Here is a 230,686-nt window from a genome sequence, read left to right as displayed (position 1 = left end):
GCCGGTGGCTTTCGGACTGCGCGTCGCGACCCGGCTGACAGCCACTGGGTTCTGTTGCAGCGCAGCATCTTCCAGCTAGTCGTCGGCTCCGAAGGCCCATACTGCGGCGGGGCGGCCAGTTGCCTTCACGCGGCGGCGCTCGGTGGTGCGGGCCAGGCCGGGGAGGGCGGCGAGGGTTCGGTTGAGGTTGCCGGGGTCGGGGCGGGTGCCGGATAGGGCGGTGGTGGCTGCTACTGCTCTAGTGGCGGGGAATTCGTTGCCGAGGAGGGCCTGGGTGAAGGGCAGGTCCTTCCAGAGGAGGCCGGTCAGCAGGCTGCGGGATGCGTCGATGATGCGGTTGTGGTCGAAGGCGAGTTCGGGGACCTCGTCGAAGTCGATCCATTGTGCGGGGCCCTCGTGTGGGCCGACCACTGCCCACATGGCGATGGACAGGGTCGGGCCGCGTGGGTCGCGGTTGGGTTCGTCGAAGGTCACGAGCTGTCCGACCGCACCGATTGCGGCTTCGGGGACTCCGAGTTTCGTGTGCACCGCGCGTCGCGCGGCTCCGGCCAGTCGCTCGCCGCGACCGAGCAACACACCGGGTAGCGCCAACTGCCCGGTGAACGGCGCCATCGCGCGCGGCGCGATCCCCACGCTCACCCCGGCGTCGTCGGCCCAGAACCGCAACGCCACCACATCCACCGAAACAACGGACTGCTCCACGGCTGCCAATCCTGCCGCACCCGACCACCACTCCCGCCTACCGGCACCCGCTGGGCGGTTTCGGTCGGTCCCGCCAGAGATCTGCACTGTCTCTCGGGATCGGCACTCGGAATAGGGCCCTAGAGGCGGTGCCGATCCCGAGAGAGAGTGCAGATTCTGCGTGGCGGGTGGGGCGGGGGTCATGCCGCGATGACGGTTGCGGGGGTGGGGGTGCGGTGGGTTCGGGTGGGGCCGTTCGAGGTCAGGGCGACGGGGACGTCGAGGGTCTGTGCCAGCCAGGGCACCACGTCGTCCGGTATTTCGGTGAGGACCGGGTGGGCGGTGGTCAGGAGGGCGGTGAGGTGTTGCTGGTGGGTGAGGTCTTGCCAGGTGCCTGGCGGGAGGTGGGTGATCGGGCCGTCGGCGGTGGCGTATTCCGTTGCCGCGTAATGGGTTCCCTGGGTGTCCAGGTGGGTCAGGGCGAGGCCGTCGATGCCGCCGGATACCGCGATGGCGTAGCGGAGCAGGATCGGGTCGAGGTGGCCGAGGCGGAATTCGCCTTGGTAGCGGCCGGTGGCGTTGTGTGGCTCGGGGAAGTCGAGCGTGCGGTCTTCGGTGGGGAGTGGGCCTGCGCCGTGGCGGGTCATGTAGGTGCGGGTGACGCCGAGAACGTAACCGGCGGTGCCGATTTCGGCGAGCATGGCGCGAGCGTTGCGTGGTTCCACGGTGGACCAGGTGGTGTGTGGATGGAAGCCGCGCCATTCATCGAGCAGCACACCTTGCGCACCTTCGAACACCAGTCGGCCGCGTCGGGCGAAGCGGGCGAGTTGCTCGCCGCCGACGATGCGGACGGCGGCGGCGAACTCCTGATACATGTCGGCCAGGGTGTCGATCGGTTCGTAGCGATGTTCGCTCGGGGCGATCAGCGCGCCGTAGTGCGCGGCGAGCGCCTGGAGTTTGTCGCGAAGAACCCTGGGGCGCAAGCAATCCGAGACGGTCGGCGCATCGCGGTCCAGTGCGTAGGCCGCGGTCTCACCGATCCCCCGTCCGCACGAACCGTGCCGCGAGGAACCCCTCGCGTCCTCGCGGGCACGGTTGGCGGCGATGTGGATCGGCGTGGTGAGCAGTGCCCGGCCGTCGATGTGTAACAGCGCCAACGGATCCGGGACGCCGAGCGCGGCCAATTGGCGGGCCTCCCCGGCCAGTGCGATCGGCTCGACCAGCACATGTTGCGACAGCAACGTCGGCACACCCGAGAAGGTCCCGGAACCGAACTGTGCGAACGTGTGATGCCGCCCCTCGGCGATCACATTGTGCGCAGCCTGCGCTCCCCCGTTGAACCGCACCACGGCCGAAACCCCGAGCCCCGCCTCAGCGGAACACAGCCAATCGACCGTCGCTCCTTTCCCGGCATCACCGAAGCCGAGGTCGACCACCACTAGGTGAGACCGAAACATGGTGCACTCCTTGCTGTCAGCTACGACCACTGGGCAACGCCCGCATCCGCGGCCCCTTGGCCCCCAACGCCTTACCGACAGCGGCAGCCTCGGCCGCCGATCCCACATCGCGCAGATCCGCGAGTCCGGCATCCACGTCGACCCGCCCCTCCTCCAATCCGATTGTCAGCGCGATGAGTTCACACACCGCAGCCGGATCGTCGAGCTTCAGGAAGCTCTGACCGAGCAGTCCGCGCCAGTGGTCGGCGATCTCCGGATCGTCGTAGTAGCTCGACTGATTCGGCAGGATGTAGTAGATGTGCCAGCGCTCGGCGAGCTCGCGGTAGATGGATTCCACCGAAACATCGCGCCGCACACTGTCACCGATGACGCTGCGGATGTGCCGTGAGGCCAGCTTCGACTTGTTCAGCTCGTCGCCGATCAGGAACAGGTAGCCTTTCTTGCCCCGCTTCTCCCACGCGTCGGTAACGATGTGGGTGGCCATGAAATATCCGGCCAGTTCATAACTTTCGGACTTCTGCCCGCCGCCCCCGCCCTCCAGCAGGATCGCGCGCAACTGCTCGTCCATCCGGTTGTCGGACTCGAACTGCCCCACCTGCAACGGAACTCGGTCGGTGTCGGCATCGCCGATGGCACCGAACAGGATCTGCGGATCGTCCGCGTAGCCCTTGCGCTGCAACAGTCCGTGCAGCTTGCCGAGCTTGCTCTGCATGATCCGCGGCACCCGCCCCATCGACCCGGTGACGTCGAACAACACCGCGATGGGCAGCGAGTTTCCGTGATCGGCCGAATCGCGGCATTCCCGCACGGTGACGCCGAGCGGGTCGAGGGTCGGGTGCGCCTGCCAGTCCAGGTATGGCACAGACCGCATTTCGGCGGTGTATCCGAAGTCGTCGAGGCCACGGCTGGCGCGAAAGGTCTTGGCCGCCCGGTAGGCGGTGTCGTCCCAGTTTCCGTATCCCATGTGATCACTTCCTCTCGTGAAGCTGGTTTTAGTGTAAGCGACTAAAACTACGGACGTCAAGGAATCCCCTCGGTAAACCCGGTTCCCTGGCAAGATCGGGAGGGTGGATCTCCTACAGCACAATCCGACCGAAGATATCTACGCCGCCGCCGACGACTACGTGCACGCCATGGAGGTCCGAGGCGCCCAACGACTGCTATTCGTCTCTGGCACAATGGGTCTCGATCCAGACGGCAAGCCAGCCGAGACGCTCACCGAGCAACTCGAACTGATCTGGTCGAACCTGCGCGCCATCCTCGCCTCGGCCGACATGACCGTCGACAACATCGTCCGCCTCACCAGCTACCTGCGCGATGCCTCCGACGCCGAGGCGAACGCCGCCGCCCGGGTCGCGGCACTGGGCGGACGGGCCGTGCCGACGACGGCGATCGTGGTGCAGACCCTCGACAACGACTGGCTGGTCGAAGTCGAGGTCGTCGCCGCGGGGTGAGCTCCCCCAGAAAATCGCAGGCTCCCGGAAGTCACGGCGGTTTAGGATCGCCGCCATGGACGACATCGCCAGGAAGCCGACCGTGCGCGCCGTCGAGGCCGCCCTGCGCGCGGCCTGCGCGACGCCGCGGGTACGGGTACTCCCGGAGACCGCCCCGACCGCGGCCGCCGCGGCCGAACAGCTCGGCTGCTCCGTCGCCGCGATCGCCAACAGCCTCATCTTCGACGCCGCGGGCGCGCCGCTGCTGGTACTCACCAGCGGCGCGCACCGGGTGGACACTGGCAAGGTCGCCGCACACCTCGGCATCGCCGAACTGTCCCGTGCCAGTGCAGAATTCGTCCGTGCACACACCGGCCAGGCGATCGGCGGCGTCGCTCCGCTGGGTCATCCCGTGCCGATCAGGACACTGATCGACGAAACGCTGGCCGATCAGGCGGAGATTTGGGCCGCGGCCGGGCACCCACACACGGTCTTCCCGACCACATTCCAAGAACTGGTCGCAGCCACTGGCGCCGAGGCCGTCTCGGTCAACTGACCGCGCGACCAACAATCAACCAGCGGAGAACTCTCAGGTCGGCGCCACCATGTGGTCGCCGACGAGCATGGTCCCCGGACCACGGTGCCCGCCAGGACCTTGATGGAACCTCACATTGTCCGCAGTCATCTCTGATCCGCACTCCCGGCAAACCACCACTCCCGCAGTGACTTTCCCGCAGTCGTCGTGCACGACCAACGCAGGCGGCCCATCAGGCCCGGCGAGCCAGGTGTCCCCCCAGGCCACCAGCATGGTCAGCACCGGATACAGATCGCGCCCCTTGGCGGTGAGCAGATACTCGTGCCGAACCGGATTCGTCTGGTACACACGGGTTTCCACAATGCCGTGCGCCTGCAGCGCGTCCAGCCGCGCGGCGAGCACATTGGACGCGATGCCGAGATCGCGCCGGATGTCCTCGAACCGCGTCAACCCGACGAACAGATCGCGCAGGATCAGCGGCGTCCACCGCTCCCCGATCGCGTCCAGCGTGCGCGCGATCGAGCAGACGATGTCGGACAGAGCGGCCTTGGGCATCCGGCCATCCTAGTCCATTGCTTTTTGCAAGTGACTCCGGTTAGGTTCGGTGCCATGCACACGGCAACCGACGAAGGGGCGACCGCGACCGACGCAGTGGCCAGGTTCTGCGCGGCTACCAAGGCCGCCGATTTCGACGCGATGATGGAAACGCTGACCCCCGACGCCACGCTCGCCTCGCCCCTGTCCGGACGGCTGGTGTTCCGCGGCAAAGACGACCTGCGAGTGCTACTGACCGCCGCCTACGGCGGACTCTCCGACCTGCGATGGACCGAACGAATCGGCGACGGAACCCGACAGGTGCTGCTGGCCGAGGCGGCCGTCGGACCATTCCCGCTCACCGAGGCGCTCGTGCTCGAACTCGCCGACGACGGCCGTATCCGCAAGCTGAACCCGCACCTGCGACCGTGGCTGACCCTCACGGCGCTCGCGGTGTGGCTTGCTCCCGGCCTGATCAGGCACCCCGGCGTACTGCGAAGGGCGATGCGCCGCACGCCCGCACCGTAGACTGCGCGCATGGACCCGTTGACGCGGATCCGCGCGATCTGCCTGGACCTACCGGAGTGCAGCGAACGGCTCAGCCACGGCTGCCCGACCTTCTTCGTGCGCTCGAAGACCTCGTTCGTCAAATACATCGACGGCGGTTACGACGAGCCGGGCCCGACCATCTGGTGCCCCGCCCCCGAGGGCGTGCAGGCCGAACTGGTCGACTCCGAACCCGAACGATTCTTCATACCGCCGTACGTCGGCCACAGCGGTTGGATCGGCGTTCGACTGGACGTCGACCCCGACTGGACCGAGTTCGCCGAGATCATCCACGACGCCTACCGCAAGGTTGCCCCGAAAAAGCTGGTGGCCGAACTCGACTGACGGTCAGTTGCTCCCGCTGAACGCCACGCTCGCACCGACGCCCATGATCATCAGCCCGCCGGTGCCGCCGATCGCCTCCAGCCGACGCGGTGAGCGCGCGAACCAGCTCCGCGCGGTGCCCGCGGCCATCGCCCACGCGGTGTCCGAAACCAGTTGGATGGTAATGGCAATCGCACCGAGGGTAAGGAACTGCGCGGGTAGCGCACCGGCTTCCGGCACCGCGAACTGCGGCAGCACGGCGGCGAAGAACACGATGGTCTTGGGGTTGGTCGCGCCGACGACGAAACCCTGCCGGACCATGCGTCCCGTCGAAGGCTCGGCGTCGGCCGATCGAAGCGCGAGCGTCAGCTTCTTCCGATCCCGAATCGCCATGGCCCCCAAGTAGATCAGATAACCCGCGCCGACGATCTTGACGATCGTCATCAGGATCGCGGAGGCGGCGAGAATCGCGCCGAGGCCGACCGCCACACCGATCACCGGAACGGCGGTACCCGCCATCGAGCCGAGCACCGACACCACCGCCGCACGGCGGCCGTGCGCCAGGGCGCGACCGATCGCGAACAGGACATTCGGGCCGGGAATCACGATGATGACAAGGGCCGCAACGGCGAACGCTGCGGCATGCGACAGGGGCACCATTTGCGCAGCGTATCGAACCTCACCGTGCGTCCGCCAGGAATAAATTGCTATCGCACACCCTCTGATCAGACGCACCACAATCGCTGATGCGGAAGATCAAAGGGTGTGCGGCTTTTCGCAACCCACTACGGGTCCACGACCTCACTCAGCCCATCGGGCGTGAGCTCGACCCGCCTCGTCAGACCGATGTCGTCGAGGAAGCGCGGATCGTGGCTGACCACGATCAGCGCGCCCTCGAAACTGGCCAGCGCCTGGGTGAGGTGCTCGAGGCTGGGCAGGTCGAGGTTGTTGGTCGGCTCGTCGAGCAGCAACAACTTCGGGGCGGGGTCGGCGAGCAGCAGCATGGCCAGTGCGGCCCTGAGCCGTTCGCCGCCGGACAGCGCCGCGACCGCGATATCGGCGTCGCTGCCGCGAAACAGGAAGCGGGCCAACTGAGCTCGGATCTGTTCCGGCGACGCGTGCGGCGCCGTCGAGGCCACGTTCTCGAACACCGACCGTTGCTCGTCGAAGATGTCGAGGCGTTGCGGCAGCATCCGCCACGGCACCCTCGGGCGCGCGGCCGAGATCCGTTTCAGCAGCGTGGTTTTGCCGACGCCGTTGCGTCCGGTCAACGCGATCCGCTCCGGGCCACTGACCCGCAGCGAAACCGTTGGCCCACAAGCCAACTCGACCTCGTCCAGTTCGATCACGTCCTGGCCGGGATAGAGCCGGGTATCGGGCAGATCCACGCGGATCTCCCGATCGTCACGCAACAACTCCTGGGTCTGCTGGAGCTGGTCCTTGGCCGTCTCCAGCTTGCCGATGTGCTGGTTGCGCAACTTACCCGCCGACACCTGCGCCTGCCGTTTGCGTTCGGCCATAATGATTTTCGGCTCACGCCTGGTGTCCCACATCTTCTGCCCGTAGCGCATCCGGCGATCCAGCTTGATCCGCGTGTCGACGAGTTCGCGCGCCTGCTTCTTCACATCGCTGCGCGCGTCCCGGATCGCCGCCCGTGCCGCTTCCTGCTCGGCCTCGATGATCCGCTCGTACTCACTGAAATTGCCGCCGAACATGCGCAGTTCGCCCTGGCGCAGCTCCGCGATGGTGCTCATTCGCTCCAGCAGTTCACGGTCGTGACTGACCGTGAGTACGGTGCCGGAGAATTGCGCGACCACCTCGTAAAGCCGTTCGCGGGCAAGCTGATCCAGGTTGTTCGTCGGCTCGTCCAGCAGCAGGATCTCTGGTTCGGCCAGCAGTTCGGCGACCAGTCCGAGCAGCGTCGTCTCGCCGCCGGAGAGGGTCTCCAGTCGGCGATCCAGCTGTTCGGCCGAGTCGGCCACGTAGTGCAGGCCGAGCCGCCCGAGCAGCGCGATCGCCCGTTCCTCGACATCCCAGCGATTGCCGACGATATCGAAGTCGGACTCCGCGGCGCTGCCGGATTCGATGCGGTGCAAGGCTTTCCGGATTTCCGCGATGCCGAGCACCGCGTCGACTCGCTGCCCCGCGGCGAGACCGAGGTCCTGCCGCAGGTAGCCGAGATGGCCGGTGACCGTGACCGAGCCGCGGGCGGGAGTGAGCTCGCCGACGATCAGCCGCAGCAGGGTGGATTTGCCCGCGCCGTTGCTGCCGACCAGGCCGATATGCCCGGGGCCGAGGCCGCCGTCGAGCCCTTCGAACACAGGTGTGCCGTCCGGCCAGGCGAAAGTGAGATCGGAAAATGACAGAATTGCCATGGTGACTCCAGAGGTTCCCAACGGGTACGCGGCGCGCGACTGCGGACCGCCCGAGTGGCTACCTCATGAGTTCAACTGCATGACTCCGATCAACGGGAACAAGACCCATCTAGATTAACCACACTTTCGCGGCGAATGCCAGTGATATTTGAATCACACCCGTTCACGGCCACTTTTCGGGCTACCCGGCGCCGATCACGCCAGCGATCTCGGGGGTGAGCGGATAGGGCCGCTCGACCGGCAGCGCCCGCGCTGCCGCGTCGAGTTTCCCGTCGGCCACCAGCTGCCCGATCCGCTGCGCCTGAGCGGTGACATCGCGAATACCCGTGACCCACCGATCGACATACAGCCCCACCGCCGGACCGCCGAGCCCGACCTGCAGCGACCGATGCGCCAGCGGCCGGTGATGCAGGTCGCGTTCCGGATCCCATTGGATGCGAACAGGACTCACCCGCAACCGCTCCATCCACACCCGCCGATCCGAATACATCTCCGGCACATAGTGACTCAGGCAGGATTGCCACAGCGCCCACTCGAATCCGGCGCGGGTGATCGACACCGCGAGCACCCGCTCCTGCCCCGGCTTGGTCGCCCATCCGCAGCGATACATCATCCATAGGAAAGACGGCTTGATCCACGTCATCCGGTCCCGCTTGAACGGGTCGACGAAAGTCCCCGCGGCGACGGCCGCCTCGGCGATGTCCGCCGGATATGCCTGATAGACAACCACGGTCGCCGTGTCGTAGTCAGCTCTGACCTGCCGCATCGGCGGCGCAACACTCACGCGCAGATCCTTGCAGTCCGACCGCCGAACGCCAACGCGATTGGCCCTATCGGGACGACGCTCCGGAATCAGCCCGAGCCGCGGCTCAGCCGTTGGTGAAGGTGAGGCTGGTCGCGTCATGGCGGGTGCCCGCGATCTGCTCGGTCGGGGCGGCGGCGAAACGGACCGAGCGGCTCGCGAGATACCGGTGGACTTGTCGGTGGGTAGCGATAACGTGGCCGCATGGTCGCGTCGCGGGATGTGCAGCTGCAGGATGGGCGGGTCGTTCGCGCTTACGACAGTGAGCAGGGCGGGCGCGCGGGAGTGCTTGTGTGGCACCATGGTTCGCCGCAGACCGGGGCGCTGCTGGAGCCATTGCTGGCGGCGGCGAGCGAGCGTGGGATCCGGCTCGTGTCCTATGGTCGGCCCGGTTACGGGGGTTCCACCCGGCTGGCCGGGCGCACTGTCGCGTCGGCGGCGCGCGATGTCGAGCAGATCGCCGATGCGTTCGGTATCGAGCGATTCGCGGTGATGGGCGCGTCGGGCGGCGGACCGCATGCGCTGGCCTGCGCGGCCGAGCTACCGGACCGGGTCACCGGGGTGGTCTCGCTGGCCGGACTCGCGCCCTTCACCGACGAGTTCGATTGGTTCGCTGGCATGGTGTCGCCGGGTGGTCTGCGGTCCGCCATGGCCGGGCGCGCTGCCCGCGTGCTATTCGCGGAGACGGCCGAATTCGATACGGCCAGTTTCACTTCCGCCGATTGGGATGCGCTCTCCGGGCAGTGGTCCAGTCTCGGCGCGGACGCGCAGCGGGCCGGGGAGGCGGGTAGCGACGGGCTCGTCGACGATGATGTCGCCTTCGTGACGCCATGGGGCGTCGACCTGAGTGCGATCACCGCCCCGGTCCTGCTCGTCCAGGGCGAACAGGATCGCGTTGTCCCGCCCGCCCACGCCGCCTGGTTGCAGCGACGACTTCCCAAGGCGCAATTGTGGAGTCGACCGGACGACGGCCACGTCTCCGTCCTGCACGCATGTGCGGCCACCATGGACTGGCTACTCGGCTTGTGACGCCGAATCGGCGCGCGGGCAATACGATCCAGTCGCATGATCGATAAGTCGGAAGTGCCGAAGGGCCGCCAGATCCTCTGGCAGGTCGACGAAACCGCAGGCTTCGAGTCGTCCTGGATCGACCTCGACGGCCTGCGCCTGCACGCCGAAGGTCGGTCCGTCGGCCAACTCCCCGAACCCTATTGGGTGACCTACACCCTGGACACCGACGAACACGCCGTCACCACCCGCCTGCAGGTCACCTCGGTCACCGCAACGGACCACCGCACCCTGGACCTGCGCCGCGACGGCGACACCTGGTCCGTCGACGGTGTCCCCCGCCCCGACCTCGCCGACGCCCGCGACTGCGACCTCGCCTGCTCCCCGCTGACCAACACCATGCCGATCATCCGCACCGGCCTGCACCAACACCCCGGCATCGCCGATTTTCTGATGGCCTTCGTCGAGGTCCCGAGCATGCGGGTGATCCCGTCCAAGCAGACCTACACCCATCTCACCACCACCGAGGACGGGGCCCAAGTCCGCTACGCCGCAGGATCTTTCACCAGCGACCTGCAGATCGACACCGACGGCCTCGTCGTCGTGTACCCCACCCTCGGCCACCGCGTATCACCCACCACCACCGTGACCGAAGGTGAACGCCAGCGCGGCCCAGGTTCCGCACGCCCCGGAGCCTGATCTACCCGCGCGCTGCTCGGCCGACACCAGATGCGTCTCAGAGGAACTGCCCGCTGGCAAGGTAGGGCGCGGGAGTCGGCATGCTGCGGACGGCGAGATACCCCTCTTGGCCGAGATCGAGCCCCGCCGCCAACCCGACATCCACCGCCCACTCGTTGGCGGTGGTGATGCAGTTGACGAGAGTGTCTGCCTGCGAAGAGGCCAGTGCTTCCCACAGCAGGTCCGCCGCGATTCGGCGATCAACGGCCGCTAGGAGAATCGGACGTCCGCGATCGTCGATGTACACATACCCCGCGCCACGCGACACGACCAAGCGGTGATTGTTCAGCAGATACTGGTGATCCGAACCGTGACCAGCCCCGCGAACCTCCTGATCCAGCCGGTCCATCCAGTCGAAATCGTCGGCTGCCCCTTCGGATAGTCCGGTCACCGCCGGAAGGCGAGCCCGATCGACAGTGCCAACCATTCGCATCTGCGGATGCAACGAGAACCCAGCCAACCGATACCGCCGCGTAGCCCCGGGATGCACGCTCGAGGAGAACATCCCCTGACGCCCATCGGCATGCGCCAGCACAGCATCGAGCAACCGCTTCCCAATCCCCTTACCCTGCTGCCCCGGCAAGACACCGTAGGTTGCCAAGTACCACAGCCGATCTCGATTCTGCGAGATCGCGAATCCAACGATCCGCCCCTCGTCAGCCGCGACCCAGCACCCTTCCGGGTCAACCTCGAGGAAATAGCGCATGCGATCAATCCACCGCTTGGCCCCCGCTTCCGACCGAGGTTCCGGCTCCGGCTCACGAACGCGCCGATCACGCCGATCGCTATCGAGGAACACTTCGTCAGAACTTCGCTCGGCACCGGGCAAGTCACCCGCACACATCAGCCTGACCGCTACCGAGCCCATCCGCCCACAATACGAACAATTCAATGCGGAACGAACCGATTTTCCGGCAGAGCGACAGCGAGTTTCAGCGCGGATTCGCGGGGACCCCACGGTTCGGCGGACTTGCCCGCGTGTCGAATCGCGTACTGGCGAGCCGACGTTCGGCCAGGCCGATGAGGTCCAGTACCTCGCGGGCAAGATATCCGGTGGTTCCTCGGTCGAGGGTCTTGCGGGTCAGAATCGCTGATTCGGCCAACTCTTCCAACGCGTCTCGGGCGGAGGGAAAGGAGATACTCAGGATGCGCTGCACTGTGCGGGCCGTCAGCACTGGGACTTCTGGGAGCATGCCAATGATCCGCGCACTGGCCGAACCAGCACGCGGTTCGGCCCGCAGGCCGTTGCCTGCACGCCAGCTGCCGAGACGTTCGGCCCAATCGTGGCGCAATGTATCGATCTGTGTCGCAATGTGTTCGGCCTGATCGGCGGCAGTAGCGGCCGCTTCGATGAAGGTTGTCAGCCACATCGCGGTCCCCGTACGTGCAGGATCCGAGAGCGGTTCGCCAGCGTATCGATAGGCGGTCAGTCCCGCTATATAGCGGTCACTGAGTGTGGCGAGAACCAGGCTGACCGGCAGCAGCGCACGCGGGGCGATACCCCGTCGCGCAAGGACGGTGTGGATCAGCGCGCGGCCGACACGACCGTTTCCGTCGGTGAAGGGGTGGATGGTTTCGAACTGTGCGTGTACCAGCGCCGCCTGCAACAGTGGTCCGTGGGTCGAGCCGTTCAGGTAGGCGACGAGGTCGTCCATGAGCTCCGGCACTCGGTCTGGTGGCGGCGGAACGAATTCCGCGTCGAGCGGATTCCAGTGCGACCCACCGATCCAGTTCTGTACCGGACGCAGGCCGTGATGCTGCTCTTTCGGCAATAGCCCCTGATGGAGCCCGACGATGTCGTCGACAGTGACCGCATCGGCATCAACGAGCTCCGTCGACGCGTGGCGCAGCACGGTGATGTTGTTCGCCACCAGCCGTGCCTGTTCCCCGAATCCACGGATGTCTTCTTCCTGACCGAGTTCAGCCAGTGCCACCTGCTGTGGCGAAGGTGCGATTCCTTCGATCATGGAACTGGCGATTGCCTCAGAACGCAGCAGGAACCGCGAGATCCCTTCGAGATCGCGAGCGCAGGGACTACAGCTGAGCCGCCGAACAGTCCGTTCGACCGAAGCAGCCCGATGGGCAAGTTCCGTCGGAACATGAATCGGACGCTCGGCGAGCAGGTCGGGAAGGAAGGGGCGAGTGGACGTGGCGTGACGGACCGTCGTATCGGCCATTGCAGCTCCGACAGCCAATGCCGAGCTGATCAGCCTGCATATCCCGGACGGGCTGCTGACCGGGTGCAGCTATGTCGTCTCGGCGGACCTCACGACACCGCCGTCACAGCCCGCGGCAGTGACGTTCTATGACCATGCAGCGCCGATTCCAGGCCTTGTCGAATATCACCCCGACACCGGCACCGCGACGATTGCCTGGACGCCGACCTGGAAAGGCGAACATATGATCGCCGCCATCGAACTCGAACCCGGCGGCCTCGCCAGCGGCCGCGCCGTCCCGGTCCAGGTCGTGGGCGATGGCGCCAACCTCGGCAGTTCGTGCGCGCGGATAGCCTGAGTCGCGCAGGTTAGATCTTGACGATGGAGGTCAAAGGGTAATTCCCTTGGCGCGCACGGCCGTTCAGAAAGGTCAGTTCCAGGACCACTGCGGCCGCGATGACTTCAGCGCCCGCTTGGGCGAAGAGGTCAGCCGCGGCGGCGAGGGTGCCGCCGGTGGCCAGGACGTCGTCGAGGAGCAGGATGCGCTTGCCGACGAGGGGGACGCCGTCGGCGGGGATTTCGAGCGCGGCGGTGCCGTATTCGAGGTGGTATTCGCGGGTGAGGACGGGCGGCGGGAGTTTGCCTGCCTTGCGGACGGCGAGGACGCCGGTGCCGAGGCTGGCGGCGACGGCCGCGCCGATCAGGAAGCCGCGGGCGTCGATGCCGGCGACGAGGTCGGCGTCGGGCGCGCAGGAGGCGAGGCAGTCTACGACGGTGCGGAAGCCTTCGGCATCGGCGAAGACGGGGGTGAGGTCGGCGAAACGGACTCCGGGAGTGGGGAAGTCGTCGCGCCAGCGGGTGAGACGTTCGACCGCTTCGGCGGCCCGGCCGGTCCGATCGGCGGCTAGCTCATCGGACTCGATCGCCGCATGCTTACTCATCGACACACCTCCATCATCACAACACCCACAGCACCTGTCACCTTTTCAGCACCCAGCGGTCCATATTCCACCCGGATCCCGCTTGGTTGGGTGCGGCTATCCCGTTCTGCAGACCGGCGCCGAACGCGATGGTGCGCGGGGTGGCGAACAGGGGGATGCTCGGCAACTCCGCCCACAGCAGGTTCTCGGCTTCGGTGAGCAGATTCAGCTGTGTGGTCGAGTTGTCGTCGGCCGCAAGCTGATCGGTGATCGCATCGTAACGGCCGTTACCGAATCGACCGAAATTGAGCCCGCTACCGGTGCGCAACGCACCGGTCGCCGCGACCCCGGACAGCGATCCGGCCGGACCGGCCGCGGACGCGGTGCTGCCCAGGATGGCGTCGACTTTGCCCTCGCTGAGCTGGGACGGCGTGAAATCGGGCGCGCCGGCGTCGACGATGGTGATACCCGCCGGTTTACAGGCCTCCGTGATCATCGCCACGGTCTGCGCGCGCCGGTCATCGGGACGCAGGTAGCCGATGCGAATGGTCGGATTGTTGGCCCGCGACGCGGCGACCGCCTGGGTCGCGCCTTGCACATCGCCGCCGTTGAACTTGCCCGCCGCACCGATGACCGACGGGTAGAACAGCGAATCCTGTTGCACGATATGCGCGTTCAGCGGCCCCGAACCGAGCCCCGCCTTGGGCGCGTCCGGCATCTTGCCGAGCTTGTCGAACAGTGCCTGGCGCGGCGTGCACAGCGCCAACGCCCGGCGCATGTCGACCGAGCCGAACACTCCCCCGGTCGCCAGCACCAGCTGCTCGACGCCGCGGCCCGGCACGTTCTGCACCCGGAAACCGTCCAGGTTCAGGTCTTTCACCGATCCGCTGCCGATATCGATGACGCCCATGGCGCTGTCACCGACCTTGGACTTCACATCGATGTTCTTGGGCCACACCAGGATCCGACCGGTCGCGGGCTTGTTGCCCCACCACCGCTCGTTCGCGACCAGTACCAAACCGTCCTTGTCACTGAAGGATTCGATCCGATACGGCCCGGACGACGGAAACTTGGTCAGGTCGAGGCTGCCGGAACCGAAGTTCCAGCCGGTGTTCCAGAATTCGGCGATCCGCCCGAGCCCGCTCGGATCACCGGTTTGCAAGGCGGACACCACATTCGGCACGTTGGCCACCCGCGCCGCGACATGGGCGGGCATCAGCTCGCCCGCGGTGAACAGGTTGCGCCACGCCGAATAGTGCCGGTCCGGCCGGAACACCACGGTGGCGTCGCGCGAACCGGGCTGGCAGTCGACCCGCTCGATGTCGGCGTAGCCCGCGGTGCTCGCCGCGTCGAACAGCGGAACCTGGCCTCGGTCACCGGGTTTGGTGAATCGCCCGCTGCGCGCGGCCCAGGCCAGCACCAGATCGTCGCAGGAGGTCGGCACGCCGTCGGAGTACACGCCGTCGGGGTTGAGCCGGTACTGGATGGTCTGTACGTCGCCGGGCACCTCCTTGGCGGTGCCGAAGTCGGTGTCGGCGACCTGCTGGCCGTCCGGTCCGGTGTAGAAGAACCCGGTGACCACCCGGCCGAACACCGAGGTCGATCCGGTGCTCGCGCCGAGTGTGCTGCCGCCGTTGTAGCTGGCGATGGTGGCGTCGACGGCATAGCCGATGGACGGCACCTGGTTCTTGCTCGAGCACCCGACCGCCAGCCCGGCGGCCATGGCACCCGCGGCCAGCACCGCGATCAGGCGTACTGCTCGGCTACCTGGCTTTCGCATGAAACCCCTGCCTGTGTCAGTGCCGCCGCTTCTGCCGTTTTCCGCTCGGGCGCGCGCCCGGTCGGGGCGCTTGCCCCGGTTCCCTCGGCCTGCGCGGTTCGTCGTCGTAGCCGCGACCGGTCGCCGCGGTGACGCGACGCTCCGCCTCGACACCCGCCCGCGCACTGGCAGCGCCGGCTCGCTTGGCCTTGATCTTGTCGGTGTGCCGTGCCACCGGGCCCCACCGCTCCTTGATCGACACCAGCAGCGGCGTCGCGAAGAAGATCGAGGAGTAGGTGCCGACCAGCAGACCCACCAGCTGGACCAGCGCCAGGTCCTTGAGCGTGCCGACGCCGAGCATCCAGACCGCGATCACCATCAGGCCGACGATCGGCAGGATGCCGATGAGGGCGGTGTTGATGGAGCGCATCAGCGTCTGGTTCACCGCGAGGTTGGCCTGCTCGCCGTAGGTGCGGCGGCTCAAATGCAGGATGCCCCTGGTGTTTTCCTCGACCTTGTCGAACACCACCACCGAGTCGTACAGCGAGAAGCCGAGGATGGTCAGGATGCCGATCACGGTCGCCGGGCTCACCTCGAAGCCGACGAGCGAGTACACGCCCGCCGTGACGGTGACGTCGAAGACCAGCGCGGCCAGCGCGGCGATCGCCATGTGCGGTTCGAAGCGGATGGCGATGTAGGCGGCGACCAGTACCAGGAACACCGCCAGCGCGATGAGCGCCTTGCGGGTGATCTGGCTGCCCCAGGTCTCGCTGACGTCCGAGGCGCTGATCGCGGCGCGGCTGGGCGTGCCGTCCTTGCCCTTGGGCTGGAACTTGGTGAACAGCGCGCTGTTCAGCGCGTCCACCTGATCCTTGTTGAGCGCCTCGGAACGGATCAGGATGGTGGCGTTGCCGCCGCTGCCGACGGTCTGCACTGAGACCGGATCGGTGCCGATCGCGGAGCGGTATACCTCCTCGACCTGGCTGGTGCTCGCACCCTGGGCCGGGAACTGGACCCGCGAGCCACCCTCGAAGTCGATCCCGAAGTTGAAGCCGCGGAAGATGATGCTGCCCAACGAGATCAGGATGATGGCGGCGGTGATCAGGTACCAGTTGCGCCGCTTGCCGATGACGTCGATGGCACCGGTGCCGGTGTAGAGCCGGTTGAAGAAGCCGTGCTTGGGCTGGTCGGTCACCGCGGCGAAGACGTCCGTGGTCTCGGCCGGGTTCGGGGTACGTGACGTGCTGGTGTGGTTCGTCATCTCGTTCACGCCTTCCCGAGTGCGGCCTCGGCCGCCTTCCGCTCACGCGCGACCTGCTGGATCGCACCGAGCCCGTTGACCGACGGCTTGGCCCAGTAGTTCGTGCGGGAGGCGAGCAACACCAGCGGCGAGGTCACCAGGAACACCACGACGACGTCGAGGATGGTGGTGAGACCGAGGGTGAACGCGAAGCCCTTCACCTGGCCGACCGCGAGGATGTAGAGCACCGCGGCGGCGATGAAGCTGACCGCGTTACCCGACAGGATCGTGCGGCGGGCGCGCTGCCAGCCGCGCGGCGCGGCCGAGCGGAAGCTGCGGCCCTCACGCATCTCGTCCTTGATGCGTTCGAAGAACACCACGAACGAGTCGGCGGTCATACCGATACCGATGATCAGACCGGCGATACCGGCGAGGTCGAGGGTGAACCCGATCCATCTGCCGAGCAGCACCATGATGCCGTAGACCGCGAGACCCGAAGCCACCAGCGACAATCCGGTGACGAACCCGAGCATCCGGTAGTAGGCGAGGCAGTAGAGCAACACCACGGCCAAGCCGATCGCACCGGCGAGCAGACCCGCCTTCAGCGAGGACAGCCCCAGCGTCGCCGACACCGTCTCGGCCTCGGAGGTCTGGAACGACAGCGGCAGCGAACCGTACTTCAGCGTATTCGCCAGTTCCTTGGCCGAGGCCGCAGTGAAGTTACCCGAGATCTGGGTGCGGCCACCCTGCTGCGGTCCCTGCTGCACGGTCGGCGCGCTGACCACCTTGGTGTCGAGCACGAAGGCGACCCGCTTGTAGACGTATTCGCCGGTGAGCTGGGCCCACGCGTCGCTACCCGCGGACTTGAACTCGAGGTACACCTCGTGCCGCGCCTGCTGGGTGTTCAGGCCCGAGCTCGCGGTCTTGATCTCCTGGCCGTCGATCCGGCTCTTGTCGAGCAGCAGGATCTCCTGGCCGTCGGTGGAGCAGGCGACCAGCGGCAGGTTCGGATCGTCGTTGCCCTGCAACGGGTCCGGCTTGCTGCAGTCCAGCGTGGCCATCGCGGCCTGCTGGATGGTCGGGTCGGCGCTCTGCCGGATGGTCTTGGCGTCCTGGATGTCCTTGGTCGCCTGTTCCTGCGGCGACAGGTTCGGATCGGCGGGCGGCTGTGTCGGTCCCTGCGCCGGGAACACCCGCTGTTGCGGGGCCGGTTCGACGGGTGCGCCGCCCGAGGCGGGCGCGCCGACGGAAGGTGCGTCGGTCGGTGCGGCAGGCGGGGCCTCCCCACCCGCGGCCGGGGGCGCCAGTTCACCCGGTGCGCCTGGTGCGCCCGGTGGCACCGCGCCCGGTGCCGGTTGCTGCGCTTGGCCGCGCTGGGCGGCGGGCACGGCATTCAGCACGGGACGGATGTACAGCTTGGCGGTGGTCGCCAGCGCACGCGCCTGCTGCCCGTCGTCGCCGGGCACCGTGATCACCAGGTTGTCGCCGTCGATGACGACCTCGGACCCGGCCACACCGAGACCGTTGACCCGGTTCTCGATGATGTCCTGCGCCTTTTTCAGGCTGTCCTGGTTCGGCCTACCGCCGTCCGGCGTTCGGGCGGTCAGCGTGACCCGGGTACCACCCTGGAGGTCGATGCCGAGCCGTGGGGTCGAGGATTTGTCACCGGTGAAGAACACCAGCGCATAGATCACGGCCAGCAGCGCGGCGTAGACGCCGAGCAGCCGGAGCGGATGCGCCGATCCCTGGGAAGGTGGCACAGTACGTCATCTCCTAGGCGGGAAGTCGAGAATGGAACAGGCAGGCACACACCAGCGACGCCGGGTGCGGACAGTAGTGGCGTAGGCGACGGGGCCCGCGGATCGGACGCCGCCGCGGCTGCGGCCCGCAGGCCATGGTCGCGGCAGCATCCGGCGCGCGGGCACGCCGAAGGACCTCAGTCCTTGGTGAGCCGGGTCTCGGTCTGCGCGGCGGATTCCTCGACAGCGTCGGCCACGTGCGCGCCGTTGGTGTCGGCCGCGGCCGGCTCGACGGCGATCGTGTCGGCGTCGGCCTCGTCGGCAACCGGCTCGGTCTCGACGCGCACCTCGCGGATGGCCGCGCGCAGCCACGTCGTGACGACCTCCTCGGCGATCTCGAGATCAACCGTGGTGTCGTCGAGATCGACGACGGTGCCGTACAGCCCCGACGTGGTGATGACCTGGTCGCCCGCCTTGAGGGTGTCCTGCATCTCCGTGACCTTGGCGGCTTCCCGCTTCTGGCGGCGGACGCCGAGGAACATCGGCACGAGCAGGGCTACCAGCAGCAGCGGAAACAGAAGTTCCATCGTCGAAGTCAGTCCCTAGTCTTGTGGGTGGGATGGGTATGTACCCCGACAGTCTGCCAGTTCGTGTCTCCGTCGCCACACCGGCACACCTGCTGGGGAGCGCGGATGTGCCGATCGGCCATATCGCACAGCGAATCCGCGGCCACCACCGGAGCCCGAATAGCCCGGTCGGTTTGCCCGTAAATTCTTCGGCCGGAAACATGCTCGTAACGAATTCCGTTGCCCTACAGTTGAAATCGCAGGGAATTCATCAGCGCAGGACGTCCCGACGGCGTGGCCGGGGAGCCTGATCTACGCACGAACTCATCGCTCTTCGAGCCGTGTCCCGGGACCTTCTGTGCCTTCACAAAGGGGACGATGATGGCCAAAGAAGCCAGAATCGACGTAAAAACGCTACTGCAGAAAGCCGCAGGGGATCTGGCCGCGCCGGAGCTGTACGACCTGGCCCGGAGCGCCGAAGCCGGACCGTGGTTCGGTACACCGGAGGCCAGGAACGGCGAGCCCGCGCGGCGCCCGGACTACGAGTGGCCGCTCGTTTCCGAACATCCCTATCTAGGGAAATACGGCAAGGGCACGGCGGCGGTGCATCTGGGGAACGGGCACGAGCGGCTGGTCAATCCGATGATCTTCGCCGACGGTTTCAACTACGGTCCCAGCGACCTCGACGGGCTGTGGCAGTGGTTCAACCATCCCTACTCGGACGCGGGTGAGCGACTGTTCGATCAGTTATTGGCCGCCGGAATCGACATCGTGTTGCTCGGTTTCGACACCCGGCACGACTACATTCAGGTCAATTCGGGTGTGGCGCGGGCCTGCATCGGGAAGGTCATCGCCGAACAGCAGGGCAATACGCCGCTGATCACCGGCGGCGTGAGCATGGGCGGCCTGATCACCCGGCACGCGCTCGCCGCGATGGAACGCGCCGACGAGGACCATCGGACCGGGACCTATCTGTCCTGGGATTCGCCGCACAACGGCGCGTGGATTCCGCTGATCCTGCAGCAGATGGCGTACTTCTTCGAGTCCTTCGAGGCGACCGCGCCCGGCAAAGCGAGCAAGGCCAGTCTGATCCGCAGCCCCGCGGCGCAACAGTTGCTGTGGGCCTGGGTGGCGGACGCGCGGTCGTCCGGTCCGGTCGCCACCGCGTCGCCGTTGCGGGCCCAATTCGTCCAGGAGCTGGCCGATTTGGGTGGTTTCCCGCAGCGGCCGGTGCGGCTCGGTGTCGCGAACGGGCGCGGCGACGGACAGGGACCCGCGCTGCCCGCCGGGGAGATCGTGTTCGACAAGAAGTTCCTCGGCGGCCTGGTCGGCAGTGCCACCGCGCGGTATCAGCCCGCCTTCGGTGACAAGCAGCCGATCGGCGGCATGCACCTGGGTTTGACCGCGCGCACGTCGACTACCACCGAGGTGGCGCCGTTCGACGGCGCACCCGGCGGCATGCTGGATTCGTTCGGCCAGGTCGCCAGCACGCTCGGCATCGACATGGAAGAGGCGAAGCGCTGGAGTTGCTTCGTCCCGTCGGTCAGCGCGATCGCGCTGGACTTCGACCCGATGACCTGGGAGGTCGACCTCGACAAGGATCTGCGCAAGGTGACCGCCGAGCACACGGCGCTCACCGAGTTCTGTTGCAACGCAACCAATACCGAGCACTCGATGGTGACACCGATGCTCGCGGAATGGGTGCTGCGCAAGATCGCCAAGTAGCGCGGCGAGCCCCGCCGGAACCGATCCGGCGGGGCTTGCGCAACGGGGCGTCCTGACTCAGGCGGACTTGCCGTAGACGTAGTCGTCGAGCGGGAAGCTGACCGCCTCGCGGTGCGCGTTGAGGGTGCTGGTCGGGCGCAGCAGCGCGGCCTCGCCGTGCGGGTTGAAGTAGTAGCTGCGCGCGGTGGAGCAGTTGCCGCCGTAGAAGACCGAGGTGCCGAGCTTGTCGGTGACCTTGTCGAGGAAGCCCGCGTTGGCCTGCTCTGTCACCTCGAAGGTGTTCTCGCCGCGGCGGAACAGCTCGGCGAAGAGCCGTCCCATGTGCTTCATCTGCGCCTCGATGGTGGTGAAGTAGGACAGGCCGCTGTAGGAGTACGGGCTGTTGAGGCTGAGGAAGTTCGGGAACTTCGGCACGGTGATGCCCTCGTAGGCCTGGAAACGGTTGTCCCGCCAGAACTTTCCGAGGTTGACGCCGTCGCGGCCGATGATCTCGATGGCCGGGAAGTTCACGTCCCACAGGTTGAAGCCGGTGGCCAGGATCAGCGTGTCGATCTCGGTCTTGTGCCCGTCGGCGGTGACGATGCCGTCGGCCTCGAGGTGATCGATCGAGTTGGTCTCCAGGCGCACGTTCGGCTTGTTGAAGCTGCGGAAGTAGGTGTTGGAGAAGGTGGGGCGCTTGCAGCCGAAGTCGTAGTGCGGGGTGAGCTGCTTGCGGGTTTCCTTGTCCTTCACCGAAGTACGCAGATGCGCCTTGGCCAGGATGCCCGCGGCCTTGTTCAGCGGCTTGGCCTGGGTGTAGTGCAGCACGCCGACCACCATGAGCGCCTCGAGCAGGCTGGTGTTGAACAGGCGCGCGGCCTTCTGGGTGGCGGGCACGCGGTTGAACAGCTTCTGCACCGGCGCCGGGATGGCGGTGTCGACCTTGGGCACCACCCAGATCGGGGTGCGCTGGAAGACGGTGAGCGCCTTCGCCTTCTTGGCCACCTCGGGCACCAGCTGCACGGCGGTGGCGCCGGTGCCGATGATCGCCGCCTTGCGATCGGTGAGGTCGAAATCGTCCTCCCAGGCGGTGGTATGGATGATCTTGCCCGCGAACGAATCGATGCCGGGGAACGGCGGGGTGTAGGGCTGGGACAGGAAGCCTGTCGCGGTGAGCAGGTAACGGCCCGTGAGGGTTTCACCGCCCGCGACCGACACCACCCAGTGCTGGTGCTCCTCGTCCCAGCGGGCGCCGTCGACCACCGTGCCGAAGCGCATGCGGCGGCGCAGGCCGTACTTGTCCGCGATGTGCCCGGCGTACTTCTTGAGCTCCGCGCCGGGCGCGAACAGGCGCGTCCAATACGGGTTGGGCTCGAAGGAGTACGAGTAGGTGACCGAGGCGATGTCGACCGCCAGGCCGGGGTAATGGTTGACGTGCCAGGTGCCGCCGAGATCGTCCTCGCGTTCGAGGATGACGTAGTTGCTCAGGCCGAGTCGATCGAGCTCGATGCCCGCACCCATGCCACCGAATCCCGCACCGACCACGATCGCGTCGTACTGAGGCGCCACTCCGAACCTCCAGATATGTGAACCGTTTATCACAGAATGACACATCATTCCGTTTGTGACGACTGTATCATCGGTGGCGTGACGAAGCCATTGACGCGGGCCGAGCGGCGCAAAGCCGAACTCCGCCAGGAAATCATCGACACCGCGTTCGTCTGCTTCTCGGAGAAGGGCTATCACGGCACCGGAATCGCCGATATCGCCGGTCACCTCGGCATCGGGCACGGCACCTTCTACCGCTACTTCAGCAACAAGCGCGACATCATCGACCACGTCATCGATGACCTGTCCGCCAAGATCATCGACACCCTCGGCACCGAGAACGCGCCCGACGCCGCCAACACGCTGGACGAATACCGCGCGCAGACCGACCGGATCGGCCAGGCGCTGACGCACATCCTGATGGATGACCGCCGGGTGGCCCAGCTGCTGCTCGTGCACGCGCCCGGCATCGACGAGGAGCTGACCGCGCGCCTCTACGGCCTGCTCGACATGGCCGACGCGCTCACCGCGGGTTATCTCGACCACGGCGTCGAACTCGGTTATCTGCGAGCGGATTTGGACACGGTCAACACGGCGCGGGCGGTCACCGGCATGCTGCTGGCCGGCATCGTGCACGGCCTGCGCGACACCGACGCCGGGTCCATTCAAGGTCTCAACGAGGCCATTCGGCGGCTGCTGATCGACGGCGTCCGCAAGGATTGAGCAAATCGATAAGCCCCCTGACGGCGCCGACGGCGTTAAGGTGTGGGAACAGTTCCGACGTGTCCGCCAGGGGGCGCTCGTGGTCGCAAGAGACCAGGGAGTACGAAAACCGAACATTCCACCGGCCCGGCGGGTCGGGCCTGACAGAATGTCGCCCGTGACCCCCGAGGATGTAAGCCGGATCAGCTTTGCCACACCACCATTCGGGCAGCGTGGTTACCACGCGGACGAGGTGGACGCCTTCCTCGACCTCGTCGCCGCGACCATGGCAGGTCAGGGCGCCCTCGCCGCCGACGATCTGCGCCACGTCGCCTTCGCCGCGCCGCGCCCCGGTGGTCGCGGATATCGCGCGGATCAGGTCGACGAATACCTGGATCAGGTCCGCGTCGAACTCGAGGCCCGCCAGCGCGGCACCCGGCCGACACCGGCGGGCAACGGGCACTCGATCCTCACTCCAGATGACGTGCAGCGCATGCGATTCACCTACGCGCCGGTCGGCCGTCGCGGATACCACGAAGACGAGGTCGACGCCTTCCTCGACCTGGTCGCCGCCACCCTCGCCCACGGCGGCCCCGGCAGCCTGACCGTCGCGGACGTGCGTTCGGTGCGATTCAGCGGTGCCCGGTTGGGAACCCGCGGCTACCAAGGCGACGAGGTCGACGCCTTCATGGACCTGGTAGTCACGGCCCTACAACACGCCGAACACCAACACCACCGCTGGACCCTGCACCGCGACGTCGGCGAATAACCCGCCGCCGAACCCCGCGTCGCACCACTCTTCTCGCCGCGCACCTGCTTCGCCCCGCGCACCAACTCGCCTCGCGCGCACGAAACTACCAGCAATCTCGTGCGCGCCGGACGATTCCGTGCGCAGCAACGCCATCCGTGCGCAGCAGGCAGTCAGCTCGACGCTGCTGAACCTCACGCCGGGCACCAGTTCGTCCCGAAGGCGACAGGTTCGTCCCGCGCACCAACTCGCTCGGTGCGCACGAAACCGCCAGCAATCTCGTGCGCACCAACACAACATGCGCGCAGCAGGCGGTCAGCTCGACGGCTCGCCGAACGCCACCACTCGCCGCGCACCGATTCGTCCGGCGCACACGATATCGCCAGCAGACTCGTGCGCGGCAGCACGGTTCGCGCGCGCCAGGCGCACTGAGCTCTGCCCACGCGCACCGGTTCGCGCCGCGCGCATGAAACTGCCAGCAGTCTCGTGCGCGGCAGCAAAATACGTGCGCGGCAGACGATTTCGGCGGGCGAGCAGCGCGCACCTGGACGGTGAGCTGCGCGGTTAGGCTATCCGCAGTCATCGACGCGAGTCATATGGTCGCTAGTTGATCTTTGATGGCGACCATATGACTCGACTCGATGATTACTCGGGCAGGTCGGGGGTGGGTTGGGGGTCGCGGCCTCGGACTTCGATGGAGCCGAAGACGAGGTCGGGGGGTGGGACGAGGCCTAGGTGTTCCCAGGCGGCGGCGGTGGCGACTCGGCCGCGGGGGGTGCGGGCGATCATGCCTGCGCGGACGAGGAAGGGCTCGCAGACCTCTTCGACGGTGGCGGCTTCCTCGCCTACGGCGACGGCGAGGGTGGAGACGCCGACGGGGCCGCCGCCGAAACTGCGGACCAGGGCGGTGAGGACGGCGCGGTCGAGGCGGTCGAGGCCGAGGACGTCGACGTCGTACACCTCGAGGGCGGCGCGGGCGATGGGCAGGGTGATTATTCCGTCGGCGCGGACCTCGGCGTAGTCGCGGACGCGGCGGAGCAGGCGGTTCGCGATGCGGGGCGTGCCGCGGGAGCGGCCGGCGATCTCGGCGGCGGCCTCGCGGTCGATCTGCACGCCGAGGATCTGGGCCGAGCGCAGGATGATGAGCAGCAGTTCGGCGGGGTCGTAGAAGTCCATGTGCCCGGTGAAACCGAAGCGGTCGCGCAGCGGGCCGGTGAGCGCACCGGACCTGGTCGTCGCGCCGACCAGGGTGAACGGGGCGATATCGAGCGGAATCGAGGTGGCGCCCGGCCCTTTGCCGACGACCACGTCGACGCGGAAGTCCTCCATCGCCAGGTACAGCATTTCCTCGGCGGGGCGGGCGATGCGGTGGATCTCGTCGATGAACAGCACGTCTCCGTCGACCAAGTTGCTGAGCATGGCCGCGAGATCGCCCGCGCGTTCCAGGGCAGGGCCGGAGGTGATGCGCAGCGCGGTGCCGAGTTCGGTCGCGATGATCATCGCCATGCTGGTCTTGCCGAGTCCGGGCGGTCCGGACAGCAGCACGTGATCCGGTGTGCCGCCGCGCTGTTTGGCGCCGCGCAACACCAGCGCCAGCTGTTCGCGCACGCGGGGCTGGCCGATGAAGTCGTCGAGCGACTTCGGCCGCAGGCTGGCCTCGATCTCACCGTCGGACTTCAAATAGCTTGGCGTGACCTGGGATTCGTCCGGTTCTTCTTCGTAATCCATGCGGTACTACCGATTCTTGCCGAGCAGGTTGAGCGCGGCGCGCAGCCCAACAGAGGTGTCGGCGGCGGGCTGTTCGGCGAGGACGGAGTCGATGGCCTGCTCGGCCTGCTTGAGCGGGAAGCCGAGGCCGGTGAGCGCCTCGACCACCTGGTCGCGCACCGGCGTGATCACCGGGGTGGCGGCACCGGGCGGACCGGATTGCACCGGAACGAGATTCACCTTGTCGCGCAGTTCGACCACCATGCGTTCGGCCCCGCGCTTGCCGATGCCGGGCACCCGGGTGAGCGCGGCGACATTGCTTTCGGCGAGCGCCTTGCGCAGCGCCTCGGGTTCGAGCACCGCGAGCACCGCCATGGCCAGGCGGGGGCCGACGCCGGACACCGTTTGCAGCAGACCGAACAGGTCGCGCGCCTCGGTGTCGGCGAAGCCGAACAGCGTCATCGAGTCCTCGCGAACGATCATCGCGGTGTACAGCCGGGTTTCTTCGCCGCGGGTCAGCGTGGCCAGCGTCGCGGGGGTGACGTTGAGCCGGTAACCGATGCCCGCCGCCTCGATCACCGTGTGGTCGAGGGCGATTTCCAGCACCTCACCGCGTACCGACGCGATCACCTCTGTACCGCCTTCCGTTGTTCGGCAAGCCGTTCCGCGTACTTGCGTTGTGCCTCGGCCGCTTGGGCTTCGGCCTTGGCCATCCGCTCCATCAGCGGCGCCCGCCAACAATGGCAGATGGCCAGCGCGAGCGCATCCGCCGCGTCGGCCGGTTTCGGCGCGACCTGCAGGCCGAGTATTCGGGTGACCATGGCCGTGACCTGTGCCTTGTCCGCGGTGCCGTTGCCGGTGACCGCGGCCTTCACCTCGCTGGGCGTGTGGAACGCGACCGGGATGCCGCGGCGCGCGGCCGCGAGCGCGATCACGCCGCCCGCCTGCGCGGTGCCCATCGCGGTACGGACATTGTGCTGGGCGAAGACGCGTTCGATCGCGACGGCCCCCGGTTTGTGCGTGTCCAGCCATAATTCGGCGGCGTCGGCGACCTCGAGTAGGCGGTGCGCGAGGTCCATGTCGGGCGGGGTGCGGACCACATCGACGGCGATCGCGGTGACCTTCCGGCCGATACCGCCCTCGACAATGCTGAGGCCGCACCGGGTGAGCCCGGGGTCGACGCCCATCACCCGCACGAAATCCCCTCTCGCAGACACGAACAACTGTTCGAGAGTCTAGCGGAGGCAGGGTCTTTCACGGTCCAGCGACACGGGGTGCGCCAGGCCGCCCGCCCGAGTGATTTACGACGCTGCGGGGAAGCCGAGTAGCTCCGGTTCACTGGCGCGCGCCGCCCACTCGCGCGCCGGATCGACGACGAGACGACGCGCTTTGAGATCGAGCAATCCGCTGACGTTGATGACCGTGGCGGCCATCTCACCGTCCGCGCGGGTCAGGATCTGTTCGACCCGATACGTCTTGCCGGTCCCCCACAACCACGCGCACGACACGTCGACCGTGTCGCCGCCGCGTAGCTCTCGATGGAATTTGATCGTCGTCTCGAGATTGACCGGCCCGAACCCGTCGGCGATCAATTCGTCCACGGAAATCCCGGCCGCCTGCACGCACGCGAATCGCGAGTGGTCGGCGTACTGGTGATACGCAGCGCCGGTGACGTGCAACTGCGGATCCAGGTCGGACACACGGACTTCTAAGCGAGTACTGAACGTCACGAGCCCGACTATGCCAGCACCCACCGACAAGTTCGGCCGACCCGGAACCACCCAGGTTGGCTGGAGCAGATTCACAGCGTCTCTCGAGGAACGGTGTCGACAATGCCGTAGGTGTCTGCCCTTGGAGTGCCGTTTGCCGCGCCCGCGATCCCGGTGCCACCACCGGCCCCGCAGTTGCCGTCGGCGAATCTGAATCCCAACTATCAGAACACCTTTCATCATGGGATCTCCCTGTTGCACGGGTGGCTGCCGTTGACCGTGGAGATCGTCGCGGTGGTATTTCTGCTCGTCGCCGTCGCGCGCAGGTCGCGGCGGTGGTGGGCGATCCAGGTGCCGGTGTGTGTGCTGATCGGCGTGCTCGGTGCGTTGGTCGCGCGGTGGTATGTGTCGAATCAAGGACTGGCGTCGGATCCCGCGCCCGCGTTGCTGTGGGCCTGCGTCGGTGGGACGGCGGGTGCGCTGGCCGTCGCGGTGCTCGGCTGGCGGGGTGCGGGGTGGTGGCGACGCGGGGTTGCGGTGCTTGCCATTCCGTTGGCCCTGCTCAGTACCGGACTGGTGCTCAACCAGTGGGTCGGCTACTACCCCACCGCGCAGTCCGCGTGGGGCGCGCTCACCGCCGGTCCGCTGCCGAACCAGACCGACCTCGACGCGCTGGCCGGATTGCGCGACACCAACGTGTCGACCGGCAAGATCGTGCCGGTCCGAATTCCCGACTCGGGCAGCAACTTTCCGCATCGCACCGAGTACGTGTACCTGCCGCCCGCCTGGTTCGCCGGGCCGACTCCGCCCACACTGCCCGTGGTGATGATGATCGGCGGCGAATTCAACACTCCCGCCGACTGGATCCGCAGCGGACAGATCATGCCCGCCGTCGACCAATTCACCACCGCCAACGGCGGTCTCGCACCGATCCTCGTGTTCGTCGATTCCAGCGGCAGCTTCAACAACGACACCGAGTGTGTGAACGGCCCGCGCGGCGACGCCGCCGACCACCTGACCCGAGATGTGCCGAGCTACCTCGAATCCCGCTTCGGCGCCGCCGCCGATCCCGCGCAGTGGGCGGTGGTCGGCTGGTCCATGGGCGGCACCTGCGCCGTCGACCTGGCCGTCATGCACCCGGAACTGATCCACACCTTCGTCGACATCGCGGGTGACATCGGTCCCGTCTCCGGCAACAAAGACCAAACCATCGCCCGCCTCTACGGCGGCAACGCCGACCTGTGGGCCGCCTTCGACCCGCTCACCGTAATGGCCGAACACGGCCAATATACCGGTCTGGCAGGCCTTTTCGACGACCTGACCCCACCGCAGCGCCACTACCCCACCGGCAACGGCGCACCCCGCGGGCCCCGTCCTCCCATGGACGACGACAACCCCGGAATGGGCGGCCACGACGGCGTCATGGACACCGGTGAGGTCGGCGCGGCCGAAAAGCTGTGCAACCAGGGCCACGAGGTCGGCATCGACTGCACCATCCACACCACCCAGGGCGGCCACACCTGGCAATTCGCCTCAGCGGCGTTCACCTCGTCCCTGCCGTGGATATCCGCCCGCCTCGGCCTCCCCACCCCCAACGCCACCTGACCGGCTCCGCCGATAACGGGACATGACGGCGGCCCCACTCGCACTTCGCCGCCACCATGTCCCGTTGGGCATGGCCTGACTCGGCCTGCCGCCGACCGTGGATGGCCGACGGTGCCAGCGAGCGGCCGCGTGCAGTGTGATCCGTCCGGCCAGCAGTTCTAAGCCGACAACGTGATTCGAGCTGGGCCGCCGATCGCCACTGCACCACCTGAAGCGGCCCTTTGCCTAGGCGGATTATGCGACCGGACAGCGTGATTCGAGATCATCGTCAAGCTGGCGAGAGAGTTCGGGTGAAGGTGCGGCGGTAAGCCTGAGGTGAGACGCCGATTGCCTCGTGCAAGTGCTGGCGCAACGAGGTGCCGGTGGCGAACCCGACCTCGCCTGCGATGCGGTCCACCGTCATGTCGGTCGATTCGAGCAGATGCCGCGCCCGGAACAGGCGTTGCTGAATCAGCCAGCGGCCCGGGCTCATCCCGACCTCCTCGCTGAACCGCCGCGCGAAGGTGCGTTTGCTCATGCGCGCGTGGACGGCGAGCTCGTCGACAGTGAGTGGCAGGTGCAGGTTTTCCAACGCCCACTGCCGGGCGGCGGCAGTGCCCGCCGAGGTGGACGGCGGCACGGGCTGCTCGATGTACTGGGCTTGGCCGCCGTCGCGCCACGGCGGCATGACGCAGCGCCTGGCCACGGCGTTGGCGACGGCGCTGCCGTGGTCGCGGCGCACGAGGTGCAGGCAGACGTCGATACCGGCCGCCGCCCCCGCAGAGGTGAGGATGTCATCGTCGTCGACGTACAGGACATCGGGATCGAGGCGAACGCGCGGGAACGTCTGACGGAAGAGGTCGGCCTCGTACCAGTGCGTGGTCGCCGGGCGCCCGTCGAGCAGTCCGGCGGCGGCCGCGACGAACGCGCCGGTGCAGATCGCGACGAGCCGGGCCTCGGGCCGGATCCGGGCGAGCGCGTCGCGCACCGGCTGGGGCAGGTCGCCGCCGAGGGTCATCGCGATGTCGCACGCGGGCAGGATCACGGTGTCGGCGGTGTCGATGATGCTGCTGTCGTGCGCGACGGAAATCGAGTAATCCGCGACGGTGCGCACCGGCTGACCGTCGAGCGAACAGGTACGCACCTCGTAGCGGCCGCCCGCACTGCCGAATACCCGGTTCGGGATGCCGAGCTCGAACGGGTAGACCCCGTCGAGCGCCAGCACCGCGACCCGATGAACCGAAGACGTCATGGCACGATCATATCGAAGAATGGCAATCATGCCATTTCCTGGCCGAGACCGAAGCGGCAAACTCAGTGCAATGAGCGAAAATATGCGTGCGATCAGCCAGGACACTCTCGGCGGCCCCGAGGTCCTCACCGAGGTGCAACTCCCCCGGCCGGTGCCCGGTCCTGGCGAGATTCTGGTGCGGGTACGTGCCGCCGGGCTCAACCCGACCGACTGGAAACACCGGGCCAACGCGAACGCTTTCCTGCCCCCGCCGCCCTTCGTGCTCGGCTGGGACGTGTCCGGCGAGGTCGCCGAAACCGGCATCGGCGTGGCCCTATGGCAACCAGGCGACGAGGTCTTCGGCATGCTCCCGTACCCGAACGGCCACGGCGCGACGGCCGAGTACGTCGTCGGCCCGGCCCGCGCCTTCACCCGCAAACCCGCGAGCCTCGATCACGTGCAAGCCGCCGCGATCCCGCTGGCCGCACTCACCGCCTGGCAGGCCCTGGTCGACCTCGCCGACTTGCAGGCAGGCCAGCGGGTGTTGATCCATGCGGCGGCGGGCGGCGTCGGGCACTTCGCCGTCCAGATCGCCAAGGCCCGCGGTGCCTACGTCATCGGCACGGCCAGCGCGCCCAATCACGAATTCCTGCGCGGTCTCGGCGCGGACGAGGTGATCGACTACCGCACCACCGATGTCGCCGAGGCGGTCCGCGAGATCGACGTGGTGCTGGATTCGATCAGTGACGACAACAGCGTCCAGTCGCTGCACACCTTGCGGCCGGGTGGCCTGCTGGTCACGCTGCGCCCGACCGGCGAGGTCGATCTGGCGGGCGAGGCGAGCAAGCTCGGCGTGCGCGCGCTGCGCATGCTGGTGGAGGACGACCAGGCGGGCATGGTCGCGCTGGCCGGACTCGTCGAGTCCGGCACGTTGCGGCCGACGATCGCGGGCACCTTCCCGTTGGCGGACACCGCGAAGGCGCATGCGTTGGGCGACACCGGCCGTACCGTCGGCAAACTGGTTGTCACTGTGCCCTGACACCGAAACTTTTTCCGCGCGGCGCTTCGGTGAATCCGCGAAATCGGGGCGGTCACGCTTCTACCATCCGATGATGAGCACTGTTGTGAAGGCTGTCCTCGAGGGCGGGCCGAAAGACATGCCCGCGCGAATCGTTCCCATCACCCCGCCGGGAATCGAGTTGAAAGTCCCGTTCAAGGGTGGTTACGAACACTTCAAGGTGACCCGCAAGGAGAAGGACACCCCGGAGGGGCGGTTGCGTGTTTACGAGTGGTCCAGCCGGACCGAACTCCCGAAGTGACGCGCGAATAATCGTCCTGTGCGGCCGGTCGGATCATCGACCGGCCGCCTTCTCCTGGTCCACCCAGGGAACAGTGGGCAACCCATGGACAAACGCGTAACCAATTGGTTACGCTTCCCGCGTGGATGAAGTGGCGAGCGCCATCGCCGATCCGGTGCGGCGGGAGATCCTGACGTTGCTGCGCGGCGCCCGGCGCACCGCCGGTGAGATCGCCGGACAGTTCACGATCAGCAGGCCCGCGATCAGCAGGCACCTGCGGGTCCTGCGCGAAAGCGGCCTGGTCCGCGACGAACTCATCGGCAGGCAGCGCTACTACGTGCTCGATCCGGCGCCGCTCACCGAACTCGCCGACTGGATCGCCCGCTTCGACACGTCCACCGCGTGGGAGCACCGGCTCGACGCACTCGACACCGAGGTCTACCGGACGCGTCGCGAGCACCGCGCGGCACCGGCCGACCGGAACCCGAAGGAGCACACCGGATGACCACCCGACCCACCGGACGCCTCGACCGCAGCGGCGGTAAGCGCGATCTGATCCTGACCAGAACCTATCGCGCGCCGATCGAGGACGTGTGGGCCAGCGTCACCGAATCCGACCGCACCGCACGCTGGTTCGGGCCGTGGGAGGGCGAGGCGGGCACCGGACAAAACATCAAGATCCAGCTGGTGCACGAAGAGGGCGCGCCCTGGTGCAACGCACACATCGACGCGTGCGAACCACCACAGCGACTTTCGATCACCACCAAGGACAGCTACGGCAGCTGGCGGCTCGAGGCGGTCCTCACGGAGACCGACGGCGTCACCGAACTCGTCTTCACTCATCACTTGGAGCCCGACGCGCCGATCGCCGAAGTCGGTCCCGGCTGGGAGTACTACCTCGACGTACTCGGGGCGGCCCGCGATGATGCGGACCGCCCCGAGTGGGAGGATTACTACCCCTCGATGAAGCAGTACTACGAAGCGCTGCTGGACTAGTCGTCCAGCTGCGCCAGGATCTCGTCCGAGATATCGACCATCGGATGCAGCCGCGTTCTGCACATCACTCGTCCAGCTGAGCCAAAATCTCGTCCGAGATATCGACCATCGGATGCAGCCGCGTTCTGCACATCACTCGTCGAGCTGAGCCAGGATCTCGTCGGAGATATCGACGTTCGTGTACACGTTCTGCACGTCGTCGCTGTCTTCGAGTGCGTCGACCAACTTGATCACCTTGCGGGCACCGTCGGCATCGACCTCGACCGACACCGACGGCTGGAAGCCGGATTCGGCGGAGTCGTAGTCGATTTCGGCGGCCTGCAACGCCTTGCGCACCGGGATCAGGTCGCTCGGGTCGCTGATGATCTCGAAGGAGTCACCGAGGTCGTTGACCTCCTCGGCACCCGCGTCGAGCACGGCCATCAGGACGTCGTCCTCGGACAGGCCGTTCTTCTCCAGCGTGACGACGCCCTTGCGGTGGAACAGGTAGGACACCGAACCCGGGTCGGCCATGTTGCCGCCGTTGCGGGTCATCGCGACACGCACCTCGCCCGCGGCGCGGTTGCGGTTGTCGGTGAGGCACTCGATCAGCACCGCGACACCATTGGGGCCGTAGCCCTCGTACATGATGGTCTGCCAGTCGGCGCCGCCGGCTTCTTCACCGCCGCCGCGCTTGCGGGCACGTTCGATGTTGTCGTTGGGCACCGACGACTTCTTCGCCTTCTGAATGGCGTCGTAGAGCGTCGGATTGCCTCCGGGGTCACTGCCACCCGTGCGGGCCGCCACCTCGATGTTCTTGATCAACTTGGCGAAGAGCTTGCCACGCTTGGCGTCGATCCCCGCCTTCTTGTGCTTGGTGGTGGCCCATTTGGAGTGGCCGCTCATTCCCTACTTCCTTCAGGTCGATGGCACGTTTGGTGGTGTGTACCGTACCGGCCCGGCCGGACGAACAACTTCTCCAGCCTACTCGGCCGGTCATCGCGGTCTGAACGGCGCGTGAACTACGCGTCCCGAACCAGGTCCACGAACATCCGGTGCACCCGCAGATCGCCGGTTACCTCCGGGTGGAACGACGTCGCGAGGACGTTGCCTTGCCGCACTGCCACAATGCGTCCCGCGAACGGTCCGTCGGGCACCGTCGCCAGCACTTCGACGCCGTCACCGACGCGCTCCACCCAGGGCGCCCGGATGAAGACCGCGCGCATCGGGCCGTCGTCGAGTCCGGTGAAATCCAGATCGACCTCGAACGAATCGACCTGACGGCCGAAGGCGTTGCGGCGCACCGTCATATCGATGCCGGACAGGTGCTGCGCGTCGGGCCTGGTGTCGAGCACCTCGTTCGCGAGCAGGATCATGCCCGCGCAGGAACCGAAGGCGGGCATGCCATCTCGCAGGCGCGCGCGCAGCGGCTCGAGCAGTTCGAAGACCTCCAGCAGCTTGCTGATGGCGGTCGATTCGCCGCCCGGCAGGACCAGCGCGTCCACCGCGGCCAGCTCGGACTCGCGGCGCACCAGCACGGGTTCGGCACCACAGTGGGCGAGGGCCGCGATGTGCTCGCGCACGTCACCTTGCAAGGCCAGCACGCCGATGGTGGGGCCGGTCCGGGCGAGGTCGGCGGCGGGTGCGGCGACCGGGGAAGCGTTCACGTCGGAAAGTTTACGAGCCGTCGCGGTGTGCGCCTGCTCACGGTCGCCGTCAGGGTTCCGTCAACGCCGGAGTAATCCGGCCGCGACAGGCCGACACTATCGAAGTGATAGCTGTGTTGCCGCGCAAGGTCCCTGCACCGGGCGGAGATGCGAATACTGCCAGGCCCCGCCGCGGACTCACCGTCCCGACCGGTTTGGCCGGCCTTTCCCTCGATGCGATGGCGTCGGTGTCCTACGGTCCGGAAGCCATTGTGCTGGTGCTGGCCACCGCGGGTGGCGCGGGCCTCGGCCTGACCCTGCCGGTGACGCTGGCGATCGCGGCGCTGCTCGCCGTGCTGGTCGCTTCCTACCGTCAGGTGATCGCGGCGTTCCCGAACGGCGGTGGCGCGTACGCGGTGGCCAAGGCGCATCTGGGGCATCGCACGAGCCTGACCGCGGCGGCCTCGCTGATCATCGACTACGTGTTGAACGTGGCGGTATCGATCGCCGCCGGTGTCGCCGCACTCACCTCGGCATTTCCCGCGTTGCTGCCGTACACGTTGTGGATCTGCCTGGCGATCCTGGTCGGCATCACCGCACTCAATCTGCTGGGTATCACCGAGAGCGCCCGCGCGTTCATGGTGCCGACCGTCGTCTTCGTGGTCGGCATTTTCACGGTGATCATCGCGGGACTGCTGCGTTCGGAGCCCGCGAGTGTCAGCGAAGGCGCCGCGACCGCGCTCGACATGCACACGGTCGGAGTGCTGTTGCTACTCAAGGCCTTCTCCAGCGGCTGTGCCGCGTTGACCGGCGTCGAGGCGATCGCGAACGCGGTGCCCAGCTTCGAGGCGCCGAAAGTCGTTCGCGCGCAACGGGCCGAGGTCGCGCTGGGCGCGCTGCTCGGCATCATGCTGGTCGGGCTCGCCCTGCTGATCGAGAAGTTCGAAGTGCACCCGATCGACGGCACCACGGTGCTCTCGCAGTTGACCGAGGCCGCGCTCGGGCACGGAATCGGTTACTACGTAGTCCAATTCGCGACGGTGATCCTGCTGGCACTGGCCGCCAACACCTCCTACGGTGGGCTGCCGACGCTGACCAAGATCCTCGCCGACGACAACTGCCTGCCGCACCGGTTCGCGGTCAGCTCGCCGCGACAGGTCTATCGGTACGGCGTGCTGACCCTCGCCGTCGCCGCCGGCGTGCTGCTGATCGGCGCGAACGGCAATATGAACGCGCTGGTCCCGCTATTCGCGATCGGGGTATTCGTCGGATTCACCATCGCGCAGGTCGGCATGGTGCGGCACTGGCTGCTGGCCAGGACCGGCGGCTGGCAGTGGCGGATGGCGCTCAACGGCTTCGGCGCGCTGCTCACCTTCATCGCCGCGATCGTCACCACCGCAATGAAATTCACCGAGGGCGCCTGGTTGATCGTGCTGATCCTGCCCGTGTTGGTGGTCGGGATGGAACGAATTCGCGACACCTACGGCAGGATCGGCGCGTTCCGCCGGTCCGATGAGGTACCTCCCCCGCCGCGGCCGCGCGACGCCGTCATCGTGGTGCCGGTGTCCGAGGTTTCCGACTTGAGCTGCGAGGCACTGTCCGCCGCGCTCTCGATCGGCAAAGATGTTGTCGCAGTGCATGTTTGCCTACCCGGCGAATCGGTCAAGGCCTTCACCAAGGCGTGGGAGGCCTGGCACCCGGACGTGCGACTGGTACTCCTCGAGGACAGCGACGCGACAGTCGGCGGCCCGGTGGCACGCTACGTCAGCGAGAACTTCGAAGGCCGCCGCAAGGTCGTCGTCATCGCCGAGGTCGACCCCCCGGTCGGCTGGAACCGCGTGCTGCCCAGCCACCGCAGCGATGAACTAGAACGCGTGCTGCGCCGTATGACCGACACAGTAGTCTGCCACCTGCGCGTCCAGGTGGGTTGAAAAACCTGATCGAATTCAGGCGGCCGCGGTGGTGTGCGTCGGCCACACGCACACCACCGCAGTCGACAACTCCCCGCGCACGAATCCCCTTCCCGCGCAACAACTCCCTTGCCTGCCCACGTGCGAGCCAGGTCGCCGCGCACCAATTCTCCTGCAGCGCACCGATTCGCTGACGAATTCGCGCGCTGCGCACCACGATGTGCGCGGCGATTGTCGATGCGTGGCGAGGCTGCCGTCAGTCCTCGACTTGGCCCGGACCGCCGGAGTAGCGGCGAGGATTCGTGGCGCGCGCCAGGTCGCAACTCGCGTTCACGGCACGGCCCAGGTCGCCGCGCACCAATTCTCCTGCTGCGCACCGATTCGCTGACGATTTCACGCGCCGCGCACCACGATGTGCGCGGCGTCGGTGGCGATCAGTCGCGGAGGTTGCGGATGAGGCCTTCCTGGACGACCGCGGCGACGAGTTGACCTTCGCGGTTGAAGATCTTGCCGCCGGTGAGGGCGCGGCCGAAGCCTGCTGACGGCGACGCCTGGTCGTAGAGGAGCCAGTCGTCGGCGCGGAAGGGGCGTAGGAACCACATGGCGTGGTCCAGGGACGCGTTCTGGGTTTGCTCGTCGGGGTGGATCACCTTCGAGGAGCCGAGCAGGGTCATATCGCTCATGTAGGCGAGGGTGCAGACGTGGAACAGCGGGTCGTCGGGCAGCGGGTGGCGGTAGCGGAACCACACCTGCTGCTGGGAGACGACGCCCTCGCGGCGAGCCACCTGGTCCTGCGGCACTGTGCGGATGTCCCAGTGCTCCCATTCGCGCATCGCCCACAGGCGTTCCGGGCTCATCGAGATGCTGGCGTCCGGGAGTTCGTCGGGCGGCTGCACCGGCGGCATCACATCCTGATGCTCCGGGCCCTCGTCACCGATGTGGAACGACGCCGACATGGTGAATATCGCCTGACCGTCCTGCACGCCGGTGACCCGGCGGGTGCAGAACGAGCGGCCGTCCCGGATCCGCTCGACGAGATACACCGTCGGCTGGTCCGGGTTGCCCGGCCGCAGGAAGTATCCGTGCAGCGAATGCACCTGATACCGCGGTTCGACCGTGCGCACCGCCGACACCAGCGCCTGGCCGGCAACCTGTCCGCCGAACGTGCGCGGAAGCTGAGTCTTCGTGGACGCCCCACGGAAGATGTCGCGCTCGAGCCGCTCTATCTCCAGCGCCTCTTCGATTGTCGCCATGGGCTGAGATTAACTCGCCACGCCGCCTGCCTGCTCCTCGGCCGTCAGGTGATCGGCCAGCAATGCGCCTCCGGTCCCAGCCACCGGCCTGCCGCGGAAGCCAAGATCACATACCGCCGACGAAGGCGGGTCGGGCGGTTTGCTCTGATGGACCGGTGCCACAGTTCGTGCCGATCACCCAGGACGTCCTCATCGAACGTCTCGTCGAGCGCCTGCGCGCCCTGCCCGGCCACCGGGTGATCGCGATCGACGGCGCCGACGCCGCCCGCCCGGTCGATCTCGCCGATCGAGTAGCCGCCGCATTGCGCGACACCGGCAGACCCGCGGACGTGGTCTCGCTGCACGATTACGTCCGTCCGGCCTCCCTGCGCGTGGAGTTCGGCCGCGACGACATCTCCTATCGCACCGCCTGGTTCGACTACGACGCGCTGCGCCGCGAGGTCATCGACGCGCTGCACACCGACGGCCGCTGGCTGCCCGCCCTGTGGGACGAGGCCACCGACCGCTCGGCCCGCGCCACCATTCGCCCCGCTCCCGCCGACACCGTCCTGCTCATCGCGGGCCCCATGCTGCTCGACCACTACCTCCAATTCGACCTGACCGTCCGCCTCGACATGTCGGAACAAGCCCTGCGCCGAACAACCCCGCCCGAGGACCACTGGACCATCCCCGCCCTCCTCGATAGTCACGAAAACCACACCACACCAACGTTCTTCGCCCGCTGGGACCACCCCGACCGCCCCGCCCTACGCGTCGACTAGGTTCTGTGTCGATGACGGGACGGCCCGGGCATCGTCGCGTTCAGGGCTTGGGTTTCGAGGGACTGCTCGCACACAACGCCGTCGCAAGAGCAGCCCGGATATCCGCGTCCTGCGCCGCACTCTGGCCGGGGTCGAGATTGACCATCATCGTTGCGGTGCGACCGTCGGTCGTGGTCGCGCCCAACGTCTCGAAGCCCAAGATGCCGCCGTCGTGTCCCCAATACAAGCCACCGCACGGCAGCGGCGTGCTCTGAAACCCCAGCCCGTAGGCATCATTGAACGAATCGCCGGTCGGCCGGGTCGTCATCATCGCCTGGAGTTCGGGCGGGTTCAGGAGGCGACCGTTCATGAGGGCACCGAGGAATTGGTTCAGATCCGCAGCGCTGGAGACCATCGACCCGGCGGCCCCCGCGATCGACGGATTGAACTCGGAGAGGTCGATAGGACCGGCGTCGCCCGGCTTGGCGTAACCCTGCGGGTGCACGCCCGGGATGCTCGACTCGTCTCCGGGAACAGAAGTGTCGCGCAGGCCGAGCGGACCGATGATGCGCTGGCCGATCTCCATCCCATACGGCCGACCGGTGACCTTCTCGATGATCATGCCCGCCAGCAGGTAATTCGTGTTGGAGTACGACCAGCCGGTTCCCGGCGGAAACAGCGACGGATTGCCCAGCGCAAGTTGCACCAATTCCAGCGGATCATGGTGCACGAGAGTATTTTTCAGGATCTCCTCCTGACTCAGCGAAGCCAGGTAGTCAGGCACGCCGCTGGTGTGCTGCAGCAACTGCCGCACCGTAATGACCTGTCCGTCATTGCCATTGCCCCGGACCACGCCGGGCAGGTACTGCTCCACCGGCGCGTCGAGTGCCACCCGATGCTCAGCCACGAGTTGCAGCACCGCAGTGGACACGAACATCTTCGTCATGCTGCCGATGCGAAACCGACTGTCCCCCACCATCGGTGCCTGAGTCCCGATGTTCGCAACACCGCTCGTCAACACCGTCCGACCGTGCCCATCGTTCACTTCGAGCAAGACGCCCGGCGCACCGTCGGTAGTGGTCAACCGCTGCAGAATGTTCTGTACATCGGTATAGCTGGGCGGGGGCGCGGCACCCGCATTATCCCCCGTCCCGCACGCACACAGCGTCAGCGCGGCAGTGGCGCAAACAGCGCCGAAAATAAGGTTGTACCTACGCATTTCGTCCTCCACGGATCGTCAGGACCAACGCTAGGCAGCGCCACCCGGACACACCTCACCCTCGAGAGCCAACTGGCACGCCGTCTTGCGATACCCGAGTACCGGACTGATCCCATCCAGAGGTGGTACCTGCATCAGTTCGCCCCCCGGCCCGTCCTTTGCTTCTCTTCTGGAGCGTCGTTTCACTTGCTAATAGATAAATGCGCATATCCGTGTATCTAGATGTATTTCCGCTCCTCTCGATTCTGCACAGCGAGGTCCCGTTGACCATCGTTAAAGTGACCGAATGGGGAGGGAATGCGCTATCTGCGCGAAGCATCGGGGCGTCGGACCACTGGTAGGCCCGGTGCTCTTCGAGAACGAACTGGTCATCGTGACGCATCGCCCTCTCGACCAGGGCTCCCCCATCCCCGGCTACCTGTTCGTGGAAACGCGCCGTCACACACCAACCGTGTCGACCCTGACCGACCCTGAGGCCGCAGCCATCGGCGTGGCAGTCACCCGAGCGGCCCACGCCCTACAACAAGAACTAGCACCGGAATTCGTCTTCTCCGCAATCACCGGCCGCTCCGTTGCCCACTTCCACCAGCACGTCTTCGCCCGCCCCGTCGGCACTCCGGCGACGATTCCCTGGACTGACGTCGACTCCTGGCCAGAATCCCCTCGCATCAACACCGACGAACTCTTCGCTCTCTCCGACCGCCTATCGACCCACTTCTCCCCCACTCGCCCATGAATGGCACACCGGCCGCCACCGTGTGCCACTCACCGAGGATCTAGACGAGGCGGTGGCCGCCGTCGACGTGCAGGACGGTGCCGGTGATGAAGGGGTTGCGCATCGCGGCGAGCATGGCCTGGGCAACTTCGGCGGGCTTACCGATGCGGCCGACCGGCAGGCGGGCCGCAAGTTGTTGGTGGCGTTCGGTTTTGGCGTCGCCCGCGATGGTGTCCCAGATCGGGGTGTCGATCCAGCCCGGGGAGACGACGTTGACGCGGACAGGGCCGAGTTCGACGGCCAGGGCGTAGGCGAGGGATTCGAGGGCGCCGTTGGCGGCGGCGACGATCGAAGAGCCAGGGCCCGGGCGGTAGGCGGCGATGCCAGAGGTGAAGGTGAGCGAGCCGCCCGGGACGATCCGAGCGTGCTTGGCGAGCAGCGCGGGCCCGATCAGCTTGGCGTCCAAGGTCTTTCGCGCCAGTCCGACATCGAACGAGGCGATGGGCTGATACACACCCTCGACGTCGACCGCGGTGGTCACCACGTGATCGACCGGACCCACCTCGGTGAACAGCCGCTCGACATCGGCCTCATCGGTGATGTCGACGACGATCGAACGCACCTTGCCCGGCCCATCGGACAAGGTGCGTTCCGCGGCGGCGAGCCGCTCGGTGGAGCGGCTGGCGATGATGACCTCCCCGCCTTCCGTCACCAACGCGTTCGCCAACGCCAATCCCATGCCGGAGCTACCGCCGACGATGACGACCCGTTCTGTTGTTGCGTTCTCTGTCATGCCTCCACTCGACCACCGCGCCGATCGAGTGTCCATGTCGCGCTAACGAATTCGCGTTAGCGTCGAACTAACGCAGCAGGTCAGCCGGTGCAGGCCGGGGACTGGATGTTGAGATTGGTGAGGGCGCCACAGGCCCAGGCCTTCTGGACCTTCCACTTGCCGCCGTCGAGCACGAACGGCACGTCGACCACGTTCTCGGTACCGTTGATCGCGATTTTCCCTTGGGCACTGACGGAGTCGCCGAAAACGGTCACGCCGGTGATGGTCACTTGAGCGTTCGCCTGCTTGTATGCCGCAGCGAGACGGTTGGGCAGCTCCGGGTCGGCCTCGATCCCCTGCACCAGGTCCAGCTTCTCCGAGCTGGGCACCGACGGATCCAGCGCCTTCTGCAGCAGCGCGTTCAACTCGTCGACGGTCGGCGGCGCAGGCTGGTTCGGGTTGGCAGTCGCGCTGGTCGTGACGCTGGAGGTCTTCGGCGGATCCTTCTTGTCATCGCTCCCACAAGCCGTCAGGCCCAGCGCGGCAACCACGGCCAAGCCTGCGATCGCGATACGTCCGGTCTTACGAAGCTTCAACTGCTCGTCCTTTGCGTTCGGCTGATACATCGACGGTGATGCGGCACGCGCTACCGACGCGATGGTCGACAGGCATCGAAATATGAAGCTACCCAGCGCAATTGTGAGAACAGTAAGACGATGGTGAGGTACGGAGAAGAGTCGGTCAGATACGGCTGTATCGGGTCGCGACGCCGAGGGAAAGGTTTGTCAGCTCGACATGAGAAAGCTGCGGTATCGAGGTTGTCAGCTGTTCATAAGCCCATCGACTGACCAACTCGAAAGTCGGACGAAACGAGAACGTCTCGGTCCAGGTATCGGCCGTCAACTCGGCAACCACTCCGTCGACCACGCTGTCGAGCTCATCGGTGTCGATGAACCAGCCGCGATCACCGAGCTGATCGTCCTCGAAGGTGAAACCGACCCGCAACTCGGCCGCGAATGGCTCGCCGGGAGACCTCGTCGGAACTCCGTGAGCGCGCCGCACAGGCGACGGAAGCCCCTGCCACACAGCGAATTTCCGCGAAATCTCGATCCTGAACATGCGAGCAGCGTAGTCAGATTCAATCGGCGGTCGCGCGCCATTGTGGGTCGGCGGCCAGCACATCGACCATTGCCCGCACGGCCGGATTCCGGATAGGCACACGCCAGATCGCGGCGTAGGTGACCTCCAGTGGTCCACCGCGAAGTGGACGCCAGACGAGGCCAGGGCGGTCGGCGGCGCGCGAGGAGCTGAGGCCGATCAGGTCCGGCCGTAAGGGCAACACCGTAAGCATTTGGGCGTGGCCCATCGCGCTTTCGCTGACCTGCACCTGGGCGCCTCGTTCCCGCAGCGCACGCAGCAATTCGTCATGGAGTCCAGCGGCGGATTCTCTGGCGAACAGGATGAGCTCCTGATCGGTGAGCTCGGCCGGTTCGACCTCATCGGAATTCGCCAGTGGATGCGCCGCGGACATCAGCACGCCGAGTTCGTCGCGGGCGACCGGCCGCTGGGCGAAGCGGTCCGGCAGCGCGACCGGCGCACGCACCAACGCGAGATCGACCTCATCGTCATCGAGCAACCGAACCTGATCAGCGGTGGTGCCACCGGTGAGCACCATCCGAGTGCCGGACGGCAGCAGTTCCTCGATTCGTGAAGGGAGCCAAGGCGGTACACCGTTGAGCAACCCGAACCGAACCACCGGCGCCCCCGCCGCCGACGCACGCCGCGTCTCCCGCACCGCCGAATCAACCGACCGCAACACCTCTTTGCCGGTCCGGAACAACACCTCCCCCGCCGCGGTCAACTCGACCCGAGGATCCCGGCTGAGCAGCGCCCCACCCATCTCCCGCTCCAACACCTTGATCTGCTGACTGAGCGTCGGCGCCGAAATAAACAACCGCTCCGCCGCCCGCCGAAAATGCAACTCCTCCGCCAGTACCACGAAGTACCGCAACTGCCGCAATTCCACGATCGCCCACATCCATCCACCGTCACGGCCGACCCGACCGCGTCAGGATCTGCACTCTCTCTCGGGACCTGCACTCGGAATAGGGCCCTAGAGCCAGTGCAGATCCCGAGACAGAGTGCAGATCTTGCGCATACCGTCGCGAAGCACGCAGGCAGGGACTCGGGTGAGTCCCTGCCTGTTCAGGTCATACGCCCGCGTGGGGCGCGGGGTCACCAGCCGCGTTCGGCCAGGCGGTGGTCGACCGGGAGCTCTTCGACGTTGATGCCGACCATGGCCTCGCCGAGTCCACGGGACACCTTGGCGAGCACGTCCGGGTCGTCGTAGAACGTGGTCGCCTTGACGATGGCGGCGGCCCGCTCGGCCGGGTTGCCGGACTTGAAGATGCCGGAGCCGACGAAGACGCCTTCGGCGCCGAGCTGCATCATCATCGCGGCGTCGGCGGGGGTGGCGATGCCGCCCGCGGTGAACAGGACGACGGGCAGCTTGCCGGTCTCGGCGACCTCGCGGACCAGCTCGTAGGGGGCCTGCAGCTCCTTGGCGGCGACGAACAGCTCGTCGGCGGGCAGCGAGGACAGCCTGCGGATCTCGCCGCGGATCTTGCGCATGTGCGTGGTGGCGTTGGAGACGTCGCCGGTGCCCGCCTCGCCCTTCGAGCGAATCATGGCCGCGCCCTCGGTGATTCGGCGCAGCGCCTCACCCAGGTTGGTGGCGCCACACACGAACGGAATGGTGAAGTTCCACTTCTCGATGTGGTTGGCGTAGTCGGCGGGGGTGAGCACCTCGGACTCGTCGATGTAGTCGACGCCGAGGCTCTGCAGGATCTGCGCCTCCACGAAGTGGCCGATGCGGGCCTTCGCCATGACCGGGATGGAGACGGCGGCGATGATGCCGTCGATCATGTCGGGGTCGCTCATCCGGGACACGCCGCCCTGCGCGCGGATGTCGGCGGGCACCCGCTCCAGCGCCATCACCGCGACCGCGCCGGCGTCTTCGGCGATCTTGGCCTGGTCGGGGGTGACGACGTCCATGATCACCCCGCCCTTGAGCATCTCGGCCATGCCGCGCTTCACGCGGGCGGTGCCGATGGTCTGGGTGGTGTCGGGCGTCGTCACGGCAAACTCCTGGGTCATCTGCGCCAATCAGGTCGCAAGGGATTGAATCGACCCAATTCTAGGCGTGCCACCCAGGCCACTTGATAGCCAGTCGGAGATGACTGGCCTTGTCACCTACCAGCGGTTCTGTCCGCCGCCGCGACGCACTGGACCGGTCGGCCGGGCCAGGGGAACGGATTCGCCGGGCAGCGGGGCGGTTTCACCCACCCCGCTAACTTCCGGCGGCGGCTCAGAGCGGGCCGACGACGAGCAACTGTGCCCAGTACTCGGCGGCGGCCGGACCGACGAGCGGCATCAGGAAATCGAACAACAGGTAGGACATGTACTACGTACCTCCGCACACCGAGCATTTCCCCCCACCACCGGCGAGGGCCGCGGCACCGAATTCGAGTGCCTTGCGAAAAGCACTACCCAGCCCGCGTCGATCCAGTCGCGACCGTAGCACGATGATGAAACACATCACACCCGCTCAGCGGATGGATCTGACCTCGGGATGGGCGACGCCCGAGGCGGCCGCGGCGGCTTCGGGAAGCAGTTGGTCGAGGTTGTAGGGGTAGACGGTTTCGCCGGAGCGGTCCAACTGGACGATGTCTTCGACGGTGCACCATTTGTTGCCGGAGATGGAGCGGCGTTCGATGGTGGTGAGGTTGGTGGCCTGCGGTTCGTAGCCACGCACGCGCAGGGCGAAGAAGAGTTCTTCGGAGCGGATGAGGTCGCCGTCGAAGGGGAACACGGCGACGCGGCGCCAGATCGGGCCGCGCAGGCTGTCCGGGTCGGCCTTGTGCCCGGTCTCCTCGTAGAGCTCGCGGACGGCGGCGTCGCGCAGCGTCTCGCCCGGGTCGACGCCGCCGCCGACAGTGAACCAGAAGGAGACGTCGGGGGTGGTGGGGTCGTTGCCGCGCATCAGCAGGGTGCGGTCCTGTTCGTCGAACAGCACGATGCGCGCGGTGGTGCGGGTGGTGTCGACGGTGAGTCCGGTGGACGCGGCCGGGGTGGCGCGCTCGGTGATCTCGAAGTAGGTGGGCAGCGGCGCGGTACCGCCGAGGTGCAGGATGCGCACCGAGCGGCGGGTGCGCAGCGCGAGGGTGTCGCGGACGGCGTCGTTGTGGAAGCGGCGCGCGATGAGGACGCGTGCCTCGGCGTCGGCCAGCTCGGCCACCATCTGCGGGCGCAACTTCTCGATGTCGATCGTCGAAAGTGCCCCGGAGAGTTGGTTTTCCACGGTCTCGCGATCGGCCCGCGCGACGCGTTCGGCCCGATCGGCCAGCAGCGCAAGAACTTTGCCCTGATCGGCCAGCGCGGGATCGGCGACCGGATCGGCGATCGCCATCGCGACCGACCTGGCCACCACCGCCCGGCGGGCCAGCGCCGCGTCCAGGGCCTGCCAGGACTGGTCGGAGCGCACGTGCAGCCGGTCGAGCCGGTTGGCGGTGGAGTAGGCCCAGATGCCGATCGCGACGATGACCGCCGCGATCAGCGCGAGGACGAGAACCGTTGTCGCGGAGAAGGTGATCATCCGGCGGCCCGCACCCTGGTGTCGCCGACGGTCACCGTCTCGTACACCCGCAGGATCTGTTCGGCCACCACCGGCCAGTCGTACTCGCCGACCACCTGGGTCGCGGTGTTCACCAAATCCGCCCGGCGGCCGTCGTCGGTGAGCACTCGGTCGATCGCCTTCGCGAGCGCCGCCGAATCACCCACCGGCACAAGCGCACCCGCCGCACCGTCGCGCAGCACCCGGCGGAAGGCATCCAATTCACTTGCCACCACGGCGGTTCCGGCGGCCATCGCCTCGATCAGGATGATGCCGAAGCTCTCGCCGCCGAGGTTGGGCGCGACGTAGACGTCCGCGCTGCGCATCGCCGAGGCCTTCTCCGCGTCCGACACCTGACCGAGGAAGCGCAGGTGCCCGGCGAGCGGTCCCGCCTCGCGCCGCAGCCGCTCCTCGTCACCGCGCCCGACGATGAGAATCTCCAGCTCCTTGTGCTTGCGCACCAGCTCGGGCAGCGCGCCGAGCAGCACGTCCATCCCCTTGCGTGGTTCGTCGTAACGGCCGAGGAACAGCACGGTCCGACCTGGTCGCGGATACCCGGGCAGCATCGGCGCCCGCGCGAACGCGGGCACGTCGACTCCGTTCGGAATCTCCACCGCATCCGAGCCGAGCGCCTCCACCTGCCAGCGCCTGGCCAGCTCCGAGACGGCGATCCGCCCGCTGATCTTCTCGTGGTACGGCCGCAACACACTCTGAAAAGTACTGAGCACCAACGACTTCGTGGTCGAGGTGTGGAAGGTGGCGACGATCGGCCCCTCCGCGATCTTCAACGCCAGCATCGACAGGCTCGGCGCATTCGGCTCATGGATATGCAGCACATCGAAATCATTGCCGTCGATCCAGCGACGAATCCTGGTGTAAGCCATAGGCCCGAAGGAAAGTCGCGCCACCGAGCCGTTGTAGGGAATCGCGACCGCGCGACCGGCCGACACCACGAAATCGGGCAGCGGTGTGTCCTCCGAGGCGGGCGCGAGCACGCTCACCCGGTGTCCGCGTTCGATGAAAACCCGAGCCAGCTCGACCACATGGGCCTGCACACCGCCGGGAACGTCGAACGAGTAGGGACAGACCATGCCGATCTTCATGGAGCGCCATCCGAATGGGCCGTCGTGTCAACGTTTACCGTACCGTTCGAGCCCGCCGCCGCGCTGGGCTCGTCACGGTGTGGCTGCGCGGCGGCGATCCGAGCCAACCGTGCCTCGGACAGGTCACTTTCCCACTGAGGTTGCAGCATGTGCCAATCCGCCGGGTGCGCAGCGATATTCGCCGCGAAGTGATCCGCCAGGGCCTGGGTGGCCGCCGCGACGCCGCCCGAAACGTCCACCGGCGGTTCGACCCGCATGCCCCAGCCCTCCGCACCGTCGTCGGTGAACCAGGTGTGCACCGGCAGCAGCACCGCCCCGGTCTCGATGGCCAGCTTGGCGGGACCTGCGGGCAGCCAGGTGCGCTCGCCGAAGAAGGTGACCGGGACGCCACGACCGGTGAGGTCGCGCTCCCCCAGCAGGCAGATCGCTTTGTTCTCGCGCAATCGGTTCGCGAGCTGGATGAACGGGGGCTGTTCGCCGCCGGTCAGCGGGAACACCTCGAACCCAAGGCTCTCCCGATAGGCGAGGAAACGCTTGTACAGCGACTCCGGCTTCAACCGTTCGTTGACGGTCGCGAAGGTGCCGTGATTCTGCACCAGCCACACCCCGGCAATGTCCCAGTTCCCCGAATGCGGCAGCACAAGGATCGCCCCACGCCCTGCGGCCAGCGCTGCTTCCAGGTGCGACTTCCCTTCCAGCACAAGCTCACTACCGATCGCCGCGTGATCCATCGACGGCAGCCGGAACGCCTCGCGCCAGTACCGCGCGTAGGAGCGAACACTCGCCTGAACAAGCTCATCCGGCACCTCCGCAGGCGTCCCGCCAACCACGCGAGCGAGGTTGCGCCGCAACTGATTCGGCTCGCCACCGGCACGGAAGGCGCGATTAGCCTTGCGCGCGACGCGATCGGCGCCGAAGTCGAACAGTCGCCGCGCTGTCGACTCGGGCAGTGCCCGCACGAGCCGCCAGCCCGCCGCGTATCCGACGTCGCTCAACCGCTCCCCGATACTCATGACCATTGCCCCGTTTCCTGCACCACACCGCCACGATATGGCGGTCTCACGTTGGCAGCTCCGTCGCGTTCGCCGGTCCCGCCGTGGGGTTTTCGGGCTGCGCCCGCGCCGTCGGCTTGTTCAGCGGCAGCACGTCGCGCGCGCCCGGCGAACTGCGCACCGCGAGCACCCGCTGGAACACCGTGACGATGCTGAGCACCGCGAGGATCCACATCGCGACGTGCACCGCGTAGGTGAGCCAGTGAATGCCCAGGTACCCGCCGATCCCGGTGAGCCCGGCCCCGACCAGCACGATGATCAGTCGATCCGGCCGCTCGATGATCCCGCCGTCGGCGGACAGCCCGCTGGCCTCGGCGCGCGCCTTGGCGTACGAAATCACCTGCGAGGTAACCAATACCACCAGGGTCGCGGCGAACAGCGGCTTGTGGTGCGCGTGGAACACCGCCCACCACGCCAACCCACCGAAGATCGCTCCGTCGGCCATCCGGTCGCAGGTGGCGTCGAGCACCGCACCGTATTTCGTGCCGCCGCCGCGCGCCCTGGCCATCGCGCCGTCGAGCATGTCGAACATGACGAACAACCAGATCACCATGGTCCCCCAGAACAGGTGTCCGGTCGGGAACAGGGTGACCGCGGCGGCGATCGACGCGGTGGTGCCGATGACCGTCACCGCGTCCGGGGTGAGCCCGGTGCTCACCAGCGCTTTGCCCAGCGGCGCAGTCGCTTTGGCAAACGTATCGCGGCCGAAGAAGCTCAGCACTTCTAGTCGACTTCCTTCCAGGCTGCCGACAGCAGCGCCCTCGTCTCGCGCAGCAGCTGTGGCATGACCTTCGCGCCGCCGACGACGGTGATGAAGTTCGCGTCGCCACCCCAGCGCGGGACGATGTGCTGATGCAGGTGATCGGCGAGCGAACCACCCGCCACGCCACCGAGATTCAGGCCGACGTTGAAACCGTGCGGCTGCGACACCCGCTTCATCACCCGGATGGCCTGCTGGGTGAACGCCATCAGCTCCGCGCCCTCGGCCACCGTGAGGTCCTCGAGGTTGGCGACCCTGCGGTAGGGCACCACCATCATGTGGCCGGGGTTGTACGGGTACAGGTTCAGCACCGCGTACACCAGTTCGCCGCGGGCGATGACCAGCCCGTCCTCGTCGGACATCTTCGGGATGTCGGTGAACGGATGCCCGGTCGAGGTGGGATCGGTCGAGGCGGCCTCGGCGATGTAGGACATCCGGTACGGCGTCCACAGTCGTTGCAGCCGATCGGGTTCGCCCGCGCCGCGGTCGACGATGCTGCCCTGTTCCGCGGCGTCGTTCAGCTCGGTAAGTCCATCCGGCGCCGCGCGCTCAGTCATTCCGCACCCTTGATCTCGAAGCCCTCCGCGGTCGGCGAAGCGTTCTCCCGATTCGCGATCCATTGCACAATGGTGGCCACCGCGTCGGCGACCGGCACGCCGTTCACCTGCGTGCCGTCGCGGAACCGGAAGCTCACCGCGTCGGCGGCCACGTCCCGCTCGCCCGCGAGCAGCATGAACGGCACCTTCTGCGCGGTGTTGTTGAAGATCTTCTTCTGCATCCGGTCGTCGCTGCGGTCCACCTGTGCGCGCACGCCCGCGTCCCGCAGTCGCTCGATCACCCGATCCAGGTGCGGCGCAAAGGCTTCCGCGACCGGGATGCCGACCGCCTGCACCGGCGACAGCCAGGCCGGGAAGGCGCCGGCGTAGTGCTCGGTGAGCACGCCGAAGAACCGTTCGATGGAACCGAACAGCGCGCGGTGGATCATCACCGGCCGCTGCTTGGTGCCGTCGTTGGCGGTGTATTCCAGGTTGAACCGTTCCGGCAGGTTGAAGTCCAGCTGGATGGTCGACATCTGCCAGGTCCGGCCGAGCGCGTCCTTGGCCTGCACGGAGATCTTCGGGCCGTAGAACGCGGCGCCGCCCGGATCAGGGACCAGCTCGAGCCCGGAGGCCGAGGCCACCTTGGCCAGGGTCTCGGTGGCTTCCTCCCACATGTCGTCGGTGCCGACGAACTTGACCGGGTCCTTGGTGGACAGCTCGAGGTAGAAGTCGTCGAGGCCGTAGTCCTTCAGCAGCGCGAGCACGAACTGCAGGGTGCTGGTGAGCTCGGCGTGCATCTGCTCTTTGGTGCAGTAGATGTGCGCGTCGTCCTGGGTCATGCCGCGCACCCGGGTGAGTCCGTGGATCACGCCGGACTTCTCGTAGCGGTACACCGAGCCGAACTCGAACAGCCGCAACGGCAGTTCCCGATACGACCGGCCGCGGGCCCGGAAGATCAGGTTGTGCATCGGGCAGTTCATCGGCTTGACGTAGTAGTCCTGGCCGGGCTTGCGGACGGTGCCGTCCTCGTTCAGTTCCGCGTCCAGGTGCATCGCCGGGAACATGCCGTCGCGGTACCAGTCCAGGTGGCCGGAGACCTCGAACAGATGCCCCTTGGTGATGTGCGGGGTGTTGACGAACTCGTAGCCCGCGGCGATATGCCTGCGCCGCGAGTACTCCTCCATCTCCTTGCGGATGATGCCGCCCTTGGGGTGGAACACCGGCAGGCCGGAGCCGAGCTCGTCGGGGAAGCTGAACAGGTCCAGTTCCAGCCCGAGCTTGCGGTGGTCACGGCGCTCGGCCTCGGCGAGCAGGTGCAGGTGCTCTTCCAGCGCCTCGGTGGATTCCCAGGCGGTGCCGTAGATGCGCTGCAGGTCCTCGCGGTTCTGATCGCCGCGCCAGTAGGCGGCCGAGCTGCGGGTCAGCTTGAACGCGGGAATGAACTTGGTGGTCGGGATGTGCGGGCCGCGACACAGATCGCCCCAGAGGCGTTCGCCGGTGCGCGGATCGAGGTTGTCGTAGATGGTCAGCTCTTTGCCGCCGACCTCCATCACCTCGGGATCGTCGATGCCGGACTTGTCGCTGATCAGCTCCAGCTTGAACGGCTCCTTGGCCAGTTCGACGCGGGCGTCCTCGACCTCGACCACGCGCCGCGAAAAGCGTTGCGCGCCTTTGACGATCTTCTTCATCCTGGATTCCAGCTTGGCCAGATCCTCCGGGGTGAACGGCTTGTCGACCTGGAAGTCGTAGTAGAAGCCATCCTTGATCGGCGGGCCGATGCCGAGCTTGGCCTCCGGGAACTCCTGCTGCACCGCCTGGGCCAGCACGTGCGCGGCGGAATGCCGGATGACACTGCGGCCGTCCTCGGTGTCGGCGGCGACCGCCTCCACCTCGACGTCGGTGTCCGGGATCCAGGACAGGTCTTTGAGGCCCTCAGCGTCGCGCACGACGACGATGGTGTCCGGTCCCTTGGTCGGCAGTCCGGCCTCGCGCACCGCGGCACCCGCCGTCGTCCCGGCCGGCACCCGGACGAGGACGGCAGAGGTGGTGCGGGCTGAGGTGGTCACGGCTGTGCTCTCCTTGGAGTTTCTCGGGTGCGGGGACAACCCCGCGGATCATGGCCAGGACAAGCAAGTGCCCCGGCGCGACCATGCTATCGGCACGGACCAACCAACGTGCACGCGCTTACCCGCCTCCCCGAGTATTTAGGCCAGACTCGGGTGCGTGCGGAGTGACGTTGGCGACTGGCGGTGGGAGGGTGGGTAAGTCAGCCGGTGCCCGGTGAGTTACCCATGTTCTTGCGAAATCAGTTGTTGCGTTGCGAAAGATACGGTCGTTGGTCAGTTGTCCGCTGCCAGCTTTCCCAGCATTTCTTCGCGTTCGGCGGCTGGGCGTTTCGGGCAGCTCGTGCACATCTCGCAGCTGGGCACCTCGTAGACCAGGCAGCAGGAGATCCGTTTGACGAACGTGCGGCCGCCGATCTCGACGAAGCGGGGTATCGGGAGCTTGCCGCCGATCTGCGTCGCCAGTTGCGTGCCCGCCTCTGGGGACCCCGCATCGAGGGCTCGGTTACCGACGGCGTCGGCGACGATCGCCCACAGCGATGGCACGCCGGCGCCGGAGACCTCGGCGACCGGACCGATCACGGCCGCAAGGGTTTCCCGCAATGCCGCACCCGGCTCAGTAGCCTCATCGGGCTCGGCCAGCACGTGAATGCGTTCCACGCCACCGTCGGGACGGACCTCGCAGTCGAAGTGGTCGAGCACCGGTTCAACGGCCCGCTCATCGTGCGCATACGCCCGCGCGATCTGCTCGACCAGCGCGGAGGCGACCATGCACCACCACAACGTGCCCGCGATACGCGGTGACGTGGTCCCCCACGAATGCCCCATCTCGGCGATCCGTGCCGCCAGCCATTCCGGCTGCGTCAACGTGCGCCCGGGAACCGTGTTCACCATTTCAGGGGACTGCGTAACCATTGCCACTCGACTCCGATCCAGCTGCCGACCATCCCGAACGTGCCCGGCTGCCGACCATTGCGACCCCGATAGGCGAGGTTCAGCGTAGGTCGCGCGGCAATGCGGGCCCGGAAGGCGCGCCAGCCCGCTTGGGGCGATCTTGTTTCCAGCTCGGCCGTCACCTGGTCCAGCGTACGAGACCGACCGGTCCTGCCCAGGTCGCAGACGTAGCGCCCACCCGAAAACGGTTCGGGCGGGCGCTACGGTCGTACATCAGACCAGCTCGGGTGTGACCCGATGCCCCGCCTCGTCCTCGATGTGCGCGAGGCCGTCCTCGGTGACCTCGATGACGCGCGCGCTGGCGATATCGAAGAACAGCCCCGACACCGTCACACCGCGCTCGGCGACGGCCGCCCGCACCGCGGGGTGCCGCTGCAGGTTTTCCAGCTGTACGGCCACGTTCACCATGCTCAGCTGGTCGACCTCGCCGAATCCGGCCCGGGCGGCGGCGATCGCCACCGGGTGTCCGCGTCGGACCCGGTCCAGGCTCGGGCGGGCGTGCGCGAGCCACTTGTCGATCTCCGGACCGGCCTGCGCGCCCGAGTGCAAGGCCTTCATCGCCCCGCAGGACGAGTGACCGCAGACCACGATGGATCGGACGTTCAGCTCTTCCAAGGCGAACACGAGCGCCGCGTCCACCGACGGATCCCCGACGGCGGGCACCAGGTTGCCCACATTGCGCACGGTGAACAGATCACCCGGCCCGCTGTTGGTGATCATGTTCGGCACGATTCGCGAGTCCGCACAGGTGAGGAAGAACGAATCCGGATCCTGACTGTCGCGCAGCTCGTCCAGGTGCGGCCGCACCACGTGCGCGTGACTGCGGTGGTAGGCGGCCACGCCTGCCGCGATCGGGTCGGCGTGTTCGTCGCGCCGCCACGGTCCGAGGATGTCGGTCCACACCGCCCGCCCGAAGCTGCGCGACGGCGGGCCTGCCGTCGCGAACGCCATTCTGGCGCTGCCGATTTCCACGAAATCGACGCTGCCGCCGTTGCTTTCCTGCTGCCGCACCCAGTCTTCGATGGCTTCGAAGGCGGCGTGGTCGAGGAAGTCGACGGTCATCTCGACGGTGACGTCGGCGTCCGTGGGCACCTTCGCGAATTCCGTCGAGAGCTTCGGCAACGCGAGGAACGTGCAGGAGCCGTCGATGGTGATCATCCACCGCTGCGAACCGGGAATCTGCCTGGCGCTGATGGCAACTCGCACCACCCGCCACAGCAGCAGGCCGAAGGCCAGCGCCAGACCGATCAGCACGCCTTCCAGCAGATTCAGGAACACCACCGACACCACGGTGACGGCATAGACGAGCAGATCACCGGTGCGCCGAGCCAGCCGGATGTGCGCGAGCTTCACCAGCTGCATGCCGATGACGATCAGCAGACCTGCTAGGGCCGCCTTCGGAATCTGTTGCACCACAGCGGCCAACGCCACCGAGAACACCAGGATCCAGACGCCGTGCAGCACCGCCGACGCGCGACTGCGCGCGCCCGCCTGCACGTTGGTGGCGCTGCGCACGATCACACCGGTGACCGGCAGGCCACCGATCAGGCCGGACAGCACGTTGGCCGAACCCTGACCGATCAGCTCGCGATCGAAATTGGTGCGCTGACCCGAGTGCATCTTGTCCACCGCCACCGCGGAGAGCAGGCTTTCCACGCTGGCGATCAACGCGATGGTGATGATCATCAGGACCACCGCCGACCAGTCACCGCTCGGCAGCTCCGGCAGGCCGATCGCGTCGAACAGCGAGCCGTTCAACACGATTCGCTCGGCACCGGTGGGCAGCACCATGGCCAGCACGGTGCCCGCGAACACCGCGACCAGCGGGCCGGGGATCACGCGCAGCCTGGCGGGCACGTACTTCCAGCCCAACATGATGGCGATCACCACCGCGCCGATGAACGCGTCGCCGCCGTGCAGCGACATCAGCTGGTCGGGTAGCTGGGTGAGGTTCTTCCACGCCGAGCTGTGCGACGAACCGCCGAGCAGCACGTGAATCTGTTGCAGTGCAATAGTGATGCCGATACCGGCAAGCATCGCGTGCACGACCACCGGCGCGACGGCCAGCGCGGCTCGCGCAATCCGGCTCAGCCCGAACAGGATCTGTAGCACACCGGCCGCGGCGGCGATGAAACAGGTTGTTTTCCAACCGAATTGGTTGATGGACTCGGCAACGACGACGGTGAGTCCCGCGGCGGGGCCACTCACCTGAAGAATGGAGCCGCCTAACAGACCGGCGACGATGCCACCCACCACGGCGGCGATGAGACCGGCGGCGACGGGCGCGCCGGAGGCGACGGCGATACCGAGGGACAGCGGCAACGCGACTAGAAAGACCACGATGGAAGCGGGCACATCGTGGCGGAGGATCGATTGCAGACGATCGGACAGGGGTCTGGAACCGCGACCCGAGTCCGCCGGGACAGGGGGTGTTATCGGTGGGGCCAAATCGTTCTCGACAGCCATGACTATCTCCTTCGCCGAACTCGGCACGAGGGCCGAGGTCGGTTGACGATCAACATGTCCAGCAGGGCACACGACCGCGAACCGGCATCTCGCGGTGAAGCAGTACTCGACGCACCAGTGGGTCGAGTTTGTAAACCGAAGCAAGGCTATGAGTAAAGACTTAGCAAAGCCTGAGAACGATGCTAATTGCGCGTTAACACCGCGCTAGGGCCCGCCCTCAGCGGGCGCCCGGACCGTCGCGGCGGTTAAACCGGCTCCGCGGCAACACGGCGGCCCTCATCGTCGAATTCCGCGATTCCGTCCACGGTCACCTCGATGACCCGTGCGGTGGCGATATCGAAGAACAGCCCCGACACCGCGACGCCGCGCTCCTCGATCCCCTGCCGGACGGCCGGGTGCGCGTGCAGCGTCTCCAATTGCAGCGCCACATTCACCATGCCCAGCTGGTCCACCTCGCCGAATCCCGCCAGCGCGGCGGCCTCGGCGACCGGGTGCCCGAGGCGGAAACGGTCGAGGCTGGGGCGGGCGTGGGCCAGCCAGTCGCCAAGGCCCGAGCCGGTCTGGACCTCGCGATACAGCGCCTCCATCGCACCGCAGCCGGAATGGCCGCACACGACGACCGCGCGCACGTCAAGCTTCTCCAGCGCGTAGATCAGCGCGGCCTCGACCGAGACGTCACTGCCCGCGGTGGGAACCAGATTGCCGACATTGCGGACGGTGAACAGGTCGCCGGGGCCGCTGTTGGTGATGACGTTCGGGACGATGCGGGCGTCGGCGCAGGTGAGGAAGAACGAATCGGCGTCGGGTCGGTGCCGCAGGCCGTCCAGGTGCGGGCGCATCAGATGCGCGTGGCCGCGGTGATAGGCGGCGATCCCTGCCACGATCGGATCCTCGCGGATACCGGTGCGCCGCCACGGGCTGATCGCTTGATCGATGACCTGCCTGGAGTTCCCGCGTTCGGGTGGGCCCGCCATCGCACCCGCCATGCGAGCACTGCCCATCTCCACGAATTCGACCGTGCCGCCGTCGGATTCGTGATGCGTGGCCCATTCGGTGATCCGCTCGGAGGAGGCGTGATCGAGGAAGTCGACCGTCATCTCCACCGTGACCTCCACGCCCGCAGGCACTTTGGCGAGTTCCGCGGACAGCTTCGGCAGCGCGAGGAAGGTGCAGGTGCCGTCGATGGTGACCACCCAGCGCCGCGCGCTCGCCACCGGTTCGGCGATGATGGTCACCCGGACCACCCGCCACAGCAGCAGCGCGAACGACAGCGCGAGCCCGATCACCATGCCCACCAACAGGTTCAGGAACACCACGCTCAGTACCGTCGCGATGTACACGTAGAGATTTCCGGTCCGCCGAGCGAGGCGGATGTGCGCCAACTTCACCAGTTGCACGCCGATCAGAATGAGCAGTCCCGCCAGCGCCGCCTTCGGGATCTGCTGCACCAACCCGGCCAGCGCCACCGCGAACAGCAACACCCAGACGCCGTGCAGCACCGTCGCCGCCCTGGACTGCGCGCCCGCCTGCGCGTTGGTGATGCTGCGCACGATCACCGCCGCCACCGGCAGCCCGCCGAGCAGGCCGGACACCATGTTGGCCGAGCCCTGCCCGATCAGCTCACGATCGAGATCGGTCGAGGTGCCCGGGCGCATCTTGTCCACCGCGACGGCCGAAAGCAGCGTCTCCACGCTGCCGATGAGCGCGACGGTCACCACGGTGATCGCGATCGCGGTCCAGCTGCCCGAGGGCATCGACGGCAGGCCGATCGAGTCGAACAGCGAGCCGTTCAGCACCAGCCGTTCGACGTGGGTCGGCAGCACCAGCGACAGCAGCGTCGCGATCACCACGGCGACCAAAGGCCCTGGCACCACCCGAATCTGGCGCGGCACGAACTTCCAGGCGATCAGGATGACGATCACCACCACACCGATCAGCAGGTCGCCGCGATGCACCGACATCAGCTGATGCGGCAGCTGAACGAGACTGTCGAACGACGAGCTCAGCGACGTGCCGCCGAGCAGCACATGCACCTGCTGCAGCGCGATGATCACACCGATGCCGGCCAGCATCGCATGCACCACCACCGGCGCGATCGCCAACGCGCCGCGCGCGATCCGGCTCAGCCCGAACAGGATCTGCAATGCCCCCGCCCCGACGGTGATGAAACACGTCGCGGCCCAGCCGAATTGGTGCACGCTCGCGGCGACGATCACGGTGAGGCTGGCGGTCGGCCCGGTCACCTGCACCGCCGAACCACCGACCAGCCCCGCGACCACCCCGCCGACCACCGCCGCGATCAAGCCCGCGGCGACGGGTGCGCCGGAGGCGACCGCGACGCCGAGGGAAAGCGGTAGCGCGACAAGGAAAACCACGATGGAGGCGGGTAGGTCGTGGCGGCCGATGGCGGCCAGACTGAAGGCGGGCTTGCGCGACGACGTCCGGGGTGCGGAATCGGTGTCGGTGGACATATTTCTCCTTCGCCGGGCGGACGTGGACCGTCCCGGTTCATCGGTGGAACATGTACTGGCATCGAAAGCGAGCGGCGGGCGTGACTCAGCCGCTCGAGAGCGGCGACCCGGTTGACGCGAAGGTCTGACTAATAGTAAAGACTTCGCAAAGCGTTTGGAAAGCTTTCAGGTGGAATCGGCCCCATCGTCACCGAATTGTGATCCAGATCACTGCTCGATCTCCCAGGCCAGTCTGCGTAGATCGAGATGCGGCGAGGACCGCAGTTGCTCGATCGCCTCCGTTCGCTCGGGCGAGCGGGAGCTGCCGTTGAGGAGACCGAGTGCCAACACGCCTGCGGTCAGGTCACCCCGCGCGATCAGCGCATTGACCGCGGGCAGCATCAGCTCGCTCGATCTGTTCCAGCCGAAATGCATGGTGTGGGTCGAGATGATCCTGGTCGCCAGTACCGGGGTCAGCCGATCGGCGAGGAAGCTGAGCTCACGCACCCAGGCCTGCGCGGCGACGTCGTCGGTCGACGGTACGTAAAGCGGCAGCAGGTAGATCAGCATGCTCGCTGCCTCGAGCAGGTGCAGCGGATGCTCCAACAGCAACTCGGCGGCCGCCCGTGCCCGGTCCTGCTTCCATTCCTCGTCGCGGACGGTGGCGTTGAGCGTCTTGGCCACCTCCCGCACTCTGGCATGGTTTTCCGCGGCGAGCAGGCGGCGCAGTACCGTCAGCACCTCCTCGCGGATAACCCCGCTGCGGACCAGCGACAGGAACACCGTCATATCGATGTCGTCGCCGGTGACGGCCCCCTCGATGATCGCGTCGGTGCCACCCCGATACCAGGGCACCCAGATCGCGAACGCCTTCGCGGCACGGAACTGAACGCCTGGCCCCTCCGCCGCCGCCATCAGGCCACGCACCAGATCAGCAAGGGCCACACGGTGATCGGGTGCGTACGCCTCGGGTATCGCCTGCAGCAGGGTCCTGATCATCAACTCCGACGCGTATCGACCCGGCACCTCGGCGAGCGCCGAGCGAGCGCGTTCGTCCTCGGGCAGCCGCTGCAGCGCGACGGCCACCGCGATGCGCACATCCGGATGGAGTTCCGGCTCGGCCCAGGCGCGCAGCAGCAGGTCGGTCGCACCGGGCACGCGCTGGGCGACCAGCTGGCGGGCGGCCAGCTTCCTTGCGCCGACCCTGCCCTCGAAAAGCGCCTGCGCCAAGGCATCACGCAGCCGCGATGGCGTCCTGACCCGGCACAGTTTCGCCGCGGCGGCGAGGGCAACCGGGCCAGGAATCCGCAATAGCAGCTGCGGCAAGGCTTCCGGGTACCCGCCGCACGCCTCGATCGCCGCTTCGGCGATCACCGGTTCACCACCGAGCGCGTGTTCGATCAACTTGGCGTGCACGGGAATCCGGCCCAGGCCACGCAACGCGCGGACACGATCCTCGACCAGGGCATCCCGGTCGTCGACGATCGCCGCCAGTGTCGCGCCGATGGTGTCGCGCTGACGATCTGTCCATCGTCCGGGCATACCCGGCTCAATATCGTGCTGCACCAGTACTTCTCGCGGATCGGCGGGGAGCAGATCGGTGCGCCGGGTGGCGACGTTGTGCCAGACCGGCGCGAAACGAATCGCGCGGGGATCGTCGGCCAGCAAGGCCGCGACCTGAGTGTCCTTGTCCTGAATGCGGCGCAGCATCAGCTCGGCGGCCTCGCCTGCCACCTCGTCGGGACCGTCCAACACGGCCTGCCGCAGGTCTCGCCGTAGTTCTGGCAGCGCGCGCAACCGGGTGCCGAGGGACCGGGCCAGGGCGACCGTCAGTTCGTGATCCCGGGGACGCGCCAGCAAGGCGAGCAGTTCGTGTTCCTGACCTCGGCGCAGCACCCGGCCGAGCGTGGGTCGGCTCGATATTCGAGCCGATAGTCGGCGATGCCGGCGGTCGACCGCGCCGGGGCCGGGGCGGGTCAGCGCGTCGGCGCCGAAGCGGTCGATCAGCCGGGCATAGCTTCGCAGCGCCCAACTAGCAAGCGCTGGTTCGGAATTCAAGGCGCGGTCGGCCAGCTTGCGCACGGCCTCCCGCGTGCGTTCCGAGGTGTCGCGGGCATGGATGGCGGCATCGGCCAGCCGGTCGAGGTGCTCGGCCCAGCGCGGGTCGAGGCGTAGTCCGGCAAGGCCTTCCAGGAGGGCGGCGCGAGAAGGGTCGCGCTCGTTGCGAATTCGGTCGACGAGTTCGCCGAGCACCGCCGCGGCCTTTGCCCGGTCGCCGCTGCGCTGCGCGGCACCGAGCAGGAGCGTGCGCGCGATGTCGCGGCGGCGCGGATCGCCGGTGAAAGCCGCGGCCCGCAGTTCGGGTTCGGCCTCCGCGAACGGGAGGAACGCGGTGATCCGCAGGATGATCTTCGGGTCGTCCAGGTGCGCTCGCGACGAATGCCAGACCGAGGAATGCCATTCGCGCAGCCGCCTGGCCTCGCTGACCGCCAGCGCATTCGGGAGCAAGCGCAGCAGATGCAGTGCGGCGATCTCACCGTGTTCCATCCGGGCGTAGATCGCGCCGCGCCGCGGTATCGGCAGCGCCCGAAGCACGTCCGCCTGGCTGCGGGTCGAGACCAACGTCAGCAGTTCGTCGTCGGAGAACTCCGCGCAGCGTTTGAGCAGTGCGGATTTCGACTCGTACGACATCCACCGTTGCTTGGGCAGCAGGCGCGCGGTGCGGTGCAGGTCGGCGCGGAACAGCGGGCCGAGGACGTTACCGGGCAGGTATTCGGCCCAGCTCCCGAGGTCGTGCCGTTCGAGCAGATCGAGGACGAGCGCGGGTTCTACCCGCGCGGCTTCTCGCAGCGCGACCGCCCGCCGCAGGGCGAGTCGCCGCGTCGTCGCAAATTCGTCGTCGAGGCAACGCAATACGAGTTTCGGGTACCGCCGAGTCAAGGTTTTCCACGCGGTGACGGCGTGGGCGAGCGACGGCAGCCACTCGGCGACGATCGACGGCGAGCACGCCGCGAGCAGCAGGCCTGCTTCCTTCGCACCCCAGCGCTCGTTGACCTCGACCAGCAGCGTGTCGGCGAGTTCGGTCCGGCGGGCATGAACGATGCTGCGGTACACCGCGATCCGCAGTTCGGTCGACGCCTCGTGTAGTGCGGGCGGGATTGCTTCATCGGAGACGGGCAAGGTGCGCACGGCACGCAATGCCGCTCGGCGCAGTTCGGGATCGGGCCCGGCGAGGACCTGGGTGATGTAGGTCAGGTCGCGCGCCGCCATCGCCAGATGCAGCGCGATGCGACGCCCATAGTGACCTTGACCGGCCATTTCGGTGAGGAATGCGGCGAAGCCGCGATGTTCCGCGTGTGCTCGAGCGTGCTGCGCCAGCGCACGCATGCGCTGCGAATACGGCAGGGACTCAACATGATTCAATACAACGGAGGCCGGTTCGAGGACCGGCGAGGGGCTCAACAGCCCGGGCGCGGGACGCCCTTTCCACTTGTCATGGGCACAGTATGCACGAACCGCGAATCGTCCGACAACCCGCTTACTTCAGGTACCAGGTGATCAGCCGTTCGACGAGGCCGAGATCGCAGACCGCGTCTGGGACCTGAATGGCCGATTCCAGGTTGCGGCGGTCGAACTCGATGCGTTCGAGCAGATATTTTCCGGTGTATGCCATGCGGGTGGCGACCGCTCTATCGAGGACCGTGAGGGTGCCGTCGTCCCAATTCTGTGGGGAAATGGGGCGCAGCCTCATGCCGAGGCCGGTGCCGATCATTTCGATCGTTTCCGCCGCCGGGACGCCGATGCGGTCGGTCAGGTTGACGATTCGCGGTAGGTCGTCGACCTCGGACAGGGCTAGCAGCCATTCCACGGTTGTGTCGATCGGGACGAGGTTGAGTGTCGCGTCGTCGCCGATTTGGACTGCGGCATCTCCACCGGGGAAGCGTCGGGCTACCCGTCGCATGTTCGACATGAAGTTGTAGATGCCGAAATCCGAGGTGGTGTGGGCGGTTTTGGATGAGCCGACGACCTGCCCGAGCCGGAATACCGCACCGGTGACGCCGTACTCCTGCACGAAATCGCGAAAGACCAATTCTCCGCCGCGTTTGGTTGCCTCGTATACCGTCCGGAACTGGGTGTCGCCGGTAAGCGGCAGCCAGTTCTCCTCGGTGGGTCTATCCGAGACGCCGCCGACGTAGGCGGTGCTGATCAGAAAGAATCGGGAGCCCGGCCGGGAGTGTTTGACGAACAGCCGCAGTGCCCGCTCGGTTCCTTTGGTATTCACGTCCTGGAGTAGGGCAGGCCGGTTCGGCGAGAGATCGACCGCGGCGGCGAAATGCCAGAAATCGCAGGGCTCCGAGAAGATCGTGGCTGCTTCGAAGTCATCGATGCCCAGATACTCCTGGGTCAGTTCGCAGTCGTAGGTCTCGAGATTCGTGAGGTCGGGTGGCGTCTCCCCCTCGTTGACAGTGGCCGAGTCGAGCGCCTCGGGAACTCGGGTCCGCGCCCCTCTGGCAAGGGCTTTCACCCGGATACCGCGTTTGAGCATCTCGCAGATCGTGTTACTGGCGACGTATCCGTTCGCGCCGTCGACGACGGCCACTCGCGAGCCCATCAGAGGCTCCACACGTTGCTGTCGAAGCGGCGGTCAATGGTGCCGGTCAGCTGCCGAAGGGGAATACCGGGATCCTGCGCGGCCTCGAGGCATAAGTCGATGATCGTCGCGCACATGGCGGCGGCCAGTTCGTCGTTCCATAACCGCTGTGCCGCATTGAAAGTCATCGCCATCGCCTCCTGGGTTGCCTTGATCGTGAGCAGGCCGTCGATCGGGAGCACATTCCCCACCGACGTCCGGTGCAGCGCGTAATCCGCTGCCACGCAATCGGGTCCGAACAGTGCCGCACCGACCTCGGTCTTCGGGACATTCAGCATCTGCACCGGAAAAAGCGCGCTGTTCGGATCGATCATCGCGACGGACAGTTCCGGACAGACCTCGAGCACCTCGATGAAGGGATACCACTGGAATTGGTAGGCCTTCAAGCAGCTCTGCTTGAACGACGCGACGAGTTCGGCGAACGCCATCTCCGGCGACCACCGGAACTCGAGCATGAACGGATTGAAAAGCATCGCCACCGACTGGTGGAACCGCGGATCCCGCCTGCCGTGGCTGAAGGTGGGCATCAAATACGCATCGCAGCTACCGAGGTGGCCCAGGGTGAGCCCGTAGGCCGCGGCGATCACCATGAACGGCGTCACCCGAAGCTTGCCGGACAGCGCGCGTACCGCGGCGATTTCCGGTGGCGTCAAGCCACGATCGCCACGGGACGTGATCGCCTGATGATCCTGCGCCTCGACTGCTCCGGATATCTGCAATATCTCCAGGGAGCCAACGTATTCCGGCCAAAACGCGCGGGCCGCATCCGCCTCGGGGGTTTCCAGTGCGGCCAGCTCGTCGACGACGATCTGCCGATAGTTCACCTCGGGCGGCGCGGGTTTCGGTTCCAGCCCGGCGGCCGCGCGGTAGAACCGCCCGATATCGCGTTTCAGCACCTCCAGCGACCAGGCGTCGGACACGCTGTGGTGCACCGTCACCTGGAGCAGCCGCCGCTCCGCCGCTGCGTTCTCCAGCAGCAGCACCCGCAGCAACGGCGGATGCGCGAGGTCGAAGGGGGCGTTGTTGTATTCGACCAGCACCCTTTCGATTTCAGGCTCGTCCCAGGTCCGTGCGGAGGTAGCTGTCACGGTCAGCTCGGGTTCGACGGCGGAACCGATGACCTGCTCGGCCATACCCCGGCCGCGGACTATCGCGGTGCGCAGCGCCTCATGTCGCTCGACGCACTGGGTGATGGCGTCGAACAGCCGATTCCGATCGAGCGGCCCGTCGATCGTCAGGCGGAACGAGATATTGAACGCCTCCGCCGCGCCACCGGGCCGAATCGATTCCAGGAAATCCAGCAGATGCTGACCAGGCGTCAAGGGCAGTCCGGTCTCCCCGGGCAGGCTCGTCATCGCGAACCTTGATGCAGGAAGTCATGTGCCGCAACGGCATACGTCAACGCGTACCGCTTCAAGTCGCGCACCGCCACCCACTCGTCGGCCATGTGCGCGATCCACTTTCCGCCTGGCCCGTACACCACACTCGGGACTCCGCCGAAATGCGTCAGGATGGTGCCGTCGGTGGTACCGGGCACGCCGCCCAGGCTGGGCCGGACACCGTTGACGACCTCATGCGCTCGGAGCAGAGCGGTGACAAGCGGTGTGTCCGAGCCTGTTTCGACCCACGGGCGATCATCGATCACCGTGACCGCCGAGCCGATCTCGCAATCGCGCGCCGCGGTATCGACGCACTCGCCGATCCGCTTCAGCAACGTCTCATGGTCCACGCCGGGCACGGTGCGCACATCCAGGTAGAGCGCGCTCGTCCCGGTGATCGTGTTCATCTGGTCCGCGGTCCCCGCCCGCACCACCGTGGGCGTGATGGAGGGAGCGCCGAGCGGCGGTCGGTTGCCCACTTCCTGGATCAACGTGCTTTCGAGCGCCTCCAGGCCGAGCAGCACCCGGGCCAAGGCGGGCAACGTGTTCCGGCCCTGCCACGGCATCGCGCCGTGACTCATCACGCCCGTGAAATCCACGCGGAGCCGGATCGCGCCCTTCGAGATCGGGCACACCTCGTCGCCTTCGGGCTCGCAGCAGATCACGCCGTCGACGTCCCGGACGAATCCGTTGGCCACCGCGGTCTTGGCCCCCGTCATCATCCCCTCTTCGTCGGCCAACAGGAACAGCCGAACTCGACCGGGGAACGGACCGGCCAGCTGCAATGCCCTTGTCCCGTACAGCATTGCCGCGACACCCGACTTCATGTCGGCGGAACCTCGCCCGTAGAGCTTCCCGTCGCGGATCTCACCGCCGTAGGGGTCGACGGTCCACTGGTCGAGCTCGCCCTCGGCCACCACGTCCATATGCCCCTCGAAGGCCAGCGTCGGGCCGTCCCCACCGCCGCCGGTCAGGGTCACCACGATATTCGGGCGGCCACCGGCGTCGAAAAGCTCGGCGTTCCAGCCCCAGTCGCTGATCTTGTCGAGCAGGAAGGCCGCGACGGCGCGCTCGCCTCTGCCCTCCTCGTGCAGCGTGTGGGTCCGCACGAGCTGCTGGGTGAACTCGATGAGTTCCCGCTCGTCTATTCCGGCATCCAGCGAAGAGATGTCCACTGTGTGACCCCCAGGCGTCAAGTCTGTCCATGCTACGACGCCCGCTGGTGTCCCGTGCTATATCGCGCCGCTTCGTTCCGCCCTGATCCACGACATGGCCTGGCGGAGTCCGCGGACCTCGCCGTCCGCCGTGACGACGCTCGTCCCGAAGGTGTCGCCGTCGTCAATCTGCCCGAGTGCCAACAACTGTCGCCGGATCTCGACCGCTTCGGCCGCCCCGGCGCCGCCGTCGTCGAGCCATTCGTCCAGCGGCCGGAAACTGGTGGTGCGGTGGCCTTCGACCACGTCCAAGGCGTCGGCGCGCAACAGTTCGATGATCTGGCTCTCGGAGAGCGTCGTGGCGTGCCCCGGGTCTCGGACCCGCTGGATCTCCTCGAACCGGTCGTGCGCCGCACCGGAAAGCCCGGTCACATTGTCCGCGACGATGACCTGGCCGCCCGGTCGCACCACCCGCGCCATTTCGGCGACGACGATGTCGGGTCGTTCGACGTGGTGCAGTGCCCGCGTGCACATCACGAGATCGAATGTGCCGTCCGGGAAAGGCAGTTCCTCGATGAGGGCGACGACCAGATTCGCCTGGCTCCCACTGTCATCGGCGCGCGCCTGCCGCAGCATCTCGACCGACGAGTCGACGCCGACGATCGTCGCGCGCACACCGACTTTCGCCGCTACGGCGGCCGCGGCACCGGTTCCGGTGGCCACATCGAGGACCCGCTCGAAAGCCAGCGGGCGGAGCATCTCGGCCAGCAGTTCCCCGTCGAGGCGCCGCGCCTGTCCGCTCGCATATGACTGCGCAATCGTCCCGAACCTCAACTGGTTTCGGGACACCTGCGCGCGGTAGCCATCAGTCATCTGTCACACCTTCGGCGCCGTGCGTGTTGCTGTGATCCCGGGGTCCGGGGAGACGACGAACTCTGATATTCGCCGATATTCACCGGGCCTACGGTACCGTGTATTCACGCAAAACACCGCGTCCGAGCTCCGGGGGGAGATCATCGGGACGGCCTGTTTCGTGGGCCGGTACGCCGGCCGGCGGAAGGTTGCCCGACGTGCTGCCGGCGTCCGTATCGAGGTGCCATGCGGTAGTCACTGGGATCTCGATGGAGGCAGGTGGTCGATGGATGCCGCCGATGTTCGGCGCAGCACCGTGCTGCTGGACTCGCCTCGCACGATGGTCGGGGTGCAGGCCGCCGAGGTCGCCACCGAAGTGGTGACCGCCGCGGCGGGGACGACGACCCCGCGCGTAATCGTCATCGCGGGTAGCGGTTTCGCGGTCCGCAGCTGGTCCGAACCGCTGCTGGCGGCACTGCGGGCGTTTCCGCTGCGTCTGGTCATCCAATCGGGTTTGCCGACACCGGAATCCGTGGCGGAACTGGCTCGCCAGGTGCGGGCACATCGCGCCGACGTGGTCGTCACGGTGGGCGGTGGCAGCGTGATGGATGCGGGCAAAGCCGCTGCGGCGCTGTCGATCACGCGTGATCCCACCCCCGAGTCGGTGGTGCGGGCCTGCGCGGAAGAGGCGCACGCCGAGGGCGTTCCACCGGTCATCGCGCTACCGACGACTCCGGGAACCGGAGCCGAGGCGACACCGTTCGCCACCATCTGGCACCGGGATGAGGGCCGCAAGCTCTCCCTCCGCGGGTCCGCCCTGCTGCCGCTGACGGCCGTGCTCGACCCGGATCTCCTGATCGGCCTTCCCGAAGCACATTTCGTCAGCTGCCTGCTGGACACCCTCGCGCAGGGCCTGGAGGGCGCGTGGTCGATCCGCGCCGACGAACAATCCGAATGGCTGGGCGCCACCGCGTGGGCCCTGTCGGCCGAACTGCTCGACCGGCCGCACGACGACCTGGGCTCGACGGAACGCCATGCCGCGCTGCTCGCCGGACATCTCGCCGGACGCGCGATCGCCATCGCGGGAACCACTGTGTGCCATGCGATGTCGTACTCGTTGACCCTGCGCCACGGGCTCAGCCACGGCCACGCGTGCGGACTCACGCTGGGTTCGGTGCTGCGATACAACGCACTCGTCGACGACGACTGCACCGACCCGCGCGGCGCCCCACGCGTGCGCGGCGCCATCACGCGAGTGGTGCAGGCGGCGGGCACGGACAGCGTCGAGGCGCTGGCCCGCAAGATCGACGAACTGGCACGCTCACCCGCGCTGCCACCGGCCCCCGACATTCGCCACGACGCAACCCGGATCGCCACCGAAGCACTCGCTTACGATCGCGCGGGCAACAACCCCCGCCGCGTGGATGTGGCGGCCCTGACGCGCCTGTTGGCCGGGACCGCGGAGAGGGATTATGCGCGTTGACAATTACAAGGTCATGCACTGGCTCAACACCAGGAAGGTGACCACCGGACAGGTAGCCGAAACCGTCGGCATCGACCACACGCAACTGGAGAAGTTGCTGGCCGACACCGACGAGTGGCCCGACGAGATCGCCGACGCGCTGGCGCGCGCCCTGCAGATCACGCCCGAACAGCTGATCGCCAGCGGCCGATCCGAGCTGACCGTGCTGGTCTGCACCGCGCGGGAACTGCGCGACACCCGGCGGGCCATTCAGCGCGACGGCATTCATTTCTACAACTACTACACAATGGCGGCGCCCCAAGGCGCGGTCGCGCCGGTCATTCTCGACATTCTGTGCCCCGCCGATCGCGTGCCCGCCCTGAACAATGGGCATCTGGAACCCGCGATCACCATCAATCTCGGTCCCGGCGATATTCACGGGCGATGGGGCGAGGAGCTGACCGAGGCGACCTGGCAGGTGATCCATGCCAACGCCGAGTCCGACGAGTGGATCGTCGGCGACTCCTACGTGGAGCCGTCCTACTGTCCACACAGCTACTCGCTGGCCTCCGACGTCCCGGCCCGAATCGTTTCCTACACAGGCCAATCCGCGCTGGCCGGGCTCATGGAGGACGTCAACGACTGGTCCGATCCGGCCGCGAAGACCATGCTCGGCTGGCTGGACGAAACCCTGACACCGCACAAGGTGGCCACCCTGCTGCTTGCTCGTCGCGGGCACACCATAGAGTCGGCCGCGACAAAGCTGGGGGTGCGCGAAACCGATCTGGTCGCGGCGCTCGACGAGGGCGCAGCCGGGTTGTTGCGTGCGCTCGGGACAACGCTCGGGTTCGACTACCGGCTGCTGATCCGACCCGCGAGCAGGCACGATGCGGTAGGCAAGACGTTCAAGGACATCGAAGAGTGTCGCGCGGAGACACGAAACTTCCAGGGCTATCAGGTCACTTCGATGGCTTCCGCCCCGCACTTGCCCGACCTCACCGGACTCTTCCTACGCGTTGCCGGTGACAGCGGCACGGGCCTGTCCGAGCCAGCCGAGTCGCATTACCTCGTGACCGCCGGATCGCCGACGCTGCACTGGACCGGTGCCGACGGGCGCGAAGAACACGCCGAGCTGGAGGTCGACGCGTCGGCCTGGGTGGCCCCCTTCGTGTCCCATCGATGGTCCGGCGACGGTGCGCTGATCAAGCTGGGTTCCGGACGACATCTCGGTTACCTCGACCTGTACGAGCTGACCAATACCTATGCCGCGGTGTCCACTTTGCGGCGCGGCCGCCGGGACAACCGCGGCTGGGGTTACGACTCTTAGATCCAGTTCGCGTCACCAGGGGAGCAAAGATTGCGCGTCGTCTATACCGATCCTGCCTGGGCCCTTGATGATTCGGGTCGGCCGGATCTCACACGGGCCGATATCGAACGAGCGGTCTTCGGCAGCGAGATCGACCTGCGCTTAGGGCTGTTCGACGGTCGATATCTGGTGGCTGGCCGGGACTTTCACGATCACGTGCGTGGTGCCGACGCCCTGGTGATCTACCGCTGCCAGGTCACCCCGGAGCTCCTGGAAGCGGTCGGGCCGACCTGTCGGGTCATCGCGCGCAGCGGAGTCGGCATCGACAACCTGAACGCCCCGCTGCTGGCCGGTACCGGCATCGTGTCGTTCAACGTGCCCGACTACTGCGTCGACGAGGTCAGCACCCACACCCTCGCCCTGCTGCTCGCGCTGGAACGCAGCGTCTGCACGCAGGACCGCCTGGTCAAGTCCGGCCAGTGGAACATCCACGCGGGCGGCGTGCCGCGGCGGGTGGGGACGCGCACCGCAGGCATCATCGGGTTCGGCCGCATCGGCCGCGCGACCGCTCGAAAACTGCAGGCGTTCTACACGAAGATCATCGCCTACGACCCCTACGTGTCGGCCGATCTGATGGCTGGATACGGCGTCACCGCCGCCACCGATCTGGCCGAATTGTTCTCCGCCGCAGACGCTGTCGTGATACACGCGGCCCTGACCGAGGAGACCGACCGGCTCATCGATGCCACGGCACTGGCCGACGTCCGGCCCGGCGCCTTCCTCGTCAACACCGCCAGAGGTCGGCTGGTCGACCCGGCCGCCGTGCTCGCGGCACTCGACTCGGGTCGGCTCGGCGGTTTCGCCTCGGACGTCTTCACGCCCGAGGATCCCAACGACGATCCGACCGCCCGCAAGCTGCTGACCCGGGACGACGTGGTGGTGTCATCACACCGCGCGTTTCTCTCGGTGGAATCCGAGCGCAGTTGCCGACGCCGGATCGCCGAGGGAGTTGCCAACGTTCTGGCCGGCGGGCCACCGCCCGCCGAAGGCAGAGTGACCTGATCCGAGAGGCAGTGCGCGTGATAGAGAACTTCCCTGTTCAGACAGGATCACCGGCGGAGTTCGCGGCCGGTCTGCGGTTGCGCAAGCTTCTTGCCGAACCCGAGCCGTGCTACCTCATGGGGGCGCACGACGGCCTCAGCGCCCGCATCGCGGCAGAGGCCGGGTTCACCGGGATATGGGCGTCCGGCTTGTGCATGTCGACCACGCTAGGCGCCCGGGACAGCGACGAGGTGTCCTGGGGCGAACTGCTCGATCTCGCCGCGCGGGTGGTCGAGGGCGGCGGGGTGCCGGTGCTCGTCGATGCCGACACCGGGTACGGCAATTTCAACACCGCGCGGCGGGTCGCCGCGCGGGCCCAGCAGATCGGCGCGGCGGGGATCTGCATGGAGGACAAGGTCTTTCCCAAGATGAACTCCTACTTCGGCGACAGCCATCCGCTGGCGCCGATCGGTGAGATGTGCACCAAGATCGCGGCCTGCCGGGACAAGGTGGACGCCGAGTTCGTGCTCGTCGCGCGGACCGAAGCACTGATCGCGGGAGCGGGATTGGCCGAGGCGCTGCGGCGTGCGGAGGCATATCGGCAAGCAGGTGCCGACGCCATCTTCATCCACTCGCGGCAACGAACCATCGACGAGATCGCCGAATTCACCAGGGAATGGGATGCTCGGCTGCCGTTGGTGATCGCGCCGACCACCTATCACACCGTCCCCAGGGAGACGTTCGCCGAACTGGGCATCGGCGCGGTGATCTGGGCCAACCAGGCCATGCGGGCGGCAGTGGCGGCGATGCGGGAAGTGTGCCGGGCGCTGCTCGTCGACGGGGCCGCCGCGGTGGAGCCGGGTATCGCCTCGCTGGCGGAAGTGTTCGCGCTCATGGGTTATCAGGACCTGGAGGTCGATGAGGCGCACTACACGGCGTTGGCGAAGAAGTGGGTGGATTCGTGATCGACGCCGACGAACTGCTCGGCGGGCTCGTCGGGCGGGGTGTGGTCGATGTTGTCGGCGTGCCGTGCTCGTATCTGACCCCGCTGATCAACCGGGTGGCGTCCGGGTCTGCCGCGCGGTACCTGCCGGTGACGCAGGAGGGTGAGGCGGTGGCGATCGCCGCGGGCTGCTGGCTGGCCGGGGCCACCGCGTGTGTCATCGCGCAGAATTCGGGGCTCGGCAACATGGTCAATCCGTTGACGTCGCTCAATTACCCTGGGCGCATTCCGGTTCCGTTGATCGTCAGTTGGCGCGGGGAGCCGGGACACCCGGACGAGCCGCAGCACGAGCTGATGGGGACGATCATGCCCGGGTTGTTGGATCTCCTGCGGGTCGGTCATGCGGTGGTACCGGATGAGGCCGCTGAACTCGGTGCGTGTCTGGATGCCGGTTGGGCCGAAATGGACCGGGAGCAACAGCCTTTCGCGTTCATACTGCGCGATGGTGTGCTGAACTCAGAGCAGCTGGAGGAGCCGCCGCTGCATGCTCCTGTGGTTGCGACGGTCAGCCCTTCGCGCAAGGACCGGGATGCGCCTGCCCGGATGGCTGCGCTGGAGTGCCTGCTCGGATCGCTTGTCGATTCGGCTGCCGTGGTGTCCACCACCGGTAAAACCAGTCGTGAGCTGTATGTACTGGCCGACCGGCCGCAGCATTTCTATCTGGTAGGTGCCATGGGATCGGCGAGTGCGGTTGGGCTCGGCGTTGCGCGGCACACTCCCCGACCCGTGATCGTGATCGATGGAGACGGTGCGGCACTCATGCGGCTGGGCACGCTGGCAACCGTCGGTGCGCACGGTGGCCCCAACCTGGTACATGTATTGCTGGACAACAGAGTTCACGACTCCACAGGTGGTCAGCTGAGCCTGGCCGGTCAGGTCGACTTCCCCGCCTTGGCACGGGACTGCGGATATGCCCGCGTGTACGACTGTGCCGACCTTGCCGAATTCGCCGACGCCGTCAAAGCCGCGCAGATCGAGCGCGGGCCGACGTTCATCTATCTGATGATCCGACCGGGATCGATCGCCAAGCTGGGCCGACCCTCGGTTGGCCCGGCGGAGGTGGCGAGGCGGTTCCGGGATTTCGTGAACACGAACCTCGAGGACGTGAATCATGTTTCGTGACGGCGCATTACAGCCCGTATTCGATCAGCTCACCGTGCGTAACCCCTGGACCGGGGAGAGCGTCGGGGTGGTCGCGCGCGACACCGTTACCCAGATGGACGAGGCGGTAAGGAACCTGCGCGCCGCCTGGCGACCACTGCGAGCGGACCGTCGGGCTGCGATCCTCAGTGCGACAGCCGATCTGATCCGAGCGCGATCCGATGAGCTGGCCGAACTGATCTCTCGCGAATCCGGCGTGTGTATTGCCGAGACGCGCAAGGAGACTGAGCGGGCCGCGGCCAATCTTGTCGTCGCCGCGACCGAGACCGAGCGGCTGCGTGGCGAGAGCATCCCGGTGCCTGGCCAGGATCGGTTGGCGCTCACCCTCTTCGAGCCGATCGGGATCGTCGCGGCGATCACGCCGTTCAACCGGCCGCTCAATCAGGTCGTCGTGAAGGTGGCACCGGCTGTGGCCGCAGGCTGCGCTGTCGTGCTGAAACCCTCAGAGAAGACACCACTTACCGCGCTGGCCTTCGCCGAGATCCTGCTCGAGGCCGGGTTCCCACCCGAAAACCTGGTTGTCACAACGGGTGAGCCCGGTGTCATCGGTTCGGCGCTCGCCAGTCACCCGGATGTCGACATGGTCACCTTCACCGGTTCGGTGAGCACGGGGTTGACGGTGTCGAGGGCCGCCGCGGGCAAGAAGGTCCTGCTGGAACTGGGTGGCAACGATCCGCTGATCGTGCTGCCCGACGCCGATCTCGGGCTCGCGGTGCAGTTGGCGGGCCAAGGTGCCTTCGCCACGGCCGGACAGTCCTGTCGCGGGATCAAGCGGGTGATCGTCGTGGGCGACGTGGCCGACGATCTCGTTGCCGGGCTGGTCGAAGAGGCTCGGCGCAAGCGGGCGGGCGACCCGCTCGATCCGGCGACCGATGTCGGGCCGCTCATCAGCGAGGACGCGGCGTTGACCGTCGAGCGACGGATCGCCGACGCGGTCGCCGCGAACGCGAAACTGCTGTACGGCGGGGATCGGCGCGGTTCGCTCATCACGCCCGCCGTGCTCGATCAGGTGCCCGCCGACGCCGAGTTGGTGGTCGAGGAGACCTTCGGTCCGGTGGCACCGGTCATCCGGGTGGCCGACACGGCGGAAGCGATCCGGGTCGCCAACGGGACGCGGTACGGGTTGCAGGCCGGCGTGATCACCGCCGACGTCGGCCAGTTCACCAAGATCGCCGAGGCGCTCCGGGTCGGTGCCGTAAACCTCAATGCGGGACCGCATTTCGATTCGCCGCACATCCCGTTCGGCGGCGTAAAGTCCAGCGGTATCGGCCGCGAGGGCATCCCCTATTCGATCCGGGAGATGAGCACCATCAAGACCGTCACGCTCCCCTACCCACTACAACAAGGTTAGGACGAACCGATGACCGCGGAACCGGAAGCCAATCCCAACTATCAAACGCTGTTTCGGCTCGAAGGGAAACGGGCCCTCGTGATCGGCGCGGGCAGCGGCATCGGCCGCGAATCGGCGCTCGCGCTCGGGGCGCTCGGCGCGGAAGTAGTGTGTGCCGATATCGACCTCGAGCGGGCCGAGGAGACCGCGAAGCTGGGCGGCCTTGCCACCGCCATCCAGTTGGATGTGCGGGATGCGGAGGCCGTCGAAGCGGCCGCCGCAACGCTGCCGGAGTTGGACGTGCTCGTCTTCACCACCGGGCGCAACGTCCGCAAGCGGCTGCTCGATTACGCGGTGGAGGAGTTCGACTCCGTCGTCGACCTGAACCTGCGCGGCGCCTTCCACATTCTTCGGGCGTTCGGTAGGGGCATGGTCGCGCGCGGGGGCGGGTCGATCATCGGTATGTCATCTATCCGGGCGATCACCGTGGAACCCGGGCAGGCCGTGTACGCGGCGACGAAAGCGGCGCTGCTCCAGCTGATTCGCGGGGCGGCCGCGGAGTTCGGTCCGGCCGGAGTTCGGGTGAACGCGGTCGCGCCCGGGGTGGTGCGCACCCCGCTGACCGACCCGATCTTCTCGGTGCCGGAGTGGCAGGAGGCGTACGCGTCGAAGAGTGCGCTCGGCCGGTGGGCGCAGCCGAGCGAAATCGCCGGGGCGGTCGCCTTTTTGGCGGCGGACGCGTCCAGCTTCGTCACCGGGACGATGCTGTACGTCGACGGCGGCTGGACCGCCATCGACGGCCGCTACGAGCCGCCGCGCTAAGCCAGCGAATCGACAAGCAGCACCGCGTCTTTGACGAAGGTGCCCATGTCGGATGCCTCGAACAAGAGGTTCATCGGGAGCTCGGTGGCGAATTCCGCACGCAGCGCGGACATCAGCTCACCGGCGAGTAGTGAGTCGCCGCCGAGTTCGTAGAAGTTAGCGGTCGGTTCGGTGTAGCCGGTGCCGCAGACGCGGCCGACGACGATCCATATTCGGTCCTGCATGCTCAGTCCTTTCGCCGCAGTTTGCCGGACGGGGTCCGGTGCACGTTGTCGACGATCTCGATCGTTCGGGGCGTCTGGGCTCTGGTCAGCTCCGCGCGGCAACTGTGCCATAGCTCGGCCGAGACCTGTTCTGCGTCACCACTATTCAGGCTGACCTCGGCATACACGACCTCGCCGAGCGCGGGATCGGGCATCGCGCGGACGCGGACGTCGCGGACGGCGGCGTTGCGCTCCAGGACTCGCTCGATGTCGCGGGGAAAGACCTTGACGCCGCCGACGTTGATGGCGTCGTCCTTACGTCCGACGAAGGTCACGTAGCCTTCGGCATCCTGCCACGCGAGGTCGCCGACGCTGAAATGCCCGGCCGACTCCGCCAGTTTCGGTCCCGTGCCGAGATATGTTGGCTGACCGGCATTCTCGTCGGACATGAACAGCTCGCCGGTGGTACCTACCGGCACCTCCTGCCGGAACTCGTCCAAGATTCGAATCGAACAGTGGATCGGGCGTCCGACGGAGCCGGGATGCGCCAGCCACTCGTCGCCGCGGATGCTGAGGACGCCGATCCGTTCGACGCTGCCGTATTCCTCGTACACCTTGGTCGGCTCGACCAGTTCCAGCCAGCGGCGTTTCACCGACTCCGGGCACCGCGCGGCGGTGTGTACGACCAGTCGGAGCGAGGAGAACCAGCTGCTGTCCATGCCGGAGGCTTCGATGAGCGTGCCCATCTGCGCGGGTACGGTCCGAAAGACTCCTACCCGTTCGGATTTGAGCAGCTCTAGGAACAGCTTGGGCGAAGCGTTGCCCGGGATGATGATGCGGTGGCCCAGCGCGAGTCCGTGGTAGAGCGCGCCGAAACCCGCGTGGTAGAGCGGGAGTCCGACGATCTGGGTCTGATCGTAGGCCATTCCCCGGTCGCGCTCCTTGCTGCTGAGCGGTCCCACCTCGGGGTACGCCCATGGACGGTTTCTGATGATGAGTTTGGGCACGCCGGTGGTGCCGCCGGACAGCGACACCGACCTCGGCAGTCCATCTGTCGGGAGGGCCGAAATCGGTTCTCCGCGTTGATGATAGGAAATCAGGTCCAGATCGCTACCTTCGACCACCCAGCCCCGGGGATACCGATCGACGATGTCGCGCTTCGCCGCATCCGACCATCGGTGGTCCACCGGGAGCACGGCGACGCCTATCTCCCACAACGCCAGCGTTGCCACAACGTGACCGATGCCCGGCGGAAGTGCTACCGCGGCAACGTCTCCCGCGCGCAGGCCACTCTCGCGGTAGACGTCGGCCCGCTCGTGCATTCTCGTCGCGAGTGCGCACCAGGTGATCTCATCGCTGGTGGCAGCGGTGAAGCCGCGGACTCTTACGGCGCAGTCCAGCGGCCGGTCCGCCGCCGTCTTCGCGACGAGCTCACCGATCGAAACCTTGCCTGCCATACCTCATCATCCGTTGCTGACGACGTATTCGTCGGCAATGCGCAAGGCATCATCCAACAACGCCATGCCTTCCCGGATCTCCGCTTCATCGATGATCAGCGGCGGGCACACCAGGATGAGGTTCCAGTGGGTGAGCAGGTACAGGCCCTTGCGGAAGGCCTCGGCGGTCAGCCGCGTCATCGGTTCGGCGGCCGCACTGTCGGGGTTGAACGGGACGAGCGGTTCCTTGGTCTCGCGGTTGACGACCAACTCGAGGCCCCAGAAACAGCCGCTACCGCGGATGTCGCCGATCGATGGATGCCGTTCGGCCAGTTTGCGCAGTTCCGCCTCGATCAGCGGTCCCAGCCGGTCCGCGCGCTCGATGAGCCGTTCTTTGTGATAGACGCCCAACGCGGCTACCGCTGCCGCGCAAGCGACAGGATGGGCACTGTGGGTCAGGCCGTAGGGGAAGACCGAGTCCTGGAGCCAGCCGGACAGTCGGTCGCTCACGGCGACGGCCGCGAGGGGCAGATAACCAGCGGTCAGCCCCTTGGCGCAGGTGATGATATCGGGGACGACGTCCCAGCGGTCGCAGGCGAACCAGCTTCCGGTGCGGCCGAATCCGGTCATCACCTCGTCGAAGATCAGCATGATCCCGTGTTCGGTGCACACCTCACGGATCGCCTGCAGGTAACCGTCGGGCGGGACGATCACGCCGTTGATGCCGGTGACCGGCTCGATGATCACCGCCGCCACGTTCTCCGCGCCCTCGTACTGGAGCAGTTCCCTGAGGTGCGGCGCGCCCGAGCACACCGGGCACGGCGTGGGATGGCCTGCCGGGCAGCGATAGGTGTACGGGTCGAGCATCCGTACTACGCCAGGCATTCCGGGTTCGCCGACCCACCGGCGCGGCTCACCGGTCAGCGTGAGGGCACCCGCCGTGCTGCCGTGATACGAGCGGTAGCGCGCGATGACTTTGCTGCGGCCGGTGTAGGCCCGGGCCAGCCGGATCGCGGCCTCGTTCGCCTCGGTTCCGCTGCAGGCGAAGAAGAATGAGTTGAGGTCACCAGGGGTGACCTCGGCGAGGCGATCCGCCAACTCGTCGACCACCTCGATATCCCACGGGCGACCCAGTGTCGCCGCGGTGGCCACCTGCTTCTGCACGGCCTCCTGGACCTCGGTGCGGCTGTGTCCCAGGTTGGCGTTGACGAGTTGTGAGCCGAAGTCGAGGTAGGACCGTCCGGCGGCGTCGAAGAAGCGGCAGCCGTCGCCGCCGACGATCCTCGGTGGCGGTTCCACACCCTGCCGCGACCACGACTGGATAACCCGTCCTCTGGACTCTCCCATGTGAGACACCTCCGATTACATTGGTACTGCGGCGATTCCGACTCAGCGAATGGCGACGCGACGCTGACTTCCCGGGTCGAAAGCGAACGTCGCGATGATCGATAGGACGCTCGCCCACCCGCTGAGCACGAGCAGGTTCGGCGCGATGCTCGCGAGGCCGCCGTGCTGTGCGAGCACACTTTTCATGCCGTCCACCGCCCAGTACTGCGGGGTCAGCGGGGCGAGCGGGCGATTCCACGCGGGCATCAGCCGAACCGGCACCACGGCGCCACCGACGACACCCATGCCGAGAACGACCAGCTGGCAAAGGTTTTGCATGGCCGAGACGTTGCGGGTGAGCGAGATCAGCACCAGGCCGAGGGCGATGGCGGTCCAGGCGATGGTCAGGATGAGGACGACCAGGGCGAGTAGCGATCCGTTGATGGTGCCGCCGAACAGGATTCGTCCGGTGACGATCAACAGGACCATCTGCACGATCGAGAGGATGAAGTAAGGGATCGCGAGCTGAATCGCCATCATTCCTCTGGACAGGCCGCTGGTTCGTACCAAACTCCATGCCCCAGAGGCGTGTTCGCGGTAGTGCGAGGTGCCCATGAACATCATGACGTAGAAGCCGAACATGATCGTGAAGCCGGGGACCGTCTGGTTCGCCCCCGCGCTGCCGGTGATTCCGGCGAAGGCGTCGCTGAGCAGGGCCTGCATCAGGAGCGGGGCGGCGAAGAGGAAGACGAACAGGGTGGGGTCCTGACGCCATGTCGCCAGCTCTTTTCGGAGGAAAGCCCAGGTGATCGTCATAGCTGACGCTCGATGACCTGCAGGAACGCGTTCTCCAGGGAGACAGGAACCGCTCGCACGTCCTTGATGGGAAGGTTGCTCTCGTCGAGCAGCCGGACAATCGTGGGGAGCAGGTCGGCTTGCTGCGTTGCGACCCGAACGCGCCTGCCGTGCAACGTAATACCACTCTCAGGTAGTGCATCGCGCAGGAGAGCCGCCACGGCAACCGCCTCGTCGCTGACGATCTCGCAGTACGGGCTGGCATGTTCCGCGACAAAGCTTTTCACGTCGGCCGTGACCAGGATGGAACCGGCATTGAGCACACCGATTCTGTCGCAAAGGATTTCGGCTTCGTCCAGATGGTGGGTCGTGTAGAGGATGGTCGAGCCTTCGCCGCGTAGTTCTCTGAGCAGGTGGTGGATGGCGTGGCGAGAATCGATGTCGACGCCGGTGCTCGGTTCGTCCAGCACCATCAGCGGCGGCGAATGCACGATGCCCATGCCGATCGTCAGTCGGCGACGCTCGCCGCCGGACAGGTGCGCGCCACCACGATTCGCGATCGGGCCGAGGCCGAGACGCTCCATCACCTCGGCCGCGCTGCGCTGCGCGGTGGCGCGTGGCATCCCGCGCACGACCGCCGCGAAATGCAGGTTCTGCCATACCGTCATCGCCAGGTAGACCGTATTGTCTTGCGGGACATAGCCGATGCGGCGACGCAGCCGCCGGCCGTGCCTGCGCACGTCGGTATCGAATACCTCCACCCGGCCCGCCGTCGGCTTGACCAGGCCGCAGATGATGTCCAGAGCAGTCGATTTTCCTGCACCATTGCGGCCGAGGAGGCCGAAGATCTCGCCGCGCCCGATCGCTATGTCGACGTTGTTCAGCGCGACTACCGAGCCGTACGTCTTGCGTAAGCCCGCTACTCGGACAACCGGTTCGTCGGCTACGTCCATGACGTGGCCTGATGTCGCGTCACGATCGAGCGGACCAGATCTCGATAGTGGACGGCTCGCCCGTAACACTGGGTCATCAGGACCGCGCCCACGCCGCTGGGGATGTGGTGCACGAAGCTGGTGGCGGCGCGGCCAAGCCAACCTACGGTTTGCGCGTGCGGGTCCAGCGCGGCCCAGGTCGGATCGCTGCTCGGTACGTGCAGGCCGTAGGCGAAGCCGTAGCCCGGACCCGGGATGTAGTCGGGACCGCCGCCGGCCAGCGGTCCGATCTGATCGACGAAGAGTTGCCGAGTGATGGGGCCCAGTGCCGGGATGGCAAGTTGGCCGTTGTCGTCAGGAGCCAACGCGCACAACAGCTTTGCGAAGTCGATGGCGGTGGAATAGCCGCCCGACCCGGCCGACAACCAGGCCGGTCGTTCCTGGTGCGTCACGAGCCCGGGTGGTGTGACGAACGGCTGCGCGACACGGTCAAGATCCGCTGCCCGGACACTGAATCCCGTGTCGCGCAAGCCAAGTGGGCGGCAGACCCGCTGATCGATGATCTCGTCGAGTGGCCGGTTGTCGGCTACTTCGAGGATGCGGCCGAGGACATCCATGGCCATGCCGTACTCCCACACCGTCCCGGGATCGGCGGCAAGCGGCTGTCGCGCCATTGTGCGCACGACGTCGTCGAGGGTCGGTAGCTCGGACCGGTGGTCGTATTTCTGCAGCTCAGACTGCTCGTAGTACGGCTTGATGTTCGCCGAGGTGTGGTAGCCGCCGCCGATGCCCGCCGTCTGTCGCATCAAGTCCTCGACCAGCAGCGGGCGAAGCGGCGGTCGCAATGCGCCTGCCTCCTCGACGCGGGTGTCGGTGAAATACGGCAGCCACTCGGCGACCGGATCCGACAATCGCAGCCGGTCTTCGGCCACCATCAGCAACGTCGCCAGCGCGGTGAAGACCTTCGTCATCGAGTAGATGCGAAAAATGGCGTCGCCCGGCATCGGTCGCGCGCTGTCCGGATCGAGGGTGCCGACGGCCTGGAAGTCGATCAGCGACCCGTTCTCCGTGACCGCGAGGACCGCGCCCGGTATCCGGCGCGCTGCGACATCGGCCGATACGGCCTCCAGCAGCTCCGTCATCATGTCCATAGTCGCCTCCCGCGCCCCCGGACGCCCCACTTACCTGCCAGGACGCCTATACCGCCACGTTGTCGATCAGGCGGGTATTCCCGACCCAGATCGCCGCCACCAGCCGGTTACCGGGGCCGACCACGCGGACCGGGTCGAGCGTCTCGCCGTCGACCAGCTCCAGGTAGTCGATCCGCCGCACACCCGCCTCCGTCAAGGCCGCACGTCCCTCGGCGAGCACAGCGGCAACCGCCCCGGTGTCGGCCCGCAGCTTCGGCGCGAGCTCCGACAAGACCCGGAACAGCGCGGCCGCGATCGGCCGCTCAGCCTCGGCAAGGTAGGCATTTCTGGACGAGAGCGCCAAGCCGTCCGGCTCCCGCACCGTGGGCACCGCCCGCACCTCGAGCGGCAACCCCAGGTCACGGACCACCGCCCGCAGCACCACCAACTGCTGAAAATCCTTCTCCCCGAGATACACCGCCGTCGGCGCGAGCAGAATCAAAATCTTCGACATCTCGGTGGTGACGCCGGCGAAATGGGTCGGCCGCCCCTCGCCACACAGCACGCCCGACAGCCGCGGCACCGCGACCGTCAACCCGAAACCGGGCGGGAACAGCTCATCCGCCGTCGGCAACCACGCGATATCGGCCTCCACCTTCTCGCAGAGAGCCAGATCCCGCTCTTCGTCCCGCGGGTAGGTGTCGAAGTCCTCGTCCGGCCCGAACTGCAGCGGATTCACGAAGATCGACGCCACCACCACGTCATCGCGCACCTTGGCCTCGCGAACCAGCGCCAAGTGTCCCTCATGCAGCGCACCCATCGTGGGCACATAACCGATGCTCTTACCCTGCGCACGAGGTTCCGCCAGGGCACGCCGTAGCTCCGCAGTACTCCTGACAACGATCATCGCGGCGCTTCCCTCAGCAGCACGGCTCGCGGAAGCCGCCGCCGTGGACGTACGCAAACCCCCACGCTCGATACATCCGCCGATCCTAACAAGGAGTCCCGCCCCACATTCTCGAATTCGACTTACTCCGAACGGTTTTCGGCAGAACCCGAGTCGCTCGCTCCCCATGATCCCACGGAACCCGACACAAGAAATCCCCCCGACCGGGTGTGAAGTCGAGGGGATCTTTGTGGTCCCAGCTGGTTCGAAGACCCAGAGGATCGACGACTACGGCGTGGCCTCGGCCGCCGCGGCGTAGCGTTACCCACACAGATCCAGCCGAGAGACGAAACCAGTATGGGTTTTTGGAAACGCCTTCGCCGACCACGTTGCGGCGGAATGTATATCGAGGACGACGCCCTCTACACGCAACGATCCTGGCGTGACCCCGAGTTTTCACCGGCCGACCAGTCCGTTGAAGCCGTCTGACCAAAAGGCCACAATCCCCCGATAAGCACCTTATCTCGGCTGCCGCGTTATCGAACCACGCGCGTGGTTCACGCATGAAACATCCAGGAGAACAGCATGATTCGCAAGATAGCCGCCGCTACAGTCCTCACCGCCGCGCTCGTCGGTGCAGGTACGGGCATCGCGCAGGCCGAAACCCCGACGCAACAGCCTGCTGTTCAGCCGGTCGCCGCAGGACAAACGCAGGCCATCGTCGGAGGCCAGGTCGGGACGGTTGTCGGAACCGTCGTCGGTGTCGGGGTCGGTGCGGTCGCCGGCGGGACGTTCGCCTGCATCGTCACCCTTCCCGTGTGCCCCGTCTCCGCGGTCGTCGGTGTTGTCGCCGGTGGTATCGCAGGTGGAGTGATCGGCGCCACCGCAGGCGCCGCGGCGGGTAGCGCGCTCGGCGCGCAGATCCCCGGCTGAGCTTCAGGGCTGGTTGACGTCGAAGAAATCCACCGACATATGCGGGGACGATAGTTGTAGGCTGCCGCAGACTGATCCCGGTTGATCCAGGCGCTGCCGATGGTGACCCGCAGATACGAGAAAGCCCCTGACCTTCGCCTCGCGGCCAGGTCAGGGGCTGTTTCTTGTGGTGGACCTGACTGGACGATATTCGAAACGCGCTGACCTGCAGAAACTCGAAACGGCACGGGCCAAGATCGACGCCGGACGCCCATCAGGAGCCCCACGCGCACGGAAGACAGCCACATCTCAACCTCGCACGCCACGGAACGTCGAGCGACGACTGGCCAGCACGACAGTCGAAGAACTGATCCAGGTCTACCGCGACGGCGTCTCCACCGCGCAACTCGCCACCCGATACGAGATATCCAAAACCGCAGTCCTCGCACTTCTCCCCAAACGCGGCGTAGCCCGACGGCGCCAGTCGATGACCACAACCGACGTCGACCACGCCGAACGCCTCTACCTCGCCGGCCACTCACTCACCAGCTGCGCCAGGCACACCGGCTTCCCCGCGAGCACCATCAGAGACGCCTTCCGCAAACGCGGCACACCCATGCGACCGGCCGGAGGACGCCACCGCGGCCCGTGATGTCGCCTACTCCGGCGTGTCGACGCGCCGGAAATCAGCGAGTTTCACCGCACCGGCAATCGTCCAGCGATCAGTGTGCTGTTGCTTCGCCCCGGACAGGCTCAGTGGTGCGATGTGGCGCATGGTGCCGCTACGTCGTGCGTTGATTTCGGTGACATAGTTCCTGGTCGCGGTCGACAATCCACTCGATGCACAGCCAGCCGCGCGGCAAGCGCCGGTTCGTGAGGCCAATAGTGGGGAGATAATCCACGTAGTGAGACGAGAGGCACACCTGTCACCGGCAACCGACGCCGACCTTGATGTGATTGAGCCCTGGCTGTGCAATCGCAGCATCCGTCGATGGCTGGACGGCTATCCGATCAGAGACATGCGGGATCCCACTACCACGGTCAGTGACCCGATCGGAAGCGGCTATCTAGCTCGCACACATAAGTGGGTGGTTCGCGAAGCCAGCTGCGCCGACGAGCCACCCCTTGGTTTCATTTCGGCAGAAGTGTACGGAGTCGGCAGCATCGGCACCGACGGCTGGATGGTTGGAGCTCCGTTTTACGCGAAACTGTTGTATTTCGTAGCTCCTGGCCAGCACAGCAAGGGGATCGGTACGAGCATGCTGCATGCAGCGATCGATGCTCCGGAGGTCTGCAACGTCATCGAGTTCCGATGCGGAATCGCCTCCAGGAACCTGCCCAGCCGACGGGTCGCACTTAGAGCCGGCTTCCGTCGCCAACCGGAGGCGCGTGATCATCCACGCAAGAAACGACGCATGCTCAGCTACGTCTTCCGGAGGGCCACTTCAGATCTTGGCTCGGCCGTTCTCCTTGCGATGGCGGCCGTGCTCCCGCTATCGGAGCCTGTACGGACAATTCCGTTCCCGCTTTCAGAGCCGGAAGCGTTCGCCCGATCCTCCACGCGGAGTTGCTCAACTGGATGAACGCGTTGCGAAGTCGATGATCGACACCATCGAACGAGCCGAGGAGGAGCTCGCCGAAGAGCTTTCGAAGCCTCCTGCGGGAGATTTGGCACAGCACTGGCGCGACCTCGGCGGGACGCTGCCTGACCCAGTCTGACCCCCGGAAACATAGGTTATAAGTGGTCAGAGTCGGCTCGGTTCGAAGGGCTGCACCGCGAAGAGGTCACGCCCTTACCGGAGTCAGTGTCGACTATTACATAGGCCTGGACCAGGCCCACGTGGTGAAGGCTTGTTCTGACGGTGCCGCACTCGGCACCGAAAGTCTTGTTGTGACTACGGATCAGAAGATTAAGAGTCCAGCCGAACTGCATCAGAATGACGCGAACGACACCTCAACCTGACGCTCTCCTTGGCGTCACCACACACCCAACCTCGGGACTCGACAGCCGCTCCACGTGCCCCCCGGCGCGCAGACCAACCCGAAACCTGGAGCACTGGATCGAGGCTAAGCGCGCAGGCCGTGGTGGAACGCGGTCAAAGAACTCGATGCCGACCACGGACCACAAGTTAGCGCAGCCCTCCGTTGGTCCGTGATAGACCAACGGAGGGCGAGGGTTTCGCGCGATCTAGTCGCTCGTGAGTGATGTTTTCAGAAGGTGCGGACAGCGGTCCTCACCGCTGGTCGAGGTATCTGTTCACTGTGGGTGACTATCGGGTTGGGGTGGTTGATGGCCGACTTGGGGCCGGGGTAACGCTCCTGGTCGGTGTCGGAGTCGGTCTAGCAGTCGGGGTCGTCGGCTGGGCTGGGGCATCGGGCACCTCCGACGGGAGGCTTGCCGGATCAGGCAGTTTTGGTCGTGTGCCCTCGTCGCCGAACGGTTTTTCATGGGCGATGGCGTTCCGCATGCGTTTGACCGACTCCGGTTCAGCGTCACGATTGGCTGGATTGTTGTCGGCCCGCTTTGCGGCAGCGGCGTCTGGACCAACGAGTTCCTGGGTGCCTAACCCGGTCGCTATGGTGAGCCATTTTTTCTCGGCGTAGTAACGCGCAATGAACAGGTAGGTCTTCTCGGTAGAAATCAATGGCATGTTGTTGACGACGATGAGGTCGCCATTATGTGCGGTACCGCCGAATTGATTGACCACCACTTTAGCAGGCAAATCGCCCTTGAGCTGGCCCACGACCGACACACGGAACTGGGTCTCTGGTACTCCGGGCATTCTGGACTCCGAAGCCTCGGTGTGTAGCAGCTGCTCGACTGTTCCGACGAAGATTGCATCGGCCCAGCCGGCGACTGCCTCGCGGTCGGCGGGGTCGACAGCCAAATCGCTGGTGACGTTGACGATATTCACCGGTGGCAAGGGCGGTTCCGAGGCGGGCCCGCAACCTGCCACGACCGCTGCCACAATCGAGGTGGCAATCAGGAGAACGACTCGTACCGATGCTGACTTGATGGTTGAGTGCATATCAGGACGCTCCCCACATCGCCTGGTAGGAACGGTTATCGATAGGACCGAATTGGAGTCGCTCTGTGACACGGGCGAGCATGATGTTGTCCTCGCAACTGTGGTGTAGCCCCAGAGCATGCCCCATCTCGTGCAGAAGGACGTTGCGGTTCCGGTCGCCGCTGTAATAGGGTTGGTCCATATAGTACGTATTGAGCCTAAGCCCGAGGCCCCTGATATAGTTTCCGACGAACTCGCCGTCGCCGATGTTCACATCCTGCACAATCAATACAGGTTCACGGTCACCGACCGTCGCCACTTTCACACGGCCCTTCGAGTTCCACTGATTGACCGCATTGTCGAATTCGGCCCTGTATTTGGACTGATTGAAGATGGTCAGCTGGGGTGTCGGGCCCGGGGCGACCGACGAGAACGACTTGGCGTAGAGCGGGTTCTTGAAGTTCCAGGTGATCACGTCGTTTTCGAAGGATTGACACTTTCCCTCGTACCCGCTCGTGCCCGCCGCGTCCCCGCCGTTGACTTCGTCGGTGGTCGGGTACCCGTATCGTCCGTTCTCCCACCCGGCCTTCACCCACTGGTCGCGGATCGCTCCCCACACCGCGTGGGTCTGAGTGCGCGGGGAATAGTAGATCTCGCCCCCTTCCATGTGCTGGCCAGCGCCGTTGTCGCGGGTGGCGAACTCGTCGCTGGTCGGGAAGCCGAGCCGACCGTTCTCCCAGCCGTAGTTGCCCCACTTGCCGAAAATCGCCCCCCAGATGCTGTGTGCTCCGGTGTTACCTGACCAGTAAATCGCCCCGCCCTCGAAGTTGTTGAACCGTCCCGGCTTCCCGGCCGCCACTTCCCTGCTCGTCGGATACTTCAACGGCCCGTTCTCCCAGCCGAGTTCACCCCATTTGTCTCGAATACTACCGCCGATCTGATGCGCGTGACCGTCGGTGACCCGCGGATGCCAGTAGATGGAGCTGTTCTTCTCGAAGGCCTGCCAGCGGCCGCCGCGGCCGGCGTCGGATTCCGGGTTGGTCGCGTTGCCGAAGAAGTCGAGTCCCCCGGTCTCATCGTATTCGACCTTGATCGCGCCGCCAATGGGATACACGTCGCGCGGTCGCGCGGACGCTCCGACCGGGTCGAGAGCGAGCGTGATGATCGTCGCGAGAACGGCAGCGACCCGGAACACGCGAGTACTCCGCCGACAGCGACCATGGTGTTGCTGAATGGATTTCATAGCCCCTCCTTTTCACCCTCATCACGAGAGGTTTCATTTCTTTGCCTCGAAATCCCCACTAGCCCAAGAGAATAGTCTCACCGCTGCGAATTTGACTGTGGCCAGTCGGATTGCCTAAAGATATATTGCCTAGGCAGCCCATCGAAACTCCCCGTTCGTGTATGACCCAGAAAAATGCGGCGCATAGGAGAATTTCATCAGCCAGCAGATGGAACCCCCTTTTTGAATGGCTGACACCACCCGCCGCCGAAATTATGGGACCACGGAGAACTGCATCTACGCCAGACATCTCGACTGGAGAACAACAACTGGGGACGCGACTGGCCGGCACTGCTCGAGGTGTTCGAGCAGTGCCGGGCGGCGGCACATGCGGCAACCGAACGTCTCCCGATGCCGACCCGACGACGGGGTCATCCCCGCGTGCGCGGGGCGCACGAGTGCCGACCTTGGAATTGCCGCCAGACATCGGGATCATCCCTGCGCGTGCGCGGGGAGCACTCATCGATAGCGTCCAGGACACCCTGCTCGGGCGGATCATCCCCGCGTGCGCGGGGAGCACACTTCTTGACCTACCTGTTCTCGTCTCAGATCAGGATTTCCTGATCGGTTTGCTCAGCGCGAAGCACCAACCCGACGCTACTGCCGAACGGCTCTTCGTATGGACAAGATTGTGGCGGTGATCGGCGCATAGAAGCGAGGGCGTGAACCCCGTACATAGCACAGGCCTAAACGAGTGGTCGCTCAAGCGATCAACAAACGGGGGTCCTCCTCGTCGAACCCCTCGCACCGACGACTGCCCCTGGCAGTCCCTCGCAGTGCCAGGATGATGGTTCTCCTGGGGCTCGCCTCCATCATTCGTCAGCACACGAAACACCCTAAGACCCTCACCGATCTTCCCGGCCGCGTTCTCGAGCTGCTCGGGCGGCAGATACTTCCCGAAGGCCGCCGCATCGAGCAGCTGGTCGCGGACCTGCTCAAGATTCATCGTCGCCCAGTCTCGGCGTGACAGTTGAGACATGGCCCGACAATACCGTGCATCGAACGAACGTTCGACACTAATTCAGCCCGATCTGGCTCGCACCGCCGAGGCCGAGTTCGGTGTCGTTCCGATGGCGGCAATCTCACGACCGCACTCCGCCAGCACTGCTCGCTGAGAACTCGGCCACCCACGGCGTTTGAGATGTCGAACTCCGGACCGAATTCGAGAGTCCAACGATGGAAGGTCAAGCTAGGCACGCGCCTTAGCTGACATCTGCAGAGATAGGAAGACGGAGGCGACCAACATGCGTAGACACGAATCCACTCCAACCCCAAGCCGTTACGTATCGATCGGCAGTGCAGCCGACCGCGCCAGTGTCAGCAAGGACACGATCCGCAGGATGATTGCCGCTGGCGAACTGCACGCGTATCGGTTCAGAGGCCAGATACGCATCGCGATCGAAGACATCGACAGCGCCATGCGCCCGGTGCGATGAAGCAGATGCCGGGGACCATGATAGGCACCCTATTGCACGCATATTGCACGAAAGCGGCATGTAATCGCGAAAATACGCTTTCACCTGCCGCTTTGCTGTGGACCTGGCTGGACGGTATTCGAAACGGGCTGACCTGCAGAAACTCGAAGCTGCACGGGCCAAGATCGAGGCCGGGCGGCCCGCGGCGCTCCCCCGCCGACGCAAACAGCCACCCGCCGCCCGACCTCGCGTGCCCCGCAACATCGAGCGACGACTCACCTCGACGACCGTCGAAGAACTGATCCAGGCATACAACGACGGCGCTTCTACCGCCCAGCTCACCACCCGCTACGGGATATCCAAGACCGCGGTCCTCACACTGCTGACCAACCGCGAAGTCCCCCGGCGCCACCAGTCGATGACCACCCACGACATCGACCATGCCGAACGGCTCTACCTCGCGGGCCACTCACTCGCCAACTGCAGCAAGCTCACGGGGTTCCCTGCCAGCACCATCAGAGACGCCCTGCGCACACGCGGTACGCCCATGCGACCAGCCGGAGGCCGCCACCACGGCCCGCGATAGGCGCACCCAGTCGGCGTGTCGACACGCCAAACATCGACGAGTTTCGTCACCCGAGCAATCAGGCAGCAATCCAATTTGTCACGGATCCCCAAATCCTCGCTACCGGAGACCACCATGCAAACCAGGGCGGTCCGCGACTGACTCAGTGCAGATTTGGGGTTTAAACCAACCGGTACGCGGCAAATAACGGGACAGTCACACAAGTCCAGCTAGAGCTCAAAGACATTGCACCACAGACTAACCAGCACCACGCACGGTCATCCATTTATCCGACACATGACAGTTTCTGAAGTGACCTCACAGTTTTCAAGCGCGTAGACAGATGATGTAGACCTACGACGTTGACACTCAAGCGAATTGGGCGTGTACTAGATATCTGCGATCCGTGCTCGTAAACGTACTGAGACAGCTGACGCGCATGATGAGGCAGATAACGCGCACGATGCCCCAGCTGCGCACCGCATCGTTTGACCCAGGATGACGAGGACTGACGTAGACCCAACGTCTATGGGATACGTCCAATCGTGGTCCTGAAGTTCAGAAGGGCTCCAGCTGATTGACACCAGTCGGAGCCCTTCTGCGTGGTCGATCGAGGTTCTCGCCAGCGCCTTATCTCGACAACGAGGTGTCGTCGCCATCGTTGAGGCTGACACCGTTGCACTCAAGCCGGTCGATGCTCCTGGTCTCCGGGACCACTGTTCCATCCCGAGTCTCGGGCCGCCAAACGCACGGGTGGCTGAACGTCCACTCTTGCCGCATGGCGCGCGGTTCGAAGCCGCCATGCGGCACGCTCGAAAGATCAACTGACGGAGATGATCTCAGCCGGACTCAACGCACTAGATTGCCGAATATCGTGCGCCCGTTGCGGTACCGGGCATCTGGTCGAGGCCGAAAGCCCCACCCTGGCGGGTGCGGCAATGATCAAGGACCCAAATGGGTTCTCGCGCAGCAGCAGCGGAGGTAGCACTATGGCGGTCTTCGATGTCAACAACAGGTCGACCTGGAACTGGGTCAACGGCGGGCAGGTGACATGCGTGCTGCCGTGGGACCAGGACGAGTATCACCTCGACCCAGCCGACAGAGCATCGTTCTACGAATGTTCGAACGGCGTCGCGCATCGCACGCCGTGTGCACCTGGGACGGTGTTCAACCCCGAAATCGGCGTGTGCGTCTTGCCCAAGGACATCAGCGAAGCGCAGATCTACAACTGGGCGGTCACGAACGGCCGGGTCGCACCGGATCAGAGGTAGACGACCGGCACAGCGCGAGCTGTGCGCCCACGAACGAGCCGTGCACCCAACCGATACCGACATCGCGAGGAGGACAGCCGAGCGTATCCCTGCCGGAATTGGAGTCCTGCAAGGCTTTCCAGGCCAGAGGAGGCCAGGCTACGTGACCGGCGGGGGTTGCACGAACACCACGCTGTCAGGAATGGCACCGACCCGCGGCGGTGGTGTGCGCTCGACGTCGGTCGATTGTTCGGGTTCGGGGCTGTCGATGGCGGACTGGGTTTCGTCGACCGGCTCGGGATCGTCGCCGGGGTTGTCGATCATGGGGCCACCTTGTTTCGGTCGGACCGTTCCAATCCATCAAGTATCGCAGGGATTCTCGATGAGAATCCCTGAATGGCCGGATGCTGATCGCCAGTCTGACGTAACGTCCGCCTCTCGGCCGAACGTCTGTATCGCCGCCGGGCGGGCGCTGGCCGACCGTCCAAATTGGCTGGCTGACAGCATGGGAACGCGCCATCTCTGCCGCCAATTGCCGTGCGGGTTAAGGCATTCGGGATATGTCGCTTGGTTGAGCCGACTACCGTTTTTGGGGCAGGCCGACAGCGGGTCGACCTAGCGAGCAGGCGCGCTATGTCCGACATCACGCCAGAAGCTCCGAGTACCGATCTCGGTTCGATCGAAGGAACCGCAGGCGGTGCAGAATCGACCGACCTGGGCGAGATCACGGTGACCGAGATCCAGTCCGAGGCGGCAGGATTGACCGTCGTGCCGCTCGGGGAGATCGAGCGTGAGGATGTCGGCACGTTCAGCGTGCGCTACAACGGCACCGTGCCTCAGCTCGTCAGTGGCGGGTCGATCGTTCCCTCGCTCATCTCGGTGGTCGACGGTTCGGGCAAGGTCGTCGCCGAGTACACCGCCCGCGCAGTGGATCCGGCGGCAACACCCCCCAAGGCCCGCGCTCTGCCGATTGACCAGAACCAGCTTGTTGGCTGTGCAGGCCCCAATTGCAAACCGATCTCGCTGCGCTCGTAGGACTCGTCAACGCCATTTCTCACCGGAATAGGTGCTGTAGGTAGGGGTTGACCTCGGGTACGGACGCGTCGAGTATCTGCTCGTGGTCCAGACCCGGGTAGTTGCGCAGGTCCACGCGGACGCCGTTGGCTTGCAGTTCTGCGACTTGCTTCCACACCGCTGGCGCGGGCACGTCGAGGTCGTTGGTGCCCTGCACGACCATCAGCGGGCGGTCGTATCCGGTGGTGGGAACGTCGAACACCGGGCGGGCTGTTCGCTCGAAATCACCGTCGGTCAGAGGTTTCGCGAAGACGTCGGCCAGCGGGACATGCGTCATCTCGTCGGCCATGGGGTAGTTGCACAGTCGGGCACCGTCGGCCATGGCCTGGCGGCCCAGCGGAGTGAGGTAGCTGTCGAGGTCGAATTCGGGGCGTGCTGCCTTCAAACCGCCGAGGGCGTAGATGAAGTAGGCCTTCATGGCCGGCGGCAGGACGTCGGATATCCCGGGGCGACCGAGTAGCAGCATCGTGTCGGTGACGCTGGAGCCGGGCGCGAATGCCACCGCGCCGCGATAGTCCAGTTCCGGTGCGTAGCTGGTCGCCAGCGACGCGGTGAACAGGGTGGTGTTCCCGCCCTGGGAGTGACCGACCGCGACCCATGCGGGGGTGAGCGAGTCGTTGATCGTATGCGCGGCGCGGATCATATCCACGGACGCCTGAGCTGCGGCGCGACCGTCGAGATAGGCGTGGTCACCGCCGGTACCCAGGCCGATGTAGTCACTGGCCGCGACGGCATAGCCCTGCACAAGCAGGGAGTGCATGTAGTCGCGGGCGTCGGGGAAGCCGGTCTCCGACGGCGCGCACGCGTTGGAGCGGCCAGTGGTGCCGTGTTCCCACGCCACCAACGGCCACCCACCCGCGGGTGGTGTTCCCGCCGGAATGAGCAGCACCCCACTCGACAGCGCCGGGCGATTCAACGAGTCCCGCGTCCAATACACCACCTTCTTCGCCACCGCTGCACCGGGAATCCGCTGATAGTCGGCCATATCGCCGACCTGGGTGACCATGCCCGGCACGTCGGAGGGAGCGGCGTGGGCGGGAGTGGCTGCCATGGCGATGGCCGTGGCAGTGACCGCTGCGGCCAGAGCGGCCGGGATCTTGCGGTGCACGATGATAGCTCCTCCCATGTTGGGCAACGTTGTTATGCAACGCTGTTGTATGACACTGTTGTCCAGGGAAGCGGGTTAGGCAAGCGTTAGGGAATGTGACATGCCTATCGAGGTGAACAGCGCCGACCGCCGTCAGCAGATCGGTGAGGCCGGGGTGCGAATCATGCGCGAGCAGGGAATCGCAGGGCTGACGATGCGCGCGGTCGCCGAGGCGCTGGGGGGATCGACCAGCCTGGTCACCAACTACGTCCGCAACCGCACCCAACTGCTGGATCTGACACTGGAAACCCTTGCCCACCAATGGGACACCCAGCTAACCCAGCTGACCGGGCCACCCGATCAACAACTGCGCGACGCGGCCGCCTTGGCCGTGGACTGGCACGCCGACTCGGGTCCGGCCGTAGCGGTGTTGCTGATCCAGATCCTGGCCGAGAAGACCATCGACCCGCAGCGGCTGACCACCATCCACCGCGAGCTCGACCTTCTCCATCACCGGTTCGACGAAGTCGTCCGCGCCGCCGACGTCGCCGAACCAGACGCCGCGGCGGATCTGCTCTACCTCGTCTCCCGCGGCACCATGCTCACACTCGTGGAAAACCTCGGCGACTGGCCCGCAGACCGGCTCACCCGCGCCGCTGACCACCTGACCCGACTTCTGGGCACTAGTTCGCATGGCTGATGAGCTCGAGCGGGGTGTCGATGGCATTTAGCTGAATCGTCATGGCCGCGCCGGGGCACCAGGAGTTAGGTGCGGCGAGTTCGGCCCGGGGGCCACGCGGCCGGAGTTGGTGTTCCCACCGTGTCCGGCCGCACGGGACTATGAGCCAGCAAGAATTATTGGCGGGTCGAGTAGCTGATCGGGACTTCCCAGAGGTGATTGGGATTGAGTTCTCGTGCTTGGACTTTGAGGGCTGGTCCTGCGGTGTAGACCGCGATGGTCTGTCCGTCTCCGTCCGTCACCGTGAGTTGGGCGGGAATCGCGGTGCCGCTGGTCGCGACGAGCATCGCGGCCCCTTCCCGGTAGTGCAGGGCCAACGTAGCTTCGGGCTTGACCTCGGTGGCCGCAATCGCGCCCAGATCGGTGGTTTCGTTTGCCGGAACCACATCTTGATCGGCGGCGTCGGTTGCCTGGGTCGTACTCACGTCGGTGACCACACGGCGAGCAGGCTCGTCAGACATCAGCTTTTCTCCCTTGTGGTCGGCGAAATGCCAACAGGCCCTTATTGTTCCATGACGAGCCCGGTTGTCTGTCGAGGAAGACGGAATCGGTTCGACATCATCCGATATTGCCGCGACCCGCGCGTTCCGAGCGGATGGTGGCAGGCTCGCACTGGCTGGCCACCAACGCTTTTGGAAAGTCCGGATCTGCCGATGACCGAGCCTTCTGCTCCGGAGGCAGACCCATCACGGATTCGGCGTTCCGTGGTGGCTTCTGGCATGGGCCGCCATCCAGGCTCGTCTCCGCTGGCGGGGAGAGTGTGTGGTCGGAAGTGGAGGGTCGTTACACGGGGAACTGGTCGATGACGTTGTCGTAGGTGTGCTCGGCGTCGGTGAGGGCGAGGCGGCTGTAGATCTCGAGTTCGTCCATGCCAACGCAGCCAGGGACCGCCTTGGCACGGATACCGACCTCGTCGACTGGACCGCGCGGGTGGTGCGGAGTCGTCGCCGTCCCCGCACCACCGGTGGGTCAGTTCTTGGCGGCGATGGTGATGAAGTCGGCGATCGCGTCGGGTTGCCCGAACATGCTCGCGTGACCGGCTGCGACCTCGATGGTGGTCGCGCCCATGCGATCGGCCATCTCCCGTTGGCCGGCGACCGGGATCATCCGGTCGTTGGTGGAGAGGACGAAGTAGGTCGGCAGTGACTTCCACGCCGGTGGGCCGGCCGGTTCCAGCAGTGCGGCCAACGCGAGTGGTCGTTGGGCGACGGCCAACGCCGCCGCGGTGGTGGCGTCGACATCGGGGGCGATCATCTCGTGGTACTTCGCCGGGTCGACGGTCAGCTCGACGTTGGGTGGTTGGTCCGGTCCAGGTTCCGGGGCGCCGGGCGGGGCGGGGAACGGTCGGGATTGGGTGATCGTGGTGCCGGGTCCGCCGTACTGGCTGTCCAGTTGCACTGCCGACTCGCCCTCGTCCGGGGCGAACGCTGAGATGTAGACCAGTGCGGTGACGGCGTCGGTGGTGGCGTTGCCGATGACCACACCGCCGTAGGAATGTCCGACCAGGACCACCGGGCCGGTAACCCCGTCGAGCACGGACCTGATGTACGCGGCGTCATACCGCAGACCCCGCAGCGGGTTCGCAGGGACGATCACGGGAAAACCGCGCTGCTGCAGGATGCGGGTCACCGTGTCCCAGCCGGAGGCATCGGCGAAGGCGCCGTGCACCAGCACGACCGTGGGTTTACTCATGATGGGAACCTTTCCTCGAGAAGCCTGCTGTGCTGGTCAGAGAGTCACGTTGTCCATACGGCCAAGTCTGACGGTCATCGGGACGCACGCCCAGTGGCTGAATAGACATCTTCCGATAGTATTCAGACACATGGAGCCCCCTCGGGTAGCCGTGCTGGTTCTGGATGCGGTAGAGGCGCTGGAACTGGCGATGGCCGCCGACCCGTTCACCCAGCGCTCCGGCCGGCCCCACCACGTCGAACTGTGCACTCAGCGGCCCGGCCGGCCCGATCCCCACCACCGCCACGTTCCAGGTCACGGTGGCGCACGGCCTGGACCGGCTCGACAGGCACGCGGGCACCGTGGTCGTGCCAGGCTTCGAACCCCACGACCAACCCCTACCCCACCAGGTGACCGACGCCCCTGGCCCACGCCCACGACCGAGGTGCCCGCGTGCTGTCGATCCACACCGGCACGCTCACCCTGGCCGCGCGGCCGGGACTTCTTCCACACCGCTCTCACCATGGCCGACACCGACTTCGCCGGATGCTGATCGCCAGTCCGACGTACTGTCCGCCTCTCGGCCGAACGTCCTAGCCGCGACCCGCACGTTCCGAGCGGACAGCGGGCGGGCCGCTGATCGGTTGGCCACCAACGCCTCTGGAACGTCCGCCGCTGCCGAGGTTGCGAGCCTGGTGCTGATCGAGCATTTTCTGTGCGATCGGGCCGCACCGCGGCCCCATCGTCCGTACGGTTTACCTGGGGCCTGAACAATGTTGTTCGGCAAGCGATCTGCCACCATCAGTGTGTCGCGGCAGCGGCCTGCTGTACACGTACGCGATGCGCGACAACAAGGTGCTGCTGCTTGTGCAAAAACCGGGCGATGGCTCAGGCACGAACGCGGCCTACGCGGTGTTGGGCGACAAGTCAGCGATCAACAACATCTACCCACGCATCGCCGACGGTCTCGTTTGCCGCATCGACTTCTGAACAGCTGCATACCCTCGCCGTTCGAACCGGTCAGAGAGTAGCCGCTGGGCGCGCGGTTCGAACCGCACAGAGCGGACAGTCGGAAGATCAACGCGCCCAGGTCATTCGATGCCGACAATGCATGATCTACCGACTACTAGCAATGTCTGTCACGGCCAGGAGCCCAGTTCTGTTGCTGTACAGGTTCTTTCGTCGCTTGGCGGACGACGGCGAACTGAACCCGCACGATCAGCACCGCCGCCGACCAGATGGACCGTGTCAGTTCGGAACCGGACGACGTTTCATCAAGGCCCCCGCAGGACAAGAACTCCCATGAGATCACCGCAGACCTGGCGTCGTTCCGCGAGGAGATCACCGCCCACGACCCGCCCCACTCGTTCGAATACCGGTTCAATGCGCCGCTAAGTAGCCGACTGCTGCGCGTCGTCCTTATTGGGGCACAAGCGATTTGGCGTCGCCGATTCCTTCGGCTGCCACCCTCCTGCTTGGCATTGATCCCCGGTGAGGTGGGCCGTTTCGTTTTCCTGCTCGCCAGCAACGGCGGTGAGCGGCTGTTCGCATCCGGGGGTGGCTAGTGTCCCGCGTCGAAATCCAACCCCGCCGGGGACTGGTCGGGGTGTGGAGCTTGACGGCAAGGGGGTTGGGTGTTGTCAGGAGCTGGTGCGGGTGGGTTGGTTGGCGGAGAAGAAGCCAGCGACCACTGATCGGCTGTCCGACAATGCATCCGATGGAGGCGATCTGGTTGTGTGGCGCTGGTTCGATGCCCCGACGCCACACGCGGGTCGCTGACGGCAACCAGCCGATCAGCCACGCCTCAGACTCGATTACGCAAGTTGGCCGCAGTCCTCGATAGTGACACTGGCTTTCGGTGTTCCGTTCGATTGCCCCAGGGTTTCGATCTTTTTGACAATGTCTTTCCCCTCGAGCACCTGCCCGAAGACGACGTGCTTGTTGTCGAGCCAGGGCGCCGGCACGGTGGTGATGAGGAACTGGGAGCCGTTGGTGTTCGGTCCGCTGTTCGCCATCGACAGCAGGAACTCCTTGCTGTGCTGGAGTTTGAAGTTCTCGTCCTCGAACTCTGCGCCGTAGATACTCTCCCCGCCAGTGCCATTACCCTTGGTGAAGTCGCCGCCCTGCGCCATGAGTTGGGGGATGATGCGGTGAAACTTGGAGCCTTTGTAGTGCAGGGCGATGCCGGACTGGCCGAGGCCCTTCTCCCCGGTGCACAAGGCCCGGAAGTTCTCGGCAGTCTTCGGAACCACGTCCGCGAACAACTCGATCGTGATCCGCCCGTAGGGCTGCTGGGAGATGCTGATGTCGAAGTAGACCACGGGATTCTTTGATACCACGGCGGTTCCTCTTTCCGGACAACATCGGAGCTGTTGACGATCCACAGAAACGTCAACTGTACCAACACTTTTCGAACGTCCGTGCGGTTTCGTGGACATCCGGCCCGGCCCCAGATGCGCATCTCGGTTGTCCAACGCCGCACTCGGCAAAGCGATCCGAACCATCCGCGATTGCCGCCTACAGCGTTAACCGAACCAGCCAGCGCAGCACCTAGGCTCGTTCTACCAATGTCCGAACGGCAAACCGGCTCACCGGCAGTGCGCGCCTGGGATAGTTTTCAACCCCGAAATCGAGGTCTGCGACTTTGCCGTGGACATCAGCGAAGCACAGGTCTATGACTCGGCGGTCAAGAACGGTGTGGTTTCACCGGACCAGAGGTAGGCGACGGGCGAACTTTGATCGGGGCTCCACACCGTACCGGATCGAGGGTCCGATCCACCCCGCCCACAGCAGGACGGGTAGTCGTCGTGCGCCAATGATGGAGGCCAACAGCGACAGCGACTTCGAACAACATCCTCACCGACCTGACACTCGCGCCCGCGGTACCGATACACAACTACCTGCCCTGAGCACCAAACCCGGAGTCCAGAGTGATGCAAGCACACCCGGATGCCGGTGCTGACCGTATTGCGTTGTCACCGAAGCATTTCCGCAAGGCCAGGGAGGCGCTATCCGCCGGTATGGGGCAATCCTCCACAACGGACAGATCCACCGGCCGGGTGAGATCCAGCCGCCGCCGGACCGCGCGGGTGGTGGTGAGCAACTCGTCCGAATCGATGGCCGTCACAGCGCCCGAAAGGCTCACAGGCGTCCACTCGATTGAGCTGGCCACGTCAGGCGACAGAACGTAGATGCGATTCCAGGACGGCGATTCTGTGCCGAGCGGATTCACGATTGCTGGGTTCGGTTTCTACGTGTTCAATGCTCAACCGCCCGCAGAACGTGGTGATGATGTAGGCGGGCGTGTAGGGCATTTCCCGCATCGCCGCCGCGAGGTCGGGTCGCGGATTGTGATGAATGATGCCGCGAAAGTCCTCGAATTCGACACCGGCCGGCGACCGCAACGAGGGAATCCTGCCCCAGTTGGTGTCCGGAACAGTGTCGGGCCTCCCGTTTTTCAGGAATGACTCGGGAAAACGTAGGGCTGCTTGGTGAACGACACCCGCTGCGAGCTCGGACCGCAACTCTGCAGTGACGGCACGTGCCAAATCGGCAAGGGCGGTGGTAGCGCGCGAGGCCGTGAAGTTGGCATAGCCCAAAGCATTTGTTACTTCGGTGCGAGCCACGGCCGGTATCACCCGGGTACGCAAGTCCACCACGTAGCAGTACGGAATCTCGGCGATGGGGACATTCTTGATATCGGCTTCGGTCCGAAGGATCGCCGCGGTCACCAAGCCGTTGACCGTCACCTGCTGACGCCGCCCGAACTCGACAAGCGCGGTCGTGGCCACCGTGTCGAGCAGGCATCGCACTACCGGGTTCGAAACGGGTTGTCGCTCAGTAGCATTCGATCGCACCGACCCGGGATCGATCGCTACCGGGGTCGAAGGTTCCGCGTTGCCGAGACCGGACTCGGCGAACAACGTCTCCAACGACTCGGGATAACCGTGAGAAACCGCTTCCACGGTATTGCCTTGTGCCATATCGGTATAGAGCGACCACAGATCATCGAGCACCGCCAGTGCATACTGCCCGTCGGCGATGCTGTGGTAGGTCAACAACGTGACACTCGCGCGATCACCGTCGCGCACCACATGCAGACCCGACAGGACACGACCCGGGTCCAGATCAACGCCGTCCAGTGGGTCGCCGATATCTCCCTCGCATACGCTCATGCCCGGCAGCGGCGCGGACGGCCCAACGATCATGTGGCCACCCTCGGCCGCCTCCAGATGCATACCCAGCACGCAGTATCTACGTCGCAGAGCCTCGAACGCATCGGATAGGGCCGCCAAATCCAAAGGGCCACGCACCCGCACCGAACATCCGACAACCGTCCCGAGACGAGCCCACATCTCTTCACTGGGAGCCAACAACCGAACCGCGGTTTCCACCATGCCGAACTCCTCTACCTAGCGATACAGCTATTTGTCAGAGAGCTCTTGTTGAGCGGTGGAGCTCAGCGCCCTTAGGTGCCTGCGGTGGCTGCAGCTTCCGAGCCGACGATGTTCGCGTGATCGAGTACCCACAGCCAGGTTTCGTCGAATTGACGGCGGGCGACCTCGACGTAGATCGCACCATCGGGCAGGCGAGCTGAGATGAGCGCCAAATCTGTGCTGAGGAGTGTGGGCTGTAGCTGCTGCCCAGGCGCGAAAGTGGGCCGCTGCGCCACCAGCTGCTCGTATGCTGCGCGAATCTCTGTGGTCCCGGTGACGACACGCCCGCCCGGCATGGCCAGCGCCGCGTCTGGTTCGTAGAGCGCCACCACGCCGTCGACATCACCGGCGTTGAGCCGTTCTGCGAACAGGCGACCCAAATCCTCCGGTCGCCGCGCACGTCCGTGTTCTGCATTTGCCTCACTACTCATCAGGCGATAGCTCCTTCCGTGAACCAATGGACAGAGGTGGGTAGGGCGTGGACCACTCTTCGGCCGGGTCCCGCGTGATGGGACCGGACGCGCGGGCCGGGCAAGTCCTTCGTGCTCAGTTGCCCCAGCGGCCAGCGTTGGCAGAGGCTTCCAAAGCGGTTGTGTAAGGCGGGGTCTCGCGTTCCCGGATTTGGGCAGCGGCCAGGGTGTAGGGCAGCGACTTCTCCGGGCGGCGACGGGCTTGGGCGATGATTTCGTCGGCCATGGCTGTCGTCGAGGAGTGGCGAGGGTAGGCGCGGTGGATTTCGGCTGCCTGAGCGTCGGTGATGCACGCACTGTCGAGGTCGAAGTCGATACCGCTTCCGAGATGGGTGAGCTCGGTGAGCAGACCGAGACGTTGGGCGATTCCGACGCTGGTGTGCAGCGCGATCGCCTCCCACACCGCGTCCACATCCTTGGCGGCCATCCCCTTGCCGGTGAGGAATTCCGCCGCGAGGTCGGCGCCGTCGACCTCGAAACGCTGGTGCCGGTCTCCGCTATCGGTCAGCCCGATGTCGTGCAGCACGCAGGCATGGAACAACAGCTCCGGTGCCAGCTCCCGGTCGAGGTCGATACCGCGATGGCGGGCGAGCAAGCGGGCGAACAACCAACTGCGGACGCTGTGGTTGGCGACGGCGACACTTTCGGTGCTCGTGACGAGGTCGAGGACATCCCGGGCGAGCGGACTATCCGGAATCACCAGGACATCGCTCGCAGTGCAGGCCTCGGCATCGGCCTTCGCCGGGGCTGCGGTGCTGGTCAGAGATCCGTGGTTGGTCATACGGCCAAGTCTGATCAGCGAATGCCCGCGCGCCCAGTGGCTGAATAGACATCTTCCGATAGTATTCAGACACATGGAGCCACATCGGGTAGTCGTGCTGGTCCTGGATGCCGTCGAAGCTCTGGAACTGGCGATGGCCGCCGACCTGTTCAGCCGACGCTCCGGGCTGCCCTACCACGTCGAACTGTGTGCCCAGCGGCCCGGCCTGGTCCCTACCACTGCCGGATACCGGGTCGAAATACAACACGGCCTGGACATGCTCGACACCGCCGACACCGTCATCGTGCCCGGCTTCGAACCCCACGACCAACCCCTACCCCGCCAGGTCACCGACGCGCTGACCCGCGCGCACGACCGGGGCGCCCGCGTGCTGTCGATCTGCACCGGAGCGTTCGCCCTGGCCGCGGCCGGCCTACTCGACGGCCGCCGAGCCACCACCCACTGGCAACACGCCGACGAACTGGCCACCACCTACCCGACCGTGCAGGTCGAGCATGACGTCCTCTACATCGACGAGGAAACAATCCTGACCTCCGCCGGAGTCGCCGCCGGCATCGACCTGTGCCTGCACCTCATCCGCCGCGACCACGGCATCGGCGCCGCGAACCAGGTCGCTCGCCTGATCGTGGCCGCACCCCACCGCGACGGCGGCCAAGCCCAATACATCCAACGCCCCGTCCTCCCCGGGCACGGCTCCACCTTCGCCGACACCCTCACCTGGGCCCGCGACAACCTGCACGAAACCTTTACCGTCGGCGAAATGGCCCGCCGCGCAGGCATATCCGAACGCACACTGGTCCGCCGGTTCATCGCCGAACTAGGCCTCACCCCGATCCGCTGGCTCATCGCCGCCCGCATCGACCTCGCCTGCGAAATCCTCGAACGAGACGACTGTGGCATCGATGAACTGGCCCGCCGCGTCGGACTGGGCACGGCCCCCAATTTGCGTACGCACTTCCGACGCCTCGTCGGAACCACACCCGCGACCTACCGACGCACCTTCGGCAACCCCACCTAACAGGTCATGCCAGACCACAATCTCCTTCGAATGCTGAAGTGCCGCAAATTCTGTGGACCAATCGTGGACCAAGAGCGCGGTCCGCCAGGTCCACTGTGGAACCAATTGTGGACCACCCGTCATACCCGCTGCACCTGTAATCAGCGGGCAAGAGCTTTCGCCTTGCGTATCGACACCGGAACTATCATGTCAGCCGGCTCACACTCGCCCGGCCGCTCAACGTCGTGGCTTAGCTAAATCAAGTAACGGCTTCATAGCTCGTAGCTATGAATTGGTTGTGGAGATCATTACAGGGTCCATCAGCGCAGCGGTGGGAGCTCTCGCCAGTAGACCACTCAAATTTCGATCAGGCCGAATTGCCGTGAACGAAGATCCAGACTCGTTTGGATTTCACAGCCGCCCCCATCACGTCTACGTCCCGGTACTCCATCCCTCACAGCTCATGTCGCTCACTGACATGGGAGACCGCACCCGGTACAGCAAGCCGTACCAGTGGGTCGAAGCTCAAGACGGAGCCGACATCGCGACGACCTACTTTCAGTTCACCCTGCACGCGAAAGACGCAACGGTCGATGTCATCGGCGCAAAACCAATCGTCCAAGAGATAGAAGCTCGGCCCGGGATCGCGCTCGTGCCGCCCCCTTCGGGCGGGCCACTGCATCTTCGACACCTGTCGGTCAACCTCGATGTCGAGACCTTGGACCATCGAGACCTCGGCAACGCCCCTGTTGTTATCCGCGACCTGGACAATCCGGCCGCTCCCATCTCGCTGTTCGCAGTGTCGTTGAAGCCTGGGGAATCCGAACTCTTTCATGTAGCGGCCTTCACCGGACAACGAAGCGTCCAGTGGGGACTTCTACTGAAGATGCGCATCAACGGCAAGGCAAAAGACGAGCTCGTGACACGTCCCCACAAACGGCCGTTTGTGACACTCAAGCGGAACGACCCGGCCATCACCGCCCGATACGAGTTCGATCGAGGACATTGGGTTCCTCCGATGTTCGAGTAGGCGACACCCGTACATTTCATGCCAACGCACCTCACCTTCTGTGCGTGCGGCTTCCGAGCCGCGAACGATACCCGGATGATTCAGCTCAACCCCAAGCCGTTGACGCGTCCAGGCGCAGTTCCATGATCTCTTCGGCACCGAAATGCTCGCCGGTGGGCACGAACCCGGCGTTGATATACAAAGCTCGCGCTCGCTCGTTGCCCTGCCCGACGCCGAGCCGGATCAGAGGCGCGGCCAGATCATCGCGAACATGGGCGATCACCGCGCGCAGAGCCGCAGCGCCGAAACCGTTGCCTTGCGCGTTTTGTCGATCATCAACCGGTACAGCCAGAACTGACCATCATCCTGATCAGTGCCATACATCACTAACCCCACCGCCTCACCCGCCACCCGCACGGCCCGAGTCAGAAACCCAGGCAGGAAACGACTTTCGGCAATCGAATACAGATTGGTCGCAACAAGTCCACTCTGATCATCCGCCACGGTCAGCTCAGCGACGTCCTCCCACGTGTCCGCACACAGGTCACTCAACTCCGCACCGATCGACATACGGAAAGTAATAGATCCTCAACGCGACCGTGTCACCTTGATTTCCGCCCACCATCGTCCCGACGGCCAGCAGCGGACAGGCGAACACGCACGAGGATTGGGCACCAAAAATCCGGGCGATTCGCCCGTAGTCGCGGTCGCCGGTGGCGCGGTCGATCGCGCGTCCGACCGCTGGCGGTAGTGGGGATCAGGGCGAGTTTCGAGTCTTTCCGATCACGCGCAGCACGCGGTGGCCGTGTTCCTCACCGATGTCCTCGACGTCGGACTTGCATGCCTCGAAGATCCGCAATCCGAGCAGTCCGGCATCAGGACGAGCGCGAAGTCGAACCGGTTGGCACCACTTTCAGCTCCGGCGGTAGCTACCAGTCGTCCGCGACGCCGATACCGCTCCCACCTATCTCGCCGAACTCGAATCCCGCCCCCTACCGGGCTGACAGACGCACCAATTATTGCAACGGCACCGAGTCGGGTTTATCCTGCTAGAGCACCCGATTCGTCGGGTTATCCCGGTACCCGCCGCTGCGGAGCCGGATGTATCGCCCAGTCGGGCGTCTTCGATCTCGCAACGATCCGACCTTTTCGCTGCCGCAGACGGTAGCGGCATTCTCCGCGTCGCCGTAGATATCGCCGCAAGCCACGAGAACAACGCGAGTCAACTCGAGTGCGGTCGAACATGGCCGCCTGAGCTACCGATCAGCTACCAACAGAAGGCTTGCGTGCGGCTTTGAGGTAGAGGAGGTTCAGTGATGCCAGCGACAGTCAATTCCCATGCAGCAACATCGGAGAACACTCTGTGCGGGAGCGCATGATGCGCGTCCGCGTCGGGGAAACCCGTGACCATCGCCTGGCCGTAACGAGCGATCGTCGCGAACCGCCGGATCTACGCCGGTTGAGCCGAGCGGTTATAGCGCTGGCCAAGGAGTCGAAGGAGGTGGAGGAGACCAAGTGAAAGAATCGGGCATCCCAGAACCAGCAGTCGCGTACCTGCGCGTTTCGGACAAGAAACAACTGAATACAGCCGTCGATATCGACCCGGACGGTAACTCGATCGCCACCCAGCGCACTGTCGTGGAACAGCGCGCCGATTCACTGCCGGCGTCGATCGTCAAGGAGTTCGTCGAGCCCGGCATCTCTGCGCAGACCATTGAGAAGCGGCCCGCATTCCAGGAGATGATCGCGTACCTCCAGGAAAATCCGCGGATCAAGTATGTCATCGTGTACGCCCGGTCCCGCGCGTTCCGCAACTATATCGACGCCGCGGTCACCAAACGACAGCTCGACAACATGGGCGTGAAACTGATCTCGGCCCGCGAGGATTTCGGCGAGGGCATCTACGCCGACATGATGGCCGCCATCACCGACATCTTCAACGACACCCAGAACAAGCTGTCCGGCCAGGACATCAGTATCAAGATGCTGAACAAAGCCATGAACGGCGGCACATGCAGCCGGGCTAAGCTCGGATATGTCAACGCCCGCATAAGTTTTGAGGGCCGCCCAGTCAACACTATCAAGATCGATGAGGAGCGGGCACCGTTGGTCGTGCGAGCCTGGGAGCTCTACGCCACCGGGACCTACACGATTGACGAACTCGAGGCAGCGATGGCCGATCTCGGGCTTACTTCGCGCCCCACCAGCCGGTGTCCAGGACGCCGGCCAGTGTCCGCAGCCACCCTGCACAACATGCTCAGAGATCCGTACTACGTCGGGTACGTCATCTGGAAAGAGGCAGATGTATCCCGGGCGCCATGAGCCACTCATAAGCCACGAGCTGTACGACCGCGTACAAGACGTCCTTCGACAGCGCAGCGCTAACGGCAACCGAGACCGGGTGCACAACCACTACCTCAAGGGCTTCCTGTTCTGCTCCCGGTGCCGCGCGGACGGGGAATGCTCCCGCCTCGTCTTCAATCAGTCCACCGGCCGCAACGGCGTTCCGTACGCATATTTCGTGTGCGGCACAAGCAAACAGGACCTGTGCGACCTTCCGCACCTGCCGTGCGCGCTCGTCGAGGACGCCATCGCCGACCACTACCGCACGTTGCGGCTACCCGGAGACTTCGCTACCGAAGCACGTTCCCTACTGGAACAAGCCGTCAGGGACGAGCAGGCCACCACGCGTGAACTGCACGCGCGACTCAATCGCCAGCTGAAGGAACTCGACCAGAAGGAAACTAGACTCATCGACTTGCTCGCCGACGGTTCGATGCCCCAGGCGAAGGTTCGCATGAAGCTGATCGAGCTCAAGAGCCAACGCAAGCGCCTCGAAGCCGGGCTGGCCAACACATCTGAGGAACTCGCTATCGGCACTAGCGTGCTCCGGCATGCGCTGGACCTCATCGCCGATCCACACACCCTCTACCGCGATGCCAACCACGAGGTGCGTCGACTGCTGAACGAGACGTTCTACCGACGCTTCTACATCGATGACCTGGAAGACGTACTGGCGCCCGTCGTCATGGACGAGAAGACCCAGGTATTCGCCGATCTCCACGAGACGGCCCGAACCTGCCACCGACCTCCAACGAGGCCGAGGTCGAAGCAGGCCCAGAAACGACGAAACACCGCCCAACAACGAACGGACGGTGTTTCGAATAAGCCCTCTATGGTGGTCCCAGCTGGTTTCGAACCAGCGACCTTCCGCGTGTGAGGCGGACGCTCTCCCGCTGAGCTATGGGACCTGAACTCATGCCACATGGTGGCGGGCCGGAGGGCGGGGGACGCCTTCCGAACGAGATGGAACATTAGCATGCGGCACCGGCGGTTCACCAAATCGCCACCCGGACAGGGGCGGAACGTGCTGGGCGGCAGTCCGTCTCGATGGCAGGGTGCGGGCCTGCCGGCCCCACCGATCGGGCCGGCGAATCCTCCCCAACCACACCGGCCACCTCCGCCACACTGGCAACCTCGCCGATTTCCCCCGTTCTACCAGCGGATTTGTAGCTTTCACCGGGCGTCCGCTAATGTTCTGTCTCGCACCACGGAGGCCACAACGGCCACCGAGATGCAGAATGCGGATGTAGCGCAGTGGTAGCGCATCACCTTGCCAAGGTGAGGGTCGCGGGTTCGAATCCCGTCATCCGCTCGAAGAGGTAGGGCCAGGCAATAGTTTAGCCGTCCCCCTTCGCACGGTGGAGTGGCCGAGTGGTGAGGCAACGGCCTGCAAAGCCGTGCACACGGGTTCGATTCCCGTCTCCACCTCGCGCGATTAGCTCAGCGGGAGAGCGCTTCCCTGACACGGAAGAGGTCACTGGTTCAATCCCAGTATCGCGCACCACCGTAGTACCAGGTCAGGCCCCCTTTCGAGGGGGCCTTTCTTGTTTCGTGGGCTATCCGTGAACTGACCGGCCCGGAAGTGGTGGTCGAGCCGCCCTTGCTCCGGCCGAGATGGGCCGATGGCGTTGCGAGGACACGGGTTTCGGCTGATCTGGTGGTGATCGGGAACTGATCTTTGGGGTCTGGGTGGTCCGTAGGTTGGCTGGTGGGTCGGGCCACTTGATCGGAGAGTTGTACATGCGTCACAAGTTGGGCTTCGGCCTGGGTGTTGCTGCCTTGTTCGCGAGTGTGGTGGGGATACTGGCGCCGCAGGCTGTTGCGCAGGAGTTGGTGCCTGGGGTTTCGTGCGATGGGTTTGTGTGTCGGAATGACACTGATGACACGTATCGGGTTGAGGGGGTCGCCTCGTGTACGGATTGGTCTGAGCGGGAGATCACGCGGCATGTGCCGGTGCGGCAGCGGGTTCGGCCGCATGCGACGGTCACGATCAGTGTGTTTTGTGGGGAGCCCGGAGATGTTTCGGAGAAGGCGCTGTGGATCGATTACCGCGGTGCGGTGGTCGATAACACGCCGCGGACGGGTTCTGCTGGGTAGCTGATCGGCGTGCCGCGGGAATGTGATGCCGTGCCGGCGGTTTCTGTTCCCGCGGCCGGGGGGCGGCAGGATCGGGGAGACTGGGTGGATGGCACCGCCTGAGCTGGATGCACGACCCGAGTGGCGATGGACCGGGAACTCACACTTCCTGGTTGCCGCGCTTGTCGATGGTCGGTGGTGGGTGTTGCGGATGAACAGCTTTCCCGATCATGCGCTGTGGACGTTGTTCGTCGACGGTGTGGTGCGCTTCGATATCGATGATGTTCCGTCGACTTGGGGACAGCCGTTGGATCGGTCCGCTCCGACGTTGGAGTCCGGCATCGCCGAGGAGATATTGGCGCCCATCGAGGGTCTCGTGGCCTACGGCAGTGAAGTCGGGCGGCCCTGCGACGATCCGTTCTGTTGCGGTTGACGCGCTAGAAGTCGAGGAAACGGACGTCTTTGGCGTTGTGGGTGATGAAGGTGCGGCGGGCTTCTACGTCTTCACCCATGAGGATGCTGAAGAGTTCGTCGGCCGCGGCGGCGTCGTCCAGCGTTACTTGGCGCAGGACGCGGACGGAGGGGTCCATGGTGGTTTCCCAGAGTTCTTTGGGGTTCATTTCGCCGAGGCCCTTGTAGCGCTGGACGCCGTCGTCGCGGTTGATCTTCTTGCCTGCGGCCAGCCCCTCGGCGAGCAGGGCGTCGCGTTCGCGGTCGGAGTAGGCGAAGTCGGGATCGCTGCGCTGCCATTTGAGTTTGTACAGCGGCGGCTGGGCCAGGTAGACGTGGCCTTGTTCGATGAGGGGGCGCATGAAGCGGAACAGCAGCGTCAACAGCAGCGTCGCGATGTGCTGGCCGTCGACGTCGGCGTCGGCCATCAGCACGATCTTGTGATAGCGCAGCTTGGCGATATCGAACTCGTCGTGGATGCCGGTGCCGAACGCGGTGATGATCGACTGGACTTCGTTGTTCTTCAATACCCGGTCGATGCGCGCCTTCTCGACGTTGATGATCTTTCCGCGTAACGGCAGGATCGCCTGGTACATCGAGTCGCGCCCGGACTTGGCCGAACCACCGGCGGAGTCGCCCTCGACGATGTAAATCTCGGATTTCCGCGGATCCTTGGACCGGCAGTCGGCCAGCTTGCCCGGCAAACCACCGAGGTCGTTGGCGCTCTTGCGGCGGACGAGTTCGCGGGCCTTGCGGGCGGCGGTACGCGCTTGGGCGGACGAGACAGCCTTGGTGACAATGGTTTTGGCGTCGGCGGGGTTGGCTTCGAACCAGTGCGTGAGATGCTCGTTGCAGGTGCGCTGGACGAACGATCTGACCTCGGTATTACCGAGTTTGATCTTGGTCTGCGCCTCGAACTGCGGTTCGGCGACACGCACGCTCACGATAGCGGTGAGACCCTCGCGGATGTCGTCACCTGTGAGGTTGTTGTCCTTCTCCTTGAGCAGCTTCTTGTCCTTGGCGTACTTGTTGACCACGGTGGTCAGCGCCGCGCGGAAGCCCTCTTCGTGGGTGCCGCCCTCGTGGGTGTTGATGGTGTTGGCGAAGCTGTGCACCGACTCGGAGTAGCCGGAGTTCCACTGCATCGCGACCTCGAGCTCGTGGCCTGGACCCGAGCCGGTGAACGAGACGACCGAGTTGTGGATCGGCTGTTTGGTCCGGTTCAGGTGGCGGACAAAGTCTTCCAGCCCGCCCGGGTAGTAGTAGGTGCGTGTTTTCGTCTGCTCGACCGGGACTTCCTCGGCCTGCTTGGGCGGCTCGGCGATCTCACCGACCACCTCCTCGGCGGCCCGCTCATCGGTCAAGACGATCGTCAACCCCTTGTTCAGGAACGCCATCTCCTGCATGCGCCGCGCGACCGTGTCGAAGTTGAACGTGATGGTTTCGAAGATGTCCGGATCCGGCCAGAACCGCGTGGTGTTGCCGGTTCGCTTGGTCGGCGCACCGCGCACCAGTTCCTCCGGCTTGGCGCGCAGATAGTTCTGCGTCCAGTGGTAGCCGTCGCGATCGATCTCCAACTCGACGCGGGTCGACAACGCGTTCACGACCGACAGCCCCACGCCGTGCAGGCCACCGGCCACCGCGTAGGTGTTGGAGTCGAACTTGCCGCCGGCGTGCAGTTGGGTCATCACGACTTCGACTGTCGGTACGCCTTTTTCGTGCATTTCGACGGGGATTCCGCGGCCGTCGTCGGCCACTTCGACGCCGCCGTCGGCCAGCAGCGTGACGTCGATCCGCGTGGCGTATCCGGCCATCGCCTCGTCGACGGAGTTGTCGACGATCTCCCGGACCAGGTGGTGCAGCCCGCGCTCGCTGGTGGAACCGATGTACATGCTGGGACGCTTGCGGACCGCCTCTAGCCCCTCTAGGACCGTGACGGACGAGGCGTCGTAGTCGTCCGCCCGCTTCTTGCTCGAGTCGTTGGATCTGGAGTCTTTGGCAGCCACTGGTCGGTAGCCCTCCCTCTTGCTGATCTCCGACGCAGCGGCAAACGCACACGGAAAGGCCCAGGGGTGACGGTGCTGAGAAGTACGGGTCCTCGCGCGTGCTGCGCGCTACGCGCCGAAGGGTTCGCCGCTAGTTACTTTTCCATCATAGCTAAAGATCGTCCAGAGATGCCCATTCGACACGTCCAGCGTCATCGCAAACCCTTTGAAACCCACCAAGTCGATCCCCCCTATTCGAGCTTCGCTACCAGACGCTCCACGGGCACGCCAGACGTCAAACGAGGGAAATCCGCCTAACCCACGAAAATCGCAAGACATGACGTATCAACTGACGGACTACACGCAAGCTGCCCGGCCCAGGAGGCTCCATCAGCCCTGACAAGCCGAACGCCCCATGCCGACGATCACGCGGATCGCAGGCAGGGGGCGAATGTGCCGATGACAGTTGAGAATTCGGCCCTAGATCATGGCCGCAGGGGTAGCAGAGACCAGACCTCCATCGATGAGCAGGTCGTGACCGTTGATGTAGGCACCCTCATCAGAAGCGAGGAAGGCAACCGCAGCAGCAACCTCCTCGGACGTCCCGATGCGCCCCGCGGCCACGGTGGCAACGACAGCCTCCCGCACCTCATCCGAAGCCTCAGCCTCGAACGCCGGAGTCGCCGTGTAACCAGGGCTCACCGAGTTGACCCGAATTCGCCTGGGCGCCAACTCGGCCGCCAACGTGCGCGCCAGATTCTGCACGGCCGCCTTGCTCGCCGAGTAGAGGGCAGCACCGGGACTGCCGCGATGCAGCGCGAACGACGCGTTGATCACGATCGCCCCATGGTCGACCAGCAACGGCAGGGTCTTCTGAATGGTGAAGAACGCCGCTTTGAAGTTGATGTCGACAACCCGATAGAACTCATCCTCGGTGACGTCGGCGACCTGCTGAAACGCACCGATCCCCGCATTCGCGAACACCACGTCCAGCCGCCCGAACCGGCCCTCGATCGCGGCCGTCAGCGCATCGAGGTCGGCGAGATTCGCGGCGTCACCGGCAACCGCGAGCACCCGCTCCCCCGCGTCCAACTCCTTGACCGCAGCGTCGAGCCGACCTTTGTCACGACCAGTGATGACCACCCGCGCACCCTCGTCGAGCAGGCGACGCGCGGTCGCCGATCCCATGCCGCTGGTGCCGCCGGTGATGAGGGCGATCTTGTCGTCGAATCGGGAACTGCTAGCGCGCATCGGGGGCGACCTTTCAAGACAGTTGAACTGTTCAAAGACTTACGTACAGTTCAACTGTTTGTCAACAATGGAGCTATTCTGGATCGCGTGATGACGGCACATCCCGAGCGGGCGCAGATCCAGTTGGCGAACGTGCTCTCCGCTGTCGGAAATCCGCTGCGGTTGTGCATCGTTCGGGTACTGGCCGACGGATGCGAGCACACCTGCGGCTCCATCGTGGACGGTGTGCCGAAGTCGAACCTGACTCACCACTACCGGGTACTGCGCGACGCGGGCATCATCTGGCAGCGCGTGTCCGGCCGCGAGACCCTGCAGTCGCTGCGCCGCGAGGACCTCGACGCCCGCTTCCCCGGCTTGCTCGATTCCCTGCTCGCGGCGGCACGCAGCGAGGCCGAGGACCCGATCGCCGCAGCTCAGCGCCGATAACCCCGACCCGTGAATTTCGAACCAGCGCAGTCGATTTGAGGATTACCAAAAGTGTAATTCACTACACTCGCAAGTGTGACCATCCCCACAGAGTCGATCGGTAGCATTCCACGCCCCGAAGAGCTGCAGGCCGCGATGGCGGCGCACGCAGCAGGCAAGATCGATGACGCCGCGCTGGCCGAAGTTCAGCAGCGGGCTGTCAGTGACACTGTCCACCGACTAGAAGAGATAGGCTCGCCGGTCGTCACTGACGGCGAGCAGAGCAAACCGAGCTTTGTCACGTATCCGATCGCCGGGCTGAGCACGCTGGCGCCCGGGGGCGTGGCGATTCCGTTCGCCGACGGGCATCAGCGGCAGTTGCCGGTGATCACCGCCGGACCGTTCCGGTATCAGGCCCACGCGGTCGACTACCTGCGGGCGGCGCAGGCGCACGCGACCAAGCCGGTGAAGCAGGCGGTGATCGCGGCCTCGGCGATCAGCCTGCTGTATCCGGCCGAGCCGATCGAGGGCTATTCGCGAGAGGCCTTCCTCACCGACCTGATCGCCGAGGCCGAGGCCGACATTCGCGACTGCCTGGACGCCGGTGCGCCGGTGGTGCAGATCGATTTCACCGAGGGCAGGCTGTCGCTCAAACTCGATCCGAGCGGTGGGCTGCTCGACCAGTTCATCGAGCTGAACAACCTGGTGCTCGAACGTTTCTCGCCCGAGGAGCGGGCGCGGATCGGAGTGCACACATGTCCCGGCGGTGACCAGGATTCGACGCACAGCCTCGATGTCGACTACGCCGGGCTGCTGCCGAAGCTGTTGCAGCTCAAGGCAGGCAACTTCTACGTCCAGCTGGCCAGCGAGCCGGAGCCGGACAAGGTGCTTGCCGTTATCGCCGAGTACCTGCCCGCGGACGCGCGCGTCTTCGTCGGCGTCATCGATCCGATCGATCCGCGGGTCGAGACGCCGAAGGAGGTGCGCGACCGAGTGCTGGCCGCGGCCCGGCATCTGCCGGTCGACCGGTTGGGCACCTGCGACGACTGCGGGTTCTCCCCGTTCGCCGACGACACCTCGACGTCGCGGGATACCGCGTTCGCCAAGATCAAGGCGCGCATCGACGGCACCGCACTGGCCGCCGAGCAGCTGGGAGTCTGACACGAGACGACCCCCTGGCGGAGGTCGGTGCGCCGGAAATGTCGGTGGTCGGCATTAGGCTGAGCGACACAGCACACCGAGCCAGGGGGTCGCAGCGTGACGGTCAGCGGGGAGGTCGAGGCGGCGGAGGGGACGGACCCCGAGCTACTCGACCTGCAGGACGATATTTCGTTCGAGCTCGAGGAAGTCAACGAGCTGCTCGCCGAGTTGATCGCGCTGCAGGCCGACCGCAAGGCCAAGGATGGCGAGCTGCTGTCCTACCGGCTCGGCGTCACCGGCGAGCAACCCGAGACGCTGGCCAAGATCGGCGCGCGCTACGACCTGTCCCGCGACCGGATCCGGCAGCTGCACACCAAGGCCGTCGGCCAGCTGATCCGCAACGCTCAATTGAGCGGCCATCGGGCGGCGAATGTGTTCGCCAAGCGCTATCCGGTCGGCGCCCGCGACCAGCAGTTGGTCCGCGCGTTGCTGGTGGAGACCTACGCGACCGACACCGATATCGCGGCAAACGAGTTGTCCTACTTGAAGTTGCGACTGGCCGGGCACGCCGCCGAGGACGCCAAGCGGGTCGCCGGATTCGTGACGCAACGGATCGCGGCCTGGCAGAAGAAAACCAACCGCCGGCTGGCCAAACTGCGCGACGCGGAACCGCGCGCGACGAGTCAGCTGAATCCGTGGCTGGGGCAAGTGGATTGGCCAGGGTCGGGCACCCCGGACGCGCTGCCGGTGACCTCGGCCCGCACCGTCGACAGTGACGACGACGGCCGCGGACACTTCTATCTCGACAAGGTCGGGCGCGACGTCCCGTTCGACTCCGGGTTGGCGGCACGGCTGCTGTGGATCCTCAACGCGAGCGACCTCGTCGACTCATTCCAGGAACAACCGGCCGCCGTCGGCTTCGAGCTGAACGGCGCCGAGCACCTCGGCTACCCGAGCATCGCCGCCCGCCTCACCGACGGCCGGGTCGTGCTGATCGATGTGCAACCGCTCGGACACGTTGCCTTCCACGTCAATCGAACGAAGTCCGCCGCGGGCCGCGCCTATGCGCACGGCAAGGGCTGGGGCTGGCTCGTCTGGACCGGCAGCCTGCTCGGCCTCCCCGATCTGCTCGCCCGCAAGGTCGACGCGAGCAGTGCGGCGCGGCTGACCGAGCTGGTCGAGCACGGACCGGCACCGTGGTCGGCGATCCGGCAGGTCCGCGATGAGACCGGCCTGGAGCTGCTCGATTTCATCGCGCTGGTGCTGCGCAACGAATGGCGTTGGGACCGAGGCCCGTTCCGGCTCAGCGCACCACCATCGCGCCCGCGAGGAACGTGACGATCAGCATCATCGCGCAGCAGGTCACCAGCTGCCAGTGATTGATGGTCTGCTGCAGATGCTTGATGGTGTTGCGCAGCGAGGTATCCAGCCGGTGGTGGTCGTCGAGTTTGCGTCGCGCCTGCGCGAGTGAATCGGCCCGCTCCTGCGCTTCCTGCTCGGCCCGCTCCAACCGGGTGGTCAGCTTCATCAGGTGTTTCTGCTTGTCGCGCACGGTTTTCCGGGACAGGGCGAGCGTGGTGCGCTGGTTGACCAGCTCCTGGCGCTGCCGGGCGATGATCATCGCCTGCGTTTTCGTGTGGTGCTCCCAGTCGGCCACGGTCGCCCAACCTCCTGTCGTCACATCACGATATCCCCAGACGATGTCGCCGCTGACCCAGCCGTCGATGAAGTCGCGCAGCTCCAGTGGGTTTCTGCGCGGCGCGGCCACCGCGCTGTGCACGGTGTCCAGCACACCGGTCACCGTCTGGTAATCGCATGCGGGCGGGGCGAAATCGGCGACGCCGAGCGCGTGCAGATGGTCGACCCAGTAGCCGGGTGGGCACAGCCACAGCACGTCCTCGACGCCCGCGGCCCGCAACCGATCCGTATGTTCCTGCGCGAGAGCGCGTTCCAGCGCACCGCTACGCACCTCGATGACGAACTCGCGCTCACCCTTGCGCCAGTAGATGTCCACGGGCAGCCCATCCACCCGTCGATCCACCTCGGCCACGTCGGCGCCGTACGCCAGCAACCGGCCGCATACCCAGTATTTCAATCGCCGCATATCCCATTGCGCGGCGTCACATTCCGGACACTTACAGCCGTATCCGCCGGACAGCTTGCGGGCCCGGCCCGCACCGTCCGCTATACCCAATTCGGCGAGCATCGCCTGGCGACCGCAGGCGATCTCCGCCCGCTGCTTCGTTCTCACGCGACCACTCCCCTGCCCAAACCACCGCAGGTCTGGCGACCTACGCCATAGATCAAGAGTGCGTCAGACTCGCCAACCCCGCCAGTCCCCTTTACCCCGCGCCCGGGTGCGCCACACTGACAGATTTCCGGTGGAACGCCTGGTGTAGGCTGTGGCACAAGGAATTTCGCCGCAGCAGGCGGCCCCAACGACACGCATATGTCGGTGGATTGACAGTAACCGCCATCCTGCGACGTCGCCACGCCACGCGCCCATGTGCGCTGTCGCACGCTCTTCGGTCTGCCACCGGAGCGAGAAACGCTTAGGCTACGTCGGGGTGTGCCTCGGCTGGTTGCCGAAGGTAAGTAGATCTGTTCCGGACAAACCGGATCGCGTCGACCTCCGCCTGCACCGGTGTGGGGCGGCCCGCCTACGCTGCTTCGATCAGATAGCCGGGCGGATAGAATCGTCCAGCCGAGTGCGAGCTGGGCCGATACGGGGAAGTGGGTTACTGGATGGAGCACGGTCAAGAGACCGGCGAGTCGATCGGCGCGATGCTGTCGAGCATCGCGGCGGTTCTCCGTGAGGTCAGCGACAAACTGGACGCCGTGGCGGTCCGGGTCGACGGTGTCGACGGGATCAGTGTTGCGAGCGTGGTACCCGCTGACCGCAGCGTCGAGGCGCGACTGGCCAAGCTCGAGGCGTGGGCTTTCCGTGCCGGGCAGGACATTTCGGGCATCGACGGTCGACTGGAGAAGGTCGAATCCGGCAGTGGCCCGTCGCATGCCGCGCCGGAGACCGAGCGCGCCGAGCGTCCCCTACCGCGCGCCGCCTCTCGCCGGAACTCCGCGACGGTCGAGCAGAGCGTCCCGCCGCAGCGCGAATCCGTTGCCGCCACCGCCACTCCCATTCGGGAGAGCATCGGCACCCCGCACGACCTCGCCCGCGATAACACCACCGCGGCCCGCGAGAACGCCACCGCGACCAGGGAAAGCGTCTCGCGCCGCTACGAGGGCTCCCCCCGCGACACGACAACGGGCCGTGATTCCGCAGCGCACGAGGCGAACTCGCTGCCGCAGCGCAGTTTCAGCGCACCCGCGCCGACCCCGGCGCCAGCACCGAACTTCACCGCCCCCACCCCGCGCGAGCCGAGCCCGGCCCCCTCGACGAACTTCACCGCACCGACGCCGCGCGAACCACTGCCCGTCCGTCAGTCGAGCTTCACCACGCCGCGCGAACCGACCACCTCGTCGTACCAGAACTTCACCAGCCCGCACGAGAACCCGTATGAAAGCATGGTCCCCTCGTCGCCGGACAGCAGCGACTACAGCCGCGGCACGAACGGCTCCGCGGTGGAGACGAACGGCACCGCGCTGACCGGCGCGCACCGCGCCGACGAAGACTTGATCCCGGTCGACAACTCGCACGTCGACAAGCTGCAGGCGATGCTGGACGAACTGAAGAAGACCGCCGCCGCCCCGCTCGGCCGCTCCGATGTCTTCGGACCGCCTGCGACAGACCTGAATTCGAACAGCTACCAGCCCGAACGCAGCACCGAAACGCCGCGCGACTACCGGTTGTCCAGCCCGCCTAAGTAGCCTCGGCCGACCTGGTCAGGATCGTCTCGATCAGCTCGCGCAGCCAGCGATGCCCGCTGTCGGCGGTATTGCGTGGATGCCAGGCCATGCCGATCGAGACCTCCGGCAGCGGCAGCGGAATCTCGAACGCACACAACCCGAGCGCGGGCAGCGCCGACCTGCTCAGCAACGCGGGTCCGTGGCAGATCAGATCGCTGCCGTGCACCGCGAACAACGCGGTGGTCAGATTCGCCACCGTGGCGACCACCCGGCGGGTGCGACCGTGTAGCGCCAACCGGTCGTCGATCGGCCCGCGCGCGTGACCGTTGCGCGAAATGCTCAGGTGCGCGGCGGCCGCGAACCGGGCGACCGTCACCCGCTCGGTGACCAGCGGATGATCGGCGGCGGCGATCCCGATGATCCGATCGCCGAGCACGCGCCGCACCGTCGTCTCCGGATCGGTGTGGTCGATCACCCCCACCTCGATGTCGACCCGGCCGTCCCGCAGTGCCGCAGTGCCTTCGAGAGCGTCGGGCAGGAAGCGCAGCGTCACCCCCGGCGCCTGCGCGCGCACGGCGGCCAGCAGCGGCGCGGCGAGCTCGGTGAGCACCATGTCCCCCGCCTGCACCGCGAAGTTCCGCTTCAACGCACCGGGATCGATCGCGCCCTGCGGCGTCAGCAGCACCCGCCCCTGCTCCACCAGAGTGCCGACCTCGTAACGTAATTCCAGCGCACGCGGCGTCGGCACCAGGTGGCGACCGGCCCGCACCAGCAGCGGATCGTCGAGCACCCGGCGCAGCCTGGCCAGCGTCCGGCTCATCGCCGGAGCCGAGGTGTGCAGCCGTTCCGCCGCCCGGGTAACACTGTTCGTTTCCAGCAGCGCATCTAGCGCTACCAGCAGATTCATGTCCAGCGCCTCCATCATTGGATTATCACCAGCGCAATGACTGATTACCAACATTGCACTGGTGATAACGCCCGGCGCGTCTTAGCGTTGATCTCGACGGCGCCGTCCTGCCGAACCAAAACCCTTGTCGGAAGGACGCACAACTCATGTCCACAACGTTCGAACCGGGCGCTCAGCTCGCGGTACTCAGCCAGAGCGGCTGCACGCTGAACTTCTTCGACCTCACCACCCAGACTCGCACCGCACAGCTCGATGTCCTGCCCGAGGGCCACGAGTTGTGCTTCGACCCACGCACCCGGCTGCTGTACGCGAGCCACACCTACCGGTCGGGCGTCTGGCTCGCGCACGCGGCCGAGAGCCACGAGATCACCGTCGTCGATGTCGATTCGCACGAAATCGTCGACGTGCTCGACATTTCGCCGGAGCACGCGCCGCACGGGATGCACATCGACGGCGACGTGCTGTACGCCAGCGTCGAGGAGGGCCCCTCGGGTCCCGGCGGGCTGCTGGCGATCGATCTGCGCACTCGACGCCCGCTACACCGCGTCAGCGCGGACGCGGCGGTTCCGCATTGGGCGGTGCTCACCCCCGATGGGAAAAAGGCGTACACCACCAACAAGACGGCACCGTTCGTGTCGGTCCTCGACCCGACCGGGGAACGGGAGACGCGACGAATCGCGGTGTCGGGCAGCGAGGGTCTGGCGCTGTCGCCGGACGGTGCCCGGTTGTTCGTTGCCACGCCCGCACTGTCGCTGACGCCGGATCCCGCGGCGGAGTACGCGATGCTGGTGATCGATGTCGGCACCGACACGGTGGTGCACAGCTTCCCGACGGCGAATGCGCCGAGCGCGGTGCATGTCACCAGCACCGGCAAGCTGCTGGTCGGTCAGTGGCGCGGCGACGACGGTCTGCTCTCCATCTACGACGCCACGACCTACGAGCCGCTCGGGCACACCGAGGTCGGCAAGGCTCCGCTCAACATCTGTGCGACCCCGGACGGCGCAACGGGTTTCGTGAGCAACCTGATGTCCGGCACCGTGAGCGTGGTCGATCTCGACCGCTGCGCGGTGCGGGCCACCCTGGCGATCGACACGTCAGGCGACCAAGGTGCGCACGGAATCGCCTACATCCCCGCGGGCTGAATCCGCTTACTTGCCTTGCGAACCGTGCAGCAGGTCGGTGGGCACGCCCGTGCTCAGGCCGTGTGTCCTCGGCACATCATGCGACCCGGCGCTCAGGTCGTTTTCCCCGGGCAGACCGGTGCTCAAGTCATGTGACTTGGGCACCCCGAGGTCCGGTGTCCGTGGCGCACCGAGGCTCGGGCCGGGCGCGGCCACCTCGGCGTGCTCGACCGGGTAGGCCGGCGGCGCGGACTCGTGCCTGGTGGTCAGCCCGCGGTAGGACTCGGGCCGGACCGTGCGGAACCATTGCGCCGCACGGGTTCGCAGCGGCAACCGGAACTTCAGGTCGGCCAGCATCTCGTCGACGTTGCGGATAGAGAAGGGCGTGATCGCGGTGCCGTGCGCGTGATGGCCGCGGGTACGTTCCTCCATCCAGCGCAGCCGGGCATCGATCTGTTCGCTGAGCGCGTCGCGAGGCGGCAGGTCGAGCTGATTGGTCAGCAGTGCGGCGGTCCAGTGCGCACCGACCTCGGCGTTGAGGGTGCTGATCACCGACGAGTTGTAGCCGGCGAAGGTCAGATTCGGCACGTCGAGCGGCAGGATCTGCCGGTGCAGGCGGAAGTTGCCGTGCTCGTCGGTGAGCCTGCGCTGCACATACGGGGTCAGGAACGGCACCCGCTGCTGGAATCCGGTGGCGCAGACGACGATGTCGGCCGGGATCTGGTGACCGTTCGCCAGCTGCACCGCGGGCGCTTCGCCGCCGCCACCACGCATTTCGGTAATGGTGGTGTCGCGCTGCACGACGATCCGGCCGTTGGCGACCTGCTCGTAGAAGTTCTCGGTGGCGAGGCTGACGGTGCTCTCGGCGATCTCTTCGAACCGGCCCTCCGGCAGCAGCCCGAGCTCACGCAGGTTCATGTGCTTGGTGGCGAGCTCCTGGATCAGGTCGAGATTGGCGACCCGGAACGAAACGCCGGGGCCGTCCAGGTAGCGGTCCATCCGACCGGGTTCCAGGTGGTGGAAGTGCGCCTCGCCGAAGCGGGTCAGCATCAGCCGCTCGTAGTCGAGCACCCGCGCCATCTTGCGCGGCATCTTCCACAGCAGCCGCCGCGCCACCACGGTGGTCGAACCGGCGACATCGCTGACGGCTTCGGCGATGTCGCAGGCCGACTTGCCGTAGCCGACGACAACGACGGACTTACCGCGCACCGCTTCGACATCCAGGAATTCCGAGACGTGCCCCATCTGGCCGCCCGCGGCACGGAACAGCTCGATACCGCGGAAGTCCGGGATCGCAGGCTCGCTGAACACCCCGTTGGCGATGACCAGGTGATCGCAGGAGGTCCGATGTATACCGGCCTGATCGCGGATCTCCAGCAGCCAGCCACTGTCCACCGGATCCGCGGCGACGACCTCGGTGCTGAGCCGAAGGTGCGGGCGCAGACCGAAGTGGTCGGCGTAGGCGGCCAGATACGCCTGCATCTGTTCGCCGTCGAGCACCTTCGGGTAATCCGACGGCATCGGGAAGTCGGAGAAGTGATAGGTGTTCTTGGAATTCTGGGTTCGCAGCCCCGGGTACCTGCGGGTCGCACTCCACACGCCACCGACATCGGGCGCACGGTCGAAGATCTCGACCGGAAAACCCTTCTGGATCAGCACTTTCGCGCAGGCAAGACCTGCGATACCCGCACCAACGATCGCGATGCGGTTTCCGCTCGTCATGCGCAGGAGATTACGTCGCTTACGGCGCACAGCAAAGTCGGTTGCCCTGATCGGCGATTCACAGTAGTGCCGAATCCACCGGGGCACCCGCCAGATCGACCGGCAAATCCTGCACGCCGCGGATCAGAATGCTCTCACGCCAGCGCAGTTCCTCGTCGCCGACGGCCAGGCGCAGCTCGGGGCAGCGCGCGACCAGGCGGGTCAGCGCGATACGAGCTTCCATGCGGGCCAGGCCCGCGCCGAGGCAGTAGTGGATGCCGTAGCCGAAGGCCATGTGATTACTCGGCCGGTCCGGATCGAAGGCCGCCGGATCGGCGAAATGACGTTCGTCACGGTTGGCGGAGCCGAGCGCCACCATGACCAGTTCACCCGCGGGGATTTCGGTGCCGCCGAGGGCGATCGGGGCGGTGGTGTAGCGCAGCGTCGCGATGTTCACCGGTCCGTTGTGCCGCAGCACCTCCTCGATCAGCGGCGCGACGGCGTCCGGATCGTCGCGCAGTGCGCGGTAGCGCGGCGGATCGGTCAGCAGGGTGAGCACGGTGTTACCGATCAGGTTGACCGTCGTCTCGTGCCCGGCGACCAGGATCAGGAACGCCATCGAGATCAGTTCGTCGTGGCTGAGCCGATCGCCGTCGTCGGTGACGGTGAGCAGGTGCGAGATCAGGTCGTCGCCGAGGCCGTGTTCGCGGCGCATGGCGACCAGGCCGTCGAAGTAGTCGACGATGGCGTCGGTCGCCTTGCGCATGCCCTCGGGAGTCGACATCGAGGTGTCGACCACGGCGGCGGACCACTCGCGGAACGCCTCGCGATCCTCGACGGGCACGCCGAGCAGTTCACAGATCACTGTGATGGGGAGCGGAAAGGCGTACTCCTCCAGCAGATCCACCGGGCCCGCGGCGAGGTCGATCCGGTCGAGGAGTTCGTCGGCGATGGACTCCACCCGGGACGCGAGCGCGTCCATCCTGGCGGGCGCGAACGCGGGGGTGACCAGTTTGCGCAGCCGCGAGTGGCGCGGCGGATCGGCGTTGAGCAGGTGATAGCTCAATCGCTGATTGGCCGCGGTGACACCGCTGCTGCCCGCGGCGGTCTGCCTGGCCTGCGCGCCGGTCGCGGAGTGCGGGTCCTTGCGGATATCGGGATGCCGCAGCACCTCTCTGGCCGCGTCGTAGTCGACGACCAGCCAGGCGCGCACGCCGTTGCGCAGGCTGATCTGGTGCACGGGGCCCTCCGCGCGCAGCTGCCGGTAGAAGGCATACGGCGTACGAAAGAAGTCCGCTGGCAGCTGTCTCATCTACGCTGGCCTCCACGTTTCGCGAGTGTCGTTGCGGCCGTTCGATCGTGACACGCGCCACCATTCGTGGCGAGTGCCGATGCCGCTATCGTCCGGCCGATCGCGGTTGCCGATCGCCGCCGCATACAGAAGGCCGCACGCTTTCTGATTCCCGGCACCAGGATTCGCATGCGATTCCGGGTGCCGGAAATCAAGAGGCGTGCGTCGCATCAAGAGGGGGCCCGATCCGCGGCGAACGGGCGGTTCGATTCGCCGCGCGCGACCCCCGTTACCCCGCTACCCTGCGCAGATGAGTTCGATCGCGCCCATCCTGCGGGGCGCCCGGATCGCGAACTCGTTCGCGTTCGGGTTGCAGGGGTTCTTCTTCGCCGTGGTGCTGACCCAGTTGCCGCAGCAGAAGGACAAGTTCGGGCTGTCCGACGGGTTGATCGTCGGCTCGGTGGTGCTGGTGTCGCTGCTCGCCGGCGGTGGCAGCGTGGCGGCGGAACAGTTGGCGCTGCGCTGGTCCAGCCGGGTGACGGTGCGGATCGGGTTGTTGCTCATCGCGATCACCGGTACCGCGGTCGCGTTCGCGCCGAACACGGCGGTGCTGCTGATCGGGCTGAGCTGCTACGGGATCGCGGTCGGCATCGTCGACGCGAGCACCAATATGCAGGCGGTGTTCATTCAGCACGGGTACGGGAAGTTCGTGCTGTCCTCGTTCTATGCGGCGTGGAGTGCGGGGTCGATCACCGGCGCGCTGTTCGTGTCGGGGTGCGAGGCCCTGGAGGTGACGCTGCGCGAGTCGCTGCTCGGGGCGGCGGGCATCGTGCTCGTTATCGGGTTGGTGCTCGGACCGCGGCTGCTGGGACCCCAGGAGGCCGAAGCCGGTCCGGCCGAGGAGGTCGCGGAACCCGCGCCGGTCACGTTCCGCGCGTATTGGATGTTCGGTATCGCGATGGCGTTGGTGTTTGCCATCGATTTGGCCGTCGGTAACTGGTCGGCGCTGTTCCTGACCGATGACCTGCTCGCCAGTTCGGCGACGGCGGCCTTGGGGCTGGCCGCTTACCAAGGCACGTCACTTGTCGCGCGGCTCACCGGCGATCTGTTCGTGCGCCGGTTCGGACCGCGGCGCGTGGTGCGCACGGCGGCGGCCATCGGTGTGGTCGGATTGGCGACCGTGATCGCCGCGCCCGGGCCGATCGTCGCGATCGTCGGCTTCCTGATCGCGGGCGTCGGCATGCCGGTGATCGCGCCGCTCTGTTTCAGCGAGGCCGGGCAGTTGACCAGCGGTCGTGGTCTGGACGCGCTCATCGCCCGACTGAATCTGTTCAATTACGCAGGCACTTTGGTGGGTGGCGGGGTGGTCGGCGCGGTCGCGGCGGGCTTCGGGCATCGGATCGGATTCGTGATTCCGCTGGTGTTCGCGGCGGCGCTGATCGGGTTGGCGCGGGTGTTCCACGCGCGGCCTGAAGCAGACAAACATCCCACCTCTCCCGGCGATCATGCTCTACTGGACCTATGAGCAACATCCCAGTCACCGTCGACCGGGCCGGCCTGTGGGACGCCGAAGAACTCAGTGACGTTGCGGCCGCGACCTTTCCCCTCGCCTGTCCGCCCGAGGCGACCGCCGACGATATCGACATCTTCATCACCGAGGCGCTGTCCGGGGAACGGTTCGGCGAGTATCTGAGTGATCCGGCCAGGATCGTGCTCAAGGCCGTCGCGGGCGATGAGATCGTCGGCTACGCGATGCTGATCGCGGGCGAGCCTGCGGATCCGGCGGTGGCCGAGATGGTGCACCTGCGACCCGTCGTGGAGATCAACAAGATGTATGTGATGCCGGGCCATCACGGCAGCGGGGTGTCGACCGCGCTGATGCACGCGTGTTTGGAGCGGGCACGGGAGGGCGAGTTTGCCGGGGTGTGGCTCGGTGTCAGCCAGGAGAATGCGCGGGCTCGGCGGTTCTACGAGAAGCACGGATTCAGCTCGGTCGGCACCAAGACCAACACCGTCGGCAATCAACGCCACGATGACTTCGTGATGCGGTTAGCCTTCTAACTCACTCCACGCTGGGTTCATTTCACGAAATCCACCAGCGCACTGTGGAACTCCGGCGCGATCACGGCCATCAGATGGTCGCCCGGCACCACGGTGAGCTTGCCGTTGGGCAGCGCGTCGGCAAGGCGTTCCGGCTCGGCGGCGAACGGATCGCTGTCGCCCGCGAGCACCAGCGTCGGCACGGTGACATCGGCCAGACCGTCGATCGGCCGAGAATCGAGTCCGATCGCGACCGCCTGAATCGCCTGCCGATCGGCATGCACCGCGTCCGCGAGAATCCGGAACATCATCGCGGCGGACGGCGCGCCCTCGTTGTCGTCCCCCATCGCGGTCTGCAGATCGGTCAACTCGACAACCCGCCGGTCGACACCACCGCAATCGAGCACCCCCGAACCGATCCCGCCGATGACCAACCGCTCGACCCGCTCATCGGCGGCGGCAACCAGCAGCGAGATGATCGCGCCCATCGAATAACCCACCTGCACAACACGATCGAACCCGAGCTCGTCATACAAGGCACTCACGTCCTTGGCCATGAACTCCCACGAGTACTGCGCCGAATCGTGCGGCTTCGCCGAGCGCCCGTGCCCGCGCGCATCGAGCGACACCACCGTGCGCCCGGCCGCCTGCAGCGCGCCGACCACACCCGCGCTCATCCAATTCGCATTGGTATCCGCGACCACCCCGTGCTGCAACACGACGGGAACGCCCTCGCCCTCCCACACCCGATAGTTGAGCTCCAGGCCGTCCCACGTCTTGAACTTCGTCATGACCGGATCGTAGCGGCGGTCGAGCCGCCACCGCCCTGACTGAATCAGCCGAGCAGCTTGGCCTTCAGCGCCGCGATGTCACCGTCGGTCAGCTTCAGTCCGTCGCGGACGTAGTTGTCGAAGCTGCCGTAGGTCTGGTTCGCCTGGTCGAAAGCGGCGTCGAGCCACGGCTGTTGGACGCCGTTGATCGTGTCGTTCGGGGCGGCGTTGCGGTACTGGTTGGACAGCAGGTAGTCCTGGTTGACGGTGTCGCGGTCGACGCCGAGGACGGTGAGCAGGACGGCGGCGGTCCAGCCGGTGCGGTCCTTGCCCGCAGTGCAGTGGAACAGCACCGAGCCGTCGGTGTTGATGATGTCGCGCAGCACCGAGGCGAAGGCCTGGTTGGCGCCGGGGGCGGTGATGAACGCGCGGTAGAGGCTGTCGCCGCCGGTGAGGGTGCTGGCCAGCACCGCGGGCGGGGCCTGGCCGATCACGTCGTCCCAGTTCGCGGTCGCGCCGGCGGGCACCTTGTCCGGGCCGAGCGTGCGCTCGTAGACCGTGCGCAGATCGTCGACGACGCGGACCTGGCGACCGGACAGTTCGGCGAGGTCGGCCGGGGTCGCGTTGTTCAACTGACCGGTGCGGTAGACGAGGCCGGTGCGCACGGTCTTGCCGGTGGCGGTCCGGTATCCGCCGATGTCGCGAGCATTCTGCACGCCCTGCAGGTTCAGCGAACGGTCGAACGCGGCGGCCGAGGCGGCGGGCGGCTCGGCGAGCGCGGCACCGGTCACCGGCCCGAAGGCGACGGCCAGTCCGGCGGCCAGCGCGATCGGGGTGCGAAGCGAGCGGGTCATGCGAGTGCTCCAATCATCGGTTCCCCCGAGACCCCAGCAAACCAAATGAAACATCAGCAGTTCAAACCAGGGGGGTTTACGCGGTGACCTCGAACCGGGACAGCGCGAGCAACCGCGAAATCGCGCGCAGGTACTTCTTGCGGTACCCGCCGTCGAGCATCTCCTGCGAGAAGATCTGATCCAGCTTGGCACCCGAAACCGTGACCGGGATGCTCGCGTCGTAGAGCCGGTCGGCCAGCACGACGATGCGCAACGCCACGGCCTGATCGGTGACCGGATGCACGTTCGCGATGAACACCGCCGACACTCCCGCGATCAGCGCACCGAACTTCGACGGGTGCAGCGTGCTCAGGTGCTTCAGCAACTCGTCGAAGTCGTCGAGCGTGGAACCCGGTGTGGCAGCGGCCCGTTCGGTCAGCAGCGCCGACGAGGTCGGCTCCGGTGCGGGCGGCAGATCGCGGTGCCGGTAGTCCGGGCCGTCGACCCGAACGGGCTCGAAGATCGAGCCGAGCTTCTTGATCTCCCGCAGGAAATCCTGTGCGGCGAAACGACCTTCGCCCAGCTGACCCGGCAGCGTGTTGGACGTCGCGGCGATCGAAACGCCCTTCGCGGACAGCTCGGTCAGCAGCCGCGAGACCAGCATGGTGTCGCCGGGATCGTCGAGCTCGAACTCGTCGATGCACAGCACACTGTTCGCCGACAGCCGCTCCACCGCGTTGCTGAACCCAAGGGCGCCAACGAGATTGGTGAGCTCGCCGAAGGTGCCGAACGACTTCGGCGCTGGCGCGCTGTGGAAGATCGAGGCGAGCAGGTGGGTCTTGCCGACGCCGAACCCGCCGTCCAGATACAGCCCCGCCCCGGACACCTGCTTCTTCTTGCCGAACAGGCTCTTCTTGTTCACCGCCTGATGGATCTTGGCGACCTCGCCGGCGAACTCCTCGGCCTTGCGCACCGCCGCCGCCTGGCTCGGCTCCTTGGGGTCCGGAATGTAGGAGGCGAAGCTGACGTCGTCGAACATCGGCGGGGGCACCATCTGGGCGACGAGCTGGTCGGCCGGAACCTCAGGGTGGCGGTCGACGAGGCGTTCTTGCATGACGGAAGCCTAATGACGTGGTGAGATCTACCTCTATGCAGCGTATCCACAATGCGATCCAGCTCACAGACCTGAGACCGGACGAGCTCGCGCAGTTGTACGCGTACCCGGCCGACCTTCGCGAACCCTGGGTCCGCGCGAATTTCGTGTCCAGCATCGACGGCGCCGCGACCAGCGACGGTCAATCCGAGGGCCTCGGCACGCCGGCGGACAAAGCGGTGTTCCTGATGCTGCGGGAACTGGCCGATGTGGTGCTCGTCGGCGCGGGCACGGTCCGCTCGGAGAATTACGGTGGCGCCAGGACCGATCCGCAACGCCGTCGCGCGCTGCACGAGCGCGGCATGGGCGGTCATCCGGACGGCGCGGCCCCGCCGATCGCGGTGGTCACCGCGAGCGCGGCGATCGACCTCGGTGCCCGGTTGCTCACCGATACGACCGTCCCGCCCTTGATCATCACCACGACCACCGCCCCCGCCGACCGCAAGCAGCAACTGACCGACGCGGGCGCGGAAGTGATCGAGGCGGGCGACCTCGCGGTGACCCCGAAGGCCCTGCTGCGCGTGCTGGCCGAGCGCCGATTACACCGGGTGCTGTGTGAGGGCGGCCCGCACCTATTCGGTGAGCTGCTGGCCGCCGACGCGGTCGACGAGCTCTGCCTGACCACCGCACCCGTGCTGGTCGGCGGCACGGCCCGGCGAATTTCGCTGTCCGCGCACGAGTTCCACCACCCCATGTCCCGCGCGCATATCTTGCTCGACAACGACGGCACGATGCTGACCCGATGGGCCCGTGCATGAAACAACTGCCCGAACCTGGCAGGCTGTAGCGCATGCGCTGGACTCGGGCCGTCGTGCTGGCCGCGACACTCTCGACAATGATCGCCGGATGCGGGGCGGGACCCTCCGACCGTCCCGGCGTCGCCGTCGAGCGCCAACGGGTCGGTGGCGTCGCCACGCCCGCGGTCATCCCGGTTCCGCCGCCGAGCGCCGAGCTGCCGAAGACCGACCTGGCGTGGAAAGACTGCACCACCCCGACGCTGGATCTGCTCGGCCTCGGTCCCGCCCCCGCGGGCCTGGTGCTCGAATGCGCGGAATACACGACCCCGATCGACGCGAGCGGCGGCGTGCTCGGCAACTTCCGCGCCGCGGCGATCCGAGCCCGGCTGCCCCAGACCCCGGCCGACGCCGCCCCGCTGATCCTCACCTCCGGCGCGGACCGCTCCTCCACCGCCACCCTCGCCGGACTGGCCGCCGGACCGGCGAGCGCGCTGCTGGCCGCGCGCCCGATCGTCGCGGTGGACCGGCGCGGCATCGGCAGCTCACAGCCGATCGACTGCCTGCCGCCCGAAGTCCGCAAGGGCCTCGCCGACAACGCCCAATTCGGCCCTGGCGCAAACGATCCCGTCGAGGCGATGACCACGTTCAGCCAGGACGGCACCATCGCCTGCCGCGATTTCCTGCAACCCTACGAGGGCGCCTTCGACGCACAGCACGCCGCCGACGACATCGAACAGCTGCGCAAGCAGTGGCAGGTCGACCACGTCGCGCTGCTCGGCTCGGGCAACGGCGCGAAGGTCGCGCTCAGCTACGCCCGCAAGTACGGCGATCATCTGGCCCGGCTCGTCGTCGACTCCCCCGAGGCCGTCGGCGCGGACGCCATCACCCGGGCCGAGCAGCAATTGGAGGGCGCGGAGGCGGCGTTGACCGCATTCGCCCAGCGCTGCACCGGGATCAGCTGTTCGCTCGGCGCGGACCCGCGCGCGGCAATCACCGAGCTGGTGAACCGGGCCGGTTCCGGTGGGCTCGGCGACATCTCGGCCAACGCGCTACTCACCGCGGTCATCGGTTTCCTCGGCAGCCCGCGCGCCGACCAGGCCAATCGGGTCCGCGAACTCGCCGACGCGCTGTCGGCGGCGGGGCGCGGCGACCGCGGGACGCTCGCCACTCTGATCCAGCGCGAGTCCGCGGCGATCGGCGGCGACGGCCAATTCGTCAACCGCTGCACCGACACTCAGCAGCCGCCCACGCCGACCAAGGCCAAGGAACTGATGGGCACCTGGGGCACCAAGTACCCGGTGTTCGGCAAGAACATGGCGATCGGGCTGATGGAATGCGCGGCCTGGCCGGTGTCCGCCCCGCCCCCGATGCCGGACAAGCTCAACATTCCGGTGCTGGTGCTCGGCGGTATCGCCGATCCGGTGGTCGGCAACGCGGGACAGGCCTCGGTCGCCGGTGCGCTCGGTGCGGCGGGCGCGCGGCAAGCGGGTGTCACCTGGCAGGGCTGGGGTCACCCGGTGTCCACGCACTCGACTTGCGCGCAGCGCACCGTGGTCGACTATGTGAAGGACGCGAAACTGCCCGCCGACGGGACCGCCTGCCCGGCCTGACCCGGCGGCCCGAATAGCGCTTCTAGCGGCGCGTCGAAGAGGTCCGGAGAACCTTCGGAAGCCGATCCGGTGTACCGTGCCCCAGTGTTACTTCGACAGCTCGAGCCCCGCAGTGCTCGCACCACCGCCGAGGTGATCAAGTTCGCACTCTGGCCCTTCGCGGTCATGACCGTGCTGAACCGGGTTTTCATCAAGGCTGTCAACGGTTTCATCACCGACGACTTCCGGCCGGTCTACCAGGCGTCGCTAGATTTTCTCAACCGGCGACCGGTGTACACGGCCAACCTCGATTCGGTCGACCCGCATTACCTGTACTACCCGAGTGGCACGCTGCTCATCGCGCCGGTGGCCTGGGTGCACGACTACGAGAAGGCGCGCTGGCTGTTCATCCTGCTGAACGCGGCCGCGATCATTCTCGCCTGGTATCTGCTGCTCCGGCTGTTCCGATTCACGGTGAATTCCGTTGTCGCGCCGGTGTTGCTGTTCGCGATGTTCATGTCGGAGACCGTCACCAACACGCTGGTCTTCACCAACGTCAACGGCTGCATACTGCTGGCCGAGCTGCTGTTCCTGCATCTGCTGCTCAAGCGGCGAGACCTGTGGGCCGGTGTCGCGCTCGGGTTGAGTCTCGCGGTGAAACCGACGCTGATACCACTACTTTTGATCGCGCTGGTCCGTGGGCAGTGGAAGGTATTCATCACCGCCCTCGGTGTGCCGATCGTGCTGACCGCGATCGCCTGGCCGTTGTCGAAGGACCCGGAGAAGTTCTTCAGCCACACCGCGCCCTATCTGTTCGAGACCCGCGACTACTTCAACAGCGCGATCGCGGGTAACGGCGAGTACTACGGGGTGGCGCCGTGGTTGATCTGGTTCATGCGGCTCGGCATGTGTGTACTGGTCGCCATTTCGCTGTGGTTGCTGTGGCGCTACTACCGCGAGGACGAGCTGTTCTTCGTGTGTACCGCCTCCGGTGTGCTGCTCACCGCGATGTTCCTGCTGCCCTCGCTGGGGCAGATGTACTACTCGATGATGCTGTTCCCGTTCCTGATGACGGTGGTGCTGCGCAATTCGGTGCTGCGCAATTGGCCCGCGTGGTTGGCGGTCTTCGGGTTCATGAGTTACGACAAGTGGTTGTCGGATCGTTGGCAGCACATCGGGCGCGACGTCGAGTACCTGCGCATCACCTTCGGCTGGGGACTGCTGCTGATCGTGGTGTTCTGCGTGCTCGGTGACCGGTATCTGGCCGCGAAGCGGGAGGGCAGGCTGCAGTTCGGCATCGACCCCACCTGGATCAAGCCGGTGCCCGCCGCCGCCACCTCCGATTCGCCCAGGTCGGCCAACGGTTCCGCGACGACGGTGGCGAAACCTATTAGCGTGGAGTGATGAGTTCCGAAGCCGATACGTCCCTGCCCGCGCCGCGGATCCAGCTGACGCCCCAGGAATGGCGCTCCAAGCTGAACCCCGAGGAGTACGCGGTGCTGCGCGAGGCCGCCACCGAACGTCCCTTCGTCGGCGAATACACCGACACCAAGACCGACGGCGTCTACGAATGCCGGGCCTGCGGCGCCGAATTGTTCCGCAGCACCGAGAAATTCGACTCACACTGCGGCTGGCCGTCCTTCTTCGACCCGACCAAGTCCGACGCGGTAATCCTGAAGACGGACGACACCCTCGGCATGCACCGGGTCGAGGTACTGTGCGCGAATTGCCACAGCCACCTCGGCCACGTCTTCGAGGGCGAGGGATACAACACGCCCACCGACAAGCGCTACTGCATCAACTCCATCTCGTTGCGGTTGCAGCCTGCGGAGGGTTCTACCAGCTAGAACGCCGGGGCTCAGTCGCTCGCAGACGCCGGGTGAACGTTTTGCGAACGTTTTCACCGGGCGTCCGCAAAGTCGACCACCGGTCGTTGCAGGTTCACATACGCCTGCGTGGTGATAGCGGAGTTCTCCTCGTGGCCCAGGATCAGCCGTGCCGCCGGGATCCCGTGGACCTCCGCGACCCGGGTGGCGCGGGTGCTGCGCAGGGTCTTGAGCGTCGACCAGGACAGTTCGGTGTCCTTGACGATCCGGTGCCACACCGTCGACATCTTGTTCGTGCGCAGGATCTTGCCGACCCGGCTCGGAAAGACCAGCGCCTGCCCTGGCGTCGCTGCCATCTTCCGCTTGCGCAGCATGGCGAGACATTCCGCGTCGACCTTGATCGTCCGCATGGAGCCACGCGTCTTGGTGAACGGTTGGCGAAAGGCCACTGTCACCACGTCCTCATCGTCGAGCTCGCGCCAGTCGCCGCGTACAACGATCTCGTGTTCAGCGAGCTCGTAGTGCTCGATGATCTTGTGGACCTGCCAGACCCGCAGCGAGCAATCGACGATCGTTCCAGCGATCGTCACCGTCGCGTCCGTGAAGTCGACATCGTCCCACCGCACCGCCACCGCTTCACTCGGGCGTGCTGCCAGCGCGTACGCCAGCATCGTGTAGTCCCGGTACTGTTTCGGTGTTCGACGGGCAGGATCTGCGAATCGCGCCTCCTCGAGCTCCCAGTACCGGCACATCTCCTCGGGTGTCAACGGCTGTGGCTCGTCGGGGAAGTACGGGTTGACCGCGCCGGCCCGACCTGCCTTCCGCCGATGCCCCGCCCGCCCATGGATTTTCACCGTGGCAACCGGGTTGAAATCCAGCAGCCCGTCCTCCACCAGCATCTGAAACGTCATGCGCAGCAGCGCCTTGTGGACCTCTTGTTTCGTTGTGCTCCAGTTCAATTGCTCGAGGTGGAGCCGGATGTGGTAGGGCTTGACGTCCACGGCTTTCATCCGCCCCAGCGTCGAACCGACGATCACGAACTTGTCCTTCTTGGCCCGAGCACTCGTCGATCGCTCGATCTCGTTGCGGTACGACTTGCCGTTCTGCGGACGCTTCCCTGGGTGCTTCTCGTACGACCCGAGCCACGCGCGAGCCGCCTCGGCGACCGTGCACTTCTCGTCGTAACTACCGGCCCAGGTAACTTTCGGTTTCCACTCGCCGCAACGGACCTTGAGGGCGTCCTTAGCTTGGCGCTTGGTCTTGCCCGACGCCCGCACCAGGCTCGGCTTGAACGGCTTGGGTTCACCAATCCGGCAATGGGTTTCAAAAACCTGCCGATCTTCGTTCCACTCCGGCTCACTCGGATCTCCCGGTTCGCCCGGCTTCAACGCTCTTCGAGGCATACGCGTCACCCTCTTCCATCCGCCCGTTCGCTCAGTCGCGACGGGACTGTCACTCGGCTTTTGCCGTGCGGCGGAGAGCGTATGGAATCAGTCGAATGAGCGGAAGACGCCAGACGTAGCTACACAATTGCCAGCAGACGCGCTACGCCCGTCTACAGACCGCGGACCGTATGCTCATCCACGAACGCTCGCAAGCATTTCCACGGATACAGCACACTGCGGCCGTACTTCACATAGCCGGGGCCGACACCCATGTAGCGGTCGTTGGCAAGCTTGGCTACGGTCGTCCGAAGAAATCCGGCCGCCTCCGCAGGAGTTGCCAACTCGCACACATCCGTTCGGGCAGCCATCTCTTCTTCGACCCCAAGTTTCCTCGGTGAGTTCGCGCCAACGCCTTCCACATCGACATCCATCGGCACGCCCTCTCCCGCCAGACTTCGCTGAATGTCACGAAACTAGCGCTGCTCTATGATCAGCCGAAATATTGCGCGGCAGTACGTAGTTCAAGGATTCCAGCAGAACCACTGACTACACAAGAAGGTCCAGAACACTCCATATGGGGGATGTCGAATCGAATTTCAGCACCTCCGCCGAGCCCGCTTACTTGCCCGTATCCGTCAACGCGCTTCAGGTAATCCGCGAGCGACGTAAGCGCGGACCGCAGTTGATCGAAGTTGCGGATGAAGTAACTGACAAAAGTGGGGTCCTCGACGCGGTACGGTTCAGCCCTAAGTGACTGGCCGGAATCCGACTCAGCGTCGGCCTTTTCGCCAGACCTCGTACACGACAACGATCAGGCCACCGACTGCCGTAACCACTGCGGCACTGGCGTTGCCGACGACGACGAGCGCGACTGCCGCCGCGGTGATCAGCACCAGGACGAACAGATCCGGCAGAAGGCTTCGGCGCTGCTCTTCCTCAGATCGCCCGTCAGGGGGGACAATGGGCACCGAGCTCGGATCAGGGGTGGTTGTCATGCTGCGCCTTCCGGTTCGCTGGCGGCTCGGCGCGTGGGTCGTGTGACCTGAGGGTTGAGGAGCCTGCCGGGGCAAGCGATCCCGCGTCGACCGTGTCATTCATGTGAATGACACGGTCGCTCATCATGCCAGCTAGATACCCGCAGCTCAATGCCCGGATGCCACCTCATCGGGTTTGTTTAAATTATGGTGAAATAGGTCGTTGAGACAGGTTTACGTCGGCGATCTTGTTGACGTACGAAGTCCCCGGCTTCGTGGCCAGCGCCCCCGCTTGGGTCCTCGGGCCTGGACTTAGGCCCCTGACCAGCCCGAACATCCCAGCCCTCGGTAAAGCGGACCGGACGAAGAGGTGGCAGCGGCCGCCACAGCGGTAGTTCCGGTGTCAATTGTGTAGATGATATGGATTCCAGCCGGGCAGATACGCGCAGTTCAAGGCATACCCACCCCCTGATCGGCTAGTTTAAATTATGTTGATATAGTCTCGCGGAGATCGCCCACTCCGAGGCGGAGGGTCCATATGCCAAAGAAACCGCTGAAGAAACCAGCGCTACCGCCTGGGGCAAGACGTGATTTCTTCGACGCTATGCAGGCCATGGTCCGGGAGGCGGGCAATCCACCGACAGTCAAACTCGGACAGCAAGTCGGCTATTCGCACCAAGCGGTCTACAAGGCCCTGACCGGCCCGAACATGCCAAGTGAGCAGATCACGACCGTGATCGCTCACTGGTTTGGCGCGGAAGAAGCTGTTGCTACAGCGCTAGATTTGTGGCGGCGTGCTGTCGCTGAGCAGCAAGGTTCCGCGAGAGTGAACTCGACAGTAGACCCGGCCAGTTTGCCGGAAAAGTCGGCCGAACAGCCGACACGAAAACCTGCCGATCGATCGACCGACACCAGCGGCACGATCGTTCCGGCACCTCCTACGCCGTATGGCTGGAGAGATGCTGGCCTATCTGCTCGCGAGCGCGAGGTACTGGTGGCATGGGTGCACTCGGATTCGAAAACTCAAGTGGGAAGACAGTTATACCTGTCCATAGGGACCGTCAACACGCATGTGACTCGGATCCGCAGCAAGTACGCAGCCGTCGGCCGCCCCGCAAACACGAAGGCCGCTCTAGTCGCACGCGCGTTTCAAGACGGTCTCGTTGAGCTCGACGAGGTCTAGGGTCGTTCGGCGTCAGTTCAGGAGAGCAATGCACAACGCGGGTGTCGTTCCAGATATCGGTGATGGCGGCCATCATGTCCGCGTAGATACCTTTGCCGAAGTCCTCGCGAGCCGAGATCAACTTCACGCCCATGAGGTCGAGCTGGCGCTTGGGTGACCGCGGCGTCGATGTAGCTGCGGAACGCGCGGGACCGGGCGTACACGATGATGTACTTGATCTGTGGGCTGTCGCGCAGATACACCGGTGATCCTCAGGCGACCGACAAGCCGACCAGGCGCTTACCCCCGACCAGAAATTTGCCCAACATGGCCGGCTCTGGACCGGCGAACCCCTGACAGGATCACAGTCGGCTCAAGTCGACTCATCGGTGTACCTCACCGACTTCTTGCGGCCGAAGAAACCAGACTTCTCGATCTGGTAACCAAGTCTCCCGAGGACATTCACGGCCTTCTTTTCCAACGCATCGTTGCCGGCTACTGCGGCCTTGACGGCTTCACCGAGGGCGCCCTTCACACCACGCGGTATGGGCCCCTCGACCTGATCAAGAGCAGCGAGCGCAATCTCCGTCATCCCGACCTGTGGCTCGCCAGTGGAAGGCTTCAGGAACGGAAGGACGATCGCTTCGATCAAGCGCTTCTGAGTGGCCGACTCGATCACTCCCGCCTGCGCCCACAGCCCAACAACGGCCCTCCGCTGACCGTTATTGCTGCACTGGGCACTGCGCTCAATCAAGATGTTCCCAACATCGCGGTCGTCGGCGTCACCGAGGCCGAGGAAGTGCGCTTCCGCTTCTGTCGGAACCCCCGAGTCTTGCCCCTCAACGTGGGCCCGAAGGAAGGCAAGTCGGTCGTCTTTACTCCATTCACTGCGTATCGCTCCGACAGCCACAGCGAGGGCGTCGGTGACCGCTCTCTTGTCGCGAAGTGCTGCAAAGAGAGTTGTCGCTGCTGCTCGGTCAGGCTTCGCTTCAGATATCCAGAGCAGAACTGCTCGTTCGGCTGTAAGGCCATAATCTTCTACTAATGCTGAAATTTCGACGACACTCGGCACGTTTTCGAGGTCCTCTGCTGACAGGCCTGATGTGGCCATCAATAGCAGAAGGAGCTCTGTGTTGAGTGGCTCCAGCAGCCAGTCGCATACTTTGATCCCGCTCAACGCTTCTTTCAATTGCTCTGGTGCGTCATCGTTACCCAATGTTCCAAGTCTGACGATTTCAACCACATCATGTAGCAAGTAATGGATGAGAGGGCTATCGCTAGAGACCGGGCTAGCGATGCTTGTTTCAAAGGTTGCAGCAATTGTTGACAACGCCTGGCGGCTGATAATTTCCGCGTTCATAAAATCGGCCGCGAAAAAAGGCTCCATATTCCGGTACATGCGGCTACGCGCCTCGGCTGTCACGTCATCCGTGACAGGCTCTTCGACATAGTCGGCCACATAGGCCGTCAGGTTCGGACGAAGATCAGGCGGTAACTGGCCCGACACAGATAGGAAGACTGCAACAGCGCTCTCTACAGCGGCCAAATCCTCGTTATCTCTTACACCGACCCACAATAGCCTCCCGAGTTGGCCAACATTTGCCGCTTGGCTGGCAGCAATCCCTCCCTGCGCGATGCCAGCGAACCATTTCGACCAGCCAGCCACCGCTCGCCTCTGAGCGGTCGTCAGCAGAGCGTCGACAAGCTCTACATCTCTGGAAGGCGCTACATCGCAAACCAGCTCTTCCACCGCGTTCCTACCCACCTGCCTATCAACACGCAGGAGCAGTAGCATCACCGAGTGTGCGATTTCGGCGCTGGCGATCGCGCGGTCGCGGGCGAATGCGACGAGACCGTCAATGACCTCCAGAGGATCAAATGGCTCCTCCATCGGAGAGGCTTCTTGCGCACCAGTTACGTTTCCTGCCGGGACGTTAGGAGCTGCAGCAGCGTCCTGCGCTTCAAAGAATTCCTCTCGCGCATCCAGTACCGAACGGATCCGGTCGCTGATGGCAGACGCCGCCGCGTGTACGAGATGAAGGGCAGTGTCGTCAGCGAGCTCACGCAAAAGTACTACCGATTCTTCTCCACCCTCTCGGACTATCTCGCGAGCAATCAATCGTGCAAAAAGATCGTCGTTAAAACCCAGGGCGGGAGCGGGGTTACGTAAGACGAAGGAAGCATCGAAATCCACATCGCTCTGATCGGCCTGGGCGAGAATCGCAGAGCGCAGTTCTAGCGAACCAGCCTCGGATCCGTTGCCAGCTAGGTTCCAGGCCGCCTCGATCGTGTCCTGGTCGAGAATCTCGGCGTCACCCCCGATGTGCACAGCAATCATCTCGCTTGCTGAATCCGCAATTCTCGACACCGGTAACGTGTCGTCGATGTCGTAGAGCCGCAAAAGAGTTCGAGCCGCGTTCGGCCCCCCGACGCCAAGGCCGGTACGTATCAGATGGTTGAGTAGATCAACAACTCCCTCGCGCGTACGCTGATCTGCACCCTTCAACTGGTCCGCAACCGTATCTATGTCTGCATTCTCAGCGGCCGCTTCGATTGCGAGAGCAGTTTGACCATCAAGCCCGAATGCTGCGCCGCTGCTGTGCATAAACACTAGATCTCGTGACGGGCCGCGGACCGGCTTGGTTCGTCGAATATAGTCGAGAAGTTGCCTATTACTCTGCTTAACCGTCCGATCCAGCGATCCGTCTGCGTCGCCCGCTTCAACGTCGCGTATCATGCTGGCCGGCGGGGCATTCTCGGCCCCGTATGCCGTAGCACGTTCGACGGCTTGTGCGGGCCATGATCCGTCGAATGCAACCTCTGGATCCGCCACAACCGACAGAACCATCTCGGGTAAGCGCGCATCGATTTCCAGGTCTCGCGCGAACAACGGGAACTCAACCCGTAAGCACACGAGTTTGGCTACCGCTGCCGCATTCTCGTGAGGGTCCTCCGCCAGTAAACCGTGGCGATGCCGGTCTTCCGCCATCCGATAGGTCAGCGCGAAAGTATTCAAGAGGTGCTTAACTCTGCGTGGGCTGGTTACGTGAGTTGGCACGAGAACAGAGACTACGTAATCACTCTTCAGCTCCGACCACAGCCCATCTCGCCCCTTTACCAAGTCTGCAGCAAACCGCGTGATTCGTTGAGACATTAGCGGCGGCAGGCTGACTTGATACTGAAACACCTTATCTAAATATGCGCTCCCAGTACTGTAATACGGGTTTATATCGTCTGCAGGAGTCTCTTGCTTCGCCTCGCGCGTGAGGCTCTCCTCCAGAACCTGCTGGTCTGCTGCGATAACAAATACGCATTTCTCGACACCCAGAAATGTGCGTATAGCGTCAAGAGTAGCGACTACCTCTTCAGCCCCGCATCTATCCAATTCGTCCACGAAGATAACAAGTCGCTTGGCTCCCGATTTACCGACCAATTTTTTAAAGATCTTCTCGAATTGTTCGTCGCTGTCCGGCATACCAAAGTTCCGGTCCACCTGCATCGTTTTGTTCGCGAAAGTGATGAGCGCAGACAATAATGCAGCCGGGACAAGCCCCGCCGTCACTGTCGATTTGGCCAGATTCGAGAAGTTGGTTCCATAGGGGCCACTCTGAAGCAAGGCGACCAACGCGACTACACCGACGATCACGCTCGACAAACCTAGCATCAATATAGCGAAAATCATTAAGATCTGAATTATCTTACTTGCGGGGACCTTGATATCCGTTCGAGTATGGCCAGAATAAAGCCCGTCATGAAACTCGTTGTCATATATTTGAAGTTCCGTCGCAACGGCCGAAATAAAGTTCCGTCGTAATGGCGTCTCGGCATACTTAAACGCATCAAAGCGGGCGAATCTAGTACCGCTGCGCCCGTCAACCACCTCACGCAGTAGGTTTCCAATACCGCTTTTACCTGAACCCCACGGCCCGTAGAGCGCAACGTTTGACGGCGCAGGAATAGTCCCAACAAGTTCACCCAACTGTCTGGCGATCTGCGCATGGGACAGGCGATCACTCCCGATATCGACAACCTCACGGTCCTCGATGAGATCGCCCCGACGGAGCAGCCTCTCCACATCAATCCTGGACAACGTTCAGCCTCCCGCTACGGCACCCCCCGCCAAGAACCTCTGGGCTACCACACATCACCGACAACTTTGCTCACGTACCTCCGACGCCCAGGGCGGGAAAACTCGCCTACTCCGCTCCGTCCGGCACTAGTCCTCACAAAAGGTACCCCGATCAAATGTGACCATGGGGCCAGATCCAAGTATCGCATTCATTTATAACGAATTACCCACCGACAAGTCCTCCAGGGGGGTAAACCAACGTTTGGTTTGTACTTAGCACAGCTACACATCTTGGCTGCGGACTGACAACTACTTTCAAGCCGAAGTGCTCTCTCTATATTAATGGATAGATATCGAGGTTACACCTAATACAGAGCCTCAAAGCGGCAGTTCTTGCTGAATCCTGACACCTTTAATTACGTAGGTTACGCCTGGGTCGACGCGCCGCACTGTCTGCGACAGATCACGCTCCCCAGTGCTGCAAAGAATTCGATCCGCTCGCACGGCATCAATCTCCGCAGCGTCTATGTCCGAGTCGTTGGGTGGCGGGCGGGCGCACTCTACGCCGGTGGCGACGGGGTCAAGGCGCGAAGAGCATGCGCCTTGACGCCCGTGGGCGGCCACCGGCGTAGCTGGAGTGCGCCCACCACCCAACGACTCGTAGCGAGGTCTGGGGTGGGTTGATCGCTCGCCGTCTGCGAGCGGCGACGAACCGATGGATTCGGTTTGTTCGCTCCAATCCTGTTCTCCAGCAAAGGAGTTCCCGTGTCCTATATTGATGATCCCGGTGATCTCGTCGCCGCAGTTCCGGCCATGCTCGGCTTTGTTCCTGAGCGATCCCTGCTTATGGTGGTGCTGACAGATTCGGCGTGTGAACCCCAGGTTGGTGCAGCACTCGTGTCTGCGGTGCTGCGATTCGACCTCGAACTGCCCCCTGAATTCACCGGCGATCTTGCTGAGATCATTGCCGACGCCGTCATCAGGATCTGCAGTTCTTCCGACTCCACCGAGGTCCTGGCCGTCATTGTCGATGACCGCGTCACCGCCCCTCCCTCTCCCTGGTTCAAGGCCGTCCGCCAAGCAAATGACGCGCTGATCGCTGCCCTCGTCCAGCATCTTGCGGATGCTGGGATCGGTCTGGAGGGCGCCTGGGCGACCGCGGCGATCGAGTCCGAGCAGCTGTGGTGGAGTGTGCTCGGGCCCCCTAACCGGGGTTCGATTCCGGACCCGGCAATCTCGGCAGTCACAGTGGCCCTGAAAGCCGCGGACAAACCGGTCTACGCTTCTCGCGCCGAGCTCGCCGCCTTGGTCGAACCAGATCAAGAGCAGGCCGAACAGGTCGGCCGGTCGTTACCGTCGGCCAGGGCCACCGTCCGGCGCCGTTATGCAGCGAAACTACTTGACGGAGACCCCGATGGCGGCACCCGATGGGCGCTCAAGCGGGCGCTCAAGGTGATCGCCGCACTCGACTCCGGTTGCCTACCAACGATTTATCGAACCGCCGAACTCGCCGCCATACTGGCTGATCGCCGTGTCCGAGATGGATTGTTTGCTACTGCCCTGAGCAACTACGCGCGTCCGGCCGAGGCGTTGTGGTCACATCTGACCCGTACCCTGCCCAGTCCCCAACGCGCCGAGGCTGCGACTCTGCTGGCCTACAGCGCCTACGTTCGCGGCGAAGGCCCCCTCGCCGGGATCGCCCTGCAGACAGCGCTGGATACCGCGCCCTATCATCACTTCGCGCTCTTGCTAGAGGCATCACTGGAAATAGGCATGGACCCACTGACCATGCGTCGAATCGGTCGATCTGGCGCCGAGCTCATGCAAGGACTCGGTATCGAGATCGAATTGCCCGAGGCCTCGTCATGAACCAGATACCGACCGACGCACAGTGGTTGCAGGCGATCACAAACCGTCAGGCCCACTTGATGTGCTTCGAAGCGATCGGCTACGCACGAGGCTATTGCGACGCCGCCGGCATCGGCTCCGGTGAGGCCATCGATTTCGGCCGTACCTACGCGGTCTTGGTCGCCTCCAACAGCTCACGCCCTTCGATCGATGGCGCGTGGCGCAACTGGCAAGCAGGCCTCGACATCGCCTCCCTGCCCACCTATACCGAACGAGCACCTCAGAAGCCCGGCAGAGGTCCCGGAACTGGTTCGACTCCAATGTAATTCGCGAGGTTGATGTTGGTCTCTCGCTGGTGGGCCGGTTGGGGCGGTGGGCGGGCGCACTCTACACCGGCGGCCGCGGGGCCAAGCTTCGCTTGACCCCGCTACTGCGCCGCCGGTGTCGGTGCAGCGCGCCCACCGCCCCACCGGCCCACACAGCAGCTGCTTCGTCCACCCTGCTCTATGCCCAGATGGACATTGCCCAATTCGCTTCTACATCAACGCTTTTCCTCTATCGCCGCTGCAGTGGACATACAGCGTCCGGTACACGCACCACCTAGAGGCGTTCGACGTCCTTCCACTCGCAAAAAGCCGTCAGCTTCGTTGCCTATCGGCCACGCCCACTGCCGGGCTACTTCACAAAGGAGCTACGCCATGAATCACCTTTTGTTCGTTCACCTTTCGGCGACAGGCCGAATCGGCCTGACACACACGATCACCCACCGCACCTCACCCAGTCGTCGCCGAGGCAGGCGCAGGATCGGTCTCTACTTCGGTGCCAGGCAGCGCTACCGTGGCTGGTTCTCGTTGCGCGACAAGGCGCGGCGATGAGCGCCGATGCACGTCGCCGGGCTTGGGCGCTGTTGTCGCGGGCAGCATCGGGTCCATGCCAGCCGTTGCAGAGCCTGATCACACAGTTGGGTGTAGAGCAGGCCGCCGCCGCGTTGGTGGCCGGTGATGTGCCGATCGCCCTCGACCGTCGGGTTCTCGAACGTGGCAGCAGCTTTGACGCCGCGGCACGGGATCTGGAGCGCCTGGATCGTCTCGGTGGCCGTCTGATCACTCCGGACGATGACGAGTGGCCGACCGACCTTCTACGCGCGTTCGACGCTGACTCTGATGACCCGGAATTCGCTGTGCCGGTGGCATTGTGGGCTCGCGGACCCCTGTCATTGCGCATTGCGACCGACCGTGCGATCGCGATCATCGGGGCTCGAGCAAGCACCGAGTACGGAAACCGTGTCACCTGCGACATCGTCAGCGACTTCGCGGCGCGCGGCTGGACCATCGTCTCCGGCGCCGCCTTCGGTATCGACGCCGTCGCTCATCGTGGTGCTCTCGCCGCTGATACAGCGACCATCGCGGTCCTCGCATGCGGGGTCGACCGTGCCTATCCCGCCGCCCATGATCGGCTCCTTACCCAGATCGCCGAGTCAGGGTTGATCCTGAGCGAATACCCGCCCGGGGCGGTGCCCTGTAAGGACCAGTTTCTGGCGCGGAATCGGCTGACCGCCGGGCTCTCGGCTGCGGTGATCGCGGTCGAAGCCGGGGTGCGCAGCGGGACCACCAATACCGTCAGGTGGGCCAATCGGTTGCATCGTCCGGCATTAGCGGTGCCGGGCCCGGTGACTTCGGCGGCCTCGGCGGGTTGTCATCAGATGATCGTTGACGGCCGTGCCCGTTTAGCGACGTGTGCCGAGGACGTCCTGGCCGCAGTGGCCGCCTCGCCATCGACCGCGACTCCCCCACCCGGGGATGCCGGGGCTTTGGCTGTTGATCGGAGCGTCCGGTGACCCGGGCGGTGGCGTGGTCGGTCACGCTGGCAGATCACGTCGCGATGCCGTTCCCGGTTACGGCTTCACTCGATGGCGCCTCACCTGTCGGCATCGGCCACACGGATTTGGCGCCGGAGTGCCGGGATCGCGTACGGGCCGCGCTGGTCAACAGCGGTCAGCTCTGGCCAGAGACCAGGGTGCGCTTATCGAGCGCAGAAGTGCCACAGCCTGCGGGGATCGCTGATCTAGCAGTGGCGGTGTCGGTCCAGGCGCTGTCAGGGGAATTTCGTTCGATCCCGCTGGCCAAGATCATGTTTGTCGCCGAGCTCGGACTCGACGGCTCACTGCGCTCTGTCGAAGGAATCTGGGCTGCCTTCGATGCCGCCGCACCGCTGGGACTCACGCATGCGGTCGTGCCACGAGCTCAGCTCTCGGAGTTCGGCGCCTCGACCGGAATCACCGTCCTCGGCGCACGGACATTGAACGCAGTACTGGCCTGGCTGCGCGGCACACGCGCACTGCCGTGTGCAGGTACCCATCACTGGGACATGTAAAGCCACAGCCTGGCTTTCCGCCGGTTGCCGTGAACAAGCCTCAGGGCTCGAAATGACGCCCTCCTGATCGACAGGCCGGTCATCCGGAATTCCGTTGCCCACCAATCGAACAAGCCCTCTTCCCACGCACCCGCACCACCTGGCCGTTTGTCACATCCCTCATCGAAAGGCCTACTATGTCGAGCCCTGTCTATGTTCGTCATGCCAACTTCGGCGACATGGTCGCGCTGCTGCAACAGCAGCAGGCCAGCAAAGTCGATCTCGTCGCACCAGCGTCATCGATACGAGCCCGCGACGGCATGTTCGAACTCCTCGGTGTTCCACCCGTCATCGATGACCGCGGCGTCACCGACGTCGCCGGCCTCTACCGCCCGACCCTGGCGGCTGATTCCCAGATCGGCACCAAACTCAAGATCCCCGTGAGCTACCTGCGCTGGCTACGCGAGGAACACCGGCTCGATCTCTACGACACCAACATCAACGGCCTACTCCACGGCCCCCACGGCACTCAGGTCGCACCTGATCTGGATGACAGCTCGTATCTGTTGCGGCTGTTCACTTCTGGGCACCCGAACCGACCCGGGGTGCTGCGCGCGTTCTTATCGGATCGCTACGGCATTGTCGACAACCTCGATCTACTGACCGCGGTCATGGACGGTATCCGTCAAGTCGATGTCGAGGTCGATATCCGCTCGTGCGACCTGAGCGATTCGTCGATGCGGTGCAAGGTCTACTCACCGCAGGTATCGGCGCTGGCGCCGCATTTCCTGGCCAACTACCGCAACCCGTTCGCCAACGCCGACCTCGAGGCCGACCGTCGCCGAGTCGCCGGTGAGCTGGATCGGTGGCGACCGATCGCCGCTCGCGAAGGCATGGGCTATGCCCCCGGTAGCGAGCCGGTCGTCACCGCGGGTTTCCGGTTCTCCAACTCCGAAACCGGCCATCACGCCATCACTTTGAAGCCCGAGCTGGTCGTCCAGATCTGCGGCAACGGCCTTTCACTGCCCTTGTTCTCTTACCGCAAGAACCACATCGGCGAAAAGCTCGGCACCGGCGCCGTCAGCTGGTCTCAGGACACCTACCGCAAAGAGCTCGCCGTCATCACCGCCAAAACCCGCGACAAAGTCCGCGAATGGTTGTCTCCAGAGTTCCTCAATGCCCGCGTCGAGGAACTCGAGCAGCAGGCTGGGGCCCCAGTCACCCAGCCGGACAAGACGATCGAGGTCCTGGGCAAGAAGCTCGGGTTCACCGAGGCCGAACGCAGCGGGATCTTGTCGCACTTCATCGCCGGCGGCCAACTCACCGCAGCCGGAATCGCCAACGCGGTCACCAGCTACAGCCAGACCGTCGCCGACACCGACCGCGCCGACACCCTCGACGATCTCGCACTGCACGCCATGAGCCTTGCCTGAAACATATGGCGGCTCAACATTTTTCATCACCCATCACCATCACAGGAGGTAACACCAATGACCGACACCATCACCCGCGAGGAATTCGATCGCCGAGCCCATTTCGGTGACGCCGGAACCACATCCGTCCTCAATGAGGCGGAACTGGCCCGCTGGCGCGAACAGTATCCGGACTGGAAGGGCAAGTACTGGTCATATTTTCCCGTCGGTGACGATGACCGATTGCTGCGTGTGCAGCCGGTCAACGTCGCCGCCCGTCCCAAGGCGCGACGATGAGCCGCCGCCCGGACTTGCTCGCACGCGAGCAACGAGCACGGCGACGGCGTGCGCGACGCCGGACGCTCGGGTCGGCCCTTCCCAGCGGCGCCCAGATAATCACCTTGAGCTCCCACGCGCTCAGCACCATCACCACTGGCGATCCCGAAATCTTGCATTCGATAAAGGATTTGGCGGCTGTTGGCTGGCACAGTCACTACTTCGACTATCCGGGTTCGCAGATCGACGCAGATGTCGTGACGACCGATCCAGAGCTCACCCACACCACGTTGCTGGTCGAGCTCGATCGTCGCATTCGCCATCGGCTTCCACATCGCCGTCGGCGCCGGGTGAAGGTGCATACCGAACCGCTGGCCATGGTCATCGACCGACTGGTCTCCCTGGCCATCACCCACAGCGTCCTCGCGGTCGCCAGCGATCGCCCTAGCGGAATCCACGAGCTCGACACCGCACTGGCCGATCTCGCGCTCGGCTACGACCAACTCGTTGCCGACCTCGTCGCCGGACGACGACGCCAGCCACGTTTCGCCATCAGCCGCGCCATCTGAATATCCCAACCCCTGAGGTAGGCACCGGACAGGTCGTAACTGCCCGGTGCCTACCTCTTTCACGATAGGAGCACTCCGCAATGACCACCACCATCGACACCCCGAAGGGCACCGACCCCAGTGACAACCCCGACATGCCTACCGACGCCGCTCAGGTAGGCACCGGGGCCGACACCATCGATTCGACCGAACCGATCCCGCAAGCCGAAGCAGCTTTCCTGGATCCGAATGACTTGGTGATCGCCGAGAACGTCCGGCGCACTTTCGACCTCAACGACCATCCCAAATACACGGAATCGATCGCGGAGCACGGTGTCCTGACTCCGATCCGGGCCGACCGGATGCCCGACGGCACCATCGAGGTCCGCGACGGCCAGCTACGCACCCTGATCGCCCTAACAATCGGACTCACCCAGGTACCGGTATGGATCACCACGGCCTTCGATCCCGGAACCGCGGAAGCCGACATCACCCGCATCAGCGATCAGATCACCGTCAACCACCACCGCATCCCACTCACCAACGGTGACCGCGCCGCCGGCATCGCCCAGATGCTCGACCTCGGTGCGACAGTCACCCGCGTCGCCCGGGAACTGCAAACCGACCGCGAAGAGGTCAAACTCGCCGCGAAGATCGGCCACTCCCCAACCGCCCGACAGATCGTGGACGAGGACCAACTCGACTTCGAACAGGCCGCCATCATCGCCGAATACGAGCTCGTCGGAGACACCGACGCTGTCCAGCATCTGCGCAACACCCCACGCAGCATGTTCACCTTCGAAGAACGACGCATCGCCAACCAACGCGAGGAACGCCGCAAACTACTGCAGACATCACTGCCCTACGCGGCAGCCGGGTGCACCATCCTTACCCACGACCCCGATTACGCCGACCCCAAATTCCTTCATTCCGCACGCTTGCTCACCGCCGAGGATCAGCCCGTCAGCTTGGCTCAGATTCAGGCCGAGCCGCAGCGGTGGGCGGTCTATTGCGATCTGCTCGAAGACGTCGCGACCCTCGATCGCGAAACCGGCGAACCGGTGGATCCCGACACGGTGGACTGGGCCACCGCACGCTATCCCGATGCCACACCCGCCGAGGGCCTGCGTCACGCTCGCGAGGTCGAACAACACGACCTGTGGGATGCCTACTACTACCTGCCCATCGACCAGCTCGACGCTGCCGGGCTGCACGAACTCATCGACATCGTCGAACCCGACACGGTCACCGATCTCGACAACCGTGCGGAGATCGACCCGATCGGCGCACCAGCTGCCGACGAGGACGATCCCGGTGCTGCGGCGCGCGCGGAGGCACTCGCCCAGCAGCGTGCCGAAGCGCGAGCCCGGGCCGAGGAAGAACGACGCCAACGCGAACTCGCCGAGCAGCGCGCGACCGAGCTCGACAAACTCGGCAAAGCAGCGATGGAAGCGCGACGCGAGTTCCTCCAGAAGCTGTTGTCGCGCAACAACGATCCTCCCCAACAAGCGTCGTCGTTCGTCGTCAAGTCCGTCATCATCGAACCCGGCTTACTCGACAGCCACGACGCGACGGTCCTCGCGATAGATCTGCTGGGTATCCAAGGGTGGCGTTCAGAGTTGCTGAACAGCATTGAGAACGCGCGGCCTCCGCGTTGCCGGGTCGTGGTTCTCGCGCTGGTGCTCGCCGCCTATGAGCAGCGCACCGGCAAGAAGGCTTGGCGCTTCAACGATCCGAGAGTCCAGCGTTATCTGCGGTTCCTCGCCGAGGTCGGACACACCCTCACCCCCATCGAACAAGTCGCCGTGGGCGACCGAGATCCCGACACCATCGAAATCTGACCCACATCACCCTCACAGTCGCAGCGGCGCACGCCCACCAGGACGTGCGCCGCTGCTTCTCATCGCACCCAAACTTTCCAAGGAGGCTTCTCGTGTCTGCGGCCAATCCGTTGCGCGAAGCGGCGATGCGCGCCGCGGAACGCGGCTGGCATGTCTTCCCGCTGCGTCCCAACGCCAAAACCCCAGTACTCGAAGGCGACTGGTCCGGCCATGCCACCACCGACCCCGACCAGATCCGGCACTGGTGGAACGACAACCCGCGCCGCAACATCGCCATCGCTACCGGCCTCAGCGGCCTGCTGGTCATCGACATCGACATCCGCCGGGCCGACCCCGCCTCGGCCGTGCCCACAGCGCAGCAGCTATGGGCCCGACTGGCGGTTATCACCGGTGATCCGTCCACCATGCACACCTTCGCGGTGCGGACTCCGTCAGGCGGTGCGCACTTCTACTATCGCGCGCCGACCGTGCCAGAACTCGGCTGCTCGGTCGGGCGCATCGGGCCTCTGATCGATTCACGAGGACGCGGCGGATACGTCGTCGCCACCGGTTCGCGCACACGAGCAGGAACCTATCGGCTCATCGAGACACACCCGATAGCCGAATTGCCCTCCGCACTTGTCGAGTTACTGGCTCCGCCTCCACCCCGAACCCAACCTTCTGCGGATCCCTCACCTGGATATCCAAGTGCTTACCTCGCCGCGATCGTGACCGACGAGGCCAGACGTGTCGCCGACGCTGCACCACATACCCGCAATGCCACCCTCTTTCGCGCCGCCCTGGTTCTGGGACGACTCTTCGCCGCCGGCGAACTCACCGAACAACGGGTCCGCACCGAACTCACCGCAGCCGCGGTCAAACACGTCGGCATCGACGGGTTCACCCACAACGAACTCGACCGCGCGATCACCAACGGCCTCATCTACGGCGCCCACCGACCTCGCCACCTCATCCCCGACCCCTGAACCACCAACAAGCACACGCCTGCAACAACACCCCTCCAACCTCCCACTTCGGTCAGAAAGGACCCCGAGATGACACCCGATCCGACACCGGAGATTCCCGCCGACGAACTCGTTGCCCAATACCTGACCGACGCGGGAATGGAGATCCTCGCTCGCAATTGGCGCTGCACCTACGGCGAAATCAGTCTCATCGCCGAAGACGCAGGCATCACCGTGTTCGTCTACGTGCACACACGCATCGGATCGGCTTTTCAGGTTCCGGCCGGTGCGGTCAGCTTCGCCAAACAGCAACGCCTGCGGCGGCTGTCTTTGCTGTGGTTGTCCGAGCAAGAAGGGCCGTGGTGGCAGGTCCGATTCGATGTCGCCGCAGTGATCCTTATGCCTGGCTGTGAACCCGATGTCCAGCATTTCCGTTCCGCGTTTTGATCGGTGTCCGACGTGGCTGTCGATCAGCCCCACAGGGGATCAGAGCCGGGGCGGGTAAACCGGCGATGAACCCGCGCCGCAACGGGTAGCGGACAAGCCTTCGCTGCGCTCAGGTCGCCTCCGGCGATCCCCTACCGACGGGCGCGGAACCCCCGCCGGCCCTGCGGGCCCGACCCCACCTCTGATGGCCACGGCCGCAGATCGACAGCCCCTCCGGTCACCGACCAGGTTGGGGTTGTCGGTCCATCCATTTTCCGAATCCTTCTATCCCGTAAGGAGATCTGTCATGGCTGGAGATCTGATGGTCACAGTGGTCGGTTTTGTTGACTGCACTAACTGAACCACTCCGGCCGAATCATGTTGGGGGGCCGGGTAATTCGTACGTCCGCGCCGTGTGGCAGGTTCTCCGATCATGTCTGCTGATCGTTGGACCCTGGCCGAGAGCCGGGATGTGCATTCACTGGTGGTGGTTCAGGTTGGCTCGGTGGTGGTCACCACTGATCCGCTGGAGCCAGCTCGCTTGATCGATGTCGATGGTCGTGTGGATGAGCATGTGCGTCAGTTCGTCCGCCATCTGGTCGCGTGTGACTACAGTCCGCACTCGTGCCGGTCGTATCTGCTGAGCCTGTTGCGCTGGTTCCGGTTTCTCGCCGCGGTGCAGGTGAAGTGGAATCACGCTGCCCGCCAAGATGTTCGGGACTTCGTGTTGTGGCTGCGGATCGCGAAGAACCCGCAGCGGCGCCACCGTCGCCGCGATGGCAGCGTGGCCGGATCAGTGAACCCGGTGACGGGTAAGGCGACGTTGCCGGAAGGCTATGCGGCTTCGACGATCAACCACTCGCTCTCAGCGGTGAAGATGTTCTACGACTATCACCTGCTGACCGGGTTCGGCCCGGTGGTCAATCCTGTTCCGCTGCAACGTGGTAACGGTCGCGATCGGCCTGGATCGCATCGCAGTCCGATCGAGGCGCCACTGCCGAACGGTCGGGCGCCGTATCGCCAGCGCGCCCGCACCAAGTCACCGCGGGCGTTGCCGGATGCGGTGTTCGATGACTTCTTCGCCGCGTTGCCGAGCAATCGGGATCGGGCGATCGTGTCGATCGCGGTGGGCAGTGGTCCGCGGGCCAGTGAGTTGTTGGGGATGGGGTTGGCTGATCTCGATATCGGCCGCCAGCTGGTCGCGTTCGAGGGCAAGGGCCATCGCGAGCTGGAATGGGTTCCCGCGCCGCCGGATTCGTTTCTGTGGTTGGCTGCCTATCTCGCCGAGACCGAGCACTTGCGTCCTGTCGGTGATACGCGGTTGTGGTGGACGTTGCGGCGCCCGACACGTCCGCTGACGTATTGGGCGTTGCGGCAAGTCCTCAATCGCGCCAACGAGCGCCTCGGCGCGAATGTGACTTTCCACGACCTGCGTCACACCTACGCGATGCGGTTGATGGACGACCCGAACCTGTTGATCACCGACGTCCAGCGGTTGATGCGGCACCGATCCCTGGCCAGCACGCAAATCTACGCGCGGGCCCGCATCGACGATCTGGTCCGCAAGATGCGCGAGCATTACGCTCGCCCGGCACCTGCCGATCCGAGTCCTGATCCTTCCTACGATCCGGCCGCGATGTCGGTGCTGTTCCCGGGTCTGACATGACCGACTCCACCACTCACACCCGCGCTCCCGTGACAGGGGTCGAGGCCGCAGCCGGACCCACTAGCGCTCACCTCGCTGCTGCTCACCGGTTCTACGAGCGCTCGGTCACTGCGGCCTACCGCCGGCGCTTGTTCGATCACGCTCTGGGCATACTCGTCGTCCGGATACCCGCGAGCCTGGCGCGACTGGATCCCGTCAACTACTACACACCGGTGCTGCAGGACTGGTTCGACTGGCTCGATCAGTTCCCCGGCCACACCGATCAGGCCCGATGGCTGGCCAGCGGCGCTGACGCCGACGCAGGCGCCTGGCTCGACGGCATCACCTCCAATCACCACCAGCGCAACCTGTTCAGTGCCGCGCTCAGTGCGATGGTGTGTTGCGGGGCGATCCGACCGAGTTATCCGTTTCTGCTGAGCCTGTGGACCAAACGGTTGTGGTCGATATGGCGCGAGGAGCACGACACCGAACTGTTCACCGGACTCGTGGCGGCCTCCGAGGGCTTGGGTCGCAGGCCTGCGAAGACCGGCACCACATTGATCGACTTCGCTCGCATGTCGATTTGCACCGGGAAACCACTGCCGGAGTTGACCATTGGTGATCTGCTGGACTACCGCACCGCGGTCATCGAAGCCAAAGGCCCCAACAACACGGTCTCCTGCGCCACGGCCTACCACTGCGGCCGGGCGATCGGCCTGTTCGGTGACGGACCTGCCGAGTTCGGTGCGTTGCTCACCCGCAAGCCACGCACACCGGTCGAGATCGTCGCCCAGTATCAGATCGCGAGTGCGTCGATGCGGTGGCTGCTGACCGAGTACCTCAGCGAGCGGCGTCCGGACATGGACTACATCTCGTTCACTCAACTCGCCCATCGGCTTTGCCGCTTGTTCTGGGCCGATATCGAAACCCACCATCGCGGCATCGACACCCATCACCTGAGTCGAGCCCAGATCGAAGCCTGGAAACAACGGCTGATGACGCTGCCTGACGGGACGCCTCGCAAGCGGCCCGGGGAGATATTTCTGGCGGTGCGATGTTTCTACCTCGATATCAACCACTGGGCCAACGACGAACCCCAACGATGGGCCCCATGGGCCGCGCCCTCGCCGGTGACCCGTCAAGACGTCCGAGTCATACCGCGCGAACGCCGCTCGGAAACCGCCCGGATCCACGCCCGCATCCGCGAACTCGCGCCACTGTTGCCGACACTGGTCCGTGGCGTCCGCCAGCATTACGACACCGCAACCGAACTGCTGCGCCTGGCCCGCGCGAGCACACCCGGACAACAGTTCCAGCTCGACGGCCGCACCTACACGCGACCAACTTCGGCTTACGGCACCAGCATCCGCCCGCGGATACGGACCGGCGACGGCGCCATCATGCATCCGGAATCAGCCGAGCACGACGCGTTCTGGTCCTGGGCGATGATCGAGGTGTTGCGCCACACCGGCATCCGCATCGAGGAACTGCTCGAGCTGACCCACCACTCGATCCAGCCCTACCGCCAACCCAACGGCACCATCGTCCCGCTGCTGCAGATCGCACCGTCGAAAACCGACACCGAACGGGTCATCCCCGCCGGCCCCGAACTCGCCTCCGTGCTGGCGAAAATCATCGCCCGCGTCGCCGACGCCGACGGCGCGATCCCGGTGGTCAGCCGCCGCGACGAGCACGAACGATGCTGGAGCCAGCCGATGCCTTACCTGTTCCAATACCGCCTCGCCGGACGACCACGCACCTTCAACTCCGCCACCCTGCGCGACTACCTCGGCCACGCCGTCGAACACGCCGGGCTCACCGCACAGATCACCCCGCACGACTTCCGGCGCCTGTTCACCACCGACGCGGTCAACAACGGTCTACCGGTCCACATCGCAGCACAACTACTCGGACACCAAGACCTCAACACCACCATGGGCTACACCGCGATCTATCCACACGAGGTCTTCGCTCGCTATCAGCAATTCATCCAACGCCGCCGAGCCGAACGACCCACCGACGAATACCGCGCCCCCACCGCCGCCGAACTCGCTGACTTCGCCGCCCATTTCGGCAAACGCCGCATCGAACTCGGCAGCTGCGTGCGCCCCTACGGCACACCCTGCATCCACGAACATGCCTGCCTGCGCTGCCCCTTCCAGCAGATCGAACCCACCCAACTGCCACGCCTGGACGAAATCCAAGCCGACATCACCAAACGCATCGACACCGCCCGCACCCAGCAATGGCTCGGCGACATCGACCAACTCCAAACCACCCTCACCCACATCGAGGCCAAACGAGACAACCTGCTCGAACTCATCTCCCAACCCGGCCCAGCACTGGTCATCCCGACCACCAACCGCTGAATCCGAACAGGTCCAACACATCTGAGCCAATCCAACGCACCCTCGGATGTCTGGGTCCGGGTGGTGGTCGATCTGGCCTCAGGGCAGCAGCCCGCGGTGGGGTTCGCGCCGATGAACCCGGGCCACCGGGTGAGGACAAGCCTGCGCTTCGCTTCGGTCGCCTGACGGCGATCCCACCCGGCGTCCCGGAACCCCCGCCGCCCCTGCCGGGCCCCACCACGGCCTGCTGGGCATGCCCCAGATCGACAACCACCCGACCAACATCCCGGTCAACGCGATCAGGACTTGCGAGTGGGGTTCCAAGGCCACCGGCCACCGCCGATCTGCTCAACCACCTAAACCGTTAGGAGATCCTCATCATGGCTACAGATCCGATCATCACAGTCTCGGGGAACCTGGTTGCCGCGCCCGAGCTCCGGTTCACAGCCGCAGGCACTCCGGTCGCGAACTTCACCGTCGCTTCCACCCCGCGTTACTTCGACCGCCAATCCAATGACTGGAAAGACGGCGAAGCCCTGTTCATGCGTTGCAACGCCTGGCGCATGCTCGCTGAGCACCTCGCCGAGAGCCTCGACCGCGGCTCGCGCGTGCTCGTAACCGGGCGCCTCAAGCAGCGCAACTACGAAACCCGCGATGGCGAGCAGCGCTCCATCGTCGAGCTCGACGTCGATGACATCGGCCCCTCGATGATGTTTGCCACCGCCAAAGTCACACGGGTCTACAACAACCCCGCCAACGGCGCCAGCAATACCGCAAGCGGCGGTGACGATCCGTGGGCTGCCGCTGAACCTCGCGAGCCAGCCTTGGCCGGCGCGGGCGCTACCGATGAAGAACCGCCGTTCTGATCGCTGACACTCTCCGCTCTGGCCGGGCAAGCCCGGCCAGAGCGCGCCCGTCACTTCGCGTCACTAGTGCAGATAAGCAACCTCACCGCCGATCCCGAACTACGTTTCACCAAGTCCGGCACGCCGGTGGCCAACGTAACCGTGGCCCAGAACACTCGCGTCTTCGACCGCGAGACCGCGCAGTGGAAGGACGGCGATGCAGTCTTCATGCGCTGCAACATTTGGGAGTTCCAGGCCGAGCATGCGGCAGAGAGCTTGCGGCAAGGGATGCGTGTCGTCGTCACCGGTCGGCTCAAGCAACGCAGCTACGACACTCGCGACGGCGAGAAGCGCTACGTCACCGAGCTCATCGTCGACGAGATCGCCCCCTCGTTGCGCTACGCGATCGCGAAGGTCGCCCGGGTCGACCGCAACGCCGTCGACCCTCGCGAGCCGGTCGCAGGGTCGGCCGCCGAATCTTCCCCCGATCCGGCGGATCAGCTCGCCGCGGCCGGCGTTGGCACCGACGAAGCACCGTTCTAACACTCCGGGGCTGGGCGGGGCACCACCCGCCCAGCCATCCGGATTTCGCCTATGCAGATACCTGCGGCGACACCGCCGCATTCGAATGGCAACTTCACCGACCCGAGTGGAGGTGACCGACTGTGAACACTGAGACTCCGCGCCGCACCGTGGCATCTGCGGATCACTCCGCACCACCCGCGGCCGCCGCCCCGCTACCGGGGCTGGCCGCGGCATCAGCTTCATGTCATGAGTTCCCGAACACCGCTCTGTTCGCGGTGATCGCGCTACTCGAGACCCGCATCCGCGCTCTGGTGTCCGACAATCGCCACTTACGGACGCACCTGCGCCAGCTCACCGTCGCGCTCGACGATTCCCTCGACCGCGAATCCGCCCACGCCCTGTGCCCGCACCATGAACGACTCGTGCCCGCCGAGATCAGTTCCACACGCCTCTGGCAAACCAGTCGTTATCGCGCTGCAATGAAATGACACTCCCCGCTACATGTTCGGCATGATCGGAGGTCCACTGATGTCCCTGATCTGGCTCGTAGCACTCCTCGCTCTACTACTGCTCGTGATCTGGTGGCTGTTCCCTATGCTCGCCCGCATCCTTGGATTCCTCATCGTCCTCGACGCGTTACTGGGGATCGTGTTGTTTCCCGACTATGCCTTACCCGCCCGGCTGCCCTGGCTCGCCGGAGGTTTCCTGCTGTGGCTGGCCGGGAACTGGGCCTGGGCCGCCAAGCACGGTGCGTGGGGATCTCGACTGGCTCGCGCGTTCTTCCGGCTCCCCGGGTTCCGGCACCTGGTTCCCCGCTCGGTCCTGATCAACTAACCCCCGCTCCGACCGCGACGTCGAGCGTCGTACCGTCCGCGGCGGCGCTCCACAATTCCGTCGCGCGGCCTCTGTGGGAACGCCGGCACGGCGCAGCCTCTTCAGTTCCGCCGTACCGAGTCCGGTCAGCTCCCGTAGCTGTGACTCGTCTATGCCACGCTCTTCGAGCCTGCTCAACGCCGCGGCCTGCGCCGCGTCCGTTTCGGTCGCGATCGCCTCGTATCGGGTGACCGCACTTGCGATCAGCGCGTCACGTCGCTGCGCGGCTCGCCGCAATCGGGCCGCGTGTTTGTGGTACTCGACCAGGTCTGCCTCGGCAGCCCGCGCCGCCCGCATCTGTGCCTCCAACACTCCCGCCATCGCGCTGCGCGCCCGCTTGCGCGCCGACACCTCCTGTGCACCCATCGCGCACCTCCCTTTCACTCCCCGTCGTCGCGCCGCGCTGCGAGCGGCAGGCGCACGGGATTCCTTCTCACCAATCTTTCTATCCATTCCATAATCTCATCGCATTGTTACCAATACAACCATCGCCACCATTCCTACTCACCTCCCATATGGGTTCTATTTCTTCAAACTGCCACACCTCTTGCATCGCGATGCTACTGGCCGGTAATGTTTTAGTAGACGTCGATTTCCGCGCTATCTTCGATATGTGATGACGATCCATCGACTCCATGCAGGCGATGGCTACCAGTACCTTACGAGCCAGGTAGCCAGCGGCGACCGCCTGCGGGACAGAACCCGTGACCTCACCGATTACTACCTCGAGAATGGCACCCCGCCCGGTATATGGCTCGGCACTGGCGCCGCTCGATTGGGGATATCCGGAAATGTCTCCGAGGCGCAAATGCAAGCCTTATTCGGCGAAGGTCTACATCCGCAAGCGAATGCGATCATCGCCGCTGAAATCACCGCCGGAACGACCGCCAAGCAAGCGATCGAGGCCACTAAACTCGGTGTCAGCTTCTACGAATTCACCAATGAAGCTTCGCCGATCACTGACCTCTTTGGCCGCAACATCAGCAGCTTTACCAGCGCCCATCGGCGTCGCCCGACCTGGGACGAGCGCACCGTGCTGCGGACCGATGCCGCCCGCGAGCACCTCGCCGCCACCCTCGGCCGCGAGCCTGAACGCACCGAGATCGAAGCTGCTCTGGCACAGGAGAAGTCGGGCAGCCGCAAGGCGGTAGCTGGGTTCGATCTGGTCTTCACTCCACCGAAGTCGATCTCGATCTTGTGGGGCCTGGGCGATGACGAGCTCCGGAGTGCGCTCTGGCGGTGTCACACCGAGGCCGTGCGTGAAGTCCTGGCGTGGGCCGAATCCCGGTGCGCGGTGACCCGGCGCGGCCACAACGGCACCCGCCAGATCGACGCCGAAGGGTTCGTGATCGCCGCGTTCGACCACTTCGACAACCGCTCCGGCGACCCGAACCTGCACACTCACGCAGTCGTGTCTGGACGGGTTCTGGGTTCGGACGGCAACTGGTCTGCGCTGGATGCGCGGCCGTTGTATGCCTCGGCGGTGTCGTTCTCCTCGCGCTACAACGCCGTCATCGTTGGCAAGGTCCGGCGCCAGGTCGGGTTTCGTTGCGAGGAACGCAGCCGCGGCCGCGGCAAGCAACCCGTGCTCGAAGTCGTGGGCATCACCGAGGAGATGATCGAGGAGTTTTCCCGCACTCCCGACATCATCGCCCGCACCGAAGAACTCGTCGCCGACTACCGGGCTCGACACGGTCGCAACCCCAGCACCATCGTCCAGTACCGGCTTGCCCAGCAAGCAACCTTGCAGACCCGCCACGCGAAACCACTCCCGAAATCCTTGCGGGACATGATCGCCGAATGGGACACCCGCACCCACCGCTTCCTCGGCGACGGCCGCACTGCAGCCCAATTCGTGCGCAACCTCCTTCACGCTCACACCCACCCGGATACCCGCTGCGCTACCGATCCAGAACAGATCGCCATCGCGGTCGGGGTCGACCTAGGTGGCCCGAGAGGTCTCCTCGACTGCGCTCGCCACCAACTCGACAACTGCATCGACCGCCAACTAGATAGCGCTGCCTTCGCTACGGCCGCCGCGCGGACGCTAACTGCTGAGGCCGTCCGAAAACTGCTCTCCCCGCAGCCCGAACTTGCGTTCCTGGACCGCATTTACGCCGCACACACCGCGCGCCTGCGCGCGATCTGGGCACCGACCCGCATCGCGCAGGACGTTGTCGACACGGTCGCGCGCCGCCGAGCAACGTGGACCGAAGCCAACATTCGCTCTGCGGTCGAAGATCGCCTCGCCGTCATCGAGTTCCCCACCGACATCGCCCACCGCGCCGCCGTCGAACACATCACCGCTGTCGTCCGCGACCAGCACAGCATCCAACTCGCCATCCACCCTGACCCCATCCCCCACGCGCTCGCTCGTCGCGACGGCGACAGCGTGTTCACCGTCACCGGCGCCACCCGCTACACCTCCCACGCCGTCCTCGACGCCGAAACCCGACTACTCGAATCCGCACGAACACCCAGCCCCGAAGCAATCTCACCCCAACTCGTCGACGCTGCCATCACGCAGATCAGGAACCAAGATCGGTTCAGCCTCAACGACGGACAATGCGAGATCGCCCGCTACTTGTGCTGCTGCGCAACCGAATTAGCGGTCGCGGTCGGGCCCGCTGGCACCGGCAAAACCACCGCGATGAACGCCGTCGCCACGGCCTGGCGTAGCTCCGGCCGTGAGGTCATCGCTCTCGCGCCGTCCGCATCGGCGGCACGTGAACTCTCCGACCACCTCGGCATCCCGGCGCACACGATCGACCGGCTGCTCACCCAAGCCGCCTATGGCGTCCCCACCGGAATCTTCCCCGGCACGATGCTTCTCATCGATGAAGCATCGATGGCCGCCACCGCAGACTTCGACGCCATACGCGCCCTAGCCCACGCTCGAGGCGCGGTCGTGCGCGGAATCGGTGATCCCGAACAACTCCCCGCCGTCGAAGCCGGCGGCATCTTCCGCACCCTCGCCCGCGACACGCGAGCACCCCAACTACGCCAAGTCGTCCGCTTCACCGACCCCGACGAAGCCGACGCCACCCTCGCCATCCGCGGCGGCAACTTCGCACAGGCATGGGAGTTCTACAGCAGCAACGGCCGCATCACCTCCGGGATAAGCGATCAACTTCGGGCAGCCATCCTCGCCGAACACCTCGACGACACCGCCGCCGGAATCTCCTCGATCATGATCGCCGCCACCCTCAACGATGTCTCGGCACTCAACGCTGCCACCCAAGCCCACCACGCCCTCACCGGCCACATCGATACGACAAAGGGCCAAGTCCTCCTATCGGACAGCCATACCGGCTATGTCGGCGACACCATCGTCACCCGCCTCAACAACCCCGGCCTGCGCATCGCCGGCGGAATCCGCCACGCCACCCACATCGACAACGGCGACCTCTGGCGAATCCACACAATCCATGACGACGGGACGATCACCGTCGTCGGTACCAACCATCGCGGCAGCGTCCACCTCCCCGCCGACTACATCCGACACCACGTCGAACTCGGCTACGCCACCACCGTGCACCGCGCCGAAGGCGTCACCGTCCGACGTGGCTACGTGTTGATGAACGAGACCCTCGGACGTGCACTGGCCTATGTCGGGCTCACCCGCGGATCGGAACTCAACCGCATCTTCCTCGCCACCGACACCCTCATCGACCCCACCGGCAACCAACAACCCGACGACCCGATTGAGCCCCAACAGATGTTTGCCCGCATCCTCGCCCGCGAAGACGACAACCTCTCCGCCATTGACGTCATGCGTCTCGAGCAAACCGCCGCCGACCGCCGAACCCGCATCGCCTATAACCACGCCTACCAGCTACTCGCCGACGCACGCGGCGCCTATCTTCTCGACCACGCGCTACCAGTAGTGCTCTCCCGCGACGCCGCACGATCACCGGAATATCAGCAGCTACTCGACACCATCGCTCACGCCGACGCCCACGGTCTCGACACTTGCGAGCTCGTCGCCGCGATAGCGACCAACCACTATCAAGACCTCGGCCAATCCCTCGTCACCGCGCGTGACACCGCCGCCGTCCTGCGCTCCCGCGCCGACATCTGGATCCACAACCATCGCCAGTTCGCGCCGCCAGCGATGACTACAGCCGGGCTCGACACGCTCACTGACCTATCCCCGCAGACATCAGCAGTACTCCTCGCCAGGATCAACACCGATCCCGTCCTCGCGGTGCCGCACCTCAAATTCCGCGCTCTTCACGACGACCCGCACCGCGGTAAAGCTCTGCCTGTACCTACGCGCCATCCCGGAATGGACCTCGAACTCGCCAACTACGCCGAACAACTTCGGCTCCGCATCCTCACTACCGAGTCAGCGACACTGGCGGCTCACAGCACTGCCGCGCCTCCCACCGCAGCCGAACCAAGCCGGCTGCCGACTCCGATACAACACCGGCGACGCCGACACCGGCCGACCCCACCGCCGACGAACCGAATCCGGCGCAGGCGCTAACCGACGACCTGCCCCACCGACGACTCGGAGTCAGACCGTTGAGCGCCTTGGCGGTGACGCCGAATCCCTCCCGTAGCCGGCTACCCCGATGCGCGCTTACGCAGAGAGATTCTGATGAGAGTTGCCCCTGGACTGACTAAGGTGCGGTTCGTGACGACATCGAACTCCTCGTCTCGATCCGCCGCTGCTGTATTGCCCGTTGAGCAGTATGTGGCGGGGCTGGCGCGCAAGCGAATGGCCGCCGGGGTGTTGTTTCGAGACAGTGCGAATCGGGTGTTGTTGGTGCAGCCCTCCTACAAACCGAACTTCGAGATTCCTGGCGGTGCAGTCGAGGAGGATGAGTCACCGTGGGCCGCGGCGCAACGCGAGGTGCGTGAGGAGATCGGCTCTGATCAGCCTCTTGGTCGACTTTTGGTGGTCGACTATGTGCGCCCGCAGGATTCGCGCCCGGAAGGCGTGATCTTCGTCTTCGACGGAGGATTGCTCACCGACGACGATGTTGCCGCGATGAAGTTCGCCGAGTCCGAGATCCTGTCCGCGGACTTCCACACGTTAGAAGAGGCCCGCGGCAGGGTGAAGCCGTTGTTGGCAGACCGGCTCGAGGTAGCCCTCGACGCGGTTCGCCTGGGCCTCACGGTGATCTGCGAGCAAGGGCGCCGAGTCGCATAACTGACGTCCTTCCCATGCCGTCTCGGAGCCTTCGGATCGGGCACGATCTCGAACCCGGGGCATGGCATGACCCGCAACGAATCGCAGACGAGGAAGATCGCCGTATGGGTATCAACAGTGACCTGCTAGAAGCAGCTGCGCGCCAGCTTCCGAAGATGCAAGAACGACTCGAGACGCTCGTGAACTGCGAATCGCCATCGAATTCTCCCGCTCACCTGGACGTATGCGCGTCGTTACTGCAACCGTGGTTATCTGAGGCGCTTGGCCGGCCGGCCCATCAAGTCCGTGTCGACGAGAATGTCCACCTTCTGTCTGAGGCTGAGCACCCGAAGGTACTGGTGCTGGGCCACTTCGACACCGTTTGGCCAGTCGGGACCACTGCAGAATGGCCGTTCACGGTCACCAACGGTATCGCCAGCGGACCCGGCACATTCGACATGAAGGCCGGAATCGTACAAGCCATCACCGCGATCGAACTTCTCACCGATTCATCGCACGTCAGCGTGCTGCTGACCAGCGACGAAGAGGTCGGCTCGACAACATCGCGCAAGCTCATCGAGGAACAAGCACGCAAAGCGGGCGCGGTCCTCGTCTGCGAACCCAGTGCCGATGGCGGAGCGGTGAAATCAAGTCGAAAGGGTATCGCCAACTACCGGATCGAAATCACCGGCAAGGCCGCCCACGCTGGACTTGAACCGGAGCTTGGAATCAACGCGGGGGTAGAGCTTGCCCATCAGATCATCGCCATCGCAAGCCTGACGACAGGCGAAACCTCCGTAACACCAACTGTGCTGTCAGCGGGAACGACGGTCAACACCGTTCCGGAGTATGCGGTGTGCCATGTCGATGCTCGCTCCTGGACGACGGCCACCTTGGAGGAGGTCGACCATGCCATGTCAACGCTGTCGCCACATCACCCCGAGGCGGTCGTGACCGTGACTGGCGGTATCGAGAGGCCACCCTTTGAGGAACCGATGGCACGGTCACTCGTGGCTGAAGTCGTAGAGGCCGCCGAGGGATTGGGATTGCCCGGAGTGACTGCGGTTCGCTCGGGCGGTGGCTCGGACGGCAACCTCACCGCGGCAATCGGCGTCCCCACGCTGGATGGACTCGGCGCGATCGGTGGACACCCTCACGCTCGCAACGAACACGTCGACGTAACCGCGATGCCCGAACGCGCTGCGTTGCTGTCTGCGCTACTGGCTCGACTGGGGAACCGCTCGCCTATCGAGTGATCGGTGGTAACAATGGCAAGGGTGCGAGTTCTCATCTTGGGCGGAAGTTGGTTTCTCGGCCGGACGATCGCTGAGCAGGCGGTGAGCCGTGGCGACGAGGTTACTACCTTCAGACGAGGTCGAAGCGGTTCGGACGTCGACGGTGTGACCACCGTCCGCGGTGACCGTACGAACTTCGATGACCTGACTCGGTTGGCCGAGGCCGGCGCCTGGGATCTCGTCGTCGACACGTCGAGCTTTGTCCCCCGCGAAACACTCCAACTGGCACGCGTCCTGGAGCCGGTCGCGGCCCGATACCTGTTGATATCAACCGTTTCCGTGTACGAAGGTTGGCCAGTCGAGCCACTGACCGAGGCGTCAGCCGTGCTGGAATGCCCCTCAGACGCAGGTCCCGACTACGGATACGACGGTGATCCTGGCCCATCGACCTACGGTTTCAGCAAGTCCGGGTGCGAGCGGGCGGTATTGGAGGTCTTCGGAGACGACCGTGCCACGATCCTTCGGCCCGGCGTCATCTTGGGGCCGATGGAGTACGTGGGGCGGTTGGAGTGGTGGCTGCGCCGAATGCAGCGGGGCGGTCGAGTTCTGGCTCCGGGGCGTCCCGAACGTTCAATTCAGCCAGTGGACGTGCGCGACGTCGCGAAATTTGCGCTCAGCCCCGAGCTGACAGGGATCTTCAACGTGACCGCGCCCGGTCGCGAGACGATGGGCGACTTGCTGCACGCCTGTCATACCGTGACCGGATCGACGGCCGCATTGGAGTGGGTGACCGATGAAGAATGGCTTGCCGCACAAGGCGTTCGGCAATGGACCGAACTACCGCTCTGGCGCACCTATAAGGGCGCGTGGAAGGTTGACTCCCAGCACGCCCGTGACGCGGGGTTCAGCGCTCGCCCGGTCCGCGAGACAGTGGCGGACACCTGGACGTGGCTCACCACCGGAGGTGCTGCGATAGATCACGAAAGGGCGAGCGAACTTGGAATTCCCCCAGAACGGGAGCAAGCCATCCTCGGCCTGTGGGATGCCACCCAGCTCGACCACTGTGGAGCCGGATAGCCGTCACCTACGACGATGGCGGAAGAGCACGCATTGACGTGCGCGACAACGAAATCGACGTGAAATCCTCGATCGTCCCGCCAAGTGCGACCGCCTCACTGGCACCTCGATATCTGGTGGTACCCAACACCTGTGCCAGCGTAAGGAGCCGTTGCGCGATCGCCTCGGTCCGACGCGCAGGCTTGAGCCGAAAGACTGGCTCGAGCGCGGCAGCCGCTCCCGCCAAGTCGCCCCGAATGGTGCGTGCGGCGCCGAGGTCAACTTGCGCGCTGAGTGCACCAGCTTCCCACCGCTGGTCGTCGGGGATAGAGGCGAACAGCGCCACTGCGGCCTCGGCTTCTTGCTGCGCTTGATCACCGTCTCCGAGTGCTACATAGGATGCGCCTGCGCACAGGGCGCGCCTTGCTCGGTCGAAGGCAAGCTCTCCGCCGATCTCGTCCAAGAAGGGGTCATTGCCCGCCCGGTCGAGTTCGGTTGCCGCGGCATCGAGTTCGTGACGGACCTCCCCTCGAGCACCTATGAGTGCCAGCGCGCGTGCGTTCACGCTGTGCAACCTCACTCGCGCCGTTCCCATCGGCGCTTGGTCCAGCGCTGCTGCGGCGATCTTCGCGGCACGCCGCGGATAACCGGACCAGAATGCGGCAGTTACTTGGAGCGCGCGTGCCCATGCCTGCAACGACAGATGGTCGATGATATTGCCGTAGGTATACGCCGCGCGAGCCTGTTCCTCCGCCGCATTGAGCAAACCGAGGTCCCACGAGACCGACGACAAGAGCCCGCACACCTGGCCTGCGAGTAGATACAGCTCAGCTTGCTGTAGCGGCTTATGCGTTCTATCGAGCTGGACGTAGATGGTGTCTCGTAGTGCGACGAGGTCCGTCAGCATCTCTAACGGCGGTGTAATGCAGTACGCCCGCGCAGCGGCCCCGGCCGCTGCGTTCAGGTGCTCTAGTGCTGAGGGGTCCAACGCTGAGGCCGCTTCGATGGCGTGGCTCACCGAGTCATGTGCTGCGTTCACCGCGAGCTCCTGTTCAGTGACTTGTCGAGATTGGTACAGGGGTGGTCCGGCCAGAACAGCGATCGTCTCGCCGAACCACGCCTCTAGGACTTGTCGAGAAGCGTCGCGCGGCTTACCCGGATCGCCTTTCATCCATCGTTTCGCCGCGCTTAGCGACACGTCGAGGTCGAGCCCCAGGGCATGTGCCTGACGCTTGAACTCCCGGACGAAGTCAATCGGCCCAAGGCTGTTCTGTATCGCGAGCTGTTCCAAGCGGGTACGCGGTTGTGTGTTCATGCCTACCTCCACCCACGGCCAACGGTATGCCTATTTCACCGCGCGGTGGCAGGTGCGGATACGAAATGGGCCGAATATGAGCTGAAACGGGCCGGTTATGGACCGGTCGTGGACCGGCTGTGCGAGCCATCGTGAGACAGCACCCGGTGCCGGGTATTGGCGATTCCCTCATCTCGGTATGCGAAATCCGGCACCCGAAGATCGGCTGGGTTGATTCCGCGTGACCGATCCGGCATCGGGTGTTCCTACCGCCGCAAGGGGAAGCACATCATGCCGACACAGCTGGATATCCACGATCTGTGGGACACCGAGCACAGGGATTGCGGGGCTGAGCCCGGGGAGATGGCACGAGACGAGGCTGCGTTCGTCCGGGCCAAACACGCAGAGCACGGGCCGAACTGTCGCCAGTATCTCGCCGCACACAGCACATTCTCTCGTGTGACCGACTGAGTTCGACATGATGGCCTACGAACTCCGACGCGACGCAGTGCCTGCCGAGATCGGCTCGGGCCAGGAGTCATTGCCTGATTGGCATCAGCTTCTAGCGGCGTTCCGCGGGGAAGTTGGAGGATCGCCGGGCGACCACCAAATCATCAAATGGGCGAAAGCCGTCGCGAACTTGCATCGGGAACGCCACCTCTTCTTGAAGCGTGCTGTCGAAATCGACTGCCAACGAGCGGAACTCGCCACCCTGATCGACGACTGGACCGAACTCTATGTAATTGCACCAAGCCACAGACGCTCACCGGCGCACTCGGTCGGCGCGGCCGTCGACGCAGTGGCGGCCGCTTACGTCGCTGCCGAGTACTGCCTCCTTGCAGCAAAGGACGTATCTGCTCCTGCGGTCCATGCAGTGTGGCAACGAGTAGGCGACTTGGCGTGCCGCTGGAACGATCTCGTTGCCCAAAACCCCGGCCCGTGGCGTCCCCGCATCCCGGATGGCGGGGATTAGCGATGGCGTCTGCACTGCTGGTTGGCCTGGCGGTCTTCTTGGGTGGAATCGCGTTGGTGGCAAGCCTGTTTGGGCTCGCATGGGCAGTTCTCAACTTGCTGGAACGGCGATCGAAGAAGCTCACCGTCGCCGACATTCAACGACGCCTCTCGCATGAGAAGCCGATCTGGCCACTAACCGTCGAGCAGGCGATAGCCGAAGAGCCGGAACACACCGAGTGCAGCGTCGCGCGGTGCCACAAGAAACGCGCGATCAACCGAACGCTTGCTGCGCAGCGGCGGCGGCGGCGGCGAGAAGCCGAACGCGACATCGGACTCCTCCGACCAAACACCGCTGACCGAAGTTTCCCCAATTGAAAGGTGGCCAGGATGGCCGATCAGGAGCAGTTAGCGCCCCCACCCCTCGCCGGTCGAAAACTGCCTATCCTCACCGTCGCACAGCAGGAGGAGCTGCGACCCGAACTGCGCGACGTGATCGAGTACCGCAAGTCCGGTCTGAGCGTGAACCACATCGTCGGCTGCCCGCTCGACTGCGGCTACTGCATCCGACATGTGTTCGACAATTTCGGAGTGAAAGTGCCTCGCGCCCTTATGAAGGATGCGGAGGCTGCCACGATGCTGTTCGAGCATCGCTACTTCCAGCCGCACGTCACTCCGATCCAACTGTTCAACCGGGCCACCGACCCGATGCTCCCGCCGGTAAAGCCGCATACGTTCGAGATGCTGCGCCTACTCGACCAACGAGGGCTGACCAACCATGTCCTTGTCATCACCCGATGGCGCATCGAGCCGGAGGATTGCGTGATCCTCAACAGCTACAACAACATTCGGCTCACTGTACTGATCACCCATTCCGGTATTGATGACGACCGCATCGAGCCGGTCGACTCCAACATCGCCGCCTCCTCATTGCGCACCGCCTTCGAGCACGCGGAGCGGTACCGAGTCATCCTGTACTGGCGGCCGATCGTGCCCGTGCTCAACGACTCCGACGAACACCTCCAGCGGGCATTCGAATTGAGCTACCACGCACACGCAACAGTCTTCACCGGCTTGTTCTACAAGAACCAGATCCGCGACTACTACCAAGCGCAGGGGCTTCCCGAGCCGTACATCGAGGGCGCTCGACGCAAGGTCTTCCCCGAAGACCTCGAAAAGCGAATCCTCACCGCGGCCTCCGAACACGGGACCGGCTCACCCCTGTTCCGCAAGACGAGCTGCGCGGTCACATACGCCCATGGTGTCGCCGACTACAACGGCCACTACGGTATCCGCGAACTGTGCGACATCTGCCCTGCCGCACAGATCAAGCGCTGTGCGAACACCTGGCACCGCCCCGACACCGACCAGGTTGCCGCGCTCGCCGCAAAGCTCGGCGGGGGCCTGGTCGAGATCAACGACCGTGCCATCGTCGTCGCCGGCCTATCCGAACAGCCGCGCTACCTAATGCAACACAGCCTGGGCTACCAGGTGCACGACGCGAGCAAACCACATCACCCCCATCGGCACGGCCGCGCAGACCTCGGCTGGCCCACCACGAAGGAGACGTTGTGACCGATATTCCGAACACGCTGCGCGGCAAAGATATCGCTGTTGTCGACGTTGAAGGCAACGGTCAGACGCCACCAGAAATCATCGAGATCGCCATTCTCTCTGCCTCCGGCAAGTCGGTCAGCATCGATGACATGCGGTCGTGGCTGATCAAACCGCAGCAGCCGATCACCCAGATCGTCACTCGTAAGGTGCACGGCATCAAGAACTCCGACGTCGAGAGCTGTCCCCTGTGGGCCGAGGTCGCGTCGGATGTAGATGCGGTCCTGGCCGGGCGAACCCTGGTGGCGCACAACGCTGGAGTGGAGCAACGAGTACTCGCGTCGCACCTGCCGTACTGGAACCCTCCGATGGTCCTGGACACCTTGCGCCTGGCGAAGGCGGTGTGGCGCGATCTGCCTAGCTACAGCCTCGACAAGCTCATCGAGCACGCACAGCTCGACACCTCGGCAGTCACCGAGCAGGGATACCACAGGGCGGGCTACGACGCGTGGGCTGCATGGCAACTGCTGTGCAGGCTGGTCGAGGACGGCGGACTGGACTGGACCGGACTGGTGAGTACAGCGGCGCCAAAAGAGTTCGTGCCCAAGGCGGAACCGGACGGTGGTCTGTGGTGAACGAGACCCGACCCGAGGTCGTACGCCCCGTCACGATCGCCCTGACCGGCACCCATTCGACCGGCAAGACAACATGGCTCAACCGCCTCGCAACTGAGCTGCGCCGTGACCGAATCGAGGTCGCCATGGTCGCGGACCTCGGCCTACAAGCGCAACAGATCGGGCTGCCGATCCTCTACCGCCACACCTGGGCGTCGACCCTGTGGATCGTCACCCGCGGCATCAGCAACGAAATCGAAGCATGGACCAACGCCGACGTCGTCCTGATCGACCGCAGCGTGCCCGACGCGCTTGCCTACTACGAAGCAGCACTGGAATATCGCGGCCAACCGGCTGACCCGCATCGCATCGAGCACCTCGAAGACCTGGTCGCGAACCACTGCTTCAACTACGACCTGACCCTACGAACCGTTCTCGACCCACGGCTTCCCTTGGGCGTCTGCAAGCCGCGAGACACCGACATCGAGTTCCGCGCACTTGCCGACCGGCACGTGGAGAAGGTGCTCAACAGGTTGGACATCGAGCACGACGCCCTCCCTGCGGACGGGCATCAGCGTGCGCTCGTCGAAACGATGGCCTTCATTAAAGGGCGACTGTCCGACGTCGACCAAAACAACCCTGATGAGGCCGAACGAGAGGGACGATCGAGCACGCAGCCACCTCAGCCGATGATCAGAGATGGGCATGCATCGGCCGATGGATAGTCGAACGAGACTCCCCGGCAAGGACGCAGTCTTGGCGGCCTGCAGGGGTTTCCCGCCGATCGAGGACGTCGTGCTGTTGGAGGCGGCTGGCGAGCTCACGGCGCTGCACCAAACGCGTGAGCACACACCACTTTGCGCACTTGAGGAAGCCAATTGGCATCGCGCTCGTTTGATGTGCGACATCGATGAGTGGGTGACGTTGGTGACGCCGATTCCATTCCCGAGCGCACGAGTACATACCCACACGATGGGTCAGGTCATCGACCGGCTCGCGCAGGCGACCGTCCAAACCTATATCGCGCTGGCTGCCGCGCCGGATGCCTTATTCTACGAGGCTTCTGTGCAACTCGCCGAGCTCGGTGACGCCTACCAAGACCTAGCTGACGAGCTCAAGCAGGAAACGCGCCGCCTTCCGGGAATCACCATTCCGTAATCAATAGTGCTGCTGCACAACATATCCCATTTCCAACAACATCATGACCAGCAGACAAGGTACGGAGCGTATACAGCCCTCGCCGCCAACGTGCCTGCACTGCAAGCACTTTCCAAAGAAATGTCTGAAAGAAGAGAACGGAGCTAAGCCTCGACAAACTCCGCCGATGCACGAAAAGGGAATCGCCATGACCTACACCGGACCCACCCTCGCCCGCCGCATGCTGGCACGTCAGCTGCGCGAACTTCGGGAGAAATCAGGCGTCAGCGCAGAACTCGCCCGCCAAGCGATAGACGTTGGCAAACAAACGCTGTGGCGGATGGAAACCGGACAACCCACACGGCTGAATCCACTGTTCATCGAGCGGCTATGCGACACCTACGGGGCATCCGAGGCCACGACGAGCATGCTGCTCGAATTGACGGAGGAAGCTCGTCAGAGGGGATGGTGGCGGAAATTTGGGAACGTGCTTCCTAAGCACTTCGAACTGCTGGTCGGGCTGGAAGACGCTGCAAAACGGATCATTTCGTATCAGACGATGCTTCTGCCTGGACTACTGCAAACCGACCAATACCACCGAGCGCTGATCTGGCTGCGGACACCGACGATGCCCGCCGCTGAGGTCGAACGGCGCATCGAGATGCTCAACCGCCGGAAAGCTCATCTCTACGACCCCGCCAAACCCTTGTCGCTGCATGCTGTCATCGACGAGGCCGCGCTGCGCAGGGCCGTCGGCGGACGGTCTGCGATGGCAGACCAACTGAACTACCTGGCGGCAGCTGGGGAGCTGCCCAATGTCTCGGTGCAGCTGATACCGCTGAGTGCCGAGGCTTACGGAGGTATCGACGTCGGCCCGTTTGGGCTGTTCGAGTTCCCGAGGCACCTAACGGCACGTCTCACTGAACCGCCTGTCGTATGTCTGGAGAGCTATACCGACACGCTGTATCTCGACAAGGTCGACGAGGTGCAGCGGTATCAGGAGGCGTACGCCGAACTGCAACGCCCGGCGCTGGATGAGGCTCGCAGTCGTTCGCTCATCCACAAGATCGCGAAGGAGTCGGCGACATGAACATGAGCCACCCGAAGACCGTCGTCATAAATTCGCCAACCCGAGCGTTAGCTGCGACCGAAGGGCGCGTAGAAGCTACGCGTGGGGCGACCGAAACCGCATGTGACAGCGGCACTCACATCCGCCGAACTCGGGTGTTCATCGCGGCAGTCGCGTGGTTGCGGAGTTGCTGACGTCGTCGTACTGCCGCCTCTTTGGACGGCTTGAGCGCTGCATTTGCCCCAGCCTTGGACTGTGTCTCCAGGGCTCTTCCGTTGCGCTGCTTTGTATCCGGTGTCGACGCTTCGGAGTCTGCGCGGTTCGATCGCGGTGTCGGCGCTTCCCCCGTCTGAAGGTCAGCACTACCTTCAGCAGAGCCACGATCCGTCGGCTTCCCTTCCGCGGAGTTGTCCTGATGAGGTCCACCGGCTTCGAGTCGTTGCATGAATTCTTCTAGGTAGCCAGCTTTGTCAGCTTGGCCGGTACCGCCATCCACGACCGTCTGCTCTCCGACCCCAGCATCGTCATTGATGTCCTTGGTGAATAGTCCTTTGATCGTGAGGGGGTCCAGTGTTCCGGCGATGACTACGTCTCCGTTCAAGCCTTTGTGGCAGTCCACGCACAAGTCGTCGCGCAGTTGCCTCCAGTCACTGCATTCGGTGCATTCGCCATTGAAGTCGACCGATTTGGTTGTCCCGGTTTGTCTTACAACCCCATTCGGGTTGTGCTGTTTGACCCAGGCCGCCGTGACGGACTTGGTCAGGCGGTCCCCGTAGCGCCACTCTTGCCGGAACAGCTCAGGATTGTGGCTGTCGAAGTTCGTGGCGATGGTGTCAAGACGGGCCTGGATGGCTCGCGAACGACTGTGCCCGAGTGGGAGTTCGGGGATGCCTGGGCGTCGTTCTTCGCGGCAGGTTCCGCACAGGCCGTCGTCGCCGTGGCCCGTTGCGATTTGGCCGGTCCAGCGGTCGATGCAGGCACGTTCGAGTCGGCATGACACGCACAGCGGTTCGGTCACCTTGGCGGCGGCGTCGCGGTCGTAGTCACGGCGATCAACAATCAGTTCGGGGCGGGGTGTCCCTGGTTCTTTACGTTCCTCGGTGGTGAGTTGGTCTTCGTAGGCATCCAGGCGCGTCGCGCCCGCACTTCCGGTGCGTAGGCGTGGTTCGGTGCGCTTCGTCTCATCGACTCGGCGCGCGACGCGGCCGGGCCGACGCCACGGTGGGTCAGTTCGCCTTGCCGCAGCAGGTTGGGCGTCAGGAATGTACTGGTGTTGATCGGCTTTCGGTACGCATGCCTCGATGAGTGCGCGGTGTTGTTCGTTGTCTCGCCAGAGTTTGCGGAGTTTGGTGAGGGCGACGTCGTGGGTTTTGTAGCGCAGGGTGTTGGCGATTTCGCCGATCATGGCCCAGGTGGGGTCGTCGAGGTGGGTTTGGGATCGTCGGAGTTGTTGTTTGGCGGCGCGGATGTCGCGAGCATCTACCAGGGCTCGGATGGCTTGGATCGCGTCGCGGGCGGCGGCCGTGGAGGCCTGTGCCGCGCTGTCGTTGTGGTGGGGTTGCGGCATAGAGACCTCCTCAACACTGGGTCACGGGTGTCGGCGGTGAGGCCGAGTTCTGTTGGGTTGGCGTGCTATTCGCTCGCGGCGTTTCCTCGCGACGTCACGGGTTGGGCTGTCCCCAGGTCGTGGCGTTCGAGTGCTGTCACTTCTGGTGTGGTAGCGCTGGCTGTCGGTGGTGGCCGGGTCGATGAGTCTTTGGGCCGGGTCTCGCTGGCCCGGTGAGGTGAATTCTGTTGTGTTCGAATGGTTTCCGGACCTCGTCCACTGGACCGGTTGTCCGGATCGGATCGCAGTCCGGATGGTTCTGCTGGTGACCAGGTTCGCGTCGAGTTCGCGCAGTTGCTGGTCGTATTCGCGAAGCCGTGTCGCTACCTCGGCGGGCACTGTCCCGGACTGGGTGGGATTTGTTGTGCTGGTGTGGTTTTGCAGTGCGGTGAGGAGTTCCTCGCAAGAGCGGTATCGCCCGATCTGGTGTAGCTCGCCGGTGTGTTCGTCGCCGAGTTGTGTCAGCCGGAGTTGTTGGCCGTGCCAGGGGTCGAGATCCTGTACGGGGCTGTGTCCGGCCTGGATGATCAGGGTGGGGTCGTGGGCGTGGGGGTAGTGGACCTCGATGCCTTGCCAGCTCAGCTGTTGGTGGGCTTGTTCGGCGTGGTCGGTGATCTGATCGAGCCAGCTGGTCCCCGGCGCCGGGAGGAAGGCGACGTCGTGGCGTGCGGTGCGGTCGATGCCTGCCAGTTCGGCAACAGTGTCCTGTCTGCCGATACTGGTAGCGAAGTCGAGGGTTTGGTCGCGCAGGTCATCGGCGCACAACTTGTGTTCGAATCGGCGGGTTCCTACGCCGGGATGGCGGGCGGCGATCATCGCGGCCTGGTAGTCGTCACACAAGACCTCGTAGTGCAGGTCGTCGACGAAGGGTTTTCCGTCGCGCTCGCGGGCACCGCCAAGCACTGTCGTCAGGCGGTCGAGCTCGGCAACCACCTGCGCGGCGGGGATCGCGGTAGCGGTGGTCAACAGGCGTCTTTTCCCACTGATCACGTCATGGGCGGCGATGGTCAGGTCGACCGGTGTGTCGGCGTCGGTTATCGCGTGTTCGCGTGTCCATTCCCGGGCCTTCCACCAGCTGGTGTGCGCGCCGAGGTCGCCGGTGGCGCTTGCGGTGGGGGTGTAGGTGGCGATGTAAGCTAGTGAGCTCGTGTCGACGGGTTCGGCCATCGTGGCGCGGCGGACCAGCCGTGCCGCTTGTTGCAGGCTCTCTCGCACGGTCGGGGTGAGGTTGGGAGGGTTGTGCAGGGAACCGTGGACGGCTTCGTCGAGGTTCTGACGTGCCAAGTCTGGGCCGTTTGCCCAGTCCTCGACGGCGGCGTCGAGGTAGCGCCACCGCAGTGCCCATCGGGGTGGACCAGTCAGCCAGGCCCGTTCCAACTGGGTCGCTTCGGTATTGAGCGTTAGGTATTCGGTGGCGGACTCGGTGGCGATGGCGCGTTGACGGAGCTGGTACAGGTCCTCGTACGCCCGACGCATGCCGGATTCGCTGAACTCGTGTTCCGGGGGTCGAGCCTCCCTGTCGTAGTCCATGTAATCGCCTCCTTCTCGGTCACGAAATGTGTTGTGTGCCAGCTCCTTTCACTGTTCATGGCGGTGTTGTTGTTGGTTCATCGCTGGCGGCGGTCATTGCCCGCCGCGGTGAGTGGTATCGCTGTGGTTGTCGAGGTCGGCGGCGATGTATTCGGCGAGGTTGGCCTGTGTGGGCTGAGGTTGGCGGGTGTAGCGGCAGCGATTGGGTTGGCAGGCGGAGAAGTCCGAGATTTTGGTGAGGCGTTCGACGGTGGGCCATAACCATTGGGTGTGCCAGGCACTCGGGTCTTCGCGCGGAAGCTCAGCGGTTTCCTGCTCGCACCAGTAGGCCGCGGTGTGTGCGGCCATCAGGGCGGTCAGCTCCTCGCGGACCCCGTCGTGTTGGAACCAGCAGGAGGGGATGCGGGAGCCGAGTTGGTAGGTGTGGCGCAGCCAGTCAACCCAGTCGATCAGTTCCTGCCACAGCGCCGCGGCCTCGTCCTGGTCGAGGTGGCGCCAGCTGTAGCGGCACGGGTAGTACTGCGGCACTGACGGTTTCGGTCCCGGAGCTGCTGGTGTGTTCATCGCGAGCCTCCGCGTTCGTCGGTCGGGCACAGATAGTCGGGAACTGTTCCAGTGGCGATGATCTGGTCGAACAAGGCCGTGGAGGCGAGGGCTTGCTCGCGCCAGCGTGGGACCTCCCACACGCTGGGTAGCCGTAGCAGGCAGGCGGGTGCGTTGCGGTAGAGCAGCAGGCCGTGGTCGCTGGGCAGTTCGCGGATCTCATCGGCGCGTAGCACGGTGTCGTCGTGGAGTTGGTAGGTGCGTCCGCCTTGGTGCAGGCTGGCTTCCCAGCTGCGACGTTCTCCGATCAGCCGTGAGATGGCGGCGAGTTCGTCGGTGCCGCGCAGGCCGGGCAGGATCAGCATGGCCGGCGCGGATTGCGCCAGTACCCGTCCCCCCTCTGTCCCCCACCGCAATTCGTTCTGGTCCTGGTTGTGGGCGAAGGCCCAGACACAGATGCCTTTGCCGCCGGAGTCGGTCATGATCTGAGGCAGATCCGGAATCGGGGCCACGTTGTTGGTCTCGTCGAGCACCAGCCGGACCGGCGGATCCAGGCGTTTGCCCGGCATCCGTTGGGAGGCACGGTCGGCGACGTGATGGACTTCGGCGGCCAGCGCGGCAACAAACGGTGCCATGGATCGGCTGCTGCCCCGCGACACCAGATACAGGGTGTTCGCCCCGGAGAGCACGAACCGCTCGATATCGAAGGACTCCGACAGCTCAATGTCGATGGCGGCCAGCAGTTTCGGTGACGCCAGCGGTTCGAGCAATCGTGCGGCGGCAGCCAGGACGTCGTCGGTGGATTCACTGCTCGATCCGAGAATCTGATCGAGTTCACTCGCCCAGTCCGGCAGGGTCTGGCTCAGGATGTCGACCGGTGTGCGGTTGGTGCGTGCCGATATCCACACCCGGACGTCGCGGATCGAGTAGTTCGCTGTGGCCGCGGCGTGTAGGCAGCAGCGCAGGACCGTGGCGGCTTTCTGCTCGAAGTAGGCGCCGTTGCGGGTGCCTTCGAGGGGCATCGCGCGTGCTGCGGCGTCCGCGCGGCGGATCGCGGTGTCGGGGTCGGTGCAGCCGGCCAGGAATGACCAGCGCAGCCCGGCGGGCCAGCCGGTCAACCCTTCGGGGTCGAATACCGCGACTTTGCCTCGTTGAGCACGGTGGGTGATGGTTGCGGCGACCAGGTCGGCTTTGGTGGTGGTGACGAGGGCGAATCCGGGTGCGTCACACACCCTCTGGTAGGCCACGCGCCAGGTCTTGCCCGCACCAGTCGGCCCGTGCACGATCACTCCGTCGCGGTGCTGGAGATAAACGTGCTCGCTCGGTCTGTCAGCGAGGACACCGAGGTCGACTGCTGCCAGCGAGGGGTCGGTGCCGCGGGCGCATAGCACGTGCCGACTCCTCATCGCCGCCACCTCCTGAGCGCTGATCTCGGGACCAGGCTGGGGAATTCGTGTCGAGCGCGTTGGAGAGCACCACGCCGGTTCAGACCGACGCGCCGCAGGTCGGATCTGTTTGCCAGGCCAAGCCGATGGCGATGACGATGACGGCTATCGATCTCATCACTGCAGATGACCGCGATCGCGCACCACATCGTGCCGACCACGATGATGCAGGTCCAGGTCAGCCAGGCCGGCCCAGGTCGCGGGTCACCGGGCCACGCCGCAGCGGGGTCCTCGGGACTGCGCACCAGTCGCCCCAGCGTCGGAATCATTTGCATGGGTGCGAGCAACCCGATCCCGTGCCCGGCGAGCACGGCTGCGACTGCGCCGCCGCCAAACACACCGGCCACGATCGTGGTCACGGCATAGATCGCCAGGACGGCTCCGGCTGGTAGGACCGGTTCGCCGCGAACGGGGTTCGGTAGTCGGCGCCCGGTCATGATGCTGGTTCCTCGACCACGGTGGGGTCATCTGGTGTTTGTCGTCCGGTGATCGCGGCGTCGGTGTCGGTGAGCAGGATCTCTTGTGGGGAGCGGATGTGGTTGAGCAGGAACGGATCTCGGGTACCGATCTTGACCAGGCACTGCCCGCGCCCCAACCGCATCAGGGTGTCCTCGGTACCGGTGGGCAGCCGGTACAGACGCACAGTCTCCGCCGCGTCGTCAGCGCGGGATTGCCCGAACAGCACCACGATGCTCGCTTCACTCATCAACGCCCTCGCCGGAGAATCCGGAGGTTGGTCGGCGGGATGATGGAACGCGGCGATGGTCGAAAGGCCGAGTCCGCGGGAGAGTTTGACGTTGCCCCGGAACACTTCACCGGTCGATCCGGCCGCGACGTGCCAGCCTTCCTCCACGACCAGGATGGTTTGCTGGTAGCGAGAGGAGCGTGCGGCCAGCTTATTGGCTAGCCAGGTGTTGGCGGTGGTCATCACCACCCGCAACGCGGGGCCTTCGGTCGGTAGCGCGCTGAGATCGAAATGCACCAGCGGATGGCTGTCCAGTGCGGTCCGCACGGCGGGGCTGGTGGGTGAATCGACCAGTCCGCGTAGGTCGCGTTCGGCCAGGCGCAGCAGCGCCAGCCCTGGCTCGAGTCCCCACTCCAGGGCCCGCTCGCTCCACCTGGGCCCGAATCCGTTGCCGTCATCAGGATTCGGATCCAGCAGTCGTAGGGCCAGGTCTCGGATGACGGGATCCCTGCCTGCTTGGCGGGCTTGGGTGGTGACAGCCGATAAGGCGGCGCCGACGGCTGCCTTTTCTTTCTCGTCGAGCTCACGGGCCATCGCGTCGGTCAGGACTGCGATCACGAGTGCTTCTTACCCGGCCGGGACGACGCCGTCGATACCGCCACGATGGTCGCCGCGGGCGCTGATGGCTGGATCCAGGAGGTTCAGGCACGCGCCGTTGCCGCCGACCCGGAATCGGATGCTCTCGGCCCCCAGCATCTGAGCCAGTGGGGTGTATTCGCCGACTCCGGCTTGGGGTTTCTTGTCCAGGATGACGACTTGGCGGTTGGCGACCAATTGCCGTAGGACGCAGACGGTTTTGATCCAGGAGCTTTTGCCGCGCCCGATGTCACCGATGACGACGACGTTGATGCCGCTGGTTTCGCTGCCGTAGGCGGCGAAGGCATCGACGATTTCCAGTTCTTGGGAGATGGTGTTCAGGCCGGCGAGCACACCGTCTTGGCGCGAGCGGCGCCGGCTGGTGGCCAGATTCCAGGCCTCGGCTTGCCGAGTGGTCGTCCACGCGCCTTCCAACCGCGGTTCGTACCAGCCGTACCGGTCCAGGCCACGGCGCCGCTTCGGCGCCGGGCACCGCACGAGCTCGCGCTCGGCGAGATCCTCCACTGCGATTGGTCTGCTGCCGTCGTCCTCTTCGCGCAGGGCGTGAGGCTGGCGAGATGGAGGTTTCAGGTGCGTGAAACTGGGCCGATGCCAGCGGGATTCGTCGCTGTCGCGCTTCCGAATACGGGTGCGAGGGTGTCTTTGCATGGTTGCTCGCCTCCTTATCGTGTGTAGGGGGTGGCGGCGAGGCCGCGGCCTAGTGGCAGGGTTGTGAACATCGCGACGTCGTGATCGTCAGTGGCCCAGTCGATTCCGGCGATGGCCGAGTCGTTGGCAGCTTCTTCGACGCGCATGCAGGCGCGATCTAAGTCATCGGGGTCACGACCGGTCACTGCGATCGCCGCGGCATATACCGCCCCGTGGTGTCCGGAGCCGGGCACCAGATCGTGGCGGCGTCGACTGGAGGCATTGGTCAAGACCTCGGTCGACCCGTCGTCGAGCTTGCCGCGCTTGGCCTCCTTGGTCTTGCGCGCTTGATCGGCCGTGAAGTCCCCGCGTGCGGCTGCGCGGGCTCGGTGGGCGGGCACGAAGTCCAGGCGGACGCTGATGGTGCGGATGGTGGGCATCGGCGCGGTCTCGTCATCGCCGGGATCTGCTTCCACTCCGGTCAGCAGCGGTGCCAACCACAACGGCCCGAGTTCCACGGGTTCGATGGAACGGGGCCGGATGTAGCCGACCCTGGTCCGCCAGGCGCCCGTGGTTCCCACGGCGACGCTCTCGGGTCCGCCGATGTAGGTGGGCCAGCAGCTGGTCCAGGTGGCGTCGCGGTGGCGGTCAATCTTGAAGCTGGGGTCCAGGAAGGCGCGGATGATCGCGCATGCCCGGCGTTCACCGAGCACGTCGATGCGTCCCATACCCGCCAGTGCGAGAAGTCTTGTGGCGCGTTCGGTTTCGTCACGAACCAGTTGCGCGATCGCCCCGACGGTAGTGGCGTGTTTGGTTCGAACCAGCCGCGCGGTCTCGGCCATGAACGCTTCGCTCTGCGGAATCCGCAGCACCACAAACGATCTGTGCTCCTCGGCCAGGGGTGCGGTGAGGTCGATCAGTGCGCCATAGGATTCGACCGCGGGCCCTAACCGTGGGTCGGTCAGCTGGGTGACCCGGGCGTGTGCCCATCGGGTATGCCGGGTCATGTCGTGCGGGACGCTGCGGTGCAGCAGTTGGATGCCCCGGATGTGAGAGCCGCCGCGCGCTAATTGCGCGAGGAACGTCCCGAACGAGGCCGACGAGGCGGCGTAGGCGCTGTCGCCGCGTAAGCCGTCCGCGACTCCTTCCACTGCGACGATCACCGAATATGTTGTGCGTTCACCTGGATTGGCGGTCCGCACGATGAACATGTCGTCCAAACCCGTTCCTGTCACAGGTAGCGGTGCGGTGTTGCCCAATGGTGGTGGGAATGCCCAGCCTGGATCCAGTTCCGGGTCACCGTAGTGGGGGTCGCTTCGGTGGCGGTAGATGTGCTCACCGCGTCGACGCCGCAACCGGGTGCGTGCGGTGTGGGAGCGGCGGGCAGCCCAGGAGGGTTTGTCGCGCCATTCCATGGTGGCCGCGAACACTGCCACCAGCTTGATGATCGCGGTGGCGATCGCCCAGGCTTGGCCGCCGCCGAGCACATAGATCGCGACTGCGGCGGCGAGGGCGACGGCCCAGCTGATCAGGACTGGTCGTGACAGGCCCAACCAGGATCGGCGAGCGATCTCCCCGCCGAGGATCGAGGTGCGCGCCTGGGTACTCATGACGATTCCGACTCGGCGTCACCGGGCGCTGCTTCCGCAGTCGAGCGTGCCTTACCCAGGGCGCCGCTAGCCGCCTGCGCCGCAATCGGCGCAGCAACCATTCCCAACGACAACGCCGCCGAACCAACTCGCTGAACCGGCTTGGTCGCGGTCCGTCCGACCTCACCAAGGCCGCGCTTGCTACCGCCCGAACCCGTTGGGTCGCTGGTGTTGCGTGCCAGTGTTTGTCCGAACCGGGATTCGGTTGCTGATCGGCCGTCGCTACTGCCGGCGGTGCGCCACCCCGGATCGCTGCCGCCACCACCGCCGGTGCTGGTGTCAGCGGGTGCACTCTCGCGCCCACCGCGGCCTCTGCCTCCGGCGCCTCGGCTGCTCCACCACATCGCGGTACCCGCGCCACCGACCGCGCCGGCCATCAGCGAGGGCGACTGGCCGAACCCTGCCGCGTCCGAGCGTGACGGCAGCAGTGGTGCGTAGCGCAGCAATGACCACGGCGCCAACCCCGCCACTCCGAAGGCGACTACCACCAGGCACAGCTGCCCCAGCGTGCCGAGTGGTTGTTGTTCGGCGGTGTCGGTGAGACCGGCGTCGATGACACCAGTCAGGGTGGCCAGCAGCAGGAACAGCAGGGGTTTGGACACCACGATCGCGATGAACACCAGCACCGGCCGTAAGGCTTTCTTGCGCCATTGCGGGTGCACCCACATCCCGAACCCGATCCCCGCGGCCACCGCCAGACACGGCAACGCCACCTGATGCATCAACAACCCCGCGAACACCGACAACGCACACACGATCAACAGCAGAAACAGAAACAGCCCGACCAAGACACCACCGGCGATATCGGTCGCGGTCAGCTCGCCGGTGAATCGTTTGAGGTGGTCGATCATCTCGCCCATGTCCGGGCCGACCATCTTCGCAACCGATTCCGAGGCCAGGTTCGCCGCTTCCACCAGCATCGCCGCGAGCATCGGCGCGAACAACATCAACAACACCCCGGCGGGCATATACCCAAACAGGTCCCCGGCGATGGTTTTGACAGTTTCTCCGCGAGATGTTGTGCGCCACAACGCCATCAAGGTCATCACCCCCATCACCATCACCCCGATCCCCGTGCTGAAGGCATACCAGCGCACAAACCACCCGGCGTTAGGGTCGAAGCGCCCGGTCGCGGCCAGCCCGTCGAGGACCTTCGCGCTCAACTCCGAGGCACTGGCTTTGGAGGAATTGGCCCAGTCATCGATCACCGACTGCGGATCATCCACGAACCGCACGACTTTCCCGGTCGCGTCCAACAACCAAGCGAATGCCTGGGTGAACGCTCCCCCAGCGGATTGGCCTGCAACCCCGAACATCGCTTTACCGAACCGGTCTCCGAAACTGGTGTTGCGGTCACGCCACTGCGCGGTCCCGACGAACAACTTGCCCACCGCGCGATTCCAGTCCAAGCACCGCACCAGATCCCCGCTGACGGTATCGGCATGAGCGCAGTCGGCGAAAAAGGCGTGGGCACAATAGGACTGGTGGACGCCACAGGGGTCGGTCCACGCCTGCCCCGGCACCGCGGAGAAGTCCTCGCCGGTGGCTTTGGTGATCTCGTGCATCGATTGCCGATCCGGGGTCTTAGCCCAGTCGAATCCCCATGCGTTCCACGCCGGGCTCGCCCACCGCTTCACATCCTCCGCACACACCGGCATGAGCAGCCCGAAGCGGGAATCCCCGGCCGGAAATACCTTGGGGAGAAGCTCTTTGGGCGGCTCTACACCCTCGGCCACCCAGCGTTCGACCTCCGAACCCGCACTTGCGCCGCCGAGCAATGTCTTCTTCTGCTCGTCGCTGGTCGACCAATACGCCAGCCGATCCTCGACCGCCATGACCTCGTTGATGTAGCGACCGATATCACCGCCACGGTCCGCGCACGCTCCGGAAAACCATGGTCCGGCGCGGAATTCATCGGTACCGCCGACGAACTGCCGTAGCTCGGCCGGAAAACCGTGCGGCAATGATTTCGTTCCCGGCCCTGGCTCGCCGGGTTGCGCGGCCGCTGTCGCCGCGCCGGTTGCGAGGCTCATTGCCAGGGTGGCGAGGACCGCGGCGAGCACGGCGATCAGGTGCTGGTGTCGGTTCATGCGCTCACCCCCGGTTAGTTGACGTAGACGGTGTAATAGCCGGCTTGCAACGGCTGGGTCAGCGGGGAATCAGTGCCGGGCGCGACGACTTGGTCCGGGGAGGGGCCGACCGTCCCGATCGCGTCCTTGGCCTTCCAATCCCCGCGCTCCCACACCAACTCCACCGTGTTCGTCGCCCAGGCGGTGACGATCGAGACCGGCGCACCCTCGGTGATCGCTCCCCGCGACACCGCGACCGTCCACACCATCACCCGCGCCGACGACGAGTCGAACGCGGTGACACTCACCGCCGCTGGCACAAGATTGACCACCTCAGGCCCAGCCGGACGGTCCCGTCCGATCTGCATCGAGCCCCGCAGGTGCGGGCCGGGATCTCGGGCAAGAAGTGCGCCCTGCACCGCCTCCATCGTGATCCGGCCTTGCCCGGCCTGGGTCAACGCCTGCACTGTGTTCACCGCCGCGGTCGCCGCACCTTCCCGGTCGCGGGCGTACCCAACCGGGACACCATCGCGCACGCCCGTCGGTCCGTGCGCTACTCGTACGCTCACACCCGATCCAGCCCCGGGCCCGCTCTTGCCACCGCAAGAATCCAGGCCCACGAGCCCGACCACACCTACCGACAGCGCAACGACACCACCGACCACCACCCCACGGGGCACTTGAGGCCAGCGACGACGCGCTTTTCGCTCGACAATCTCGCTCGACCGTGGTGCCGGCCCCGTTGCAACAGCCGATTCCGGTGACAGATCAGCGAATCTTGTTGTGCTCCAACGCATGTGCCTCACCTCCTGTTCGCTCTGCGCGGGCGTTGATTTCCTGTCCCCGTGTTCTCATCCGCCAACGACGAACAGGATGGTCGCCACCAGTGGTGAGGCTGCTGCGACGAGTCCGACCGAGATCAGCGCGTCTTGCAGCTCTTCTGATCCTTCGGACAGGTCGTTGGCATAGCCGCGGCTCTTGGCTCGTTTGACCTTGAACGCACCCACGATCACCCGCACCGAGGCACCGATGATCACCAGAGCCCACACGAACGCCACGATCCGTTTCCACGTCGCGTCCAGAGCTCCGCCGAACAATCCGAAGTCCGGGCTCACCCCACCCAGCGGGTTTTGGATGCCCTGCGCCGATGCCGGCACCGCACCAGCCAACGCCATCACAATCACACCCGTCGTCACCACGAAAACGCTGCGCCAACGCCTCGATAGCCGTTGCGGCACAGATTTTTTACCTGTCATCGCTTCACCTCCTGCCCAGAAGCAGCCGACATATTCATTCGCTGCTCGGTTGGTTTCGTCGGGCTTGTCGACCTTCTTGCTTCCGCTACCGCTGACGTCGCTCACCAGTCGTCAGCCAGTTCGGGAATAGGTTGCGTCCAGGCCGGTGCCTGGTAGCGGCTGCTCCGCGCCCCGGCACTTTCGTGTAAGGCGTAGGCCAGCAGACGCCGGTGGGTCAGCGATTCGCCGCCGTCTACGAGTTGCCGGGAATCTGGGACGAAGACTGTTTCTATCGGTGCGTGTTGTGTGGCAAGGGTTTCCGCGAGACCGTCGGCGACCGCGGCGGCGACGTGCGTCCATGCCCGCACCGTCGGACGGGGCAACTTCGACACCACGATCCGCTCCCCACCGGCCAGCACCGGGTCGTAAGGCACGCGCACTACGCGCCCGGCGCAGGCACGGTCCAAGACATCGGTGACCTCGGTCTGCTGGTGGGTGTCGCCGTGTTCGGCGAGCACGATGATCGCGTTGGCGGCCAACGTTTCGTGCCCCGCATCGGCGATACCGTCGAGGAGCCGCAGGGCCGCTACGACGACGTCGCGGCGGTCCGTGACCGGCACCACGAGTTGGGTGGCGTTCTCGATGCTCCAGCGAAACCCTGGTGCGCGTTCATTGTTGCCGGAATCGATCAGGATCATCGACCGGTGGCGACGCAGCACGGCCAGGATCGCCGCGCATTCCTCGCGCCCGACATTGATGCTGCCACCAGGGGTTTGGTCGGAGGCCAGTATTTCGTCCAGGCTCGGCTGGCGCTGCAACATCCGCCCCAGCGCGGAGGCATCGCCGTTGACAGAGCACAACTCTCGCGCGTGCGCCAGCACATCCCACACCGATTCCGGCCCGCTACAGGTCGCGGCGCGGGCACCCAGGGTGCCGCAGGATTCGTTGGCGTCCCACGCCACCACCTGTCCACCCCGCAACCGTCCGAACAACGCCGACAGCACCACCGTCGCCGGTGTTACTCCCGATCCACCCTTCGGGTTAGCCACGACGACCACCGACGTGCCGGGCAGGGGCCGGCGGATCCGTTCCACCGCATGCCGATACGCCACCTCCGGACTCGACCGGGCAGGCTTGAGCCGCAACCCCGCACCATTGAGGATGCCGCGCCACCCCCACTGGGCAGGATCGGTTTCCGCTCTCCGTGCCGGTCGCAGCAGCATCGACAACCGGATTTCCTGCGCCGCCGCGACGTCATGTGCTGACGGCACGGTCGGTGACAGGTTGGTTTCCCCGACGCCGTAGGGATCATTCGGTGCCGACGGCGCGTCGCGATCCTGCTCGGCCGGTGCCTCGAGGCTTTCGTCCTTGGTTTCCGTGGATGCTGGTCGGCGAAGCCGTTGTCGCCGCAAATCCACTGGCCGCTCGGCGGTGTACTCGCCCTCGGTATCTCCGGCGAGGACAGTGGTTTCGTCCATATCCGCCTCCTTGATCCGGTGATCGACAGCCGTACCCTCACGACGGTTCTGGCTTTCGGTGTTCGGGCCGCTCATCGGCGCCCGCCTTCTGCGGCGGCGTACTCGGCGGCCATGCGGGGAATGGCTTTCACGTAGCCCAAGGTCTCCGCGTTCTGACACACACCACCCTGGGAGAGGGTGCCTTCGGGTCCGCAGTTGTACATGCTCAGCCACAACTCGGTCAGTTCGCCGCGTAGCTTGCCTTGCGCCACAGCATCTTTAGCGATCTGCGCGAGTGAGCAGTCATAGGCTGCCTGCGACATCACCGCGTCGGGGATCGAGTAAATGTCGATGCGCCCGTCGCCGTCGCCGTCGATCCCGTGCCGAGCCCACGTCTCGGGCATGAATTGCGCTGGGCCCTGCGCACCGGCCGGGGAGCCGGCGAATCGGTTGAATCCCGATTCCTGCCGCAGTTGCGCTGCCACTAGTGGCGCTGATACCTCCGGGCACGTGGCTGCGGCCTTTCCGATCCAGGGTTGGTACTCGCTGGGCACCGAACCCTCGCGCAACGAAACCCCTGCCACGACAGCAGAACTCGGGTTGCACCCGACCATCGCTGTGGCCGATCCGAGCTGCCACCGAGATCGCGAACTCTGGCGAGAACCAGCTGGCTTGCCCGCGTTCGTCACCGGGACACCGGTCGAGGAGTTGCTCGCCTGTTCGAGCCATGGCATCGGGTCGATCTGTTGCCTACCCTGCAGTCGGCCGCCGGGCACGACTTCGAAATGCAGGTGAGGGCCGGTGGATTCACCGTCACTGCCCACGGCGCCGATCGGTTGTCCAGCACCGACCTCGTCGCCTGTCCGGACGAACACTCCGCCGGCGTCCATGTGCCCATACACGGTCGAGAGCAGGGCACCGTTGTAGACGGTGTCGATGATGATCCAATGCCCGAACCCCTCAGCGGGGCCTGCCGCGACTACTCGACCGCCGGTGGCAGCCTGAATCGGCGTCCCCAATGCCGCGGCGAAATCGACACCGCGATGCACCGCGCCCTCACGCAAACCGAACGGTGACGACACCGCGTACGTGCCTTCCGCCAGCGGCATCACCACCTCATTTGTGGGCATTCGCTGGTGTGTACGGGGAATGTCGGGCAGGCAGTTCGGGTTCGGCGGTTTGCGCTCTCCTGACCCGAGTAGGAACGCGACCGCGGCAACTATCGCCAGACCACCGACACCGAGCAAGCCGATCAACGGGGCGGCCATCACACCACCCCCGCCACGTTGCGGATCCGCGCAGAGAACCAATCAGTGAGCCAGTCAACGGCATTGCGTTGCCCATCGACGAGATAGTGCTCGTAGCCCCGATGAACACCGGAGGCGAAGAAGTTCGCCGCCGTCACCCCGTCAGAGGTCAACTGAGCAAGCGCGTCCCCATCTTGCCCACTGAGGCTGTCGCTCAACTGCTGTGCCACCGCACCCAGCCCTCCGGCGCCGCTCGGCGCTGACGCTCCGGGCTCGGAGCTGTGGCTGACTGTGCCGGTCAGGGTGTCCACCGCCAAGCTCGCGAATCCGAGCATCGTCGGTACCAGTCCGACCAGTCGAGTCCCGACCTCAATCGGGTTGCCGCCCTTGGTGATCGCCTCGGCGATGCCCCACAGGTCCTCCTGCAACCGTCCGACCTGGCGGGCCAGCGCGACGACGTTCAGGTTGTCCAGCAATCCGACGAGGACCGACGCGGTCTGCGCGGTACCGGAGGTGTCCGGGATCATCGCGACCAGCTGTGACACCGTCCGAAGATCAACCCCATCGGCCAGCACCACCAGCGGTCTGAACAGGGTGTTCAATTCACCGAAGAGCCCGTGCAGGACGCTCACCTTGGCCGCGACGTCGGTGGTGTCCATGATCGCCGCGCCGATCCGCGAGACCGTGTCGACGATCGCGGGCACATTCGCTACGAACGCCAACCCATTGGTGGCGACATTGCTCACCTGCCCGACCACGACCGAGGGCTTCAGAATGCCGAGCGCTCGCGACGCTTGTGATAATGCTTCCGGCGAGGACGAGCCCATCGATTCGGTCAATGGCGCAGTCGCCGAAGCCAACCGGCTCGCGGCAGCCGACTGCTCATCACCAGCCGGAGTACCCGCTGCCGATCCAGCAAGTTCGGACAACGAATTCAGCGCAGCTGGCAGGTCCGACCGTGCCAGTCCCCCGACCACGTCACCTGCCAGCCTTTGTGGTGACCCCGCAGCGCTCTTCGACAATCCCGGCCCGGCCTCGGGGTTCGCCGCCTTCGCCCACGAAGCCAGCTCACCGAGCGGCCCTAACGACGCCTGCAGTTCGCGGACGGCCGCCGACACATCGTCGGCATCGACCTGTCCCTGTCCCGCAGACGCGACGATCTTCTCGATACCGGCCTGCAGACCCGGCAGGTCGATGTTGCCGACATCGGAGATCAAGGACTCGACCAGTTGCGGCGCTGAGCCGACTTCCTGCTCGGTCGCACCCGGCACACTGCCGACAGGTTGCGACAGGATCCGACCCAGCCCAGCCAGAACGGGATTGGTGGAGGCGTTGGTCGCGCAGTATTTATCCTGCTGTGCACAAATTTCGGCCGTCACCGCCGACAAGGCACAGAACCCGCCTGGGCGCGGGCCTGCGATGCCTTCACCTTCGACCTGCGGACCAACCAGCTTCCCGCCGTTGGTTCCCTGCCGGGGGTCAGCGATCAATCCCACCGCCAAGACTCGATCCGCGCTGACCGGGTCGCCGGAGCAGCCGATCGACGCAGCGAGGTCCCCTAGCGCATCAGCACCCTGCGAATAGCCCGCCAGTACGAACTTCGTTGCACCACAGCGCTGCCCGAACTCCTCGATGACCTGTCGTGCCGCTGACACGCCGGTCGCTTTGCTGTTTCCATAGGCCATGCCGTTGAACGCCGCAGCTGCATACGCCGGGAACCGGAACACGAACTTGTCACCGAACTGCTCCGCCAAACGGGTCGCCACCGGCGCCAACAGCCCGACCGCTTGAGTCTCATCCGCTCGAGCATTCGTTTCCCACGTCCCGGGCAAGAACACGCCAGCCACCGATGGGCAATCCGATCCGCCCAACCCTCCACCCGACCATGGACTTCCGACAGCCACTCCAGCGCCGGTCATCGCACCGCCGAATCCGATGACGCATACGGCCCCACCGGCCAACAGACGCATTGGCACTGAGCAACGAAACGATCTCCCGACACCCCGGCCCGATTTCACGACGCGTCCCGACTGGTCGACCGTTTCCGCTCCTGCACCCAAGCGTCGACAGTCGACGCCTCCAACTTCAGCGGAGAGTTCTTCGCAAGTCCCGATTTCCAAGCCCGCGAGTACAATTCATGCCCGGCGACGCGCAGATGACGGATACGATCTGGCGTATCTCCCGTTCGTGCGCTGATCTCTCGAATCCGTAGGATCCGCTCAACCGGAGCAGTATTCACACCTTCCGCAGCACAATCACCCATGAATCACCTCCACTAACCTTGGCTCGCAGCGTCTTTCGCGCGCCGAGCCGCCGCCGATCGAACCCACGCAAACGCGCAAGCCTGGTCAGCGCAACTATTTGAGAGACAGGCGCCAGCCACCGCGCCACCGCATCAAGCCCGACCTCCGTCTACGGGCCTACCGGTTGCGCGAAAGCTCTACACTTCGTTTGGATTTGCGATCCGATGCTGGCGCAGCCCGCAATCGCATGAACGCTCCCTACCACCTTGCAGTCGGCGACGTTCCTGAACCAGCCTCCGCAAACGCCGGTCATCATCGACCATCGCGTCGTACAGCCGCTCGAGGCGCTCACTGAGTCCCGCGTCTCGCAGGACTTCGGGGCGCCGCCGATCACGTTGCGTCGCTGATTCATCGGCATTCCAAGTGCCGACATCCACCACTGCGGCAGGTTGCCGAGAGAAATTGTTCATGGCGACCACCTCCTTCGCCCAGTGTCAGGAGTCGAAACTTCCTATGCAGGAAGCGAATTCAACCCTTGGTTGGGCGCAGAGCTGTCATGCCGGCCGAAAGCGCTCGTCTCGCATAAATGCAGTCCCCACCCGTATGGGTTGACAGCGGGATTCGCGTCAGAATCGTCCAGCCCTCGTCCGGTTCCGCACTGCGGTTACCGGGAAACCCCTCAGATCAGGGCAATCTCGAATGTAACCCACATCACAGTCCGTCCGCAACCTTCGCGCAATCTGCCCGCGAAAGCCTGACAGCCATCGCCAGCAGGACAGGCCAAGTCAAACAGCCCGCATGAGCGGCAGCCCGGCTGTTCAACCCATGAGCGGTGCCGCCATGGCAACCCCCCTCGGACGGGCAAGCAGACACCTCGAAAGTCGCGGGAATCCGACCCTGGCCGTGCCAGGACGTAGCCGAAGTGCAATCCAATGCGATGGTCCGTATCGCCCACGCACACCGCATCCTGACCTATCGTCGAGACTATGGTCGCCAGCTGGATTCTGGTCGAAACACTTGGAGGCGGACCGCCGCACGTGATCACGGTTGGGCGACACGTTCGACCGATGCGGCCGCTGGAAAACGAGCTTCGCGGAGCCCACCGCGAAGCAATCATCGATGCGATCGCTGGAGCCTACGAATCAAAAGAGCCCTACCGCGCCAAGGCCAGATCCAGAGGCGTCCAAGTCATCGCGGAACCGTTTCTATCTCCCCTACGCATAGTCAACGCCGTCCAAGTGTGGGCAGGGCCGGAGTCCTCGGAGCCACCCGAACGCCTGCCTACCGGCGCATGGGCGTGGGATGTCGACCGAGGCACATGCCTAGCCAGTCCGGACGTTCACGCGGTGTACCGAATCCCACCAGAGAAGGCCCTTACCGAGATCTCCAGAGTGCAGTCGATGTTCGGCGTAACGACCGCAGCGCGGCACCAGGAAGTTGCGCTGGCCAGGGTTATGGCCGGCCAGGTCGGAACCCAAGTCCACGAGGTATGGAAGATATGGCGGTACGACGACGTACTGCGCGACTTTCACTTCGCCGCACGATTGTCCGTCGACGCCGAAGGCAAACGCTGGCTTCATGGCGTGACCCAAGACATCACCGAGGGATCGTCTGCGATCGCGGACCCGCTGACCTTCGCCGACAGCCTCATGGAAGCCGAAATGGCTTCGCAAGCAGGCGCTCACGCAGCACTCGTGGACCTACGAACACTGACCGCGATCCGATGGCTATCCGCCCCGATGCCAAGTGTGCAATGCGAAATGACCGGACATCCCGAACGTGATCCAGCGATACATCCTGAGGATGTCGCCACAGCGAAGGCACTGGCGGAAGCGGTGCGGACAGCGCCGGTCGAGGGCCATATCCGCGTACGCAGCAACGATGGCGGCTGGATCCGGATAAACATTGTCGCTTCCCTAGTCATCCTGGACGAAACCGTGACTCCTACCGCGGCACTGGTCAAGGTTCGTGCGGATAGTTCGTAACCCGACTGCCAATTTCACTGGACATTTTCCGGCAAACTTACTACTCTGCCGTATAGCATCCAGCTATCAATCTTCGCTGGAGACGGCAGTTGCTTGTTTCTCTCGGCAGCGCACGTCCCGCTGACACCTGGTGGCGCTTTCGCCTAGGCGAAGCCAGAACCAGCATCGTGTTCACGCGAGGAGACGGCGCTCATGACCATTCCGATTCACGCCATCACCACGACACCGGCCATCTCGTCGATGCCGACTGCCACATCTGCGTGCACCCGCTGCTCGTCCACTAGATGGTTGATGTCAGCGAGCTGGACCTCGGTCGACAACACCAAACCACTTCAGGCCACTTCCCCTCTGCCGACTCGGCCGTTCAATGCGCCGAGAACGGGCACGCTTCCGCGCAGGACGTCATATGCAGGGGGTTCGCTATGACCACCGCCGACGATGCGCTGTCGCCCTCTGCTGGCAACATGCCGACTCACCATCCACGCCGACCCAAGCCACCCCACACCCAGCCATCACCTCGAGCACGACACCAAAGTGTCCACGGCCACGCACAAAAATCCAACGCCTCCCCTGCCGACATGCCGCGTCACCGATCCGACGTTCGCGACCAGCAGCAGAGAATCTCCCCCGCGCGAAGGCAGTGGGTCGTCGTCGAGACTCTGTCCGCCGGTACGCGGCCTTCGGTGATCGTCGACGGCAGCTACCGGCGGCACTTCGCTAACGTCAACCGGGTCAGCATCGCCACCAGCGCGGCGGTAGCCCGACGCCTGCAACCCGTCGTCGACCATTGTGCGATCAGCGGCCAATCCCAACTCGACATCGTGCAACTACCCTCCGGAACCGCCCTCCGAATCGTGGCAGTACCGGTAATCGGACCAGACGGTCGCGTGTACGGAGTCGGACTCTGGACCGGGGCAATGCACGAGGCAACACCACCCATCCCGCCGATCGGCACAATCGAGTGGACTGCCCATACCGGCACTGCCAGAACATCTCTGGCACTGGAGCACCTGCTCGGCGTACCCGCGACCAAGCGAGTATCCGAACGCACTCTTCCCGACCTGATGGCTCGCTTCGATCGCTGCGACGACCGAATCAACTTGCTGGCGCTATTTGATCCTTCCCACCCTGTCGGCAGCTGGACCGGAACTGCCGCAACAAGATTCACTGACACAGGCCGACGCCACCTTTACATCGCCGCTCGAACCGCTTCGCATCAAGGCGCCGCACGAATCATCCGCGGCATAGTGTGCGACATCTCCGACATCGCCCCTCCCCCCGCCGCCGATCTAGGTTCCATGACCTGGCGCCATGTCCCGACCAAACCTGGACACGCAGTCGGAATCGTCGACATCAATACCTGGCTCATCCACGAATGGATCACCGTCGATCACCCAATGTTGAACTCCTGGCTCCACCAGAGCCCGGAGCTACATCCCGACGACACCACTGCGCTCGCCAGTGCTCGAACTCAAGTCCTAGATACAGGACAGGCGATGCGTAACTTCCGTCTCCGATTCAGGGGACAACTGCGATGGCTACAAGTTCGAGCTGAGTGGACGCGCATGTCGAACGACGACCGGCCGCAAGCCTTGATGGACGCTTTCCCTTGCCCACCAATCAGCATCCCGCTACCGCCGGTCGCGCCGTAACCCCGGGCCATATCCCGCAGATCATCGGCGCAGATCGACCCCGCCGGATGACCATTACTGCGTTATTCAGATCAACCCGAGATCTCGCCGCACATTGCATTGGTCGAACTGGCCACAATACAAGGATAAACGTACGAGAACCGTTGTGGCTCAAAATACTCCGCGAATCTTGATGGACATTCTCAATCACATTCACCCTAGCTAACTACAGTTAGGGCAAGTGAGCGGTAATGCCGATGAGCGCGAGCGTTGAGCGCGGCGAGGGAGAAAGTTGTCCAGCTGCGCAACAAGACCGATGCGGAACTACAGGTATTTCGCCTGCAACAGTGGTGCCGTATCCCAAGGCGGTTTACGAGTAGCAGCCTTCGGGCCCGAGGGGAGTCTCGCCCAGTGCCGCGGCCACCTTGGTGTAGATCTCGTACCGCTTCTTCGCCTTGGTGCTGTCGCCGCCGGCGCATTCCAGTACGCCGTTGATCGCTTTCGTGGTGACACCGAATCCCCGCCCGTAGTTGGGGGCACTCGCCACACTCGTGTGCCAGTACCAGAACGACACCGCCCATGCGATGTACTCGTCGCTAGCGACAACCTCGGGCGTGCGATACAGACGGTCGTCGCCGAAGATTCCCTGCGACGCTGCCCGGTAGTTACTAGACCAGGTCAGCTGAATGTAGCCGCGCCCGTGGAAGGTCTTGCCGTTGTCGCCCGAGCTTGCGTACGCGGCCGCCGTTGCTGCCGGGTCGCTCACGGCGAGATATTCTTCTTTGCATTCGAGGCCGTCCGATTCCCAGAGGATCTGGGCGAGGAACTGGGCGAGGTCTCTGCGAGTCGAAATGCTCCCGACAGGGAGCGCGGCGCACATCCCCTTGTACTGGGCAGTCGTCGGCGTTCGATAACCGGCGCCCTTCACTGCCGCCGCGAACTCGTCTTCGGTGATCAGATTGCTGGAGCGCTCAGCTGTCATGGAACCAATCATGACGTGCGCCAGGCGATCTCGCGGGCGACTTCGACGTTTCATGGACAAGTTCTTCCGTCGCTGGTGGAGCCCCCCGAGGGAATCGGCGTGTGCCACCGCAAGGTGGACAACGAACTAGCGTTGCCGTTGCTTCCCCAGGCAGAAGATGGGCACCAAACCCGTTGCACTCCCGACGATTCAGCTTTCGGGCTAGGCTTGGTGCGGGATTCGCTCGATGTGATCGCTGATGGCGACGGAGGAACATGCAGATCTTCGTGAAGAAGCTCACCGGTCAAACGCTCACGCTCGACGTTGATCCAGGCGCGCCCATCGAGGTGATCAAGGTGAAAATCCAAGAGTTCGAAGGCATCGCTCCGAACCAACAGCGTCTGATCTTTGGGGATAAGCAGCTCGAGGACACCAAGACACTGGCGGACTACAATATCTTGGACGACGCGACCCTCACCCTGGTGACGAGGCTCAGAGGGTAAACGGCTCCACACGGCCTCACCCCGGACCTCGCCAACAGGCGACGGGCAGCAGCGCCTCCGAAACCGTTCATGATCACAAATGCCCGTGCTCCGTCAACCCGACGCCCATGAGTCGGTCCAGCAACCAGCGCCGGGCCCGAAACCGGAGGCCGCGACGCCTCCAGGCCACGAACATCGAGACCCTTCGTGAAAGCCCGGTTCAAGACGCAATGGAAGATGTTCAGGTCTTTCCGAAATCGTTTGTCGCCCTTGATGCCAGATCGCGGACCTGGCACAGCGCCCGCCCGGCCCAGCCCGCGCGGCAGTGCTCGGTCCGCACTTGGTGGGGACTTGTTCGCGCTGGTCCCCGCACTCACCAAAGTGCCCAAAAGTCATGTCGCGTCTGCTCGGAACAACGAAACTGCTCTGTAGACAACTACCATCCTGTCGCAGCGCGGCAAACGAGGAACGGACACCCCGATGGCAGACGAAACGCCCGACGAGGTCCAGGACGATACCGCAACCAACACAGAAGCCGAGGCGCCGGTGACGCCTGCCCCTGTGCGGAACCCGCCGAAGGTCGCAGCACCTATTCCGGATAGTGTTGTTTTCGTCCAGCCCCCGCCGGTCAGCTAAGCCATCCGCCGCACCAGGCAATGGGTGCGTCCCTGCGGCGCAAGCATTTTCGCTACAGCGTTCTCAGCGCCGATACCGGCCGTGCTGGCAACACTGCCGATGGGTTGACGGCGGTGGGCGACGGGCCCTTTTGTGGTTCAAACTCCCACGTATTGAGCCGGGCCACCGTCACCATCAGTGTCTGGTGCGGTGGGGCTACCGGGTCGACCTCATGGAGCGCCCGTGTTCGGGTTCCGGTGCAGTAATAGTGGTTTCGGTTCCGGGCGGGCCTGATCGCCCCAGGGTCGGGTGTCAGTTTCCCTCGTTCGAGGTTCTCCATCACCATCGAAGCCCGCAGTGCTGATCGCTTACGGCACCACATTCCTGGCCACCGAATCGCGACCGCACACCCTGGCATCGCCATCGATCCCGCTCACGTCGACACACTGTCCGCCACCATCGTCCGACTGGTCCAATCGTTGGCCCTCACCCCCGACTTACCCCCGCAACTACGCACCGAGCACGGCCTGCGCGACTACGCCCAACCACTGCTCGCACTCCTGACACGCCCCCTGAACTGAACGGCCCATTCTATCTGCGGTTGCGGTCGAAGCTCGGTCGACATTTCGATTAAGGCCGTTGGGCGACAACGGTGTCGATACACTTCGAGCCCAAGAGTGATGACCTTGTGGTTACCCATCCGGTCGGCCATTGGATGTGGGATAGCGGCTCGTCACAGCGCGGTCTCTCGCGAAGGAAGGGGCTCCCATGGATGACACGGCTGTCGACCAACCGTTTCTCATGCCGATCGAGGAAATCCGCACGATGGCCGGACGTGGCACGGTGGTCACGGGGCGGATCGAACGCGGCATCCTCAAGATCGGCGACCCACTCCAGATCGTGGTCGGGTCCACCGACATCATCGAAACAACCTGCATAGGCATCGAAGCGGGCGGGTCGCTCACCGAGGCCCGCGCCGGCGATCAGATCGGTGTATTGCTTCGCGGCGTGAAGCGAGAGGACATCATGAGGGGGCAAGTACTTGCCGCACCTGGCAGAGCCAAAGCTTAGGGCCCACTTTCGGTGCTGATGCTGTAGGAATGCCGCATCAACAGGCGCTCACGAACATCCGCTCATCAGCGTAAGACGTTTTGTGTCAAACGGTTCGGTCGGTGCCCCGTGGTCTGTCATCGTCCCGGCATAGCGGTAATGGGGTTGGTGCCCGGCAGCGTGCAATCAGGTTGTGTGACCGCACCCAGTTCATTGTTTGTCAGTGCGTCTCCTGTTGGAGGATTTCGGTGGCGGCTCTGATGCCTGCGCTGATGGCGCCGTCCATGAATCCGGCCCAATAGGTGGCGGTTTCGGCGCCCGCCCAGTGCACGCGTCCGAATGGCTCGCGGATGGTCGAGCCATAGGCGGTGAGCGTGCCCGGGGCCATAGCGGCGGTAGGTGAGCCCTGCGTCCAGCGTTCGTGTGTCCAGTCCTGCTCGACGTACTCGATCGGGTGCAGTGCTTCCTCGCCTACGAGTCGAGCCAGCCCTTCGAGCACTGCCTGTCGGCGCTCGGCTGGCGGCAGTGTGCCGTACTCCCGCCAGGCGCCACCTCCGATGAAGACCAGCAGCACACCGATGTCGCCTTCTGGTGCGCTGTTGTCGAACATCACCCGGACCGCGCCGCTGTCGGATGCCCCGAAACCGCTGAGGCCCTTCGCCCGCCAAAACGGCGTCTCATAAACCGCGTCACACTTCATCAGTGCACCCATGGTCATCCGACGCATCAGCTGCGCGCGTTGAGGTGGCAACAACGGCGACCACTCGATCCCGCTCACCATCGGCGGCGGCGCGGCGACGATCACCCTGGACGCGGTCACCACGCCACGGTCCCTGCCCACCGTAACGCTATGGGAAGTCTGGGTGATCGTGCGTACCGGGGCGTTGAGCGCCACCCTTGTCCCCAGCTGCGCGGCCATTGCCAGCGGAATCACTTGCGAACCGCCGACGACGCGATGCTCCTGCGCCCCGCCCTCCACCGATGAGGCTCGGGTGAAGTTTCCCTTGGTTGTCACGTCACCGGCCGCCGCGATGTACCACAGGAAGAACAGCAGCGACACCTCACGCGCATCGACCCCGAAGGACGGCTGCATGTACATCTGAAAGACACTCAGAGTCTGTTCCGTGCCTCCGTTGTTCGTGATCCACTCGTGAACGGTCAAGGAGTCCCATTCGGCGGCATGCTCAGCGGTCCACGGCGCGTCCACCGCGATGGTGGCGGCCATCTCATCAACCTGCGTCAGCACCACGTCCGCGCCCGCCAGCAGGTCGGCGTCCGGCGGCAGGATCCCCGGGTAGCGCTGAGTCCGCCCGAGCTTCTCGCTGTATATCACCGAGTCGCCGACGATGTACTCGGGGAATGTCTTCACCCCGAGCTCGTCGCATAAGCCCTTGATGTGGTGCTGCGCGGGACCGATAAACGCCGCGCCCTTTTCCACCACCGTCCCGTCGGAGAGCTGGTGGTTCAGGATCCGGCCACCGACACGATCACGTGCTTCCAGCACCAGCACCTCACGCCCGGCCGCCACCAGCTCCCGCGCGGCGGCCAGCCCGGAGATCCCGGCTCCGACAATCACGACGTCCACCGAGGACGGCAGATCGCCCGCGATGTTCGGCGACGGCACCTGCGCTTCGGTCGCATCCGGCGGGTCGATGTAGATGTCCACGTCTACCTCCTGAGCAGAGCACCGAAGTGCGGTTGTTGATCGTCTCGGCGTCGATCGGTGTGTACCGGAATCTGCACGCGCTCGGCCTCAGGCGAGGTTGGCGTCGGATCAGTCTGATCATCGAATGGCGGCGTGCCCAGTGTCTGAGTAGACGTATTTCGATAGTTTTCAGACACATCCAGCGGCACCGGTAGTCCCACGATGACCACCCGCCCTACGGCGGGCTTGGGGTTGATCACCGGCGCTGAGCAAGGAATTGGCCTGGCCCTAGCGGTCGAGGCGCGGGTCACCGCGAAGCAACAGCAGTAAACGATCGCCCCATCAGTGAGTTCCGTCTCGGCCAACTAGGCGGCCATGGGGATCACCACTGCCGCAACAAATTACGGCGCTGCGTTTGCGTCGGCGTGGGAGCTCGTCGGCACCCGGGGTGCAGCACGGTGGGCAGGCCGTCAGGGTCGCAGGATCAGTCGGATGGGGTTGCCCTGCTTGCTGCGCAGTCGTTCGACACCGGTGGCGGCCTCAGCCAGCGGCAGTACGTCGCTGATGGAGCGGGCGAGGTCGAGGCGGTGGTGGCGTAGCAGGTTGAGAACTTCTACGACGTCCTGAGGTGCGGATCCGAAGTGGCCGAGGATGCGCTGGAATTGGCTGCTGAAGCTGATGCTGTTGGTGATGGTCAGGGGAGCAGGGGTCAGGCCGACCAGGGTCAGGCTGCCGTGCGGCGCGAGGCAGGACACCGCCTGATCGTGGACGGCGGGTACCCCGGCCATATCGAAGGCGGCGTCGAGGCCGTGTCCGGCGGTGGCGTGCAGGACCGCTTCGGCGAGGTGCGCATCGGTGGGGTCGAACGCGCAGTCCGCACCGAAGTCCAGGGCGCGGCTGCGAGCTGCTTGGTTGGGGTCCAGAGCGATGATGGGAGCGGCGCCGATGGCGCGCAGGAGTTGGATGGTGTGTGCGCCGAGTCCACCCGCTCCCCATACGCCCACCGCCTGAGAAGGTTGGACTCCGGCGGTGGTGGTGATTGCCGCCCACGGGGTGGACACCGCGTCGGGGATGATCGCGGCTTGTTCGAAGGGCAAATCGTCGGGGATAGCAACCAGATCGGCGTGATCGGCCAGCGCGTATTCAGCCATGCCGCCGTCGTAGTGCACGCCGCGTATGCGCACCTGTCCGGCGAAACTGCGGCCCCCGGCCTGCAGCAGTACACGTGTGCCGCGGACCCATACCGCAGGCACCTCGGCGCCCACAACATCGATGGTTCCGGCGACTTCGTGGCCGAGGGTGATCTTGTCGCCGGAGGCGAAGAACCCGGGCAGGTTTCCCTCGATGGCGTGCACGTCGGACAGGCAGATCCCGGCTGCGGCGACCTTGATCCGAACCTGGCCGGGACCGGGATGCGGGACCGGCGTTTCCTCGACGGCGAAGGTAAGCGTGCGCGTGTTCAGGCGCGCGGCAAGCATGGTATCGGACATGGCGGAATCTCCTTATTTGCGAATGGGTTTGAAGGTGACGGGTCGAAGGCGAGCCGGCCGGCGGTGCGGCGGGATCGGATGTCTTCAGTCAGGCCGCCGGAAGCGCCCCGGCTTCAGGTTCACGCGGTTAAGTTGACAACGTTAACCTGACGGTGTCAACTTGAGAAGTGACCACGAAACGTGCACGTGCCCGGCGGGGTGAGGGTCCCCTGTTGCGTGAAGAGATCCTGCGGGCCGCCGAGCAGCTGCTCATCGAGACCGGCACCGAAGACTCGCTCACCGTGCGCGCGGTGGCGCAGCGAGCCGGGATCAGCACGCCGTCGGTGTACCTGCACTTCGCGGACAGGGAAACCCTGGTCGAGGCGGTCTGCCTGCGAGCATGGGAAAAACTGGACGACCTGATGTGCACCGCGATCCAGGAAGCACCCGACCCGTTCGTCGCACTCGGCCAGTGCGCACGGGTTTACATCCGGTTCGCGCTCGAATATCCGGTGCAGTACCGGATATTGATCATGCGCCCGGCCACCGGTCCGGAGACACAGGCCGCCGCGACCGTCTGTGTCCAGCACTTTGTCGATACGGTTTCGGTCTGCGTCGAAGCCGGTGTGCTGCACGGCAATCCCCAGACGCTGGCACTGAGCCTGTGGTCTGCCGCCCACGGCTGCGCATCCCTGGTGATCGCCCAACCGTCATTCCCCTGGCCCCAGGACCTCGACGCGGTGATCGAGCAGACGATCCGCATGGCTGGGTTCGGCGCCGCGTTGTCCTCGCGACTGCCCAGCGCCGTGACACCCGATGCTGCCGAGCTGGCCGCGGGCCTCGACGACCTCACCGCGCGCTGGAACAGCCGCGACCGCCGATGACTTCATCACATCACGACGGGTGCGGATTCCGAACCCTGGCTGTCCGAGCTGCCCGGTCGACCTCAGCAGCGAAGAGAAAATCCATGCTCAGCCGTTGCAGCGGTTAGGGCATCAACAATGTTTGGCTGTGTTGTCGGGCTCAGCGATCACGACCGCGTTGCCACCCAATTGCTTTGCTTGATACATGGCCGAATCCGCGCGGCGAAACAACTTCTGATGACGTCCAGGGTGCTGCATATCGGCCCCTACGGATTCGGATACCGCAGCACCGACACTGGCGGTAATCGTGATCGGCAGATCGGATATCGTCTCGACCGCGCGCCGTGCCCGCTCGGCGACGGCGCTGATGGCCTCGTTGCCCAGATGACCCACGATCGCGAATTCCTCTCCGCCCGTGCGGGCGACGATGGCGCCGGGGGCCGCGGTCGCGTGCAGGCATTCGGCCGTCCGCACCAGTACCTCGTCGCCGAAGGGGTGACCGTAGGTGTCGTTGACAAATTTGAACCTATCCAGGTCGAGTGTGACGACGTACACGCCATCGGGACCGCGGTGTCCGATGTATCGCGATAGGTGCGAGTCGAGGCCGCGTCGGTTCATCAGCTTGGTCAGCGGGTCCGACAGCGCGTCCAGCCGCAGTAGCCAGTGGCAGAACTGCACGGTAGGCAGCACGACGACGGTCACAACGAGATTGAGCAGCACGGACCCGACACCGAGGAAGACGTCCCCCTTCCCGTGTCCGGTGCCCCAAGGCCAACCGATGACCAACATGATCGCCAACGACACGATCGAGAGCAGTGACCAGCCGATATGCGCGGCCAGGACTCGTGGACCGTGGAAGATCGTCGCGTATCCGCCGGTCGTCACCAGTAGGACGATGCCGAGCGCGCCGGAGAGCCGGTCCCGCACCATCACGTTGTTTGCGGTAATGGCGATGTCGACTCCCACGATCCACGCGAGCGATTCGAGTTCCCGCGGCCACGGCAATGACCACCAGCGCACCGTCCACGCCCCCGCGAGGCCGATCGTGACCGCAGCCTGTGTATCCCCCACCGGCCCGGCCTGGCCCGCCTGAGACATCCAGACCAGTGCCGTGATCAGAGCCATGATTATGCCCCCGGATCCGACCATGAGCTTCAACGGGCGCAGCGCCGAATGCGATTCCAAGGTCTCGACGAGCCAGGGGTAATCGACGCGGTCATGCCACCAGGCTCGATATGTCGAACGAATATCGGCCATCGACTTACCGCCTTACGTCGGCAATACGGTCACCGGGCATCGTGCGCGCTGAGGAGGCCGACGCTATGCGGTCAGCTGTACCTGCATCTGGAGACGTTCTGCCACGTGGTAGATCTCGATGATCCGGCCGTCAGCCACCCGAACGATGTCGGTGCCGTTGAACGAGACCGGACGCCCACTGGCGGGTGCACCGAATGCGTCTTCGGCGTGGGTGGCCGTCATCCGCCAGTGGCTGACCACCCACCCGTTGGGCAGTTCCCGCTGGAACACAATCTCGTGATGAGTATCGGTGAACCCGATCCGAACTTCACCGATCAGCATCCGCATGCCCTCGATCCCAGTAGGGGCGCCGGGAACCGGATTGTGATCGATCAGATCCGGTGCGAATACCTTGTCGACTCCGGTGACATCTCCGGTGTCATAGAGCGCGTAGTGAGTGGTGGCGATCGAGATGGCCGAGCAGACATCAGTTTTCATATCGTCTCCTATCGGGTGAGCTGCCACTGGAGCTGCAGAAGGTCTTCCACGTGATAGATCTCGGTGATCCGGCCATCGAGGACACGCACGATGTCGGTACCGGTCAGGGAAATCGGCCTGCCGCTGGCGGACAGCCCGAACGCGTCTCCGGTGTGGGTGGCGGTCATCCGCCAGTGGCTGACCACCCAACCGTCCGGCAGCTCCTGCTGGAACACGATCTCGTGGCGGGTGCCGGTGAACCCGTCGCGCACCTCGCCGATCAAGAACCGCTTTCCCTCGATCCCCGAGGCGATCCCGGCCACCGGGTTGTGATCGATCAGGTCGGATGCGAACACCTCATCGACTCCGGCCACGTCTCCGGTGTCATACAGCGTGTAGTTGCGGGTGGCGACCGCGATGGTCGAGCTGAGTGCTGTCGTCATGTCGTTCTCCCTGGGGTTGGTGTCGTGGCAGCCGAGTCAGGCAACAGAACGTAGATACGATTCGAGGACGACGATTCTGCCTCGAGCCCAATCCCGGTATCCGGGTTCGATTCCCACATGTTCGATGCTCAACCGCCCGCGGAACGTGGTGATGATGTAGGCGGGTGTGTAGGGCATCTTCCCCATGGCAGCCGCGAGGTCGGCCTGCGGATGGTGCCGAATGATGCCGCGGAAGTCCTCGAGTTCGACCCCGACCGGCGAACGCAGCGAAGGGATCCGGCCCCAGTTGGTGTCGGGAATCGTGTCCGGCATCCGGTACTGCAGGAATGACTCGGGAAACTGCAGGGCCGAGCGGTGGACGGCGCCCTCGGCGAGCCCGTACCGCAACTCTTCATTGACGGCCCGCGCGAGATCGGCAAGCCCGGTGGCGTCACTCGATGCCGTGAATGTGGCGTAGCCCAACGCATTTGTCACTTCGAGTCGAGCCACCGCCGGCGTCATTCGGGTCCGCAGGTCCACGACGTAGCAGTACGGGATCTCGGCGAGGGGGACATTCTTGACATCAGCTTCGGTCCGCAGGATCGCCGCGGTCACCAAGCCGTTGACCGTCACCTGGTGGCGGCGCCCGAACTCGACCAGCGCGGTCGTGGCCGCCGCGTCGAGCCGGCAACGCACCGGCGGGTTCGACACGGGCTGCTGACCGGTATCGCTCGATTGTTCCGGGCCGGGATCAATCGCTACCGGGGTCGAAGGTTCAGCGTCATCGAAACCGCGCTTGGCGATGCCTCGATCGGCGAACAGCGTCTCCAACGACTCTGGATAACCACGAGAGGCCGTGACCACGGTATTGCCTTGTGCCATATCGGTATAGAGCGACCACAGATCATCGAGCACCGCCAGTACATACTGCCCGTCGGCGATGCTGTGGTGGGTCAGCAATGTGACGGTCGCGCGATCACCGTCGCGCACAACATGCAGACCCGATAGGACGCGACCCGGGTCCAGGTCGCACAGCGGATCGTCGATATCCCCCTCGCACACGGTCAGGCTCGGCAGCGGTGCGGACGGTCCGACGACCAGGTGGCCACCGTCGGCCACCGCCAAATGCGTGACCAGCACGGGGTACCTACGCCGCACACCCTCGAACGCATCGGCTAGAGCGGCCAAGTCCAACGGACCGCGCACCCGCACCGAACATCCGACAACCGTCCCGAGACGAGCCCACAGCTCCTCGCTGGGAGCCAACAACCGAACCGCGGTTTCCACCATGTCGAACTCCTTTACGTAGCGATATGGGGCACCTCGTCAGGCGAGGTTGGTGTCCTGCTCAGCTAGCCAGGCCGCGACAGTGTGGGATTTGGTGTCCAGTAGTCGAATGGAGCTGGTGGTCGCCTTGGGCACCGGCGGCGCCGTGAACGACGAAGGTCATGTCACATAACTCCTTACGTGAGCCGATGGATAGGGCTGGTCGAACGTGGGCCGTGCTTCGGCTGGATATCGCGCGGCGGGACCAGACGTGCTGGCCACGAAAGCTTTCGTGTTCAGTTGCCCCAGCGGCCAGCGTTGGCCGAGGCTTCCAAAGCGGTTGTGTAAGGCGGGGTCTCGCGTTCCCGGATTTGGGCAGCGGTCAGGGTGTAGGGCAGTGCCTTCTCCGGGCGGCGACGGGCTTGCGCGATGATCTCGTCGGCGATGGTTGTCGCAGTGGAGTGGCGGGGGTAGGCGCGGTGGATTTCCGCTCCTTGCGCGTCGGTGATGCACTCACTGCTGAGGTCGAAGTCGATCCCGCTACCGAGATGGGTAAGTTCGGTGAGCAGGCCTCGGCGTCCGGCGATGCCGAGGCTGGTGTGCAACGCGATGGCATCCCACACCGCGTCCACGTCCTTGGCCGCCATGCCCTTACCGGTGAGGAATTCCGCCGCAACGTCGGCGCCGTCGACCTCGAAACGCTGGTGCCTGTCCCCCCGCTCGGTCAGCCCGATATCGTGCAGCACGCAGGCATGGAACAACAGGTCCGGTGCCAGCTCCCGGTCGAGGTCGATACCGCGATGGCGGGCGAGCAAGCGGGCGAACAACCAACTGCGGACGCTGTGGTTGGCGACGGCGACACTTTCGGTGCTCGTGACGAGGTCGAGGACATCCCGGGCGAGCGGACTATCTGGAATCACCAGGACATCGCTCGCAGTGCTGGCCCCGGCATCGGCCTCCGAGGAGGCTGCGGCGCTGGTCAGAGGTCCACGGTTGTTCATACGGCCAAGTCTGACCCGCGAACGACGGCATGCCCAGTGGCTGAATAGACATCTTCCGATAGTATTCAGACACATGGAGCCCCACCGGGTAGTCGTGCTGGTCCTGGATGCCGTCGAGCCTTTGGAACTGGCGATGGTCGCCGACCTGTTCAGCCGACGCTCCGGGCTGCCCTACCACGTCGAACTCTGTGCCCAACGGCCCGGCCTGGCCCCCACCACTGCCGGATACCGGATCCAAATACAGCACGGTCTGGACATGCTCGACACCGCCGACACCGTGATGGTGCCCGGCTTCGAACCCCACGACCAACCCCCACCCCACCAGGTCACCGACGCGCTGGCCCGTGCGCACGACCGGGGCGCCCGCGTGCTGTCGATCTGCACCGGAGCGTTCGCCCTGGCCGCGGCCGGCCTACTCGACGGCCGCCGAGCCACCACCCACTGGCAACACGCCGACGAACTGGCCACCACCTACCCGACCGTGCAGGTCGAGCATGACGTCCTCTACATCGACGAGGAAACAATCCTGACCTCCGCCGGAGTCGCCGCCGGCATCGACCTGTGCCTGCACCTCATCCGCCGCGACCACGGCATCGGGGCCGCCAACCAGCTCGCCCGCCTGATCGTGGCCCCACCCCACCGCGACGGCGGCCAAGCCCAATACATCCAACGCCCCGTCCTACCCGGCCCCGGCTCCACCTTCGCCGACACCCTCACCTGGGCCCGCGACAACCTGCACGAACACTTCACCGTCGGCGAAATGGCCCGCCGCGCAGGCATATCCGAACGCACACTGGTACGCCGATTCATCGCCGAACTAGGCCTCACCCCGATACGCTGGCTCATCGCCGCCCGCATCGACCTCGCCTGCGAAATCCTCGAACAAGACGATTGCGGCATCGACGAACTCGCCCGCCGCGTCGGCCTGGGCACCGCCCCCAACCTACGCACCCATTTCCGCCGCCTGGTCGGAACCACCCCCGCGGTTTACCGACGCACCTTCGGCAAACCCACTGGGTAGGTCACGCTGAATCACTCCGCGGGAACGCTGATTACCTGACTATCCCGCAAAATGCTGATCGCGAGCAAAAGAGAGATATGAGCTGCGCGGCGATGCGCCGTCCGTCTGTGAGCTGCGGCCAGCATTCGTCGGCCGACGACCCTGTCACATCTCGGACTGTCTCGGCAAGCACGGGATTTCGGGTGGTGGCCAGTCGCTGATCGGTTGGCAACCAACGACTCTGGAACATCCGGTATTAGCCGAATGCCGTGCATCCTCCGCGCGCGTTGGCCGTAGCGGCTGGCAGCCAACCAGATCGCGCGGATCGGAAGGCGCACTGGCGATTCGGCTGTCTACGACGGGGGCGTTTACGGAAACCGCGTCTGGCTGACCAACAACGACTGCGCCTATGTCGCGGACATCGTCTCACCAGAGTCATGAGCTTCGGTCTGGCCGTGGGTAGCGTCAGCTAGTGCCCTGTAATGCTGCTTCCCGCGCCGACCGAACCGGTCGGCGCAGATCGGTCGAGGATCAACGGACCATGGCCATCTGGGTCCTCGGCCGAATGCAACCGTCATGCCGCTGACCGAACGGTCTAGGGGTCGTTGAGCAAGATCAGTGTGGCCGACAACCAGATCCGGCCCACTGCCTTCTGCCCCGCCGACAGCGAGGCAGGCGGGCCGGAAGACTGTTCCTGGAGCCTGCGCACGCTCAGCGTCTACGAGGAGTGCGTGCGGACGTACTCGATCGCGCGCTGAACAGAGGTGATTTTCGGAGCTACTTCGTCGGGGATCTCGATGCCGAACTCTTCCCCCAAGGCCGTCATGAGAGCAGCGACGCTGACATCGTCAGCTCCGAGGTCGTTGACAAAGGAGGCTTCGGATATTGTTTTTTCCACCGAAACGCCGAGTTGCTCGGACACGATCGTCTTGACGCGCTTCGATACCGGGGTTACACCGCTGCCGTGCGGCGCTTGGCCTTTGACTCCTTGGTTTCGACCGCCAGACCGCCGAAGAGGGTGGCGAACGAATCCAGCACGGCCTATGCCCGGCTCGGTAGGTCAGCCAGTTGAGGATAAGTCCGTCGATCACGGTGGTGAGCATCCGGCTCAGCACCGCACCGCTGATGCGCCATCCACCTTTCACGTAACCGCAAGTGTCAGGTGCGCCCTGTTAGCTACATCCAGATCCCGCCGCCGGGTCGGCCCGAACGCTGCTTCGATAACGGAGAAGGACGGGCGAACTCTACTTAAGTTGATGACCATTCCGAAGAAGTCGGCCGCCGAAATCAGAAAATATCTGACTTTACCTGGGAGTATGCTAGATCACACGGTAGTTACATTGACGATCATTCACCAGTCGGTCAGGCTGAGCCACATGACTTGGAGCAAACATTCAGCAATGTTCACCGGGTGGCGTACGGCATCGCCCGAATACGGTGCCGAACTGTCCAGGAGTTCGGGGCGAGCACGCAATCCCTTGATGGGAGCCGCGATCGCCGGGTAGGCGAGCCAGTCCGTACTGATCCCGCTCCTGATCCTCGACGATCGGCGACCGCGCCCGCTGCCACGCACACCCAAGGAGTTCCGAAGATGTGCAACTTACGTCATACACCGCTTGGCACCAGTCCGTTCGAGACTCCCGAACCACTCGACACCGCGGCGACACCGATCGCATCCGGCCACGACGAACACGGCATACGGCATACGGCCGAGTTCAAGGCGGCGAAATGAACCGTAACAAAGGCCTTTTCGGCGAACGGCTGACACTGCTGTTCCAAGCGGCGGGCACACCTCCGACGAAATCTGTTGTCCGCGCGGTCAATACCCGAACCAACGGCGCGATGACCGTCACCGAGCAGCGAATCAGTAACTGGCGCAGGGCTCACCGGGTGCCCGCCACCTTCGACGCGGTGCGCCCGGTACTCGAGGTGCTCATCGGTGAGGCCACCAAACGCTGCGGCGCGATACCCGGTTTCGATCGTTCGCTCCTCGATCTGAAGAACTGGCGTGCGGATTGGCAGGCTTCCCGATCGGATGCTCACGTCGTTGCCTATGACCCGGATCGGGAGCCATACCGCGGCCTCGCCCCGTTCCGCGCCGAGGATGCCGACATATTCTTCGGCCGCGAATCGGCGCTACGCCGACTAACCGACCTGGTCGAATCCTGCGCGGCCGGCGACAAATCACTGGTGCTGCTGCTCGGCCGTTCGGGCACCGGCAAGTCGTCACTGCTCACCGCCGGGCTACAGGCCCACCCAGGAGCACGCACACCGATCCTGCTCACTCCAGGCGCCGATCCCCTCGCCGCGCTACGTACCATCCCCGATTCCAGCAACGGCGATCGACTGATCCTGGTCGACCAGGGCGAAGAGCTGTTCACCCTGTGCCCGGACGAAGCGGCGCGCAATGCCTTCCTCGATGTAGTGCACAAGCTGGCAGCAACCGACGTGGTCGTGCTGGCCCTCGATATCACCTATGTCCCCGACATCATGAGCTGCGATCGGCTCGCCACCGCACTGCGCGAGCGTTCGATGCTGCTCAGCGCGATGACCGATGACGAACTGCGCGAAGCGATCACCGCCCCCGCCGCCGCGATCGGCGCACGAGTGGACCAGCACCTCGTCGATGCCCTGCTCGCCGATGTGCATACCGCCACTTCCCCCGATCGCCGTGCCGCCCTCCTTCCACTGCTATCGCACGTCCTGCGGGAGATCTGGTCCAAGCGCAAGAGCAAAACCCTCACACTGGACCTGTACCAAGTGGCGGGCGGCATCTCGGGCGCAATCGCCGCGACAGCCGAACGGGTGTGGTCCGAGCTCGGCGACAACGAACGCGAAACCGCCAGACGAGTTCTCGTCGCGCTGACCCTCGTCGGGCCGCACATGATCACCCGCAATCGGATTCGCATCGACATCCTCGTCGGCGAATCCACCGACCCACAATGCGCCTCGACGATCATCGGCAAGTTCGTGGCCGCGCGCCTGCTCGTCCAACACGACGGCGAGGTCGAACTGCTGCACGATGCGCTGCTCACGGCGTGGCCCAGGATGACGGCCTGGCTCACGCAGGAAGGGGAACTCGCCCCCGCCCGCCAACGCATCGAGGACGACGCACGCGCCTGGTCGGCCGGCTGCCGCCCCGCGACGCTGCTCTACGGAAAAGGACGCCTGGACAACGCGATAGAACTCGACGCGCGCACGAATTCACTGAACCGCCTCGCGCGTGAATTCATTGCCGAGTCCGCACGCGCGGAGGCGCGTAGGACACGCACGCGGCTGCTAGTGCTCGGTGCCATCGGCCTGCTCACGGTCGCGGTGGTCGCACTGGTCTGCGCGATTATCGTCCAGCGCGCCACCAGCCACGACCAATGCGGCGACGACGCCTTCCGCTTGTGGCGCAGTACCGATCGGCTGGCCGTCGAGTCCACCGCAGCGCTGTCGAACACACATTCGGGCGCGGTCACGACGATCGTTTTGAGCGTCGGCAGCAGTTGGATCACGCCCACGGCTCGCTGACCGACTTTCCCGCTCGACGAGGGCACTACTATGCGGGGTTTCTGAGTGCGAGGCGACAAATTCACGACCGGCAATTCGGCAGTAGGCAGCCCCGCCCACCGCGACATCGAGGGCTGCTGATCACATACCTCCAATGAACCGTTTCAGGCGGTTGTCGAGCGTCAATTGATCCCGCCGTAAGCATATTGTGCGCATTGGGCAGACATCCACAGCGTTGGCACAAATACGCGTCTGCATGCGGACAGAAACACCGACTACGCCACTCAGCGTGTGTGCAGAAATATCTGAAACCCTGCGCAGCCGAAAGCATCACTGGCGACATTTCGGGGACTGCGTTGCTACATGCGTCGCAAAACTTTTCAACCCCCATGCCATAACTATTGAATAATGAAAATAGCCTGGCGATTATCTAAACACCCCCTCCTACCTGCACACATACCGATATGTCCGAATTCAGACTTTGACTCTCTCAATCAATCAACGGAACCATATTCACCGTGAAGAACTATCGAAATTACCCATCCATCATCCGATCTGCATACACATCTGTACGCAGTGGTAGCCGAATTCGTTCGACTCTGACCTCGGCCACCGTCGGCGCACTGATTGCTATTCCCTTTGCCGGGATGGCAGCAGCTCATCCACCGCCACCCGGATGCGCCATCGACAATTCGGCACCGAACATGCTGACGCTCTCCTGTCAGCCCGGAGCAGGGCAAGATCTGCACGCCTTCCTCCGCTGCCGAGACGCCATCGGCGTTCTGCACAGTCACATCGGAATCACCATCGGAAACACCGGTGGAGTATCTCGGGCGGAATGCGGTCCCGGCGAAAACGGTCCGCAATAGCTCTACCGTCCGATCTTCATTTCGTCCGTCCGGAAGCCAGTCATGCCCGGTTCGCCGGGATCGATCGAAAGGTGTTCGACAATGCGGGTGAAGACACGTCAGATCACAACAACCAAGGCCCAGGCAAAGCACCGCCGGGTGACCAGCCGTAACCGGCGCGGACTGAGCGCGGCCGCGGCCTTCGCCGGATTGGCCACGGTCATGATGTCCGGTGCACACGCCTCGGCCGACGCCCCACCCGACCCGGTCGGGATCGGCGATATCAACGGTGTGTTGTCGAACCTCGGCACGACGGTCAGCGAGCACCTCGACCCGAAGACGCGGTCGATGATCGATTCAGGGTTATCGGCGGTCGGCAACGCCGCGGGAGTCACCCCGTGGGGCGCCGATATCGATAATGCGGTGGGCATGGCCAGGCGCAGCCTGGGCGCCGCGATGACCGCGCCGATACCGAGCGCGCCGGTGCCCGACAACACTCCAGTGGGTGCGCCCATGCCAACATCGTCCGCACCGGCCGTCACCGATCTGCTCGGTCCGGTGTCGCAGCCGGTATCCGATATCGCGGCCACGGTCGCCCAGATCGCGGGCACCGGAATAGATCTGGGTCAGATCGCGACATGGGCCGACAGCACGTTCCAGAACGGACCGCTGCGCCAGCCGATCAATGATCTGCTCGGATTCGTCACGGAGGCAACCGAAATGGCCGGCGCGGGACGCCGCAACAATGGCGTCGACGCTATCGACGACCTGATCAGCCAGGCCGCCGAAGCTTTCGGATTCCCGATCAGCGGACCCAATCCGGCCGCGGGCCTGCGGGATCTGCTGACCTCGTTCGCCCACGGCGTGGGTGACATGCCCAATCCGGTCGGCGAATTCGTCCGATCGATCTCGCCCGAACTCATCGATGTTGCTGTGCCGCTGCTGGATTCGCTCGGCACGGTGCTGCGGGCCCCAGATCCGCTGCGAGAGTTCGCGTCCATGCTGACCGGACCGACCGCCGCCAACCTGCTGTCGACGGTGCGCACGGACCTACGACAGGTGGTCGGCCTCGCGCTCAACCACACCGGACTGCTCATGCTGCCCGCCCTCGCACTGCTGCCGCTGGCCATCCTCGCGCTGCCGATCATCGGCGTCCTGATCCTGCTCGCGATCCCGGTGCTCATCGTGGCCGCCTTGATCGCGCTGCCGGTATTGCTCGTCATCGGCATCGTGCTGACCATCCTGACGCTGCCGATCGCGCTTCCGCTGGTCATCCTGGCCGCTCCGTTCGTCATCGGCGCGGCGGCGCTCGGGCTGGCCGGCGGCGTACTCGTGCTGGCGGCGGCGGTCTTCGCCTGGGCCATCGGCGCGGCATTCATCGCCGCGGTCTACGCAGCGGTCGAGATCGTGCAACACGTCGTACCGCTGGTCGGTCTCGCGATCACCGCGGCGCTGATCCTGCTCGTCCCCGGAATCGGACCGCTGCTGGCACCAATAGCCTTCGCCCTGGCCACAGCGCTGCCGATGTTCATCGGCGTGGCCATGCTGTTCGCCGGACCGCTGATCGGCGGACTACTCGCGGTGACCGGCGCGGGCATCATCATCGTCGGCGGGGCCGCGCTGCTTTTCGCTGTCCTCGCGGCACTGGTCGTCGTCACGATCATTTTCCCACCGCTGGCGCTGATCACCATTCCGCTCGGCCTGATCATCGCCATCGGCGGCGGTCTCGCGGTCGCCGCGGTCGCGCTCGCGGTCGTCGTCGCCACCTTCATCGGGACCGCCGGAATCGTCGCATTGACCATGGCCTGCTCCGGCCTGACCGCGACAGCCATCGCGGCAGCCAGCGTAGCCATGCCGTTCGTGGCCTTCGCGGTTCTCGCCATCGACACGGTCGGCCTCATTCTGCTGAATCCGCCACTGGCACTGCTGTTGTCACCGCTGATCTTCGGTGCGTTCTTGGCGACCATGTTCTTCAACGTCGCCGGCTCCGCGATCGCGGGCCTGCTATTCCTCGGCGGAATCTCGGGCGCGCTCATCGTCACCGGTCTAGGACTACTGGTAGCGGCGGCGCTGGGCGCTGCCGTACTGGCCTTCGCGCCGATGCTGGTCTTCCCACCTCTGGGGCTACTCACCATCCCGCTCGCGGCACTGATCTTCGGGGTCATCGCCGTCGGCATCTTCGCCATCTTCAGCACCGTCCTGGCCGCATGGGCCATCACCGCACTCGCCATCGTGATCGTCGCCGTGGCATCTCTCCCGGTGCTCGCCATCGCTACCGGTGTACTCGCGATAGCGGGGGTGATCGCAGCGGCGGTACTCAGCCTGCCATTCCTGATCTTCGGTCCACTCGCACCGATAGTCGCGGGACTGGTGATGACACCGATCTTCGGCGCAATACTCGGCCTGGCGACCCTGCTGATCAGTGCGGCAAGTGTGATCATCATCGGAGTCGGCATCGTGGCACTCGCCATCCTGCTGATCGGCATCCCGACCCTCGGCGAACTCATCGCCGCACTCGCGGGCGGCATCCTCGCGGTCGGCATCGGCATCCTGCTAGCACTCGCCGGAGCCATGGTCCTCGCGCCGGTCCTGCTCGCGGTGCTACCGGTATTGGTCATCGGCGCACCGATCCTGTTGGGACTGCTGGCACTCGGCGCGATCATCGCAGCACCGATCGTGCTGGGGCTGTTGGCGCTTGGCGCACTCGCCATCGGCGCACTGGTAATCGGTGCACCAATCGTATTGGGGCTGCTCGCATTGGGCGCACTCGCCGTCGGAGCCCTCGTTCTCGGCGCGCCAATCGTGCTGGGGCTGCTGGCATTGGGTGCGCTCGCCGTGGCAGCGGTCGTGATCGGGGCACCGCTCGTCCTGGGCGCGCTGGCCCTCGCGGCTATCGTTGGCGGACCGATCGTGCTGGGGCTGTTGGCGCTTGGCGCACTCGCCATCGGCGCACTGGTAATCGGTGCACCAATCGTGCTGGGGCTGCTCGCATTGGGCGCCCTTGCCGTGACGGCTGTCGTCATCGGGGCACCGCTTCTCCTGGGGGCGGTCGCCCTCGCCGTCCTCGTTGGCGGACCCATCGTCCTCGGGCTGCTGGCGCTTGGCGCACTCGCCATCGGCGCACTGGCAATCGGTGCACCAATCGTATTGGGGCTGCTCGCATTGGGCGCCCTTGCCATCGGAGCCATCGCTCTGGGCGCACCATTTGTGCTGGGGCTGCTGGCGTTGGGCGCGATCACCCTGGCAGCGGTCGTGATCGGCGCACCGCTGCTTCTGAGTGTGCTCGCCCTCGCGGCCCTCGTTGGTGGGTCAATCATCCTGGGACTACTGGTTCTTGGCGCACTCGCGATCGCTGCGGTAGTCATCGGTGGCCCACTGCTATTCGGCGCATTGGCCATCGCGGCGCCTTTTGTGATCGGCGGAGCAATCATCCTGGGGACACTGGCGCTCGGCGCACTGGCGGCTGCCGCGGCAGTCGGGGGCACCTTGCTCTTCGGCGCTATCGCCGTGGCGATATTAGCCGCGCTCGCGGTGGCGGCCGTCGTCATCGGCACACCGATTGTGCTGGGCGCGTTGGCAATCGGCGCTCTAGCGGTCGGCGCAGCAGTGGTCGGCGCAGCAGTGGTCGGCGCAGCGGTGCTACTAGGTGCCATCGCCGCGCCGCTCGTTTTGGGCCTGCTGGTCATGGCTGCGCTCGCCCTGGCCGCGCTGGCCGCGCTGGCCGCGTTAGCTGTCGGCGCTGCCGTAGTCGGCGCCGCGGTCGCGATCGGCGCGTTGGTGGTGACCGCGATTGCCGTCGGCGGACCTGCACTGGCGATCGGCGCTCCGATTCTGCTTGCCGCACTGGCACTTATGGTCGCGATGATCGGCATTCCGCTGTTCGGAGCGTTCGCCTTGGGTGCGGCGGCAGCCGGGGTTGCGGCGCTCGCACTCGGCGGTGTCGCGATGGCAGGGCTGCTCACGGTGGCGGTACCGATCGTCGGCGCTCTCACCATCGCGCTGATGGTGCTGGGTTTACCCGCGGTGGTCGTGGTACCGCTGGTGTTCGTCATACCGATCGTGCTGATCGTGGTCGTACCGATCACCATCAACAACACCTCGGTGGTGGAGTACATCATTTCGGCCCTGCGCGCCGAGCAGGACCAGCACGGCGAGAACCGCGACTGCACCGGCGGAGCCATGCGGACGGGAACCCAGCTCCTCGACGGCCCTCCCCCGGCGACGCCCACCGCAGCGCTGATCGCCTCGCTCCAGCAGGTGCTCGCTCCGCTACCGCGCACCGAGAAGGCCACTGCGCCGACACCGCGCGAACCCGCGCTTCCGCTGGTCGGGCAAAATGCCGCAGACGGTTCGATGCACACCGCCGCACCACAGGAGTTGGTCAACCTCGCACTGTGAGGCACTGACTCACCCCGGGATCGGTCCGGCACCAAGGTCGAAGTAAAGCCCCAAGTGCCGGACCGATCCGCAGCACCGACTCGAAAGATGGCTACCCGCAAGCCTGGTCGTCGAGCGACACACGCTGTCGATTCGTCGATAAAGGTCCGTACCACCAGTGGCAGCAAGGCGCTGGAGAGGCTGGCGCCAGCAAGATTCTCAGAGTCCTGACCGAGGAAGTCTCGCCGAAGGGCCTGCGACATCCGGGCCGTGTTCGGTGTGCCGAGCGAGGACGATGCGTCGAGGCGATTCAACATCCTGGACTGGTAACCGACACCGACAGCCCAAGGATGATGGGGCCCTCTGAGAGTCCTCCCGCGCATTCCGTCGTCATACCAGAACTGCGGTGAACCTCCAGTCCAGCACTGGTCGGGGTCCGTCGCTGCCGTCGGCATGCACCACCGTCCGCAACTGCGCTGTTCCGCCACCGCCAGGAAGGCGCGCGAGGTGCCCGACCGTCAGTTTGCTACGCAAAGTGTCGCCCTCGTATACCGGCCCGGTGTGCTCACAGGACTGCCACGCCAACACAGTGACCATTGCGGGCAGCGCACGGGAAACCTGCGCAAGCGCCAGCCCGATGGTGTGCCCGCCATAGACTAATCGGCGACCACCGGCCACAACCGAATCATGGTGCACCTCAGCGATATTGAGTGTCAGCCGAGCGAGCTCGGGGGCACTTGTCACCACGTCGGCACCGACGATATCCCACCGCATGCCGGGAACAAGTTCGTGAAATCGCGGGCCGGGCAACGCTTCTGCGGCGGCGTCGAGTGACCAGCCCTCGATGGCGTCCGCGCCGACGACGGAATCCGCTCCGACAGTGGCGAGATCGTCCGCGTGACCGGTATCCCGATCACCATCGCGCAGCGGGATCATCGCACAGCGATAGAAATCCAGAACTCGTCGGCGGTGTTGATCGTCGGTAACGATGTACAGCGCCGCGAGTCCGGTGGCGGCTCGTCCGGGTTTGCGCTGGTTCTGGCGCAGCGCGACCACAGTGGTGGTCGTGGTCAGGGTGTCACCGATGCTCGGCGCGCGACGGAAGGTGAGTCCGCGATAGAAGAGATTGGCCTTCACGTGGCGGGTCGCCACGGTCGATTGTCCGATCGCGACGTTCCACACCAGCGCGGGATGGGCCAGTGCACCGCCGGTGACACGTTGGCTCAGCTGAGCATCTAGTGCTAGGCGTAGCCGGTCTCCGAGGATCGCCTGATGCAGTGCTGCGCGACCTTCGGTCAACGTGAGTGCCGGGGCGGTGTCGAAGCGTTGACCTATGGTGAGATCGTCGAAGTAGGGCCCGTCAAGAGTCTCCGAATCCCCTACCTGCACAACAGGATTTGTCATGCCGCTCCTTCATGGGTCCTGGACAGCACGCGGCGTGCCCAGACCGCGACTGCCTCATCGATCATCGCGCCGTCCAACGTCGCTGCCCCGATCCCCCGCCCATGGCTCTCCGTCAGCGCCGCCAGAATCCGCCGCGCCTTGTCGACCTCGTCGACGCCCGGCTTGAACGCTTCCTGAACGGCCAACACATGTCGCGGATGAATCACCCACTTGCCGTCGAACCCCAGCCCGACCGCTCTGTCCACACTTGCCAGGAATTCGTCATCGACCGCGACACCGAGGTGCGGCCCGTCGATCGCGGCAAGCCCGGCCGAGCGCGCCGCCACCAGCACCGAGTCCTGCGCATAGTGCCAAGATTCAGGCGAGACCGCAGTCCGCCCGAGCGAGGCCGCGAGATCGGCATAACCCAGCACCAGGGCACCGAGTCGCGGTGCAGCCCCCGCGATCTCGCGCACATTCGCTACACCGCTCGCGGTTTCGATCAAGGCTTGGACAACAATCGGCTCCCGTAGTCCCGCAGCCGCTTCGGCACCCTCGAGCAGCCGGTCGATAAACTCGATATCAGCGGCGCTCTCCACCTTCGGCAGCATGACCGTCGCCACCCCGAGCCCGACGCAAGCCAGGACATCCAAATGGCACCACGGGGTACGCGGCGCATTGACCCGCACGCTGACCGCCACGGACAGGTCCCGCAACTCCCCCGCACAACTCGCGGCAAGGCCGTCGCGGGCCGTGGCCTTCTCCGCGGGTGCGACCGCGTCTTCGAGATCGATGATCACACCGTCGGATCCGGCCTCGAGAGCCTTGGCGATCAAGCTCGGGCGAGAGGCCGGCACCGACAACCACGATCCCCCTGGGCATTGCGCACCCCACCTCGATGTCCCCATTCGCCACCCTTACTTCCCGCTCGACAAATTTTAATCTATATTAAACTAAATATCAGCGCACGGCGCTCTAGGGTCACCTCGCGTAGGAGATAGATACAGATGCCTTTGTCCGCCGACGAGAAGATCGTCGTCAAGACCGTGCGCGACTTCGTCGACCGCGAAGTCAAGCCTGTGGTGCACGAGCTGGAGAAGAACAACACCTACCCCGAGGCCCTCATCGAACAGATGAAGCAGCTCGGCATCTTCGGCCTCGCCATTCCCGAACCCTATGGTGAGGCACCGGTTTCGATGCCCTGCTATGTCGGGGTCACCGAGGAACTCGCCCGCGGCTGGATGAGCCTGGCCGGGGCGATGGGCGGGCACACTGTCGTCTCGAAGCTGCTGCTGACCTTCGGCACCGAACAGCAGAAGCAGTACTACCTGCCGCGGATGGCGACCGGCGAGATCCGCGCCACCATGGCGCTGACCGAGCCCGGCGGCGGTTCGGATCTCCAGGCGATGGCCACCGTTGCCGCCATCGACGGCGACGAGTACGTGATCACCGGCGCCAAGACCTGGATCAGCAACGCACGCCACTCCCAGCTGATCGCGCTGCTGTGCAAGACGGACCCGAAGGCCGAGCCGCGACATCGGGGCATCAGCATCCTGCTGCTGGAACATGGTCCGGGACTGACGGTTTCACGCGATCTACCCAAGCTCGGCTACAAGGGCGTCGAGAGCTGCGAGCTATCCTTCGACGGTTACCGCGCGCCCCGATCCGCCGTGCTCGGCGGTGTCGAAGGCAAGGGTTTCGCGCAGATGATGAAGGGATTGGAGACCGGCCGTATCCAGGTCGCCTCGCGCGCTCTCGGCGTAGCCCAGGCCGCGTTCGACGATTCCCTGCGCTACGCCCAAGACAGACAGAGCTTCGGCAAGCCGATCTGGCAGCACCAGTCGATCGGCAACTATCTGGCGGATATGGCGACAAAGCTCACCGCGGCAAGACAACTCGTGCTCTACGCGGCCGAGCGGTTCGACTCCGGGGAACGCTGCGATATGGAGGCGGGCATGGCCAAGCTCTACGCCTCCGAGGTGGCGATGGAGATCGCGCTGAACGCGGTCCGCATCCACGGTGGTTATGGCTACTCCACCGAGTACGACGTGGAACGCTATTTCCGTGACGCACCGCTGATGATCGTCGGTGAGGGCACCAACGAGATCCAGCGCAACGTGATCGCCGCGCAGTTGGTGAATCGAAACGGGCTCGGCCGCTGAGACAGTGGCGACCCGCGCCCCTCGGCGCGGGTCGCCAGCCGGTCATCCGATCGGCTCCCCTACCGGGTGCACTTCGCGGATTCTGTCGACAACGATCTTGGCGGTCTCCGCGCAGGCGGTTGTGCCGCCGTTGGCGTATTCCTTGACGGCGTCACCGACGTTCCATAAGTTCGCGATCGGGGTTGTGTTTGGCAGGTCGTATCCGGCGACCGCGCGTTGTGGCGGCCAGCCGTCGCGGGTGACGTTGATCGAGATGATGCGGGCTTCGTCGAAACCGTCGATCTGGTCGCGCAGATCCTGCAGCAGTAGTTCGGTTTCGGCGACCTCGTCGAAATCGCCCACGGCGGGCTTGGGCACCGAGGTACCGACATACAGATTCCAGCCCGCGGGCGACATCTCCGGGCACAGCTCAGAGAAGTTCGCGACGTAGCACAGGCGCCGGGTTGTGGCGAAGCTCAGCATGCCCGGCGCCTTGATGAGCTTTTCCTGGCTGGCGAAGTTCACCGAGATCATCGCGCACGGACGGTTCGCTTTATCGACGATCTCGACATAGTCCGCCGGAAGGTTGTCTCGGCCGACCACATCGAGGGTGGCGAACGGCCCGATGTCACTGACCGCGAAACCACAAGTGACGTCGATCAATTCATCGTCACGCCGGATGCTGGCGCCGGTGACCTTGCCGTCGGTGACAGCGAGCGAGGTGACCTCGCTGGACAACCACACCTGGCCGCCGTTGCTCTGCACCACGTCGGCGAGTGCCTGCCAGATGCCGATGGTGCCCTGTGGTGCGAAACCGAACTTCTTGAATGCGCTCTTGCGGGTGAAGTAGGTGAGGAACACCCGCGCGGGCAGTTCCTCCGAGCCGACGGCGAAGACCGAGCCGCACATGTTGCGGAAGATGCCGTGCACCGATTCGTTCTTGGTGTATTTGGCGACCCAGTCCGCGGTGGACAGTTCGTCTTCGGGCAGCCCGCTGTCGTTGCGTGCCGCACCGAGACCCGAAACCAGTTTCGCGCCTTGACGAGTCAGCTTCGACAGCAGGAACCCCCAGCCACCGCCGGTCACGTCGACGTCCTTGTCACCGATCCGGTACAGGATCGGCGGTTGCGGCGACCGGAGGTCGAATTTGGCGCCGACCTCGTCGAAGGTTTCCTCAGTGATGCCGCCGGTCTCGATCACGATCGCGCCGTTGTTCACCTTGAAGCCGTCGATCTCATCGGTCGAGGCGCGGCCGCCGACCTTGTCCAAGCGCTCTACTACGAGGGTGCGGTAGCCGAGGTGCGAGAGCCGGGCCGCGGTGAACAGTCCACCGGCTCCGGCACCGATGACCAAGGTGTCCCAGGTTTTGTTGTCTGTCATGGTGTTCCTCAGCCGAGTGGGTTGGTGCCGGGTTCGGCACCGGACAGGTCGGTGATCTCGGCCCATTGCGCGGCGAGTTCATCGATGCTGGGTGGGGTGGCGAAGGTGACGCCCTTCGTCGCGAACTGCGCCACGCGTTGTACCCGACCGCCGCCGACGATGAGAACCGTTGCGGTGTCGGTGCATTCGTCGCTGACCAGGTATCCGACGACCGGAGCCACGTGGGCGGGCGGCAGGGCGGCGAGCATTTCTGGTGGCGCGATGTCCTCGGTCATCCTGGTCGCGGCAAGGGGCGCAACGGCGTTGGCGAGGATGCCGTATTTGCGGCCCTCGATCGCCAGGGTGTTGATCAGTCCGACCAGGCCGAGTTTCGCGGCACCGTAGTTGGCTTGGCCGAAGTTGCCGTAGATGCCACTGGTCGAAGTCGCCACCACGACTCGGCCGTGGTGCTGTTCGCGGAAGTGCGGCCACGCGGCGCGGGTGACGTGGTAGCCGCCCCAAAGATGCACGCGCTGAACGGCTTCCCAGCTCTCGGTGGTCATCTTATGGAAGGCGCCGTCGCGCAGGATGCCCGCGTTGTGGATGACGCCGTGCACCGTGCCGAACTCGTCGACGGCGGTCTTGATCAGTGCGGCCGCACCGTCTTCGGTGGCGATGTTGTCATAGTTGGCTACGGCGATACCGCCGGACTCGCGGATCTCGGCCACCACACCGTCGGCCATCGCGCTGCCCGCCCCGGTGCCGTCGCGGGCACCGCCGAGATCGTTCACGACCACAAGCGCACCTTCCCTGGCGAGCAGCAACGCGTATTCGCGCCCCAAACCGCCACCCGCTCCGGTGACAACGACGACGCGATCGGTAACTCCTGGCATTTCGTTCTTCCTCTCAGTACGAGTTGGGCAGATCGAGGCTGGTCTGGGCGACGAAGTTGAGCACCATCTCCCGGCTGACCGGGGCGGTCTTCATAAGACGTGCGGCGAACCACAGGTCGGCCAGACCGTATTCGCGCGAAAGGCCGTTGCCGCCGTGGGTTTGGATGGATTGGTCGAGTGCCTTCAGTGAGGCGTCGGCGGCGGCGAACTTCGCGATGTTCGCGGCCTCGGCCGCGTCACCGCCGCGGTCGAACAGCTCGGCGGCCCGCTGGGTGGCCAATCGCGCCAGTTCCACCGCAACGTACGACTCGGCGAGTGGATGCGAAATTCCTTGGTGCGCACCGATCGGCACCGACCATACGGTGCGGTCCTTGGCGTAGCTCACTGCTTTCGACAATGCGTAGCGGCCGATGCCGTTGCTGATGGCGGAGGCCAGAATTCGTTCGGGGTTCAATCCGGCGAAGACGTGATAGAGCCCCTTGCCCGCCTGGCCGATCAATGCCTCCGGACCCACGTGGACGTCGTCGAGGAAGAGAGTGAATTGGTGATCGGGTGAGACGACTGCGGTGTCGAGCGGTTGCATGGTCAGTCCTGGCGAGTCCGTCGGAACGACGAACAGCGACAGCGGCGCGCGTTTGCCGCCTTCGACATCCGCGTCCCGGGCCACCAGCAGGACAGCGTCGGCCTCATCGGCCGCCGAAATGAAGTACTTGCCGCCGGAGATCGTCCACCCATCCGCATCCTTGCGGGCGGTGGTCGTCACGGCATGGCTGTTGGAGCCGGCATCCGGCTCGGTCAGCCCGAACGCCATCTTCTTTGTGCCGTCGGCGATTCCGGGCAGCCAGTCGGCTTTCATCGTCGCGGATCCGTGCGCGGCGACGATGGAACCACAGATAGCCGGCGAGATGACCGTGAGAAGGAGCGGGATACCGTGCGCCGCCAGTTCCTCGATGACGATCACCAGCTCGGAGAGCCCAGCTCCGCCACCGCCGTATTCTTCAGGTAGGTGCACGCCGAGCAGCCCGGCCGCACCGAGATCGGCCCACAGTTCGTCGACCTTTTGGTGATTGCGTGAGCGATCGAGAAAGTACGCGGCACCGTATTTCCCGGCGATCTTGCCGACACTCTCGCGGAGCAGCTTGTGGTCGTCGCTATCGATGACGAGTCCTGGCATCGTGATCACTTCCCTTCGAAGGTCGGCGTGCGCTTGGCGAGAAAGCTCGCCATCGCGGCGGGAGCATCAGCGGTCGCGGCGATCCGCCGTAATGCATCGGTTTCCGCCGAAAGCTGTTCCCCGACCGTGTTTCTCCACGAGTCGAGCAGCAGCGTGCGCATCGCGCCGTAACACTTGGTCGGGCCCGCGGCGAGCTTGCGAACAACCGCGTCGGCCTCATCGAAGATCTTGGCCTTCGACACCACGCGGGTAACCAGCCCCCACTCGGCGGCGGTATCGGCGTGGATCACGCGGTTCTCGAAGTACATCTCGGCCGCGTGCCGCACGCCGACGAGTCGGGGCAGATACCAGGAGTTGGCGCCGTCGCCGGGAATGCCGATCAGTCCGAACCCGGTCGCGAACTTCGTTCCCTCGGCTGCCAGTGCGATGTCGGCGACATACAGCAGGCCGAGACCGCCGCCCGCGCAGGCACCGTGCACTGCGGTCACGATCGGCACGTCCAGGTGGGCCAGCATGCGCAGCGCCTCATGATAGGGCCCGGCCATCCGAGTCAACGTCTCCGGCAGCTGCTCGGGCGTCGCCGCGGTGAATGCGTTGATGTCGCCGCCGACGCTGAACGTCTTGCCGTTTCCGCTGATCGACACCGCACGCAGCCCGGCGTCGTTGGCGATCCTGGTCACCACCTCCAGCAAGGTGTCAGCGACCTCCTGATCGAAACCGTTGCCCCGGTCCGGACGGTTCATCCGGACATAGGCGATGTCGTCCTTGACGTCGTATTCGACGACGGGCACGGTGACCACCTCTCCTAAAACTGAATTTAAAATAGATTTGAAACTGACGAGAGTCAACGCCCCTCCGCAGACCAGGCAATGGGTGCGAGCGTGCGGGTGTTTCGCTACCCGAGCGCCTCCCACCACCGTGCGCTGTCCGTCAACTGTTCGAGCATGTCAATACTGCCGTCGCGGAAATGCAGCACATGCATGAAGGCCGCATCCAGCAGTTTGCCGGTCGACCGCGCGGCGCCGTGGTAGCGACCGCGCACCAGCAACCCGTCCACACCGAGGGGGCTGAAGTCCGAGGGCTCCGCACCAGCTAGGTAGTGCTTGCCGATCTGCCACCAGAATTGGTCACGCATGGCGGGGATCCCGCGATAGGTACCGCCGAGGCCGAACGGCAGACCATCGGTGGTGCGCCCCTCGAATTCCGGATGCAGTAGCCGATCCAGTTGGCCCGCATCACCTTTCGCTAACGCGGCATACAACGCCGCTGCTGATCGAATGCGTGGATCATTGCCCGGCGCGGTCATCGTCCACCTCCCGCAGTACGGTCTCGTCCGACGAGTGAGACGAAAGACACGCAGGCGCCAGGCCTTCCACCGAGATTGTGGGTGAGCGCCAAGCGCGGATCATCAAGCTGTCGTCCGTCCGCCTTGCCTTGGAACTGGAGCCACGCCTCGTACAGCATCCTCAGACCGCTGGCACCTACCGGATGGCCGAAAGATTTCAAGCCACCGTCGGGGTTGATCGGCAACCGCCCGTCCAGGTCGAAATCTCCTGCCACGACGTCTTTCCACACCTGCCCCGGATCGGTGAAGCCCAGATCTTCCATCAGGATCAGCTCGGTCGGGGTGAAGCAGTCGTGCACTTCGGCGAAGGAGATCTCGGTGCGTGGGTTGATTATTCCGGCCTGTGCGTATGCATCTCGTGCCGTGTGCACGACCTCGGGGAAGGTCGTGTAGTCATAGGCGGGATCCATCGAGGCCCGCCCGGGACCCGCCGCGAGCGAGAGTGCCTTCACATACATCGGAGTATCGGTGTAGTTCAGCGCGTCCTCGGCGCGCACGATCACCGCGCAGGCGGCGCCGTCGGAAACACCGGAGCAGTCGAAGATGCCCAGGCGTCCAGCGACCAAGGGCGCGTTGGTGATCTTGTCTTTGGCGACTTCGGCGCGGAACTGCGCCTTGGGGTTCAGTGCGCCGTTGCGATGGTTCTTCCACGCCACGTGCGTCATGGCGGCCCGCATCTCGGCCAGGTCGACACCGAAGCGCGCACAGTAGGCCGGGTCCAGCATCGAGAAGGCGGCGGGAGCGGTGAAAGACAGCTCGGCGGCCGTGCCGTCACCGGGCGGATCGCCGCGCAGCAGTCCGGAAAACCCCGAGTCTTTGAGCTTTTCGACGCCGATCGCGACAACTCGGTCGTAGGCGCCGGATGCGACTCCATAGCAGGCGTTGCGAAATGCCTCCGACCCACTGGCGCAATAGTTTTCGACGCGGGTGACCGGCTTGTAGTCCAAGGCAAGCGGCTTGCTCAGGGTCAACCCGCTCTGCCCGCTGCCGAGCGTTCCAAGCCAATACGCATCGATATCGTCGCGGTCGAGTCGCGGGTTTGCGCCGAAGCATTCGGCCATCGCTTCGACCAGCAGATCGTCAGCCGAGGCATCCCAGCGTTCCCCGAATCGAGTGCAGCCCATACCCACGATCGCGACCTTGTCCCGAATACCGTTGCTGCTCATGCTTGTTCTCCGTTCGGCAGCAGGCGGGCCTTCCAGAAGTAGTTGTGCACTCCCCCAGCGGTGTTCAGCTTGCGGAACGTCGGCTGAACACGGGAGCCGACGGCCAATCCCTCGGCGGCCGTGTCGGCGATCTCCAGGGTGTAGCGCCCGCCACCGTCGAAGTCGATGACGGCCGCGACCACCGGTGGCCCGGGCGAGTAGGCCAGCCGGTCGACGGTGAAGGTCGCGACCGTGCCCTTACTGTGCGCCATCGATAGGGCAGTCATGCCGTCGGTGACATGGCAGCGCTTGCATACTGGAGCCGGCGGCAGATGTACGAACGCGCAATGAGTACAGCGTGTTCCGGTGAACGCGAACTTCCAACGGGTGGCACGAGCCGAAGGTGGCGCTGCGGCGCGGTCGGGTTCAGGGCGCCGTGGTGACTCGCGATCGAGGATTCCGCGCCAGCTCAGATAGGTGCCGTAGCCGACTTCCGTCCCGGCTGCCAGCTGGTCGGCGACCGAAACCGGTTGTCGGCCTTCACTGATCCGGTCGGTGGTGCGCAGCACGAAGGCGTCGCACCCATCGGCGGCGGATACCACGAGCACCGTTTCTCCCGCTCCCGCGCGGTCGAGCACATCGGCGAGGGCCAGCCCGACATCGGCGGCTCCGGCATGACCTATCGGCGACGTTGTGGTCGATAATCTGCCCGTGAGTGCCTTGCCCGCGCGCTTCGTGACACCGGTGTTCGGCGATACCAGCACCACGTGGTCCGCGCAGTCGATATCTGCGTCCCGCAATGCGGTTGCGGCGACGCGGGTGATCAACGGCAGGTACTGCTCGAGCCCGAAACGCTCCTCCCACTGGCCGCCCGACTGTGCTGCGGGATCGCGCCAGCGGTCCAGAAACTCTGCGGTGGAACTAGATTCGGCGATCAGCAGGGCAACGGCATCGCTGACATCGCCGAAGACGAATGCCGCGGCACCGTCACCACCACCTCGCTCGTCCGGCGAGCCGGGCCGACCCGTGCGGACGTCGGCGAGCGCCGCCAAACCGTCTGTGCGAGCCGCGACTCGCAGCGCCGCGATAGCGCTGCGGGCCGACCCGGCGACATCGGCCGCGAACACCTCGTCCGGCAGATCCAGCGCGGCATGCACCGCGGTGGCATTCGCCTTGTCGGCATACGCCGGTGACGTTGTGGCCAGATACAGCGCCTTCGGTACGGCGCCGCCCGCCAGTGCGGCCTGCGCCGCCGCGACGGCCATTGTCGTACTGTCCTCATCGAACGACGCGACTACCCGGACACCCTTGCCCGCCGAGATACCCAGTACCGCAGACACATCGCTGAGCCGCACGCGGTGCCGCGGCAGGTATGCCCCATACGCGATGATGCCCTTGTCTCCGCTGCTGCCGCTCATGACAGCTCGAAAATCGCGGCCATGCCCTGCCCGCCGCCGATGCACATCGACTCGAGGCCGTACCGGCCGCTGCGGCGGCGCAGTTCATGCAGCATCGTCGTCATGATCCGCACGCCGGTGGCCCCGATCGGGTGGCCGAGAGAAATGCCGGATCCGTTGACGTTCAACCGGTCCCAGTCGTCGAAACCCCATACCTTCAACACCGCGAGCACCTGCACGGCGAAGGCTTCGTTCAGCTCGACGAGGTCCATGTCGTCGAACCCGAGTCCGGTCCGGTCGAACAGTTTGGCCACCGCGGGCACCGGTCCGATGCCCATCATCGACGGCTCACACCCTGCTGCCGCCCAACCGCGCAGGCTGGCAACGGGTTCGAGTTCGAGGGTATCGAGCATGTCCTCGCCGACCACCAGGCAGGCCGAGGCGGCGTCGTTCTGCTGGCTCGAGTTTCCGGCGGTCACCACGCCGTCCTTCAGCAGGGTGCGCAGCGCGCCGAGTGTTTCCGGGGTGGAATCCGGCCGGATTCCTTCGTCTCGGTCGAACCGGGTCGGCTCGCCCCGTCGTTGCGGAACCTCAACCGGCACAATCTCATCAGCGAACAACCCCGATTCCCAGGCGGCGGCCGCCCGTCGGTGGCTACGCGCGGAGAACTCATCGGCTTGTTCACGGGTGATGCCGTATTCCCTGGCCAGGTTCTCTGCGGTTTCGACCATTCCACTGATCGGGCCGAATCGCCATTGCGGTTGTGAACGTTCCCGGCCGCGGTCGAGGCGGTCGTAGAGCCCGACGTTTCCCGCCCGCGAACCCCACCGCATGCTGTGGGTGTAGTACTCGATATTGCTCATCGACTCGACACCGCCGGCGAGCACGACGTCGGCCGCCCCTGTCTGCACCATCATGGCCGCAGTGACGATCGCCTGTAATCCGCCGCCGCAGCGCCGATCGGTGTGGAATCCGGCGACCTGCACGGGCAGGCCGGCGTTCAGTGCGGCCCAGCGGCCGATACACGGGGCCTCGGAGTTGGCATAGGACTGGGCGAACGCGACGTCATCGATACGTGCCGGGTCGATACCCGAGCGGTCGACTACCGCCTTGATGACGGTCGAGGCCAGATCCTCGGCGGGCACCGGCCGCAACGCCCCGCCGAAGGTGCCCACCGGCGTGCGCAGTGGGCTGACGATCATGGCTCGCCGCATAGCTTCTCCTCCAACGTTTTTCGATGATCGGGGTGCGCGATGGTCAACATCAGCGCCTGTCGTTCGGCGAGTGTTCGCCCGCGCAGGTCGGCGACGCCGTACTCGGTGACGAACACCCCGGCGTCGGCGCGCGACGTGCTCACCGGCCCGGACAGCTCCGCCACGATCCGGCTGCGCTCGCTCGCCGTCGAAGGCAGTGCGACGATGGGGATGCCGCCGCGCGATCGTGCCGCTCCCCGCAGGAATTCCGCTCCCCCGCCCACCGCGCCCACATAGGTACCACCGGCGACTTCCGCGTTCACCTGACCGGTCAGATCGACCTCGATCGCCGAGTTGATCGCCACCAGGTTGTGCTGGGCAGCAAGCAGATTCGCATCATGGGTGTAGCTGGTCGGGCGAACGGCGACGGCGGGGTTTCGATGGGCGAAGTCGAACAGCCGTCGAGTTCCCAACAGCAGCCCGCCGACGGAAACGCCTCGGTCGACCGACTTGCGAGCGTTGGTGACGACCCCGTGTTCGATCAGGTCGGCGGCAACGTCGTTGAGTACGCCGGAGTGAATGCCGAGATCACGCTTGTCGCCCAATGCCGCCAGCACCGCCTCCGGTACCGCGCCGATGCCGAACTGCAGCGTCGAACCGTCCTCGATGAGTTCGGCGGCCTTTGCGGCGACCTGTCGGACTTGGGCTCCGATAGGCGTTGCCTGCTGCTGCACCGGCGGTCGCGCGGAGTGGACGACCACATCCACGTCAGCGGCAGTCAGATAGCGCTGCCCATAGGTGAACGGCACTTGGTCATTGACCTCGGCGATCACCACGCGTGCCGAATCAATAGCCGCGGCGTAGTAGTCGGCGGCGATGCCGAGGCTATAACGCCCTTGATCATCGGCGGGTGAGCATTGCACGAGCACTACGTCGGTCGCCAACGCGCCGCGGGTCAGCAAGCCCGGCAGGCTGGAGTAGTGGCCTGGATAGATATCGAGCGCCCCGGCCCGCATGAGTGCGCGATTGCTTCCGGTGCCGCAATAGCTCACGAACCTGATGTGGTCGGCATGCTCGGGTCGCACAGTGTCGGCCACCGTAATTCCGATGAAACACGTTATCCCGCCGAGGTTTTCGCGCTGTCGAAGCAGGTTCTCGGTGAGCGTCACGGGTTCTGCTGTGGCCTGTCCCCATGTGAGGTTGTCCCCCGGCCGGACATAGTCACGAAAGTCCAGTTCGTCGGCGGCTATCGTCGCCGCCATCAGGTCTGTCTCGTCTCGTCGTTCGTCCCGCCGTCCTCGCGCCATCGATCGGCGGACGGGTCGAGTAGCTGTCGCAGATGGCCGTCGCCGAGCCAGACAATGGCCTCGAGCTCGAGTGCGTCCAGGAAGCGAACCCGCCCAGTGCGTAGATCTTCCAGCCGCAGCCGTGGGCTGTGCGCTGCGGTGTCGATCGATATCGCCACTTGCGCGAACTCGTTTGCCACCACCTCCATGTCGGCCACCTAGATCAAGAATCCGAGGGTCGGCAGCGCTTCGGCACTGTTGACGAGCAGCACGGTCTTGCCCGCGAGCTTGATCTCACCCTCGACGAACCGCAGTCGGTAGGTGATCCGGCCCGCCCAGGTTTCGATGCCACGTGGCTTGGATTCGTACAGCACGAAGTTCGCGCCGACGACCGTATCTCCGTCGGTGTCGAGGATCTCGATATTGGAGATGGTCCGACGCAGATTCGACGGCGGCGACTGCGCATAGCGCTTGCCGGTACGCAGTTGTTTGAGCCGCGTGGCGATCCGCCGTCGGTTGTCGTAGATCACCGATACGTGATGGAGTGGATCAACCTGCGAATTGCCGCCTGCCGGAACCCAATACAAGGCGTCGTCGGTCCACAGCGCTTCCCACGAGTCGTAGTCGTGTTCATCGGCGAACCGTGCCTCACGATAGATGAACTGCTCGATCTCCCGAATATCTATTGCCACGGTCACTTTGCCTCCATCAGGCTCAGGTAGTGGCGCCAGAACGCCCGCATCGCCGTCTCGTCGGTCGCGCCGCCGATCAGGAATCCGTTCTCGTCGTGGGTTTCTCGCTCGACGCCGCGCCGAATGTCGAGCCACTCCGGTCGCAGCTGTTCGACGCCGCGCTGGTTGCGTTCGTACATCTCGGTGTCGTCGGCGAGCAGCATCCCGGCCGGGCCGACCGAGCCGATGGACTGCGACAGCATCCGCTTGTTCAATTCCGGTGCGCCTCTGAGCTGTACGGCCGTCGAGTACTGCACGCATTCGTTCGCGGAGATCGGCTGGATGTTGAATACTTGGATCTCGGCGATGAACAGGTTCGGGAAGATCATCACGTGCGGTCCGCCCTCGATCATGATCTGCTCGGCCGCCTCGCCGTGCAGGGCCCGCATCTTGGCGACATAGTCGGGCACGCGGTCCTCGGTGGTGCCGAACCAGCGCATCGGCTCCGCGAATTTGCGGAACTCCGGACGCAGATCGTTCTCGCTGTGCCCGTTGCCGAGCGCCCGGGTGACCGCAGTGGAGGCGTCGCTGTACAGCGGGCCGATGGTGGAGCCGGTAACCGCGAAGATGGAACCGTGCACGAATTGCGGGTGGTATCCGTCAGTTTCGTTCTCCGCCAACAGCTTCCAGTTCGCGCGCGTTCGATGCCTGAGCCAGCCCGCATCGAGTTCGACCTCACCTGCTGGTGAGAGCCGGGCCAGCCGGTCGATCTCGCCGGCCGCCGCGCCGAGGTGCTCTTCGAGTGGGACCACGTCAGGGTTGAAGCTGCCGAAGACGAAGCCGCGGTAGATTCCGACTCGCGCCACGCTCGCGAGGCGCAGGTCCAGTTTGCCCTGGCTGCCATATCCTTTCTTGTACGGGTAGCCCTGCAATTCGCCGGTATTGCGGTAGGTCCAGCCGTGATACGGGCAGCGAAACGAACTCGAATTTCCGGCCGGTTCGTCGCAGACCAGGTTTCCTCGATGGGCGCAGCGGTTCACCAGTAGATGCACCTCGCCCTCGCGGTCGCGGGTCATGATGATGTCTTGCGGCCCGATGTTCTTGCGTACGTAGTCATTGGGCAGCGGCACTTCGCTGGCGTGCCCGACGAAGACCCAGCCGCCGTACCAGATTCGCTCGAGCTCGTCGGCGAAGACGGCGGGGTCTGTGTAGAGGGATCCGTGGACTCGCTCCGGCTGGATCAACCGCGAATAGTCCACCCGCGGTGCCGAATCCGTGGCGATGGTCATGCGTCCTGCTCCAATCGTTGCTTGATGTGGGCGACGAGCCGGAACTTCTGCACCTTGCCCGTGGGGGTCGTCGGTAGCTCGTCGGCGTCGAGGAAGACGACGTGTCTGGGCACCTTGAATCGGGCGAGGTTGTCCTTGCAGACGGCGATGACGGTTGCCGCGTCGATGGACGAACCCGGTGCCCGGACGATGCACGCACAGCCCGCCTCGCCCCAGCGTTCATCCGGGACGCCGACGAGGTAGGCCTGGCTGATCTCGGGCAGTGCGGTGAGCAGTTCCTCGATCTCCTTGGGCATCACCAGTTCACCGCCGCTCTTGTAGAGCTCTTTGCTGCGGCCGGTGACCTCGAGGTAGCCATCCGGACGGACTCGGCCGAGGTCGCCGGAGAACACCCAGCCGTCGCGCAGACCGCGTTCGGTCTCCGCGGGCTTGGCCCAGAAGCCGAGCATGGTGGTCGGGCCTCGGGAGACGAGTTCGCCCGTCTCCCCGTCGGACAGTGGTTCACCCGTTTCCGGATCTACGGTGCGATACACGGTCAGCGCGCCGCCGTGATCGGAAACTCCTGCCGCGCCAGCCATTTTGGGTCGGCCGACGGTCGTAGCGGTCAGTTCGAAGGGATCCTCGGGCAGTGAGAGCGTCATCGCGCCACCGCATTCGGTCATGCCGTAGCCGGTGACGATCTCGGTGGCGCCGAGCTCGTCGCGGACCCGTTCCCATAGCCACACCGGGCCGGGTGCGGCACCGGAGAGCACCGCGCGCAGCGACGAGAGGTCGTAGGTGTGCCGATCCGGGTGCTCCAGTATCGCGACGGTCATCGTCGGCACGCACAGGATGTCGTTGGCGCGGTGTCGTTGCACCCCGGCGAGGTATCCGGCGGGGTTGAACGAGGTCTGCATGATCACCGCACCGCCGACCATGGTGGCCGCGATCAGGCCCTCGACGTAGCCGAACATGTGATAGCAGGGCAGCGAGAACAGGATTCGCCTGCCGTCCTCGAACGCGCGGGTCAACGCCGAGGCATAACCGGTACGCAGTACGGCATCGTGGGTGATCAGCACGCCCTTGGGCGAGCCTGTTGTGCCGGAGGTATAGAGGATGTCGCCGACGTCTGCCGGATCCACCTCGATGCCATCGGCCGCGCCATGATTGCGCACACCCAGCTCGCGCAGCCCATCGAGAGTGAGCACGCTGTCGCGGGAGCGCCCATCGGTGGAGAGCTGAACGACGTTGCGCAGCAATGGCAACGAGTCAGCGCACCCGGTTTCCCAGCCGGGCGCGATCGTATCGAGCATGCCGAGATAGTCGAGTCCGGCGAATCCAGTCATCGTGATCAGCACTCGACACTGTGACTGCGCGACCACGTAGCCGAGTTCCTCTGCGCGATAGAGAAAGTTCATCGGCACCGCGACAGCACCCGCCTTGGCGATCGCGAATTTCAGCGGCACGAACTCGGGATAGTTCGCCATCACCACGCCGACGTGTTCGCCGGGATGCACACCGAGCGCGACCAGTCCGTCGGCGAGTGCGGTTGCCCAGGTGGCGGTTTCAGCGTATGTGAGCGTGCGGGCATCGGTGATGACCAGCGGCTGGTCGCCGTACTCAGCAGCGCATCGGTCCAACCAACCACCCAATGATGCCGGTTCCCACGCCGGGAACCGTTCGATCAGTCGCCGCCTGCGACCTGCGAGATCCGTCATCGCTACGCGCCGCGAAAGATTGGGGTTCGGCGCTCCTGGAAGGCGGCGACACCTTCGGCGAAGTCTTCGGTGTCGAACAGCCGCGCCTGGGCGTCGACCTCGTGGTCGAGCATGGCGATCGGATCGCTCGGCCAGCGACCGAAGAGTGCCTTCATCTCGCGCATTGCAAGTGGTGGTGCTTTGGCCATTGCCTGGGCGTCTGTCATGGCGCTACTGAGTGCTGTGCCCGATGCCACGACGGATTCGGCCATACCGATCGCACCGGCCTCGGTGCCGGAGAGCTTGCGCGGCAATAACATCAGTTGCTTGGCATGGGCGACGCCCACTCTCGCCGGGAGGGAGGCGAAGATTCCCATGTCCCCGGCCAGGCCGACGCCAGTGAAGGCCGTGCTGAAGACCGCGTCGGCGGCGACCACGACGCGGTCGCAGGCCATGGCCAGCGAGACGCCGGCGCCGAAGGCCGTCCCCTCCACGGCCGCGATGACCGGCTTGGGCCCGTGCCAGATCGCCCGGATCACCCGTTGCGCGGCCTGCGCGCGGGGTCTGGTCTTGTCCTCGGTCTGTCTCGCCATGGTGGAGATGTCGCCGCCTGAGCAGAATCCCTGGCCCGCGCCGGTCAGCACGACGACTCGGATGGCGGGGTCGGTCATCGCCTCTTCGAGTCGTTCGGCCAGTGCGTATCGCAGGGGTAGGTCGATTGCGTTGCGCCGGTGCGGGCGGTTCAGGGTCACCACCCGGACAGCGTCCCGGTCCTCGACCAGGACGACCTGCTGGACTTCGTTGTCGAACAAGATGATTGCTACTTTCCGGTGAACTTCGGGGCGCGTCGTTCGATGACCGCGGCCAAGCCTTCGCGAGAGTCGGCGGTGCCGGAAAGTTCGGACACCGTGCGTGCTTCCTCGGGGAGTCGGTCGGCGACCGTGGCACCGACGCCACCCCACAGCAGTCGCTTGGTCGCGCCGATCGCCTGCGGCGCAGCATCGACGAACTGGCGCGCATAGGCCACCGCTTCGGTTTCCAGTGCGTCGTCGGGTACCACCTTGGTGAGCAGCCCGATCGCCAGTGCCTCGGCGGCGGTGAGAGTGGGGTTGGTCAACAGGATCTCGGTGGCCTTGCGCAGACCCACCAACTGGGTCAAGGTCACAGTCACACCGGCATCGGGCGCCATGCCCACCCGGACCGCGCCCGACATGAACCTCGCCGATTCGGTGGCGATGACGAAGTCCGACGCGCAGACGAGGCCGAATCCGCCTCCGCCCGCGGCGAATCCGTGTACGGCCGCGATCACCGGAACGGTCAGCTGCTGCAGAGCGGCGACCGTGATCTGCAACCAGGCGGTGGCCTCGCGCAGGTAGTCCGGCAGCTGCTCGCCCTTCGAGGCAAACACCCGCACATCACCGCCCGCGCAGAAGTTCTTGCCCTCGCCGGTGATAAGCACGACGTGTACCGCCGGGTTGCCGTGGCAGTGCAGCACGGCGGCATGGAGCGCTTGCAGGAACGGCACGTCCATGCCGTTCGACGCCGCAGGTCGATTCAGTCGCAGGCGGGCGATTCCGTCGGTGTCGACGTCGAGCAGGATCGGATTCTCGTCAGACATGCGCAGCACCTTGCTGGTCGGGCTTGGTGAAGGATTCGATGCCCGCGGCCGCCGATGCACCGCAGAGGTGCTCGAGCACGGTGCGCGCTTCCAGATCCAGGCCATCCTCGAGCGGAAGTTGGAGTCCGGCATAGATCAGGTGCTTGCTCTTGGCGAGGGCCTCGGGGTCCGTGCCAGCTAGTTTCGTGGCGAACCCCGTTACCGCCGCGTCGAATTCGCGGGCACCGAACTGCCGGTACGCCAGCCCCCACGCCACTGCCTCCGCCGCGGATAAGCGATCGCCGGTGAGGATGTGCGCGAGCGCCCGTTGCCGACCCACCAATCGGGGCAGCCGCTGGGTGCTACCGCCGCCGGGGACCTGGCCGAATCGGGAATGGATATCAGCGATCACGGCATTTTGGTGCACCAGCACGATGTCGGCGGCCTGCATCAGTTCGAAGCCGCCTGCCATCGCATACCCCTCCACGGCGCAGACGACCGGCACCGGCAGCGTCGCGATCGTGTCGCAGGCCTTGCGAAAGTTGTTGAACAGCGGTGCCATCGCGGCGGCGCCCCCTGCGCGCAGCCGTTCGAGTTCGTGGAAATCGCCACCCACACAGAAGTTTCCGCCGCTGCCCCGGATCACGATCACCCTGGATCGGTCGGCCAGATCGCGCAGTGCGTGCTCGAGCGCGACGCCCAATTCGACAGTGATGGCGTTCATCTGCTCGGGCCGGTTCAGCGTAATAGTGCCGACGGCGCGGTCCTCGGTCGTCAGAACCACATCGGTGACTGCTTGCGAGGTGGGGTGTGCGTCGCTCACATCAATCGTCCCCCGCCGACCTCGAGTACCGCGCCCGTCATGTAGCTCGACAGGCTGGACGCGAGAAACAGTGCGGCGCCGGCCACTTCGGCGGGTTCCCCGGCCCGCTTCATCGGGATGTCAGCTTCGCGTGCCTGGAACACCTCCGCCGCCATGGCCTCGGTCATCGGCGTCCTGATCAGGCCCGGCTGAATGGCGTTGACGCGAACACCCTTGTGCGCCAGCTCTTTCGCCGCAGCCTTGGTCATCCCGACGATGCCCGCCTTGGCCGCGCTGTAGTTGGTCTGCCCTGGATTGCCGGACTTTCCCGACAGCGAGGACATGTTGATGATCGAGCCGCTACCCGATTCGCGCATGACCGCGGATGCGGCGCGCACGCCGAGCCAGGTGCCGCGCAGGTGCACCGCCATTACGGTGTCGAAGTCGGCGACGGTCATCTTGCGCAGCGAGGCGTCGCGGGTGACCCCGGCGTTGTTCACGAAGACATCCAGGCGACCAGACCAGCGCACCGCTTCCTCGACCACGTACTGCACCGAATCCTCTTCGGTCACATCACAACCCACGCCGATAGCGCGCGGCCCGACGGCTTCGGCCGCGCGCCGCACGCCGGGCTCATCGACGTCGGCCAGCACTATCGAGCCGCCGTGTTCGTGGAAGAGGTGGGCGATCGCCAGTCCGATTCCGCCGGCCGCTCCGGTAACGATCGCGACCTTGCCGCCGAGTAGTCCGCTCATCACGCGATGAACCGGGCGATGGATTCGGCGACGCACGCGGGTTTGGGCGCGCCTTCGATCTCGATGGTGGTGCTGAACTTCGCTTGCACGCCGCCAGGCACCTCGGCGATGGACTCGATCGTTGTCGTGGCGCGCACCCGCGAACCGACCGGAACCGGGGAGATGAAGCGCACCTTATCGAAGCCGTAATTGACTGCCATGGCAAGGTTTTCGATGCGGTAGAGCTGATGGTTGAGCACCGGAAGCAGCGACAAGGTCAGCAGGCCGTGGGCGATGGTGGACTTGAACGGCCCGTCGGCGGCCTTCTCCGGATCGGTGTGGATCCACTGGTGATCCCCGGTCGCCGCCGCGAATGTATCGATGCGGTTCTGGTCGATCTCGAGCCACTCGGTGGTACCCAGCGACGTCCCCGCTGCTGCGGCGAACTCCTGGATATTGGCGAAAACCTGCACGTCATCACTCCTGCCTGAATTTGAATCTAATATAGATTAGAAGATATGAGTGGTCAACGCCACAGTGCGACAACAGAGACGGCCGCCCTGTCCGCCGCCGATCCGACCTGGCCTTATAGTCGACCCGTGGCCAGGAAATCAGCTCCAGCACCGACCGACGACAGCACCGACAGCGGTGCCGAGTCGAAGTCGGCACGCACCCGGCAGCGGATTCTGGATGCGGCAGCACAGGTGTTGAGCCGCAAGGGATATGCCGGAACCAGGCTCTCGGAAGTTGCTGAGATCGCCGAGCTGCAGGCCCCGGCCATCTACTACTACTTCCCCTCCCGCGACGATCTGGTCGAGGAAGTCATGTGGGCAGGCATCGCCGACATGAACGTCCACGTCGGCGGCATTCTGGACCAGCTGCCGCCCGACATGCGCCCGATCGATCGGATCCTTGTCGCCGTCGAGGCCCACATGCGCCACGAGCTCGAGATCTCCGACTACACGACCGCCTCTATTCGCAATGCCGGTCAGGTGCCGGAGAAGATCCGGACTCGACAACTGGCCGAGGAGGCCAAATACGGGAAACGGTGGCGGGCACTGTTCGACGATGCCGCCGCAGCGGGCGAGCTGCGCCCCGAACTGGACCCGGTTATCGCGCGGATGCTCGTCCTTGGGGCTTTGAATTGGGCAGCGGAATGGTGGACACCGGCCCGCGGGTCACTGGACACCGTCGTGCAGACGGCCCAAGCCATCGTCCGTAGTGGGCTCAGTCCTGAGTGATCCGCAGCATCGTGCACGCCGCGGTCACCATCGGTTGATGCGGAGTCCATTGGTAGACAACCGCATTCGCCACCACTACCCGCGCACCCACACGTTCGACGACGGCCTCCACCTCGAGCGGGACGTCATTCAGCGGAGCCGGTCGATGGAAGGTGACATCCAAGCCGAGAGTGCGCACCGGCCCAGCCTCTGCGGTCGCGGCATCGGTCAGTGCGAGGTCGACCAACGCGACGGGAATGCCGCCGTGCACTATCCCGTAAGGATTGGCCATCCACTCGGCCGGGCGCAGCGCGAACCTCGACCGCCCCGCCTCGCGTGCCACCACATCGGCGCCGAGTTGCACGGCCAGCGAATCCGATTCGGGCACGGTCAGTTCCGAGCCCGCAGCTGACGAAGGACGAACCACACCCGGCACGACCACGAACCGCCCGGTCACCTGCGCGACGAGCGACCCCATCTCGTCGGTGATGCGCCCGCCGGCAAGCACCGACCGTGAGCCGATTTCGATAACCTCTCCGCTCGCCAGTACCCGCCGCCCACGATGCAGGCCGCGGGCACCGATCTGCATGTGCAGCGACAGCGTGCGAATTCCGACGTCGGAGACCAGCGCCGATTGCACCGCGCGGCCGGTAACGAAGTCCGCGAGCGGGCCGAGCCATCCCACCGGCAACTCCCCCACCGCCCCTGTCGGCAGCCACTGTTCGACGGAGATCCGATCGGGCCCATGGCCGGTCTGACGAATCCCGAATCGGTCCTCCGGGCCTAGATTCGGAAACCCCGCCACCTCGGCGGCGCGGGCCGTCGGGTCTGTCGCGACGATTGCGCTGCCCTCCACCGACATCGAGCCTCCTAACGTCCACCTTGCTTATTGAATTGAATATAGATTAAATTAAACCGTAGTCCACAACCGAAGGGGTACGTCCGCATGGATCTCCAGCTGCGCAACGCTCGGGTGCTCGTGACCGGCGGCGGCTCCAATATCGGCCGCGGCATCGTGCACGGCTTCGCCCGCGAAGGGTCGCGGATCGTGATCAGCGATATCGACGGCGCACAGGCCGAGAAGGTGCGTGCCGAGGCACTCGAACTCGGCGCCGCAGCGGTCGAGGTGGTGACGGGCGATCTCACGCTCGACGGTGTCGCTCAGGACGCGGTCGATCGCGCCGTTCAACGATGGGGCGGGCTCGAGGTGCTGGTGAACAACGCGGGCTGGAGTGTGCCCGGGTTCATCGCCGAGGACACCGACCGCGCGAAATGGCAACGCACCATTGAGATCAACCTCTACACCGCCATCGCCGCCACCCAGTCCGCGATACCGGTCATGCGCGAGGCGGGCCGTGGTGCGATCGTCTTCATTGCCAGCGATGCCGCCTTCGGGCAGATCCGCCAGGGTGTGTACGGCGCGACCAAAGCGGGGCTGATCGCGTTAGCGCGCACCACCGCTCGCGAACACGGGCGGCACGGCATTCGGTCCAACGTCGTGTGCCCAGGTCTGGTCATCCCCGACGGCCCGGATGCGGTCGGCCCGAGCAGCCTGTGGGCCGTCGGCCAGGACGCGGTGTTCAACGACAAGCAGATCGGGTTCCTGCGCAAAGACATTCCCCTACGCAGGCTCACCGAGGCCGAGGACATCGCGAATGCGGTGCTCTGGATGTCCTCCGACAGCGCCGCTCGCCAAGTCACCGGACAGGTGTTCTCGGTCAGTGGCGGCTACACGATGCCCTAGCCATGGCCCGATCAGCGAAGAACCCCGGCAATGCGAGTCGTGACCGTATTCTCGCCGCAGCGGCCTCGGTCTTGTCCGAAAAAGGTTACTCGGCAACACGACTCACCGATATCGCCGATGTCGCCGAGCTGCGCGCGCCTGCGGTCTACTACTATTTCGCCTCCCGCGAGGCCCTGGTCGCCGAGGTGATGATCGTCGGGCAGCAATGGGTGCGCAAGCATGTCACCGAGGCGCTCGACAGACTGTCGCCCGGCACCCCCGCGCTCGACCGGGTCTGTGCCGCCATCGACGCCCATCTACGGGTCGAACTGGAGCTGTCCGATTTCGCCACCGCGGTCACTCGCAACGCCGGTCAACTGCCTTTGGATGTCCGCACGCGGGTCGGACACGAAAGCGCGCACTACCACGCGATCTGGCGCACGCTGATCGCCGACGGACAGGCCGACGGCTCGATTCGCACCGATATCGACCCACGATCGGCACGGATGCTGATCATCGGCGCGCTGAACTGGGCGCCCGAATGGTGGAGTCCGGCAAGGCAATCCATCACCGTGCTGATCAGCACGGCGCAATCGTTCGTCCGTGCCGGCCTAGCCGCGCACTGATCCCCTGCCACACCGTTACTGGAGGAACGCCATGCTCGAGGCATACATCGTCGATGCCGTCCGCACCCCGGTCGGCCGCCGCAAGGGCGGCTTCACCGACACCCACCCCGCCGACCTCGGCGCACACGTCATCCGCGCGCTCGTCGATCGTGGCGACTTCGATCCCGCGGCGATCGATGATGTGATCTACGGTTGCCTCGACCAGATCGGTTCGCAGGCAGGCGATATCGCGCGCACCGCCGCACTCGCCGCCGGGTTGCCGGAGACCGTTCCCGGCGTCACCATCGACCGACAGTGCGGTTCCTCCCAGCAGGCCGTGCATTTCGCGGCCCAGGCGGTGATGAGCGGGACCTCGGACCTGATCATCGCCGGT

General features: G+C 65.2%; 212 protein-coding genes, 4 tRNA genes and 4 pseudogenes (1 of these 220 only partly in view). 97 read left to right on the top strand and 123 right to left on the bottom strand.

What is annotated here, in order from left to right; translation table 11 throughout:
* Positions 1-75 precede the first annotated feature (75 nt).
* From ACIBK2_RS13125 to ACIBK2_RS13115, 3 genes are all read right to left on the bottom strand, one after another.
* A complete protein-coding gene (locus tag ACIBK2_RS13125; RefSeq protein ID WP_396966727.1) occupies positions 76-702 on the bottom strand; it encodes an NUDIX hydrolase in 627 nt (208 codons plus the stop codon).
* Positions 703-881: 179 nt separating this feature from the next.
* Positions 882-2,138, bottom strand: coding sequence for an adenylosuccinate synthetase (locus ACIBK2_RS13120; protein ID WP_396966725.1), 1,257 nt, complete (start codon positions 2,136-2,138; stop codon positions 882-884).
* A gap of 16 nt (positions 2,139-2,154) precedes the next feature.
* On the bottom strand, positions 2,155-3,102 hold the full coding sequence (locus ACIBK2_RS13115; RefSeq protein WP_396966723.1) for a hypothetical protein: 948 nt from the start codon (positions 3,100-3,102) through the stop codon (positions 2,155-2,157).
* A gap of 103 nt (positions 3,103-3,205) precedes the next feature.
* Between ACIBK2_RS13115 and ACIBK2_RS13110 the strand changes: the two genes are divergently transcribed.
* Together ACIBK2_RS13110 and ACIBK2_RS13105 are read left to right on the top strand one after the other, a co-directional pair.
* Positions 3,206-3,592 carry a RidA family protein gene (locus tag ACIBK2_RS13110; protein ID WP_396966721.1) on the top strand — a complete coding sequence of 129 codons (387 nt, stop codon included), beginning with the start codon at positions 3,206-3,208 and terminating at the stop codon, positions 3,590-3,592.
* 55 nt (positions 3,593-3,647) lie between these two features.
* Positions 3,648-4,127, top strand: coding sequence for a YbaK/EbsC family protein (locus ACIBK2_RS13105; RefSeq protein WP_396966719.1), 480 nt, complete (start codon positions 3,648-3,650; stop codon positions 4,125-4,127).
* A gap of 33 nt (positions 4,128-4,160) precedes the next feature.
* Here ACIBK2_RS13105 and ACIBK2_RS13100 read toward each other — a convergent pair whose 3' ends face one another.
* A complete protein-coding gene (locus ACIBK2_RS13100; RefSeq protein WP_396966717.1) occupies positions 4,161-4,661 on the bottom strand; it encodes a winged helix-turn-helix transcriptional regulator in 501 nt (166 codons plus the stop codon).
* A gap of 54 nt (positions 4,662-4,715) precedes the next feature.
* Here ACIBK2_RS13100 and ACIBK2_RS13095 point away from each other — a divergent pair, with 54 nt between their 5' ends.
* Both ACIBK2_RS13095 and ACIBK2_RS13090 read left to right on the top strand, forming a co-directional pair.
* Positions 4,716-5,168 carry a nuclear transport factor 2 family protein gene (locus ACIBK2_RS13095; RefSeq protein WP_396966715.1) on the top strand — a complete coding sequence of 151 codons (453 nt, stop codon included), beginning with the start codon at positions 4,716-4,718 and terminating at the stop codon, positions 5,166-5,168.
* Positions 5,169-5,177: 9 nt separating this feature from the next.
* A complete protein-coding gene (locus ACIBK2_RS13090; protein WP_396966713.1) occupies positions 5,178-5,531 on the top strand; it encodes an MmcQ/YjbR family DNA-binding protein in 354 nt (117 codons plus the stop codon).
* A 3-nt stretch (positions 5,532-5,534) separates the two neighbouring features.
* Here the strand turns inward: ACIBK2_RS13090 and ACIBK2_RS13085 are convergent, their stop codons facing one another.
* The 3 genes from ACIBK2_RS13085 to ACIBK2_RS13075 all read right to left on the bottom strand — a co-directional run bounded on the left by ACIBK2_RS13085 (position 5,535) and on the right by ACIBK2_RS13075 (position 8,669).
* On the bottom strand, positions 5,535-6,170 hold the full coding sequence (locus ACIBK2_RS13085) for a LysE family translocator (protein WP_396966711.1): 636 nt from the start codon (positions 6,168-6,170) through the stop codon (positions 5,535-5,537).
* A 125-nt stretch (positions 6,171-6,295) separates the two neighbouring features.
* A complete protein-coding gene (locus ACIBK2_RS13080; RefSeq protein ID WP_396966709.1) occupies positions 6,296-7,885 on the bottom strand; it encodes an ABC-F family ATP-binding cassette domain-containing protein in 1,590 nt (529 codons plus the stop codon).
* A 181-nt stretch (positions 7,886-8,066) separates the two neighbouring features.
* Complete coding sequence (locus tag ACIBK2_RS13075; protein ID WP_396966707.1) at positions 8,067-8,669, bottom strand: DUF4291 domain-containing protein; 603 nt, start codon at positions 8,667-8,669, stop codon at positions 8,067-8,069.
* Between the two features lie 222 nt (positions 8,670-8,891).
* On the opposite strand from ACIBK2_RS13075, the gene ACIBK2_RS13070 reads away from it, so the two are divergent.
* Positions 8,892-9,716, top strand: a complete 825-nt coding sequence (locus ACIBK2_RS13070; RefSeq protein ID WP_396966705.1) for an alpha/beta fold hydrolase — start codon at positions 8,892-8,894, stop codon at positions 9,714-9,716.
* Between the two features lie 36 nt (positions 9,717-9,752).
* Positions 9,753-10,394: a putative glycolipid-binding domain-containing protein gene (locus ACIBK2_RS13065; protein WP_396966703.1), complete on the top strand. Its 642-nt coding sequence runs from the start codon at positions 9,753-9,755 to the stop codon at positions 10,392-10,394.
* 37 nt (positions 10,395-10,431) lie between these two features.
* Here the strand turns inward: ACIBK2_RS13065 and ACIBK2_RS13060 are convergent, their stop codons facing one another.
* The 3 genes and pseudogenes from ACIBK2_RS13060 to ACIBK2_RS13050 form a co-directional block, all read right to left on the bottom strand.
* Positions 10,432-10,824, bottom strand: coding sequence for a hypothetical protein (locus ACIBK2_RS13060; RefSeq protein ID WP_396967257.1), 393 nt, complete (start codon positions 10,822-10,824; stop codon positions 10,432-10,434).
* A gap of 63 nt (positions 10,825-10,887) precedes the next feature.
* A pseudogene (locus ACIBK2_RS13055) lies at positions 10,888-11,277 on the bottom strand (GNAT family N-acetyltransferase); the annotation flags it as partial.
* 88 nt (positions 11,278-11,365) lie between these two features.
* Positions 11,366-12,400 carry a Fic family protein gene (locus ACIBK2_RS13050; RefSeq protein WP_396966701.1) on the bottom strand — a complete coding sequence of 345 codons (1,035 nt, stop codon included), beginning with the start codon at positions 12,398-12,400 and terminating at the stop codon, positions 11,366-11,368.
* A 328-nt stretch (positions 12,401-12,728) separates the two neighbouring features.
* On the opposite strand from ACIBK2_RS13050, the gene ACIBK2_RS13045 reads away from it, so the two are divergent.
* Positions 12,729-12,947: a hypothetical protein gene (locus tag ACIBK2_RS13045; RefSeq protein ID WP_396966699.1), complete on the top strand. Its 219-nt coding sequence runs from the start codon at positions 12,729-12,731 to the stop codon at positions 12,945-12,947.
* Between the two features lie 10 nt (positions 12,948-12,957).
* Here the strand turns inward: ACIBK2_RS13045 and ACIBK2_RS13040 are convergent, their stop codons facing one another.
* The 5 genes from ACIBK2_RS13040 to yajC form a co-directional block, all read right to left on the bottom strand.
* Entirely contained in the window at positions 12,958-13,530 is a 573-nt protein-coding gene (locus tag ACIBK2_RS13040; protein WP_396966697.1) for an adenine phosphoribosyltransferase, read from the bottom strand.
* A gap of 37 nt (positions 13,531-13,567) precedes the next feature.
* On the bottom strand, positions 13,568-15,289 hold the full coding sequence (locus ACIBK2_RS13035) for an ABC transporter substrate-binding protein (RefSeq protein WP_396966695.1): 1,722 nt from the start codon (positions 15,287-15,289) through the stop codon (positions 13,568-13,570).
* Between the two features lie 16 nt (positions 15,290-15,305).
* The gene (secF, locus tag ACIBK2_RS13030; RefSeq protein ID WP_396966693.1) at positions 15,306-16,538 is read right to left on the bottom strand and encodes a protein translocase subunit SecF; all 1,233 of its coding nucleotides are present in this window, start codon (positions 16,536-16,538) and stop codon (positions 15,306-15,308) included.
* Entirely contained in the window at positions 16,535-18,268 is a 1,734-nt protein-coding gene (gene secD, locus ACIBK2_RS13025; RefSeq protein WP_396966691.1) for a protein translocase subunit SecD, read from the bottom strand. The genes secF and secD overlap by 4 nt, the downstream gene beginning before the upstream one ends.
* A 176-nt stretch (positions 18,269-18,444) precedes the next feature.
* Positions 18,445-18,834, bottom strand: a complete 390-nt coding sequence (gene yajC / locus ACIBK2_RS13020; protein ID WP_396966689.1) for a preprotein translocase subunit YajC — start codon at positions 18,832-18,834, stop codon at positions 18,445-18,447.
* Between the two features lie 357 nt (positions 18,835-19,191).
* Between yajC and ACIBK2_RS13015 the strand changes: the two genes are divergently transcribed.
* A complete protein-coding gene (locus tag ACIBK2_RS13015) occupies positions 19,192-20,538 on the top strand; it encodes a hypothetical protein (protein ID WP_396966687.1) in 1,347 nt (448 codons plus the stop codon).
* Between the two features lie 57 nt (positions 20,539-20,595).
* Here the strand turns inward: ACIBK2_RS13015 and ACIBK2_RS13010 are convergent, their stop codons facing one another.
* Positions 20,596-22,086 carry a flavin-containing monooxygenase gene (locus ACIBK2_RS13010; protein ID WP_396966685.1) on the bottom strand — a complete coding sequence of 497 codons (1,491 nt, stop codon included), beginning with the start codon at positions 22,084-22,086 and terminating at the stop codon, positions 20,596-20,598.
* Between the two features lie 36 nt (positions 22,087-22,122).
* Here ACIBK2_RS13010 and ACIBK2_RS13005 point away from each other — a divergent pair, with 36 nt between their 5' ends.
* Both ACIBK2_RS13005 and ACIBK2_RS13000 read left to right on the top strand, forming a co-directional pair.
* Positions 22,123-22,788 carry a TetR/AcrR family transcriptional regulator gene (locus tag ACIBK2_RS13005; RefSeq protein WP_396966683.1) on the top strand — a complete coding sequence of 222 codons (666 nt, stop codon included), beginning with the start codon at positions 22,123-22,125 and terminating at the stop codon, positions 22,786-22,788.
* Positions 22,789-22,936: 148 nt separating this feature from the next.
* Positions 22,937-23,536, top strand: a complete 600-nt coding sequence (locus tag ACIBK2_RS13000) for a DivIVA domain-containing protein (protein ID WP_396966681.1) — start codon at positions 22,937-22,939, stop codon at positions 23,534-23,536.
* A gap of 624 nt (positions 23,537-24,160) precedes the next feature.
* Here ACIBK2_RS13000 and ruvB read toward each other — a convergent pair.
* The 4 genes from ruvB to ACIBK2_RS12980 all read right to left on the bottom strand — a co-directional run bounded on the left by ruvB (position 24,161) and on the right by ACIBK2_RS12980 (position 26,952).
* Entirely contained in the window at positions 24,161-25,243 is a 1,083-nt protein-coding gene (gene ruvB, locus ACIBK2_RS12995) for a Holliday junction branch migration DNA helicase RuvB (protein ID WP_396966679.1), read from the bottom strand.
* 6 nt (positions 25,244-25,249) lie between these two features.
* Positions 25,250-25,852 (bottom strand): Holliday junction branch migration protein RuvA, encoded by a 603-nt coding sequence (gene ruvA / locus ACIBK2_RS12990; RefSeq protein ID WP_379287333.1) that lies wholly within the window; start codon positions 25,850-25,852, stop codon positions 25,250-25,252.
* A complete protein-coding gene (ruvC, locus tag ACIBK2_RS12985) occupies positions 25,849-26,418 on the bottom strand; it encodes a crossover junction endodeoxyribonuclease RuvC (protein ID WP_396967221.1) in 570 nt (189 codons plus the stop codon). The genes ruvA and ruvC overlap by 4 nt, the downstream gene beginning before the upstream one ends.
* 105 nt (positions 26,419-26,523) lie before the next feature.
* On the bottom strand, positions 26,524-26,952 hold the full coding sequence (locus tag ACIBK2_RS12980) for an acyl-CoA thioesterase (RefSeq protein ID WP_396966677.1): 429 nt from the start codon (positions 26,950-26,952) through the stop codon (positions 26,524-26,526).
* Positions 26,953-27,063: 111 nt separating this feature from the next.
* On the opposite strand from ACIBK2_RS12980, the gene ACIBK2_RS12975 reads away from it, so the two are divergent.
* Positions 27,064-28,536 (top strand): alpha/beta hydrolase, encoded by a 1,473-nt coding sequence (locus tag ACIBK2_RS12975; RefSeq protein ID WP_396966675.1) that lies wholly within the window; start codon positions 27,064-27,066, stop codon positions 28,534-28,536.
* Positions 28,537-28,804: 268 nt separating this feature from the next.
* Here ACIBK2_RS12975 and ACIBK2_RS12970 read toward each other — a convergent pair whose 3' ends face one another.
* A complete protein-coding gene (locus tag ACIBK2_RS12970; RefSeq protein ID WP_396966673.1) occupies positions 28,805-29,767 on the bottom strand; it encodes a GlxA family transcriptional regulator in 963 nt (320 codons plus the stop codon).
* Between the two features lie 70 nt (positions 29,768-29,837).
* Here ACIBK2_RS12970 and ACIBK2_RS12965 point away from each other — a divergent pair, with 70 nt between their 5' ends.
* From ACIBK2_RS12965 to ACIBK2_RS12950, 4 genes are all read left to right on the top strand, one after another.
* The gene (locus ACIBK2_RS12965; RefSeq protein WP_396966671.1) at positions 29,838-30,785 is read left to right on the top strand and encodes an NADP-dependent oxidoreductase; all 948 of its coding nucleotides are present in this window, start codon (positions 29,838-29,840) and stop codon (positions 30,783-30,785) included.
* Positions 30,786-30,858: 73 nt separating this feature from the next.
* Positions 30,859-31,065 (top strand): DUF5988 family protein, encoded by a 207-nt coding sequence (locus ACIBK2_RS12960; RefSeq protein WP_150406073.1) that lies wholly within the window; start codon positions 30,859-30,861, stop codon positions 31,063-31,065.
* Between the two features lie 121 nt (positions 31,066-31,186).
* Positions 31,187-31,549 (top strand): metalloregulator ArsR/SmtB family transcription factor, encoded by a 363-nt coding sequence (locus ACIBK2_RS12955; protein ID WP_396966668.1) that lies wholly within the window; start codon positions 31,187-31,189, stop codon positions 31,547-31,549.
* The gene (locus ACIBK2_RS12950) at positions 31,546-32,040 is read left to right on the top strand and encodes an SRPBCC family protein (protein ID WP_396966666.1); all 495 of its coding nucleotides are present in this window, start codon (positions 31,546-31,548) and stop codon (positions 32,038-32,040) included. Before ACIBK2_RS12955 ends, ACIBK2_RS12950 begins: the two co-directional genes overlap by 4 nt.
* 132 nt (positions 32,041-32,172) lie before the next feature.
* Here the strand turns inward: ACIBK2_RS12950 and ACIBK2_RS12945 are convergent, their stop codons facing one another.
* Positions 32,173-32,925 carry a YebC/PmpR family DNA-binding transcriptional regulator gene (locus tag ACIBK2_RS12945; RefSeq protein WP_396966664.1) on the bottom strand — a complete coding sequence of 251 codons (753 nt, stop codon included), beginning with the start codon at positions 32,923-32,925 and terminating at the stop codon, positions 32,173-32,175.
* Positions 32,926-33,041: 116 nt separating this feature from the next.
* Positions 33,042-33,686, bottom strand: coding sequence for a pyridoxal 5'-phosphate synthase glutaminase subunit PdxT (gene pdxT / locus ACIBK2_RS12940; protein ID WP_396966662.1), 645 nt, complete (start codon positions 33,684-33,686; stop codon positions 33,042-33,044).
* Between the two features lie 218 nt (positions 33,687-33,904).
* Between pdxT and ACIBK2_RS12935 the strand changes: the two genes are divergently transcribed.
* On the top strand, positions 33,905-35,596 hold the full coding sequence (locus tag ACIBK2_RS12935; RefSeq protein WP_396967219.1) for an APC family permease: 1,692 nt from the start codon (positions 33,905-33,907) through the stop codon (positions 35,594-35,596).
* Between the two features lie 413 nt (positions 35,597-36,009).
* Here the strand turns inward: ACIBK2_RS12935 and ACIBK2_RS12930 are convergent, their stop codons facing one another.
* Positions 36,010-36,828, bottom strand: coding sequence for an acyl-CoA thioesterase (locus ACIBK2_RS12930; RefSeq protein WP_396966660.1), 819 nt, complete (start codon positions 36,826-36,828; stop codon positions 36,010-36,012).
* 155 nt (positions 36,829-36,983) lie between these two features.
* Here ACIBK2_RS12930 and ACIBK2_RS12925 point away from each other — a divergent pair, with 155 nt between their 5' ends.
* On the top strand, positions 36,984-37,589 hold the full coding sequence (locus ACIBK2_RS12925; RefSeq protein ID WP_396966658.1) for a hypothetical protein: 606 nt from the start codon (positions 36,984-36,986) through the stop codon (positions 37,587-37,589).
* A 40-nt stretch (positions 37,590-37,629) separates the two neighbouring features.
* Here the strand turns inward: ACIBK2_RS12925 and ACIBK2_RS12920 are convergent, their stop codons facing one another.
* Complete coding sequence (locus tag ACIBK2_RS12920; RefSeq protein ID WP_396966656.1) at positions 37,630-38,787, bottom strand: serine hydrolase domain-containing protein; 1,158 nt, start codon at positions 38,785-38,787, stop codon at positions 37,630-37,632.
* Positions 38,788-39,073: 286 nt separating this feature from the next.
* Here ACIBK2_RS12920 and ACIBK2_RS12915 point away from each other — a divergent pair, with 286 nt between their 5' ends.
* Complete coding sequence (locus ACIBK2_RS12915; protein WP_396966654.1) at positions 39,074-39,523, top strand: HIT family protein; 450 nt, start codon at positions 39,074-39,076, stop codon at positions 39,521-39,523.
* Positions 39,524-39,563: 40 nt separating this feature from the next.
* On the opposite strand, the gene ACIBK2_RS12910 is transcribed toward ACIBK2_RS12915, so the two are convergent.
* The 19 genes from ACIBK2_RS12910 to ACIBK2_RS12820 all read right to left on the bottom strand — a co-directional run bounded on the left by ACIBK2_RS12910 (position 39,564) and on the right by ACIBK2_RS12820 (position 64,390).
* Positions 39,564-40,295: an SDR family oxidoreductase gene (locus ACIBK2_RS12910; RefSeq protein ID WP_396966652.1), complete on the bottom strand. Its 732-nt coding sequence runs from the start codon at positions 40,293-40,295 to the stop codon at positions 39,564-39,566.
* Positions 40,296-40,375: 80 nt separating this feature from the next.
* A complete protein-coding gene (locus tag ACIBK2_RS12905; RefSeq protein WP_396966650.1) occupies positions 40,376-40,870 on the bottom strand; it encodes a hypothetical protein in 495 nt (164 codons plus the stop codon).
* Positions 40,871-41,015: 145 nt separating this feature from the next.
* Positions 41,016-41,393, bottom strand: coding sequence for a 6-carboxytetrahydropterin synthase (locus tag ACIBK2_RS12900; RefSeq protein WP_396966648.1), 378 nt, complete (start codon positions 41,391-41,393; stop codon positions 41,016-41,018).
* Positions 41,394-41,412: 19 nt separating this feature from the next.
* Positions 41,413-42,312, bottom strand: a complete 900-nt coding sequence (locus ACIBK2_RS12895) for a LysR family transcriptional regulator (protein ID WP_396966646.1) — start codon at positions 42,310-42,312, stop codon at positions 41,413-41,415.
* 197 nt (positions 42,313-42,509) lie between these two features.
* Positions 42,510-43,412, bottom strand: coding sequence for a pyridoxal 5'-phosphate synthase lyase subunit PdxS (gene pdxS / locus ACIBK2_RS12890; RefSeq protein WP_357379152.1), 903 nt, complete (start codon positions 43,410-43,412; stop codon positions 42,510-42,512).
* Between the two features lie 469 nt (positions 43,413-43,881).
* A complete protein-coding gene (locus ACIBK2_RS12885) occupies positions 43,882-44,925 on the bottom strand; it encodes an NUDIX domain-containing protein (RefSeq protein ID WP_396967217.1) in 1,044 nt (347 codons plus the stop codon).
* Positions 44,925-46,049 (bottom strand): glycosyltransferase family 4 protein, encoded by a 1,125-nt coding sequence (locus ACIBK2_RS12880; protein ID WP_396966643.1) that lies wholly within the window; start codon positions 46,047-46,049, stop codon positions 44,925-44,927. Before ACIBK2_RS12880 ends, ACIBK2_RS12885 begins: the two co-directional genes overlap by 1 nt.
* Entirely contained in the window at positions 46,046-47,062 is a 1,017-nt protein-coding gene (locus ACIBK2_RS12875; protein WP_396966641.1) for a phosphatidylinositol mannoside acyltransferase, read from the bottom strand. Before ACIBK2_RS12875 ends, ACIBK2_RS12880 begins: the two co-directional genes overlap by 4 nt.
* A 46-nt stretch (positions 47,063-47,108) precedes the next feature.
* Complete coding sequence (gene pgsA / locus ACIBK2_RS12870) at positions 47,109-47,822, bottom strand: phosphatidylinositol phosphate synthase (protein ID WP_396966639.1); 714 nt, start codon at positions 47,820-47,822, stop codon at positions 47,109-47,111.
* Between the two features lie 2 nt (positions 47,823-47,824).
* The gene (locus ACIBK2_RS12865; RefSeq protein WP_396966637.1) at positions 47,825-48,418 is read right to left on the bottom strand and encodes an HIT family protein; all 594 of its coding nucleotides are present in this window, start codon (positions 48,416-48,418) and stop codon (positions 47,825-47,827) included.
* The gene (gene thrS, locus ACIBK2_RS12860) at positions 48,415-50,466 is read right to left on the bottom strand and encodes a threonine--tRNA ligase (RefSeq protein ID WP_396966635.1); all 2,052 of its coding nucleotides are present in this window, start codon (positions 50,464-50,466) and stop codon (positions 48,415-48,417) included. Before thrS ends, ACIBK2_RS12865 begins: the two co-directional genes overlap by 4 nt.
* A 273-nt stretch (positions 50,467-50,739) precedes the next feature.
* Positions 50,740-51,357, bottom strand: a complete 618-nt coding sequence (locus ACIBK2_RS12855; protein ID WP_396966633.1) for a (2Fe-2S)-binding protein — start codon at positions 51,355-51,357, stop codon at positions 50,740-50,742.
* 273 nt (positions 51,358-51,630) lie between these two features.
* Positions 51,631-53,883 carry a SulP family inorganic anion transporter gene (locus tag ACIBK2_RS12850; protein WP_396966631.1) on the bottom strand — a complete coding sequence of 751 codons (2,253 nt, stop codon included), beginning with the start codon at positions 53,881-53,883 and terminating at the stop codon, positions 51,631-51,633.
* A 245-nt stretch (positions 53,884-54,128) separates the two neighbouring features.
* Positions 54,129-56,354 (bottom strand): SulP family inorganic anion transporter, encoded by a 2,226-nt coding sequence (locus tag ACIBK2_RS12845; RefSeq protein WP_396966629.1) that lies wholly within the window; start codon positions 56,352-56,354, stop codon positions 54,129-54,131.
* 207 nt (positions 56,355-56,561) lie between these two features.
* The gene (locus tag ACIBK2_RS12840; protein WP_396966627.1) at positions 56,562-59,720 is read right to left on the bottom strand and encodes a hypothetical protein; all 3,159 of its coding nucleotides are present in this window, start codon (positions 59,718-59,720) and stop codon (positions 56,562-56,564) included.
* Positions 59,721-59,871: 151 nt separating this feature from the next.
* Positions 59,872-60,945, bottom strand: a complete 1,074-nt coding sequence (locus ACIBK2_RS12835) for an SDR family oxidoreductase (RefSeq protein ID WP_396966625.1) — start codon at positions 60,943-60,945, stop codon at positions 59,872-59,874.
* Positions 60,945-62,339 carry a condensation domain-containing protein gene (locus ACIBK2_RS12830; protein ID WP_396966623.1) on the bottom strand — a complete coding sequence of 465 codons (1,395 nt, stop codon included), beginning with the start codon at positions 62,337-62,339 and terminating at the stop codon, positions 60,945-60,947. Before ACIBK2_RS12830 ends, ACIBK2_RS12835 begins: the two co-directional genes overlap by 1 nt.
* Entirely contained in the window at positions 62,336-63,538 is a 1,203-nt protein-coding gene (locus tag ACIBK2_RS12825; RefSeq protein WP_396966621.1) for a M20 family metallopeptidase, read from the bottom strand. The genes ACIBK2_RS12830 and ACIBK2_RS12825 overlap by 4 nt, the downstream gene beginning before the upstream one ends.
* Positions 63,539-63,595: 57 nt before the next feature.
* On the bottom strand, positions 63,596-64,390 hold the full coding sequence (locus tag ACIBK2_RS12820; protein WP_396966619.1) for a class I SAM-dependent methyltransferase: 795 nt from the start codon (positions 64,388-64,390) through the stop codon (positions 63,596-63,598).
* Between the two features lie 265 nt (positions 64,391-64,655).
* Between ACIBK2_RS12820 and ACIBK2_RS12815 the strand changes: the two genes are divergently transcribed.
* Genes ACIBK2_RS12815 through ACIBK2_RS12785 form a run of 7 tightly spaced genes read left to right on the top strand, consistent with a single transcriptional unit; the run spans position 64,656 to position 72,494 of the window.
* Positions 64,656-65,852, top strand: a complete 1,197-nt coding sequence (locus ACIBK2_RS12815) for an iron-containing alcohol dehydrogenase (protein ID WP_396966617.1) — start codon at positions 64,656-64,658, stop codon at positions 65,850-65,852.
* Complete coding sequence (locus ACIBK2_RS12810; RefSeq protein ID WP_396966615.1) at positions 65,842-67,158, top strand: helix-turn-helix domain-containing protein; 1,317 nt, start codon at positions 65,842-65,844, stop codon at positions 67,156-67,158. The genes ACIBK2_RS12815 and ACIBK2_RS12810 overlap by 11 nt, the downstream gene beginning before the upstream one ends.
* Positions 67,159-67,188: 30 nt before the next feature.
* Positions 67,189-68,199, top strand: a complete 1,011-nt coding sequence (locus ACIBK2_RS12805; RefSeq protein WP_396966613.1) for a C-terminal binding protein — start codon at positions 67,189-67,191, stop codon at positions 68,197-68,199.
* A gap of 17 nt (positions 68,200-68,216) precedes the next feature.
* Positions 68,217-69,143, top strand: a complete 927-nt coding sequence (locus ACIBK2_RS12800) for an isocitrate lyase/phosphoenolpyruvate mutase family protein (RefSeq protein ID WP_396966611.1) — start codon at positions 68,217-68,219, stop codon at positions 69,141-69,143.
* Positions 69,140-70,303 carry a phosphonopyruvate decarboxylase gene (gene aepY / locus ACIBK2_RS12795; RefSeq protein ID WP_396966609.1) on the top strand — a complete coding sequence of 388 codons (1,164 nt, stop codon included), beginning with the start codon at positions 69,140-69,142 and terminating at the stop codon, positions 70,301-70,303. Before ACIBK2_RS12800 ends, aepY begins: the two co-directional genes overlap by 4 nt.
* Entirely contained in the window at positions 70,293-71,693 is a 1,401-nt protein-coding gene (locus ACIBK2_RS12790; protein WP_396966607.1) for an aldehyde dehydrogenase family protein, read from the top strand. Before aepY ends, ACIBK2_RS12790 begins: the two co-directional genes overlap by 11 nt.
* Positions 71,694-71,702: 9 nt before the next feature.
* Entirely contained in the window at positions 71,703-72,494 is a 792-nt protein-coding gene (locus ACIBK2_RS12785; RefSeq protein WP_396966605.1) for an SDR family NAD(P)-dependent oxidoreductase, read from the top strand.
* On the opposite strand, the gene ACIBK2_RS12780 is transcribed toward ACIBK2_RS12785, so the two are convergent.
* From ACIBK2_RS12780 to panC, 7 genes are read right to left on the bottom strand one after another with little or no spacing between them, the layout of a single operon-like run.
* The gene (locus ACIBK2_RS12780) at positions 72,491-72,718 is read right to left on the bottom strand and encodes an acyl carrier protein (protein WP_396966603.1); all 228 of its coding nucleotides are present in this window, start codon (positions 72,716-72,718) and stop codon (positions 72,491-72,493) included. The genes ACIBK2_RS12785 and ACIBK2_RS12780 overlap by 4 nt on opposite strands.
* Positions 72,719-72,720: 2 nt before the next feature.
* Positions 72,721-74,154, bottom strand: a complete 1,434-nt coding sequence (locus ACIBK2_RS12775) for a class I adenylate-forming enzyme family protein (RefSeq protein WP_396966600.1) — start codon at positions 74,152-74,154, stop codon at positions 72,721-72,723.
* Between the two features lie 6 nt (positions 74,155-74,160).
* Positions 74,161-75,480, bottom strand: coding sequence for an aminotransferase class III-fold pyridoxal phosphate-dependent enzyme (locus ACIBK2_RS12770; RefSeq protein ID WP_396966598.1), 1,320 nt, complete (start codon positions 75,478-75,480; stop codon positions 74,161-74,163).
* 42 nt (positions 75,481-75,522) lie between these two features.
* Complete coding sequence (locus ACIBK2_RS12765; RefSeq protein ID WP_396966596.1) at positions 75,523-76,275, bottom strand: ABC transporter permease; 753 nt, start codon at positions 76,273-76,275, stop codon at positions 75,523-75,525.
* On the bottom strand, positions 76,272-77,207 hold the full coding sequence (locus ACIBK2_RS12760; RefSeq protein WP_396966594.1) for an ABC transporter ATP-binding protein: 936 nt from the start codon (positions 77,205-77,207) through the stop codon (positions 76,272-76,274). Before ACIBK2_RS12760 ends, ACIBK2_RS12765 begins: the two co-directional genes overlap by 4 nt.
* A complete protein-coding gene (locus tag ACIBK2_RS12755; RefSeq protein WP_396966592.1) occupies positions 77,198-78,337 on the bottom strand; it encodes a serine hydrolase domain-containing protein in 1,140 nt (379 codons plus the stop codon). Before ACIBK2_RS12755 ends, ACIBK2_RS12760 begins: the two co-directional genes overlap by 10 nt.
* A 46-nt stretch (positions 78,338-78,383) precedes the next feature.
* On the bottom strand, positions 78,384-79,223 hold the full coding sequence (gene panC, locus ACIBK2_RS12750; protein ID WP_396966590.1) for a pantoate--beta-alanine ligase: 840 nt from the start codon (positions 79,221-79,223) through the stop codon (positions 78,384-78,386).
* Positions 79,224-79,787: 564 nt separating this feature from the next.
* Here panC and ACIBK2_RS12745 point away from each other — a divergent pair.
* The 3 genes from ACIBK2_RS12745 (at position 79,788) to ACIBK2_RS12735 (ending at position 81,697) form a co-directional block, all read left to right on the top strand.
* Positions 79,788-80,135, top strand: a complete 348-nt coding sequence (locus tag ACIBK2_RS12745) for a hypothetical protein (RefSeq protein ID WP_396966588.1) — start codon at positions 79,788-79,790, stop codon at positions 80,133-80,135.
* Positions 80,136-80,601: 466 nt separating this feature from the next.
* Positions 80,602-80,766 (top strand): hypothetical protein, encoded by a 165-nt coding sequence (locus ACIBK2_RS12740; RefSeq protein ID WP_396966586.1) that lies wholly within the window; start codon positions 80,602-80,604, stop codon positions 80,764-80,766.
* Between the two features lie 253 nt (positions 80,767-81,019).
* The gene (locus ACIBK2_RS12735) at positions 81,020-81,697 is read left to right on the top strand and encodes a GNAT family N-acetyltransferase (protein ID WP_396966584.1); all 678 of its coding nucleotides are present in this window, start codon (positions 81,020-81,022) and stop codon (positions 81,695-81,697) included.
* Positions 81,698-82,384: 687 nt separating this feature from the next.
* On the opposite strand, the gene ACIBK2_RS12730 is transcribed toward ACIBK2_RS12735, so the two are convergent.
* The 3 genes from ACIBK2_RS12730 to ACIBK2_RS12720 all read right to left on the bottom strand — a co-directional run bounded on the left by ACIBK2_RS12730 (position 82,385) and on the right by ACIBK2_RS12720 (position 85,350).
* Entirely contained in the window at positions 82,385-83,143 is a 759-nt protein-coding gene (locus ACIBK2_RS12730; RefSeq protein ID WP_396966581.1) for a hypothetical protein, read from the bottom strand.
* Between the two features lies 1 nt (position 83,144).
* The gene (locus tag ACIBK2_RS12725; RefSeq protein WP_396966579.1) at positions 83,145-84,365 is read right to left on the bottom strand and encodes a hypothetical protein; all 1,221 of its coding nucleotides are present in this window, start codon (positions 84,363-84,365) and stop codon (positions 83,145-83,147) included.
* Between the two features lie 589 nt (positions 84,366-84,954).
* Complete coding sequence (locus tag ACIBK2_RS12720; RefSeq protein ID WP_396966577.1) at positions 84,955-85,350, bottom strand: DUF6374 family protein; 396 nt, start codon at positions 85,348-85,350, stop codon at positions 84,955-84,957.
* A 298-nt stretch (positions 85,351-85,648) separates the two neighbouring features.
* Between ACIBK2_RS12720 and ACIBK2_RS12715 the strand changes: the two genes are divergently transcribed.
* The 3 genes from ACIBK2_RS12715 to ACIBK2_RS12705 all read left to right on the top strand — a co-directional run bounded on the left by ACIBK2_RS12715 (position 85,649) and on the right by ACIBK2_RS12705 (position 87,655).
* Positions 85,649-85,840: an excisionase family DNA-binding protein gene (locus ACIBK2_RS12715; RefSeq protein WP_396966575.1), complete on the top strand. Its 192-nt coding sequence runs from the start codon at positions 85,649-85,651 to the stop codon at positions 85,838-85,840.
* 229 nt (positions 85,841-86,069) lie between these two features.
* Positions 86,070-86,405 carry a hypothetical protein gene (locus tag ACIBK2_RS12710; RefSeq protein ID WP_396966573.1) on the top strand — a complete coding sequence of 112 codons (336 nt, stop codon included), beginning with the start codon at positions 86,070-86,072 and terminating at the stop codon, positions 86,403-86,405.
* A gap of 968 nt (positions 86,406-87,373) precedes the next feature.
* Entirely contained in the window at positions 87,374-87,655 is a 282-nt protein-coding gene (locus ACIBK2_RS12705; RefSeq protein WP_396966571.1) for a carbohydrate-binding module family 14 protein, read from the top strand.
* A 138-nt stretch (positions 87,656-87,793) separates the two neighbouring features.
* Here the strand turns inward: ACIBK2_RS12705 and ACIBK2_RS12700 are convergent, their stop codons facing one another.
* A complete protein-coding gene (locus ACIBK2_RS12700) occupies positions 87,794-87,958 on the bottom strand; it encodes a hypothetical protein (protein WP_396966569.1) in 165 nt (54 codons plus the stop codon).
* Positions 87,959-88,267: 309 nt separating this feature from the next.
* On the opposite strand from ACIBK2_RS12700, the gene ACIBK2_RS12695 reads away from it, so the two are divergent.
* A complete protein-coding gene (locus ACIBK2_RS12695; RefSeq protein ID WP_396966567.1) occupies positions 88,268-88,669 on the top strand; it encodes a hypothetical protein in 402 nt (133 codons plus the stop codon).
* 19 nt (positions 88,670-88,688) lie between these two features.
* On the opposite strand, the gene ACIBK2_RS12690 is transcribed toward ACIBK2_RS12695, so the two are convergent.
* The gene (locus ACIBK2_RS12690) at positions 88,689-89,834 is read right to left on the bottom strand and encodes a lipase family protein (protein WP_396966565.1); all 1,146 of its coding nucleotides are present in this window, start codon (positions 89,832-89,834) and stop codon (positions 88,689-88,691) included.
* Positions 89,835-89,916: 82 nt separating this feature from the next.
* On the opposite strand from ACIBK2_RS12690, the gene ACIBK2_RS12685 reads away from it, so the two are divergent.
* A complete protein-coding gene (locus ACIBK2_RS12685) occupies positions 89,917-90,495 on the top strand; it encodes a TetR/AcrR family transcriptional regulator (RefSeq protein WP_396966563.1) in 579 nt (192 codons plus the stop codon).
* 155 nt (positions 90,496-90,650) lie between these two features.
* Here the strand turns inward: ACIBK2_RS12685 and ACIBK2_RS12680 are convergent, their stop codons facing one another.
* Together ACIBK2_RS12680 and ACIBK2_RS12675 are read right to left on the bottom strand one after the other, a co-directional pair.
* On the bottom strand, positions 90,651-90,995 hold the full coding sequence (locus ACIBK2_RS12680; RefSeq protein ID WP_396966560.1) for a hypothetical protein: 345 nt from the start codon (positions 90,993-90,995) through the stop codon (positions 90,651-90,653).
* Positions 90,996-91,503: 508 nt separating this feature from the next.
* Complete coding sequence (locus ACIBK2_RS12675; RefSeq protein WP_396966558.1) at positions 91,504-92,226, bottom strand: alpha/beta fold hydrolase; 723 nt, start codon at positions 92,224-92,226, stop codon at positions 91,504-91,506.
* Positions 92,227-93,045: 819 nt separating this feature from the next.
* Here ACIBK2_RS12675 and ACIBK2_RS12670 point away from each other — a divergent pair.
* Positions 93,046-93,195, top strand: coding sequence for a hypothetical protein (locus ACIBK2_RS12670; protein ID WP_396966556.1), 150 nt, complete (start codon positions 93,046-93,048; stop codon positions 93,193-93,195).
* Positions 93,196-94,019: 824 nt separating this feature from the next.
* On the opposite strand, the gene ACIBK2_RS12665 is transcribed toward ACIBK2_RS12670, so the two are convergent.
* Entirely contained in the window at positions 94,020-94,526 is a 507-nt protein-coding gene (locus ACIBK2_RS12665; RefSeq protein ID WP_396966554.1) for a peptidylprolyl isomerase, read from the bottom strand.
* A 247-nt stretch (positions 94,527-94,773) separates the two neighbouring features.
* On the opposite strand from ACIBK2_RS12665, the pseudogene ACIBK2_RS12660 reads away from it, so the two are divergent.
* Positions 94,774-94,926 (top strand): annotated as a pseudogene (locus ACIBK2_RS12660) (carbohydrate-binding module family 14 protein); the annotation flags it as partial.
* 452 nt (positions 94,927-95,378) lie between these two features.
* Here ACIBK2_RS12660 and ACIBK2_RS12655 read toward each other — a convergent pair.
* The 3 genes from ACIBK2_RS12655 to ACIBK2_RS12645 all read right to left on the bottom strand — a co-directional run bounded on the left by ACIBK2_RS12655 (position 95,379) and on the right by ACIBK2_RS12645 (position 97,892).
* Positions 95,379-96,602 carry a hypothetical protein gene (locus ACIBK2_RS12655; protein ID WP_396966553.1) on the bottom strand — a complete coding sequence of 408 codons (1,224 nt, stop codon included), beginning with the start codon at positions 96,600-96,602 and terminating at the stop codon, positions 95,379-95,381.
* A gap of 71 nt (positions 96,603-96,673) precedes the next feature.
* Positions 96,674-97,072 (bottom strand): YybH family protein, encoded by a 399-nt coding sequence (locus ACIBK2_RS12650; protein WP_396966550.1) that lies wholly within the window; start codon positions 97,070-97,072, stop codon positions 96,674-96,676.
* A 115-nt stretch (positions 97,073-97,187) separates the two neighbouring features.
* Positions 97,188-97,892, bottom strand: coding sequence for an HD domain-containing protein (locus ACIBK2_RS12645; RefSeq protein ID WP_396966548.1), 705 nt, complete (start codon positions 97,890-97,892; stop codon positions 97,188-97,190).
* 73 nt (positions 97,893-97,965) lie between these two features.
* Here ACIBK2_RS12645 and ACIBK2_RS12640 point away from each other — a divergent pair, with 73 nt between their 5' ends.
* Complete coding sequence (locus ACIBK2_RS12640) at positions 97,966-98,910, top strand: DJ-1/PfpI family protein (protein WP_396966546.1); 945 nt, start codon at positions 97,966-97,968, stop codon at positions 98,908-98,910.
* Positions 98,911-99,352: 442 nt separating this feature from the next.
* Positions 99,353-99,919, top strand: coding sequence for a hypothetical protein (locus ACIBK2_RS12635; RefSeq protein WP_396966544.1), 567 nt, complete (start codon positions 99,353-99,355; stop codon positions 99,917-99,919).
* A gap of 85 nt (positions 99,920-100,004) precedes the next feature.
* On the opposite strand, the gene ACIBK2_RS12630 is transcribed toward ACIBK2_RS12635, so the two are convergent.
* Positions 100,005-100,181: a hypothetical protein gene (locus ACIBK2_RS12630; RefSeq protein ID WP_396966542.1), complete on the bottom strand. Its 177-nt coding sequence runs from the start codon at positions 100,179-100,181 to the stop codon at positions 100,005-100,007.
* Positions 100,178-100,468 carry a hypothetical protein gene (locus ACIBK2_RS12625; protein ID WP_396966540.1) on the bottom strand — a complete coding sequence of 97 codons (291 nt, stop codon included), beginning with the start codon at positions 100,466-100,468 and terminating at the stop codon, positions 100,178-100,180. The genes ACIBK2_RS12630 and ACIBK2_RS12625 overlap by 4 nt, the downstream gene beginning before the upstream one ends.
* Before the next feature lie 945 nt (positions 100,469-101,413).
* Here ACIBK2_RS12625 and ACIBK2_RS12620 point away from each other — a divergent pair.
* On the top strand, positions 101,414-102,220 hold the full coding sequence (locus ACIBK2_RS12620; RefSeq protein ID WP_396966538.1) for a recombinase family protein: 807 nt from the start codon (positions 101,414-101,416) through the stop codon (positions 102,218-102,220).
* Positions 102,221-102,548: 328 nt separating this feature from the next.
* Here the strand turns inward: ACIBK2_RS12620 and ACIBK2_RS12615 are convergent, their stop codons facing one another.
* Complete coding sequence (locus tag ACIBK2_RS12615) at positions 102,549-102,983, bottom strand: hypothetical protein (protein ID WP_396966536.1); 435 nt, start codon at positions 102,981-102,983, stop codon at positions 102,549-102,551.
* 91 nt (positions 102,984-103,074) lie between these two features.
* Positions 103,075-103,149 (bottom strand) — tRNA-Val (locus tag ACIBK2_RS12610).
* 332 nt (positions 103,150-103,481) lie between these two features.
* Here ACIBK2_RS12610 and ACIBK2_RS12605 point away from each other — a divergent pair.
* The 4 genes from ACIBK2_RS12605 (at position 103,482) to ACIBK2_RS12590 (ending at position 104,750) form a co-directional block, all read left to right on the top strand.
* Positions 103,482-103,553 (top strand) — tRNA-Gly (locus ACIBK2_RS12605).
* A 45-nt stretch (positions 103,554-103,598) separates the two neighbouring features.
* Positions 103,599-103,669 (top strand) — tRNA-Cys (locus tag ACIBK2_RS12600).
* A 1-nt stretch (position 103,670) separates the two neighbouring features.
* Positions 103,671-103,745, top strand: a tRNA-Val gene (locus ACIBK2_RS12595).
* A 681-nt stretch (positions 103,746-104,426) separates the two neighbouring features.
* Entirely contained in the window at positions 104,427-104,750 is a 324-nt protein-coding gene (locus tag ACIBK2_RS12590; RefSeq protein WP_396966534.1) for a hypothetical protein, read from the top strand.
* Positions 104,751-104,754: 4 nt separating this feature from the next.
* Here ACIBK2_RS12590 and gyrB read toward each other — a convergent pair whose 3' ends face one another.
* The gene (gene gyrB / locus ACIBK2_RS12585; protein WP_396966532.1) at positions 104,755-106,773 is read right to left on the bottom strand and encodes a DNA topoisomerase (ATP-hydrolyzing) subunit B; all 2,019 of its coding nucleotides are present in this window, start codon (positions 106,771-106,773) and stop codon (positions 104,755-104,757) included.
* A 459-nt stretch (positions 106,774-107,232) separates the two neighbouring features.
* Complete coding sequence (locus ACIBK2_RS12580) at positions 107,233-108,003, bottom strand: glucose 1-dehydrogenase (protein WP_396966530.1); 771 nt, start codon at positions 108,001-108,003, stop codon at positions 107,233-107,235.
* 90 nt (positions 108,004-108,093) lie between these two features.
* On the opposite strand from ACIBK2_RS12580, the gene ACIBK2_RS12575 reads away from it, so the two are divergent.
* The 3 genes from ACIBK2_RS12575 to ACIBK2_RS12565 all read left to right on the top strand — a co-directional run bounded on the left by ACIBK2_RS12575 (position 108,094) and on the right by ACIBK2_RS12565 (position 110,886).
* Positions 108,094-108,429, top strand: a complete 336-nt coding sequence (locus ACIBK2_RS12575; RefSeq protein WP_396967215.1) for an ArsR/SmtB family transcription factor — start codon at positions 108,094-108,096, stop codon at positions 108,427-108,429.
* Between the two features lie 75 nt (positions 108,430-108,504).
* On the top strand, positions 108,505-109,569 hold the full coding sequence (locus ACIBK2_RS12570) for a cobalamin-independent methionine synthase II family protein (protein ID WP_396966528.1): 1,065 nt from the start codon (positions 108,505-108,507) through the stop codon (positions 109,567-109,569).
* A 96-nt stretch (positions 109,570-109,665) separates the two neighbouring features.
* A complete protein-coding gene (locus tag ACIBK2_RS12565; protein ID WP_396966526.1) occupies positions 109,666-110,886 on the top strand; it encodes a sigma factor-like helix-turn-helix DNA-binding protein in 1,221 nt (406 codons plus the stop codon).
* On the opposite strand, the gene ACIBK2_RS12560 is transcribed toward ACIBK2_RS12565, so the two are convergent.
* Entirely contained in the window at positions 110,852-111,799 is a 948-nt protein-coding gene (locus ACIBK2_RS12560; protein WP_396966524.1) for a hypothetical protein, read from the bottom strand. The two genes, ACIBK2_RS12565 and ACIBK2_RS12560, sit on opposite strands and share 35 nt — an antisense overlap.
* Before the next feature lie 494 nt (positions 111,800-112,293).
* Here ACIBK2_RS12560 and ACIBK2_RS12555 point away from each other — a divergent pair, with 494 nt between their 5' ends.
* Complete coding sequence (locus ACIBK2_RS12555) at positions 112,294-113,376, top strand: hypothetical protein (protein WP_396966522.1); 1,083 nt, start codon at positions 112,294-112,296, stop codon at positions 113,374-113,376.
* Here the strand turns inward: ACIBK2_RS12555 and ACIBK2_RS12550 are convergent.
* Positions 113,369-114,277: a LysR family transcriptional regulator gene (locus ACIBK2_RS12550; RefSeq protein WP_379287233.1), complete on the bottom strand. Its 909-nt coding sequence runs from the start codon at positions 114,275-114,277 to the stop codon at positions 113,369-113,371. The genes ACIBK2_RS12555 and ACIBK2_RS12550 overlap by 8 nt on opposite strands.
* A 131-nt stretch (positions 114,278-114,408) precedes the next feature.
* Here ACIBK2_RS12550 and ACIBK2_RS12545 point away from each other — a divergent pair, with 131 nt between their 5' ends.
* Positions 114,409-115,404: a YncE family protein gene (locus ACIBK2_RS12545; RefSeq protein WP_396966519.1), complete on the top strand. Its 996-nt coding sequence runs from the start codon at positions 114,409-114,411 to the stop codon at positions 115,402-115,404.
* A 6-nt stretch (positions 115,405-115,410) separates the two neighbouring features.
* On the opposite strand, the gene ACIBK2_RS12540 is transcribed toward ACIBK2_RS12545, so the two are convergent.
* Positions 115,411-117,105, bottom strand: a complete 1,695-nt coding sequence (locus ACIBK2_RS12540; protein WP_396966517.1) for a flavin-containing monooxygenase — start codon at positions 117,103-117,105, stop codon at positions 115,411-115,413.
* A gap of 58 nt (positions 117,106-117,163) precedes the next feature.
* Positions 117,164-118,396 carry a cytochrome P450 gene (locus tag ACIBK2_RS12535; protein WP_396966515.1) on the bottom strand — a complete coding sequence of 411 codons (1,233 nt, stop codon included), beginning with the start codon at positions 118,394-118,396 and terminating at the stop codon, positions 117,164-117,166.
* Positions 118,397-118,685: 289 nt separating this feature from the next.
* Here ACIBK2_RS12535 and ACIBK2_RS12530 point away from each other — a divergent pair, with 289 nt between their 5' ends.
* Both ACIBK2_RS12530 and ACIBK2_RS12525 read left to right on the top strand, forming a co-directional pair.
* Complete coding sequence (locus ACIBK2_RS12530; RefSeq protein WP_396966513.1) at positions 118,686-119,900, top strand: MFS transporter; 1,215 nt, start codon at positions 118,686-118,688, stop codon at positions 119,898-119,900.
* Entirely contained in the window at positions 119,897-120,436 is a 540-nt protein-coding gene (locus tag ACIBK2_RS12525) for a GNAT family N-acetyltransferase (RefSeq protein WP_396966511.1), read from the top strand. Before ACIBK2_RS12530 ends, ACIBK2_RS12525 begins: the two co-directional genes overlap by 4 nt.
* Before the next feature lie 17 nt (positions 120,437-120,453).
* On the opposite strand, the gene ACIBK2_RS12520 is transcribed toward ACIBK2_RS12525, so the two are convergent.
* From ACIBK2_RS12520 to zapE, 3 genes are all read right to left on the bottom strand, one after another.
* Entirely contained in the window at positions 120,454-121,206 is a 753-nt protein-coding gene (locus tag ACIBK2_RS12520) for an alpha/beta fold hydrolase (RefSeq protein ID WP_396966509.1), read from the bottom strand.
* A gap of 44 nt (positions 121,207-121,250) precedes the next feature.
* On the bottom strand, positions 121,251-122,039 hold the full coding sequence (locus ACIBK2_RS12515) for a tyrosine-protein phosphatase (protein ID WP_396966507.1): 789 nt from the start codon (positions 122,037-122,039) through the stop codon (positions 121,251-121,253).
* A gap of 76 nt (positions 122,040-122,115) precedes the next feature.
* Positions 122,116-123,132, bottom strand: coding sequence for a cell division protein ZapE (zapE, locus tag ACIBK2_RS12510; protein ID WP_396966505.1), 1,017 nt, complete (start codon positions 123,130-123,132; stop codon positions 122,116-122,118).
* 35 nt (positions 123,133-123,167) lie between these two features.
* On the opposite strand from zapE, the gene ACIBK2_RS12505 reads away from it, so the two are divergent.
* The 4 genes from ACIBK2_RS12505 to msrB all read left to right on the top strand — a co-directional run bounded on the left by ACIBK2_RS12505 (position 123,168) and on the right by msrB (position 127,344).
* Positions 123,168-123,929 (top strand): pyrimidine reductase family protein, encoded by a 762-nt coding sequence (locus ACIBK2_RS12505; RefSeq protein WP_396966503.1) that lies wholly within the window; start codon positions 123,168-123,170, stop codon positions 123,927-123,929.
* 32 nt (positions 123,930-123,961) lie between these two features.
* Positions 123,962-125,518, top strand: coding sequence for an alpha/beta hydrolase (locus ACIBK2_RS12500; RefSeq protein ID WP_396966501.1), 1,557 nt, complete (start codon positions 123,962-123,964; stop codon positions 125,516-125,518).
* An 84-nt stretch (positions 125,519-125,602) separates the two neighbouring features.
* Positions 125,603-126,901, top strand: coding sequence for a glycosyltransferase family 87 protein (locus ACIBK2_RS12495; protein WP_396966499.1), 1,299 nt, complete (start codon positions 125,603-125,605; stop codon positions 126,899-126,901).
* Entirely contained in the window at positions 126,901-127,344 is a 444-nt protein-coding gene (gene msrB / locus ACIBK2_RS12490) for a peptide-methionine (R)-S-oxide reductase MsrB (protein ID WP_396966497.1), read from the top strand. Before ACIBK2_RS12495 ends, msrB begins: the two co-directional genes overlap by 1 nt.
* 53 nt (positions 127,345-127,397) lie before the next feature.
* Here the strand turns inward: msrB and ACIBK2_RS12485 are convergent, their stop codons facing one another.
* The 3 genes from ACIBK2_RS12485 to ACIBK2_RS12475 all read right to left on the bottom strand — a co-directional run bounded on the left by ACIBK2_RS12485 (position 127,398) and on the right by ACIBK2_RS12475 (position 129,703).
* Positions 127,398-128,726 (bottom strand): tyrosine-type recombinase/integrase, encoded by a 1,329-nt coding sequence (locus tag ACIBK2_RS12485; protein ID WP_396966495.1) that lies wholly within the window; start codon positions 128,724-128,726, stop codon positions 127,398-127,400.
* Between the two features lie 152 nt (positions 128,727-128,878).
* Positions 128,879-129,145 carry a DNA-binding protein gene (locus ACIBK2_RS12480; protein WP_396966493.1) on the bottom strand — a complete coding sequence of 89 codons (267 nt, stop codon included), beginning with the start codon at positions 129,143-129,145 and terminating at the stop codon, positions 128,879-128,881.
* A 333-nt stretch (positions 129,146-129,478) separates the two neighbouring features.
* Positions 129,479-129,703 carry a hypothetical protein gene (locus ACIBK2_RS12475; protein WP_396966491.1) on the bottom strand — a complete coding sequence of 75 codons (225 nt, stop codon included), beginning with the start codon at positions 129,701-129,703 and terminating at the stop codon, positions 129,479-129,481.
* Positions 129,704-130,220: 517 nt separating this feature from the next.
* Here ACIBK2_RS12475 and ACIBK2_RS12470 point away from each other — a divergent pair.
* Positions 130,221-130,865 carry a response regulator transcription factor gene (locus tag ACIBK2_RS12470; protein ID WP_396966489.1) on the top strand — a complete coding sequence of 215 codons (645 nt, stop codon included), beginning with the start codon at positions 130,221-130,223 and terminating at the stop codon, positions 130,863-130,865.
* A 352-nt stretch (positions 130,866-131,217) separates the two neighbouring features.
* Here ACIBK2_RS12470 and ACIBK2_RS12465 read toward each other — a convergent pair whose 3' ends face one another.
* Entirely contained in the window at positions 131,218-134,919 is a 3,702-nt protein-coding gene (locus tag ACIBK2_RS12465; protein ID WP_396966487.1) for a P-loop NTPase fold protein, read from the bottom strand.
* Positions 134,920-135,678: 759 nt separating this feature from the next.
* Here ACIBK2_RS12465 and ACIBK2_RS12460 point away from each other — a divergent pair.
* The 21 genes from ACIBK2_RS12460 to ACIBK2_RS12360 all read left to right on the top strand — a co-directional run bounded on the left by ACIBK2_RS12460 (position 135,679) and on the right by ACIBK2_RS12360 (position 158,245).
* Positions 135,679-136,782, top strand: coding sequence for a DUF4192 domain-containing protein (locus ACIBK2_RS12460; RefSeq protein WP_396966485.1), 1,104 nt, complete (start codon positions 135,679-135,681; stop codon positions 136,780-136,782).
* On the top strand, positions 136,779-137,087 hold the full coding sequence (locus ACIBK2_RS12455) for a hypothetical protein (RefSeq protein WP_396966483.1): 309 nt from the start codon (positions 136,779-136,781) through the stop codon (positions 137,085-137,087). Before ACIBK2_RS12460 ends, ACIBK2_RS12455 begins: the two co-directional genes overlap by 4 nt.
* 372 nt (positions 137,088-137,459) lie before the next feature.
* Positions 137,460-137,636, top strand: coding sequence for a hypothetical protein (locus tag ACIBK2_RS12450; protein WP_396966481.1), 177 nt, complete (start codon positions 137,460-137,462; stop codon positions 137,634-137,636).
* Positions 137,633-138,598: a DNA-processing protein DprA gene (dprA, locus tag ACIBK2_RS12445; protein WP_396966479.1), complete on the top strand. Its 966-nt coding sequence runs from the start codon at positions 137,633-137,635 to the stop codon at positions 138,596-138,598. Before ACIBK2_RS12450 ends, dprA begins: the two co-directional genes overlap by 4 nt.
* A complete protein-coding gene (locus ACIBK2_RS12440; protein ID WP_396966477.1) occupies positions 138,595-139,134 on the top strand; it encodes a magnesium chelatase domain-containing protein in 540 nt (179 codons plus the stop codon). Before dprA ends, ACIBK2_RS12440 begins: the two co-directional genes overlap by 4 nt.
* A 176-nt stretch (positions 139,135-139,310) precedes the next feature.
* Entirely contained in the window at positions 139,311-140,546 is a 1,236-nt protein-coding gene (locus ACIBK2_RS12435; RefSeq protein WP_396966475.1) for a hypothetical protein, read from the top strand.
* 57 nt (positions 140,547-140,603) lie between these two features.
* Complete coding sequence (locus ACIBK2_RS12430) at positions 140,604-140,822, top strand: hypothetical protein (RefSeq protein ID WP_396966473.1); 219 nt, start codon at positions 140,604-140,606, stop codon at positions 140,820-140,822.
* 236 nt (positions 140,823-141,058) lie between these two features.
* Positions 141,059-141,370, top strand: coding sequence for a DUF4254 domain-containing protein (locus ACIBK2_RS12425; protein ID WP_396966471.1), 312 nt, complete (start codon positions 141,059-141,061; stop codon positions 141,368-141,370).
* 80 nt (positions 141,371-141,450) lie between these two features.
* Positions 141,451-143,190, top strand: coding sequence for a ParB/RepB/Spo0J family partition protein (locus ACIBK2_RS12420; RefSeq protein ID WP_396966469.1), 1,740 nt, complete (start codon positions 141,451-141,453; stop codon positions 143,188-143,190).
* A gap of 92 nt (positions 143,191-143,282) precedes the next feature.
* Positions 143,283-144,155, top strand: a complete 873-nt coding sequence (locus ACIBK2_RS12415) for a bifunctional DNA primase/polymerase (RefSeq protein WP_396966467.1) — start codon at positions 143,283-143,285, stop codon at positions 144,153-144,155.
* 69 nt (positions 144,156-144,224) lie between these two features.
* A complete protein-coding gene (locus ACIBK2_RS12410; RefSeq protein WP_396966465.1) occupies positions 144,225-144,581 on the top strand; it encodes a YraN family protein in 357 nt (118 codons plus the stop codon).
* A gap of 412 nt (positions 144,582-144,993) precedes the next feature.
* Positions 144,994-146,226 carry a tyrosine-type recombinase/integrase gene (locus ACIBK2_RS12405; RefSeq protein WP_396966463.1) on the top strand — a complete coding sequence of 411 codons (1,233 nt, stop codon included), beginning with the start codon at positions 144,994-144,996 and terminating at the stop codon, positions 146,224-146,226.
* 128 nt (positions 146,227-146,354) lie between these two features.
* Complete coding sequence (locus ACIBK2_RS12400; RefSeq protein WP_396966461.1) at positions 146,355-148,574, top strand: tyrosine-type recombinase/integrase; 2,220 nt, start codon at positions 146,355-146,357, stop codon at positions 148,572-148,574.
* A 359-nt stretch (positions 148,575-148,933) separates the two neighbouring features.
* Positions 148,934-149,419, top strand: a complete 486-nt coding sequence (locus ACIBK2_RS12395) for a single-stranded DNA-binding protein (RefSeq protein WP_396966459.1) — start codon at positions 148,934-148,936, stop codon at positions 149,417-149,419.
* 66 nt (positions 149,420-149,485) lie between these two features.
* A complete protein-coding gene (ssb, locus tag ACIBK2_RS12390; RefSeq protein ID WP_396966457.1) occupies positions 149,486-149,941 on the top strand; it encodes a single-stranded DNA-binding protein in 456 nt (151 codons plus the stop codon).
* 122 nt (positions 149,942-150,063) lie between these two features.
* On the top strand, positions 150,064-150,411 hold the full coding sequence (locus ACIBK2_RS12385) for a hypothetical protein (RefSeq protein ID WP_396966455.1): 348 nt from the start codon (positions 150,064-150,066) through the stop codon (positions 150,409-150,411).
* Positions 150,412-150,451: 40 nt separating this feature from the next.
* Positions 150,452-150,757 carry a hypothetical protein gene (locus ACIBK2_RS12380; protein ID WP_396966453.1) on the top strand — a complete coding sequence of 102 codons (306 nt, stop codon included), beginning with the start codon at positions 150,452-150,454 and terminating at the stop codon, positions 150,755-150,757.
* A gap of 655 nt (positions 150,758-151,412) precedes the next feature.
* A complete protein-coding gene (mobF, locus tag ACIBK2_RS12375) occupies positions 151,413-155,285 on the top strand; it encodes a MobF family relaxase (protein WP_396967213.1) in 3,873 nt (1,290 codons plus the stop codon).
* 150 nt (positions 155,286-155,435) lie between these two features.
* Positions 155,436-155,954 carry an NUDIX domain-containing protein gene (locus ACIBK2_RS12370; RefSeq protein ID WP_396966451.1) on the top strand — a complete coding sequence of 173 codons (519 nt, stop codon included), beginning with the start codon at positions 155,436-155,438 and terminating at the stop codon, positions 155,952-155,954.
* A 104-nt stretch (positions 155,955-156,058) separates the two neighbouring features.
* Positions 156,059-157,189, top strand: coding sequence for a M20 family metallopeptidase (locus ACIBK2_RS12365; protein ID WP_396966449.1), 1,131 nt, complete (start codon positions 156,059-156,061; stop codon positions 157,187-157,189).
* A 12-nt stretch (positions 157,190-157,201) separates the two neighbouring features.
* On the top strand, positions 157,202-158,245 hold the full coding sequence (locus tag ACIBK2_RS12360; protein ID WP_396966447.1) for an NAD-dependent epimerase/dehydratase family protein: 1,044 nt from the start codon (positions 157,202-157,204) through the stop codon (positions 158,243-158,245).
* 7 nt (positions 158,246-158,252) lie between these two features.
* Here ACIBK2_RS12360 and ACIBK2_RS12355 read toward each other — a convergent pair whose 3' ends face one another.
* Positions 158,253-159,539, bottom strand: a complete 1,287-nt coding sequence (locus ACIBK2_RS12355; RefSeq protein ID WP_396966445.1) for a hypothetical protein — start codon at positions 159,537-159,539, stop codon at positions 158,253-158,255.
* Positions 159,540-159,996: 457 nt separating this feature from the next.
* Here ACIBK2_RS12355 and ACIBK2_RS12350 point away from each other — a divergent pair, with 457 nt between their 5' ends.
* From ACIBK2_RS12350 to ACIBK2_RS12320, 7 genes are all read left to right on the top strand, one after another.
* Entirely contained in the window at positions 159,997-160,491 is a 495-nt protein-coding gene (locus ACIBK2_RS12350; protein ID WP_396966443.1) for a DUF4254 domain-containing protein, read from the top strand.
* A 2-nt stretch (positions 160,492-160,493) separates the two neighbouring features.
* Positions 160,494-160,847, top strand: a complete 354-nt coding sequence (locus ACIBK2_RS12345) for a hypothetical protein (RefSeq protein WP_396966441.1) — start codon at positions 160,494-160,496, stop codon at positions 160,845-160,847.
* Between the two features lie 12 nt (positions 160,848-160,859).
* The gene (locus tag ACIBK2_RS12340; RefSeq protein ID WP_396966439.1) at positions 160,860-162,044 is read left to right on the top strand and encodes a radical SAM protein; all 1,185 of its coding nucleotides are present in this window, start codon (positions 160,860-160,862) and stop codon (positions 162,042-162,044) included.
* Positions 162,041-162,658: an exonuclease domain-containing protein gene (locus tag ACIBK2_RS12335; protein ID WP_396966437.1), complete on the top strand. Its 618-nt coding sequence runs from the start codon at positions 162,041-162,043 to the stop codon at positions 162,656-162,658. Before ACIBK2_RS12340 ends, ACIBK2_RS12335 begins: the two co-directional genes overlap by 4 nt.
* Positions 162,541-163,362, top strand: a complete 822-nt coding sequence (locus tag ACIBK2_RS12330; protein ID WP_396966435.1) for an AAA family ATPase — start codon at positions 162,541-162,543, stop codon at positions 163,360-163,362. The genes ACIBK2_RS12335 and ACIBK2_RS12330 overlap by 118 nt, the downstream gene beginning before the upstream one ends.
* Positions 163,337-163,795, top strand: coding sequence for a DUF4254 domain-containing protein (locus ACIBK2_RS12325; RefSeq protein ID WP_396966433.1), 459 nt, complete (start codon positions 163,337-163,339; stop codon positions 163,793-163,795). The genes ACIBK2_RS12330 and ACIBK2_RS12325 overlap by 26 nt, the downstream gene beginning before the upstream one ends.
* Positions 163,796-163,961: 166 nt before the next feature.
* The gene (locus tag ACIBK2_RS12320; protein WP_396966431.1) at positions 163,962-164,864 is read left to right on the top strand and encodes a helix-turn-helix domain-containing protein; all 903 of its coding nucleotides are present in this window, start codon (positions 163,962-163,964) and stop codon (positions 164,862-164,864) included.
* 115 nt (positions 164,865-164,979) lie between these two features.
* On the opposite strand, the gene ACIBK2_RS12315 is transcribed toward ACIBK2_RS12320, so the two are convergent.
* From ACIBK2_RS12315 to ACIBK2_RS12255, 13 genes are all read right to left on the bottom strand, one after another.
* A complete protein-coding gene (locus ACIBK2_RS12315; RefSeq protein WP_396966430.1) occupies positions 164,980-166,410 on the bottom strand; it encodes a hypothetical protein in 1,431 nt (476 codons plus the stop codon).
* Positions 166,411-166,431: 21 nt separating this feature from the next.
* Complete coding sequence (locus ACIBK2_RS12310; RefSeq protein WP_396966428.1) at positions 166,432-167,979, bottom strand: hypothetical protein; 1,548 nt, start codon at positions 167,977-167,979, stop codon at positions 166,432-166,434.
* 93 nt (positions 167,980-168,072) lie between these two features.
* On the bottom strand, positions 168,073-168,543 hold the full coding sequence (locus ACIBK2_RS12305) for a hypothetical protein (RefSeq protein WP_396966426.1): 471 nt from the start codon (positions 168,541-168,543) through the stop codon (positions 168,073-168,075).
* Positions 168,540-169,928: a type IV secretory system conjugative DNA transfer family protein gene (locus ACIBK2_RS12300; protein WP_396966424.1), complete on the bottom strand. Its 1,389-nt coding sequence runs from the start codon at positions 169,926-169,928 to the stop codon at positions 168,540-168,542. The genes ACIBK2_RS12305 and ACIBK2_RS12300 overlap by 4 nt, the downstream gene beginning before the upstream one ends.
* A gap of 472 nt (positions 169,929-170,400) precedes the next feature.
* Positions 170,401-171,270: a hypothetical protein gene (locus ACIBK2_RS12295; RefSeq protein ID WP_396966422.1), complete on the bottom strand. Its 870-nt coding sequence runs from the start codon at positions 171,268-171,270 to the stop codon at positions 170,401-170,403.
* A 9-nt stretch (positions 171,271-171,279) separates the two neighbouring features.
* Entirely contained in the window at positions 171,280-171,813 is a 534-nt protein-coding gene (locus ACIBK2_RS12290; protein WP_396966420.1) for a hypothetical protein, read from the bottom strand.
* Between the two features lie 158 nt (positions 171,814-171,971).
* On the bottom strand, positions 171,972-173,546 hold the full coding sequence (locus ACIBK2_RS12285) for a hypothetical protein (protein ID WP_396966418.1): 1,575 nt from the start codon (positions 173,544-173,546) through the stop codon (positions 171,972-171,974).
* On the bottom strand, positions 173,543-175,675 hold the full coding sequence (locus ACIBK2_RS12280) for a hypothetical protein (RefSeq protein WP_396966416.1): 2,133 nt from the start codon (positions 175,673-175,675) through the stop codon (positions 173,543-173,545). The genes ACIBK2_RS12285 and ACIBK2_RS12280 overlap by 4 nt, the downstream gene beginning before the upstream one ends.
* A gap of 14 nt (positions 175,676-175,689) precedes the next feature.
* The gene (locus tag ACIBK2_RS12275) at positions 175,690-176,223 is read right to left on the bottom strand and encodes a hypothetical protein (protein WP_396966414.1); all 534 of its coding nucleotides are present in this window, start codon (positions 176,221-176,223) and stop codon (positions 175,690-175,692) included.
* A gap of 282 nt (positions 176,224-176,505) precedes the next feature.
* On the bottom strand, positions 176,506-177,015 hold the full coding sequence (locus tag ACIBK2_RS12270) for a hypothetical protein (RefSeq protein WP_396966412.1): 510 nt from the start codon (positions 177,013-177,015) through the stop codon (positions 176,506-176,508).
* Positions 177,012-178,367 carry a MinD/ParA family protein gene (locus ACIBK2_RS12265; RefSeq protein WP_396966410.1) on the bottom strand — a complete coding sequence of 452 codons (1,356 nt, stop codon included), beginning with the start codon at positions 178,365-178,367 and terminating at the stop codon, positions 177,012-177,014. The genes ACIBK2_RS12270 and ACIBK2_RS12265 overlap by 4 nt, the downstream gene beginning before the upstream one ends.
* A 71-nt stretch (positions 178,368-178,438) precedes the next feature.
* Positions 178,439-179,614: a peptidoglycan DD-metalloendopeptidase family protein gene (locus ACIBK2_RS12260; protein WP_396966408.1), complete on the bottom strand. Its 1,176-nt coding sequence runs from the start codon at positions 179,612-179,614 to the stop codon at positions 178,439-178,441.
* Entirely contained in the window at positions 179,614-181,653 is a 2,040-nt protein-coding gene (locus tag ACIBK2_RS12255) for a cutinase family protein (protein WP_396966406.1), read from the bottom strand. The genes ACIBK2_RS12260 and ACIBK2_RS12255 overlap by 1 nt, the downstream gene beginning before the upstream one ends.
* Before the next feature lie 1,169 nt (positions 181,654-182,822).
* Between ACIBK2_RS12255 and ACIBK2_RS12250 the strand changes: the two are divergent.
* The 3 genes and pseudogenes from ACIBK2_RS12250 to ACIBK2_RS12240 all read left to right on the top strand — a co-directional run.
* Positions 182,823-183,098, top strand: a pseudogene (locus ACIBK2_RS12250) (GAF domain-containing protein); the annotation flags it as partial.
* A gap of 138 nt (positions 183,099-183,236) precedes the next feature.
* On the top strand, positions 183,237-183,821 hold the full coding sequence (locus ACIBK2_RS12245) for a hypothetical protein (protein WP_396967211.1): 585 nt from the start codon (positions 183,237-183,239) through the stop codon (positions 183,819-183,821).
* Between the two features lie 422 nt (positions 183,822-184,243).
* Positions 184,244-185,473, top strand: a complete 1,230-nt coding sequence (locus ACIBK2_RS12240; RefSeq protein WP_396966404.1) for a GAF domain-containing protein — start codon at positions 184,244-184,246, stop codon at positions 185,471-185,473.
* Positions 185,474-185,822: 349 nt separating this feature from the next.
* Here the strand turns inward: ACIBK2_RS12240 and ACIBK2_RS12235 are convergent, their stop codons facing one another.
* Positions 185,823-186,434, bottom strand: a complete 612-nt coding sequence (locus ACIBK2_RS12235) for a chitinase (protein ID WP_396966402.1) — start codon at positions 186,432-186,434, stop codon at positions 185,823-185,825.
* Positions 186,435-186,688: 254 nt separating this feature from the next.
* Here ACIBK2_RS12235 and ACIBK2_RS12230 point away from each other — a divergent pair, with 254 nt between their 5' ends.
* Complete coding sequence (locus ACIBK2_RS12230) at positions 186,689-186,916, top strand: ubiquitin-like protein (RefSeq protein ID WP_396966400.1); 228 nt, start codon at positions 186,689-186,691, stop codon at positions 186,914-186,916.
* A 1,380-nt stretch (positions 186,917-188,296) separates the two neighbouring features.
* A pseudogene (locus ACIBK2_RS12225) lies at positions 188,297-188,575 on the top strand (EF-Tu/IF-2/RF-3 family GTPase); the annotation flags it as partial.
* 205 nt (positions 188,576-188,780) lie between these two features.
* On the opposite strand, the gene ACIBK2_RS12220 reads toward ACIBK2_RS12225, so the two are convergent.
* Positions 188,781-190,226 (bottom strand): flavin monoamine oxidase family protein, encoded by a 1,446-nt coding sequence (locus tag ACIBK2_RS12220; protein ID WP_396966398.1) that lies wholly within the window; start codon positions 190,224-190,226, stop codon positions 188,781-188,783.
* A 449-nt stretch (positions 190,227-190,675) separates the two neighbouring features.
* Entirely contained in the window at positions 190,676-191,695 is a 1,020-nt protein-coding gene (locus ACIBK2_RS12215; RefSeq protein WP_396966396.1) for a zinc-binding dehydrogenase, read from the bottom strand.
* A 212-nt stretch (positions 191,696-191,907) separates the two neighbouring features.
* Between ACIBK2_RS12215 and ACIBK2_RS12210 the strand changes: the two genes are divergently transcribed.
* Positions 191,908-192,558, top strand: coding sequence for a TetR/AcrR family transcriptional regulator (locus tag ACIBK2_RS12210; protein ID WP_396966394.1), 651 nt, complete (start codon positions 191,908-191,910; stop codon positions 192,556-192,558).
* Positions 192,559-192,669: 111 nt separating this feature from the next.
* Here ACIBK2_RS12210 and ACIBK2_RS12205 read toward each other — a convergent pair whose 3' ends face one another.
* The 5 genes from ACIBK2_RS12205 to ACIBK2_RS12185 all read right to left on the bottom strand — a co-directional run bounded on the left by ACIBK2_RS12205 (position 192,670) and on the right by ACIBK2_RS12185 (position 196,939).
* Positions 192,670-193,794 carry a diguanylate cyclase domain-containing protein gene (locus ACIBK2_RS12205; RefSeq protein WP_396966392.1) on the bottom strand — a complete coding sequence of 375 codons (1,125 nt, stop codon included), beginning with the start codon at positions 193,792-193,794 and terminating at the stop codon, positions 192,670-192,672.
* A 63-nt stretch (positions 193,795-193,857) separates the two neighbouring features.
* Positions 193,858-194,271, bottom strand: a complete 414-nt coding sequence (locus ACIBK2_RS12200) for an ester cyclase (protein WP_396966390.1) — start codon at positions 194,269-194,271, stop codon at positions 193,858-193,860.
* 8 nt (positions 194,272-194,279) lie between these two features.
* On the bottom strand, positions 194,280-194,693 hold the full coding sequence (locus tag ACIBK2_RS12195; protein WP_396966388.1) for an ester cyclase: 414 nt from the start codon (positions 194,691-194,693) through the stop codon (positions 194,280-194,282).
* Positions 194,694-194,729: 36 nt separating this feature from the next.
* On the bottom strand, positions 194,730-195,962 hold the full coding sequence (locus ACIBK2_RS12190) for a hypothetical protein (protein ID WP_396966386.1): 1,233 nt from the start codon (positions 195,960-195,962) through the stop codon (positions 194,730-194,732).
* Positions 195,963-196,234: 272 nt separating this feature from the next.
* On the bottom strand, positions 196,235-196,939 hold the full coding sequence (locus ACIBK2_RS12185; protein WP_396966384.1) for an HD domain-containing protein: 705 nt from the start codon (positions 196,937-196,939) through the stop codon (positions 196,235-196,237).
* 73 nt (positions 196,940-197,012) lie between these two features.
* On the opposite strand from ACIBK2_RS12185, the gene ACIBK2_RS12180 reads away from it, so the two are divergent.
* Positions 197,013-197,960, top strand: coding sequence for a DJ-1/PfpI family protein (locus ACIBK2_RS12180; RefSeq protein WP_396966382.1), 948 nt, complete (start codon positions 197,013-197,015; stop codon positions 197,958-197,960).
* A 584-nt stretch (positions 197,961-198,544) separates the two neighbouring features.
* The gene (locus ACIBK2_RS12175; protein WP_396966380.1) at positions 198,545-198,697 is read left to right on the top strand and encodes a hypothetical protein; all 153 of its coding nucleotides are present in this window, start codon (positions 198,545-198,547) and stop codon (positions 198,695-198,697) included.
* On the opposite strand, the gene acpP is transcribed toward ACIBK2_RS12175, so the two are convergent.
* Positions 198,658-198,864: an acyl carrier protein gene (gene acpP / locus ACIBK2_RS12170; RefSeq protein ID WP_396967209.1), complete on the bottom strand. Its 207-nt coding sequence runs from the start codon at positions 198,862-198,864 to the stop codon at positions 198,658-198,660. The two genes, ACIBK2_RS12175 and acpP, sit on opposite strands and share 40 nt — an antisense overlap.
* Positions 198,865-199,667: 803 nt before the next feature.
* On the opposite strand from acpP, the gene ACIBK2_RS12165 reads away from it, so the two are divergent.
* On the top strand, positions 199,668-201,455 hold the full coding sequence (locus ACIBK2_RS12165) for an AAA family ATPase (RefSeq protein WP_396966378.1): 1,788 nt from the start codon (positions 199,668-199,670) through the stop codon (positions 201,453-201,455).
* A gap of 929 nt (positions 201,456-202,384) precedes the next feature.
* Positions 202,385-206,680 (top strand): hypothetical protein, encoded by a 4,296-nt coding sequence (locus ACIBK2_RS12160; RefSeq protein ID WP_396966376.1) that lies wholly within the window; start codon positions 202,385-202,387, stop codon positions 206,678-206,680.
* A gap of 369 nt (positions 206,681-207,049) precedes the next feature.
* Here the strand turns inward: ACIBK2_RS12160 and ACIBK2_RS12155 are convergent, their stop codons facing one another.
* Both ACIBK2_RS12155 and ACIBK2_RS12150 read right to left on the bottom strand, forming a co-directional pair.
* On the bottom strand, positions 207,050-208,063 hold the full coding sequence (locus tag ACIBK2_RS12155; protein WP_396966374.1) for an acyl dehydratase: 1,014 nt from the start codon (positions 208,061-208,063) through the stop codon (positions 207,050-207,052).
* Positions 208,060-208,899 (bottom strand): HpcH/HpaI aldolase/citrate lyase family protein, encoded by an 840-nt coding sequence (locus tag ACIBK2_RS12150; protein ID WP_396966372.1) that lies wholly within the window; start codon positions 208,897-208,899, stop codon positions 208,060-208,062. The genes ACIBK2_RS12155 and ACIBK2_RS12150 overlap by 4 nt, the downstream gene beginning before the upstream one ends.
* A gap of 150 nt (positions 208,900-209,049) precedes the next feature.
* On the opposite strand from ACIBK2_RS12150, the gene ACIBK2_RS12145 reads away from it, so the two are divergent.
* The gene (locus ACIBK2_RS12145; protein WP_396966370.1) at positions 209,050-210,204 is read left to right on the top strand and encodes an acyl-CoA dehydrogenase family protein; all 1,155 of its coding nucleotides are present in this window, start codon (positions 209,050-209,052) and stop codon (positions 210,202-210,204) included.
* A 42-nt stretch (positions 210,205-210,246) separates the two neighbouring features.
* Here ACIBK2_RS12145 and ACIBK2_RS12140 read toward each other — a convergent pair whose 3' ends face one another.
* From ACIBK2_RS12140 to ACIBK2_RS12055, 18 genes are all read right to left on the bottom strand, one after another.
* The gene (locus tag ACIBK2_RS12140; RefSeq protein WP_396966368.1) at positions 210,247-211,563 is read right to left on the bottom strand and encodes a phytoene desaturase family protein; all 1,317 of its coding nucleotides are present in this window, start codon (positions 211,561-211,563) and stop codon (positions 210,247-210,249) included.
* Between the two features lie 8 nt (positions 211,564-211,571).
* Positions 211,572-212,435, bottom strand: a complete 864-nt coding sequence (locus ACIBK2_RS12135) for an SDR family NAD(P)-dependent oxidoreductase (RefSeq protein ID WP_396966366.1) — start codon at positions 212,433-212,435, stop codon at positions 211,572-211,574.
* A gap of 13 nt (positions 212,436-212,448) precedes the next feature.
* A complete protein-coding gene (locus ACIBK2_RS12130) occupies positions 212,449-213,609 on the bottom strand; it encodes an acyl-CoA dehydrogenase family protein (RefSeq protein WP_396966364.1) in 1,161 nt (386 codons plus the stop codon).
* A gap of 5 nt (positions 213,610-213,614) precedes the next feature.
* A complete protein-coding gene (locus ACIBK2_RS12125) occupies positions 213,615-214,400 on the bottom strand; it encodes an enoyl-CoA hydratase/isomerase family protein (RefSeq protein ID WP_396966362.1) in 786 nt (261 codons plus the stop codon).
* Positions 214,401-214,504: 104 nt separating this feature from the next.
* Positions 214,505-214,915, bottom strand: coding sequence for a nuclear transport factor 2 family protein (locus ACIBK2_RS12120; RefSeq protein WP_396966360.1), 411 nt, complete (start codon positions 214,913-214,915; stop codon positions 214,505-214,507).
* Positions 214,912-216,120, bottom strand: a complete 1,209-nt coding sequence (locus tag ACIBK2_RS12115) for an acetyl-CoA acetyltransferase (RefSeq protein WP_396966358.1) — start codon at positions 216,118-216,120, stop codon at positions 214,912-214,914. The genes ACIBK2_RS12120 and ACIBK2_RS12115 overlap by 4 nt, the downstream gene beginning before the upstream one ends.
* Positions 216,117-217,517 carry an OB-fold domain-containing protein gene (locus ACIBK2_RS12110; protein WP_396966356.1) on the bottom strand — a complete coding sequence of 467 codons (1,401 nt, stop codon included), beginning with the start codon at positions 217,515-217,517 and terminating at the stop codon, positions 216,117-216,119. The genes ACIBK2_RS12115 and ACIBK2_RS12110 overlap by 4 nt, the downstream gene beginning before the upstream one ends.
* The gene (locus ACIBK2_RS12105; protein WP_396966354.1) at positions 217,514-218,710 is read right to left on the bottom strand and encodes an acetyl-CoA C-acetyltransferase; all 1,197 of its coding nucleotides are present in this window, start codon (positions 218,708-218,710) and stop codon (positions 217,514-217,516) included. The genes ACIBK2_RS12110 and ACIBK2_RS12105 overlap by 4 nt, the downstream gene beginning before the upstream one ends.
* Positions 218,695-219,951, bottom strand: coding sequence for an acetyl-CoA hydrolase/transferase family protein (locus tag ACIBK2_RS12100; RefSeq protein WP_396966352.1), 1,257 nt, complete (start codon positions 219,949-219,951; stop codon positions 218,695-218,697). The genes ACIBK2_RS12105 and ACIBK2_RS12100 overlap by 16 nt, the downstream gene beginning before the upstream one ends.
* Positions 219,951-220,178 carry a hypothetical protein gene (locus tag ACIBK2_RS12095; protein ID WP_396967207.1) on the bottom strand — a complete coding sequence of 76 codons (228 nt, stop codon included), beginning with the start codon at positions 220,176-220,178 and terminating at the stop codon, positions 219,951-219,953. Before ACIBK2_RS12095 ends, ACIBK2_RS12100 begins: the two co-directional genes overlap by 1 nt.
* Before the next feature lie 15 nt (positions 220,179-220,193).
* The gene (locus ACIBK2_RS12090; RefSeq protein ID WP_396966350.1) at positions 220,194-220,673 is read right to left on the bottom strand and encodes an aromatic-ring-hydroxylating dioxygenase subunit beta; all 480 of its coding nucleotides are present in this window, start codon (positions 220,671-220,673) and stop codon (positions 220,194-220,196) included.
* Positions 220,670-221,935: a Rieske 2Fe-2S domain-containing protein gene (locus ACIBK2_RS12085; RefSeq protein WP_396966348.1), complete on the bottom strand. Its 1,266-nt coding sequence runs from the start codon at positions 221,933-221,935 to the stop codon at positions 220,670-220,672. Before ACIBK2_RS12085 ends, ACIBK2_RS12090 begins: the two co-directional genes overlap by 4 nt.
* Complete coding sequence (locus ACIBK2_RS12080; RefSeq protein WP_396966346.1) at positions 221,932-223,632, bottom strand: class I adenylate-forming enzyme family protein; 1,701 nt, start codon at positions 223,630-223,632, stop codon at positions 221,932-221,934. The genes ACIBK2_RS12085 and ACIBK2_RS12080 overlap by 4 nt, the downstream gene beginning before the upstream one ends.
* A 2-nt stretch (positions 223,633-223,634) precedes the next feature.
* The gene (locus tag ACIBK2_RS12075; protein ID WP_396966344.1) at positions 223,635-224,423 is read right to left on the bottom strand and encodes an enoyl-CoA hydratase/isomerase family protein; all 789 of its coding nucleotides are present in this window, start codon (positions 224,421-224,423) and stop codon (positions 223,635-223,637) included.
* A gap of 8 nt (positions 224,424-224,431) precedes the next feature.
* Entirely contained in the window at positions 224,432-225,229 is a 798-nt protein-coding gene (locus ACIBK2_RS12070) for an enoyl-CoA hydratase/isomerase family protein (protein ID WP_396966342.1), read from the bottom strand.
* On the bottom strand, positions 225,222-226,031 hold the full coding sequence (locus ACIBK2_RS12065; protein ID WP_396966340.1) for an enoyl-CoA hydratase/isomerase family protein: 810 nt from the start codon (positions 226,029-226,031) through the stop codon (positions 225,222-225,224). The genes ACIBK2_RS12070 and ACIBK2_RS12065 overlap by 8 nt, the downstream gene beginning before the upstream one ends.
* Positions 226,028-226,768: a 3-oxoacyl-ACP reductase FabG gene (gene fabG / locus ACIBK2_RS12060; RefSeq protein WP_396966338.1), complete on the bottom strand. Its 741-nt coding sequence runs from the start codon at positions 226,766-226,768 to the stop codon at positions 226,028-226,030. Before fabG ends, ACIBK2_RS12065 begins: the two co-directional genes overlap by 4 nt.
* Positions 226,765-227,217 carry a MaoC family dehydratase gene (locus ACIBK2_RS12055; RefSeq protein ID WP_396966337.1) on the bottom strand — a complete coding sequence of 151 codons (453 nt, stop codon included), beginning with the start codon at positions 227,215-227,217 and terminating at the stop codon, positions 226,765-226,767. Before ACIBK2_RS12055 ends, fabG begins: the two co-directional genes overlap by 4 nt.
* Positions 227,218-227,343: 126 nt before the next feature.
* On the opposite strand from ACIBK2_RS12055, the gene ACIBK2_RS12050 reads away from it, so the two are divergent.
* A complete protein-coding gene (locus tag ACIBK2_RS12050; RefSeq protein WP_396966336.1) occupies positions 227,344-227,985 on the top strand; it encodes a TetR/AcrR family transcriptional regulator in 642 nt (213 codons plus the stop codon).
* Here ACIBK2_RS12050 and ACIBK2_RS12045 read toward each other — a convergent pair.
* Positions 227,972-228,826, bottom strand: a complete 855-nt coding sequence (locus ACIBK2_RS12045; RefSeq protein ID WP_396966334.1) for a PaaI family thioesterase — start codon at positions 228,824-228,826, stop codon at positions 227,972-227,974. The genes ACIBK2_RS12050 and ACIBK2_RS12045 overlap by 14 nt on opposite strands.
* 84 nt (positions 228,827-228,910) lie before the next feature.
* Here ACIBK2_RS12045 and ACIBK2_RS12040 point away from each other — a divergent pair, with 84 nt between their 5' ends.
* The 3 genes in view from ACIBK2_RS12040 to ACIBK2_RS12030 are tightly spaced (at most 31 nt apart) and all read left to right on the top strand, a layout consistent with a single transcriptional unit that may run on beyond the window.
* Positions 228,911-229,708: an SDR family NAD(P)-dependent oxidoreductase gene (locus tag ACIBK2_RS12040; RefSeq protein WP_396966332.1), complete on the top strand. Its 798-nt coding sequence runs from the start codon at positions 228,911-228,913 to the stop codon at positions 229,706-229,708.
* Positions 229,709-229,710: 2 nt separating this feature from the next.
* Positions 229,711-230,313, top strand: coding sequence for a TetR/AcrR family transcriptional regulator (locus ACIBK2_RS12035; RefSeq protein ID WP_396966330.1), 603 nt, complete (start codon positions 229,711-229,713; stop codon positions 230,311-230,313).
* A gap of 31 nt (positions 230,314-230,344) precedes the next feature.
* A protein-coding gene (locus ACIBK2_RS12030; RefSeq protein ID WP_396966328.1) for an acetyl-CoA C-acetyltransferase crosses the window boundary here: on the top strand, positions 230,345-230,686 show its beginning. It continues 810 nt past the right edge of the window; only the first 342 of its 1,152 coding nucleotides appear in the window; its start codon is at positions 230,345-230,347; the stop codon falls past the right edge of the window.

Source organism: Nocardia sp. NPDC050175 (assembly GCF_044459885.1).
Classification (GTDB): Bacteria; Actinomycetota; Actinomycetes; order Mycobacteriales; family Mycobacteriaceae; genus Nocardia.
This window is presented reverse-complemented; position numbering and strand designations above follow the sequence as displayed.

Bases quoted from the DNA above. Each gene is read 5' to 3' on its own strand.
- ACIBK2_RS12325 (WP_396966433.1), top strand. From the start codon at position 163,337: ATGGGCATGCATCGGCCGATGGATAGTCGAACGAGACTCCCCGGCAAG.
- ACIBK2_RS12235 (WP_396966402.1), bottom strand. From the start codon at position 186,434: ATGACAGCTGAGCGCTCCAGCAATCTGATCACCGAAGACGAGTTCGCG.
- ACIBK2_RS13100 (WP_396966717.1), bottom strand. From the start codon at position 4,661: ATGCCCAAGGCCGCTCTGTCCGACATCGTCTGCTCGATCGCGCGCACG.
- ACIBK2_RS12920 (WP_396966656.1), bottom strand. From the start codon at position 38,787: ATGCGTAGGTACAACCTTATTTTCGGCGCTGTTTGCGCCACTGCCGCG.
- ACIBK2_RS12130 (WP_396966364.1), bottom strand. From the start codon at position 213,609: ATGCCAGGACTCGTCATCGATAGCGACGACCACAAGCTGCTCCGCGAG.
- ACIBK2_RS12080 (WP_396966346.1), bottom strand. From the start codon at position 223,632: ATGACGGATCTCGCAGGTCGCAGGCGGCGACTGATCGAACGGTTCCCG.
- ACIBK2_RS12195 (WP_396966388.1), bottom strand. From the start codon at position 194,693: ATGACGACAGCACTCAGCTCGACCATCGCGGTCGCCACCCGCAACTAC.
- ACIBK2_RS12535 (WP_396966515.1), bottom strand. From the start codon at position 118,396: ATGAGACAGCTGCCAGCGGACTTCTTTCGTACGCCGTATGCCTTCTAC.
- ACIBK2_RS12350 (WP_396966443.1), top strand. From the start codon at position 159,997: ATGATGGCCTACGAACTCCGACGCGACGCAGTGCCTGCCGAGATCGGC.
- ACIBK2_RS12960 (WP_150406073.1), top strand. From the start codon at position 30,859: ATGAGCACTGTTGTGAAGGCTGTCCTCGAGGGCGGGCCGAAAGACATG.
- ACIBK2_RS12365 (WP_396966449.1), top strand. From the start codon at position 156,059: ATGGGTATCAACAGTGACCTGCTAGAAGCAGCTGCGCGCCAGCTTCCG.
- ACIBK2_RS13050 (WP_396966701.1), bottom strand. From the start codon at position 12,400: ATGATCGAAGGAATCGCACCTTCGCCACAGCAGGTGGCACTGGCTGAA.
- ACIBK2_RS12655 (WP_396966553.1), bottom strand. From the start codon at position 96,602: ATGGTGGAAACCGCGGTTCGGTTGTTGGCTCCCAGTGAAGAGATGTGG.
- ACIBK2_RS12340 (WP_396966439.1), top strand. From the start codon at position 160,860: ATGGCCGATCAGGAGCAGTTAGCGCCCCCACCCCTCGCCGGTCGAAAA.
- ACIBK2_RS12120 (WP_396966360.1), bottom strand. From the start codon at position 214,915: ATGACCGCGCCGGGCAATGATCCACGCATTCGATCAGCAGCGGCGTTG.
- ACIBK2_RS12140 (WP_396966368.1), bottom strand. From the start codon at position 211,563: ATGACAGACAACAAAACCTGGGACACCTTGGTCATCGGTGCCGGAGCC.
- ACIBK2_RS12840 (WP_396966627.1), bottom strand. From the start codon at position 59,720: ATGCGTGCGCTGGCGCAGCACGCTCGAGCACACGCGGAACATCGCGGC.
- ACIBK2_RS13090 (WP_396966713.1), top strand. From the start codon at position 5,178: ATGGACCCGTTGACGCGGATCCGCGCGATCTGCCTGGACCTACCGGAG.
- ACIBK2_RS12355 (WP_396966445.1), bottom strand. From the start codon at position 159,539: ATGAACACACAACCGCGTACCCGCTTGGAACAGCTCGCGATACAGAAC.
- ACIBK2_RS12315 (WP_396966430.1), bottom strand. From the start codon at position 166,410: ATGCCGCAACCCCACCACAACGACAGCGCGGCACAGGCCTCCACGGCC.
- ACIBK2_RS12845 (WP_396966629.1), bottom strand. From the start codon at position 56,354: ATGTCCACCGACACCGATTCCGCACCCCGGACGTCGTCGCGCAAGCCC.
- ACIBK2_RS12190 (WP_396966386.1), bottom strand. From the start codon at position 195,962: ATGGTGGAAACCGCGGTTCGGTTGTTGGCTCCCAGCGAGGAGCTGTGG.
- ACIBK2_RS12685 (WP_396966563.1), top strand. From the start codon at position 89,917: ATGCCTATCGAGGTGAACAGCGCCGACCGCCGTCAGCAGATCGGTGAG.
- ACIBK2_RS12180 (WP_396966382.1), top strand. From the start codon at position 197,013: ATGGAGCCCCACCGGGTAGTCGTGCTGGTCCTGGATGCCGTCGAGCCT.
- ACIBK2_RS12240 (WP_396966404.1), top strand. From the start codon at position 184,244: ATGACCACCGCCGACGATGCGCTGTCGCCCTCTGCTGGCAACATGCCG.
- ACIBK2_RS12740 (WP_396966586.1), top strand. From the start codon at position 80,602: ATGACCACAACCGACGTCGACCACGCCGAACGCCTCTACCTCGCCGGC.
- ACIBK2_RS12970 (WP_396966673.1), bottom strand. From the start codon at position 29,767: ATGACGTCTTCGGTTCATCGGGTCGCGGTGCTGGCGCTCGACGGGGTC.
- ACIBK2_RS12580 (WP_396966530.1), bottom strand. From the start codon at position 108,003: ATGCGCGCTAGCAGTTCCCGATTCGACGACAAGATCGCCCTCATCACC.
- ACIBK2_RS13095 (WP_396966715.1), top strand. From the start codon at position 4,716: ATGCACACGGCAACCGACGAAGGGGCGACCGCGACCGACGCAGTGGCC.
- ACIBK2_RS12135 (WP_396966366.1), bottom strand. From the start codon at position 212,435: ATGCCAGGAGTTACCGATCGCGTCGTCGTTGTCACCGGAGCGGGTGGC.
- ACIBK2_RS12200 (WP_396966390.1), bottom strand. From the start codon at position 194,271: ATGAAAACTGATGTCTGCTCGGCCATCTCGATCGCCACCACTCACTAC.
- ACIBK2_RS12405 (WP_396966463.1), top strand. From the start codon at position 144,994: ATGTCTGCTGATCGTTGGACCCTGGCCGAGAGCCGGGATGTGCATTCA.
- ACIBK2_RS12545 (WP_396966519.1), top strand. From the start codon at position 114,409: ATGTCCACAACGTTCGAACCGGGCGCTCAGCTCGCGGTACTCAGCCAG.
- ACIBK2_RS12725 (WP_396966579.1), bottom strand. From the start codon at position 84,365: ATGAAATCCATTCAGCAACACCATGGTCGCTGTCGGCGGAGTACTCGC.
- ACIBK2_RS12745 (WP_396966588.1), top strand. From the start codon at position 79,788: ATGATTCGCAAGATAGCCGCCGCTACAGTCCTCACCGCCGCGCTCGTC.
- ACIBK2_RS12550 (WP_379287233.1), bottom strand. From the start codon at position 114,277: ATGGAGGCGCTGGACATGAATCTGCTGGTAGCGCTAGATGCGCTGCTG.
- ACIBK2_RS12260 (WP_396966408.1), bottom strand. From the start codon at position 179,614: ATGGCCGCCCCGTTGATCGGCTTGCTCGGTGTCGGTGGTCTGGCGATA.
- ACIBK2_RS12085 (WP_396966348.1), bottom strand. From the start codon at position 221,935: ATGACCATCGCCACGGATTCGGCACCGCGGGTGGACTATTCGCGGTTG.
- ACIBK2_RS12790 (WP_396966607.1), top strand. From the start codon at position 70,293: ATGTTTCGTGACGGCGCATTACAGCCCGTATTCGATCAGCTCACCGTG.
- ACIBK2_RS12930 (WP_396966660.1), bottom strand. From the start codon at position 36,828: ATGGCGACAATCGAAGAGGCGCTGGAGATAGAGCGGCTCGAGCGCGAC.
- ACIBK2_RS12165 (WP_396966378.1), top strand. From the start codon at position 199,668: ATGAACCGTAACAAAGGCCTTTTCGGCGAACGGCTGACACTGCTGTTC.
- ACIBK2_RS12485 (WP_396966495.1), bottom strand. From the start codon at position 128,726: ATGCCTCGAAGAGCGTTGAAGCCGGGCGAACCGGGAGATCCGAGTGAG.
- ACIBK2_RS12540 (WP_396966517.1), bottom strand. From the start codon at position 117,105: ATGACGAGCGGAAACCGCATCGCGATCGTTGGTGCGGGTATCGCAGGT.
- ACIBK2_RS12330 (WP_396966435.1), top strand. From the start codon at position 162,541: ATGGCAACTGCTGTGCAGGCTGGTCGAGGACGGCGGACTGGACTGGAC.
- ACIBK2_RS12935 (WP_396967219.1), top strand. From the start codon at position 33,905: ATGGCGTCGGTGTCCTACGGTCCGGAAGCCATTGTGCTGGTGCTGGCC.
- ACIBK2_RS12515 (WP_396966507.1), bottom strand. From the start codon at position 122,039: ATGACCCGCTCGCTTCGCACCCCGATCGCGCTGGCCGCCGGACTGGCC.
- panC (WP_396966590.1), bottom strand. From the start codon at position 79,223: ATGATCGTTGTCAGGAGTACTGCGGAGCTACGGCGTGCCCTGGCGGAA.
- ACIBK2_RS12815 (WP_396966617.1), top strand. From the start codon at position 64,656: ATGGATGCCGCCGATGTTCGGCGCAGCACCGTGCTGCTGGACTCGCCT.
- ACIBK2_RS12455 (WP_396966483.1), top strand. From the start codon at position 136,779: ATGAACCAGATACCGACCGACGCACAGTGGTTGCAGGCGATCACAAAC.
- ACIBK2_RS12305 (WP_396966426.1), bottom strand. From the start codon at position 168,543: ATGAACACACCAGCAGCTCCGGGACCGAAACCGTCAGTGCCGCAGTAC.
- ACIBK2_RS12705 (WP_396966571.1), top strand. From the start codon at position 87,374: ATGGCGGTCTTCGATGTCAACAACAGGTCGACCTGGAACTGGGTCAAC.
- ACIBK2_RS12310 (WP_396966428.1), bottom strand. From the start codon at position 167,979: ATGGACTACGACAGGGAGGCTCGACCCCCGGAACACGAGTTCAGCGAA.
- ACIBK2_RS12575 (WP_396967215.1), top strand. From the start codon at position 108,094: ATGACGGCACATCCCGAGCGGGCGCAGATCCAGTTGGCGAACGTGCTC.
- ACIBK2_RS12775 (WP_396966600.1), bottom strand. From the start codon at position 74,154: ATGGCAGGCAAGGTTTCGATCGGTGAGCTCGTCGCGAAGACGGCGGCG.
- ACIBK2_RS13035 (WP_396966695.1), bottom strand. From the start codon at position 15,289: ATGCGAAAGCCAGGTAGCCGAGCAGTACGCCTGATCGCGGTGCTGGCC.
- ACIBK2_RS12185 (WP_396966384.1), bottom strand. From the start codon at position 196,939: ATGAACAACCGTGGACCTCTGACCAGCGCCGCAGCCTCCTCGGAGGCC.
- ACIBK2_RS12320 (WP_396966431.1), top strand. From the start codon at position 163,962: ATGCACGAAAAGGGAATCGCCATGACCTACACCGGACCCACCCTCGCC.
- ACIBK2_RS12500 (WP_396966501.1), top strand. From the start codon at position 123,962: ATGCGCTGGACTCGGGCCGTCGTGCTGGCCGCGACACTCTCGACAATG.
- ACIBK2_RS12640 (WP_396966546.1), top strand. From the start codon at position 97,966: ATGGAGCCACATCGGGTAGTCGTGCTGGTCCTGGATGCCGTCGAAGCT.
- ACIBK2_RS12395 (WP_396966459.1), top strand. From the start codon at position 148,934: ATGGCTACAGATCCGATCATCACAGTCTCGGGGAACCTGGTTGCCGCG.
- ACIBK2_RS12035 (WP_396966330.1), top strand. From the start codon at position 229,711: ATGGCCCGATCAGCGAAGAACCCCGGCAATGCGAGTCGTGACCGTATT.
- mobF (WP_396967213.1), top strand. From the start codon at position 151,413: ATGACGATCCATCGACTCCATGCAGGCGATGGCTACCAGTACCTTACG.
- ACIBK2_RS12265 (WP_396966410.1), bottom strand. From the start codon at position 178,367: ATGGACGAAACCACTGTCCTCGCCGGAGATACCGAGGGCGAGTACACC.
- ACIBK2_RS12675 (WP_396966558.1), bottom strand. From the start codon at position 92,226: ATGAGTAAACCCACGGTCGTGCTGGTGCACGGCGCCTTCGCCGATGCC.
- ACIBK2_RS13015 (WP_396966687.1), top strand. From the start codon at position 19,192: ATGATGGCCAAAGAAGCCAGAATCGACGTAAAAACGCTACTGCAGAAA.
- ACIBK2_RS12555 (WP_396966522.1), top strand. From the start codon at position 112,294: ATGGAGCACGGTCAAGAGACCGGCGAGTCGATCGGCGCGATGCTGTCG.
- ACIBK2_RS12245 (WP_396967211.1), top strand. From the start codon at position 183,237: ATGTTCGGCGTAACGACCGCAGCGCGGCACCAGGAAGTTGCGCTGGCC.
- ACIBK2_RS12110 (WP_396966356.1), bottom strand. From the start codon at position 217,517: ATGAGCGGCAGCAGCGGAGACAAGGGCATCATCGCGTATGGGGCATAC.
- ACIBK2_RS12715 (WP_396966575.1), top strand. From the start codon at position 85,649: ATGCGTAGACACGAATCCACTCCAACCCCAAGCCGTTACGTATCGATC.
- ACIBK2_RS13085 (WP_396966711.1), bottom strand. From the start codon at position 6,170: ATGGTGCCCCTGTCGCATGCCGCAGCGTTCGCCGTTGCGGCCCTTGTC.
- ACIBK2_RS12810 (WP_396966615.1), top strand. From the start codon at position 65,842: ATGCGCGTTGACAATTACAAGGTCATGCACTGGCTCAACACCAGGAAG.
- ACIBK2_RS12360 (WP_396966447.1), top strand. From the start codon at position 157,202: ATGGCAAGGGTGCGAGTTCTCATCTTGGGCGGAAGTTGGTTTCTCGGC.
- ACIBK2_RS12900 (WP_396966648.1), bottom strand. From the start codon at position 41,393: ATGTTCAGGATCGAGATTTCGCGGAAATTCGCTGTGTGGCAGGGGCTT.
- ACIBK2_RS13040 (WP_396966697.1), bottom strand. From the start codon at position 13,530: ATGAGTAAGCATGCGGCGATCGAGTCCGATGAGCTAGCCGCCGATCGG.
- ACIBK2_RS12785 (WP_396966605.1), top strand. From the start codon at position 71,703: ATGACCGCGGAACCGGAAGCCAATCCCAACTATCAAACGCTGTTTCGG.
- ACIBK2_RS12100 (WP_396966352.1), bottom strand. From the start codon at position 219,951: ATGGCGGCGACGATAGCCGCCGACGAACTGGACTTTCGTGACTATGTC.
- ACIBK2_RS12530 (WP_396966513.1), top strand. From the start codon at position 118,686: ATGAGTTCGATCGCGCCCATCCTGCGGGGCGCCCGGATCGCGAACTCG.
- ACIBK2_RS13105 (WP_396966719.1), top strand. From the start codon at position 3,648: ATGGACGACATCGCCAGGAAGCCGACCGTGCGCGCCGTCGAGGCCGCC.
- ACIBK2_RS12755 (WP_396966592.1), bottom strand. From the start codon at position 78,337: ATGGACATGATGACGGAGCTGCTGGAGGCCGTATCGGCCGATGTCGCA.
- ACIBK2_RS12950 (WP_396966666.1), top strand. From the start codon at position 31,546: ATGACCACCCGACCCACCGGACGCCTCGACCGCAGCGGCGGTAAGCGC.
- ACIBK2_RS13005 (WP_396966683.1), top strand. From the start codon at position 22,123: ATGACACATCATTCCGTTTGTGACGACTGTATCATCGGTGGCGTGACG.
- ACIBK2_RS12505 (WP_396966503.1), top strand. From the start codon at position 123,168: ATGCAGCGTATCCACAATGCGATCCAGCTCACAGACCTGAGACCGGAC.
- ACIBK2_RS12650 (WP_396966550.1), bottom strand. From the start codon at position 97,072: ATGAGTAGTGAGGCAAATGCAGAACACGGACGTGCGCGGCGACCGGAG.
- ACIBK2_RS12850 (WP_396966631.1), bottom strand. From the start codon at position 53,883: ATGGCTGTCGAGAACGATTTGGCCCCACCGATAACACCCCCTGTCCCG.
- ACIBK2_RS12645 (WP_396966548.1), bottom strand. From the start codon at position 97,892: ATGACCAACCACGGATCTCTGACCAGCACCGCAGCCCCGGCGAAGGCC.
- ACIBK2_RS12820 (WP_396966619.1), bottom strand. From the start codon at position 64,390: ATGACTGATGGCTACCGCGCGCAGGTGTCCCGAAACCAGTTGAGGTTC.
- ACIBK2_RS12430 (WP_396966473.1), top strand. From the start codon at position 140,604: ATGACCGACACCATCACCCGCGAGGAATTCGATCGCCGAGCCCATTTC.
- ACIBK2_RS13115 (WP_396966723.1), bottom strand. From the start codon at position 3,102: ATGGGATACGGAAACTGGGACGACACCGCCTACCGGGCGGCCAAGACC.
- ACIBK2_RS13065 (WP_396966703.1), top strand. From the start codon at position 9,753: ATGATCGATAAGTCGGAAGTGCCGAAGGGCCGCCAGATCCTCTGGCAG.
- ACIBK2_RS12380 (WP_396966453.1), top strand. From the start codon at position 150,452: ATGTCCCTGATCTGGCTCGTAGCACTCCTCGCTCTACTACTGCTCGTG.
- ACIBK2_RS13000 (WP_396966681.1), top strand. From the start codon at position 22,937: ATGTCGCCCGTGACCCCCGAGGATGTAAGCCGGATCAGCTTTGCCACA.
- ruvB (WP_396966679.1), bottom strand. From the start codon at position 25,243: ATGGATTACGAAGAAGAACCGGACGAATCCCAGGTCACGCCAAGCTAT.
- ACIBK2_RS12045 (WP_396966334.1), bottom strand. From the start codon at position 228,826: ATGTCGGTGGAGGGCAGCGCAATCGTCGCGACAGACCCGACGGCCCGC.
- ACIBK2_RS12410 (WP_396966465.1), top strand. From the start codon at position 144,225: ATGACACCCGATCCGACACCGGAGATTCCCGCCGACGAACTCGTTGCC.
- ACIBK2_RS12945 (WP_396966664.1), bottom strand. From the start codon at position 32,925: ATGAGCGGCCACTCCAAATGGGCCACCACCAAGCACAAGAAGGCGGGG.
- ACIBK2_RS12145 (WP_396966370.1), top strand. From the start codon at position 209,050: ATGCCTTTGTCCGCCGACGAGAAGATCGTCGTCAAGACCGTGCGCGAC.
- ACIBK2_RS12115 (WP_396966358.1), bottom strand. From the start codon at position 216,120: ATGAGCAGCAACGGTATTCGGGACAAGGTCGCGATCGTGGGTATGGGC.
- ACIBK2_RS12215 (WP_396966396.1), bottom strand. From the start codon at position 191,695: ATGTCCGATACCATGCTTGCCGCGCGCCTGAACACGCGCACGCTTACC.
- ACIBK2_RS12345 (WP_396966441.1), top strand. From the start codon at position 160,494: ATGGCGTCTGCACTGCTGGTTGGCCTGGCGGTCTTCTTGGGTGGAATC.
- ACIBK2_RS12910 (WP_396966652.1), bottom strand. From the start codon at position 40,295: ATGACAGAGAACGCAACAACAGAACGGGTCGTCATCGTCGGCGGTAGC.
- ACIBK2_RS12300 (WP_396966424.1), bottom strand. From the start codon at position 169,928: ATGAGGAGTCGGCACGTGCTATGCGCCCGCGGCACCGACCCCTCGCTG.
- ACIBK2_RS13070 (WP_396966705.1), top strand. From the start codon at position 8,892: ATGGTCGCGTCGCGGGATGTGCAGCTGCAGGATGGGCGGGTCGTTCGC.
- ACIBK2_RS12105 (WP_396966354.1), bottom strand. From the start codon at position 218,710: ATGCGGCGAGCCATGATCGTCAGCCCACTGCGCACGCCGGTGGGCACC.
- ACIBK2_RS13080 (WP_396966709.1), bottom strand. From the start codon at position 7,885: ATGGCAATTCTGTCATTTTCCGATCTCACTTTCGCCTGGCCGGACGGC.
- ACIBK2_RS12070 (WP_396966342.1), bottom strand. From the start codon at position 225,229: ATGTCTGACGAGAATCCGATCCTGCTCGACGTCGACACCGACGGAATC.
- zapE (WP_396966505.1), bottom strand. From the start codon at position 123,132: ATGCAAGAACGCCTCGTCGACCGCCACCCTGAGGTTCCGGCCGACCAG.
- ACIBK2_RS12895 (WP_396966646.1), bottom strand. From the start codon at position 42,312: ATGTGGGCGATCGTGGAATTGCGGCAGTTGCGGTACTTCGTGGTACTG.
- ACIBK2_RS12880 (WP_396966643.1), bottom strand. From the start codon at position 46,049: ATGAAGATCGGCATGGTCTGTCCCTACTCGTTCGACGTTCCCGGCGGT.
- ACIBK2_RS12730 (WP_396966581.1), bottom strand. From the start codon at position 83,143: ATGCACTCAACCATCAAGTCAGCATCGGTACGAGTCGTTCTCCTGATT.
- ACIBK2_RS12230 (WP_396966400.1), top strand. From the start codon at position 186,689: ATGCAGATCTTCGTGAAGAAGCTCACCGGTCAAACGCTCACGCTCGAC.
- ACIBK2_RS13120 (WP_396966725.1), bottom strand. From the start codon at position 2,138: ATGTTTCGGTCTCACCTAGTGGTGGTCGACCTCGGCTTCGGTGATGCC.
- ACIBK2_RS12520 (WP_396966509.1), bottom strand. From the start codon at position 121,206: ATGACGAAGTTCAAGACGTGGGACGGCCTGGAGCTCAACTATCGGGTG.
- ACIBK2_RS12590 (WP_396966534.1), top strand. From the start codon at position 104,427: ATGGCACCGCCTGAGCTGGATGCACGACCCGAGTGGCGATGGACCGGG.
- ACIBK2_RS12855 (WP_396966633.1), bottom strand. From the start codon at position 51,357: ATGGTGAACACGGTTCCCGGGCGCACGTTGACGCAGCCGGAATGGCTG.
- ACIBK2_RS12690 (WP_396966565.1), bottom strand. From the start codon at position 89,834: ATGGGAGGAGCTATCATCGTGCACCGCAAGATCCCGGCCGCTCTGGCC.
- ACIBK2_RS12470 (WP_396966489.1), top strand. From the start codon at position 130,221: ATGCCAAAGAAACCGCTGAAGAAACCAGCGCTACCGCCTGGGGCAAGA.
- ACIBK2_RS12865 (WP_396966637.1), bottom strand. From the start codon at position 48,418: ATGACTGAGCGCGCGGCGCCGGATGGACTTACCGAGCTGAACGACGCC.
- ACIBK2_RS12875 (WP_396966641.1), bottom strand. From the start codon at position 47,062: ATGAGTATCGGGGAGCGGTTGAGCGACGTCGGATACGCGGCGGGCTGG.
- ACIBK2_RS12700 (WP_396966569.1), bottom strand. From the start codon at position 87,958: ATGATCGACAACCCCGGCGACGATCCCGAGCCGGTCGACGAAACCCAG.
- ACIBK2_RS12625 (WP_396966540.1), bottom strand. From the start codon at position 100,468: ATGTCGATCGGTGCGGAGTTGAGTGACCTGTGTGCGGACACGTGGGAG.
- ACIBK2_RS12765 (WP_396966596.1), bottom strand. From the start codon at position 76,275: ATGACGATCACCTGGGCTTTCCTCCGAAAAGAGCTGGCGACATGGCGT.
- ACIBK2_RS12720 (WP_396966577.1), bottom strand. From the start codon at position 85,350: ATGAATCTTGAGCAGGTCCGCGACCAGCTGCTCGATGCGGCGGCCTTC.
- dprA (WP_396966479.1), top strand. From the start codon at position 137,633: ATGAGCGCCGATGCACGTCGCCGGGCTTGGGCGCTGTTGTCGCGGGCA.
- ACIBK2_RS12160 (WP_396966376.1), top strand. From the start codon at position 202,385: ATGCGGGTGAAGACACGTCAGATCACAACAACCAAGGCCCAGGCAAAG.
- ACIBK2_RS12760 (WP_396966594.1), bottom strand. From the start codon at position 77,207: ATGGACGTAGCCGACGAACCGGTTGTCCGAGTAGCGGGCTTACGCAAG.
- ACIBK2_RS12830 (WP_396966623.1), bottom strand. From the start codon at position 62,339: ATGACGAGCCTGCCCGGGGAGACCGGACTGCCCTTGACGCCTGGTCAG.
- ACIBK2_RS12680 (WP_396966560.1), bottom strand. From the start codon at position 90,995: ATGTCTGACGAGCCTGCTCGCCGTGTGGTCACCGACGTGAGTACGACC.
- ACIBK2_RS12965 (WP_396966671.1), top strand. From the start codon at position 29,838: ATGAGCGAAAATATGCGTGCGATCAGCCAGGACACTCTCGGCGGCCCC.
- ACIBK2_RS12635 (WP_396966544.1), top strand. From the start codon at position 99,353: ATGTCGCTCACTGACATGGGAGACCGCACCCGGTACAGCAAGCCGTAC.
- ACIBK2_RS12420 (WP_396966469.1), top strand. From the start codon at position 141,451: ATGACCACCACCATCGACACCCCGAAGGGCACCGACCCCAGTGACAAC.
- ACIBK2_RS12205 (WP_396966392.1), bottom strand. From the start codon at position 193,794: ATGGCCGATATTCGTTCGACATATCGAGCCTGGTGGCATGACCGCGTC.
- ACIBK2_RS12770 (WP_396966598.1), bottom strand. From the start codon at position 75,480: ATGGGAGAGTCCAGAGGACGGGTTATCCAGTCGTGGTCGCGGCAGGGT.
- ACIBK2_RS12475 (WP_396966491.1), bottom strand. From the start codon at position 129,703: ATGACAACCACCCCTGATCCGAGCTCGGTGCCCATTGTCCCCCCTGAC.
- msrB (WP_396966497.1), top strand. From the start codon at position 126,901: ATGAGTTCCGAAGCCGATACGTCCCTGCCCGCGCCGCGGATCCAGCTG.
- ACIBK2_RS12280 (WP_396966416.1), bottom strand. From the start codon at position 175,675: ATGAACCGACACCAGCACCTGATCGCCGTGCTCGCCGCGGTCCTCGCC.
- ACIBK2_RS12450 (WP_396966481.1), top strand. From the start codon at position 137,460: ATGAATCACCTTTTGTTCGTTCACCTTTCGGCGACAGGCCGAATCGGC.
- ACIBK2_RS12155 (WP_396966374.1), bottom strand. From the start codon at position 208,063: ATGACAAATCCTGTTGTGCAGGTAGGGGATTCGGAGACTCTTGACGGG.
- ACIBK2_RS12780 (WP_396966603.1), bottom strand. From the start codon at position 72,718: ATGCAGGACCGAATATGGATCGTCGTCGGCCGCGTCTGCGGCACCGGC.
- ACIBK2_RS12435 (WP_396966475.1), top strand. From the start codon at position 139,311: ATGTCGAGCCCTGTCTATGTTCGTCATGCCAACTTCGGCGACATGGTC.
- yajC (WP_396966689.1), bottom strand. From the start codon at position 18,834: ATGGAACTTCTGTTTCCGCTGCTGCTGGTAGCCCTGCTCGTGCCGATG.
- ACIBK2_RS12915 (WP_396966654.1), top strand. From the start codon at position 39,074: ATGGGGAGGGAATGCGCTATCTGCGCGAAGCATCGGGGCGTCGGACCA.
- ACIBK2_RS12670 (WP_396966556.1), top strand. From the start codon at position 93,046: ATGCGCGACAACAAGGTGCTGCTGCTTGTGCAAAAACCGGGCGATGGC.
- ACIBK2_RS12285 (WP_396966418.1), bottom strand. From the start codon at position 173,546: ATGAGTACCCAGGCGCGCACCTCGATCCTCGGCGGGGAGATCGCTCGC.
- ACIBK2_RS12835 (WP_396966625.1), bottom strand. From the start codon at position 60,945: ATGGGCTCGCGAGTGGCCGTCGTCGACGGCGCGAACGGATACGTCGCC.
- ACIBK2_RS12040 (WP_396966332.1), top strand. From the start codon at position 228,911: ATGGATCTCCAGCTGCGCAACGCTCGGGTGCTCGTGACCGGCGGCGGC.
- ACIBK2_RS12525 (WP_396966511.1), top strand. From the start codon at position 119,897: ATGAGCAACATCCCAGTCACCGTCGACCGGGCCGGCCTGTGGGACGCC.
- ACIBK2_RS12695 (WP_396966567.1), top strand. From the start codon at position 88,268: ATGTCCGACATCACGCCAGAAGCTCCGAGTACCGATCTCGGTTCGATC.